This is a genomic window from Micromonospora coxensis (genome assembly GCF_900090295.1).
In the GTDB taxonomy this organism is placed as follows: domain Bacteria; phylum Actinomycetota; class Actinomycetes; order Mycobacteriales; family Micromonosporaceae; genus Micromonospora; species Micromonospora coxensis.
The window spans coordinates 1-224,471 of sequence record NZ_LT607753.1; the positions used below are offsets into that span (position 1 = coordinate 1).

The following is a 224,471-nucleotide window of genomic DNA, read 5'->3' on the forward strand; positions in this document are numbered from 1 at the left end:
CGCGCGTACTGGGACGAGACGGCCAAGGCGTTCCAGGCGGCCAACCCGGACGTCGAGGTCAAGACCGAGATCTTCCCGTGGGCCAACCGCGACCAGGCGCTGGCCACGGCGATCGCCGGCAACAAGGGCCCGACGTCGTCTACCTCATCCCCGACCAGCTGCCCAAGTACGCCCGCAACATCGAGCCGGTCGACAAGTACCTCGACGACGCCGCCAAGGCCGACTACCTGCCCAACGTCGTCACGTCCGTCACCATCGACGGCAAGATGATGGGCGCCCCCGTGCTCACCAGCGCGGTGACCCCGATCTGCAACAAGAAGGTCTTCGCCGCCGTCGGCCAGACCAGCTACCCGACCAGCTGGAACGACCTGCTGGCCATGGCGCCGGCGTTCAAGGCCAAGGGCTACGACGTCACCGCGTACGCCGGCGACGTCAAGAACACCCTCAACCAGACCTTCTACCCGCTGCTGTGGCAGGCCGGTGGCGACGTGTTCAGCCCGACGGCAAGTCGGTCGCCTTCAACGGCCCGAGGGCCGCAAGGCGCTGAGCTTCGCCAAGCAGCTCGTCGACGGCGGCTACGTGGACAAGAGCCTGCTCACCACCCTGCCGCCATCGAGCAGACCCGCATCGCGCAGAACAAGGTCGGCTGCGTCTGGCACGTCCTGCCGGCCGAGATCGAGAAGTTCTGGGGCAAGGAGAACATCCAGGCCCTTCCGCACTTCACCGAGTCCAAGCAGATCGGCTACGGCACCGTCGGCTCCCTGTCGATGCTGCGTAACTCGAAGAACAAGGACGCGGCCGGCAAGTGGATCGCGTTCGCCTCCAACGCCGAGAACTCCAAGAAGTACGACCTGGCCGCCAGCTTCTTCTCGGCCAAGAAGTCGGTCGGCGCGCTCTACGCCTCCGACCCGGTCCTCGGTGAGCAGGAGAAGCAGGTCGCCAACAGCACCGTCGGCCCGCTCAACGAGAAGGCACGCGACGTCCAGGGTGTGCTCGCCCCGGAGATCCAGGCCGCCCTGCTCGGCAAGAAGTCCGTCGAGCAGGCGCTCGACGACGCGGCCAAGGCCGCCGACCCGCTGCTCGGCTAGTCACCACGGGCCTCGCGGTGGTGGTGACCCCACCACCGCGAGGGCCTCGGAAAGGTTGCCAGATGGTTGCACTACCGGTGCGTCGCCAACGACGCGTCCGTCGTCCGTCCGCCCGGGAAGCCGGGACGGCGCTGCTGTTCGTCCTGCCGTTCCTGGTGCTGTTCGCCCTGTTCCGTTCGGGCCGGCGATCGCCGGGTGTTCCTCGGATTCACCGACTACACCATCGGCGGGGACACCGGCCTCGTCGGCCTGGAGAACTTCCGCCGGCTGCTCGACGATCCCACGTTCTGGTCGGCGCTACGGGTGACCGTCGTGTTCACCGCGCTGTCGGTGCCCCTGTCGATGCTGCGTCGTTGGGCGTGGCCCTGCTGACCCGCCGGGTGTTCCGCGGCGTGAAGCTGTTCCGGTCGGTGTTCTTCCTGCCGGTGGTGACCAGCCTGGTGCTGGCCGGGGTGGTCTTCACCTGGGTGTTCGCCGAGGGTGGGCCCCTGGTCGCGGGCGATGGGCGCGCTGGGCCTGCCGGCCGGTTCCTGGCTGGCCGACAGTGTGCTGGTCGTCCCCGCGCTGGTGCTGGTCTCGGTCTGGTCCCGCTTCGGCTACGGCATGCTCATCCTGCTCGCCCGCCTGCAGGACATCCCCGCCGAGTTGGAGGGCGGCGCTGACCGACGGCGCCTCGGCCTGGCAGCGGTTCCGCTACGTCACGCTGCCGCAGTTGCGACCCGCGCTGTTCTTCGTGGCCGTCATCGAGACCACCGTGGCGGTGCAGGTCTTCGACATGATCTACGTGATGACCGGCGGCGGCCCGGTGCGCGCCAGCTACAGCCTGGTCTACCTCCTCTACGACCAGGGCTTCAAGTACTTCGACCTGGGCTACGCCAGCGCCATCGGGGTGGCGCTGTCGTTCGTTTTGGCCAAAGACCCTCGGGAGGGAAGAATGACCGACACCGTGGCACCCCCGCCCGTCGCCGTCGTCGCCGAGGCCCCCGCCGGCGGGCGTCGACGCCCGTACCGGGTGGGTCGACCCGGCCGGAGCTGGCTCGTCACCCGTACCGTGCTGCTGCTGATCGGCGCGGCGATCACCCTGTTCCCCTTCTACGCGATGGTCGTGCTGTCGTTCAAACCGACGGCCCGGTCACCTTCCCCGACAGCCTGCTGCCCTGGCCGATCTCCACCGAGGCGTACGACCAGGTCATCGGCGCCAAGAGCGTGCTGCGCTGGATGTGGAACACCATCGTCTACTCGGTGGTGTCGGTGATCGGGGTGCTGCTGTTCGCCTCGATGGCCGGCTACGCCTTCGCCAAGAAGCGCTTCCCCGGCAAGGAGACGATGTTCTGGTCGTTCCTGGCCATGCTGATGGTGCCGTACCACGTGACCATGATCCCGACGTTCATCGTCATCTCCGAGCTGGGCGGGGTCGACACCTACTGGGGCATGATCCTGCCGACCCTGGCCAACGCCCAGGCGGTGTTCCTCATGCGACAGTTCATCGCCTCGCTGCCCGACTCACTGTTCGAGGCGGCCCGCCTCGACGGCTGCTCGAGTGGCGGGTGTACGTCTCGATCGTGCTGCCGCTGATCAAGCCGATCCTCGCCACCCTGGGCGTGTTCGTCTTCCTCTGGCACTGGAACGACTTCCTCTGGCCGCTCATCGTGGGACAGAGCCTGGACATGCGTACCCTGACCACCGGCATCGCCTCCCTGCAACAGGAGAACGTCGCGTTGAACATGCTGCTGGCGGGCTCGGTGGTGGCCTTCGTACCGATCTTCATGGCCTACCTGATCGGGCAGCGCTACTTCCAGGAGGGCGTCGCGACCACCGGCATCAAGGGATGAGCGGCACCGTCATCGCGCTGGCGGTGTCACCACAGGTGCGGCAGATGTTCCTCGACGACGCCACGGTGGCGCAGCTGGCCCGACTGGGCCGGCTGCGGGCCACCGCCCGACGCCGACGTCGGCGACCCGGCGGTACTGGCCCCGTTGCTCGCCGACGCCGACGTCGTCGTCACCGGCTGGGGCACCGCCGCGCTGACCGCCGAGCTGCTCACCGCGGCTCCCCGGCTGCGTCTGCTCGCGCACACCGGGGCCAGCGTGAAACCGTTCGTCACCCCGGCCAGCTTCGCCCGGGGCGTACGCGTCACCCAGGCCGGCGACGCGATGGCCTACGCGGGGGAGCAGGCCCTCGCGCTCACCCTCGCCCTGCTGCACCGGCTGCACCGCTTCGACCACGCGTTGCGTACCGGGGAGGACTGGGCGACGGCGAAGGCCGCCCGCCGCGTCAGGAACTACGTGGCGCCATCGTCGGGTCGTCGGCGCGTCCCGGACCGGCCGGGCCTACCTCGAGCTGGTCCGGGCGCTCGGCGCGCGGGTGCTGGTCGCCGACCCGTACCTGTCGGCCGAGCAGGCCGATCGGCTCGGTGCGACGCGGGTCGACCTGGACGACCTGCTGGCCGGCTCGCTGGTGGTCTCCCTGCACGCGCCGGTGCTGCCGGAGACCACCGGGATGATCGGCGCGCGGGAGTTGGCCCTGCTGCCCGACGGCGCCCTGCTGGTCAACACCGCCCGCGCCGCGCTGGTCGACGAGGCCGCGCTGCTGGCCGTCCTGTCCACCGGCAGGATCGACGCGGCGTTGGACGTCTTCGACGCCGAGCCGCTGCCGGTGGACCACCCGCTGCGGGCGCTGCCGAACGTGCTGCTGACCCCGCACGAGTCGGCGGGGACGGTGCAGTCGCGGCGGCGGCCGGGGCGATCGTGGCGGCGGAGGTCGCGCGGTTCCTGCGCGGTGAGCCGCTGCGTCACGAGGTGACCCCGGACCTGCTCACCAGCACGGGATGACCAGCTCCCGTCACCGGCGCCGGCGCGCCTGTGGCCGTGCTGACCTGCGGTGGCGGGCCCACCGCGACACTGAGTAGCCTCTGCGATCATGCGCATCGCCCTCGCCGGACTCGCCACCAGCCACCCCTACACCGACGCCCGCGCGCTGCGCGACGTCGCGCAGTTGACGGTGTGGGAGCCCGACCCGCACCGGCTGGACCGCTTCCGCGCCGAACACCCGCACGCCACGGTGCTGCCCGACCTCGACGCGCTGCTCGCCGCGGACCCGGACGGCGTGGTCCTCACCGTGCCCACCCCGGACGTGCCGCCGGCACTGGACAAGGTCCTGCACCGCGGGCTGCCGTGCTTCGTCAACAAGCCCGCCGCGGCCACCCGTGAGCAGCTCGACCAGCTGGAACGGGTGGTCTCGCGGGCGCCGGAGCTGGTGCTGACCTCCTCCGTGCTGCGCTTCGCCCCGCAGTTCGTCGCGTTCGACGTGCCGCGCGAGCAGGTGCTGGCGGTCCGGGCGACGGTGCGCCACGACGTGGGCCTGTGGGCCACCGGCTACAACCCCTGGCAGGACGACCCGGCGGTGGGCGGCGGCACCCTGGTCATGATGGGCCTGCACGGGGTGGAGCTGCTGGTGGCGTTGCTGGGTCCGGCGGTACGGCTGGTCGGCGCCGCCGGCGCGGTGCGCCGCCACCACGGTCTGCGCTCGGAGGACACCGGCGTGCTCGCGCTGCGCTGGGACGACGGGGTGACCGGCACCGTCGAGGTGCTCGGGGTCAGCGCCGCCGAGACGTACGAGGTCACCGTGCACACGGTCGACGGAGAACGTCGGGTGCTCCTGCGTGGCGGCGCGGAGGAGCTGGGGTACCGGTCCACCGTCGAGGCGTTCGTGGCCATGGTGGGCGGCGCGCCGAGTCCGGTGCCGTGGTCGCAGACCCGCGCGGTGCTCGACGTGCTCACCTCCGCCCGGGCGCTGGCCTGAGATCGCCCGACGTCGCGCGCGAGGGGCGCGTCCGTAATTCACGCGCAGGGCCTGTCTCCCATCGGGAGGCAGGCCCTACGGCTCTTGACGCCCCCACAGACGGAAGTTACGGTCATGACCGTTAATCAGGAAGGGGTGTGGCTGTCATGCGTACGGTGGCGGAACTGGAGGAGCGGCTCTCGCGCCCGCGGGACGTCCTGGTGGACCTGCGCAAGCTCGACGGCGACATCCTCATCCTCGGGGCGGGCGGGAAACTCGGCCCGAGCCTGGTGCGGCTGGCGCTGCGCGGCGTCGCCGAGGCGGGCACCGGCGCCCGGGTGATCGCGGTGTCCCGCTTCTCCGAACCCGGACTCGCCGACGCCCTGCGCGCCCAGGGCGCGGTGATCGTCGAGGCCGACGTCGCCGACGACGCCGCCCTGGCCGCCCTGCCCGACGCGGCGAACGTGCTCTTCCTCGTCGGGGCGAAGTTCGGCACCTCCGGCCGGGAGCACGCCACCTGGGCCACCAACGCCTACCTGCCCGGGCGCGTCGCACAGCGCTTCGCCGGCTCGCGCATCGTCGCGCTGAGCACCGGCAACGTCTACCCCCTGGTGCCGGTCACCACCGGCGGCTGCGTCGAGCAGACCCCGGTACAGCCCGTCGGCGAGTACGCCATGTCCTGCCTCGGCCGCGAACGCGTGCTGAGCCACTTCAGCGTGCGCGACGACACCCCGATGGCGCTGATCCGCCTCAACTACGCCGTCGAGATGCGCTACGGCGTCCTCGTCGACGTCGCCGCCGCGGTCCTGGGCGGACACCCGATCGACCTGACCATGGGGCACGCCAACATCGTCTGGCAGGGCTACGCCAACGAGGTCACCCTGCGCCCTGCACCACACGGCGACGCCGCCGTTCGTGTTGAACCTGACCGGCCGGAGCTGGTCTCCATCCGCCAGGTCGCCCACCGCCCTGGCCGCCGGATGGGCCGCGAGGCGCACCTCACCGGCACCGAGGCACCGACCGCGCTGCTGTCCAACGCCCAGCTCTGCCACCGGCTCTTCGGATACCCCGACGTGCCGGTCGCCGAGCTGATCGACCTGACGGCGCAGTGGGTCGCCGACGGCAATCCCCTGCTCGGCAAGCCGACCGGATTCCAGCGCCGCGACGGCAATTTCTAGGAGAGACCGTGTTGACCGCATCGGACACCCGACAGACCACCGCCCTGGCGCGGTTCGCGCGGGGCTGTGCCATTCCCGCCCACCCGCTCGCCCTCGACGCCGAGCGTCGCCTCGACGAGCGCCGGCAGCGGGCGCTGACCCGCTACTACCTCGCCTCCGGCGCCGGCGGCATCGCCGTCGGCGTGCACACCACCCAGTTCGCCATCCACGACCCCAAGGTCGGTCTGCTCGCTCCCGTGCTGGAACTGGCCGCCGAGACCGCCGCCGGCTCCGAGGCCGTCATGGTCGCCGGCGCCTGCGACACCGCCCAGGCGGTCCGCGAGGCCGAACTCGCCGCCTCGCTCGGCTACCACCTGGTGCTGCTGTCGCCGTACGCCCCGCTGGACGAGGACGCCCTGATCGAGCGGGCCCGCGCCGTCGGCGAGGTGCTGCCGGTCATCGGCTTCTACCTGCAACCCGCCGTCGGCGGTCGGCAACTGTCCGCGGCTTCTGGGCGCGACTGGCCGCGCTGGAGTCCGTGGTCGGCATCAAGGTGGCACCCTTCGACCGCTACCGGACCCTGGACGTGCTGCACGGCGTGTGCGCCGCCGGCCGCCAGGGCGACCTGGCCCTGTACACCGGCAAACGACCACATCCTCGCCGACCTGGTCGCTCCGCACCGGGTGGTGGTGGACGGGCAGCCGGTGCAGGTGGAGTTCGTCGGCGGACTGCTCGGGCAGTGGGCCGTGTGGGCGCGCACCGCGGTGGGCCTGCTCGACGACGCCCGGGCCGCCCGCGGCGGCGACGACGCCGCGCTGCCGCCTGCTCACCCTGGACGGGCACCTCACCGACGCCAACGCCGCCATCTTCGACGCCGCGAACGGCTACCACGGTTGCATCCCCGGCATCCACGAGGTGCTGCGCCGCCAGGGGCTGCTGGCCGGCCGCTGGTGCCTCGACCCGGCCGAGGAGCTCTCGCCCGGCCAGCTCGCCGAACTCGACCGCGTCCACGCGGCGTACCCGCACCTGCGCGACGACGACTTCGTCGCCGAGCACCTGGACCAGTGGATGTCCTGACCCTGCCGGGGCCGGCCCGCGCCACGGGGGCGCGGGCCGGCCGGTCAGAGGGTCAGGCGGTACAGGGTCAGCGGGCGACCGCTGGTGCCGGAGGCCAGGTTGCCCAGCCGCTCGGCCAGACCCGCCAGCTCGAGGCGGTGCAGCATCCGGCGGGCCGTGCGCTGCTGCACGCTGAGATGCTCGGCCACCTCCCGGCTGGTCAGCGGCGTCTCACCGGCGGCGGCACGGACCTCGCGCAGCCGCAGCAGGGTCGGCACCGACAGGCCGACCCGCTGTGCGACAACCGCCAGATTGGCCTCGGCGGGCTGCGGCGGCGGCATCGTCGTCTCCAGCACGATGTCGGTGTCGCCGCGCAGCGACAGCACCGCCGTGGTGGGCCCGACCCGGCGGGCGCGGCTCAACGCGCGGCGGGCCAGGTTCTCCGCCTCCGCCGCGCTGCGGCCGAGCCCGAAGCCGATCTGCACCCGCTCGTGCCGGTCGGCGAGGCGGCGCAGCATCGGCAACGTGGTGAACCCCGCCGTGGCGTCGTGCAGCGGCCCGCGGGTGGTGACGATCAGGTAGGTGTCCGGTGCGAACCGCGCCAGCGTGGCACCGAGGGCGGCGACCTCCTTGAGCAGCCCGCCGTCGCCGTCGGAGAGGCTGGCCAGGCCGAGCGCGATCTGGGCGTCCTCCTGGGCCTGGCTGTCGGCGTGCAGCAGCACCTGGCGCAGCGCTGTACGCACCGAATGCGCCGACGGGGCGAGACGGTACGCCGGCATCTCGTGCCGCAGCACCTCGTAGACCGAACTGATGCAGGTGACGGCGACCCGGGCGCCGGCGCGGTGCTGACGGCGGTGGAAGGCCACCACGTCGTCGGAGCTGAGCTGACCCCGGTACGGCAGGCAGCGCACCTGGTCGACCGGCAGTCCCGCCTCCCCGAAGGTCGCCGCCACGTCCGCGCCGGTGACCGTGTCGATCGAGATGCGGGCCACGTCGTGCCCGTCGCGCAGCAGCCGCACCGTGGCCTGCAGCAGCGTCGCCCCGGTGTAGTCGACGAAGGCCGCCGGACGGTGCAGGACGTTCGCCCGCCGCGCCAGGGGTGTAGGGCACCACACCGGTGAACAGCCACGCCTGCACGTGCGCGCCGTGGGCCTCCACCAGGGCCGGCGCCTGCGACTCGTGGTCGTAGTGCAGCCGCCGCACGGTGACACCCGGCTGCTCCTCGCAGGTGGCTGCCACGTCGTCGACCAGGTCGTGCGGTCCGACGACCGATCTCGATGGTCACGCCCGGCCTCCTGTCGAAGGGTTGCATGTTCCGTAGCTCAAGATTACGGTCAGGCCCGGTATTGGTGAAACCCCGGGAGGGTACGTGTCGTTTCCCAGCATGGCCGACGCCGACGGTCGAACCCTCGGGCAGGAGGAGATCGACGGCGTCACCCGGGTGCTCCGGACGGGCATGCTCAGCTCCGTGTGGGGCACCGAGGTGCGCGCCCTGGAACGCGAGATGGCCGACCGTCACGCAGTCTCGCACGCCGTGGCCGCCAGCTCCGGCACCGCTGCGCTGCACCTGGCCGTCGCCCCGTCGCCCCCGACCCCGGCGACGAGATCATCACCTCGCCCATCAGCGACTTCGGCACCGTCGCGCCCATCCTGGCGCAGAACGCCGTGCCGGTCTTCGCCGATGTCGACCCGTACACCGGCAATCTCGACCCCGCGGCCGTCGCCGCCGCGATCGGACCGCGCACCCGCGCGATCATCGCGGTGCACCTTCGGCGCCGCCGCCGACCTGCGCGCCGTCGCCGCCGACGCCGGTGTGCCGCTGATCGAGGACTGCGCAGGCGTGGCTCGCCCGCTATCCCGACGGCACCCTCGTCGGCACCGCCGGCGCGATCGGCTGCTTCAGCCTCCAGCAGTGGAAGCACATCACCTGTGGTGACGGAGGGCTGGCCATCACCGACGACCCGGCGCTCGCCCGGCGATGCGCCTGTTCGCCGACAAGGGCTGGCCCCGCGACGGCGGACGCCGCCAGCACGTCGGCCTCGGCCTCAACTACCGGATGACCGAACTCGCCGGCGCCGTCGCCCGGGCTCAGCTCGCCAAACTCTCCGGCGTCCTCGCCGACCGACGCCGCACCGCGACCCGGCTGCACGCCGCCCTGTCCGACGTGCCCGGCCTGCACCTGCCCACCGACGTCGACGCGCACGCCTGGTGGCTGTTCCCGATCGTGCTGCGACCACCGCTGGACAACCGCAGCGTCGCCGCCCGTCTCGCCGCCGCCGGAATCCCCGCCCGCCCCGGCTACCTCGACCAGCCGCTGCACTGCGCGCCCGCGCTCACCGAGGCCCCATCTACGGCAGCTCCCGCTATCCGCTCGCGGTGCCGCCCGCCGACCGGCTGCCCACCTATGGGCCGGGGCTGTGCCCGGTCGCCGAACGGCTCGTCGACTCCACCCTGCTGGTGATCGACTGGAACGAGCGCTACACCGACGCGCACGTCGACGAGATCGCCCACGCCGTCCGTGTCGCGGTGACCTCGTGATCGCCCCGGCCGCCGCCGCCCTGCGCGACCGGCTGCGCTGGCAGCTCGTCGCCGCTGCCGCGACCCCCATGGACGCCACCGGCGCCACCGACCCCGCGCTGTGCCGGCGGTACCTTGCGCGGCCTGCTCACCGACGGCGCCGACGCCCTCGCCGTCCTCGCCCACACCGGCCGCGGCCCACACCTCGACGCCGGCCACCCGCGACGTGGATCACCGGCTTGCGCGGTCGACACCGGCGTGCCGGTGATCGTCGGCGTGGGCGGCCCGGCCGGGGGAGCACACCGACCAGGTCGCCACCGAGGCCGCCCGGGCCGCCAGCCTCGGCGCCGCCGGCGTGCTGCTCTTCCCCGTCGACGGCGACCCGCTCGCCCACCACGACGCGATCTGGCAGGCCTCGGGACTGCCCATGCTCGCCTTCGACCTGTACCTGCGGCCCTACCGCCCGGCCCACCTCACCGCCCTGCTCACCACCCCGGCGTCGCCGGCGTCAAGGTCGCCCGGCTGCACGACGCGATGGCCTGCCAGGCCACCCTCGCCGCCGCCCACGCCGCCGACCGCCTCGCCGTCACCGGCGAGGACCGCATGTTCGGGCCGTCGCTGATGTGGGGCGCCCAGGCCGCCCTGGTCGGTCTCGCCGCCGCCGCGGTGCCCGTCGCCGCCACCGTGCTGCGTGCCTTCGCCGAGCAGCGCTACGCCGACTTCGTCGCCGCCTCCGCGCGCCTGGACCGGCTCGCCGAGGTGACCTTCACCGAGCCCATGGAGGGCTACGTGCGTCGCATGCTCTGGATCGCCGCCGACGAGGGCCGCATCCCGCCCGGCTACGCCGTCGACCCGTACGGCCCGGCGCTGACCGAGGACGACCGTGCCCGGGTGCTGGCCGTGGCGAGGCGAGCGTGAACCCGTTCGTCGCCGGCGACCTGCCGGCGGTCACCCTCGACGTCGACGTGCTGGTCGGACGGCCACCCCGACCGACCCGGGTCCCGACGCAGACACACGCCAGGTCATCGCCGCGCTGTCCACCCACGGCATCGCCCGGGCGGCCGTGGCCAGCCTGCGCGCCGCCCTGTTCGACGTCGCCGACGGCAACGACGAGGCCGCGGCCCTCGCCGGGCCCCGCGTGCTCCCGGTCGGCGCAGTCGACCTGCGGGACCCGCTCGGCGCCGAGCGGGAGATCGACCGGCTGGCCGAGCGGGGCGTACGCGCCGTGCGGCTCTTCCCCGACGAGCAACGGGTCGAGGCGGACTTCCCGTCGGTACGGCACGTGGCCCGCCGCGCCGCCCGGGCCGGCCTGGTGATCCTCGCCGGCGGCGACGTGCGCCGCTTCTGGCGCCCACTGCGCGGCACGACCGTCGTCTTCCTCGACACGCACTTCTACCACCTGGGCGACTTCGTGGTCGCCGCCCGCGACGAACCGGGCTTCCACACCTCGACCCGCCTGCTCAACTCTCCCGACGCGTTGGAGACCGTCGCGGAGCACCTGGGCGTCGACCGTCTGCTCTACGGCTCCCGCACCCCCTGGTACGAGGCCGTCGTACCCCGGCTGCGGCTGGCCCGCAGCGGCCTCACGCCGGACCAGGTCGCCGCCGTGGCCGGCGGCAACGCCCACCGGATCCTGGAGCCGCCGGCATGATCATCGACGTGCACGCCCACTGGGGGCCGTGGTTCTTCAGCATGCAGGTCGGCGACCTCGCCACCAACCTCGCCGTCATGGACCGCTACGGCATCGACCTCGCCGTCGTCTCGGCCACCGAGGCGGTGATCTACGACGTGACCGCCGGCAACCGGGCGATGGCCCGCACGCTGGAGGACAGCGACCGGCTGCTCGGCTACCTCACGGTCAACCCGCGCCGGCTCGACGACGCCGAACGCGACCTGCGGGAGCTGCTGCCCACGGGCCGATTCGTCGGGGTGAAGATCCACACCGACTACACGGGGTCCCCGGTGGCCTCCCCCCAGACCCGGGCGGCCCTGGAGCTGGTCGCCGCGCACGACCTGCCCGCCCTGGTGCACACCTGGGACGCCACCCCGCTGGACCTGGCCCAGGCCTGCGCCGACATCCCCCGGCTGCGGGCCATCGCGGGCCACATGGGCGCCAACGGGTGGCGCCATGCCGTCGAGGCCGCGAACGCGGTGGACAACCTCTGGCTCGAACCCTGCTTCTCCCACACCGAGGCCGGACGCTTCGCCGCGGTCGCGGCGGCCGTCGACCCCCGGCGGCTGCTGTTCGGCACCGACGCCACCCTCATCGACCCGGCCGCCGCCTACGGGGCCGTGCTCGCCGCCGACCTCGACCCCGAGCTGGCCGAGCGGGTCGCCTGGCCGCAACGCCGCCGACCTGTTCCGGCTCGACGTCGACGGCTGACCCCGACCCCCGCGCACACGACGCGGGGGCCGCCTCCCGAACCGGGAAGCGGCCCCCGCCGTCGTACGCCCGCCGACTACTTCTTCGGCAGCGGGAACCGGGCCAGGTCGTTGCCGAGCATGCCCCAGGTGGCCCTGCCGTCCGGGGTGAAGTGGAACGACGGGTTGTTGTACCAGCCGCGCGGCACGTTGTCGTACAGCACGGTGGTCTCGCCGCCGGGCACCGTCGGCAGCTCGCAGATGTCGTTGGTCCAGTGCACCCAGGAGAACACCCGACCGTCGACCCCGTTGAACTGGCCGTAGCCGCCCAGGTCGCCCTCCATCACGATCCTGCGGGTGTGCAGGTCGTAGGCGAACCACGCGCCGCGCGGGCGGCGACCCATGGCGTACAGCAGGTTGCCCACCACGTGCAGGCTCTCGTACGACAGCCAGTCCGGCTTGATCTCCTCGCGCCACAGCAGCTGCCGGGTGACGATGTCGACGGCCGCCACCTGCGCGACCTTGCGGATCGGGCCGCTGGTGCCCTCACCGTAGGTGTCACCGGCGAGGTACGCGGTGGTGCCCTGCACCACGACGTCCATCACGCTCTGCTCGGGCAGGAACTCCCGGTGCGTGTCGAAGCTGTTGTCGGTCAGGTCGATGAAGGTCAGCGCGCCGGTGTGCCTGGTGGTCTGCGGGCTGGAGGCCACGATCAGCTGGTTGCGGGGCTTGTCGTGGTGGATCCGCTTGGTGCGCAGCTGCTCGTTGCCGAGCAGCCCGAGCACCGTGACGTCGAAGCTGTCCGGGTCGACCGACACGATCTGCGTGCTCGGGTACAGGCCGGCGTACACGACACCGGCCTTGCCCTCGGCCATCGCCTTGACCTCACCGTTGATGTCGAAACGGTCGCTCGTGCCGGCCTCCGGCCGGTGCACCGTCATCGCGTAGTGCCCGCCCACCCAGATCGTGTTGCGGGTGTGCCGCATCATCGACTGGATCGTCTCCGGGTAGCCGAAGCCGCGGGTGGCCGTCTGCCACACGGTCGCCGCGCCGCCCGGGGTCGCCTTCCACACGTGCCCGAGCCCGGTCACCCCGAGCAGCGCGCCACCGGGCAGCGGCGCGAGCAACTGGTTCTCCACGTTGGCCAGGGGCTGTCCCACCTTGGCCAGGCCGTCGGCCGTCACCTCGTACAGGTTGGTGGTCAGCCGGCACAGCGCGTACACGGTGCCGTCGCTGCCGACCGTCAGCTGGTCGATGTAGCGGTCCTCGGCCGGGATGTCGCGCGACACCCGGCCGGAGCCGTCCGGAGCGAAGGAGATCAGCTGCCGGCCGCAGGCCACGTAGACGACACCGTCGTGGACCAGCATGTCGAGGATGCCGACGGGGGAGGAGCTCAGGTACGACGTCAGGTTGGTCGGCGCTCCGCCGGCCTTCGGCCACCTCAGCAGGGTGCCGGGGGCGGCCGACCCGCCGTAGACGTACTCGTCGTCGACCGCCACGGCCGCCGCGTACTGGGAGGTGGAGATCCGGCCGTACGTCTCGACGCTGCCGTCGGCCAGTCGGATCCGCTTGACCGTGCAGTCCGGGTACGTGCCGATGTACAGGTGCTCCCCGTGCACCACCATGTCGTAGTACCAGGTGGTGGCCCCGCCGGCTCGGGACCAGGCCACGACCTCACGGCTCTGCGGATCGTAGCGGTAGACGTACGCGCTGCCGGCCGGACCGAGGTAGACGTAGCGCCCATCTGCCGCCGCCTTCTGACCGCCGTTGCTCGGGATCGGCAGATCGACGATCGCGCGGTTCTCACCGGTGTGCACGTCGAACTCGCCCAGACGCATCCTGCCCTCAGGGGTGTTGAACCGCGAGGTGATGAAGACGCTGTCGCCGATGACGGCGGCGCCACGGACCGCAGCGGTCAATGAGGCCGGTCCGAAACTGGTCGGCGTGAGAGCGTCCTCCGCTGCGGACGCCGGCGCGAGGAACGTGCCCTGCCCGACTGCCAGGGCCGCTCCGGTGGCGGCGCTACCCGCGAGAAGTGTGCGTCGGCTCAGGGGCATCAGCATCTCCGTTCGTCAGCATCATTACGGCCCGGACCTTAATCGGGGGGCTCGGGATGCGTCAAGGGTGCGGGCGGCTCCGCGTCCATGCCGGACACACCGCGCCGACGTGCTGCCCGACGCGCTCGCGGCCGGCTGGCCGTCGTCGATGAGGGCGGGGTGGTCCGCCTGTCGTCCCGGCCGCTCGGACGGCCCGGCGTGCCGGCGGAGCGCGCGGTCGGTGACGACGTCGTGCGGCGTCCACACGTCGCTGGCGGCCGGCGACGGGTCGCGCGTACAGGCCGAGGGGCGGGGCGTCGTGGAGGACGGCCCCGCCCCTCGGTTGCGGTGCGGATCGGTGGCGGCGGCGTACGTCGATGCCGGACGGGCCGCTGCTTCCCGGCAGGCCCCGGGCCTACGGACGGTGCCGCTGCGCTGCTACCCGGCGTACGTCTCGAACTCGGCGACCTTCGGCGTGCCGTTCGAGCTGTTGATCTTGAAGGTGATCTTGGTCAGTGAGGTCCGGGGGATGCCGATGACGCCCGCGCCGCTGCCGGAGGCCAGGACGGCGCCGGTGTTGTAGTTGATGACCTGCCAGGATCCGATGGAGCCCTGGGTGCCCGACGGTTCACGGATGGCCACCGTGGAGACCGTGGTGGCCGAGCCCCACTTGATCGAGACGGAACCGGTCGCGCCCGCCGGCGACCAGTAGGTGCTCAGGTTGCCGTCGCGCACGTTGCCGTAGCTCGTCCCGTCGGCCTTGCTGGAACCGTCGGAGCCCGCCCCGATGCTGAGGTTGGTCCCACCGGGCTGGGTCGGGCCCGGCGTGGGGCTGGTCGGCGCCGGGGTGGGGGTGGTCGGTGCCGGCGTGGGACTGGTCGGACCCGGGGTGGGGCTGGTCGGTCCCGCCGTCGGCGACTGCGGCGTGCAGTTGCCGTCCGACACCTGCAGGCCCTTGTTGGCGCCGGCGGTCTGACTGACGACGCTCGGCACGCAGTTGGCCGCGTCGAGGCGGTAGGTGTAGGGGATGCTGACGGTGGTGTTGGACTGCGGGTTGGGGCCGGCGGGGTTGTTCTCGCTGCTGCGGCTGGACCAGGTCACGTTGTCGAAGGTGTTGCCGCTGACCTGCCAGTAGCCGGCTTCGCTGGTGTAGAAGGTGCCCAGGACGTCCTTGGAGTCCTTGAAGTAGTTGTTGTCGACCTTGGCCTTGGCGCCGGCGCGGGAGTTGATGCCGGACTCGTGCAGGCCCACGTAGTGGTTGTTGTAGATGTGGGCGATGCCGCCGCGCAGCAGGGGCGTGCGGGAGTCGATGTTCTGGTACAGGTTGTGGTGGAAGGTGACGTAGCCGTTGGAGCGGTCGCTCTCGCTGGAGCCGATGAGTCCGCCCCGGCCGGAGTTGCGCAGGATGCTGTAGGACAGCGTCACGTACTGGGTGTTGTCCTTCATGTCGAAGAGGCCGTCGAAGCCTTCGGACTCCCCGCCCGAGGCCTCCAGGGTGACGTGGTCGACCCAGACGTTACGGACGTTGCTCTCCATGCCGATGGCGTCACCGCCGTTGGACGTGGGCGAGCCGGACTTCTTGACGTTGCGGACGGTCACGTTCTGGATGACGATGTTGCGCGAGTCGCGGATGTGGATGCCCAGCTGGTCGAAGACCGCCCCGCTGCCGACGCCGATGATCGAGACGTTGCTGATCTGCTTCAGCTCGATCACGCCGTCCGCGGTGCTGCAGCTTCCGCCCGACACCTTGCTGGTGTTGCCGTGGTTGATGGTCCCCTCGACCTGGATGATGATCGGGGTGCTGCTGCTGGCCCGATTGCACAGGGCCGCGTGGATCTGGGTCCCCGTGGTGGCGCGCACCGTCTGCCCGCCGGCGCCACCGGTCGTCCCACCGTTCTGCGTCGCGAAGCCGGTGGCGCTGCCGACCGCTGCCGATGCCTGCGGCGCCGCCAGGGCCACTACTGCGATCACGCCTCCGATGGCCGTCGTGGCCAGCGCCGCCTGGAGTCCTCGTACGACTGGTCGTCTCATTCGGTCCTACTCTCTGAACTGCGGTGGTGGTGGTGCCCGAGGTGGTCGTCCGGGCAGGCCGTCGAGCTGTCGCCTGCCGCCGGACAGGTCGCTGCTCGACGCGAGGTGGTGCTCTTCACGGTGTCGATCGGCGGTGGCGCTGCAGTCGTGCCGACCTGCGCGGACGCCTGCCCGCGACGTCCCCGTAACCGTGAGCCGTCCACTGCTGCGGGTCGTGTCGCCACCGACGGCCGGAGTCGTCGGCCGAGGCGTGCGCCGCGAGGCACTGCCACCTCGCGGCGCGGACACCGGACACCCGAGGTCAGTGTGGATGCCCCGATGGTCGCCTCCGCCGGGACGTTCCACCTCGCTCTGGAAAGCGCTTTCCGAGCCGAGGATAGGGAGGTGTCTATGGGTGTGGCAAGGGGCTGTCCGGATTGCGGTACAAGGTTGCTTTGTTCCTCGCTACCGGTAGCTGCGGCACAGCGATCGGTGGCCGCGCGGTGCGCGGCGAGGTGAGGTCGACCAAGCTCGGCGGGCGGATGATCCGAGCGACCCGCTGCTCCCACACCGGCTGCCCATGGCGGTGACGCTCCCACCGGCCGGCGTTCGAATCCGCCCTGGTGGGGTCCGCTACCCTGCTCGTCTGCCGTCGGAGGACGGCTCGAGCTTGTCGTGCACTCCCTGTGCGGGTCGCGACCTTCACGGTCATCTGAGGAGGAACCCTTGACGGAACCGCAGCCGCGGGCGATCGACAGTTGGCAGAGGGCTGAGTCGAACGCAGCGGAGTGGATGCGGTACTGGGGCTTCAGTGATGCGAGGACCACCGAGGGCGGCGCCGACTCCGGCGTGGACGTCTGGTCACGCCGAGCGCTCGCCCAGGTGAAGTTCGAAGCGGTGCAGATCGGTCGCCCCGTGTTGCAGCGCCTGGTCGGCGCCCGGGGGCGCGACATCGAGAAAGCCCTGTTCGCCTTCTCCGGCGCCGGATTCTCCTCGCACGCCGTCGAGTACGCGAATGACATGGACATCTGTCTGTTCAAGTACACGCTCTCGGGTGCGATGGCACCCGAGAACGCCGTCGCCCACGCCTTCCTGCAACGGCTCGACGCTCAGCGGCTCGCGACCGGACGGACACGCGCCGCCACGGGTGGTGATGCGGAGTACGGAGACCCTGCGGCGCGAGCAGTCGTGTTGGCACAGGTGGCGACCGGACTGAGGGCTGTAGCGGCGAAGCGGTCGGCCGGGGAGGCGGAGAAGCCCGAATCCCCGGGACGGGGCCGATTGGGGTGCGGCATTGTGCTCCTGCTGACGTGGGTCTGCCTGGCGGTCAAACTGGGGTCGTTCGGCAACAAGATCGTCATGGCGGTGTGGATCGGTGTGTCCCTCGCGCTGATCGTTTCGGGGATCGTCGCCTCGTCGCCCGGGGTCCCCGAGGAGGAATCTCCGGAGTCGGCTCATCCAGGGGTGCGGCAGTAGCCCCGATGCGGTGGGCGCGGCCACCGGAGCAGGCGTGACACGGGCCGGGGACCACCCGGGTGCCCCGGGCGCCGCCGCTCGCCGGCCCTCGCCGGCGGGCTGAGGTCAACGTACGGCAGGCGTGGGTGGCGGCGGGTCGATCGCCAGACCCACCTCGGCGTACGGCCCGAGGTTGCCCGAGCTGTCCCGGGCGCGCACCCGCACCCAATACGTGCCGTAGCCGTGGTACGGGACGTACCCGCTGGTGCCGCCGACCGTGCTGATCAGCGTGCCGTTGAGGTAGACCTCGTAGCCGACGAGGAACGTCTCGTCCGTCGCGGCGTCCCAGCGCACCGCCAGGTTGCCCTGGGAGAGGCCCCCGATCCGCAGGTTCGCCGGGGCGGTCGGTGGCGTGGAGTCCGGCACCTGCCCGAAGTGGATCGGCGCGAACGGGGAGATGTTGCCGGCCGCGTCGAGCGCGCGTACCCCGTAGGTGGTGACCATCGGCGGCGGCGTCGGCATGCTGAAGCTCGTCGCCGTCGTGCTGGCGACCAGGGTGGTGCGGTGGAAGATCTGGTACTCGACCACGCCGGTGTCGTCGGTCGACGGCTCCCAGGTGAGGGTGGTCGTCGGGCCGGCGAGGTAGCGGGCGTTGCCGGGGGTCGACGGTGGGGTCACGTCGACCCGCGTCGGGCCGGCGCAGGGTGCGCCGTTGACCGTGCAGCCCTGGGGAGCGCCGTGGCCCTCGGCCACCCAGCCGAAGCTGGTCGAGGCGCCGGCGGTAAGCGTGCCGTTCCAGGACAGGTTGGTGAAGACGAGACGGTCACCGGCGCGGGTCAGTTGGGCGTTCCAGTGCGAGCCGAGCGTGGTGCCGGCCGGCAGGCCGAACTCCACCCGCCAGGAGGTCAGCGTCACGTCGCTGTCGTTGCGCACGGTCATCGTGCCGACGTAACCGCTGGACCACTCGCTCGTCTTGACGAAGGACGCGGTCGCCGCGTGTGCGGGCGCGGGCAGCACGATGATCGCGGCCAGGCCCACGACGACCGCCGTGGCGAGTCGGACGGCCCGACGCGGGAGAACGGCGCGGAGTCTCATGCCCCCGGATTGTAGAGACATCTGTCGATCGATGACATCGGCCGGGCGCAGGATGTGCGACGGCGGCGCGCGGCGCTCACCAGGGGCAGGGCGCGTAGTCCTTGAGGAAGCAGCCGTACAGGTCCTCGCCCTGCTCGCCGCGGACGATCGGGTCGTACACCCGGGCCGCGCCGTCGACCAGGTCCAGCGGCGCGTGGAAGCCCTCCTCCGCCAGCCGCATCTTCGTCGGGTGGGGCCGCTCGTCGGTGATCCAGCCGGTGTCGACGCTGGTCATCAGGATGCCGTCGGTCAGCATCTCCTGCGCGCTGGTGCGGGTCAGCATGTTCAGCGCCGCCTTGGCCATGTTGGTGTGCGGGTGCCCCGGCCCCTTGTAGCCGCGGGAGAACTGCCCCTCCATCGCCGAGACGTTCACCACGTACTTGCGCCGCGCCGGTGCTGCGGCCATCGCCGGCCGCAGCCGGCTGACCAGCACGAACGGGGCCGTCACGTTGCACAGCTGCACCTCGAGCAGCTCGACCGGGTCGACCTCGTGCACCCGCTGCACCCAGCTGTTGACCGGGTCGAGGTCCGGCACCAGGCCGCCGGCGTCGATGGCGGTGGCCGCCGCGATCCGCTCCGGTGAGGCGGAGCCGCTGGTCAGCGCCAGGGCGGTCAGCGCCTGCGGGGTGATCCCGCTCGACTGCGGCAGGCCGGCCGGCTCGCCCCCGCCGCCCGCCTTGGTGAACGTGATCATCTCGGGCAGGGGGCCGTCCGGCAGGGCCGCGGCCTCGGCGGCGACGAGCTGCGCGTACGCCCCGGGTGAGCGGCGGACGGTCTGCGCCGCGTTGTTGATCAGGATGTCCAGGGGCCCCTGGGCGCTGACGGAGTCGGCGAGGGCGATCACCTGGGCCGGGTCGCGCAGGTCGATCCCGGCGATCCGCAGGCGGTGCAGCCAGTCCGCGCTGTCGGGCATCGCCGCGAACCGGCGCACCGCGTCGTGCGGGAACCGGGTGGTCACCGTGGTGTGCGCGCCGTCGCGCAGCAGCCGCAGCGCGATGTACATGCCGATCTTCGCCCGGCCGCCGGTGAGCAGCGCGCGCCGGCCGGTCAGGTCGGTGCGGGCGTCGCGGCGCTCCCGGTTGAGCGCGGCGCAGGGCGGGCAGAGCTGGTGGTAGAAGGCGTCCACCTCGCGGTAGCGCTGCTTGCAGACGTAGCAGCCGCGTGGGTGGTGCAGGATGCCGGCGGTGGCGCCGGTGGTGGGGGAGGCCAGCGGGATCCCCTGGGTCTCGTCGTCGATCCGCCCCGGCGCGCCGGTGGCGGTGGCGGCCGTCACCGCGCGGTCGGCCGTGAGCAGGGCCTCCCGCCGTTCCTCCCGCCGCCGCTGCTTGATCACCTTGTAGAGCTTCGCGGTCGCCCGCTGTACCCGCACCACGTCCGGGTGATCGGAGGGCAGGGACTCCAGCGCCTCGAAGACGCCGAGGCAGGTCTCCAGCAGGCTCGGGTCGATTCCGTTCTGACCGCTGTGTGCAGTGGTGTCCGCCGTCATCCGTGCTGTCTCGTTCCGTTCCCTGCGCCGGATCTCCCCGGCCCGCCCCACGTCCGACCCGGAACTGTACGCACCGCACCGCCGCCGACGCATCCCGCACCTGCCGGTGGGTCCGACCGCCGCCGCGTCGGCCTGTCTGGCGTACGGAGCCGTGCGCGGCGCGCCGTGCCGAAAGAGCGGGACGGAGCCGGTCGGTGGGTGCAGGCTCCGAAAGGTATCGAAACTTCCGCCGGCACAGTCCGCGCCCGTTGCTCGACGGAGGGTGGAGCCGGTCATCGCACGGAGTCGGCGACGGGTCGCGGATCAGGGTAGAGGGCGCGAGCCGGGCCATGATCGTGTCACTGAAACATTTCCGAAAGTTGTTGACACCCGTCGGTGTCCGGCCGATGCTTTCGGCATCGGCAGGCTTCCACCACTGTCGATCCGGATCGCCCCGCCGGGATCCGGTTTCCCCGGTCGTCGGGCACCCGGCGACCGGCCCACCTCGCCGCGCGGTGCGACGTCCGACGCATGGGCGCCCGTCCCGGCCACCCCACGTCCCGGCACGTCGTGTCGCGCTGCCCGGCTCCCGTCCCGAGGAGGAAGCACGAACATGAACGACGCCCCCGCACCCCCGAAGGGTCGCCGACGCGGCCCCCTCAGGCTGCTCGTCAGCGGCGCCTGTGCCGTCCTGCTGGTCGCCGCCACGATGCTGCTGCCCGGCGCCGCCCACGCGGCCGTGACCTCCAACCAGACCGGCACCCACGACGGCTACTTCTACTCGTTCTGGACCGACAGCCCCGGAACGGTCTCCATGGAACTGGGCTCCGGCGGCAACTACAGCACCTCGTGGCGCAACACCGGCAACTTCGTCGCCGGCAAGGGCTGGAGCACCGGCGGCCGCCGCAGCGTGAGCTACTCGGGCAGCTTCAACCCGTCCGGCAACGCGTACCTGACCCTCTACGGCTGGACGACGAGCCCGCTCGTGGAGTACTACATCGTCGACAACTGGGGCACCTACCGGCCCACCGGGACGTACAAGGGCACGGTCACCAGCGACGGCGGCACGTACGACATCTACGAGACGACCCGGTACAACGCCCCCTCCATCATCGGCACCGCGACCTTCAAGCAGTTCTGGAGCGTCCGGCAGGCCAAGCGGACGGGCGGCACCATCACCAGCGGCAACCACTTCGACGCGTGGGCCCGCAACGGCATGAACATGGGTACCCACAACTACATGATCATGGCGACCGAGGGATACCAGAGCAGCGGCAGCTCCAACATCACGCTCGGCGGCTCCTCCGGTGGTGGAGGCGGCGGCGGTGGGGGCGGTGGCGGCGGCTGCACCGCGACGCTCTCCGCCGGCCAGCAGTGGAGCGACCGGTACAACCTCAACGTCTCCGTCTCGGGCGCCACCAACTGGACCGTGACGATGACCGTCCCGTCGCCCGCGAAGGTCATCGCGACCTGGAACGTCAGCGCCAGCTACCCCAGCGCCCAGGTGCTGACCGCCCGGCCCAACGGCAACGGCAACAACTGGGGCGTGACCATCCAGCACAACGGCAACTGGACCTGGCCCACGGTCTCCTGCAGCACGGGCTGACCGTCGGCGCCCGCGCCGCGACCGGGCCCGGCCACCTCCCGGTGACCGGGCCCGGACCCGTCGGGCGAGGTCGAACCGGTCCAGGTCCATGACCGTGACCCGGGCCGTGACGAAGTCCCCGGACGAAGTGCCCTGCCCGGCGCGGCCGGCGTGCACCTCCGCGGTGGCGCGCGGCGTGGAGTGCGCCGCCCCGACGCCGGGGTCGACGGGCGGGAGCAGCAGGGGTGGCGGCGCGGATCGGCCGGTGCGGGTGGTCGGGGTGACCTATCGTCGCCGTCATGAGCGCCGACGAGAAGCAGCGCCGGGTCTGGGACCGGCACGCCGCCGGCTACGACCGGCAGATGAACCTGCTCGAGCGCCGCTTCCTGCGCGACACCCGAGCCTGGATCGGCCGCCAGGCCACCGGCGACACCCTGGAGGTCGCGGTCGGCACCGGGCGGAACCTGCCGTACTACGCCGCCGACGTGCGCCTCACCGGCGTGGACCTGAGCCCCCGGATGCTGGAGATCGCCCGACGGCGGGCCGCCGAACTCGGCCGCGAGGTGGACCTGCGCCTGGGCACCGCGCACCGGTTGGAGTTCCCCGACGCCAGTTTCGACTCCGTCGTCTGCACGCTCTCGCTCTGCGCGATCCCCGACGACCAGCGGGCCGTCGCCGAGATGATCCGGGTGCTGCGCCCCGGTGGGCTGCTCCTGCTGGCCGACCACGTGGTCGGCGCCACCCGGCCGATCCGCGCCGTCCAGCGCCTCCTCGAACTGGTCAGCGTCCCGGCCGCCGGCGAGCACTTCCGACGCCGCCCGATCACCCACGTGGCGGCGGCCGGCCTGCACATCGAGAAGCACGAGCGGTTCGCCCGCGGCGTGGTCGAACGCCTCGCCGCCCGGCGACCGGCCTGACGGCCGGGGCGACGGCGGCACCGGTGAGCAGGGCGACCTGGACGCGGCACCGCGGGCCGGAGCCTCGGCTCACCCGATGCCGCTGAGCGTCCCCGCGTCCCTCGGGCAGGACCAGACCGCCGTCCCGCCCGACAGGCGTGGCGTCGGCGGATGCGGGTGGCCCGGCCGGCAGCCCGGCCATGCCGTGTCACCCTCCTCCAGCGCCTTCTCCTGAAGGATGTCGGCGAGGGCGACGACGGCTTCCTCGACGGTCCTCACCATCGGCAGGGCGCCGACGGCGCCCGAGCGGCCCCCACCGGCGACGGCGTGCGGACCGCCCCCACCGGCGACGGCGTGCGGACCGCCCCCACCGGCGACGGCGTGCGCGCCGCCTCCACCGGCGACGGCGTGCGGACCGCCTCCACCGGCGGCGGCGTGCGGGCCGCCCCCACCGGCGACGCGGTAGGCGACGAGGATGGCGTCCAGCGTGTCGAGCCGCACGCCGGTCGGCTCGACCGCGGCGCCCCGCGACCGGAAGTCGGCCGAGACCCGTAGCAGCGCCGTCTCGTAGTGGTCGAGGGAGTGCAGCACCTCGTCGTCCCTGCTCATCCGCGCCACCTTCGCACCCGACCCGCTGCCGGACCGGGAGTCGTTCCGCCCGCCGGGTGGGTCCGCGGGGCTCGCACGATCCTAGGTCGAGCCGCCGCACGACGACGGAGGTGTCCAGCTCGGGGGCTGCCGGCCGGGACTGGTGATTTTGCCGATGCGCGACCGGTGGTCGCCGCCGAAGACTGACGCACATCGATACCACTCCACGCCAGCAGGGAGTATCCGACGTGCGATCACCCACCACCACCCGCCCCCGCTCCGCCGTCCGTACCGTGGCCGGGCTGGCTATGGCGGCAGTCCTGGCCGCCGGTGGCGTCCTGGCCACCTCGCCCGGCGCCCAGGCGGCGGAGAACCCGTACGAGCGGGGTCCCGCCCCGACCAGCGCCATCCTGGAGGCCAGCCGCGGCCCCTTCGCCACCTCCTCGCAGAGCGTCTCGTCGTGGAGCGTCACCGGCTTCGGCGGCGGCGTCATCTACTACCCGACCAGCACCAGCGAGGGCACCTTCGGCGCCATCGCCATCTCGCCCGGCTACACCGCCGCCTGGTCCAGCATCAGCTGGCTCGGTCCGCGCATCGCCTCGCACGGGTTCGTGGTCATCGGCATCGAGACCAACAGCCGCCTGGACCAGCCGGACAGCCGGGGCCGGCAGCTGCTCGCCGCGCTCGACTACCTGGTCGAGCGCAGTTCGGTGCGCGGTCGGATCGACGGCACCCGGCTGGCCGTGGCCGGGCACTCGATGGGAGGTGGCGGCAGCCTGGAGGCCGCCGTCGCCCGGCCCTCGTTGCAGGCCGCCGTGCCGCTGGCGCCGTGGAACCTGGACAAGACCTGGTCCGACGTACGGGTGCCGACGCTGATCATCGGCGGCGAGAGCGACAGCATCGCCCCGGTCTCCTCGCACTCGGAGCCGTTCTACAGCAGCATCCCGGCCTCGTCGGAGAAGGCGTACCTGGAGCTCAACGGCGCGAGCCACTTCTTCCCGCAGACGGTGAACACGCCGACGGCCAAGCAGATGGTGGCCTGGCTGAAGCGCTTCGTCGACAACGACACCCGCTACGAGCAGTTCCTCTGCCCAGGGCCGAGCGGCTTCGAGATCCAGGAGTACCGCAACACCTGCCCGAGCTACTGACCGCGACCCGGGGCGGCCGCCAGGCGCGGCCGCCCCGACCCGCGTGCGGCGTCGGCGCGACGGTCCGGACGGCTTTCGTGGCGTGCCGGGATCGCCATATGATGCACTGTCAGTGCAAATTCATTGAGGAGGCGCGGGTGCCCGACCACACCGCCGACGGCCTGCGCGGGCTCGTCGCCGCGTTCCTGTCCCGCCACGACCCCGGCGGTGCGCGCACCGACTTCCTCCGCGCCCGGTTCGACGCCGGCCTGGCCCGGGTCGACTTCCCGGTCGGACTCGGCGGGCTGGCCGCGCCCCGGCACCTGCAACCGGTGGTCGACGAGGCCTTCGCCCGGGCCGGCGCGCCGGACAACCGGCCCCGGCGCAACAGCATCGGACTCGGCATGGCGGCGCCCACCCTGCTGCGGCACGGCACCCCGGCGCAGCGGCAGCGGTTCCTGCGTCCGCTGTGGTCCGGCGAGGAGATCTGGTGCCAGCTGTTCAGCGAGCCGGACGCCGGCTCCGACCTCGCCGGGCTGCGCACCCGCGCCGTGCGCGACGGCGACGACTGGGTGGTCACCGGGCAGAAGGTGTGGACATCCATGGCGCACCGCGCGCGGTGGGGCATCCTGCTCGCCCGGACCGCCCCGGACGCCCCGAAGCACCGGGGGATCACCTACTTCGTCTGCGACATGACCGCCCCCGGCGTCGAGGTGCGACCGCTGCGCCAGCTCACCGGCGAGGCGGAGTTCAACGAGGTCTTCCTCGCCGATGTCCGGCTGCCGGACGCCCTGCGGGTGGGCGCCGTCGACGACGGCTGGCGGGTCGCCCGGACCACCCTGATGAACGAGCGGGTCGCCATCGGCGGTCGACCGCTGCCCCGCGAGGGCGGCATGATCGGCGTACTGACCCGCCTCTGGCGCGAGCGCCCCGAGCTGCGTACTGCCGGCCTGCACGCCGAGGTCCTGCGGGTGTGGGTACGCGCCGAGGCGGCCCGGCTGACCGCGCTGCGGCTGCGTCAGCAGCTCGCCGCCGGGGAACCCGGGCCGGAGGGATCCGCGGTCAAGCTCTCCTTCGCCGACCTGGCCCAGCGGATCAGCGGGCTGGAGGTGGAGCTGCTGGGGGAGCAGGGGCTGCGCCACGACGACTGGGCGATGCGCCGACCGGAGGAACCCGACCTGCTCGGCCGCACCGCCGCCTACCGCTACCTGCGGGCCCGGGGCAACTCGATCGAGGGTGGCACCTCCGAGATCCTGCGCACCGTCATCGCCGAGCGGGTGCTGGGCCTGCCGGCCGAACCGCGGGCCGAGCGATGACCGACCTGCGCTACGACGACGCCGAGGAGGCGCTGCGGGCCAGCGTCCGGGCGCTGCTCACCGCCCACGCGCCCCTCGACCGCACGCTCGCCCGCGTCGACGGCGACGAGCCGTACGACAGGAGTCTGTGGGCGCGGCTGGCCGGCCGGCTCGGCGCGGCCGGTCTGGCGGTGCCCACGGAGCACGGCGGCGCGGGCGCCGGCTTCCGCGAGGTGGCCGTCGTGCTGGAGGAGCTGGGCCGGGCGGTCGCGCCGGTGCCGTACCTCGGCAGCGCCGCGGTGGCGACCCGGGCCCTGCTGCGCTGCGGCGACGCCGAGCTGCTCGGGCAGCTCGCCACCGGGCGGCGCGCCGCCGCGCTGGCGGTCTCCGTCGCCGCCGGTCCCGACGCGCCGCCGCACGCGGTCGCGGTGGCCGGCGGCCCGGTGCTCTCCGGCGCGGTGACCGGCGTCGCCGACGCCCTCCCGGTCGAGGTGCTGCTCGTCCCCGCCGACGACGGGCTGTACGCGGTCGAGGCGGACGACCCGGGCGTGCGGATGACGCCGGTGGTCTCGCTCGACGGCACCCGGCCGCTGGCCGACATCGTGCTCACCCGCGCGCCGGGGCGGCGGATCTCCACCGGGCCGGCGGCCACGGACGCGGTGACCGACGCGTTGGTCGCCGGCGCGGCGCTGCTCGCCTCCGAACAGGTCGGGGTGGCCCAGTGGTGTCTGGACACGACGGTCGAGTACGTCCGGCTCCGGCGTCAGTTCGGCCGGCCGATCGGCTCCTTCCAGGCGGTCAAGCACCGGCTGGCCGACGTCTGGGTGGAGGTCTCCGAGGCCCGCGCGGTGGCCCGGCACGCGGCCGACCGCCTCGCCGCCGACCACCCCGAGACGGCCCTGGCGGCGTCGCTGGCCCAGGCCCACTGCGCGGAGGTCGCGGTGCGCGCCGCGGAGACCTGCGTGCAGTTGCACGGCGGCATCGGCTTCACCTGGGAGCACCCGGCGCACCTGTACCTGAAGCGGGCCAAGAGCAGCGCGGTCGCGTTCGGCACCGCCGACCGCCACCGCGGCGTGCTGGCCCGGCTGGCCACGCTGCCCGGGCCGGTACCGGGCCCGTGACGACGAGGCATCGAAGGTATTGACCGCGCACCGCGGAAACGTACACTGGCAGTGCAAATAATGATCGTCTGGGCGAGGGACGGGTGATGGAGCAAGGACTCGCACTGCACCACATCGGGGTGCGCTTCGGCGGCCTCACCGCCCTCGACGACGTGTCGCTGCGGGTGCCCTCCGGCGCCGTGGTGGGCGTGATCGGCCCCAACGGCGCCGGCAAGACCACCCTGTTCAACGTCATCTGCGGCTTCGTCACGCCCGACTCGGGCGCGCTGAGCCTCGACGGCGCGCCGCTGCGTCCCCGACCCCACCGGCTGACCCGCCTCGGCATCGCCCGCACCCTGCAGGGCACCGGGCTCTTCGCCGGCCTCACCGTGCTGGAGAACGTCATGGCCGGCGCGGACTGCACCGCCCGGGCCGGCTTCCTCTCCGCCCTGTTCGCCCTGCCCGGCAGCGACCGCGACGAGCGGCGGCTGCGCCGACACGCCCTCGGCATCCTCGACGAGCTGGGCATCGCCGGGCACGCCCACGCCGCGCCCGGCACCCTGCCCTTCGCCGTACGCCAACGCGTCGCCCTGGCCCGCGCGCTCGCCGCCCGCCCCCGGCTGCTCCTGCTCGACGAACCCGCCGGCGGCCTCGGCGCCACCGACATCGCCGAGCTGGCCGAGCTGATCCGGCACCTGCCCCGACGCGACGAGCACCCCTGCGCGGTGCTGCTGGTGGAACACCACATGGACCTGGTCATGTCGGTCTGCGACGAGATCGTGGTGCTCGACTTCGGACGGGTCATCGCCACCGGCGCTCCCGACGAGATCCGGGACGCCCCGGCGGTCGCCGACGCCTACCTCGGCGCCGCCGTCGACGAGGAGAGCGCCGCATGAGCGACGACCTGCTCACCGTCCGAGGGCTGGTGGCCGGCTACGGGGCGGGCGCGGTGCTGCACGGGGTCGACCTGACCGTCGCGCGCGGCAGCATCACCGCCGTCGTCGGGGCCAACGGCGCCGGCAAGACCACCCTGCTGCGCGCCCTGTCCGGGACGCTGCGCCCCGCCGCCGGGCGGATCGTCCTCGACGGCGCGGACCTGCGCGGCACCCCGGTGGAACAGCTCGTCCGGCGCGGCGTGGCCCACGTGCCCGAGGGACGCGGCGTGATCGGCGAGCTGACCGTGGACGAGAACCTGCGCCTCGGCGGACTGTGGCGCCGCGACCGCGCCGACGCCCGGCGCGCCCTCGACGAGGTCTACCAGCTCTTCGAGCCGCTGGTGCGGCGACGACGGCACCACGGCCACCAACTCTCCGGCGGCGAGCGGCAGATGCTCGCCCTCGGCCGGGCGCTCGTCGGGCGCCCCCGCCTGCTGCTGCTCGACGAGCCCTCGCTCGGCCTCGCCCCACGGGTCGTCGCCCAGACCATGGCCCTGCTGCGCCGGCTGCGTGACAGCACCGGCCTGACCGTCCTGCTCGTCGAACAGAACGTGCGCAGCGCGCTCTCCGTCGCCGACCAGGGCGTGGTGATGTCCCTGGGCCGGGTCGTGCACACCGCCCCCGCCGCCCGGCTGCGGGACGACGACGACCTGCGCCACGCCTACCTCGGTTTCTGACCACCCCGTCCCCCGGAGGGAGGACCGTTGGACCGCTTCCTCTTCCTCACCCTCGACGGCCTGTCGAGAGGTGCGGTCTACGCCGCGTTCGCGCTGTCCCTGGTGCTCATCTGGCGGGCCGCCCGCATCGTCAACTTCGCCCAGGGCGCGATGGCCGTCGCCGCCGTCTACGTGGCCTACAGCGTGTCCACGTCCACCGGCTCCTACTGGCTCGGGTTCCTCGCCGCGATCGCCGCCGGACTGCTCCTCGGCACCGTTGTCGACCTGGCCGTCATGCGCTTCGTCGACCACCGCTCCCCGCTCAACCCGGTGATCGTCGCGCTCGGCCTGGTGCTGCTGATCCAGGCCGTCCTGGGCATGATCTACGGCAACGAGTTCCGCCCCGCCGAGCCGCCCTTCTCCCGCTCCGCCCTGACCGTCGGCGGCCTCGCCGTCGGCTCCCCGTACGACCTGTTCGTCGTCGCCACCGTCGCCGCGGTGGTCGTCGCCCTCGCCTGGACCTTCACCCGTACCGCGATCGGCCTGCGGATGCGGGCCTCGGCCTTCGCCCCCGAGGTGTCCCGGCTGCTCGGGGTCAAGGTCGGCGGCATGCTCACCCTCGGCTGGGCGCTCGCCTCCGGAGTCGGCGCCCTGGCCGGCATGCTGATCATCCCCACCGAACTCGGCCTGCACCCGCACGCGATGGACCTGGTCTTCGTGTCGGCGTTCACCGGCGCCGTCGTCGGCGGGCTGGACAGCCCACCCGGCGCCGTCGTCGGCGGGCTGCTGGTCGGGCTGCTGCTCTCCTACGTCAGCGGCTACGCCGGCAGCGACCTCACCCCCCTCGCGGTGCTCGCGCTGCTGCTGGCGGTGCTGCTGGTCCGCCCCGCCGGCCTGTTCGCCCCGGTCACCGCGAGGCAGGTGTGAGCGCCACCCGGGCCGCGGCCCCACCGGCCGGCCGGGTCGCCGCCGACACCCCGGCCGGGTACGACGAGCGCGGCGGCTCGACCCTGCTGCGCCACCTCGCCCTCACCGCCGCCGCCGCGATCCTGCTGGTGGCCGTCAGCTACGGGCTGGAGCCGTTCCGCACCTTCCAGCTCGCCACCGTGGCCGCCTACCTGTGCGCCACCGCCGGGCTGACCGTCCTCACCGGACTCAACGGCCAGCTCTCGCTGGGGCACGGCGCGCTGATGGCGACCGGCGCGTACACCGTCGCCTTCTGCCAGAACGCGTTCGTCGACCGGTCGGTCCTCGCGGGCTGGACGCTCGCCGTCTCCCTGCTGGTGGCGGTGCTGGTCACCGTCGCGCTCGGCGCGGTCATCGGGGTCGCCGCGGCCCGGCTGCGCGGCCCGTACCTCGCCGGCGTCACGCTGGCCGTCGCGATCGTCGTGCCGGCGCTGACCGTCACCTTCGACGGGGTGTTCAACGGCGAACAGGGCCTCAGTGTCCCCGTCGAGCCGCCCCCGGCGGCCCTCGGGCCGTACTTCCCGTACGAGCGGTGGCAGCTCTGGGTCACCGGGGCGGCCACCCTGCTCGCCCTGCTGCTACTGGGCAACCTCGTGCGCAGCCGCTTCGGCCGCACCTTCCGGGCGGTACGCGACGACGAGGTGGCCGCCCGCCTCGCCGGCATCCACGTCGCCCGTACCCAGGTCCTCGCCTTCGTGGTCAGCGCCGGCGCCGCCGGTCTGGGCGGCGGCCTGCTCGCGGTGCTCGCGCAGAGCGCGTCACCCGGCGCGTTCTCGCTGACGCTGTCGCTCTTCCTGGTCATGGCGGTCGTCATCGGCGGGCTCGGCAGCCTCGCCGGGGCGGTGTGGGGCGCCGTGCTGCTGGTCGCCCTGCCCGACCTGACGCACACCCTGACCGAGTCGCTCACCCTCCCGCCCGCGGTGGCGCAACGGATGGAGGGCAACCTCCCGCTGGCGCTGTTCGGCATCGCGTTGATCGTCGTCATGATCGCCGCGCCCGGCGGCGTGCAGGGCCTGCTGTCGCGTCCCGGACGGCTGCTGCGCGCCCGGTGGCGGACCCGCCGCTGACCTGCCGCGCTGTCCCCCGGGTGGCCGGAACACCGGCCGCCGCTCCACCCCCCACCACCGAAGAACCGGACCGAGAAAGGTCGGTGTCCCATGTCCCGTCCCGTACGACGCGGTCTCGCGATCGCCACCGCCGTCACCCTGCTCGTCACCGCCGCCGGTTGCGGCGAGGGCTCCGACGCCGGCTCCGGCGCCCGGGTCCCCGGTGTCACGGCCGACGAGATCGTCGTCGGCACCCACATGCCGCTGACCGGACCGGCCTCGGCCGGCTACTCCAAGATCGCCCCGGCGACCAAGGCGTACTTCGACTACGTCAACGCCAACGGCGGGGTGCACGGCCGGAAGATCACCTACAAGATCATGGACGACGGGTACAACCCGGCCAACACCCAGCAGGTGGTCCGGCAGTTGGTCCTGCAGGACAAGGTCTTCGCCATCCTCAACGGCCTCGGCACGCCCACCCACAGCGGCGTGCTCGACTTCCTCAAGAGCAACCGGGTGCCCGACCTCTTCGTCGCCTCCGGCAGCCGCAGCTGGGACCAGCCCGAGACGTATCCGGGCACCTTCGGCTTCAACCCGGACTACACCGTCGAGGGCAAGATTCTGGCCAACCACGTCAAGACCGACCTGCCCGGCCGCAAGGTCTGCTTCCTCGGCCAGGACGACGACTTCGGCCGCGACAGCCTCGCCGGGGTGGAGAAGGTGCTCGGCGCCGGCGGGGTCGCGACCCGGCAGACGTACGTCACCAGCAACACCAACCTGGCGCCGCAGATCGGCGCCTTCAAGGCCGCCGGCTGCCAGGTCGTCATCCTCGCCACCGTGCCCGGCTTCACCGCGCTGTCCATCGGCACCGCCGCCCGGCTGGGCTTCCGGCCGCAGTGGGTGGTCTCCAACGTCGGCGCCGACCACCCGACCCTGGCCAAGCAGCTCGGCGCCGCCGCCCCGCTGCTGGAGGGCATGATCGGCGCCAACTACCTGCCCATGCAGAACGACACGGCGAACCCGTGGACCCAGCTCTTCCTCAAGATCAACAAGGAGCACAACGGCGACGCCCCGTTCGACGGCAACGTCGTGTACGGCATGGCGGTCGGCTACCTCTTCGTGCAGGTGCTCCAGGCCGCGGGCAAGGACCTCACCCGCGAGAAGGTGCTCGACGCGGTCAGCAGGGGCGGCTACCAGGGCCCCGGCCTGGCGCCCCTGCGCTACTCCAGCACCGACCACTCCGGGTACGGCGGGCAGCGCCTGACCAGGGTCACCGGGGGAGTGCAGAGCTACTTCGGGCCGACGTTCGAGACCGACGAGGCCGACGGCCCGGTGCGGGAGTACCCGGTGGTGCCGGCGGCCCCGCCCGCCAACGGCATCCCCACCGCCTCCTGACCGGCCACCCACCGTCCGCACCGCCGGGCGCGGTCACGGCCCGCCGTGACCGCGCCGACGTGCGCCTGGTTCGCCCGGCCGGCCGCCGACGCCGAGGCCCGGGCCCGCCGGTGACCGGGAGGCACCGGTGGCCGGACCGCGCCGCGCCGCACTGTGATCTGCACTGCCTCCCGGGCGGGCGGGAATCAGATCGGCACGTCCGGGGTTCGGTGTGGGACGTGACGTGCACACCGTTCCCCGCCCGGCTGCTCCGCGGTCCGGAGCCGATCCGATGACCGCCACCGTCGACGCCCCGGCCGCTCCCGCCGCGCCGGGTGACCTGATGAGCCGCCGGCAGCGCCTGCGCCTGGTCCTCGTGCTGGGCTCGCTGATCGCGGTGGGCCCGCTCACCATCGACATGTACCTGCCCGCGCTCCCGGCGATCGTCGCCGACTTCCACACCACCTCGGCGGCGGTGCAGCTGACCCTGACCGGAACGCTGGCGGGGCTGGCCGTCGGGCAGTTGCTGATCGGTCCGCTCTCCGACGCCGTCGGTCGCCGTACGCCGCTGATCGCCGGCATCGCGTTGCACGTGGTGGCGTCCCTGCTCTGCGCCGTCGCACCGAACGTCGCGGTGCTCGGTGGCCTGCGGGTGGTGCAGGGCCTCGGCATCGCCGCCGCCTCGGTGGTCGCGATGGCCGTGGTGCGCGACCTGTTCAGCGGCGCGGCCTTCGCCACGCTGCTCTCCCGGCTGCTGCTGGTCATGGGCGCGGCCCCGATCCTCGCGCCGACCCTCGGTGGCGCGCTGCTGCGCTGGACGGACTGGCGCGGCGTGTTCGCGGCCCTGGCCGCCTTCGGCGTGCTGCTCGTCGTGGTCGCCGCGCTCGGTCTGCCCGAGACGCTGCCACCCGCGCGACGCCGGCGCGGCGGCGTGACCGCCACGCTGACCGTGTACGGCGCGCTGCTGCGTGACCGCACGTTCGTGGGCCTGGTCCTGGTCGCCGGGCTGGCCATGGCGGCGTTGTTCGCCTACGTCGCCGGGTCGTCGTTCGTGCTGCAGGAGCAGTACGGCCTCGACGAGCAGCAGTTCGGCCTCGCCTTCGGCGCCGGCGCGGTCGGGCTGATCGCCGCGACCCAGTTCAACGTACGGCTGCTGCGCCGGCACCCGCCGCAGCGGATCCTGGTCACCGCGCTGGCCGTGGGGACCGTGGCCGGCCTCGCGCTGCTCGCCGTCGCCGCGACCGGCCTCGGCGGGCTGCCGAGCCTGCTGGTTCCGCTGTGGGTGGTGCTCGCCGCGACCGGCCTCGCCATGCCCAACGCGCCCGCGCTGGCGCTGTCCCGCCACGGGGAGGCGGCCGGCACCGCCTCCGCGCTGCTCGGCGCGGTGCAGTTCGGCGTCGGCGCGCTGGCCGCGCCCCTGGTGGGGGTGCTGGGCACCGGCGCGGTCGCGATGGCGCTCGTCGTCGCCGGCGGCATGGTGGCGTCGACGGCGGTCCTGCTGGTGGTCGTACGGCCGGGTCGGCTCGCCGACCTCGAGCCGGACGTGGTGGTCGTGGCGGCGCACTGAGGGCCGTGACCGGCTCGCGTTCGACACTCGGGAAACCGGACGCCGAACGTCGGTGCGGCCCGCTAGGGTGCCTGCGGGCCCCGCTGGCGCACTCGATGTCGGCGCTGTGACAGGGGCGGAGTCCGGTCGGCGGGGGCCGGCCGGCACGGGGATTCAGGAGATTTCGTGACAGACCAACCCATCGCGACGTCCGACAAACTCGACGCCGCGGTCCTCAAGGTGGCAGGGGTCGTCGTTCTCGGCGCGATCATGTCGATCCTCGACGTGACCGTCGTCAGCGTCGCCCTGCCGACGTTCCAGCGCGAGTTCAACGCGACCTACGCCGAGGTCGCCTGGACGATGACCGCCTACACGCTCGCGCTGGCCACCGTGATCCCGCTCAGCGGCTGGGCCGCCGACCGGTTCGGCACCAAGCGGCTCTACATGATCGCGCTGGTCCTGTTCACGCTCGGGTCCGGGCTGTGCGCCACCGCCGACACGATCGGGCAGTTGATCGGCTACCGGGTGCTGCAGGGCCTCGGCGGCGGCATGCTCATGCCGCTCGGCATGACGATCATGACCCGGGCGGCCGGGCCGCACCGCATCGGCCGGCTGATGGCCGTGCTCGGCATCCCGATGCTGCTCGGGCCCATCGGCGGGCCGATCCTCGGCGGCTGGCTGATCGACACCGCGAGCTGGCACTGGATCTTCCTGATCAACCTGCCGATCGGCGCCATCGGTCTGGTCTACGCCGCGCTGGCACTACCGAAGGACGCTCCCGAACCGTCCGAGTCGTTCGACTTCCTCGGCATGCTGATGCTCTCGCCGGGACTCGCCCTGTTCCTCTACGGCATCTCCACGCTGCCGGAGACCGGCACCGTCACCGACACCGAGGTGTGGGTGCCGATGCTGATCGGCGCCGCCCTCGTGATCGGGTTCGTGCTGTACTCGTTCAAGCCCCGGCACCCACTGCTGGACCTGCGGCTGTTCACCAACCGCAACCTCACCGTGGCGACGGTGACCCTGTTCGTCTTCATCATCGCCTTCATGGGCGCCGGCCTGCTCTTCCCGAGCTACTTCCTGCAGATCCGCGGCGAGTCCACGCTGACCGCCGGCCTGCTGATGGCCCCACAGGGCATCGGCGCGATGGTGACGATGCCGATCGCCGGGATGCTGGCCGACCGGGTCCCCGTCGGCCGCACGGTGCCGTTCGCGCTGGCGCTCATCGCCGTCGGGTTCTTCACCTTCACCCAGGTCGACCCGAACACGTCGTACCTGTTGCTCTGCGGTTCGCTGTTCGTCATGGGGCTGGGCATGGGCGGCACCATGATGCCGGTCATGACCTCGGCGCTGAAGACCCTGCAGTCGCACGACGTGGCCCGGGGCTCCACCCTGGTCAACATCATCCAGCAGATCGGCGGGTCCGTCGGGGCCGCGGTCATGTCGGTGATCCTGACCAACGAGCTGAACGGCTCCCGGCAGATCCCCGGCGCGACCGACCCCACCGGCAACCCGCTGACCGAGGCCGGCCTGGCCATCGCCGTCCAGCAGCAGCCGGAGCTGCTCCAGCAGTTCCCGGTCGAGCCGTCGCTGATCGAGCGGGGCCTGGACTTCGCCGCCGACTCGTTCGCCACCACCTTCTGGGTCGGATTCGCGCTGGTGCTGGTGACGTTCATCCCGGCCGCGTTCCTGCCCCGCCGCCGCGAGCCGTCGCACCTGCTCGACGACCAGCCGGAGAAGGCGGCCGTCCCCGTCGCCCTGCACTGACACCGACGGTCGGGCCGCCGGGAATCACCCCGGCGGCCCGACCGGCCGTCGCCCGTCCGCCCTGCCCGATGTCGGGGTGGAGGCGGCCGTGATGGGATGGCGCCATGCAGTTCACCGTGACAGACGTGCCGGAGCGGGAGCGCTTCGAGGCGCGCGACGAGACCGGCGCGCTGGCCGGACTGGTCACCTACCAGCTGACCGGCGCCATCATCGCCTACACGCACACCGAGGTGGGCGCCGAGTTCGAGGGGCGAGGGGTCGGCTCGACGTTGGCCCGCGCGGTGCTCGACGACGCCCGGGCCAGAGGCCGGACCGTCGTGCCGATCTGCCCGTTCATCAGCGAATGGCTCGGCAAGCACCCGGAGTACGACGGCATCGTCGCCCGGTCGACGCGGAAGGTGAAGTAGCCCGGCTGCGACACCCGGGCCGACCCGCCCGGGCCGACCCGACGCGCCGTCCCGGCCGCCACGGACGACGCGCCGGGCGCGGTCAGTGGCAGCGCCACACGACGGCCTGGATGGTGCCCGTCGCGTCGTCCGACTGCCCGCCGACGGTGCGCCCGTCGTCGCTGACCGTCGTCGCGATGGTGGACACCCCGGTCGGCTCGCCGTCGGCCAGCGCCGGCAGCACCACCGTGGCGTCGTCGGTGACGAGCACCGCCCGCTTCCGGGTGTCCGTGCCGATCTGCCAGCCCTGCGCGTTGACCGTGTTCGGGTAGGGCTCCAGGTTCTCGAAGATCCGCACCTCGCCGGTGCGGACGTTCCACCGCACCGCCGCCGTCCGCTGGCTCCTGGCCGCCGTGCCGGGGCCCGTCGAGCCGGCCGGGTCGGCCGTCGACCCGCGCCCGTCGAGCGCGCCGGCCAGGCCGGTCGCCCAGCCGTTGCGGATGCTGAAGACCCGCGCCCCCGCGGCCGGCCCGCCGTCGACCCGCGGCATCGCCAGCTCGCGGTGGGTGCCGTCCGGGAACCAGACGTACGGTCGGCCCCGGTCGACGGTGCCGACCACCGTGCCGTCCTCGTCGATGTCGCCGGCCTCGGCCTCCGACGCCCCGGCGGGCAGCGGCAGCCGGATCGGCTTCGCCGTCGCCGACGGCCAGACCAGCACCGCCCGGCGGGAGTCGTCGTCACCCACGATGGCCCCGGCGTCGTTGATCGCGTACGCCGACCCGCGCCGCACACCCGGCAACGGTGACACCCTGCCGCCCTGGTAGACGTAGGGGACCGGGCCGGTGTCGGCCTCGCTGCCCCCGACGTAGCTCCAGCCGACCGCGGTGCCCGTCGAGTTGACGTCCTGCAGCGACTCCTCCAGGTCGCCGGGGAGCATCACCTTGCGCGCCGCGCCGTCGTGCCAGATGACGGCCTGGTAGCCGCCGCCGCGCGGGTACGCGCGCCCGACGACGTACCGGCCGGTCGGGTCGGCGCCGGAGACCAGGGCCATCGGCGCGCCGTCCGGCGCGGGCAGCCGGTGCAGCGTGCAGCCGGTCGGCGGGGTCGCCGTCGGCGCGCTCCAGCCGGGGGTGCCCGGGATCGTGTACGGCGCCTTCGGCGGGGCCGGGGCGGTGCTGCGCGGCGCACCGGTCGCCGTGGTCGGCGAGGGGGCGCCGCCGACCAGCCCGCCCGCGACCGAGGCGCCGGCGACGGCGAGCGCGGTCACCGACGCCGCGCCCGCGTACCCGGCGCCACGGCGGGCCCGGCGTCGGCGTCCGGCGCTGATCGCCTGCGCCACGTCCACCGTCGACGGTGTCCGCGGCTCGTCGTCGAGGGCGCGCAGCAGCTCGATTTCGGATGGCATTGTCCTGCTCCTCACGTCGTGGCGGAGAATCCGGCCAGTTCCCGCTCGCCGAGCAGACGCCGCAGCGTGGCCAGCCCGCGCGACGTCTGGCTCTTGACCGTTCCGGAGGAGCAGCCCAGCATCCCGGCCACCTCGTCGACCGGCAGGTCGTAGTAGAACCGCAGCACCAGCACGGCCTGCTGCCGGCGGGGCACCCGGCTCAGCGCCGCCCGTACCACCTGGCGGTCCTCGACGCCGCCGTCCTCGAACGGCGGTGGCTCGGGTGTGTCGCGGAACAGCCGCACCCGGGTCCACGCCAGCCGCCGCTCGTTGATGTACGTGCGCACCAGCATGGTCCGCACGTACGCGTCGAGCCGGTCGGCGGCCCGCGCGTGGCGCCACTTCACGTACAGCGTGGTGATGGTCTGCTGGACCAGGTCGTCGGCGCGGTGCTCGTCGCCGGCCAGGAGGTACGCCAGCCGCCGCAGCGCGGGGATGCGCGCCGTGACGTAGTCGACGTACTCCTGCTCCGAAGCATCCCGCATCGCCCCGTCCCTCCGTTGGTCATCACCCCTCAGACGGGCGCGGGCGACCACCCGGTTGTCCGGTCGCGCACATTGATTCGGCGGTGCGTCCGGGTCAGCTGAGCCGCTCGACGACCAGCGCCATGCCCTGGCCGCCGCCGACGCACATCGTCGCCAGTCCGATCTGCCGGTCGTGCCAGCGCAGCGAGTTGATCAGGGTGGTGGTGATCCGGGCGCCGGTCATCCCGAACGGGTGCCCGACGGCGATGGCGCCGCCGTTGACGTTGAGCCGGCCCCAGTCGACGCCCAGCTCCTGCGCGCTCGGCACCACCTGCGCGGCGAACGCCTCGTTGATCTCCACCAGGTCGACGTCGCGGATGGACATGCCGGCGCGGCGCAACGCCTGCCGGGACGCCTCGACCGGCCCGAGCCCCATGATCTCGGGGGAGAGCGCCGACAGGCCGGTGGAGACGATCCGGGCCAGCGGGGCCACCCCCAGCTCCCGGGCCCGTACGTCGGACATCACGACGAGGGCGGCGGCGCCGTCGTTGAGCGGGCAGCTGTTGCCGGCGGTGACCGTGCCGTCGGGTCGGAACACCGGTGCGAGGGCGGCGACCGCGTCGAGGGTGGTGCCGGGACGCGGCCCGTCGTCGGCGGCGACCACCGCCCCGTCGGGCACGGTGACCGGGGTGATCTCGCGGGCCCAGAAGCCGTCGGCGATCGCCTTCTCGGCCAGTTGCTGCGACCGTACGGCGAACTCGTCCTGCCGCTGCCGGGACACGCCGCGCAGCTGGGCCACGTTCTCGGCGGTCTGGCCCATGGCGATGTAGACGTCGGGCAGGTGACCGTCGAGGCGGGGGTCGCGCCAGCGCGGCGCCCCGCCGGCGGCCCGGGACGCGGTGCGGGCCGTCGCGCCGGTGAACGCGGCGTTGGTGCTGCCGGGGTGCCCGTCGCTGCGGCCGTTTCCGTACCGCGACACGCACTCGACGCCGGCGGAGACGAAGACGTGTCCCTCGCCGGCGCGGATGGCGTGCATCGCCATCCGGGTGGTCTGCAGCGACGACGAGCAGTACCGGTTGACCGTGGTGCCGGGGAGCTGGTCGAGGTCGAGCAGGGTTGCGACCACCCGCGCGAGGTTGTGGCCCTGCTCGCCGGCCGGTTGACCGCAGCCGAGCATGAGGTCGTCGATCTCGCCGGGGTCGAGCATCGGCACCTGCGCCAGCGCGGCCCGCACGATCGTGGCGGCCAGGTCGTCGGCGCGCAGCTCGCGCAGTGACCCCTTGTTCGCGCGTCCGATCGGTGACCGCGCGGCGGCGACGATGACGGCTTCCGGCATGGCGACGTCCTCCATGGAGGCAGCGAAATATATGCACTGACAGTGCGGCTACCGGTCCCCAATGTCAACGCCTGGCGCGAGTGGTTGTTCTCACCGGCGTTGACGAGGACGAGTGGCGGTCCCTACTATCTGCACTGTAAGTGAATATTCAGGGTCGGCTGTCGGGCCGGGTCGCGGCCGGCGCTCGGGCTGCCCCGACCGTGCCGCCGCCGGTCGCGCCCGGAGCGGAACCGAGCAGTGGACCATCGACCGGGCGATCCAGGCCCACGGCGCGTCGGGCGTCGGCCAGGACACCCCGCTGGCCCGGCTCGGGGCCCGGGCCCGCGCCCTGCGGCTGGCCGACGGCCCGGACGAGGTGCACCGGCAGTCACCGGCCCGCCGGGAGCTGCGCCGGCATCGGTCCCGCGCGACGTCGCCCGTCTAGACTCTGCGTGACCAGGACGGTGGTGAGGGAGGCGGCACGGATGGGCAGGGTCGAGGCGCCGGGCCGGGTCGACGGACGGACCGCCCGGGCCGAACGCACCCGGGCGGCCATCGTCGAGGCGCATCTCGCGCTCATCTCCGAGGGTGACCTGCGGCCGACCGGCGAACGCATCGCCGAGCGGGCCGGGGTGTCCCTGCGCACGCTCTGGACCAACTTCAAGGACATGGAGACGCTGTTCGAGGCGAGCGGCGAGGAGCTGCTGCGTCAGCAGGACGCCGCGTACCGGCCGATCTCGCCCGCGCTGCCGCTGGCCAAGCGGGTCGACGCGTACTGCCGGCAGCGGGCCCGGCTCCTGCAGCTCATCGCGCCGTCCGCCCGGGCCGCGCAGATGCGCGAACCGGTGTCCGCGCAGTTGCGCCGCAACCGCCTCAAGCACATCGCCCGGGTCCGCGACGAGGTCGAGCAGCTCTTCGCCGCCGAGCTGGAACAGGCCGGACCGGGCCGGGAGCAGTTGGTCAACGCCGTGGTGGCCGCGAGCATGTGGCCGGCCTGGTCGATGCTGCGCGACGGCCTCGGGCTGGGCGTGGACGCCGCCCGGGCGGTGATGGCCCGTACGGTGGCCGCGCTGCTGGCCGATCCGGCGGCGCGCTGACTCCTCGCCCGGCGAGCTCCGGCGGCACCGCTGCGCCCGTGGCGAACCAGCTGCCTCTTTCCAACTGGTTACCAATGGGTGAAACTACCTGCATGGTTACTGCATCAAGAGTGCAAATAACCGTGCTGCGGGGGCGCGACGACGAGTGCCGGGAGATCCGACGCCTGCTCGACGGCCCGACGGGCGGGGGAGCGCTGCTGTTCCAGGGTGAGCCCGGCTCGGGTCGCACCGCGCTGGTGACCTACGCGCACCGGCACGCCGCGCACCGCACCGCCCTCGCCGGGACCGGGCTCGCCGACGAGGCCGCCCTGCCGTACGCGGGGCTGCAACGGCTCCTCGACCCGCTGCTCGACCGGGCCGGGGCCCTGCCCGAGCGGCAGCAGAGCGTGCTGCGCCGGGCGCTGACCGGCGAGGGCTGCCCCGCCTGCCACCGGCTGGCCCTGTCGATGGCCGTGCTCGGCCTGCTCGCCGTCACCGCCCGCGAGCGTCCCCTGCTCTGCACCATGGACGACGTCGACCAGGGCGACCGGCCGACCGCCGAGGTGCTGGCCTTCGTGGCCCGACGGCTGCGCGACCTGCCGGTCGCCGTCGTGCTCACCGCCGGCGTCGACGCCACGGCCGACGGCATTCCCGGCTATCGGCTGCGACCCCTCGGCGAGGCCGACAGCCGGGCCGTCCTCGCCGACCGGCTGCCCGGACGGCCACCGGAGACGGTCGTCACCGCGCTGGCCGCCCTCGGCGGAGGCAACCCGCAGGCCCTGGTCGACCTCGCCGGTGCGCTCACCCCCGGTCAGTGCCGGGGGGAGGAGCCGCTGCCCACCGCACCACCGCCCGACGGCGGGCTCGCCCGCGCCTACCGCGCCCGCCTGGACCGGTTGCCGCCGGACACCCGGCGGGTGCTGCTGCTCGCCGCGCTCGACACCGACGGCGATCCGGCCACCCTCACCCGGGCCGCGCGGGCCGCCGGGACCACGGTGGACGCCCTCGCGCCGGCCGAGGCCGCCGGCCTGGTGCGGGTCGGCCCGCACGGGGTCACCTTCCCGCAGCCGCTGGCCCGGTCCATGGTGGAGGCCACCGCGCCCCTCGCGCGGCGCCGGGCGGCGCACCTGCTCCTCGCCGACCTGTGTGCCGGCGCCGGGCGGCGGCTGCGCCGGGCCCTGCACCTCGCCGCCGTCGCGGCCGGCCCGGATCCGCTGCTGGCGGCGGAGCTGGCGGAGGCGGCGGCCGGTGGTGAGGACGGCTGGGCCACCGCCTCGGCGGCACTGCGGCGGGCCGCCGAGCTCGACCCGGCCCACGCCGCCACCCGCCTGCTGACCGCCGCCCGTTACGCCTGGTCGGCCGGCCGACCCGACGAGGCCCGGCTGCTGCTGGCCACGCTGCCCGCCGCCGATCCGGCCGGGTCCGGCCGGGCCGACCTGCTGCGCGGCGAGCTGGAACTGCGCTGCGGCGCACCGCCGGCGGCGTTGACGACCCTGCTGGCCGGCGCCGAGGCGGTGGCCGGCACGGATCGCGCCGCGGCCCTCGGCGCGTTGGCCCGCGCCGGCGAGGCGGCCTGCTTCTCCGGCGACCAGTACCGCTACGCCGAGGTGGCGCGCCGGGCACAGCGGCTGTGCCGGCCGGACGACCCACCGGCGACGGAACTGACCGGCGCGCTGATCGCCGGGGTGGCCGCGACGCTGCGCGCCGATCACGAGCGGGCCGGGCCCGCGCTGCGCCGGGCCGTCGTGCTGGGGGACCGGCTGGCCGCGGCGGAACTCACCCCGACCGCGCTGTGCAGCGCGGCGGTGGCCGGCCTGCTGGTGGCCGTGGACAGCGCGGCGCACCGGCTCGCCGACCGGGCCGTCGCGCTCGCCCGCGACCGGGGTGAGCTGTCGGTGCTGCCCCGGGCGCTGGACCTGCGAGCCGTCGCCGAGTACTGGCTGGGCCGGCACGAGGCGGCCGGGGAGAGCTCCCGGGAAGGACTGCGGGTCGCCCGCGCCACCGGTCAGGCCAACGGGGTCGCGGTCCACCTGGGCATGCTGGCCGTGCTGGCCGCCGTCCGGGCCGACCGGGCCACCAGTCTGCGGCGGATCGCCGAGATCGGTGAGGCGCCGACGCCGGGCAGCCGCCCGCACGCGCTCGCGCAGTGGGCGCTGGGCGTGCTCGACCTGGTCGACGGCCGGCACGCCGACGCGGCAGCCCGGCTGGCGTCGCTGGCCCGTACCGGCACCGGACGCGGTCAGGTCCTCGTCCAGGTGATGGCGACGCCGTACCTGGTGGAGGCCGCCGCCCACCTGGCCCACCACCCGGCGGCGAGCGCCGCGCTCGCGGTCTTCGACCGGTGGGCCAGCAGTACGGCGAGCCCGTCCCGCCGGGCCCTGTCCGCCCGGTGCCACGCGCTGCTCGCCCCGCGCGGCAGCGCCGCGGCCGAGCAGGGTTTCCGCGCCGCCTTGCGGCTGCACCCGGCCGATGCCGGCACGTTCGAGCGGGCCCGCACCGAACTGCTCTTCGGTCAGGAGCTGCGCCGCAGCCGGCGACCGCGCGACGCCCGGGCGCACCTGCACCGGGCCCGGGAGGCGTTCACCCTGCTGGGGGCGAGCACCTGGGCCGAGCAGGCCACCGCGGAGCTGCGGGCGGCGGGGGAGTCGGTCGGCCCGCCGGAGCGGGAGGCGGCGCATCTGCTGACCGGCCAGCAACTGCGCATCGCGCGGCTGGTCGCGCAGGGGGCCACCAACCGGGAGGTCGCCGCCCGGATGTTCCTGTCCACCAGGACGGTCGACCACCACCTGCGCAACATCTTCCACCGGCTCGGCGTCCGCTCCCGCATCGAACTGGCCCGTGTGCTGTCCTAGGCGCACCGGCCCGGACAGCGCCGCGCCCAGGTCCTCCCGGCGCTGCGGGCCCGGACCTACGAGGCCAGCCGCCGACCCGCGGTGCGGCCCGATCCGGTGAACGCGGCACCGCCGTCGGACCGGTTGATCTCCGACCAGACCTCGTCGAGGGAGAGGCCGAGCACGTCGGCGATGGCGGCGATGGTCGAGAAGGCGGGGGTGGCCACCCGACCGGACTCGATCTTGCGAAGGGTCTCCGGCGAGACACCCGCGTCCAACGCGGTGCAGAGCATCGAACGCTGCCCCCGGGCGCGACGCAGGAGGGCGCCGAGACGCTGCCCGCGCTCGACCTCCTCGGGAGTGAGCGGCAACCTGACCATGGCTGCGATTCTAGTACCGGGATAACATGGCCGGGATATTTATTGGGTACGCGAGGAAGAGTCTGCATGATCGAGATCCTGGATCCCACCGAACTGCCCCGCGCCAGGGAGGCAGGCGCCCTGGTCGCCGACATCCTGCAGACGCTGCGCAGCCGCTGCGAGGTGGGCACGAACCTGCTGGACATCGACCAGTGGGCCCAGGCGATGATCACCGAGGCCGGCGGGAAGTCCTGCTACGTCGACTACGAGCCGTCCTTCGGACGCGGGCCGTTCGGCCACTACATCTGCACGTCGGTCAACGACGCGGTGCTGCACGGGCTGCCGCACGACTACGCGCTCGCCGACGGCGACCTGCTCTCGCTGGACCTCGCCGTCTCCCACGGCGGGATCGTCGCCGACTCCGCCGTCAGCTTCATCGTGGGCGACGTGCGGCCCCCGGAGAGCGTGGCGCTGATCGACGCGACCGAACGTGCCCTGAGCGCGGGGATCGCCGCGGCGGGCCCCGGCGCGCGCATCGGTGACATCTCCCATGCCATCGGCTCGGTCCTCCGCGCGGCGGGATACTCGGTCAACACCGAGTTCGGCGGGCACGGCGTAGGGTCGACGATGCACCAGGACCCGCACGTGTCCAACACCGGGCGGCCCGGTCGCGGGTACCGGCTGCGCCCCGGGCTGCTGCTGGCACTGGAGCCCTGGGTGATGGCGGACACCGCCGCCCTCGTCACCGACGCCGACGGCTGGACGTTGCGCAGCGCGACCGGCTGCCGCACGGCGCACAGTGAACACACCATCGCCATCACCCACGACGGCGCCGAGATCCTCACCGTGCCGAAGCAGCCGCGACCGTGAGGTGACCGCCGCCGCGGTGGGGACCGCTCGGCCGACCGGCAGCCCACCCGTCGCGCGACCGCCGCGGGCCTAGGGCAGCAGGACCACGGTACGGGCGCCCTCGCCCCGGGCCATCCGGTCGAACGCCGCCGGGGCGTCGTCCAGCGCCACCCGGTCGGTGATCAACGGCGCCAGGTCGAGGGTGCCGTCGCGCACGGCCCGGGCGAGTTCGGGCAGGTCCCGGTCGGGGTCGGAGGAGCCGTAGACCGAGGAGCGCAGCGTCCGGGCCGAGTGGAAGATGTCCAGCGCGCCGAGCCCGACGACGTCGTCCTTGGCCCCCATGCCCACCACGGTCACCTGACCGCCCCGGCGGGTGGCCCGCCACGCCGTACGGATGGTGGCGCTGCGCCCGACGCACTCCACGGCGTGGTCGACGCCCCGGCCGCCGGTGCGCGCCCGGACCGCCCGGTTGAGGTTGTCGTCGGCGAGCAGGAAGTCGGTCGCGCCGGCGGCGACGGCCAGCTCCGCCTTGGCCGGTGACACGTCGACGGCGAGCACCGGAGCGGCCCCGGCCGCCCGGGCGGCGGCGACCACGGACAGGCCCACCCCGCCGAGGCCGATCACGGCCACCGACTCACCGGCGGCCACCCGGGCGGTACGGCGGACCGCGCCGACGCCGGTGAGCACGGCGCAGCCGAGCAGCGCGGCGGCGGCGAAGGGCAGCTCGGCGGGGACGCCGATGACCGCCTGCTGCGGCACCACCACCTGCTCGGCGAGGGCGCCCAGACCCAGCGTGACGTGCAGCGGCGTGCCGTCGCGGGTCCGGCCCCGGGTTAACGCCGGCGATCCGGCGGACTCGCATAGCCACGGCTCGCCGTGCCCGCAGTACCAGCACCGCCGGCACGGCGGCGCCCAGTTCAGCACCACGTGCTCGCCGGGGCGTACCCGGTCGACGCCGTCGCCGACCTCGCGCACCACGCCCGCCGCCTCGTGGCCGAGCACCAGCGGGTACGGCGGCGTCAGGGTGCCGTCGACCATGGACAGGTCGGAGTGGCAGACCCCGGCGGCCCGGACGTCCACCCGCACCTCGCCGGGGCCCGGGGCGGGCAGGTCGATCTCCTCCACCCGGGGCGGGTCGCCGACGGCGCGGGCCACCAGGGCCCTCATCGCTGGATGGCCTTGGTCTGGAGGAACTCGTCGAGCCCGTAGCTACCCAGCTCCCGGCCGAGGCCGGACTGCTTGTAGCCGCCGAACGGGGCGAGCGGGTTGAACGGGGCGCCGTTGATGTCCACCGCGCCGGTGCGCATCCGCCGGGCCACCGCGAGGGCCCGGTCGGTGTCGGTGGACCAGACCGCGCCGGCCAGCCCGTAGCGGGAGTTGTTGGCGACCGCGACGGCGTGCTCGTCGTCGTCGACCGGGATGACGGCGAGCACCGGGCCGAAGACCTCCTCCTGGGCCAGGGCGCTGTCCGGGTCGACGTCGGCGATGACCGTGGGCGCGACGAAGAAGCCCCGGTCCGGCACCGGGGCGTCCGGTCCACCGGCGACCAACCGACCCCCGTCGGCGAGGCCCCGGGCCACGTGCGTGCGGACCCGGTCGCGCTGCGCCGCCGAGACGAGGGGGCCGAGGCGGGTCGCCGGGTCGAACGGGTCACCGAGGCGGTACCCGGCGGCGGCCTGCGCGGCGAGCGCCACGGCCTCCTCGTAGCGGGTCCGGTGCACCAGCATCCGGGTCCAGGCGGTGCAGGTCTGCCCGGAGTTGAGGAAGGCGTTGCCGACGCCCACCTTCACCGCCGTGGCCAGGTCGGCGTCGTCGAGGATCACGTTGGCCGACTTGCCGCCGAGTTCCAGCGCCACCCGGGCGATCCGGTCGGCGGCCAGGTGCGAGATCTGCCGGCCGGTGGCGGTGGAGCCGGTGAAGGAGACCATGTCGACGTCCGGGTGGGCGGCGATGGCCGCGCCGACCTGCGGGCCGGTGCCGGTGACGAGGTTGACCACCCCGGGCGGGAACCCGGCCTCGTCGATCGCGTCGAAGAGCAGGTACGCCACCAGCGGCGTCAGCTCACTGGGCTTGAGCACCACCGGGCAGCCCGCGGCCAGCGCCGGGGCCAGCTTGGCCACCACCTGGTGCAGCGGGTAGTTCCACGGGGTGATCGCGCCGACCACGCCGACCGGCTCCCGGACCACCAGCGAGTTGCCCACCGTGTGCTCGGCCGGTGCCTGCCCGGCCAGGTCGACGTAGCCGCGCAGCACGGTCAGCGGCAGACCGGTCTGGACCCGGGTGGCCACCTTGAGCGGGGTGCCCAGCTCCAGGGCCACCGTGCGGGCGATCTCCTCGGCGCGGGCGGCCAGCGCGGTGTGCAGCCGGTGCAGCGCCTTCGCCCGGTCGGCCGGCGCGGTGCCCGCCCAGCCGTCGAACGCGGCGCGGGCGGCGGCGACCGCGCGGTCGACGTCGGCCGCCGAGCCCGCCGGTACGCTCCCGACGATCTCCTCGGTCGCCGGGTTCTGCACCTCGACGGTGTCCGCGCCGGACGCGGTGACCCAGCGTCCGTCCAGGTAGAAGTCGGTCCGTGCGAGTTCCATCGCGCCCCTCACGTCGCCCCGAAACTAGCAGTGCAAGTTTTACTCTAGTCGGCAGTGGCGTCGGGCGGGAAGGGCGGCAGCGCGCCGACCGTGCGTTCGTAGGTGCGCGACAGCCCCTCGATGAGCGCGTCGAGGCCGAGGGTGAAGGCGCCCTCGTCGACGCGCTGCTGGTGCTCGGCGAGCCGGTGCGCCTGGGTCAGGTGCGGGTACTGCTCGGCGTACAGCCCCGGGTCCTCGACGAACCCCCGGGCGAACGAGCCGAGCGCCGATCCGGCGACGAAGTACCGCATGAGCGCGCCGATGTGGGTGGCCCGGGCGGGTGGCCAGCCGGCGTCGACCAGTCCACCGTAGACGGCGTCGGCCATGGCCAGCGCCGCCGGACGCCGCCCGGGGCCCTGGGCCAGGTACGGCACGATGTGCGGGTGCGCGGCCAGCGCCGCCCGGTACGAGTGCCCCCACCGGCGCAGCGCCTCGCGCCAGTCCACGGCGCCGAAGAAGGACACGTCGACCTGTGCGGTGATGCTGTCGGCGACCGCGTCGAGGATCTCGTCCTTGGTGGCGAAGTGGTTGTACAGCGACGGCCCGCGCACGCCCAGCTCCGCCGCGAGTCGGCGGGTGGAGAAGCCCTCCAGGCCGTCGGCGTCGATCAGCGCGGCGGCCGTCTCGACGATGAGCTGCCGGTTGAGCAGCGCCTGCCGCGGCCGGGGCATCGTTGCCTCCCTCACTCGGTGATCCGCCGCAGACTCTGCCACACCAGGGTCTGGACGGATTAAAACTTGCAGCGCTAGTTTAAGGGTCATGGATCTCCAGCTGTCCCCGGAACAGGCGGCGGTGCGTCACCTCGCCGCCGACTTCGTCGACCGCGAGGTGACGCCGTACGCGCGGGACTGGGACCGGCGCGAGGCCGTCGACCCGGCCATCGTCGGCAAGCTCGGCGACCTCGGCTTCCTCGGACTCACCGTCGCCGAGGAGCACGGCGGCTCCGGCGGGGACCACCTCTCGTACTGCCTGGTCCTGGAGGAGCTGGGCCGGGGCGACTCGGCGGTGCGCGGCATCGTCTCGGTCTCGCTCGGCCTGGTCGCCAAGGCGATCGCCGCGCACGGCACCGACGCGCAGCGGGCGCGGTGGCTGCCCCCGCTCTGCTCCGGCGCGGCCCTCGGCTGCTTCGCGCTGACCGAACCCGACAGCGGCTCCGACGCCGCCGCGCTGCGCACCCGCGCGGAGCGCGCCGGCGGCGACTGGCTGCTCACCGGCACCAAGACGTTCATCACCAACGGCACCACCGCCGACGTCGCCCTCGTCCTGGCCCGCAGCGGCGGCGACGGGCACCGGGGCATCACCGCCTTCCTGGTGCCCACCGACAGCCCGGGCCTGACCCGCCGGGAGCTGCACGGCAAGCTGGGCCTGCGGGGGCAGGCCACCGCCGAACTGCGCCTCGACGGGGTACGGGTGCCCGACTCGGCGCGCCTGGGCGAGCAGGGCGGGGGCTTCCGGCTGGCGCTGGCCACCCTCGCCAAGGGCCGGATGTCGGTGGCCGCCGGCTGCGTCGGCATCGCCCAGGGCTGCCTGGACGCCGCCGTCGCCTACGCCGGCCAGCGCACCCAGTTCGGCAAGCCGGTCGCCGCCCACCAGCTCGTCCAGCAGCTGCTCGCCTCGATCGCGGTCGACACCGCCGCCGCCCGGCTGCTGGTGTGGCGCGTCGCCGACCTCGTCGACCGCGGCGAGCCCTTCGCCACCGAGGCGTCGATGGCCAAGCTGTTCGCCAGCGAGGCCGCCGTCCGCGCGGCCAACGACGCCCTGCAGGTCTTCGGCGGGTACGGCTACCTCGACGAGTACCCGGTCGCCAAGTACCTGCGCGACGCCCGCGTCGCCACCCTCTACGAGGGCACCAGCCAGATCCAGCACCTGCTCATCGGACGCGCCCTCACCGGCGTCGACGCCTTCTAGAGTCCTGGGGAGAAGCATGACCAGATTCGCCGACCGGATCGCCGTCGTCACCGGAGGGGCGCAGGGCATCGGCGCGGCCACCGCCCACCGCCTGGCCGCCGAGGGCGCGGCGGTCGCCGTGGTCGACCTCGACGCCGCGCGCAGCCAGGCCGTCGCGGACGAGATCGCCGCGGCCGGCGGCCGGGCCGTCGGCATCGGGTGCGACGTCACCGACGCCGACGCGGTGGCCGCGATGAGCGCCCGGGTGCTCCAGACGTACGGGGCGGTGCACGTGCTGGTCAACAACGCCGGCATCACCCGCGACAACCTGCTGTTCAAGATGCCGCGCGCCGACTGGGACGCGGTGCTGACCACCAACCTGACCAGCATGTTCCTCTGCTGCCAGGCGGTGCAGGAGCACATGGTCGCCGCCCGCTACGGCCGGATCGTCAACCTCGGCAGCCGCTCCGCGCTCGGCAACCGGGGCCAGGTCAACTACGCGGCGGCCAAGGCGGGCGTGCAGGGGCTGACCGCCACGCTCGCCGTCGAGCTGGGCCCGTTCAACGTCACCGTGAACGCCGTCGCCCCCGGCTACGTCGCCACCGCCATGACGGCCGCCACCGCGCAGCGGGTCGGCAGTAACCCCGAGGAGCACCAGCGGATGGTCGCCGAGCACACCCCGCTGCGACGGGTCGCCCAGCCGGCCGAGATCGCCTCGGTGATCGCCTTCCTGGCCAGCGACGACGCCTCGTACGTCACCGGCCAGACCCTGTACGTCAACGGCGGCGCGCGCTGACCCGCGCCCGGCGCAGAGGAGGTAGCACATGGACTTCGCACTGTCCGACGAGGAACGGGCCGTCCGTGACACGGCCCGCGACTTCATCACCAGGGAGGTGATGCCGCTGGAACAGGAGGTGCTGCGCCGCGAACGCGCCCACCGGCCCGGCCTGGAGCGGTCCGAGCTGCGCGAGCTGCAACTCAAGGCCAGGAAGTTCGGCTTCTGGGGCCTGGCCACCCCCGAGGAGTACGGCGGCATGGACCTGTCCGCCGTCACGCAGTCGCTGATCTGGACCGAGATCGGCCGCACGTTCGTGCCGTTCCGCTTCGGCGGCGAGGCCGACAACATCCTGTTCCACGCCACCGACGAGCAGAAGCGCGAGTTCCTGATCCCCACCATCGAGGGGGAGCGGATCTCCTGCTTCGCGATCACCGAGCCCGGCGCCGGCTCCGACGCCGCCAACATCAGGCTCTCGGCGCGCCGCGACGGCGACGACTGGGTGCTCAACGGCGAGAAGACCTTCATCACCAACGGCGACGACGCGGACTTCGCCATCGTGGTGGCGGTGACCGACCGGGACAAGGGCGCCCGCAATGGCGGGGCGACCGCCTTCCTCGTCGACCGGGCGATGGGCTGGCGCTCGGAGTTCATCCCGACCATGGGCGAGGGCGGCCCGGCGTCGCTGATCTTCGAGGACGTGCGGGTGCCGCACCGTAACATCCTCGGCGAGATCGGCCAGGGCTTCGCCCTGGGCATGCAGTGGATCGGCAAGGGCCGCTACACCATCCCGTCGCACGCCGTCGGCATCGCCGAACGGGCCCTGCGGATGGCGATCGAGCACGCCAACACCCGGGAGACCTTCGGCGCGAAGATCGGCACCAACCAGGCCATCCAGTGGATGATCGCCGACTCGGAGACCGAGCTGGAGGCCGCCCGCTGGCTGATCCTGCGCGCCGCCTGGACCGTCGATGCGGGCATGGACCCGCGCCACGCCTCCTCGATGGCCAAGCTGTACGGCGCCGGCATGGTCAACCGGGTCGTCGACCGGGTGCTACAGATCCACGGCGGCATGGGCTACACCCGGGAGCTGCCCATCGAACGCTGGTACCGGCAGGTCCGGCTGTACCGCATCTTCGAGGGCACCGACGAGATGCAGCGTCTGATCATCGCGCGGGACCTGCTGCGCGGCTACACCCGGTTGGGAGGGCACCTCGGATGAGGACGTTCGCCTCCACCGACGAGCTGGCCGCCGCCGTCGGCGAGACCCTCGGCCCCGGGCCCTGGGAGCGCATCGGGCAGGACCGCGTCCAGCTCTTCGCCGACGCCACCGGCGACCACCAGTGGATCCACCTCGACGCCGCGCGGGCCGCCACCGGCCCCTTCGGCGGCACGATCGCCCACGGGTACCTCACCCTGTCCCTGCTGCCGGCGCTGGCCGGCCGCCTCTACCGGGTCGAGGGCGTCCGGATGGGCATCAACTACGGGCTCAACCGGGTGCGGTTCCCCGCCCCGCTGCGCGTCGGCGCCGCCGTGCGGGCCACCGTCACCATCGCCGACGTGTCGCCCGTCCCCGGCGGGGTGCAGCTCGTCACCTCGGCGACCGTGGACAGCGACGACGGCGGCAAGCCCGTCTGCGTCGCCGAGACGGTGAGCCGGCTGCTGACCGGGGAGCCGGCCCGGTGACCGCGCTGTCGGTGGCGATGATCCTGGCCGAGTCCGCCCGCCGGCACGCCGACACCGTCGCCGTCGTCGACGGCGACATCCGGGTGACGTACGCCGAACTGTGGCTGGAGGCCCGCTGCCACGCCGCCGGGCTGCGCGCGCTCGGCGTGCGCCCCGGCGACCGGGTCGCCCTGCTCGCCCCCAACGTGGTGGACTTCCCCCGGGTGTACTACGGCGCTCTCGCCGCCGGGGCGGTGCTCGTGCCGGTGCACCTGCTGCTGACCCCCGACGAGGCCGCGCACGTGCTGCGCGACAGCGGCGCCACCCTGCTCGTCTGCCACACCTCCCAGCTGCCGATGGGCGCGCGGGCCGCGGCGCTGGCGGGGGTGCCGCTCGTGACGGTCGGCCCGGCGGCCGAGGCGCCCCGCCTGGAGGACGCCGGCGGGTCCGCCCCGCTGCCGTCGTACCTGACCCGGTCCGCCGAGGACCCGGCGGTGATCCTCTACACCAGCGGCACCACCGGCACCCCGAAGGGTGCGGTGCTCACCCACCTCAACCTCGTGCTCAACGCCACGGTCAACGTCTTCGACGCCAACGACGCGCGCAGCACCGACGTGGTGCTCGGCTGCCTCCCGCTGTTCCACAGCTTCGGGCAGACCGTGGCGATGAACGGCACCTTCCGCATCGGCGCGACGCTGGTGCTGCTCAGCCGGTTCACCGGCCCGGCGGCGATCGACCTGATGCTGCGCGAGGCGGTGACCGTCTTCCACGGCGTGCCGACCATGTACGTCGCGCTGCTCGACGCGAGCCGGGACCTGGACACCCTGCCCGCCCTGCGCCTGTGCGTCTCCGGTGGGGCGTCGCTGCCGGTGGCCGTGCTCGAGACGTTCCACACCACCTTCCGCACGACGGTCTTCGAGGGCTACGGCCTCTCCGAGACCTCACCGACGGCCACCACCAACCAGCCGCACTTCGGCACCCGGGCCGGCACCGTCGGACACCCGGTGTGGGGCGTCGAGGTGGAGATCGCCCGGGCCGACCTGGACGACCGGATCGAGCTGCTGCCCACCGGTGAACTCGGCGAGATCGTCATCCGTGGCCACAACGTCTTCGCCGGTTACCTCGGCCGGCCGGAGGACACCGCCGAGGCCGTGGTCGACGGCTGGTTCCGCAGCGGTGACCTGGGACGCAAGGACGCCGACGGGTTCATCACGATCGTCGACCGCACGCAGGACATCATCATCCGCGGCGGCTTCAACGTGTACCCCCGCGAGGTGGAGGAGGCGCTGATCCGGCACCCGTCGGTGGGCCAGGTGGCGGTGATCGGCCTGCCCGACGCCCGGCACGGCGAGGAGATCTGCGCGGTGGTGGTGCCGGACCCGGCGGCGTCGACGCCGCCGAGCGAGCAGGAGCTGATCGACTGGTCCCGGACGCACCTGGGCCGGCACAAGTACCCGCGCCAGGTCCGCTACGTCGACGCGCTGCCGCTCGGGCCCGGCATGAAGGTGCTCAAGCGGGAGCTGCGCCGCTCGCTGTCGACGCCCGGCGTGGACTGAGCCCGCGACGACGTGCCGCCGCCGCGCCGGCGACGTACGCTGCCGCGGTGAGCACGCCGTCGCGCATCCTGATCTACGCGGTGTACGGCGCGGGCAAGTCCACCCTCGCCGCGCGGCTGGCCGAGCGTCTCGGACTGCCCTGGCACCCGGTCGACGACCTGCTCTGGCAGCCCGGCTGGGTCGAGGTGCCGGTCGACCGGCAGCGCAGTCGGATCGAGGCGATCTGCCGGGGCGAGCGGTGGATCCTCGACGGGGCGTACCACGGCTGGCGGGACGTGCCGCTGGCCCGCGCCGACCTGGTCGTCGGCCTGGACTACCCGCGCTGGCGCTCCTTCGGCCGCCTGCTGCGCCGTACGCTGCGCCGGCTGGTGACGGGGGAGCAGATCTGCAACGGCAACCGGGAGTCGCTGGGCAGCGTGCTCTCCCGGGACTCGATCCTGCTGTGGCACGTCACCGCGTTCGGCCGGGCCCGGCGCCGGATGCGGGCCTGGCAGGCCGACCCGTCCGGGCCGCCGGTGCTGCTGTTCCGCCGTCCGGCGGAGCTGGAACGCTGGCTGGCCGACCTGCCCCGCCGATGACCACCCGTCGACACCGTCACGGCGCCAGCTGCTTCTCGAACCAGTGGTGCGCGTACCGCTCGGTGTTGTACGGCGCGATCTCCCGGTAGCCGGCCGCACGGTACATCGCGATCGCCTCGGTCAGCCGCCGGTTGGTGTCCAGCCGGACCGTCGTCCAGCCACGCGCGGCGGCGTGCCGTTCGAGTTCGTCCAGGATCCGCCGGCCCACGCCGAGCCCGCGCACCGCGTCCGCCACCCAGACGCGCTTGATCTCGGCGGGCGCATCGCGGTGGAGCTTGACCGCGCCGCAGCCGACGGGCTCGGAGTGCAGGGTGGCGAGCAGGAACACGCCGGCGGGCGGGACGAGGTCCTCGTCCCGCACCGGGCTGCTCAGGGCCGGGTCGAACCCGTCGTCGAACCGCTGCGCGACGTCCCGGGCGTAGGCCCGCACGCACGCGCGTGCCCTGCGGTCACCCGGCGGGCACACCTCGATCACCACCATCGACGCCATCAGCAGTCGCTCGACCTCGGCCATCGCGGCGACGAGCCGTTCGCGGCGCGGCGGGTCCAGCGGTGCGAGGATCGACCGGGCGAACTCGTCGGAGCGCGCGTCGAGTACGGCCCACTCGGCCCGCCCGGCGTCGGTGAGCACCGCCTCCCGCACCCGCCCGTCACCCCCGGACCGGTCGGTCGGCCCGACCGCCACCAGGCCGTCGCCCTCGAGGGCGCGCAGCAGCCGACTGAGATGCCCGGAGTCCAGCCCGAGCCGGGTGCGCAACGCGGCGACCTCGGCGCCGTCGGGGCCGATCTCCCACAGCAGCCGGGCCTGGGCCAGCGGACGGCCACGGGCCATGTACCCGTCGTCGAGCGCCCCCACCCGTTGGGTGACCGTCCGGTTGAACCGCCGCACCGCGGCGGTGAGTTCCGAGTCCATATCCCTGACCTTAGTCAGGTATTCGTGATTCTCGCCGACAGGGTGAGGCGTGGCGTTTCGAGGCCCGGCCCGGCGACGCGCCACCCCGCGGTGGGCGTCCCACCGGCGTCGCCGTCCGATCGCCGGGGTCTGTCATGATCGAGCGGTGACGACCGGCGAGCCGAGCAAGCGCCGCACCCGTCGCCGTGTCGCCCGGATGCTCCTCATCGCGGGCGTCGTCGCGGCCCTGGTCGCCGCCGCGGCGGTCGTCGTGCCGCTGCTGCTCCCGCCGGGGCCACGCCCGCCGTTCCAGCTCCCCGTCGCCTGTGGTGAGACCTGGCGGCTGAGCACCTACCCCGGCCACGACGACTACGACGTCGACCTGTTCCCCACGAAGGGGGAGGCGTGGGGGCGTCTGGTGCTCGCGTCGTACGCCGGCGAGGTCACCGTGGCCGGGATCAACGGCTCCCTGGGCGCCCGCACCCCGGACAACCCGAACGGCCCACGGGGTCGGGGCGGCGGGTACTGGGTGAAGATCGACCACGGCGGCAAGTGGGAGACGCACTACCTGCACCTGCTCGAACCGCCGCTGGTCCGGGTCGGTCAGCGGGTCGCCCAGGGCGAGCAGATCGGGCGGATCGGCAGCACCGGCAACTCCGGCGCGCCGCACCTGCACTACGAGCAGCGCCGGGGCTGGCAGAAGGTGGAGACCCACTTCGACGGCGTGCCGTCGGGCATCACCCGGGACGACCGCGAGTACGCGGTGCGGCTCACCAGCAACAACTGCCCACCGCGCTGACCGGCCGGCAGTTGACCTGCCCGATGCCACCGGACCGGCCTGCCGGACCGGCCGGCCCGTCCGGCGTGCGGCACGATGACAGGGTGGACATCGAGCCGGTCGACGCCGCGCCCGCGCAGGCGTTCCCGCGAGCGATGCTGCGGCAGCGCTGGGAGGACCTCACCTTCCTGCACTGGGCGGTCGCGCCGGAACTCGTCGCGCCGCTGCTTCCCGCCGGCACCCGCCCGGACACCCTCGACGGACGCACGTACGTCGGGCTGATCGGCTTCCGGATGGTCGGGCTGGGTCTCGGCCGGGGGCCTGCCGTGCCGTACCTCGGCACCTTCTGGGAGACCAACGTCCGGCTCTACTCCGTCGACGGCGCCGGCCGGCGCGCGGTGGTGTTCCGCTCGCTGGACGCGTCCCGGCTGGTGCCGGTGCTGGTCGCCCGCGCCGCCCTGGGGCTGCCGTACCTGTGGTCGGCGATGCGGCTGGACCGCGACGGGGACCGCCGCACCTACCGGTGCCGTCGCCGCTGGCCCGGCCCGGCCGGCACGACCAGCCGGATGGTGGTCCGGGTGGGTGCGCCGATCGCCGAGCCGACCCCGCTGGAGCACTTCGTCACCGCCCGCTGGGGCCTGCACACCCGGGCCCACGGACGCACCCTGCACCTGCCGAACTGGCATCCGCGCTGGCCCTTGCACCGGGCGGAGCTGCTGCACCTGGACGACGAGCTGATCGGCGCGGCCGGGTTGCCGGCGCCGGCCGGACCACCGGCCAGCGTGCTGTACTCCCCGGGCGTCCCGGTCCGGTTCGGCCCGCCGGTGACCCTGCGCCGACCGGCCTGACCGCTCCGCCGCGCAGGGCGAGCCGGTGCCGGCCGTCGGGTGTCGGGCACGCGGTCACCGCACCGCCCGGAGACGCGCGCCGCACTGGCGGTCCGGGCGGTCAGCGCACCGCGGCCACGGCGGCGTCCGCGCCGTTGCGCCAGAGCACGCCGACCTCGCGGAAGCCGGCCTCCCGCAGCGCGTCGAGGTGCCACCCGGCCGAGGGTGTCCACTCCGGACTGTGTCCGCTCGGGTAGATCGCGCGCCGCTTCTCGACCAGCGTGGCGAGGTCGGGATCGGCGGCCGCCTGCTCCCACCAGCCCTCCCAGGACAGGACGGCGCCGGCGCGCCGGCGGGCGGCGCGTCGCTGCCGGGCCTGCTCGGAGAGCCGGCCGGTGAGGGTGGGCAGGGTGTCGTCGGGCATGTGGTCGGCGTTGACGAAGACCCCGCCGGGCTTCAGTACCTGGCGGATCTCCCGGTAGAGGGTGGCCAGTCGAGGGCCGTCGAGCCAGTGCAGGGCGGTGGCGGTGAGCACGGCGTCGTACTCGTGGTGGGGGAGGGCGTCCGGCCAGTCCGGCCGGTTCAGGTCGGCGGTGACGACGCCGGCGTGCCGGGGCAGGGACGCCTCGGCGATGTGGAGCAGGACCGGGTCGAGGTCGAGCACGGTGACCTGCGCGTCGGGCCGGCGGGCCAGCGCGCGCAGGCTGATCGAGCCGGTGCCGCCGGCGAGGTCCAGCAGCCGTGGCGGCCCGTCCCCGGCGACGGCCTCGGCGGCGTCCAGCAGCGCGGCGAAGCGGTGCTCACGGTCGGGCAGGTACGCCTCCTGCTGCCGGTCCCAGCTCTCCTGCCATGCCCGCGCATCCACGATGTAAGGAGTCATGACGGTGACGATAGTTACGCGGCCTGGCCGGTGTCGAGAGGTGAGAGGCACTTGTTGCACAATCTTGGCAACTACGGAATCCTGGCATCAGTGGTCGGGTGGCTCGGCACTGCGATGATCCGAACCGGTGCCGGGGCGCCCGCCCGCGCCCTCGCGCCGGACCTCGACCGTCGGGCGGCGTCGCTGCCGGATGCGCCGCCGGGGCGTCCGGACCGCTCGGGCGGCCGGGGCGCTGGTCCTTTCGGGCGGCAGCCAGCGCCCACCCGGTGACGTCCGCGCCCCGTCCGCCATGCCGCATCCACGCCCCGCACTGGTACGGTCGCCAGGTGATGGTCGAGGAGCACTGGTGGAACGGGGACCCGACGCCCCGTGGGCGCCGCGATGTCTACATCCGCACGGATGGGCGTCGCTGGGAGGTTCAGGCGCAGATCGGCGGAGCGCAGGGCCGCTCCGAGGTGCTGGAGTGCGCGACCCGCAGCTCGGCCAGCATCCTCGCCGACGCCTGGCGCGCCGGCGCCCCGGGCTGGCGCGAACTGCGGCGCTCGGCGTAGCCGCCGCCGATCCCACGCCCCGGGTGGTGCGTCCGGCGTACCGGCCGACGGCCGCCCGGCGTCACCCCGGGGGCGGGCGATCGACGCCGCCGGGATGACGCCGGACGCCGTCAGGACCGGGCCGGCCAGCCCGCCACGACCGCCGCCACGTCCAGCAGGTCCCGCTCCGGGTCCGGCGCCGGACGCGGGAGCGGGGCCGGGGTACGACCGAATCGGGGCGCCGGCGCGGGCTGCACCTGGCCGCCGACGCTGACGAAGGTGTCCCGGGCCGCGTTGTGCGGGTGCCGGTGCGCCTCGGTGGGGGTGAGCACCGGCGCGACGCAGGCGTCGAGACCGGCGAAGACCTCGGTCCACTCGTCACGGGTGCGCTGGGCGAACCGCTCGGTGAACCGGCGGCGCAGCCGTGGCCAGCCGCTCGGGTCGTACTGGGCGGGCAGGTCCTCGTCGGCCAGGCCCAGCCCGGCCAGCAGCGCGGCGTAGAAGGCCGGCTCCAGCGCACCCACCGCCATGAACCCGTCGTCGGCGGTGCGGTACGTGTCGTAGAACGGCGCGCCGCCGTCGAGCAGGTTGCCGCCACGCGGCGCCGGCCACAGCCCGGCGTCGAGCATGCCGTGCAGGAACGAGGTCAGCAGCGCCGACCCGTCCACCATGGCGGCGTCGACGACCTGGCCGACGCCGGAGCGTTCCCGCTCCAGCAGCGCCGCCAGCACCCCGACGGCGAGCAGCATCCCCCCGCCGGCGAAGTCACCGACCAGGTTCAACGGCGCGTGCGGGCGCTCCCCGGCCCGGCCCAGCGGCTCCAGCGCGCCGGCCACCGCGATGTAGTCGATGTCGTGCCCGGCCCGCTGGGCCAGCGGGCCCTCCTGACCCCAGCCGGTCATCCGGGCGTACACCAGCCGGGGGTTGCGCTCCCGGCAGGTCTGCGGCCCGAGGCCGAGCCGCTCGGCCACCCCCGGCCGGTAGGCCTCGACCAGCACGTCGGCGCGCTCCACCAGGCGCAGCAGGTCCGCCACCCCGGCCGGGGACTTCAGATCCAGCGCGACGACCCGGCGTCCACGCTGCAACGGCCCGCCCTGCGGAGCGGCCAGCCGCCCCGCGCCGGGCCCACCGGGCCGGTCGACGCGGACCACGTCGGCGCCGAGGTCGGCCAGCACCATGCAGCCGAACGGCGCCGGGGCGAGGCTGGCCAACTCGACGACCCGTACCCCGGCGAGCGGGCCGCCCGGCCCGCCGCCGTCGGGCACGTCGGGGCTCACGCGGCGCCCACCGGCTGGCCGTCGCGGGCCGGGGAGCCGGCCGCCAGCCGCGCGGCGAGGTCGGCGGGGGGCGTGAACCGGTCACCGTAGCGGGCGGCGAGGTCGGCCGCCCGGGCGGCGAAACCGGCCGGCCCGCCGGCGTACTGGCGCACGTAGCGGATCACCCCGCCGGTCCAGGCCGGGAAGCCGATGCCGAGGATCGAGCCGATGTTGGCGTCGGTCTCGGTACGCAGCACCCCCTCGTCGAGGCAGCGCAGCGCGTCGAGCGCCTCGGCGAAGAGCATCCGCTCCTGCAGGTCGGGCAGCGGCACCGCCCGCCCGGCCTCGGTGGCCAGGTCGGCCAGCCCGCTCCAGAGCCGCCCCCGGGCGCCGTCGGCGTAGTCGTAGAAGCCACGCCCACCGGCCCGGCCCGGCCGGTCGTGGCGGTCCACCATGTCGTCGACGAGCCGGTGCGACGGCAGGGCCACGAAGCCCTCCCCGGCGGCCTCGAACTGCCGACGGATGCGCTGGATCAGGGTGAGGCTGACCTCGTCGGCCAGCGCGAGCGGCCCGGTCGGGTACCCGGCCTGCAACGCGGCCTGCTCGACCGACGCCGCCGGCACCCCCTCGGCCACCATGCCGACCGCCTCGTCGATGAACCTGCCGATCACCCGGCTGGTGAAGAAGCCCCGCCCGTCGTTGACCACGATCGGAGTCTTGCCGATCCGCCGGCCCAGGTCGAACGCCCGCGCCAGCGCGACGTCGCCGGTCTGCTCGCCGACCACGATCTCCAGCAGCGGCATCTTGTCCACCGGGGAGAAGAAGTGCATGCCGATGAAGTCCGCCGGTCGCGCCACCTGAGCGGCGAGACCGGTGATCGGCAGGGTGGAGGTGTTGGAGGCGAGCAGCGCGTCGGCGGCCACCACCGGCGCCACCTCGGCGAAGACGGCCTGCTTGAGCGCCGGGTCCTCGAAGACCGCCTCGATCACCGCGTCGCAGCCGGCGAGGGCGTCGAGGCCGGCGGTGGTGGTGATCCGCGCCAGCACGGCCTGCGCGTCGGCCTCCCCGAGCCGGCCCCGGCGCACCGCCCTGGCGAGCAGCTTCCCGGCGTGCTCGCGGGCCCGGCCGGCGGCCTCCTCGGAGACGTCGCGGACCACCACGTCCAGCCCGGCCTTCGCGCAGACGTACGCGATGCCGGCGCCCATCATGCCGGCGCCGAGCACCGCCACCTTGCGCACGGCGGCGGCCTCCACCCCGGACGGCCGGGCCGCGCCGCCGTTGACCGCCCGCAGGTCGACGTGGAACGCCCCGATCATGTTCTTGGCGATCTGCCCGGTGAGCAGGGTGATCAGGTGCCGGGTCTCCACGGTCAGCGCGGTCTCCAGGTCGACCTGGGCCCCCTCGACGGCGGTGGCGAGGATGGCCTCGGGCGCCGGCAGCCGGGCGCCCTTGAGCTGCTTGCGCAGGTTCGCCGGGTACGCCGGCAACTGCGCGGCCAGACCTCGGCTGGCCGGCGTGCCGCCGGGCATCCGGTAGTCGGGGCGGTCCCACGGCTGGGCCGGGTGCGGGTTCGCCGCGATCCACTCGCGAGCCCGGGTCAGCATCTCCTCGTCGGTGGCGACCACCTCGTCGACGAGGCCGGCGGCGAGCGCCTCGGCCGGACGCATCCGCCGGCCGGTGAGCAGCACCGTGGTCAGCGCGGCGGCCAGGCCGAGCATCCGCACCGTACGGGTCACCCCGCCCGCGCCGGGCAGCAGCCCCAGCGTCACCTCGGGCAGCCCGATCCGGGACCCGGGCGCGTCCAGCGCGATGCGGTGGTGGCAGGCCAGCGCGATCTCCAGGCCGCCGCCGAGCGCGGCGCCGTTGATCGCCGCGACCACGGGACGGCCCAGCGTCTCCAGCCGGCGCAGGTCCCGCTTGATCGTGCCGAGCAGTTCGGCCAGCGCGGGCGCGTCGGCGCGGGTGGCGCGGCCCATCTCGTCCAGGTCGCCGCCGGCGAAGAACGTCTGCTTGGCGCTGGTGACGACGACCCCGGTCAGCTCGTCGCGTTCGGCCTCCAGCCGGTCCAGCACCGCGCTCATCGAGGCGGCGTACGCCCGGTTCATGGTGTTCGCGGACTGGTCCGGGTCGTCGAGGGTGAGGGTGACGATGCCGTCGGCGCCGCGGTCGTACCGGATGGTGTCGGTCATGGCTGGTCCTCCCGGTTCAGCAGCGCTCGATGACGGTGGCGACGCCCATGCCGCCGCCGATGCACAGGGTCACCACGGCCCGGCGCAGGTCGCGGCGTTCGAGTTCGTCCAGGGCGGTGCCGAGCAGCATCGCGCCGGTGGCGCCGAGCGGGTGTCCCATGGCGATCGCCCCGCCGTTGACGTTGACCGTGTCCGGGTCCAGCTCCAGGTCACGGATGTACTTCAGCACCACCGCGGCGAACGCCTCGTTGATCTCGAACAGGTCGATGTCGGCCACGCCCAGCCCGGCCACGTCGAGGGCCTTGCGGGTGGCCGGGATCGGCCCGGTCAGCATCAGCGTCGGGTCGGCGCCGCTGACCGCGGTCGCCACGATCCGCGCGCGCGGGGTCAGCCCCAGCTCCGCCCCGACCGTGTCGGAGCCGATCAGCACCAGGGCCGCGCCGTCCACGATGCCCGACGAGTTGCCCGCGTGGTGCACGTGCTCGATCGCCTCCAGCCAGTGGAACCGCTGCACCGCGACCGCGTCGAAGCCGCCCATCTCGCCGATGGTGGCGAACGACGGCGACAGCTTCGCCAGCGCCTCCCGGGTGGTCTCCGGCCTCGGGTGCTCGTCGACGGTGAGGACGTCCAGCCCGTTGGCGTCGCGGACCGGCACCACCGAGCGGGCGAAGTGCCCGCCGGCCCACGCCTTGGCGGCCCGCTCCTGCGAGCGCAGCGCGTACGAGTCGACGTCGTCGCGGGTGAAGCCCTCCAGGGTGGCGATCAGGTCGGCGCTGATGCCCTGCGGCACGAAGGACGTGGCCAGGGCGGTCTCCGGGTCCATCGCCCAGGCGGCCCCGTCGGCGCCCATCGGCACCCGGGACATCGACTCGACGCCACCGGCGAGCAGCAGGTGCTCCCAGCCGGAGCGGATCCGCGCGGCGGCCAGGTTGACCGCCTCCAGACCGGAGGCGCAGAACCGGTTGAGCTGCACCCCGCCGACGTGGTCGGGCAGCCCGGCCAGCAGCGCCGCCGCGCGGGCCAGGTCGCCGCCCTGCTCGCCGATCGGGGTGACGATGCCCAGCAGCAGGTCCTCCAGCCGCTGCGGGTCCAGCCCGGGATGCCGTTCGCGCAGCGCGTCGATCAGCCCGACGACCAGGGTGATCGGCTTGACGCCGTGCAGGGCGCCAGTGTCGCGTCCGCGCCCGCGCGGGGTGCGTACGGCGTCGTAGACGTAGGCCTCGCCGTCAGAGGGCACGGGCGATCAGCTCCTTCATGATCTCGTTGGTGCCGCCGTAGATCTTCTGCACCCGCGCGTCGGCGTACATCCGGGCGATCGGGTACTCGGTGGTGTAGCCGTAGCCGCCGAACAGTTGCAGGCACCGGTCGACGACCTCGCACTGCCCCTCGGTGAGCCAGGACTTCGCCATCGCCGCGGTGGCCACGTCCAACTCGCCCCGGTCGTGCCGGACGATGCAGTCGTCGAGGAACACCCGGGCGACCCGGGTCCGGGTGACGCACTCGGCCAGCACCATCCGGGTGTTCTGGTGGCCGATCAGCGGCTTGCCGAAGGCGGTGCGCTCCTTGACGTACGCGGTGGTCAGCTCGACGGCGCGCTGCATCGCGGCGACCGCGCCGACGCCGATGACCAGCCGCTCCTGGGGCAGCGCCTGCATCATCTGGAAGAAGCCGAGCCCCTCGGCGCCGCCGAGCAGGTTGGCCGCCGGCACCCGCAGGTCGTCGAAGAACAGTTCGGCGGTGTCGTTGCCGTGCAGCCCGATCTTCGACAGCAGCCGCCCCCGGCGGAAGCCGGCCGGTCCGTCGCCGACCTCGCAGACCAGCAGGGAGATGCCGGCGGCGCGCTGCTCGGGGTCGGTCTTGACGGCCACGATGATCAGGTCGGCGAGGCCGCCGTTGCTGATGAACGTCTTCGCCCCGGTGACCAGGTAGTCGTCGCCGTCGCGGACCGCCCGGGTCCGCATCGCCTGCAGGTCGGAGCCGCCGTCGGGCTCGGTCATCGCGATCGCGCCGACGAGTTCGCCGCTGCACAGCCCGGGCAGCCAGCGCCGCTTCTGCTCCTCGGTGCCGTAGGCGACGAGGTAGCCGGTGACGATCCCGCTGTGCACGGCCAGCCCGAGGGTGCTCTCGCCGCAGTGGGCCTGCTCGTGCAGCATCACCGCCTCGTGGGTGAACCCGCCGCCCCCGCCGCCGTACTCCTCGGGCACGGAGAGCCCGAGCAGGCCCAGCTCGCCCGCGCGCCGGTAGTGCTCGCGGTCCGGATGGCCCTGCGCCAGCAGCCGCTCGGTGTGCGGCAGCACCTCCTTGGTGAAGAAGTCGCGGGCGAGTTCGGCGAGGTCGTCGTGCTCGGGCTCGCGCCACGGCGAGGTGTAGGTGTCGAGTCCAGGCGTCGGCATGGGTACACCCTCACCGCTTGTTGGCGACGTGTCAACAAGTCTCGATCAGCAACCGCGCGCAGGTCTCCGGTGAGTCCGCGAACGGCAGGTGCCCGCACCCGGGCAACGCGACGTGCCGGGCCGCCGGCAGCGCCGTCCGGGCCCGCCGGGCCTGACTCCGGTACGGCAGGACGAGGTCCCGGGTGCCCCAGGCGATCGTCACCGGGATCGCGGCCAGCGCGCCCGGCCCGCGGTGCCGGCCCGGCCGCCCGCCGCCCTGCCCCGGCTGCCTGCCGTCCTGTCCCGGCCGCCCGCCGTGACCTGGCTGCCCGGCCCGGTCCCGGACGGCGGGCGGGTGGCGGCGGTCAGCGGCGGTGGGTGTGGTCCGGGACGCATCGGCGGGCGCGGCGAGGGTCGCGGCGTCGTCCGGCTCCGGGTGCAGCTGCCAGTCGCCGAACGCCGACCGGGCCGCCGCGAAGCCGGGGGCGCCGGCCAGCGCCGCCGCCGCCGACACGCACTCGGCCGGCGTCAACCGTCCGGGGTGGCCGTGGAACACCCCGCACAGCGCGACCCGGCCGGCCCGGTGGGCGAACGCGCGGGGCAGCGCCGGTCGCAGCGCCGTCCCGGCGGCGCGCGCGCCGCCGACCACGAGCCGGCACCAGCGCCGTCCCAGCGGACCCCAGAACCCGATCGGCGAGAACGCGGTGACCGCCCGGGCCGCGCCCCGGCGGCCCAGCTCCAGCGCGACGCCGCCGCCGAGGGAGTTGCCGGCGACCGCGTACCCGGACACGCCGAGGGTGTCGAGGAAGGCGGCCACCCGGTCGGCGAGGTGGTCCACCGATCCGGGCCGCACCCCGGGGCCGGGGTCGGGCCAGGGCGGGGACGCGCCGAAGCCGGGCAGGTCCAGCGCGATGACGTCCCGGTGCCGGGCCAGCTCGTCGAGGACCGGCTGCCACACCTGCCAGCGGCTGCCGATGCCGTGGATCAGCACCAGTGGCGGGCCGGCGCCGCGTCGACAGTGGACCAGCCGGGTCGGGTCGGGGGAGTGCACCCACCCACCCTGGCACCGTCGCGGGGCCGGGGGGAAGACCCTTGTTGACACGGTGACAACAACGGTGCCACCGTACGCCATGACGTACGACTACGACGTCCTGATCATCGGCTCCGGGTTCGGCGGGAGCGTCAGCGCGCTGCGGCTGACCGAGAAGGGCTACCGGGTCGGCGTCCTGGAGGCCGGCCGCCGCTTCGCCGACACCGAGTTCCCGACCACCTCCTGGCGGCTGCGCCGCTACCTCTACGCCCCCGCGCTCGGCTGCTACGGGATCCTGCGGCTGAGCCTGCTGCGCGACGTGCTGGTGATGTCCGGCGCCGGGGTGGGCGGCGGCTCCCTCGGCTACGCCAACACCCTCTACGAACCGCCGCCGGCGTTCTTCGCCGACCCGCAGTGGGCCGACGTCACCGACTGGGCGGCCGAACTCGCCCCCTGCTACGACCAGGCGAAGCGGATGCTCGGGGTGACCGTGAACCCGGTCGAGACCGCCGCCGACCGGGCACTGCGGGCGGTCGCCGACGACCTCGGGGTCGGGCACACGTACCGGCGTACCCCGGTCGGGGTGCTCTTCGGCGACGCACCCGGCGCGGCCGTCGCGGACCCCTTCTTCGGCGGCGCCGGGCCCGCCCGGCGGACCTGCACGCTCTGCGGCTCCTGCCTGACCGGGTGCCGGCAGGGCGCCAAGAACACCCTGGTCAAGAACTACCTGTACCTGGCGGAGGCGGCCGGGGCGGTGGTGCACCCGCTGACCACCGTGACCGCGGTACGCCCGCTGCCCGACGGTGGGTACGCCGTCGACACCCGACGCACCGGCGGCACGCTGCGCCCGCGCCGACGCCGGTTCACCGCCGGTCAGGTGATCTTCGCGGCCGGCGCGCTGGGCACCCAGCGGCTGCTGCACCGGATGCGCGACCGGGGACTGCTGCCGGCGATCTCGCCGCGGCTCGGCGAACTGAGCCGCACCAACTCCGAGTCGATCCTCGGCGCGCGCACCCGCCGCCGCGACACCGACCTCAGCCACGGCGTCGCGATCGGCTCGTCGATCCACCCGGACCCGGTCACCCACGTCGAGCCGGTCCGCTACGGCCCCGGCAGCAACCTGCTCGGCCTGCTGGCCACCGTGCTGGTCGACGACACCGGCGGGCGGCCCCGCTGGGCCGCCGGCCTGCGCGAGCTGGCCCGAAGCTGGCGCGACCTGCGCCTGCTCGCCTGGCCCGGCCGCTGGTCGGAGCAGACCGTCGTGCTGCTGGCGATGCAGCCGCTGGACAACTCGATCACCCTCTACACCCGGCGGGGCCCGCTCGGCCGCCGTCGGCTGACCAGCCGGCAGGGCGTCGGCCAGCCGAACCCGACCTGGGTGCCGGCCGCCCACGAGGTGGCCCGCCGGGTCGCCGACAAGATCGACGGGGTGCCGCTGGGCGCGCTCACCGAACTGGTCGGCCGCCCGGTCACCGGGCACTTCATCGGCGGCTGCCCGATCGGGCCGGACCCGGCGCACGGCGTCATCGACCCCTACCACCGGCTGTACGGGCACCCCGGGCTGCACGTGATCGACGGCTCGGCGGTCGCCGCGAACCTCGGGGTCAACCCGTCGCTGACCATCACCGCCCTCGCCGAGCGGGCGGTGGCGATGTGGCCGCACGCCGGGCAGCCCGACCCGCGACCGGCGCTCGGGCAGGGCTACCGGCGGGTGGACCCCGTGCCGCCCCGGCGCCCCGCCGTGCCGCCGTCGGCTTCGGCCGCCCTGCGGCTCACCTAGGCCGGGCCCGTGAGCTGCCGATAGGGTCGGCGGGTGAGCGTTGACACCGAACCCCGACGCCGCCGGCTGGAGCCCGACGCCCGCCGTGGGCAGATCCTGGCCTGCGCCGTCCGGCTCTTCGGCGCCCGCCCGTACGCGGACGTGTCGACCACGGACATCGCCCGCGAGGCCGGCGTGGCCCGAGGGCTGATCAACCACTACTTCGGCACCAAGAAGAACCTGTACCTCGAGGTCATCCGGGTGATGGTGACGATCCCCGAGGTGGCCGTGCAGCGGCTGCCCGCCGGTGACCTGCGCACCCGGGTCGACGCCAGCGTCGCCTGGTTCCTCGACGTGGTCTCCCGGCACAGCACCTCGTGGCTGGCGGCGGTCACCGCCGGCGGGATGGGCCACGACGCCGACGTCGCCCGGGTGCTCAGCGAGGCCGAGGAGGTCGCGGCGGACAGCGTGCTCGTCGCGGTCGGGCTGGCCGACGTCACCAGCCACCGCGAGGAGCTGCGCGGGATGATCCGCGCCTACGGCGGGCTGGCCACGTCGACCGCCCGGGAGTGGCTGCAGCGCGACGCGCTGACCCGGGAGCAGGTGCACCTGCTGCTGGCCACCACGCTGCTGGCCATCGTGGAGCAGGTCGTGCCCGCCGTGGTCGCCGGCCCGGGGCGGTCGCCGGACACCCGGCCCTCGGGCACCCGGCGGAGGTCAGCCGACGGCGTCGCGTAGCCGGGCCAGGGACTGCTCCTGGGCGCTGCGCAGCTCCCGCTCCAGCGGCCCGGCGACGGCGGCCACGGCGGTGCCCTGCACCTGCTGGCAGAGCCGCACCCGCGAGCCGTCGGCGGTCGGCTCGACCTCGTAGCTGCTGCGCAGCGTGATCCCCATCGGCCCGCTGCCGGTCATCGCGAGCCGGGCGTTCTCGGCGACCTCGGCCACCGTCCAGGTCACCTCGGCCGGCATGCCCATCACCCGCACCTTCTGGGTGAACGTCGTGCCGTCGGTGAAGGCGGCCGGCTCGGCGCCCTGGTAGCCCAGGTGGGTGGTCTGCCAGCGGCCCAGCTCGGCCGGCCCGGCGAGCACCGGCCAGACCCGTTCGGGCGCGGCGGGCAGCTCCACGGTGGAGATCACTGTCGTCATGACCGGGACGCTACGAAGCTATTGGCAGCATGTCAACAAGCTGCTACGTTCGGCCGCATGACAGGCCCCGCCGGCGTCGACCCGGCCGCTGCGGTCCTCATCGGAGTCGGCCAGGCCGCCCACCGCGACCGCGTCGGCGCCACCCCGGCGGCGGCGCTCGTCCGCGCGGCGGCCCAGCGGGCGCTGGACGACACCGGCGCCGCCGAGGCCGTCCGCGCCCGGCTGCGCACCGTCGGCGTCGCCCACTGCCTGAGCTGGTCCGCCACCGACCCGGCCGCCACCCTCGCCGCCGCGCTCGGCGCCCCCGCCGGCCGTACCCTGACCACCCGCCCCGGCGGCACCGCGCCACTGGACCTGCTGCACCACGCCGCCGCGGCGATCCGGGCCGGCGACGACCAGGTGACGCTGCTCGCCGGTGGCGAGGGCATCCGCGCGCTGCGCGCCGGACTCGCCGACGACCCGGACACCCCCGACGTCCCCGGCGCCCCACGCGTCCTCGGCACCGACCGCGCGCCGTCGCACCCGGCCGAGGAACGCGCCGGGCTCTACCAGCCGCTCAACTACTACCCCCTGTTCGAGAACGCGATCCGCGCCACCGGCGGCTGGCCCGCCCTGCGCGACGGCGACGCCGCCGACGTCGTCCCCGCCGCCGCGCACACCCGGTGGCTCGGCGAGCTGTGGGCCCGGTTCGCCCGGGTCGGCGCGGCCAACCCGTACGGGTGCGTGGACGACGAGCCGCCCGACGCCGACCGGATCACCACCGTCGGACCGGCCAACCGGCTGGTCGCCCACCCCTATCCGAAGCTGCTCACCGCCAACATCGCCGTCGACCAGGCCGCCGCCGTGCTCGTCTGCTCCGCCGGCACCGCCGCCGCCCTCGGCGTGCCCCGCGACCGGTGGGTCTTCGTCGCCGCCGGCGCCGGGGCCACCGACCACTGGCACGTCGGCGAACGCGCCCAGCTGCACCGCTCGCCCGCCGTCGCCGCCGCCGGACGGGCCGTGCTCGCCGCCGTCGGCCGGGGCGTCGACGACCTGGCCCACCTGGACCTCTACTCCTGCTTCCCGTCCGCCGTGCAGGTCGCCGCCGCCGAACTCGGCGTCGACCTCGACCGGCGCACCCCGACCGTCACCGGCGGCCTGACCTTCGCCGGCGGGCCCGCCAGCAGCTACACCTTCCACGCGCTCGCCGAGCTGACCGGACGGCTGCGCGCCGGCGAGCCCGACGACGCCGCCCTCGCCACCGCCGTGGGCTGGTTCCTCACCAAGCACGCGGTCACCGTCCTCACCGCCGCGCCACCGCCCACCGGCTTCCGGTACGCCGACGTGCAGCCCGAGGTGGACGCCACACCCCGCCGCCGGCTCGTCGACGGGCACCGGGGCGAGGCCGTCGTGGAGTCCTGGACCGCCACCTACGACCGCGACGGCGCGCCGTCCGCCGCGTACGCGAGCTGCCTGCTGCCCGACGGCGCCCGCGTCCTGGCCAGCAGCACCGACCCCGACACCGTCACCGCCGTGGCGCAGGCCGACCCGATCGGCGCCCGGGTACGCCTCGACGACGCCACGTTCACCATCTGACCCGGCCGGCGGGCGCCGCCGCCGGTCGCCGTGAGGGAGCGCCATGACCGACACCACCGGATCCTCCCCACCGTCGCGCAGCGCCGGGCGGGAAGTGCCCGACGTGGCCGGCGCCCGCACGCCCCGGGTGGCGATCATCGGCTCCGGGTTCGGCGGGGTGGCGGTCGCCGCCGCGTTGCTGCGGGCCGGCTACGACGACGTCGTGCTGCTGGAGAGGGCCGACGGGATCGGCGGGGTGTGGCGGGACAACAGCTACCCCGGGTGCGCCTGCGACATCCCCGCGCCGCTGTACTCGTACTCCTTCGCGCTCAACCCGGACTGGTCGCGGCGCTTCCCGTCGCACGCGGAGATCCTCGGCTACCTGCGCCGCTGCGCCGACGACCTGGGCGTCACCGCACGGGTCCGGCTGCGCACCGAGGTCACCGACGCCACCTGGGACGAGGCCGGTTCGTGCTGGCGGTTGCGCACCGGCGCCGGCGAGGAGGTCGTCGCCGACGTGCTGATCCCGGCGGTCGGGCAGCTCTCCCGCCCGGTGGTGCCGGCGCTGCCCGGCGCACACCGCTTCCGGGGCCGGGCCGTGCACACCGCCCGCTGGGACCCGACGGTGCGCGTCGACGGCGCCCGGGTCGCGGTCGTCGGCACCGGCGCCAGCGCGATCCAACTGGTCCCGGCGATCGCCGGCCGCGCCGCGCACGTCACCGTGTTCCAGCGCACCGCCCCGTGGACGCTGCCCAAACCGGACCGCCGCTACGGGGCGCTGCGCCGCTCGGCGTACCGGCGGTGGCCGTGGCTGATGCGCCTGCCCCGCGCCGGCGTCTGGGCGATGACCGTGGTGACCGGGCTCGCCGTCACCGGCAACCGGGCCGCCGGCGCCCTGCTGCGCACCCTGTCGGCCGCCCAGCGCCGCTGGCAGGTGCGCGATCCCGACCTGCGCGCCCGGATCACCCCCGACGAGCCGATGGGCTGCAAGCGGGTGCTGTTCACCAGCGACTGGCTGCCCACCCTGGCCCGACCCGACGTCGACCTGGTCACCGAGAAGATCGTCGAGGTCACCGCGGACGGCGTCCGCACCGCCGACGGCCGCACCCACCCGTGCGACGTGCTGGTCTACGGCACCGGCTTCGCCGCCACCGACTTCCTCACCCCGATCCGGGTCACCGGACGCGCCGGCCGCCGCCTCGACGAGGTGTGGCGCGACGGCGCGCACGCCTACCTCGGCATGGCGGTGCCCGGCTTCCCGAACCTCTTCCTCGTGTACGGCCCCAACACCAACACCGGCAACACCTCGGTGGTCTACTTCCACGAGGCCCAGGCGCGCTACATCGCCCAGGCGGTACGCCTGATCGCCGCCGGCGGGCCACCGTTGGACGTACGCGCGGACGTGGCCGCCGCCTACGACGCCGAGCTGCAACGACGGCTCGCCGGCAGTGTCTGGACCGGGTGCCAGAGCTGGTACCGCACCCCCGGCGGCCGGGTCGTCACCAACTGGCCCGGCCTGGCGGGGGAGTACCGGCGCGCCACCGCCCGGTTCCGGCCCGCCGACTACGGCCGGATCAGCCCAGCCGCTGCCGGGCGAGGAACGCCGGCACCACCATCCGCCACGCCTCGGTGACCAGTTCGGTCATCTGCGCCTCGTCGAGCCGCGCGACCCGGCAGCACACCCAGTTGAACCGCAGGTCGGACGCGGGTGGCAGCAGGAACAGCTGCGGATCGGCCGCGACGAGACCGGCGCGCTGCTCCTTCGGGAAGGCGAAGCCCATGGTCTGCTCGTCGCGCGAGAACGCCACGTACACCAGCCGGCCGACCCGGAACTTCACCCGGTCGTGGATCAGGTGCTCGCTGCTGCGGGGCAGCGTCCGGGCCAGGGCACGGACGTCGGCGACGGTGACCACCCCGGCACCCTAGCGCCGACCCCCGACACCCCGGCCGGCTCGCGGGTCCACCTCCCGGACCCGCGAGCCGGCCGACAGTCGTCGGCTACCGCCCGACCGCCGCGAACAGCCCCGCCACGGCGTCGACCGTGCCCGGGTGCGCCGCCAGCAGCCCGGCCACCTCCGACGCACCCGGCGGCACGTCCGCCGGCTGCCAGGCGGCGTCGCAGCCGAACAGCGCCGCCACCGCGTCCACCGGCTCCGGATGCGCGGCGAGCAGCGCGGCGACCGGCCCCGCCACGACGGCCGGAGCCGCCACCGCCGTCGGCGCCGGCGCGATCCACGGCGGCACCCAGGCGTCCAGCGCCGGCAGGGTGCCGGGGAAGGTCCGCCCCGCCTCGCGGACCAGCAGCGGCACCAGCTCCGGACCCTGCTCCCGCAGGGTGGTGATCAGCGTCGGCAACCAGGGCAGCAGCACCGGGTCGGGCAGCCGGGCGAACGCGGTCGACATCGTCTCCACCACGAACGGCGCCAGCGCCGGCACCGGCTCCAACGCCTGCACGAACCCGGAGAGGTACTGCGGGAACGCCGGCACCACCAGCGGGTTGCCGAGCAGCTGCGCGCAGCGCTCCCGCAACCCGGCCAGCGAGAGCAGGCCGAGCTGGTGGCGGGCGGCCCAGAGCAGCGCCACCTTCGCCGGGCTCTCCGGATGCGACTGCGCGACGGCCAGTTCGAGCTGCGAGCGGTCGCAGCCCAGCGACAACGCCAGCCCCTCCATGCCGAACAGGAACCCCAGCATCGCCCCGACCTGGCGTACGCCGGTCTCCTCGTCCACCACGGCGGTGGGCAGCAGGGTGCAGTAGTGCGCGTAGCCGGTGGTGACGAACGCCCGGCACCAGGCGGGCAGCGCCCCGGACGCCCGGTGGTGGGCGAGCAGCCGACGGATGCGGCGCAGCACCTCCGGGGCGTCGTCGACGGTGCGCTCGGCGGCGAGCAGCTCCACCGCCCGGGCACCCAGTTCGTCGACCAGGCGAGGGCTGTCCAGCAGCCGGATCGCGTCCTCGACCGCCCCGAGGGCGACCGCCGCCGTCGCCCGGGGACCCCGCACCGCCCGGCGCAGCCGCTGCTCCAGCACCTGCTCGACGGTCACCCCCTCGTACCCCAGCTCGATCAGGGCACGCTGGTTGCGGCCCAGCGCCAGGTCCCAGCTCTCCTGGATCGACCGGTGCCCCAGCCGGCGCTCGCCCATGATGGGACGGACCGCGTCCGGCGGGAGCAGGTGGCGCAGCATCCACAGCAGATCGGAGCAGGGCGCCAGCGCCGGATCGCCGTGCAGGTCCAGCAGCGCCCGCTGCACGGTCCGCTTCTCCAGGTCCAACCCGAGCGGAGCCAGCCGGTCCAGCACGTCACGGGCCAGCGGCGGCAGGGCGTCGTAGCCGACCTGGCCGACCCGGTCGCCGCCGAGCAGGATCTCGCAGAGCCGCCGCACGTCGCGCCGGCCGGGCACCACGTCCTTCTCGATGCAGGTGACGGCCGCGTCGGCGAAGTCGTACGGGGTGGGCCGGGCCCGGTTGCGCAGCCCGGCCAGCAGGATCGACGTCTCGAACACCGCGATCGCGTCGGCGGTGCTGGCCAGGTAGCCGTTGCGCCGGGCCAGCCGCACGATGTCGACGCACCAGCCGCGCAGCTCCGCCTCGTCCAGGCCGCCCGGGGTGGGCGGCGCGGCCAGGAACCCGGAGAGCCGGTCGGTGACCGGGGCGGCCGGGGAGGCGGCCGGCCCGCCCTTGCCGCGCCGGGTCCGCCCACCGCGCTGCCCGTCCAGGCGGAACGGCGCCAGACCGGAGCGGGCGACCGCCTTCTGCCAGCCCGCCGCGGCGATGGACACCGCGCCGGAGGCGAGCCCGAACTGCGCCTCGATCGCCGAGTGGCTGGACGGGATCAGCCCGTAGCGCCAGCGGGTGCCGGTACGCGGAGTGATCTCGAAGGGCGGGGCGTCGGCGGCGAGCCCGAACTGCGCGACCCGGCTGGCGGCGTGGAACGCCCCGCAGACGTAGAGGCAGTCGGCCGGGTCGGCCCCGGACGCGGCCAGGTGCTGCCGCATCCGCGTCCACATGTACCGCTCCCGGTCCTCGTCGCGGTCGGTCCGCTCCGACCCGGCCGGGCGCAGCCGCCGGAACAGGCTGCCGATGAGCACCATCACCTGCCGGTAGGTGTCGTGGTCGGCGTCGGCGAGGGGCTGCTCGACGTACTGGTCCCACCACTCCGACCAGTGCCGCACCTTGCCGTGGTGCAGCAGGTACGCCTCCAGCTCGGCGAAGCGGGGCCGCAGCTCGCCGATCTCCACCCCGACCGCGTCGCCGTGCAGCGCGGCGTCCTCGTCGAGGGTCGCCGGCGGCTCGGTGTCACCGCCGTCGGCCGGACCGTCGTCGCGGGGCGTCCACTGGAAGACGTGGTCGGTGGAGCGGTCGACCAGCACCAGCTCGACCCCCGGGGTGTCCAGCGCGTACGCGATCGCCTGGTACTCGGCGGACGCCTCGGTGACCGGCGCGACGACGCTGAGCGGACCCCACTCGGCGGGGAAGCCCTCCAGCTCCGAGGCGAACGCCTGCACGGCCACCGGCAGGCGGCAGTTGCGCAGCTCGCCCAAGAGCGGCTGGAGATCCTCGCAGAGCTCCAGGTAGATCACCTTGGGCTGCTTGGCCCGCAGCCGGCGCACCATCGCCAGCGCGGAGGCCGGCGAGTGGTGGCAGACCGGGAAGATCTCCAGCGGCTCGCCGAGGGCGCGGTCGACGTCGTCGACCATGCCGGCGAGGATGCCGGCCACCGCGTCGGGAGAGCCGCCGAAGGTGGCCGCCGCCTCGGCGAGCTGCTCGCGCAGCGCCGCGAACGGGCCGGTGGGGGCGGGCCCGGTCATGACAGCGACGCGATCGCCTGGCGGCCGCCGTCGAGGAAGCCCGCCCAGCCGCCGCCGTCCTGCTTGGCCCGCGGCTCGACCACGCCGTGCAGGTACTTGTTGAGGATCGCCAGGTCCTCCGGGCTGCGCCGGGCCAGCGACCCCATCAGCGACCCGGCCAGGGTCTCCGGGCGCAGGGTACGGTCGCCGAAGAACTGGCTGTGCAGGATCGCGTCCTCCAGCACGCCGATCTGCTCGGCGGTCGACAGCGCCGACTCCAGCTTCTCGTCGTCGCTGGTGGCCGACGCGGCGGCGGCCCGCAGGTCGGCGAAGCTCTGCAGCAGGATGTCCAGCAGCGTCGGCGGCACGTCCAGTTCGATGGCGTGCCGGCGCAGCAGCTCCTCGGTGCGGAACCGGACGATCTCCGCCTCGCTGCGCTTGTTGGTCACCACCGGGATGCGGACGAAGTTGAACCGCCGCTTCAGCGCCGACGACAGGTCGTTGACGCCACGGTCGCGGCTGTTGGCGGTGGCGATGACCGAGAACCCGGGCTTGGCGAACACGATGTTGTCGTCGTTGAGCTCGGGGATGGAGACGTACTTCTCCGACAGGATCGAGATCAGCGCGTCCTGCACGTCGCTGGTGGAGCGGGTCAGCTCCTCGAAGCGGCCGATGACGCCCTGCTCCATGGCGGTCATGATCGGCGAGGGGATCATCGACTCGCGGGACTGCCCCCGGGCGATGACCATGGAGACGTTCCAGGAGTACTTGATGTGGTCCTCGGTGGTGCCGGCGGTGCCCTGCACCACCAGCGTGGAGTTGCGGCAGATCGCGGCGGACAGCAGCTCGGCCAGCCAGCTCTTGCCGGTGCCCGGGTCACCGATGAGCAGCAGGCCCCGGTCGGAGGCGAGCGTGACGATGCTCCGCTCGACGAAGCTGCGGTCGCCGAACCACTTCTGCGCGATCTCCCGGTCCAGGCCGTCGGCCCGCTCCGAGCCCAGGACGAACAGCCGCACCATGCGCGGGCTCAGCCGCCAGGAGAACGGCTTCGGCCCGGTGTCGACCGACTCCAGGTAGTCCAGCTCGTCGGCGTACTTGACCTCGGCGGGGGCACGCAACATCTCGGACATGTGGTGATGACTCCTAGGTGAGGAAGCTCTTGAGCTCGAAGACGAGTTTGCGGATGTGACCGGAGATGACCGGGGTGCCCAGGTCCTTGAAGCGTTGCCGGAACCACGGGTTGACGCTCTGCTGGCCGGAGCTGTTGACCGAGCCGACCGGGATGAACCGCACCCCGGAGCGGTGCACGGCCTCGATGCCCTCGAACAGGGGCTGGGACCGGTCGAACTCGTAGAAGTCCGAGATCCACACCATGACGGTGTTCCTCGGCTCGACGATCTTGGGTCGGGCGAGCGCCATCGCCACCGGGCCGTCGTTGCCCCCGCCCAGGTTGGTGCGCAGCAGCACCTCGAACGGGTCGTGCACCCACGGCGTCAGGTCCAGCGCCCGGGTGTCGTACGCGATGAGGTGCACGTCCACCTTGGGCAGCCCGGCGAAGATCGACGCGAGGATGGTGCAGTTGACCATCGAGTCGACCATCGAGCCGGACTGGTCCACCACCACGATCAGCCGCGACGGGGTGGTCCTGCGGGCGGTCTGCCGGTAGTAGAGCCGGTCGACGTAGAGCCGCTCGTCGTCCGGGCTCCAGTTGGTCAGGTTCTGCCAGATGGTGCGGTCCAGGTCGAGGTTGCGGAACACCCGCTTCGGCGGCACCGACCGGTCGATCGTCCCGACGCTGGTCTGCTCGACCTGCGTACGCAGCACCTGGGCGACCTCGTCGACGAAGCGGCGGATCAGCGCCTTGGCGTTGGCCAGCGCCACCCCGGACAGGTTCGCCTTGTCCCGCAGCAACTGCTCGATCAGCGACATGCTCGGGGTCAGCCGGGCGGCCAGCGCCGGATCGGCGAGCACCTCGCGCAGGTGCATCCGGCGCACCAGGTCGCCCTCCAGCCCGGCGAGCGTGCCGCCCAGCCCGCCGCTCTGCCGGCGCAGCTCGCCCGGCGCCGCCCCGCACGCCTGCTCGAACCAGCCGGCGTCGGACTGCCAGCGGGCCAGCTGTCCGGCGCTGACCGGCCCCGCGCCGGTGGCGAAGACGTTGAGCAGCAGCTTCGACACCAGCGCGGCCCGGCGCACCTCGGCCGCACCCGGCCGGTGCACCTCGGCGACCCCGGCCGTCGCCGGCTCCCGGTCCGCGCCGCCGGCCGTCGCGGGCTCCGGGTCCGCGCCGCCGGCCGCACCCGGCCGGTCCGCGTCGGCCGTCGCCGGCCCCGGGACGACGCCGGTGGCCCGGTCACCGGCCGCCGTGGCGCAGCCGCTGTCGACGTCCGACTCCGCCGCCCCGGCGACCGCCGCCGGGGCGGCATCGGCGCCCGCCCCGAGGGCGGACCCGGCGGGCGTCGCCACCCCGGACGGCGTCTCGTCGGGCGGGGTCAGCAGGCCGCGCAGCTCGTCGGCGAGCGCCGGGAAGCGCTGCACCACGGTGTCCACCGAGACGGCCGGGTCGAGCAGCGCCGCCGGCAGGCCGAGGTCGTCGACGACGGCCACGCTCGCCGACTCCAGGGTGGGCTGCTCGTCCGGGTCGAACAGCCGGGCCAGCAGCCGCCAGTACAGCACCTGCCGCCGGTTGGCGTCGGCGAGGTCGTGGGTGGGGATCGGCTCGGTCATCGGCGCAGCAACCGTCCCGCGCGCTCGCGCAGCACGGCCACGGCGTCGCCCGCCCTCGCCTCGGCCTTGGCCACCTTCGGGTCGGTGACGCCGACCGCCCAGTCGCCGGTGTGCGCCTCCACCACCTTGCGCTTGACGGTCGAGCGGACCGCGAGCGGCTGCACCCGCCACCGGCCGGCGTCCCAGCGGGCCAGGCCGATGCAGGCCGACGAGGTGACGACCAGCTCCGGGGTGACCGGTCCGCAGGACGGCAGGCGGTCGACCGCCAGGGCGATGCGCTGCCCGTCCAGCTCCAGTTCGGGGCCGCCGTCGGTGTCGTGCACCGTGTACCCCTCCAGCAGCACCGGCTCGGCGAGCACGGCCGGGTGCCGGTCCAGCGGCGGTGCGGCCGACGCCACGGCGGCGGGCAGCAGCACCCGCGCGGTGGCGAACGGGTCGGCCGGTTCGGCCGGGCGTGCCGCCTCGTCGCGCCAGAGCAGGTCCGCGCCGTGCAGCGGCAGGTCGTCGACGGTCACGGCGCGCCGCTGGGCCAGCGCGTCCAGCAGGACGGGGTGGGCCTGCAGCAGCTGCCACAGCGCCGGACCGGAGATCGTGTCGACCTTCGCGGCGCCCACCGCCGTACGCACCAGCCGGGGCGCGCTCCCGTCGGCCGGTTCGAGGACCGCGTGCAGCTGGACCTGCACCGCCGTGTCGTGTTCGTGCACGTCCACCCCGAGCGGCAGCAGCCGGCCGCTGACCCGCTCCACCGTCCCCGGGTCCACCGGCCCGGCCTGGGCCAGCAGCATCCCCCGGCTCCACAGGTCGGCCCAGCGGCGGCTCGGCGGCTGCGGCATGGTGGCGACCGGGACGCAGGCCCGCAGCTCGGCGGCCAGGCCGTCGAGCAGGACCGCCAGCCGGCGGGTGCCCGGCGTGGCCAGGGCGGACTCGATCGGGGCGTCGGCGGCGGCGAGCAACTCGTGGTCGACGCCGCGCCAGCCGGTCACCGCCAGCTCGTGCAGCCAGGCCCGCGCGCCGGCCGGGTCGGGCGGCACCTCGGTCGGCCCGGCGGTGGTGGCGGGCGTCCACGGCCGGCGCTCGCGTCCGAGCGCGGTGTCGAGCCGGGCCAGCAGGGCGTCGTGGGCGGCGCCGAACAACGCCGTGCGCGCCCCGGCGAGCACGGCCAGGTGCTCCTCGGCGACGGAGCCGGCGGTCACCTTGCCCACCGCCTCGGCCACCCGGTCGGCCAGCGGGGTGGACGCCACCGCCCCGGCGAGGGCGGTCAGCGCGGCCGCGTCGGCCTCGCCGACCCGGGCCAGGCCCCGGATCAGGGCGTCGTCGAATCCGGCGGCGACGTCGAGCGCGTCGGCCAGCCCGGCCGGGTCGCCGTCGTGCAGCGCGGTGAGGTGGGTGCCCAGCATCAGCGGCCCGCCCCGGTCGCCGGGAACCAGTGCAGCTCGGGTGCCGGGGTGCTGCTGCCGGGCAGCTCCAGGTAGGCCAGGTGGCGCAGGAACCGGCTGAACACCACCGCGGCGGAGGTCGGCTCGTGCCGGGCGTCCAACCGGCTCATCAGCTGCCCGCCGGTCTGCACCTCGTCACCGGCCTCGACCCGCAGGTACCGGGCGACCCGGTCGACGCCGTACTGGAGCACCGCCTCGTCGGCCAGGGCGTGCAGGTGCTTGCAGGGGGTGCCCCGCAGGCCGCCGCAGGGCCGGTTGTTGTTGGTGCTGCAGTGGTAGGCATGGGTGCCGGAGGCGACCGACGAGACGTACACCCGCTCGATGTCCGACCCGCTGGACACCACGCCCTGGAGCCGCCCGTCGGCCAGTTCCACGAAGGGCACCTTGGCCAGTTTGCGGGGCCGGGCGGGCGGCACCACCCGCACCGCGCTGCGCCGCTGGGCGGCCCCGTCCATGTCCGTCACTTCCGACCTCCCCGCCCGCCGGGAGACCGGCGACGCCCATGGTGAGGCGGCCGTCGGATCGCACCGACGCCGCCGTGACGACATGGATCATGGACCACGGGTACGACACGATCCACGCCGGACTCCGTGGCGGTCGGCCGGCGCCGCCCGCCCCGGCGGGTGGGCCGGGGTCGCGGTGCCGGTGAGCCGCCCGATGTGAGCGCTCACAAGCGTCCGAGTATCGCCGGGACGCATCGCGCGGTCAACAGGCTGTCGGCGGGGCTGTCGCATCCGGACGGTCGGGTGCCCCCGCCCGGCAGGCCGTGCCGGGGCGGCGCTTCCGCGCTCGTCGGCCGTGACCGGCGCTCCCTCACATCGACCGAGGTGAGAGCCGTCGTGCCCGTCCGCAGCGCCGGCCCGGCCCGGGAAGGGGGCTCGCAAGAGTGTCGGAAATGTTTCGGGACACGTCTTGACGGCCATCCATGTGAGCGCTAACACTGTGCGCAGCAGGCCACGGGAGGATGGGCATGGACGAAGCTGCAGGGCGCTGTGACCGGTACGTCGTCGGCGTCGACTTCGGCACGTTGTCGGGGCGGGCGCTGGTGGTACGGGTCGCCGACGGCGCCGAGCTGGGCACCGCGGTGCACGAGTACCGCCACGCGGTCATGGACACCGCGCTCACCGCCGTTGACGCCCGGCCCCTGCCGGCGGACTGGGCGTTGCAGGACCCCGACGACTACCGCGAGGTGCTGCGGCAGGCGGTGCCCGCGGCGCTGGCCGCCAGCGGCGTCGACCCGGCCCGGGTGATCGGCATCGGCATCGACTTCACCGCCTGCACGGTGCTGCCCACCCTGGCCGACGGCACCCCACTGTGCGAGGTGCCCGAGCTGCGCACCCGGCCGCACGCCTGGGTGAAGCTGTGGAAGCACCACGCCGCCCAAGGGCAGGCCGACCGGATCAACGCCCTCGCCCACGAGCGCGGCGAGCCCTGGATCGGCCGCTACGGCGGCAAGATCTCCGCCGAGTGGCAGTACGCCAAGGCGCTGCACCTGCTGGAGGAGGACCCGGAGCTCTACGCCCGCGCCGAGCGGTGGATCGAGGCCGCCGACTGGATCGTCTGGCAGCTCTGCGGCGTCGAGACCCGCAACGTGTGCACCGCCGGCTACAAGGGGATCCACCAGGACGGCCGCTACCCGTCGCGGGACTACCTCGCCGCGCTGCACCCGGACTTCGCCGACTTCGTCGCCAAGCTCGACGGCCCGCTCGCGCCGCTGGGCGCCCGGGCCGGCGGGCTCACCGCGCGGGCCGCCGCCTGGACCGGCCTGCCCGAGGGCGTCGCGGTCGCGGTGGGCAACGTGGACGCCCACGTCACCGCCGCCGCCGCTCAGGCCCTCGACCCGGGCCGGCTGGTCGCCATCATGGGCACCTCCACCTGCCACGTCGTCAACGGCGACCGGCTGGCCGAGGTCGCCGGCATGTGCGGCGTGGTCGACGGCGGCATCAGCGCCGGCTCGTGGGGTTACGAGGCGGGTCAGAGCGGGGTCGGCGACATCTTCACCTGGTACGTCGCGCACGCCGCCCCCGCCGGCTGGGCCTCGCACGAGGCGCTGAGCGCGGCCGCGGCCGCCCAGCCCGTCGGCGGGCACGGCCTGATCGCGCTCGACTGGTGGAACGGCAACCGCTCCCTGCTGGTCAACCACGACCTCAGCGGCGTCCTCGTCGGGCTCACCCTGGCCACCCGCCCCCCGGACGTCTACCGCGCGCTGCTGGAGTCCACCGCATACGGCACCCGCATGATCATCGAGGCGTTCGCCGACGCGGGAGTGCCGGTCGACGAGGTGATCGTCGCCGGTGGACTGACCGCCAACACGCTGCTGATGCAGATCTACGCCGACGTGACCCGCCGGCCGCTGGGCATCATCGGCTCGGCGCAGGGCCCGGCGCTGGGCTCGGCGATCCACGCGGCGGTGGCCGCCGGCGCGTACCCCGACGTGCCGGCCGCCTCGGCGGCGATGGGCCGGGTCGACCGCGACGTGTACCGGCCCGATCCGCAGCGCGCCCGCGCCTACGACGACCTGTACGCCGAGTACCGCCGGCTGCACGACCACTTCGGTCGCGGCGGCGACGAGACGCTGCTGCGCCTGCGGGCCATCCGCAACGCCGCCCGGCAGGCGGCCGACCCGACCCCGGCCGCCCCGGCGGCGCCCCTGGAGGTGATGGCATGAGCCTCGACCTGGAGGTGACCCGGCTGCGCGAGACCGTGGCCGGCCTGCACGCCGAACTGGTCCGGTACCAGTTGGTGGCGTGGACGGCCGGGAACGTCTCGGCCCGGGTGCCGGGGCGGGATCTGATGGTCATCAAGCCCAGCGGGGTGTCCTACGACGACCTGCGCCCGGAGAACATGATCGTCTGCGACCTCGACGGGGTCGTGGTCGACGGCGACCTCTCGCCGTCCAGCGACACCGCCGCGCACGCCTACGTCTACCGGGCGATGCCGGAGGTGGGCGGCGTGGTGCACACCCACAGCGGGTACGCCACCGCCTGGGCGGCGCGCGGCGAGCCCATCCCGTGCCACCTGACCGCCCAGGCCGACGAGTTCGGCGGGGAGATCCCGGTCGGTCCGTTCGCCCTGATCGGCGGGGACGACATCGGCAAGGGGATCGTGGCGACCCTGTCCGGGCACCGCTCACCGGCGGTGCTGATGCGCAACCACGGCGTCTTCACCATCGGCCGCGACGCCCGGGCGGCGGTGAAGGCGGCGGTGATGTGCGAGGACGTGGCCCGCACCGCGCACCTGACCCGGGCGCTGGGCACCCCGGCGCCGATGGCCCGCGCCGACATCGACTCGCTCTACGACCGCTACCAGACCGTGTACGGCCAGCCGGGCACCCGGTCCACCGCCCGCTGACCCGCCCGTGCCCCGGCCGGACCCGCCCCCGCGGACCGGCCGGCCGATCGCACCACCGCACCACCCACCCGGCCCGTCCGGCGGGACCGGCCGGGTGGCACCCCCACCTCACCCCCGAAGGAGTCACCGGCATGGTGCACGTCCGTACCACCATCACCCGTCGCGGGCTCGGCGCCCTGCTCGCCGCCGGCCTGCTGGCGACCGCCCTGTCCGGCTGCGGCAACAGCGACACCGGCGGCGACGCCGGCGGCGGCGGAGACAAGATCGTCCTCGGCTTCTCCCAGGTCGGCGCGGAGAGCGGCTGGCGCACGGCGAACACCAACTCGATCAAGGAAGCCGCCGGGGCGGCCGGCATCGAGCTGAAGTTCGACGACGCCCAGCAGAAGCAGGAGAACCAGATCAAGGCGATCCGCAACTTCATCCAGCAGAAGGTGGACGTGATCGCCTTCTCGCCGGTGGTGGAGTCCGGTTGGGACACCGTGCTCAAGGAGGCCCGGGACGCCGAGATCCCGGTGATCCTCACCGACCGCAGCGTCGACTCGGCGGACAAGAGCCTCTACAAGACCTTCATCGGCTCGGACTTCGTCAAGGAGGGGCGCCTGTCCGGTGAGTGGCTGGTCGAGCGGACCAAGTCCGCGACCGGGCCGGTGCACATCGTCGAGCTGCAGGGCACCACCGGCTCGGCCCCGGCGAACGACCGCAAGAAGGGCTTCGCCGAGGCGATCGCGGCCAACCCCAACCTCAAGGTCGTCGCGTCGCAGAGCGGTGACTTCACCCGCGCCGGCGGCAAGCAGGTCATGGAGCAGTTCCTCAAGGCCAACCCGAAGATCGACGTGCTCTTCGCGCACAACGACGACATGGGCCTCGGTGCGCTGGAGGCGATCACCGCGGCCGGCAAGGTGCCCGGCAGGGACATCACCATCATCACCATCGACGCGGTCAAGGACGGCATGCAGGCCCTGGCCGACGGCAAGTTCAACTTCATCGCCGAGTGCAGCCCGCTGCTCGGGCCGCAGCTGATGGACCTGGTGAAGAAGGTGCACGCCGGCGAGTCGGTGCCCGCCCGGGTGGAGACCGAGGAGACCACGTTCACCACCGAGCAGGCCAAGGCCGCGCTGCCGACGCGCAAGTACTGACCCTCGCGACGAATCCTCGCCGTGACGGCGGCGGGCCGGCGGTGTCACCGACACCGCCGGCCCGGCCACCTCCCCGCGCCCCGCGCGCCGACGGACCCCGACCACGCCCGCGCGGTCGCGTCCGACCCGCACCGCCGAGAATCACGAAAGGTCTGGTGGGATGTCGCAGAGGCATCCGGTCCTGACGATGACCGCGATCAGCAAGCTCTTCCCGGGCGTACGCGCCCTCGACGGTGTCGACTTCCGGCTGTTCCCCGGTGAGGTCCACGCCCTGATGGGCGAGAACGGCGCCGGCAAGTCCACTCTGATCAAGGTGCTGACCGGCGTGTACGGCACCGACGCCGGGACCGTCACCCTCGACGGCGCACCGGTCTCCTTCACCGGCCCGATGCAGGCCACCGCGGCGGGCGTGAGCACCGTCTACCAGGAGGTCAACCTCTGCCCGAACCTGTCCGTGGCGGAGAACATCTTCATCGGCCGGGAGCCGCGCCGCCTCGGCGTCATCGACTGGCGCGAGACGCGCCGGCGGGCACAGGCCCTGCTGGCCCGTCTCGACCTGCACATCGACGTCACCGAACTGCTCGGCAGCTACTCCCTCGCGGTGCAGCAGATGGTGGCCATCGCCCGCGCGGTCGACGTGCGGGCGCGGGTGCTGATCCTCGACGAGCCCACCTCCAGCCTGGACGCCGACGAGGTCGCCCAACTGCTGCGCATCATGCGGCAGCTGCGCGACGAGGGCATCGCGATCCTCTTCGTCACCCACTTCCTCGACCAGGTGTACGCCATCGCGGACCGGATCACGGTGCTGCGCAACGGCCGCCTGGTCGGCGAGTACCGCACCGCCGACCTGCCGCAGATCGCCCTCGTGGAGAAGATGATCGGCAAGGAGCTGGACGCGCTGGAGCGCCTCGACTCCGAGGCCGGGCGTGACCCGGCGGCCGTCACCGCCGGCGCCCCGCTGGTCGAGGCCGACGGGCTCGGCCGTACCGGCTCGGTGGCGCCGTTCCACCTCACCATCCACGAGGGCGAGGTCGTCGGCCTGGCCGGGCTGCTCGGCTCGGGGCGTACCGAGGTCGCCCGGCTGCTCTTCGGCGCCGACCGCGCGGACCGGGGCCGGCTCACCGTGGCCGGGCGACCGGCCGCGGTCCGTACGCCGGTCGCGGCGATCGACCGCGACATCGCCTTCTGCTCCGAGAACCGCCGCACCGAGGGGCTGATCGGCGAGCTGACCGTACGGGAGAACATCATCCTGGCGATGCAGGCGGCCCGGGGCTGGCTGCGCCCGGTGCCCCGACGCCGGCAGGACGAACTGGTCCGGCACTGGATCGAGGCGCTGAGCATCCGCCCGGCCGACCCCGACCTGCCGGTGCGCAACCTCTCCGGCGGCAACCAGCAGAAGGTGCTGCTCGCCCGCTGGCTGATCACCGAACCCCGACTGCTGATCCTGGACGAGCCGACCCGGGGCATCGACATCGGCGCGAAGACCGAGATCCAGCGCCTGGTGGCCCAGCTCTCCGACGGCGGCATGGCGGTGCTGTTCATCTCCGCCGAACTGGAGGAGGTGCTGCGGCTGAGCCACACGGTCGCGGTGATGCGCGACCGGCAGCTGGTCGCCCGGCTGACCAACGACGACACGCTCGACGCCGACCGCGTCATGCGGGCCATCGCCAGCGGCGCCCAGCAGGAAGGGCGGGACGAGGCATGAGCACGGTACGGACCCGGGTCACGAGGATCACCGGCCACCGGCTGTTCTGGCCGCTGGTCGTGCTGCTGGTGCTGCTGGCGGCGAACACGATCCACCGGCCGAGCTTCCTGTCGGTCGAGCTGAAGAACGGCCACCTGTACGGCAGCCTCGTCGACATCGTCCGGCTCAGCGCCCCGCTGATCCTGGTGGCCCTGGGGATGTCCCTGGTGATCGCCACCGGCGGCATCGACCTGTCGGTGGGCAGCGTGGTCGCGGTCAGCGGCGCGGTGGCCTGCCTCTACATCAGTGAGCAGCCCGACCAGGACGGCCTGGGCGGGGTGCTGACCGCGCTGGCCCTCGCCTTCGGCGTCGCCCTGCTGCTCGGCGCCTGGAACGGGGTCCTGGTCGCGGTCATCGGCATCCAGCCGATCATCGCCACGCTGATCCTGATGGTCGCCGGGCGCGGCCTGGCCCAGCTGGTCACCTCCGGGCAGATCATCACCGTCAACAGCGGGCCGTACAAGACGATCGGGGTGGGGCACCTGCTCACCCTGCCGTTCGCGATCATCGTGGCCCTGGCGGTGACCCTGGTCGTGGCGGTGCTGACCCGGCGCACCGCACTCGGCATGATCATCGAGGCGGTCGGCGGCAACGCCGAGGCCAGCCGCCTGGCCGGCGTCCGCTCCCGCCGGATCACCTTCCTCGTGTACGTGGTCAGCGCCGCCTGCGCCGCCATCGCCGGCTTCATGATGACCGCGAACGTCTCCAGCGCCGACGGCAACGCCGCCGGCCTCTGGGTGGAGCTCGACGCGATCCTGGCCGTGGTCATCGGCGGCACCGCGCTGACCGGCGGCCGGTTCTTCCTCGGCGGCACCGTCGTCGGCGCGCTGATCATCCAGACCCTCACCACCTCCGTGTACGCCATGAACATCGACCCGCAGACGGCGCTGCTGTTCAAGGCGGTGGTGGTGATCGCGGTCTGCCTCGTCCAGGCCCCGGCGTTCCGCGCCCGGTTCCGCCGCCGACGCCCGTCCACCGTGGCCCCGACCCCCGCCACCGCGCAGCAGAAGGAGCAGGTCCCGGCATGACCACCACACCACTGGCCACCCGGGCGGACCGGGCACGGTGGCGGGTGCCGCCCCGGCACGTGCCGGTGCTGGCCACCCTCGCCCTGCTGCTCGTCATGTACGGCGTCGGCGTGTCCCAGTACCGCGCGTTCTCCAACGTCCAGGTCGTGTTCAACATCTTCATCGACAACGGGTTCCTGCTCGTCGTCGCGGTCGGCATGACCTTCGTGATCCTCACCGGCGGCATCGACCTGTCGGTCGGCTCGGTGGTGGCGATGACCGCGATGGTGTCGGCGTCCCTGCTGCGCGACGGCCTGCACCCCGCCCTGGTGCTGCTGGTCGCGCTGCTGATCGGCCCGACCCTCGGGTTCGCGATGGGCTGCGTCATCCACTTCTTCGACATCCAGCCGTTCATCGTCACCCTGGCCGGGATGTTCTTCGCCCGGGGCATGTGCACCTGGATCAGCGCCACCTCCGTCCCGATCACCGACGGGTTCTGGACCTCGGCGGCGCAGGCGCGCATCCGCCTCGGCGAGAACTTCGTGACCGTCAGCGTCCTGATCGCCCTGGCCGTCGTCGCGGTGGCCGCGTTCACGCTGGCCTACACCCGGCTGGGCCGCGACGTGTACGCCATCGGCGGCAACCCGCAGTCGGCGCTGCTGATGGGCCTGCCGGTCGGGCGGACCAGGATCGCCGTCTACACGATCAGCGGGCTCTGCTCGGCCCTCGGCGGCATCCTGCTGTCCTTCTACACCCTCTCCGGCGCCCCGCTGATCGCCGTCGGCATGGAGCTGGACGTCATCGCCGCGGTCGTCATCGGCGGCACCCTGCTCACCGGCGGCTCCGGCTACGTCCTCGGCACCGTGCTGGGCGTGCTGGTCCTCGGCGTGATCCAGACGCTGATCACCTTCGACGGCACCCTCAACTCCTGGTGGACCAGGATCGTCATCGGTGGCCTGCTCTTCGCGTTCATCCTGCTCCAACGCCTCGTCGGCATCCGCACCAAGTGACCACGACCAGTTCCACGGAAGGCACGCCCATGACCAGCACACCACCCGCCGCCGAGGTCTGGTTCCTCACCGGCAGCCAGGGCCTGTACGGCGACGAGACCCTGCGCCAGGTGGCGGAGCAGTCCCGGCGGATCGCCGCGCTGCTCGACGCCGACCCCGCCATCCCCGCCCGGGTGGTCTGGAAGCCGGTGCTCACCTCCCGCACGGAGATCCTGGCCGTCTGCCGCGACGCCGCCGTGCAGGGGGCGGTCGGGGTGATCGCCTGGATGCACACCTTCTCGCCCGCCAAGATGTGGATCTCCGGGCTGGACGCGCTGCGCACCCCGCTGCTGCACCTGCACACCCAGGCCAACGTCGAGCTGCCCTGGTCCGAGATCGACATGGACTTCATGAACCTCAACCAGGCCGCCCACGGCGACCGCGAGTTCGGGTACGTGCAGACCCGGCTGGGGGTGGCCCGCAAGACGGTCGCCGGGCACGTCAGCAACCCGCAGGTCACCGCCCGTATCGCGGCGTGGACCCGGGCCGCCGTCGGGCACGCCGAGCTGCGGTCGCTGCGGCTGGCCCGCTTCGGCGACAACATGCGCGACGTGGCGGTGACCGAGGGCGACAAGGTCGAGGCGGAGCTGCGCTTCGGCGTCTCCGTCAATACGTACGGGGTCAACGACCTGGTCACCGCCGTCGACGCGGTGCCGGACAGTCGGGTCGACGAGCTGGTCAAGGAGTACGACGACGCCTACCGGCTCGTCGCCGAGCTGCGCCCCGGCGGGCCGCGGCGCGACTGCCTGCGCTACGCCGCCCGGATCGAGGCGGGGCTGCGCGACTTCCTCGACGCCGGTGGCTTCCGCGCCTTCACCACCAACTTCGAGGACCTCGGCGGGCTGCGCCAGCTGCCCGGGATCGCGGTGCAGCGGCTGATGGCCGACGGGTACGGCTTCGGCGGCGAGGGGGACTGGAAGACCTCCGTGCTGGTCCGCACGCTCAAGGCGATGTCGGTCGGCGCCACCGGCGGGACGTCGTTCATGGAGGACTACACCTACGACCTCACCCCCGGCCGGGAACTGGTCCTCGGCGCGCACATGCTGGAGGTGTGCCCGAGCATCGCCGCCGCGACGCCGAGCGTGGAGATCCACCCGTTGGGCATCGGCGGCCGCGAGGACCCGGTGCGGCTGGTGTTCGACGCCCGGCCCGGCCCGGCCGTGGTGCTCGGGCTGGCCGACATGGGGGAGCGGTTCCGCCTGGTCGCCAACGAGATCGACGTGGTCGCCCCGCCGCAGCCGTTGCCGAAGCTGCCGGTGGCCCGCGCGGTGTGGCGGCCCCGCCCGGACCTGCCCCGCTCGGCGGAGGCGTGGCTCACCGCGGGCGCCCCGCACCACACCGTCCTGTCCCAGGCCGTCGGCGTCGAGGAGCTGCACGACCTGGCCGACATGGTGGCCACCGAGCTGGTCGTCATCGACGCGCAGACGACCACCCGCCGGCTCACCGACGAGCTGCGGTGGAACCAGGCCTACTACCGGCTGGCGCGCGGCTTCTGACCGGATGCGGGCGAGCACCGTCCGGCGCGTTCCCACGGTGCCGGGGACGCGCCGGCCCGGCGTGACACGCAGGGTCACGATGAGCACGAGGGGGACGGCATGGGCCGGCAGCCGGCCGTGCGGGCCGCGGTGATGAGCGACGTCGCGCGGCTCGCCGGTGTCTCGCACCAGACCGTGTCCCGGGTGCTCAACAACCATCCGAGCGTCCGGGAGGAGACCCGGCAACGGGTGCTGCGCGCCGTGCGCCAGCTCAACTACCGTCCCAACGCGCTGGCCCGGGGGCTGGCCGGGCGGCGCTCCCGGGTCATCGGCGTGGTCAGCTTCGACACCATCCTCTACGGCCCGGCGGCCACCCTGCTGGGGGTCGAGCGGGCCGCCCGGGCGGCCGGCTACGGCATCAACATCGTCGCGCTGGAGCGACTCGACCGGGCCGGCATGACCTCGGCCATCGACGCGCTCACCGAGCAGTCGGTGGCCGGGGTCGTCCTCATCGCGCCGATGACGACGGCGGCGGTCGCCGTGCACGGGCTGCCCACCGGGGTGCCGGCGGTGGTGGTCGAGTCCGGCGGGGGAGCGGGCGTGCTGCCCAGCATCTCCGTCGACCAGGTCACCGGGGCCCGGATGGCCGTGGAGCACCTGCTGCGCCTCGGGCACGAGACGGTGTGGCACGTCGCCGGCCCCCGGGACTGGCTGGAGGCCCGCGACCGCGTCGACGGGTGGCGACAGGCCCTGGAGGCGGCCGGTCGGCCCGGGCCGCCGGTCCTCGTCGGCGACTGGAGCCCCCGCGCCGGCTACGAGATCGGGCTGACCCTGACGGACCGGTCCGACGTCACCGCCGTCTTCTGCGCCAACGACCACCAGGCGCTCGGGCTGATGAGCGCGCTGCACCAGCGCGGCAGGCGGGTGCCCGACCATGTCAGCGTGGTCGGGTTCGACGACATCCCCGAGGCCGAGTACCTGTCACCGCCGTTGACCACCATCCGGCAGGACTTCGACGAGGTGGGCCGCCGGTGCGTGGCGACCCTGCTGGAGCTGCTCGACGCCGACGGGACGAGCCCGAGGGGCGCGCCGCCGCAGGTGCCGCCGACGCTGGTGGTCCGGGCGAGCAGCGCCGTACGCCAGAGCTGAGCCGCCCGTCCCCGCCGCCGCTCGCCGCAGCCGCCGTTCGCCGCCGCCGGGATGGGCGGCGTCCGGCCGGGACGTGGGCTCCCGTCCGGACGCCGCCCACCGCCGGCGACGGGTCAGCCGGTCAGCACCGGCGGATCGTGGAGTTGGTCAGCGTGATGTTGCTGATGGTCAGGTTGTCCGCGCAGGGGTTCTCCACGATCCGGTTGTTCACCAGGGTGAAGTTGCGCAGGACGATGTCGCGGTTGCCGGGGAACTCGGTGCGCTCGGCCAGGCGCACCTCGCCGCCACCGCTGATCGTGCCGCCGTTGGCGGCGATGTTCACGCCGTAGCAGTTCTCGATCAGGATCGCGTTGTTGCCGGTGTTGGCGATGTCGACCCGGTCGATGCTGGCGCCGCCGGACTCGGAGACGCAGAAGATCCCGCGACCGCCGCCGCGCGCCCGCACCGTGCCGATCCGGATGTTGGTCGGGTACGACGAGCCGATGCGGCCGTTGCGGTTGGCCATCCGGAACGCGGCGTAACCGGTGCCGGCGCCGGCGTTCTCGGCGTCCACCGTGCCGACCGTGGCGTTGACCGTCTGGTTGAGCAGCAGGCCGGACTCGCCGACGTTGCGGGCGGTGACCGTCCCGACGGTGAGGCCGTCGACGCCGTACGTCTCGACGGCGTGCGAGCGGGCGCCGGAGACGTACACGGAGTCGATGCGTACGTTGCGGGTCCACTGGCTGGTGTCGCCCCGGTTGTCGATCCGGACCCCCAGCCCGCCGGAGAGGCGCATGTCGATCTGGCCGAGGACGACGTTGGTGACGTTGCGCAGGAAGATGCCGTACAGCGGGGCGCCGGTGACCGAGAGGTGCCCGACCTCCACCTGGGTGGTGCCCCGGGAGTAGATCGGGGCCTGGTCCCCGGAGCCCGTGCCGGTCACGGTGATCGTGCCGCACACGTCGATGGCGGTGTAGCTGGGCAGCGAGATGCGCGAGCCGGCGCTGATGGACCCGGAGCCGCGGACCACGACGCGTTGCTTGCTGGTGCGGCCGCTGGTGAGGCTGTTCACCGCGGCCTGGACGGCGGCGCGCATGTCGCCGCCGGTGTAGACGGTCCGGGTCCCGTTGCGGGCGGTCCAGGTGCTCCCGTTGAGCGTGGCCTCGGCCTGGTAGGTGTTGCTGCCGCAGGCGGCGGCCGTGCGCACCGGCCCGGACGCGGTGGCCGCGACGGACGCGGCGGCGGCGCCGATCGCGGTGCCGGTGGACGCCGCTGACGCGCCGGCCGGCACGCCGATCGCCGCCTCGGTGGCGAGCATGGCCAGTGTCGCGGTGGCAGCCAGGCGCAGGCGTCGGCGGCGGGATCGCGGGTTCGTCGTCGAGAACCTCATCGCGGAACTCCTCGGGATGGGGGTGGCGGTGGCGGCGCAGGCGGCTGAGGACGGGTGGGCAAGCGCTTTCCGGCATCCCGAATGTAGTGACATGCATCGATCGAAGTCAAATGGTGCGGGCCCGGCCGTCCCCGGTCAGGTCGAGCGTGTCCGCCCGGCCGTCGGCGGTCAGGTCGAGGGTTCCCGTCCGGCCGTCGCCGGCCAGGTCGAGCATGAGGTGGTACGCCCCGGTGTGCCGGAGCAGTCGGGTGAGGCACCGGGGTGGCCGGTGCAGCGTCAACCCGCCACCGGCCCGCCCGAGCAGGCGGTCGATCTCCACCAGGGCGCGTACCCCGTGCAGGTCGACGAAGCGGACCCCGGTGAGGTCCAGCACGACCCGCGGAGTCTCCTCGCGGCCCAGGCCCACCACGAGGTCGGCCAGGTGGTGGGCGTTGCTCATGTCGATCTCACCGCACACCCGCACCAGCGTGGAGGCTGCCTCGTGTGCCCAGCTGAGCGACATGACGGGCGGGGGTGCGTCGCCGCGGCCCTGACGGTACGACGGGTTGCTGGACATCGCGCCTCCGGATCGCCGGACCTGGTGCACCGTCCCCGGCGCCGGTCTGGGCGCGTGTCTCGACCCGCGGCCGACGTTACCCCCATCCGGCCCTTGTCACACATTCGTGCAGTTCAGGCCCGGTCCCGTCGCCCGGTTCGGCCCACCGGAGCGATCCGCCGCCCGGCCGAGGGGTAGGGTTCGGGGTGCCGCGCCGCCTCGGTGAGAGGCCGCGCGGGAGCCGGTGTCCGACCTGCCAGGACGGCCGCCGCCGCTGGGCCGCCGACGGCTCGGCGTGCCCGACGCCCGCCGCGTGTCCCTCCGCCCGCCCCGCAGGGACGCCCCGTCGTGAGGGGGCCGATCCATGGCGCAGTCACCGATCAACCCGCAGGAAGCCCTCGCCGAACTCGGCCGGATCCGGCTCGACCAGGTCGACGTCGAGGACGTGCTGCGCTCCGTCGCCGACCTGGCCCGCCGCAGCGTCCCCGGCGCGGCCGAAGTGTCCGTCACCCTCCTGCGGGGCGACACCCCGCACAGCGCGGCCTACACCGGCGAACTCGCCCACTCCCTCGACGAGTGGCAGTACGCGCAGGGCTGGGGACCCTGCCTGGACGCCTCGGTCAGCGGCGACGCGCTCCGCGTGCCGGACACCGCGACCGAGGACCGCTGGCCGACCTGGGCGCTCCGGGCCCGTCAGCTCGGCGTGGGCAGTTCGCTCTCGATCGGCCTGCCCATCCAGGAGGCGGTGGTGGGCACCCTCAACGTCTACGGCAGCGCCCCGCACGCCTTCGACCCGGACGCGGTGGAGCTGGCGAAGACCTTCGCCGCGTACGCGGCCGTGGCCGTCGCCAACGCCCACTCCTACGAGAGCGCGACCACTCTCGCCGAGCAGATGCGCGGCGCGATGCAGAGCCGCGCGGTCATCGAGCAGGCCAAGGGCATCGTCATGGGCGACCGGCGCTGCACCGCCGAGGAGGCGTTCGGCGTCCTGGTCAAGCTCTCCCAGGACACCAACCGCAAGCTGCGCGACGTCGCCGAGCTGCTCGTCGCGCGGGCCTCCGGCGAGGCGCGCTGACCCCCGGCGTCAGCTGTCGCGTCGCGCCCCCTGGCGCGGCGCCACCGCGGCCGTGGTGACCTGACGCACCAGCGCCTCCGCGACGTCGCGGACCTTGCGGTTGGACTTCTGCGAGACCGTGGCCAGGATCCGGAACGCCTCGTCGGCCGTGCACCGGCGCTGGCCCATGATGATCCCCTTGGCCTGCTCGATGACCGCGCGGCTGTGCATCGCCGCCTGCATCTGCTCGGCCAGGGTCGCGGCGTTCTCGTACAGGTGGGCGTTGGCCAGCGCCACGGCGGCGTGGTCGGCGAAGGTCTGCGCGGCCTCGGTCACCTCGTCGAACGTGCCCGGCTGTGCGCCGTAGACGTTCAGCGCGCCGACCACCGCCTCCTGGATGGGCAGCCCGATGGACATCGAGCTGCCCGCGCCGGCCGCGTGCGCCAGCCGGGCCCACTCCGGCCAGCGACTCTCCGTCGCCATGTCCGTCACGACCAGCACGGTGCCGGTGGTCGCCGCGTCCAGGCAGGGACCACGTCCCCGCTCGTACTGCCACTGGTCCAACCGCAGGGCCAGCTCCCCGGTGTGGGCGGCGGTGTTGGCCGCGCTGCCGTGCACCAGGGTCACCGACACCTCGGTGGCGCCCGGGACGCTGGCCCGGGTGAGTGCGACGATCCGGTCGAGGACCGCGTCGAGGGGGGTCTCGTCGTGGCGGATGGTGCCCAGCTGGATGAACGCCTCGGTGAGATCCAGGGGTGACTGCGGCATGGCGTCTGACGTCCTTGCGAACCGGCGCAACGTTCCGGCGATGGTGCCGGGCAGCGCGTGACGGAATCGGCCCGCACCCGCCGGCCGCAATGGGCGGCCGGGAGGACGGACCGGGGACCAGCGCCGCTGCTTGACGCTCGCTCGCGACGCTCTGGGCGTCGGCTACAGCGTCTCACTCTAGCGTCCCGCCCGGTCCTGGTGACCGCCGCACCGCCCGTGCGCCGTACCGACGGTGGCGGCCTCGCGCCGCTGCGGCGATGATGATCGCTACGACGGCCGGAGGAGGCGACGGGGTGACGGTTCGGGTGCCGCGCGCAGGGCGCGTGCTCTTCATCGGTGACAGCATCACCGACGCCGGCCGGGACCGTGCCGACGACGCCGACCTCGGCCACGGGTACGCGATGATGGCCGCGGCCTGGTTCACCGCCCGGCACCCCGGGCACCGGGCCGCCTTCCGCAACCGGGGCGTCGGCGGCGACCGGGTGCGCGACCTGCGCTCCCGGTGGGCCGCCGACTGCCTCTCCCTCGCCCCGGACGTGGTGTCGGTGTTGATCGGCATCAACGACACCTGGCGGCGGTACGACCACGACGACCCGACCGGCGTCGAGGAGTTCGCCCGCGACTACCGCCACCTGCTGACCACGGCCCGCGAACGGCTCGACGCGGCGCTGGTGCTCGTCGAGCCGTTCGTCATCCCGCTGCACGACGGGCAGCGGGCCTGGCGCGAGGACCTCGACCCGAAGGTCGAGGTGGTACGCGGCCTCGCCGCCGAGTTCGACGCCGCCCTGGTGGCGGTGGACGCGGCCTTCGCCGCCGCCGACACCGACGACCGGGTCTGGACAACCGACGGAGTGCACCTGACCCCGTTCGGGCATGCGGTGCTCGCCCAGCACTGGCTGCGCGCGGTCGCGCCCGCGACCGACTGACCCCCGCTCCGGTCCGGCGACCCGGGCCCCCCGACCGGGTCGCCGGACCCGGTCACCGCGCGACCGGCCCGGTCAGCCGGTCGTTCCTCGCCCGCCGGACCGCTCGGGCGGACGACCAGTGCCCCGTCCCGGCGTTGCGTCGTCCGGGCGGAAACGGCGACAGCCGCCACGTCGGGTGCACCAGCAGTCCGTTGCCGAGCGGGAAGTCGCCCCGCGCCTGGTACCCGTGCCGCAGGTACAGGTCACGATGCGCGCCGGTCCAGGTCTCGGCGTACGTCGGCAGGCCCAGGGTGTCCATCCACCGCTGGCTGCCGGCGAGGACCGCCTCCGCCCGGTCGGCGCGGCGCGGGCCGGGCGGCACCGCCAGGAACGCCAGGTGGTTGTGCGGTTGGGCGGGGCGGTGCGTGGCGACGGCCCGGTCGAGCAGGAGGAACCGCTCGACCTGCCCCGCGCAGGCCTCGGTGAGGCGCTGCTCGTACCGGACCGGCGCCGGGATCGGCCGGTAGTGGTGGAACCAGACGGTGGCGGCGGTGCCGCCGGCGAGCAGGAACGCGTCGCCGAACAGCAGCGCGTGCTCCACCCAGAGGCGGGCCACGTCGCTCAGTACGTCGCGTCTGCGGCGCTCGTCGGGGACGAGCCAGGCGGCGACCACGGTGGGGGTGACGGTGGCGGTGACGAGTTCGACGATCAGGTCGACGTCGCGCCAGCGGGCGCGCACGACCGGTGGGGACGAAATCATGGGAAGCTCCCTGGTCAGCGGGATGTGCTCACGGTGGGTGGCCGGTACGCCGGGTGCGTCCACCGGCCGTCGGCGACAGGGACGACGGCGGGGCGGCGGGCGCGGCGAGGCCGGCGGGACGATGCGTGGTCAGGGTCGGCCGGGCGGTGTCGACGTGCCCGACCGGGCGACGCCGGTACGGCGGCCCTGTGGTCCGTGCCGGCGGGGCCGGCTCAGGCGGGTCTGCTGCCCGGACGCGGTGAGCGGGAGGGCAGGGCGTCCGGGCCGACCGGACGGCAGCGCAGGCCCCGCTGCGCGGGCGGCGCCCAGGCCGTCGCAGCGGTGTCGGCCGCGCTGAGCTGGAGACCACCGGACGTCCCGGCGTGGCTCGGCGCCCCGGCCGGGCCCGGGTGCGCCGGACGGAACAGGTCCGGGACCGGGGCGCGCAGGGCGGATCGGGCGGTGTGCGGGGACGGCATCGCCGCCGAGGGCCGGTGCGAGTGCGGGTGCCCGACGGCGTCGGCCTCGACCGTCGCCGCCGTCGCCGGCCCGCCGGTGACCGGCGGCGTCGGCCCGGCGACGGCGGCCGGCGCGGTGGGCGCGGGCCGGGCGACCACCGGTGGCTCCCGGTCGGTGGCAATGGCGCGTACCGGCGCCACCAGCCGCACCAGCGGGTCGACCGGTTCCAGCACGGGGCTCAGGACGTCACGCAGCGGCTTCGTCGCCCGGTGGACCGGGACGAGCACCGGTGCGAGCACCCCGGCGACCGGCGTGACCACCGGGCGCAGTCCTCCCGCCACCGGGCCGATCACCCGGTCGTGCAGCGGCCCGGTCACGGGGGTGAGCACTGCTGCCACGGGCGCGACCACCCGGTCGCGCAGTGGTTCGGTCACGGGGGTGAGGACTGCTGCCACCGGCCCGGCCACCCGGTCGGTCAGTGCTCCGGTGACGGGATCGAGGGCTCGGGCCGCCGGTGCGCTCGGCCGGTCGTGCCCTTCGCCGGTGCCGGCGGCGACAGGGCCGGTGGCGGGTGCGGTCGGCCGGTCCGATGATCGCGCGCCGGCCGGGGTGGACGCCCGCTGCGCCGGTACGGGCCGCGCCCCGGCGCCGGTGTCCGGGTGCGGCGCTCCGCCTCGCCGGCCCGGGGCGGCGGTCCCTCGCCGGTGCCCGGCGGCGTCGGAGGCCGCCTGCCGGCGGCCCGGTCCCGCGTCGGCCTGCTGCTTCGGCGCCGTGGCCCGTCGCCCGCCGTCACCGGATCGGGGCGGGGTCGGGTCGGCCGGTGACGTCGACGGGCCGGCGGGGTTCCGAGCCGGCGGTGGGTCGGCGACGACGGGGGAGAGGGTGGCCCGGAGCAGGCCGGTCACGCCCTCGACGGCGCCCTCCACGACGGTGGCCGGTGGGGAGTCGGCGGCGTACGCCGCGCCGGAGGTGGCCGTGTCGTAGCCGATCCAGGCGCCGGCGACCCCGCCGAGCAGGAGCCCGAGGCGTACCACGCCCCGCGCGAACCGCCCACCGCGTCGACCCATCGGTGCCGCCCCTCCCGACCTCGGTGCCCCCGAGGTGCGACAGGACGACTCTACCGAACGAGGCCGTCCGGTGACGTACCGCTCATGGGCGCGTCGCGAAGGGAGCGGACACGCCGCCGGGCCGCCGCTCCCGCACGGGCCTGGCCGGCTACGCCAGCCGGATGCTGTCGCCGTCGACGGTGACGCCCGCGGCGGGCAGCGGCTGCCGGGCCGGGCCACCCGTCACCGCGCCGTCGGCGATGTCGAAGGCGCTGTTGTGGCAGCGGCAGACGATGGCCCGCTCCCGGACCTCGCTGACCGTGCAGCCGGCGTGGGTGCACTTCGCGGAGAACGCCTTGATGGTGCCGGCCTCCGGCTGGGTCACCACCACGCCCTCGGCGGCGAAGACCTTGCCGCCGCCGACCGGGATGTCGGCGACCGTGGCCAGGGCGGCCGGCGCGCCGTCCGTGGGCGCCGCCGCCCCGCCGGAGGGCGCCGGTGGCGCGGCCGGGGCCGGCGCGGCCGCCTCGCCGTACGTCTGACAGCCGGTCAGCAGCGCACCCGCGCCCGCGGCGCCCGCACAGGCCAGCACCGTCCGCCGGGACGGGCGGTGCCGCTCGTCGACGTCGCTCATCGGCGTCCCTCTCCTCTCACGTGCCCACCCCGAAGGTGGTGAAGTACCACAGCGACGACGTCAGCCAGACGCCGATCAGGACGGTGAAGACCACGCCGCCGAGCACCGGCAGCACCCAGCCGGCCAGGCCCGGCCGGGGCAGGGCGAGCATCTTGGTGCTGAACGCGCCGAAGAAGAGGCAGCCGAGCAGCGAGTGGGTCAGCGTGCGCAGGTCGTGGTCGGCGAAGCCGAGCGCGTACAGGCAGTGCACCGCCACCGGCACGGCCAGCAGGAAGGCGATCCGGCCGGACCAGCGGTGCGCGGTCCCCGCCCAGGACGGCGAGAACCCGCCGAGGCGGCCCCACATGGCCAGCGCGGAGAGCAACTGGACGACGGCGAAGGCGGCGGCGCCGCTGCCCAGCCACACCTTCACCGCCTGCGCGCTGGAGAAGCCCGCCACGTTGACCGCGATCCCGGTCGGCTCGTGCAGTCGGCCGTAGACGCCCATGGCGACCGTGACGGCGGCGCCGACCAGCAGCGGCACGAGCAGCGACGCCCGTGGCGCGGCCATCGGCAGGGGCGGGGCCAGGACGGACGGCTCCGGGCGGGACGGCGGCTCGGGCAGCACCTGTACGGCCACCGTCTCCTCGCTGCGACGGGTGTTCTCGATGGTCCTGCGACGGCCGGCCATCACGCACCGGCGCCCGGATCCGTCGCCACCGGCTCGGCCCGGACGGTCACGCCGTCGACGATGGTGGTGCCGAACGCGGGATCCAACGGCGGGGCCGACACGGGCTCGCCGTCGCGGGTGACCACGCCGATCTGGCTGCCGTCGGGCAGCAGGATCCAGCCGCCGTCGACGCCGTCGCGACGCTGCTGGGCGGTGGCCCGGTACAGCACCGGCGCCGGGGTGGCGCTCGCCTTGGCGGTGAACGCCCACCGCCTGCCGTCGGCGACCAGTTCGCCGGAGGCCCGGCCGTCGCCGAAGCTGCCGGTCAGCTTCGCGTCCTTCTTGCCGGTCAGCTCCAGCCGGCCGTCGGCCGCCGTGCCGCGCAGCCAGATCTCCAGCCGCCTGCCGTCGCAGACGTAGGCCACCGCCTGGCCGTCGCGGGCGGTGATGGCGATGGTGGCGCCGCCGTCGAGCCGGCCGGTCCAGTTGCCGGTGGCCTTGCTCCGCTCGGCTCCCGCCGCCGGTGGCGCCGGTGGTGGGCTGGTCGGTGCCCCGGGGCGGCCCCGCTGTTCCGACGGCTGCGCGGGCGAGGGTTGCCCACCGGGCGGGGCCGGTGGCGCCGACGCGGCGGGGGCCTGCGGCGACGCCTCGCCCGAGGCCCCGGGCGCGGCGACGGGCCTCGGATCGGCCCCACGCGGCGCCGCCTGGGCGCTCATCGCGAACAGGACGGCGGCCATCCCGGCCCCGGTCAACAGGGTCAGCAACGGCGTGATGCGCTTCATCAGCAGCTCCCTTCACCCGGTCGTACGGTGACGGAGCCCCAGTCGTTCAATTGTTCGCCACATCCGTCGACCGCGGACCGGCCGGCGTCACCCCACCGCGCGGGTGCTGTGCCGGACGACCAGCGGGGTGGCCAGCTCGATCCGGCGGCTGTCGAGCTCCTCGCCGTTGATCGACGTGAGCAGCATCCGGGTGGCCATGGCGGCCATCTCGGTCAGCGGCTGCCGCACGGTGGTCAGCGGCGGGATGGCCCACCGGGCGCCGTCGACGTCGTCGAAGCCGACCACGCTCATGTCGTCCGGCACCCGGGCGCCGCGCTCGTAGAGGGCCTCGTACGCCCCCCAGGCGGTCTCGTCGGAGCAGGCGAAGATCGCGGTGGGCGGCCGGGACAGGTCGAGCAGGGCGTTGGTCTCCCGGTAGCCGGAGGGCGCGGTGAAGTCCCCGGCGCGGACGTACCCGGCGGGGATGCGCTGCCCGGCGGCGTTCATCGCGGCCCGGTAGCCGTCCACCCGGGCCCGGCTGCACGGCACGTCGGGCGGGCCGCCGATGACCGCGATGCGGCGGTGCCCGAGCCCGAGCAGGTGCTCGGTGGCGGCCAACCCACCGGACCAGTTGGTGGCGCCGACGGACGGGATGTCGGGGGTCGGCTGCCCGGCCGGGTCGATGACGACCACCGGTATGCCGAGTTCGGTGAGCTGGTCGTGCTGGCTGGGCGACAGGTCCGACAGGACCAGCAGGACCCCGTCGCAGCGGCGGGCGGAGAGCTGCTCGATCCAGCGTCGGTCGGGGCGGCTGCGGTGCCGGCCGTGGGCGGCCGAGACGACCACGCCGAAGCCGGCGCGGTGGGCGTGCTCCTCGACGCCGTCGATGATCTGCATGGCCCACGGGCTGCCCAGGTCGCGCAGCACCAGGTCGATGAGGCCGGCGCCGCCGACCGGGCGTCCGGCGCCACGGCCGGTGTAGCCGCGCTCGTCGAGCAGCGCCTGCACCCGTTGCCGGGTGGTGGCCGCCACGTCGGGCCGGCCGTTGAGGACCTTGGAGACGGTGGGCACCGACACGCCGGCGTCGCGGGCGATCTGCGCCAGGGTCGCGCGTGGGTTGTCCATGAACTCACTCCCGATGGATCGCCCGGTCAGGCCGGCAGCATACCCCGAAAGTTTCGACACTCGCGGACGGCCGCGTCGTCGGCCCGCCCCACCGCGCACACGCGCCTTCCCGCCCTGCTCAGCACCGCGTGGCCGGGACCCGCCGAGGCCGACAGAAACTTTCGACCGCCGGCGTTGACGCGGGGGTGCCGGTCACCGCTCAGCCCACCGGCACCGTGGCGGTGACGGTGGCCTGGTCGAGTTCGCCGACCCGGACGGTGAACCGGATCCGCCACCGACCGGCCACCGGGAACCGGACCTCCGCGCTGCCGTGGTTCGGCTCCGGTGTCGCGACCGGCACGGTCACCGGCTCCACGCCGGCCTCCGGCAGGGCCAGGCTGACCGTCCACTCGGCGACCGGCAGCGCCTCGCCCCCGGGCGTGTAGACGTAGGCGTGCAGCGAGTTGGGCGCGCCGAGCGTCACCGGATAGACGTCGAACTGGAGCGTGTAGAGGCTGGTGGTCAACGTCTGGGCGACGCCCTCGCGGGCCGCCCGGGCGGCCTCGGCGTCCGCGGTACGCCCTGGCGGGGTCTGCACGAGTACGGCGGTCAGCGCCAGCACCACGGCGGTGGCGACCAGCTCGACCCCGGCCGCCCGGGCGACCACCCGCGGCCGGGCCGCCGCCGTGCCCCGCCGGACCAGGCGGCGCTGCCCGGCGGCGACGGCGAGCACGACGGCGAGCAGTGCCGCCTTGCCGAGCAGCAGCCGCCCGTAGCCGGTGCCGAGCAGCGCGCCGGGCCGGCCCAGCTCCAGCGCCGCCTGCCCGACCCCGGTGGCGACGAGCCAACCGACCGCCAGCGTGGCCCAGCGGGACCAGGCCGGCAGGATCCGCGCCAGCACCCGCTCGTGGGTGCCGCGCAGCAGGAACGCCACCAGGGTGAGCAGGCCGCCCAGCCAGAGGCTCATCGCGGCGAGGTGGACGACGGCGGCGGCGACGCTCACCGGCGGCAGCGGCGAGGCGACCGGATGCCCGGCCAGCGGCCAGGTGGCCAGCCCGGCCACCCCGACCAGCGCCAACGTCACCCGCCGCCACCGCCCGGCCCGGCCCGCCACGACCGCCGGCAGCAGGGTGGCGGCGACGGCGGTGACCGCCAGCCGCACGGCCAGCACCACGCCGACGTCGCTGTCCCCGACGGCCGCCAGGTCCGCTCCGGTGAGGTCGCCGACCGGCGCCCCGACCGAGTCCGCCGCCTGCCCGACCCAGGTGGCGGCGGTCGCCGCGACCACCAGGGCGAGTCCGGCGTACGCCGTGCCGGCCACGCCCCGGCGGGAACGTCGGCGGGGCCACAGCGTGGCGGCGAGCAGGGTCGGGCCGACGACGAGCACCAGCCCCAGGTAGCCGGCGTACTTGGCGGCGGGCACCAGGGCGCCGGCCGGCTGCGGGTCGGCGTCGTCGACCGCCCGGGGCGGGCTGACCGAGGGCGCTCCGGCGGAGTAGGTGAAGCTGCCGGCCACCGGGTGGCTGTCGGCGGAGATCACCCGGTAGCTCACCAGGTACGTCCCGAGTGGCCGTTCCGGCACCCGCAGCGGGATCCGCATCGTCGTGCCGCGTACCGACGGTGCGCCGGTGTGCACCCGCCGGCCGTCCGGCCCGAGGACCTGCACCCGGCCCGGGACGGGGGAGACCGGCTCGCTGAAGGTGACCACCACCTCCGACGGCGGGGACCCGAGCACCGCGTCGCGCACCGGGGTGGTGGCGAGCAGCACGGCGTGGGCGGACGCCGGGGCCGCCGGGACCAGCGGAACGGCGAGCAGGGCGAGCAGCAGCCCCAGGACGGCCGATCGGGTACGCACGCACACTGGTTCGTACGTGACGGCCGGAAGGTTCAACGCGCGGGCGGATTGTCTCCGTCGGGCCGGCCCGTGGCGAGGTGGTGGCGCAGGGCGAGCTGGAGGGTGAGCCGGCTGTCGGGGTCGTCGAGGGCGGCGCCGAACGCGGTGCGCAGCTGGCGCATCCGGTAGCGGACGGTCTGCGGGTGGGTGTGCAGCTCCTCGGCCACGGCCACCACCTGCCCCTGCCGGCGCAGCCAGCTGTGCAGTGTCTCGGCCAGCGCCCGCCGGCCGGCCGGCCGCAGACCGGCCAGCGGGGCGAGCCAGGCGTCGGCGAGGTGGTCGGCGAGGCCCGGCTCCCATGCCAGGAGCAGGGTGAGCAGGTGCGCGTCGGCGGTGACGGGCGCGTCGACGGGGAGCCGGCCCGTCTGCCGCAGGGCCAGGGCCCGCCGCGAGATCCGGTACGACAGCCGGGCCCGGGCCAGCTCGACGGTGGGGCCGAGGGCCGCCCGCCGGCCGGCCAGCGCCTGCCGGGCCCGGTCGAGGCGTCCCGGGGCGCCCGGGTCGGGCAGCACCACGCGGACGGCGTCGTCGACGACCGTGGCGATCGCGCCCCCGCCGATGGTGCGGGCCAGGTGCTCGGCGTCGGCGCCGTCGACGCTGAGCACGGCCACGGTGCGGGGCAGCGCCCAGCGGGCCGCGTCGGCGGCGGCGTGCAGTGCGGCGTCGCCCGGTGGCTCCGGCTGGACGAGCAGGGTGATCAGGCGGCGTCGGGTGGTGGCCCAGTCCTGCGCGGCGTCGCGCTGCTCGTCGAGGAACCCCTCCGCCGCCGCGCCGGCCAGGGCGTCGGCGTAGCCGAACAGCGCCCCGGCGATGACGTACAGGTCGGGCGGGGCGGTGCCCGGGCTGTGCGCCACCAGGAAGGCCCAGATGTCGCGCGCGCCGAGGGTGAGCACCGTACGCAGGGCGTCGACCCGGTGGCCCTCCCGGTACTCGGTGCGCCCGAGCGCGTGGAAGACGGCGCGGGTCGCGGTCAGGTCCCGGCCGGGGTCGGCGAGCGCGTCGACGAAGGCGTCCACCGCGGTCTGCACGCCCAGGGTCAGGCCCTGACCCTGCCCGCCGGTGAGCGAGCGGCCCTGGGCCCGCATCGCGGTCCGGACGGTGCCGAGGATCCGCTCGTGCAACGCCTCGCGCAGGCCGCGTACCTGCTCCCCGACGGCCGGCGCCAGGCCGGCCAGCCCCGGCTCGATGTCGATGAGCGCGTCGGACACCGGCACTCCTTGTCATCGGCGTGACAAAACAGGGCGGGCATCTTGCGCGCCGGTGGCGATCATATTGGCAGCGCCGTACGTACCGTCGGGGTGTGGATACCGATGTCATCGTGATCGGCGCGGGCCTGGCGGGCCTGGTCGCCGCCGCCGAGGCCGCCGACGCCGGCCGCCGGGTGCTGCTGCTGGACCAGGAGCCGGAGCAGAACCTCGGCGGGCAGGCGCACTGGTCGTTCGGCGGGCTCTTCCTGGTCGACTCACCCGAGCAGCGGCGGATGGGCATCCGCGACTCGGTCGAGCTGGCCTGGCAGGACTGGACCGGCAGCGCCGCCTTCGACCGGCCCGAGGACCACTGGCCGCGCCGGTGGGCCGAGGCGTACGTGCACTTCGCGGCGGGGGAGAAGCGGGCCTGGCTGCGGGCGATGGGTCACCGGCTGTTCCCGGTGGTCGGCTGGGCCGAGCGGGGCGGGGGAGCCGCGCACGGGCACGGCAACACCGTGCCCCGCTTCCACATCACCTGGGGCACCGGCCCCGGCGTGGTGGAGCCGTTCCTGCGGCGGGTCCGGCGGGCCGAGGCCGAGGGGCGGGTGCGGCTGCTGTTCCGGCACCGGGTGGACGAGCTGGTCACCACCGGCGGCGTGGTCACCGGTGTGCGCGGCGCGGTGCTGGAGCCCGACGACGCCCCGCGTGGGCGGCGCACCTCCCGGACCGTGGTGGGCGACTTCGCGTACGCGGCGCAGGCCGTGATCGTCACCTCGGGCGGCATCGGCGGCGACCACGACCTCGTCCGGCGGGCCTGGCCGCAGCGGCTGGGCACCCCGCCGGCCCGGATGGTCGCCGGGGTCCCGGCGTACGTCGACGGGCGGATGCTGGCCATCACCGAGGCGGCCGGCGGGCGGGTGGTCAACCCGGACCGGATGTGGCACTACACCGAGGGGCTGCGCAACTGGGACCCGGTCTGGCCGCAGCACGGCATCCGGATCCTGCCCGGCCCCTCGTCGCTCTGGCTCGACGCCACCGGCGAGCGGCTGCCGGCGCCACTCTTCCCCGGCTTCGACACCCTGACCACCCTGCGGCACCTGCGCGCCACCGGGTACGACTACAGCTGGTTCCTGCTCACCCAGAAGATCATCGAGAAGGAGTTCGCGCTGTCGGGCTCCGAGCAGAACCCGGACCTGACCGGCCGCAGCGTCCGCCAGGTCCTGGGCCGGGTCCGTCCCGGCGCGCCCGCGCCGGTGGAGGCGTTCAAGCGCCACGGCGCCGACTTCGTCGTCGCCGACGGCCTGCCGGAGCTGGTCGACGGGATGAACGCGCTGGCCGCCGAGACCGACGGGCCGCGCCTCGACGCCGCCGAGGTGCGCCGCGTCGTCGAGGCGCGCGACCGGGAGCTGGCCAACCCGTTCGGCAAGGACGCCCAGCTGCACGCCATCCGGGGCGCCCGCCGCTACCGGGGCGACAAGCTCGTCCGGGTCGCCACCCCGCACCGGCTGCTCGACCCGGCGGCCGGCCCGCTGATCGCGGTGCAACTGCACGTGCTCACCCGCAAGACCCTCGGCGGGCTGCACACCGACCTGGCCGGCCGGGTGCTGCGGGCCGACGGCGAGCCGCTGGGCGGGGTGTACGCCGCCGGCGAGGTGGCCGGGTTCGGTGGCGGCGGGATGCACGGGTACAACGCCCTGGAGGGCACCTTCCTCGGCGGCTGCCTCTTCTCCGGTCGTACCGCCGGCCGGGCCGCGGCCGCCGCCGTCGGCTGAGCGCCGGCCGACGGCGCGGCGCCCCGTCCCGGGGGTGGGACGGGGCGCCGCGTGGTGGTGGGCTCAGCTGGTGGGGAAGGTGTCCGGGGTACGGATCCGGTTGCGCATGAACACGCCCGACTCGGTGAGCACCGAGGTGCCGGCGTACGTGCCGCCGTTGCAGGTGCCCGGCTTGAACGCGGCGCTGCCCTCGGCCTTGTCGGAGTAGGTCCAGTTCGCGTAGCTGATCTTCAGCCGGTCCATCAGGTCCACCCAGGCCGTGCTGCTCGCCGTGTCGACGCCGCCGTCACCGGTGTACGACACCGTGCCGAACTCGGTGACGAACATCGGCAGCCGGGCGGCGGCCCGCTCCAGCTCGGCGCGGTAGCTGTCCCGGTGCGACGCGGCGTAGAAGTGGAAGGCGTACATGACGTTGGCGGCGGCGACCGGGTTGTTGATCACCTCGGTGGCGTTGCTCCCCTCCGAGACGCCGAGCGAGGACCAGGCGCGGGTGCCGACGATGACGATGCCGTCCGGGTCGTTGGCGCGGATGACCGGGATGACCTGCTCGGCGTAGTTCTTGATGGTCTGCCAGCTCACGCCGTTGGGCTCGTTCGCGATCTCGTAGATCACGTTGTTCTTGTCGGCGTTGCGGGCGGAGACGGCGGCGAAGAAGGTCTTCGCCCGCTCCAGGTTGTACATCGGGTCACCGGGGGTCAGCGTGTGGAAGTCGATCAGCGCGTACATGCCGCGCTCGCTCGCCTCGTCCACCAGCGTGTTGACCCGGTTGGTGAAGGCCGTCGGGTTGGTCTCGTAGCCGTCCTCCTGCACGTACATCGCGATGCGCAGCAGGTCGGAGCGCCAGTCGGTGGCCAGCGCGTCCAGCGAGGCGTCGTTGTAGCAGTGCGGGAACCACTGCAGGCCGTGCGTGCTCATGCCGCGCAGCTGGATCGGCCTGCCGTACTGGTTGCACAGGTTGACCCCGCAGACCCGCAGCTGTCCGTTGATCGCCACCGGCGTCTGCCCGGTGGGCGGCGGGGTGGTCGGCGGCGGGGTCGTGGGCGGCGGGGTCGTCGGCGGCGGGGTCGTCGGCGGCGGCGGGGTGGTGGGGGTGGTGCTGCCCGTGCAGACGGTGCCGTTGAGGGTGAACGACGTGGGCGAGGGGTTGCTGGTGCCGGTCCAGGTGCCGTTGAAGCCGATGGTGGTGGATCCACCACCGGCCAGGGATCCGTTGTAGCTCACGTTGCGCGCGGTGACGGACTGGCCGCTCTGCTGGTAGGTCGCCGACCAGCCCTGGCCCACCCGCTGGCCCGGGTCGGGGAAGGTGAAGCCGAGGGTCCACCCGTCGACGGCGTCGCCGAGGTTCGTGATGGTGATGTTCGCGGTGAAACCGCCGGGCCACGAGTTGGCCGTGTAGGTGACGGCGCAACCGGTCGCGGCCATGGCGTTCGCGGCCGGCAGTAGCGTCGACGCGCCGAGGGTCAGTGCGGCGGCGGCGCCGGCCGCGAGCAGGTGCCGCCGTGTCGGGCGGGGAATGTTCATGGGACCGTCTCAATCTCGGGTCGGGGCACGGGGGGTCGTCGCACCTGCGCGTCCGCCGTCGGATCACGTGGACGTGGTGCCCACCCCTGGCCACTGATCCGGGCGGCGCCCGCAGGTTCGCGACGTCGCCATCGACGTCCGGGAGCGCTCCCACCGGAGCGTAGAGGTGTCCGTGACATCCCCGCAACGGCAGCGCGGTCCCGAGCCGGTCACCGGGCCCGCGTCCGGCCGCCGACGGCCCGACCCGCCGGGCGCCTCAGCCGACGCCACGGCACAGGTCCCGCCGTTCCGGCAGGGGCGCGAGGCCGGCGGAACGGTAGGTGGCGACGGCGCCGACGTTGGCGCTCGGACAGCACACGAGGACGCTCGACGAACCCGCCTGCCGCAGCGCGCGGGCCGCGGCGAGCGTGACCGCCCGGCCGTGTCCGTGGCGGCGGTGCGCCCGGTGCACCCCCAACGGTTCGATCACCCCCGGCCTGCCCTCGCCCGCCGACCACACCGTCACGGCCGCCACCGGCTCGCCCCGCTCGTCGTGAGCGAGCAGGCATCGCGCGTCGACGAACGGCGCGCCCGCCGCCATCGCGTGCCAGCGCTCCGCGGAGAACGTCGACCTGTCGAACGACGCCCGCTGCACCGCGGCCCACTCGTGCGCCCGTTCCGGCCCGATCACCTCGACCCGGACGCCGGGATCCGGCACCGGCGCGCCGAGGTCCCGCCGAAGCAGTGTCCACGGCTCGCCGCGCGCCCAGCCATCCTGCGACAACAGCTCCTGGACCAGTGCGCCCGGGGGCGCCTCGACGGACACCGGACCCTCGGGCAGCACGCCCCGCTCGGGCGCCGACGCGTCCTCGACCACCCGCCGCGCCAGCCGCTCGTCCCGCCACGCCGACGGCGCGAACGCCAGCCGGAGCAGGTCCGCGCCGTCGAGCAGCCCGACCGCCAGAACCTCTCCCGCCCGGCGCCAGGTTCGGGTGGCCGCCGCCGTGCGCCGCGGGCCGAAGCGCCAGAACCACCCCAGGTCCCCCGGATGCAGCTGCACGGGTCCGGCGTCGTGCTGCCACTGCCGCAACACGCGCACCACGTCGTCCAACTCGTCGACCGCCGGCGCGCCCATCTCGATCGTCATCGCCCGACCACACACCACCCCGGTGGCCCGCCGCATGCGAATTTCGCCCCGCAGGCGGCGGTCGAGAGCCGGGACAATGCCGATTTATCCGAGATTCGACACTTTTGTCCATCGTCCGTTCGGTTGATTAGTGGCCGACCCTTGGTCTAGGGTGGGTGCCTGAGCGGGGGACTGGCAGGTCCGCCACGCCGTACGGCACGGAAAGGACGACATGATCACCACGACCGTCAGGGCATCCAGCAGCACCTCGGCCACCGGCAACGAGGAGCGCGCCGGCGAGCTCATCACGGCGCTCGCCGCGATGCCGGCCGAGCACCCCGAGCGGTCCGCGCTGCGCGACAAGGTGATCGAGGCGTGGCTTCCGCTGGCCAACCACCTCGCCGCCCGCTACAGCGGCCGCGGCGAGCCCAACGGCGACCTCGCCCAGACCGCGGCGCTCGGCCTGATCAAGGCGGTGGACCGGTTCGACGCCTCCCGGGGCGTCGACTTCGCGGGCTTCGCCATCCCCACCATCCTCGGCGAGATCAAGCGGCACTTCCGCGACCGCACCTGGAACATCCGGGTCCCGCGTCGCCTGCAGGAGCTGCGGCTGCGCATCACCGAGGCCAACGGCACCCTCACCCAGACGCTGCACCGGGCTCCCACGGTCGCCGACATCGCGGCCCACCTCGAGATCACCGAGGAAGAGGTCCTGGAGGGCCTGGAGGGCGCCCGCGCCTACAACGCCGTGTCGCTGTCCACCCCGATCGGCGACGGCGAGAGCGCCACCGAGCTGGGTGACACCCTCGGCGCCGAGGACAACGAGTACGAGCTGGCCGAGCTGCGGGTCGCCCTCGGCCCCGCCCTGGCCACCCTCGACGAGCGGGAGCAGAAGATCCTCACCCTCCGCTTCTACGGCAACCTGACCCAGAGCGAGATCGCCGCCCAGGTCGGCGTCTCCCAGATGCACGTCTCGCGGCTGCTCGCCCGCGCGCTGGTCAAGCTGCGCGGCCAGCTGGTCGACACCCACTGACCTCCCGTACGCCCGGTCGCCGTGCCGGCCGGGCCACGCGGCGCAACCCGACGCCCGCACCGTCGTCGAGCCCTCGGCGACCGTGCGGGCGTCGGCGTGCCCGCCGAGGGCGGCGGCGGCCCATGGCGCGAGGGCCGCCGGGCACGGACACGTGCGCAGGTCAGCGCCGCCGTCCCGGTGTGGGGGCGACGTCGCGGCTGTGCATACTTGCGCGGTTGATGTTGGCTCGTCGGGCTCCGTCCGGCGGTGGCGCATAGGTGGTCGTGGTGCTCGACAAGACGGCGGAGACGCGACTGCACGGGACCGGCGCCACGGCCTCCCCGGTGGCCGACCCCGGCCTGCGGCAGCTGCTCGCGGGCCTGACCGCGGTCCGCGACGGTGACTTCGGCACCCGGCTGCCGGCCGACGCCGACGGCCTGCTCGGGGAGATCGCCACCGTCTTCAACGGCATGGTCGACCAGCTCTCGCTGTTCACCTCCGAGGTGACCCGCGTCGCCCGGGAGGTCGGCACCGAGGGTCAGCTGGGCGGTCAGGCCGAGGTGCCCGGGGTCTCCGGCACCTGGAAGGACCTCACCGACTCGGTGAACGCGATGGCCGGCAACCTCACCGACCAGGTGCGCGACATCGCCGAGGTGGCCACGGCGGTGGCCCGGGGCGACCTGTCGCAGAAGATCACCGTGGACGTGCGGGGCGAGATCCTGGAACTCAAGGTCACCATCAACACGATGGTGGACCAGCTCTCGTCGTTCGCCGACGAGGTGACCCGGGTGGCCCGGGAGGTGGGCAGCGAGGGCCGCCTCGGCGGTCAGGCCGAGGTGCCCGGCGTCGCCGGCACCTGGCGCGACCTCACCGACTCGGTGAACTTCATGGCCGGCAACCTCACCAGCCAGGTGCGCAACATCGCCCAGGTGACCACCGCCGTCGCCCAGGGCGACCTGTCGCAGAAGATCACCGTCGACGCGCGCGGCGAGATCCTGGAGCTCAAGAGCACCATCAACACGATGGTGGACCAGCTGTCCAGCTTCGCCGCGGAGGTGACCCGGGTCGCCCGGGAGGTCGGCACCGACGGGCGGCTCGGCGGTCAGGCGCAGGTCAGCGGGGTCGCCGGCACCTGGCGTGACCTCACCGACTCGGTCAACTCGATGGCGGTCAACCTGACCGACCAGGTCCGCAGCATCGCCCAGGTGGCCACGGCGGTGGCCCGGGGCGACCTGTCGCAGAAGATCACCGTCACCGCGCACGGGGAGATCCTGGAGCTGAAGAACACCATCAACACGATGGTGGACCAGCTCTCGTCGTTCGCCGACGAGGTGACCCGGGTGGCCCGTGAGGTGGGCACCGAGGGTCGTCTCGGCGGCCAGGCCGACGTGAAGGGCGTCTCCGGCACCTGGAAGGACCTCACCGAGTCGGTGAACGTCATGGCCGACAACCTCACCGCCCAGGTACGCAGCATCGCCGAGGTGACCACCGCGGTGGCCAAGGGCGACCTGACCCAGAAGATCCGGGTCGACGCGCGCGGCGAGATCCTGGCCCTGAAGGAGACCATCAACACGATGGTCGACCAGCTCTCCGCGTTCGCCGACGAGGTGACCCGGGTGGCCCGGGAGGTGGGCACCGAGGGCCGACTCGGCGGCCAGGCCCGGGTGTCCAACGTGGGCGGCACCTGGAAGGACCTGACCGACAACGTCAACGAGATGGCCAACAACCTCACCAACCAGGTCCGCTCGATCGCCCTGGTCGCCACCGCCGTGGCCCAGGGCGACCTGAGCCGGCAGATCACCGTGGAGGCCAAGGGCGAGGTCGCCGTCCTCGCCCAGACCATCAACACGATGGTCGGCACCCTCGGCGCGTTCGCCGACGAGGTGACCCGGGTGGCCCGGGAGGTGGGCACCGAGGGCCGACTCGGCGGCCAGGCCCGGGTGCCGAACGTGGCCGGCACCTGGAAGGACCTGACCGACAACGTCAACTCGATGGCGAACAACCTCACCGGTCAGGTGCGCAACATCGCCCAGGTCACGACGGCGGTGGCCCAGGGCGACCTGACCAGGAAGATCGACGTGGACGCACGCGGCGAGATCCTGGAGCTCAAGACCACCATCAACACGATGGTGGACCAGCTCTCCAGCTTCGCCGCCGAGGTCACCCGGGTGGCCCGTGAGGTGGGCAGCGAGGGCCGCCTCGGCGGTCAGGCCGAGGTCGAGGGCGTCTCCGGCACCTGGAAGCGGCTCACCGAGAACGTCAACGAACTCGCCGGCAACCTGACCCGGCAGGTGCGCGCCATCGCCGAGGTGACCAGCGCGGTGGCCACCGGCGACCTGACCCGCTCCATCACCGTGGAGGCCCCCGGCGAGGTCGGCGAACTCAAGGACAACATCAACTCCATGGTGGAGTCGCTGCGCGAGACCACCCGTACCAATGAGGAACAGGACTGGCTCAAGACCAACCTGGCCCGGATCTCCGGGCTCATGCAGGGCCACCGGGACCTCGAGGTGGTCGCCGGTCTGGTGATGAACGAGCTGGCCCCGCTGGTGTCCGCGCAGCTCGGCACGTTCCTGCTGGTCGACGACACCGGCGGTGGCAGCGCCCTGCGGGTGATCGGCGGCTACGGCCACGACGCCACCCGCCGCCGGTACGTCCTCGGCGACTCCCTGGTCGGGCAGGCGGCGCTCAGCAAGCGGGCGATCGTCGTCGACGCGGTGCCGGCCGACTACGTCACCGTCTCCTCCAGCCTCGGCGCCGCCGTCCCGCTGCACCTGGTGGTGCTGCCCGTCCTCTTCGAGGACCAGGTGCTCGGCGTCATCGAGCTGGCCAGCATGAGCCGCTTCACCGAGATCCAGCGCGACTTCCTCGACCAGCTCACCGAGACCATCGGCGTCAACGTCAACACCATCGTCGCCAACGCCCGCACCGACGTCCTGCTCACCGAGTCCCAGCGCCTCGCGGCCGAGTTGCAGGCCCGGTCCGAGGAGTTGCAGGCCCGCTCGGAGGAGCTGCAGCGCTCCAACGCCGAGCTGGAGGACAAGGCGGCGCTGCTGGTCCGGCAGAACCACGACATCGAGACCAAGAACTCCGAGATCGAGCAGGCCCGCCAGGAGCTGGAGGCCCGGGCGCAGCAGCTCGCCCTGGCCTCGAAGTACAAGTCGGAGTTCCTGGCGAACATGAGCCACGAGCTGCGTACCCCGCTGAACTCCCTGCTCATCCTGGCCCAGCTGCTGGCCCAGAACCCGAACCGGAACCTGACCGCCAAGCAGGTGGAGTACGCCACCGTCATCCACTCGGCCGGCACGGACCTGCTCCAGCTCATCAACGACATCCTCGACCTGTCCAAGGTCGAGGCCGGCAAGATGGACATCAACCCGGAGACGTTCGACCTGTCGGAGCTGCGCAACTACGTCGACGCCACCTTCCGTCCGCTGACCACGCCGCGCGGCCTGGAGCTGGACATCGTCACCGGTCCCGACGTGCCCACCCAGCTGCACACCGACGAGCAGCGGTTGCGCCAGGTGTTGCGCAACCTGGTCTCCAACGCGGTCAAGTTCACCGAGACGGGACGGGTGCAGCTGCGCATCGAACGTGCCCGCCCCGAGGAACTGCCGGACACCATGCCCGAGCGGGACCAGGTGATCGCCTTCCGGGTCGTCGACACCGGCATCGGCATCGCCGAGCAGCACCTCACCGCGATCTTCGACGCCTTCCAGCAGGCCGACGGCACCACCAGCCGCCGCTACGGCGGCACCGGCCTGGGCCTGTCCATCAGCCGGGAGATCGCCCACCTGCTCGGCGGCCGGATCACCGCGCAGAGCGTGCTCGGGCAGGGCAGCACCTTCACCCTGTACCTGCCGGCCCGCAGCAGCGCCACCGCCGTGGCCTCCGACCACCCCGGCGCGCTCCCGGCCGTACGCCCGCAGGCCACGCCGGAGGTCGTGGAGCACTGGCGTACGGAGCAGCTGCGGCGGGTGCTGGTGCTGGAGCACGACGACATGGGCCTGCTCACCCTGCTGGCCCGGGGCGTCGCCCTCGGCATGACCGACCTGCCGGTCGAGGTGTCGACCGTGACCGGCGCGGCGCCGGCCCTGGAGGCGCTGGCCGCGCAGCGGCACCACCTGCTCGTCGTGCACCTGGACATGCCCGACGACAGTGGCAGCGCCCTGCTGCGGGCGCTGCACGAGCAGCGGGGCGAGCGGGCCGTGCCGGTGCTGGCGTACCACGGCAGCCCGCTCGGCGCCGGTCAGGAGGCGCTGTTGCAGGCGCTGGCCGAGGACCGGCCGCTGGAGATCCTGCGCAGCCTGGACGACCTGCGCGAACGCATCGCCCTGCACCTGTCCGCCGACGCCCCGGAGCGGGTGGTGCCGTTCACCCCGGCCGGCCCCGACGTCCCGGCGTCGGGCGACCCGTTCTCCGTCGCGCTGGCCGGGCGCAAGGTCCTCGTCGTCGACGACGACGCGCGCAACGTGTTCGCCCTGACCAATATCCTGGAGCTGCACGGCATCGACGTCGTCTACGCCGAGAACGGCCGTAAGGGCGTCGAGACGCTGATGCGCCACGACGACATCGACCTGGTGCTGATGGACGTGATGATGCCCGAGATGGACGGCTACGCGGCCACCGCCGCGATCCGCGCCATGCCCCGCTACGCCGACCTGCCGATCATCGCGGTGACCGCCAAGGCGATGCACGGCGACCGGGAGAAGAGCATCTCCTCCGGGGCCAGCGACTACGTGACCAAGCCGGTGGACGCCGACGACCTGCTGCACTGCATCCACCGCTGGCTCAACGCCTGAGTCCGGCCGGCGCGGCGGCCCGGGCCTCAGCGGCGGATCAGCCCCCGCTGCCGGGCCACCGCGACGGCGGCGGTACGCGAGTCCACGCCGAGCTTGCCGTAGACGTGCACCAGGTGCGTCTTGACGGTGGCCTGGCTCAGGTGCAGCCGGCGGCTGATCTGCTGGTTGGACAGTCCGTCGGCGACCAGGCGCAGCACCTCGCTCTCCCGGGGCGTCAACGCGATCCCGGGCGAACGCACCCGGTCGATCAGCCGGTGGGCGACCGCCGGGGCGAGCGCGGACCGCCCGGCCGCCGCCGCGCGCACCGCCGCGGTCAGCTCCTCCGGCGGGGCGTCCTTGAGCAGGTAGCCGGTGGCGCCGGCCTCGACCGCGGCGAGGATGTCCGCCTCGGTGTCGTACGTGGTGAGCACCAGCACCCGGGGCGCGTCGGGGCGGGCGACGATGGCCGCCGTCGCCTCGGGGCCCTGCATGCCGGAGCCGAACTGCAGGTCCATCAGCACCACGTCCACCGGCTCGCGGGCGCACACCGCCACCGCCTCCTGCGCGGTGGCCGCCTCGGCGACCACGGTGAGGTCCGGCTCGGTGGACAGCAGGGCGCGCAGCCCGGAACGGACCACCGGGTGGTCGTCGGCGAGCAGCAGCCGCACCGGCCGGCTCACCCGGGCACCTCCGCCGTCGGCTCCGGCGGGGTGAAGCCCACCGCCACGGCGGTGCCCTGCCCGGGCGCGGACTCCACGCTCAGCGTCCCGCCCAGCTCGGCCGCGCGGGCCCGCATCGCGTCCAGGCCGAACCCGCCGTCGCCGCCGCCCCGGCCGTCGGCGGCGCCCGGGTCGAAGCCGACGCCGTCGTCCACCACGTCCAGCGCGACCTGCCGGCCGAGGTAGCTCAGGGTCAGCTCCACCCGCCCGGCGTGGGCGTGCGCGACCGCGTTGGCCAGCGCTGACTGGGCGATCCGCAGCAGCGCCACCTCGTACCGGGTGGGCAGTGGCCGCGGCGTGCCGTCGAGCCGGAACCGCACCACCGGGCCGGCGTCGCCGCCACCGGCATCGCAGAGCCGGCGCAGCGCCTCGGGCAGCGACCGGGCCGCCAGGGCGGGCGGGGTGAGCGCCCGCACGAAGCGCCGCGCCTCGGCCAGGTTGTCCTGCGCCGCCCGGCGGGCCTGCTCGACGTGGCCGGCGACGACGTCCGGCCGCTCGGGCATCGCCCGTTGCGCGGCGCGCAGCAGCAGCTGGATGCTGGACAGCCCCTGGGCGAGGGTGTCGTGGATCTCCCGGGCGAGGCGTTCGCGTTCGGCGAGCACCCCTGCGGTGTGCTGGGCCTCGGCCAGGTCGGCCCGGGTGGCGGTGAGCTGCTCGATCAACCGGCGGCGGCGCTCGCTCTCCCGGTACAGCGCCTGGTAGCCGAGCACGGTGGCGACCGCCACGGCGGCCCCGATGACCGGACCGATCACCCCGCCGAGGGTCAGCGCGCCCTGGTGCCGGGCCACCCCGCCGACGGCCGCCGCCGTGGTGGCGGCCACCGCGACCGTGCCCCACCGGACGGGCAACAGGTGCAGGTGCAGCAGGAACAGCGGGAACGCCAGCCACACCGCGTCCGGGGTGAGCCAGAGCAGGCCCGCCCAGCCCACGGTCAGCGCGGCCAGCCAGCCGAGCGTCGTACGACGCGAGCGGGGCAGCGCCGCCGCGACGGCCCACCCGCCGGCCAGCACGGCCGTGCCGAGCAGCACCCCGGCGCGGTGCGGCGGCGCCGCGGCCAGCGCCCGTCCCGCGACCACGGCGAGTAGCGCGGCGACCAGCAGGTACAGGCCGATCCGCGCCGCGCGCGGCGGTGGGACGGGCGGGTGGGTGCTCACGATGCCTCCAGGCTAGGCCGCGGCGCGCCGCCGCCATCAACCAAAGGGTTGATCCCGCGCTGCGCACTTCGAGGGCCGGCCGCCCATCGGCGGGGCGATGCCGGCCGGGCCGCGCCGGGCGAGCGTGGACGGCGTACCACCACGCCACCGGGCGTGGCCCCGCAACGGAAGGCTCGTCATGTTCGTCGCCTGGAGGGACCTGCGGTACGCCAAGGGTCGCTTCGCCCTGATGGGCGTCGTCGTCACCCTGATGACCCTGCTCGTGGTGCTGCTCTCCGGCCTGACCGCCGGGCTGGGCCGGGAGAGCACCTCGGCGGTCACCGGGCTCCCCGCCGACCACCTCGTCTTCGCCGTCCCCGACGGCGACCTCTCCTTCACCGGCTCCCGGGTCACCGACGCGCAGTGGCGACGCTGGCGCGCGGAACCCGGGGTCACCGCCGCCGACCCGCTCGGCGTCGCCACCCTGCGCGCCGGGGCGGGCGACCGGACGGCCCCGCTCGCCGCGTTCGGCGTACCCCCGGGTTCCGCCCTGGCCCCCGGCGGGCTCGGCGACGGACGGGTGGTGCTCTCCCGTGGCGCCGCCGACGCCCTGGCCGCCGGGCCGGGCGCGACCGTCACCCTCGGCGCGGTCCGGCTGACCGTGGCCGCCGTCGCCGGCGACGCCTCCTACAGCCACACCCCGGTCGTCTGGACCTCGCTGGCCGACTGGCGGCGCACCGCCCCCGGCGTCCCCGACGACGCCGCCACCGTGCTCGCGCTGACCACCACCGGCAACGTCCGCCTCGACGCCGTCGACCGGGAGGTGGGCACCCGGACCGTCACCCGCGCCGCGGCGCTGTCCGCGATCGGCTCCTACACCTCGGAGAACGGCTCGCTGCAACTGATGCGCGGGCTGCTGCTGGTGATCTCCGCGCTGGTCGTCGGCGCCTTCTTCACCGTCTGGACCATCCAGCGCGCCGGGGACGTGGCCGTGCTCAAGGCGCTCGGCGCCGGCACCGGTCACCTGCTGCGCGACGCGCTCGGGCAGGCCCTGGCGCTGCTGCTGGCCGGCACCGTGGCGGGCACCGCGGTCGCCGTGGCCGTCGGCGCGGCGGCGGCCGACCGGGTGCCGTTCGCGCTGACCGCCGGCTCGGTGCTGCTGCCGGCGGTGGTGACCGTCCTCCTCGGCGCCGTGGGCGCCGCCCTGGCCGTACGGCGGGTCACCGCCGTCGACCCGCTGACCGCACTGGGGAGCGCCCGATGAGCCTCGACCTGTCCGACGTCACCCTGACCTACCCCGACGGCGACACCCGCCTCACCGCCCTGGACGGGGTCGACCTGCGCGTGCCCGCCGGCACCGTCACCGCCGTCATCGGCCCCTCCGGCTCCGGCAAGTCCAGCCTGCTGGCGGTCGCCGCCACCCTGATCCGCCCCGACCGGGGTCGGGTGGTCGTCGCCGGGGTGGACACCGGCCGGCTGGACCGGGCGGGCGCGGCGGCGCTGCGCCGGACCCGGATCGGCATCGTCTTCCAGCAGTCGAACCTGATCGCCTCGCTGACCGCCGCCGAGCAGCTGCAGGTGATGGCGCACCTCGCCGGCCGTCCGGTCCGCCCGGCCCGGGCCCGTGCCGAGCGGCTGCTGGCCGGCGTCGGGCTCGCCGCCCAGGTGGATCGCCGCCCGCACCAGCTCTCCGGCGGGCAGCGGCAGCGGGTGACCATCGCCCGGGCCCTGATGAACGACCCGGCGGTGCTGCTCGTCGACGAGCCCACCAGCGCCCTGGACCACGACCGGGGCGCGGCGGTGCTCGACCTGTTGGTCGCACTCACCCGCGAGCGCGGCACGGCCACCGTGCTGGTCACCCACGACCGGGGGCACCTGGACCGGGTCGACCGGGTGGTGGAGATGGTCGACGGCCGCCTCGCCGTGCCGACCGGCTGAGACCGCCGGCCCGCGGTCGCGCCCCGGCGGCCGGGTCGGCGCGCGGCGGCTCCCGGCCGGCGACTAGGTGCGCGCCGCCGAGGGCCGGCGGCGGCGCTCCGGACGGCCGTCGCGGTCAGGCCGGGCTGCGGACGAAGACCTCCTCGTCCCAGGACCCGTCGTCGGTCTCCAGCCGGATCACCAGTCGCTGCCCGTCGCAGCGGTAGGACCCGGCCGAGTTGCGCGGGGCGGAGGTGACGTCGACCTCGTGCCGGCCCACCCGCAGCAGGGCGACGAGGCCGGCCTGCACCCCGTCGCGTTGGGTGTACCGGCCGTCCTCGGCCGTCCACCGGTAGCTGACCGCGCCCCGGGCCACCCGCCGGACCCGCTGCCCGTTCAGCGTGCCCTCGGCCACGGCCAGGTCGTACAGGTCGGTCGCGGTGCCGTCCGCCCGGTACGCGGTGGCGTACCCGGTCGCCGAGTCGCTGGTCAGGTCCAGGTCCGCGCCCCGGCGCAGCCCGGCCAGGGTGCCCAGCACCGAGTCCGCCGCGACCGGCGCGTGGTACCGGCCGGTGGTGAGCCGCCACACCCCGACCAGGCAGGGGTCGCGCCCCGCCTCCGGCGCGGTGGCCGGCAGCCGGTACGTGGCCGCCACCCCACCGGCGACGGCGAGCAGCGCGAGCACCACCGCCCCCGACACCGCCCACCGCCGGTACGGCGGGCGCCCCACCACCGTCAGCGCGGCCGTCACCGCCGCGCCGAGCGCCGCGGCCAGGGTGGCGAACACCGGGGCGACGAGCAGGGCGTGCCCGAGCGCCCGGGTGACGGCGGCGCGGTGGACCAGGGCGGCGCAGCCCTGATCGCCTCCGGAGCAGGTCAGCAGCACCGTCGCGGCCAAGGCCGCCGGGGCCAGCACCAGACCTGCGGTGAGGGCGGCCAGGGTGGCGTGCCAGGTCGACAGACGGCTGCCGGCCACCGCCGCGACGGCGGCGGTCAGCTCGACCAGCGTGACCGGCAGCAGGGTGTGCCCGTCGACCAGTCCGCGCAGCGTCGCCGCCCCGAGCCCCGGGTCGCGGGAGGCGACGACGACGCCGAGCACCACCACCGGCAGCGCCAGCGCCCCGACGACGCCGGTCACCAGGCCGAGCCGGACCGCCCGACGGCGGGCGTGCGGAGTCGCGAGCGCCGGGAACAGCGCCGCGGCGAGTGGCAGCGCGAGCAGGTAGGGGGCCTGGTCGGCGAGGATCCGCACGTGCCAGCCGACGGCGTCGGCCAGCGTCAGGACGCTCACCTCGCCCGGGTGGCCCTCCCGTGCCGCGAGCACCAGCAGCATGTTCACCTCGGCGCCGATGGACCAGATGTGCAGCACCAGCAGCGAGCCGACGAACACGGCCGTCACGACCGTCGTCGCGGCCGCCGCGCCGGCCCAGGCCAGGCGGGTGCGATCCACGTCGACGCGGGGCAGCCGACGCAGCCAGACGCGCGCGCCCAGGGCGACCCAGCGGCCCAGCAGGGCGCCACCGGCGACGGCCAGCGCCGCCAGCACCGCCTGCACCCACCAGGTCGGCCGGTCGTCGGCGTACCCGGCGGACCAGGCGAGGCGCCGGCCGACGAGCAGGCCGAGCACCAGCGCCGCGCCGAACACACCCCCGCCGGCGGCCGGTCCGCCGTGCTCGCGCGCCCACCACGCCGACCGCCACAGCGCGCCGGTCAGCACCAGCGCCAGCGGCGCGCCCAGCAGCAGCCCGACCACGTACGCGTCGCCGGAAAAGCCGCCCCAGGGCAGCGGCAGGTGGTCGATCAGGCTGAACAGCGGCGGGGCGGCGATGCCGGCGGCCAGGCCCGCGCCGAGCGCCTCGACCGGCCGGGCCGTCACCAGCCGGCGGGGCCGGTCCAGCTCCTGCACCCGGGCCCGGCCCAGCGGGTGGAACCGGAACAGCGCGGCCAGCCGCGCCCGGCGTCCGGCCGGGGCCCGGTCACCGCCGAGCAGGGCCCGGGCCGTGGCCGCGTCGACGCCGGTGAGGCGGGCGTCGGCGGCGAACTCCCGGGCCCGCAGCACCGACCAGGTGGACACCTGCGCGACCAGGACGAACACCGCCAGCCGCCAGGCGTCGCCGGCCAACTGCCCGGCGTCGGCGTCGGCGAAGCGGACGACGAACGGGGCGAGCACGCCGAGCGGGAACGCCCACGCCAGCGCGATGGCCAGCCGGGTCAGGTCCACGTCGGCGTTGCGCAGGTGCGCCAGCTCGTGCAGGACGACGGTCCGGAACACCGCCGGGGCCGTCCGGTGGGCGTGCACCAGTCCCAGGTCCAGCCGCACGTACCGGGCCGGAGGCGTGCCGAAGGTGTTGCCGCTGACCCGCGCGGAACGGGAGACCAGGAACGTCGGCGCGCGCCGCAGTCCCGCCTCCCGGACCAGATTCGCCAGGTCCGCCCGCAGCGCCTCGGCGCCGGGCACCCGGTCGAGGCGGCGCAGCCCGCGCAGCCGACGCTCGACCCACGGCGCGGCGAGGTAGACCAGCGCGGTCACCGCCGCGAGCACCGCCAGACCGACGAGCATCTGGCGCAGCACGTCGGTGAGCACGGTGTCGACGCAGCGCCGCACCGCCTCGGCCGACCCGGCGTCGAGCGTCCCGGTCCGCACGTCCACCGCCGGTGGCAGGCCACGCAGTTCCTGGAGGCAGCCGGCCCGGTCACGCACGGCCTCCGGGTCGATGAGCACGTACCGCCAGCCGAACATGCTCGTCCCGACGACCGCGGTGACGGCGGCGACGAAGCGGCCCAGGGTGGCCGACGGCAACGGCGGCAGCGCCGTGCCGCGCGGCGGCTCACCCACCGTCGAGGTCCACGCCGAACCGCTCGACGAACGCGTCGCGCACCGCGCCGCGCAGCACCGCGACCTGGTCGTCGGTCAGCTCCCAGCGCGGATCGCGGGCGGCGGCGGTGACCGCCTCCTCGATGCGCAGCACCTGCCCCGGGCTCAGCCGCACCGGCGGCGCCGCGGGCAGTTCGCGCCGGCGGCGGGCCCGCCACCGGCGGCCCAGCGCGCGCAGCCGGCCGCGCACCGCGTCGGCGGCCTGCGCCTGCGCGGCGTCGCGCAGCACCGACAGGCCCACACCACACAACACCATGACGTACGGCAGCAGCGGCTCGACGACCTCCGGGAACCCGCTGCCGCCGGCCTCGCCGCCCCCCACCCGCACCAGCGCGCGCGGGTCCCGCCGCCAGCGCTGCGGCCGCCGTCGGTACGCCGGCCGCAGGAACGCCAGTAGCGGCTCCTCGTCCGGGGCGAGCGTCCGGATCGCGATCCGGACGAGGTCGTCCTCGACGTCACCGCCGGGGGAGTGCCTGATCGAGGTCATGCCGGTCCTGCCTCCCGGTGCGGTCGGGGCGCGGTCGCGCAGCCAGGGTAGGGGCCGCGCGCCACGGGCACGATCGGCAACCGGACAGTGCGGGAAGACGTCCTGTTGAGGCGCGGGTGCCGGACGCGGGCCCGTCCCGGCCGCAGCGATGACGGTCTATCGGGGCGGTGGTACGGTCGGCGGAGATGGCCAGCTTCTCGATCCTCGGCCCGCTCGACGTCACCGTGGCCGGTCGCCCGGTCACGCCGCGCAGCAGCAAGCAGCGTGCCGTCCTCGCGGTCCTGCTGGTCAACGCCAACCGGGTCACCCCGCTCGACCGGCTGCTCGGCGCGCTGTGGCGCGACGACGCGCCGGACACCGCCGTCGGTCAGGTGCAGACGCTGATCTGGCGGCTGCGCGGCGTGCTGGGCGAGGCGATCGGGACCCGCCCGGGTGGCTACCAGCTCAGCGTCGCCCCCGGCGAACTGGACGCCGAGGTCTTCGCCGGCACCGCTGCCGAGGCCGCCGAGCTGGCCCGGGCCGGCCGGCTGGCCGACGCGGCGGCCCGCTACGGCGACGCGCTGGCGCGGTGGCGGGGGCCCGTCCTGGCCGACGTGCGGCTGCCCGGCGACCCGCACGTCACCGGCTTCCACGCGGCCGTGGCGGAGCTGACCGAGCAGCGTCTCGCCGTGGAGCGGGACCGGGTGGACGTCGAGTTCGCCCTCGGCCGGCACGCCGAGCTGATCCCCGCGTTGCACCGTACGGTCGAGGTCGAGCCGCTGCGCGAGGAGCTGCGCGAACGGCTGATGCTGGCGCTGCACCGCAGTGGGCGGCGGGCCGAGGCGCTGGAGGTCTACCGGCAGGGCCGCCAGGTGATGGTCGCCGAGCTGGGCCTGGAGCCCGGACCGGCGCTGCAGCACCTGCACGCCCGGATCCTCGCCGGCGACCCGCTGCTCGACGGCGTCGACCCGGCCCCGGCGGCGGGCCCCGCCGCCGTCCCGGCCGCCCAACTGCCGATGGCCGCCGCGGACTTCGTCGGCCGGCACGACCTGGCCGCCGCGTTGGCCCGCCACCTCACCGCCGGGTCGGCCCCCGACGACGGTACGCCGAGCGGCGCGCCCCGGCCGGCCGCGCCCCGCATCGTCGCCGTCTCCGGCGCGGCCGGCAGCGGCAAGACCACCCTCGCCGTCCAGGTGGGACACCTGGTCCGGACGCACTTCCCGGACGGTCAGCTCTTCGTGGACCTGCGCGGCGGAGCGGACCCCCTCGACCCGGTCACCGTGCTGGGCCGGTTCCTGCACGCCCTCGGCGAGGAGCCCCGCGCCGTGCCGGCCGAGCTGGACGAGCGGGCCGCGCTGTTCCGGGCGCGCACCGCCGGGCGGCGGCTGCTGGTGGTGCTGGACAACGCCGCCGACGGCACCCGGCTGCGACCGTTGCTGCCGGCCGACCCGGGCTGCGCGGTGCTGGTCACCGCCCGCCGGCGGCTCACCACCCTGCCCGGGGCGCACCACGTCGACCTCGGGGTGTTCACCGCCGAGGCGGCCGTCGACCTGCTGCGGCACGCCATCGGCGCGCAGCGGGTCGAGGCGGAGCACGCGGACTGCCTGCGGGTCGCCGCGCGCTGCGGGTACCTGCCGTTGGCGATCCGCATCGCCGGCGCCCGGCTGGCCGCCCGTCCGCACTGGCCGGTGGGGCGGCTGGCCGACCAGCTCGCCGACGAGCGGGCCCGCCTCGACGTGCTGCGCACCGGTGACCTGGCGGTACGCTCCAGCCTCGCCACCAGCTACCAGGAGCTGGACCCGGTCGAGCGGCGGTTGTTGCGGCTGCTCGGGGTGGTCGACCTGCCCCGGGTGCCCGGCTGGGCCGGGGCGGCCCTGCTGGACCTGCCGTTGGCCGAGGCCGAGGAGCTGATGGAACGGCTGGTCGAGGCGCGGCTGGTCGACGCCGACCGGGGCGGGTACCGGCTGCACGACCTGGTCCGGGCGTACGCGGGGGAGCTGCGCGCCGACGACCGGCCGGCCGACGAGGGCCCGGCGGCGCTCGGCCGGCTGCTCGGCGGCTGGCTGACCCTGGCCGACGAGGCGTACCGGCGTACCAGCGGGGGTTTCCGGCGCGGCACGGGCGGCGCGGCCGCCCGCTGGTCGCGCTGGACGGCGGCCGACCTGGACGCCCTGCTCGCCGACGCGGTCGGCTGGTTCGAGACGTCGCGGGGCATGCTCACCGGCGCGGTGCGCCGGGCCGCCGCCGCCGGCCTGCACGAGCCGGCGTGGAACCTGGCGAACACCCTGGGCCGCTTCTTCGAGCTGCGCGAGCACCTGGACGACTGGGGCGCCACCGCCCGGGCCGCGCTGGACGCCTGCGCGACCGCCGGTGACGACCTCGGCCGGGCCTGGCTGCTGCGCTGCCTGGGCGAGCTGCACCTCAACGTGGACCGGCTCGACGACGCGCTGTCCTGCTTCGATCCGGCGCTGGCGCTGTTCGAGCGGCTCGGCGAGCGGCAGGGCCAGGCGCTGGTGCTGCGCGCCGCCGGCACCGCCCACCGGCTGCGCCACGACGACGCCGAGGCGATGGCCGCGCTGAGCCGGGCCAAGGCGATCACCGTGGAACTCGGGGACCGACCCGGCCAGGCCCAGGTCCTGTTCGGACTCGGCGCGGCGCACCGGGTGGCCGGCCGGCCGGGCCCCGCCGAGGCGGCGTTCCGGCAGGCGCTGGCGATCTTCCGGGAACTCGACGACCGGTTCGGCGTGGCGTACACCTCGACGAGCCTGGCCCTGGTGCTCGGCGGGCGGGGCGCCGACGCGGACGCGGCCCGACTGCTGCGCGGCGCCCTGGACCTCTGCCGTGACCTGGGTTACCGCCGTGGTGCGGCGATCTGCCTGGGCCACCTCGGTGACCTGCACCTGCGCGCCGGGGAGCACGAGCGGGCGGTGGCCGAGCTGACCGAGGCGGTCACCGGCAGCCGGGAGGTCGGCGACGGCATCGGCGAGCTGATCGCGCTGCGCCGCCTCGGCGTGGCGCTGCTCGCCCTCGGCCGGCTCCCGGCGGCCCGCTCCGCCCTGCGCTCGTGCCTGGCGCTGTGCCGCCGGTACGGCGAGGACGGCGAGCGGGACCGGGCCCTGCGCCTGCTCGGCGATGCCCGGGCCCGGGCCCTCACCGATGCCGCCGCACCCTCGCCCGACGCCGCCGCGCCCGGTCAGGACTGACGGAGAAAGTCGATCTTGACGGAGGCGAGGAACGGCTCGACGCTCACGCACTCCCAGCCGATGGGCTCCACGGCGTTGATGATCAGGTCGATCTCCCTGCGGATCTGCTTCATCGACACCCGGCGCCGGGTGTCGATGTCGAAGCCGGCGATGAACGTCAGGTCGCCCCGCTCGAAGGCCGTCCTGGCGTCCGAGACCAGCCTCTGCATGCGCCACGCGTGAATCAGTCCCATGTCGGCTCCTCTGTGGGGCGGATCGGTGTGGGTGCCCGTGGGTCCGGTCGGTGTGGGGCGGCGTGCGGGCACCGGGGTCGGCGTTCGTCTGCCGTCTTCGGATGGTATGGCCCTCCTTCGATGCTTGGGAAGCTCTTAATAGAACTATGTTCTAGAAGAACTCTTTATTTTGGACTAGGCTGGCGGCCATGGTGGAGACGGTGACGGCGGTTGTGACCGGCGCCAATCGCGGCATCGGGCTCGCGGTGGCCGCCGGGCTGGTGCGACGGGGCTGCCGGGTGGTGCTGGTGACCAGGAACCGGGCACGGGGCGAGCAGGCGATGTCGACGCTCGCGGCGTCCCCGCACCCGGCGGGTGGGTCGGCGGAGCTGGTGGTGGGCGACCTGTCGGCGATGTCGTCCGTTCGGGCCGTCGCGGCCGAGCTGGGCCGGCGCTGCGAGCGGATCGACGTGCTGGTGCACAACGCCGGTGTCTGGCCGACCCGGCTGGTCCGCACCGAGGACGGCTACGAGCAGTCGTTCGCCGTGAACCACCTGGCGCCGTTCCTGCTCAACCACCTGCTGGCGCAGCGGCTGGGTAGGGTGGTCCAGGTCAGCGCCGGGCTCTACGTCAAGGGCAGGGTGGACCCGGACCGGACGCCCTGGGGTGAGGACTTCCACCGGATGCGCACCTACTGCGACACCAAGTTGGCGAACCTGCTCACCGTGCCGCTGTTCGCGCGGCACTGGGCGGTCGCCGGGGTGACCATCGACGCGGTGCATCCCGGCGTGATCAGGACCGGGCTGGGGGATCCGGGGGGCGTGACCGGCCTGCTGCTCAAATTCGTCAAGCGCCGGTGGGCCGCCCCGGAGGTCGGCGCGGCCCCGGTGATCCGGCTGGCGTTCGACCCCGGGGAGGAGTCCGGCCGCTACTTCGACGGCGACCGGCCGGTGCCCCGCGCACCGGTGGCGGACGAACCGGTCCTGGCCCGCCGGCTGTGGGAGCAGGGGATGGCCCATGTCGCCTAAGCAGCAGCGGGGCGAGGCGACCGCGCAGCGGCTGCTGGACTCGGCGCTGGCGGTGTTCGAGGCGGCCGGCCAGCCCGGGTTCACCGTCCACGCGGTGACCGCCGCCAGCGGGGTCAGCCTGGGCAGCCTCTACCACCACTTCGGCAGCTTCGACGGGCTGGCCGCGGCGCTGTACTCGCAGTGCATGTCGGCGCTGTTCGACGACCTGATCGCGGCGCTGACCCGGGCCCGGACGGCGCGTACCGGTGTCCGCGCCATCGTGGTCGCCTACCTGCGCTTCACCGAGGAGAACCCGGCGGCGGCGCGCTTCATCCACGCCTCGGCCCACGCCGGCTACCTGGCCACCCACGCCGACCAGGTGGCGGCGGCCAAGGCGCCGCAGCTGGCGGCCGTCGCCGGCTGGCTGCGGCCCCGGATGGCGGCCGGCGAGATCGCCACCCTGCCGGAGCCGCTGGTCGAGATGCTGATGATCGGCCCGGTGGCCGAGACCTCCCGCCGGTGGCTCGCCGGCGTGCCGGGCATCGACATCCGGCAGGCCGCCCGCGTCCTGCCCGACCGGATCTGGCGCTCCCTCGCACCGGACTGACCGGCGCTGACCCGGGGACAGCCCGGCGAGGGCGTCCCGGGTGGCCCGGCCGGTCCAGTTCCGGCACGGGCTCGCCCCGGCGGAAGGCGGACGCGTGGACCCGAGGGCGAAGGCGGGCCGGTGCGTCTGCGGGGACGTGGCGGATGCGAGCGGGATGAGAGCGGACTGAGAGGACCGGTGACCCGCCGGCCGCGATGGTGGTCACCGAGCGCCACCGCTCGACCACCGTCCCAGGGGAGGCTCCACATGCCCGACAACACCACCGCAGCACCGCCGCCGGAGCGGCCCGGACTGTCCCGCCGCCGGTTCCTCGGCGGCGTCGGGGCGTCCGCGGCCGCGCTGACCGTCGGCTCGGTGCTCGGCACCGCCGAGTCCGCGTCCGCCGCCTACTACATGAAGTGGGGCGCGGTCGTCTCGCCCGGCGACGCCAGCAACAACATCGACTTCAACCGCAAGGTCGACATCCTGCGACGGATGCGGCCCCAGACCGCCCGGATCTCGATGTTCTGGGGCGACCCGTGGAACCGCCGGTTCAGCGACGCGCAGCTGGAGGCGCTGCGCGGCACCGGGCTCACCGAGATGATCATCCAGTCGTCGGAGGACCCGGACCCGAACCTGGCCCGCCACCAGCTCAACCTGATGCTGCCCTACATCGACGCCCACCCGAACACGCTCTTCGTCTGGGAACTGGGCAACGAGCCGGACTGGCACCTGCCGAACGACCCGTGGCTGGCCCGGTGGAAGCGGCTGGCCACCATCCGCGACAACAAGCCGGCCCAGGACCGGGGCAACCTGCTCTGGGCGATCAACATGCCGGCCGGCAGGTGGACCGGCGACGGCAGCGGCTTCACCTTCGGCACCTCCGGGCGGTACTTCGACGCGTTCGTCCGGGACACCGGCGACGGGCTCGGCGGCATGCTGTCCGGGCCGTACCAGCCGGACGTGGTGACCGTGCACTGCTACAGCTCCACGTACCTGACCCGGGGCGCGGACGGCGGCGGCGAGCGCAACCCGTACAAGATGATCGACTACGTACGGGGCTGGAACTCCCGGATCAGCATGAAGGTCACCGAGGCCGGCATCGACGGGGCGAAGTCCGACCGAGGGTACCGGTACGTCAACTTCGGTTCGTCGGTCGCCAACGAGACCGCCGGCCAGATCGACAGCGTCTGCTTCTACGGCATCCCGCCGGCCGAACGGCAGTACGGCATCTGGGAGACCGAGGCCAACCAGATCGGCACCCACCCATGAGGATCCGCGCCCTGCTCGCGGCGGCCACCGTCGCCGTCGCCACCCTCGCCCTGGCCCCCGCGCCCGCCTCGGCCCACACCGTCAGCGTGATCAACGGCTACACGGTCAACCTGCGCACCGGGCCCGGCACGTCGTACCCGTCGATCGGCACCGTCACCGGCGGGCAGCGCGTCGCGATCGCCTGCACCGTACGGGGGCAGAGCGTGACCGGCCCGTACGGCGCCACCGACGTCTGGGACTACCTGCACCTGGAGGGGTACGTGTCGGACGCCTTCCTCTACACCGGCACCTCCGGCGCGGTCGGCCCGCCCTGCGGCGGGTCGCAGCTGCACTGGGACGCCGCCTCGATGAACCTCGGGGTGGAGCAGCCCGGCACCCGCCGCCTCTACCACGAGCTCAAGGCCACCCCCGGCTGGAACCCGCGCGGCGGCGACCGGCACTTCGCCGGCATCTACGTCAACAAGCCCGGCGAGCACGGCGAGGGCCGGGCGCTGGACTACTGGATGGACGCCGACAACGCCACCGAACGGCAGATCGGCTGGTCCATCGCCAACCACCTGCGCGCCAACGCCGGCGCGTACGGCGTCCAGACGATCATCTGGAACGACAAGGTCTGGGTCTCCAGCAACCCCAACGCCGGCTGGCAGGAGTACGACGAGGTCGGCAACTGCGGCAGCACGAGCAAGACCTGCAAGCACAACGACCACGTCCACATCAGCCAGAACTGGGCCGGTGCGGTGCTCAAGACCTCCCACTGGATGTGACCCGATGACGCGACTCCTCGCGGCGGTCGCCGCCGCCACCCTCGGCCTGCTCACCCTCACCGCCGCCCCGGCCACGGCGGCCACCACCGCCCGCATCGACACCGGGGGCGGGGCGGCCAACCTCCGCTACGGCCCCGGCACCATGTACCACGTCACCGGCACGGCGGCGAACGGCTCCACCGTCACCGTCGTCTGCACCACCCGGTCCCAGACGGTCAACGGCCCGTACGGCTCGTCGACCATCTGGAACAAGCTCAGCAACGGCTCCTGGGTGGCCGACGCCATCACCTACACCGGGGTCAGCCACCCGGTGGAGGGGGAGTGCCCGGCCACGGGCCGCCGCCCGACCGGCGACGACTACCCGTACCGGGGCAACCCGAACATCGTCGACCGCTGGGCGATGTACTCCGGCCAGTGCACGTCCTTCGTGGCCTGGCGGATGGAGCAGCTGCAGGGCTACTTCCACAACAACGGCTGGCGGAACGGGATCGCCGGGCACTGGGGCAACGCCCACGAGTGGAACGACAACGCGGTCCGACTCGGGTACCGGGTGGACCGCACCCCGCGCGTCGGCGCCATCGCCCAGTTCGAGCCGTACGCCGGTGGCGCGTCCTCGCTCGGGCACGTCGCGTACATCGCCGGGGTGAGCGCCGACGGCACCACCGTGACCCTCCAGGAGTACAACTGGGCCACGCCCCTGGGCTGGGGCACCCGGACCGTCCCGATGAGCCAGATCAGCAACGTCATCCACTACGCCGCCGGCACCTGAGCCGGACGGGTGTGGCGGGGCCGAACGGGATCCGGCCCCGCCACACCGGGGCGCGGCGTCGGCGGTGCGACGGCTCCGCGGCAGCCGGGCGGGGGTCGGCTCAGGTGACCCGGGACGCCTCGCCCGGCATCCGCCGCCACGACCCCCGCTCGACGATGTCCCGCAGCCGGTCCATCGCGTCCCACACGTCGACGTAGCGGGTGTAGAGCGGCGCCGGCCCGAGCCGCAGCCGGTCCGGGGCACGGTAGTCGCCGACGACCCGGCCCTGCTCGGCCAGCGCCCGGGAGATCCGCAGCGCCTCGGGGTGGTGCAGCGAGACGTGCCCGCCGCGCCGCGCCGGGTCGCGCGGGGAGGCCACGGTGAAGCCGTACGGGGTGAGCCAGGCGTCGGCGAGCGCGACGATCAGCTCACCGAGGCGCCGGCCCTTCTCGCGTACCCGGTCGATGCCGGCCTCGGCGAGCACGTCCAGCGCCGGGTCCAGGGTCGCCATGGCCAGGATCGGCGGGGTGCCCACCTGGAACCGGTCCAGGTCCGGCACCGGGTCGTACCGGGGACCCATGAGGAACTGGTCGCGCTGGCCGAACCAGCCCTGGATCGGCTGGCGCAGCCGCGACTGCAACTCCTGCCGCACATAGAGGAAGGCGGGAGCGCCGGGGCCGCCGTTGAGGTACTTGTACGTGCAGCCCACCGCGAGGTCCGTCCCGGTGGCGGCCAGCTCCACCGGCACCGCCCCGACCGCGTGCGACAGGTCCCACAGCACCGTGGCCCCGACCTGCCGGGCGGCGGCGTTGACCTCGGCCATGTCCAGCAGCGCGCCGCACCGGTAGGAGACGGCGGAGAGCACCACCAGGGCGACGTCGTCGTCCAGCGCCGTCCGCAGGGTCGCCAGGTCCAGCCCTCGGTCGACGTCCGACGGCAGCATCCGCAGCGTCAGCCCGCGCGCCTCGGCCAGCCCCTGCAGGACGTACCGGTCGGTGGGGAAGTCCTCGGCGTCGACCAGGATCGTGCGCCGGTCCCCGGCGGCGTCCAGCGCCGCGGCGGCGAGCTTGTACAGGTTCACCGAGGTCGAGTCGGAGACGGCGACCTCGCCGGGACGCGCGCCGAGGGCGTGCCCGGCGAGCCGGTCGCCGATGCGCCGGGCCCACTCGATCCAGGTCGGCCAGCCGCGGATCAGCTGCTCGCCCCAGCCGTCGCGGACCAGCCGGTCCAGGTGCCCGGGCGTGGCGGCCGGCAGCCGTCCTAGCGAGTTGCCGTCCAGGTAGATCAGGTCCTCGTCGGCGATCACGAACCGGTCGCGCAGGCCGGCCAGCGGATCCGCGGCGTCCCACTCCTTGCACAGGTACCGAGGGAACTCGTCGGGCACGCGCCACTCCTCCGCCAGGCCGTCGCCGCCGGCCCCGGGGCGGGGACGGGCCCGTCCCAGGGTAGGCGGCGCGGCGGTGGCGGTGGCGGTGGCGGGGGCCGCCGGTGACGAGCGGCGTCCGGGCCGGGTCAGTTGTACGGCATGCGCGGGAACCAGCCGAAGCCGAAGATGGCCGGCACCCGCAGGTCCCAGTAGACGACGGTGAACACGCCCAGGGCGATGAGCAGCGCCCCGGTCACCACCGCGGCGCGACGGGGGTGCGCCATCCAGCGCAGGAACCCGCCCCGGGTGGCGAGCACCACCACCGCGAAGATCAGCGTCACGAGCAGCACGTTGCCCACCGACTGGAGGGTGAAGGCCGCCGCCCCGTACAGCGGGTTGCCGCTGTCGACCGCCCAGTGGAACAGCTTGTTGAACATCGGGTACGGCCGGCCGACGAGGAAGCCGCCGACCAGGGCGCCGAGGGTGACCACCCGCAGCGTGGGCCGTCCGGCGAAGATGTCGGGCAGCGTCCCGATCGCGGCCAGGCCGAGGTAGATCAGGGCGAGCCCGATCAGGCCGAACACCACCGACGACTGGATCAGGCGCACCGGCACCCCGTCCACCGTCTCGGTGGAGAGCTGCGGCAGGCGGTCGCCGAGCAGGACGCCGACGAAGCCGTACGTGGCCGCGACCGCCACCATGCCCAGGGTGAGCCAGCCGACCGGACGCAGCAGCGCGCGCAGCAGGCCGCGCCGGCTCTCCGCGGCGCCGACCTGGCTCATCGGACCGAACGACGCCGCCATCGCGATGTTGCAGGCGGTGAAGGTGCCGGCGAAGCCGGAGACGAAGGCGAACAGCAGGCCGGCCGCCGTCCCGCTGATCGCGGTGGCCTTGGCGTCGTGGCCCAGCACGGTGTTGGCGACGTTGTCCCCGATGACCTTGTCGACCAGTTCGAACGACCAGAGCACGGCCAGCAGGACGCCGGCCGCCGAGCTGAGCAGGATGATCCGGGCCCGGCGTGCCGGGGTGGGGGGTGCCGCCGGGTCGACCAGCGGTCGGGGGGCCTGGTGGAGTGCCATCATCGCCTCTTCCTGTGGCGGACGGCGCCGGTCGCCCGGCCGGCGGCCGGCGGGACCGCCACCCGTCCCGCGCCGTCGTCGGGCCCGCCGTCGTGGGGACCCCGCCCGGCCCCGGGTGTCGGTCCGTGACCGGGCGAGGGGTTGCCCTGATGATGCCGGCCGGCCGGTGCGGGCGCGTCTTCTCCCGTGCGCACCTCGGGCCGCGTGGACCCGGCGGGCGTCGACCGTCGCCGTCGCTGGTCGGCGGTGCCGGCCGTACCGTACGGTGCTCGCCGTGACCGCAGACGATCACCGTCCGACCGGCCCTGTCGCCGTGCTCGCCAACCCCACCGCCGGCCGGGGCCGGCACCGTGGCCTGCTGCCCCGGCTGTTGGAGCGCCTCGGCGAGGCCGGCCGGCCGGTGCGGCTGCTGTCCGCGGACACCCCGGACGAGGCGGAGGCGGCATGCCACGCCGCGGTCGCCGCCGGGGCCGCCGCGCTGGTCGCCGTCGGCGGTGACGGCACGGTGCACCGGGCGTTGCAGGCCGTCGCCGGTACGACGGTGCCGTTCGGTCCGGTGCCGGCGGGCACCGGCAACGACTTCGCGGTCGACACCGGGTTCCCGGCCGACCCGCTGGCCGCCGCCGGGGTGATCGCCGCGGCGTTGCGCGACGGGCGCAGCCGGCCGGTCGACCTGGCCCGGATGACCGGCCCGGACGGCGCCGACCGCTGGTACGGCGCGGTGCTCGCGGCCGGCTTCGACGCGATCGTCAACGAGCGGGCCAACCGGATGCGCTGGCCGCGCGGCCCCCGCCGGTACGACCTGGCGATCCTGGTCGAGCTGGCCCGGCTGCGTCCGCGCCGGTACACGCTGCGCCTGGACGGGCAGGAGCAGCGCCTCGACGCGGTGCTGGTGGCGGTGGGCAACTGCGCCAGCTACGGCGGCGGGATGCGGATCTGCCCCGACGCGGACCCGCACGACGGGCTGCTGGACGTGGTGGTCGGTGGCCGGTTCGACCGGCACACCCTGATGCGGGTCAAGCCGCGCATCTACCAGGGCACCCACGTACGGCACCCGCTGGTGCGCAGCTTCCGGGCCCGGACGGTGGAGCTGGCTGCCGAGGGCATCACCACCTACGCCGACGGGGAGCGGGCGCTGGACCTGCCGGTGCGGATCACCGCCGTGCCGCAGGCGGTGCGGCTGCTGCGCTGAGCTGCCCGTCGGGTCCGGGCGCCACCGGCGCGTCCGGGTCGGCCACCCGGTCGGCGGGGCGTGGCGCGGCGGCCCGGACCGCGCCGATGCTGGCGGTGACGACGAGGCCGATGGCCAGTACCTCCACCGCGTGCAGCGCCTGGTCGAGCACGAGCCAGCCGGCGAGGGCGGCGATCGCCGGGCCCAGGCTCATCAGCACGGCGAAGGTGGCGGTGGGCAGCCGGCGCAGCGCCAGCAGCTCGAGCGTGTACGGCAGCACCGAGGCGAGCAGGGCCAGCCCCGCGCCGAGGCCGAGCACGGCGGGGTGCCACAGCCGGCCGCCGGCGTCGACCAGCCCGACCGGCAGGGTGACCAGCGCGGCCACGGTGAGGGCGAGGGCCAGCCCGTCGGCGTTCGGGAACCGGCCGCCGACCCGGGCCGAGCAGACGATGTACGCCGCCCACATCGCCCCGGCCACCAGGGCGAGCCCGGCGCCGAGCGGGTCGAGCCGGTCGAAGCCGCCCTGGCCGAGCAGGGCCACCCCGGCCAGGGCGAGGCCGGCCCAGCACCAGGCGGCCAGCCGGCGCGCGGTGAGCACGGACAGCGTCAGCGGGCCGAGCACCTCCAGGGTGACCGCCGGGCCGAGCGGGATCCGCTCGATGGCCTGGTAGAAGATCGAGTTCATCCCGGCCAGGGCCAGCCCGAACGCCAGCACCGAGACCCAGGCGGCCCGGTCGTGCCCGCGCAGCCGGGGCCGGCACGCCGCCAGCATCAGCAGCGCGCCGATGGCCAGCCGCAGCGTGACCGTGCCGGCCACCCCGGCGCGCGGGAAGAGCAGCGCGGCGACGGCCGAGCCGAACTGCACCGACAGCGCCCCGCCGAGCACCAGCCCGACCGCGGCGGCCCGTCCGGAGCCGGGGCGCGCGGACGCGCCGGTGCTGCTCGCGGCGGCGGAGGACAGGGGCTCGGTCATGACGGTGACGCTATGACCTGCGCGCGCGGCACGGACACCCAGGTCCACCGGTGGCGCCGGCCCGCGCGCCCGGGCCCCTCCGGACGGCGCGGGGGAGCGGATCGGACGGCGGGTCCGGACCGCACGGCCGGGCCGCTCAGGGGGACGTCGGGTGCCGACGCGCGCCGGCGATCCGGTCCAGCCACTCGGCGAGCAGGGCCCGCTCGGCGTCGGTGAGGTCGCCCGTCACCTGCGCCAGCGCGGCCCGCAGCGCGACCGCGTGCCGGACCGGCCGGTCGGTTGGACGTAGGGCGCGGGCGGCCGGGCTGTCCGCGCAGACGGCCGCGACGACCGCCTCCCGGGTGGCCTCGGACAGCGCCGGGTCACCGCCCTGGATCAGGGTCAGGGTCACCCCGCAGCTGGCCGCGTGCGTCATCTCCGCGGCCCGCTCGACGTCGACGCGCAGCCGGCCGGCCTCGGCGACGCGGACGACGAGCTGGCGGAAGATGTCGGCGGCCACCCGGGCGGCGGTGGGGCGTACGCCCGGGCGGGGGTCGCCGTACATGAGGGTGTGGAAGGCGGGATTGGCGACGCCGAATCCGACGTGCATGTCCCAGCCGCGGCGCAGGTCGTCCACCGGGTCGTCGGCGGGCTCCCGCGCCGCCTGGGCGTGCAGGTACGCCGCGAAGCCGTAGCTGGCCGCCGCGTCGAGCAGCCCGCGCATGTCGCCGAACTGGCGGTAGATGGCCGGGGCCTGCACCCCGGCGGCCCGGCTCACCGCGCGGGTGGAGACGGCCTCCCGGCCACCCTCGGCGAGCAGCGCGGCGGCGGCCCGCACGATCCGGTCCCGGGCGGACGTCTCGGTCACGACAGCGACGATAACCTCCCGGTGTTAGCGGCGTGTGCCAACGCGAATATCAAGATCGTGTTAGCGGTGCTACCCGCTGGTCAGCGGGGCAGGGCCAGGTCGAGCACCGCGCCGAGGCCGTTGTCGCGCCCCGGCTCGGCGCAGGGCAGCACCAGCACGGCGCAGCCGGCGTTGACCGCGCCCGCGTCGGCCGGCGTGTCACCCACCATCAGCGCCCGCTCCGGGTCGACGCCGAGCATCCCGCAGGCGCGCAGGAAGATCCCCGGATCCGGCTTGCAGCGCCCCACCTCGTACGACAGGGCGTACGCGTCGACCAGGTCGGCCAGGCCCCAGGCGGCCAGCAGCGGCCGGATGTCGAAGCCGATGTTGCTGACCACCGCCACCTTCACTCCGCCCCCGCGCAGCGCCCGCAGCGTCGCCGCCACCTGCGGGTACACCACCCAGCCGTCGGGGACGAGCAGCCGGTCGTAGAGCGCGTCGGCGAGGCCCTCGATCCCGGTGTCCACCGTCTCCGCCAGCCCGGTGTACGCCCCCCGGTGCGCGTGCTCGTACAGGTCCCGGTCGGCCCAGAGCTCGGCCAGCCGGGGCGGGACCCGCGCCGGCAGCGGCCCGCCGGCCCGCCCGGCGGTGACCAGCCGGTCGGCGAGCGCGGTGGCCCGCATCCGCTCCAGCGTCACCCCGCAGGCCGCGGCGGCGTGCCGCACCCACTCGTGCGGCTCCTCCACCTGGGCCAGGGTCCCGTGGAAGTCGAACAGCACCGCCTCGACGGGGCGGCGGGGCGGGCCCGGGCGGACGGCGTCGTCGGCGCCGCTCGGGGTTCGGGGCGGTTCGGCATGATCCGGCACGTCGTGCACCCTACCGACCGCCTCCGACCGCCCTGCCGGTTGGCCTTGCCGGGTGCCCGTCGGTGGCACGCACTAATCTTGGAGGCATGTCGAGCCCCGCCGAGCGGTACGCCGCGGCGCGCCGCCGGGCCGCGCAGGCCTCTCAGTTCCCGGCCCTGGACGAGTTCGCCCGCGACCTGGGATTCGACCTCGACGACTTCCAGCGTGAGGCGTGCCAGTCCCTGGAGCGCGGCAGCGGCGTGCTGGTCTGCGCCCCCACCGGCGCGGGCAAGACCGTGGTCGGTGAGTTCGCGGTGCACCTGGCCCTGCGCGGGGCGCCGCCGGCCGGCCGGTCACCGGCGCGCGAGGTCGCCCCCGACACGGGCGACGAGGTGGTCCCGGCCGGCGGCGGGGAGGCCGCGCCGTCCCCGGCCGCCGGCATCCGGCGCAAGTGCTTCTACACCACCCCGATCAAGGCGCTGTCCAATCAGAAGTACCACGACCTGGTCGACCGGTACGGCGCCGAGCAGGTCGGCCTGCTCACCGGCGACAACGCGATCAACGGCGACGCGCCGGTGGTGGTGATGACCACCGAGGTGCTGCGCAACATGCTCTACGCCGGCTCCAGCACCCTGGAGGGCCTGGCCTACGTGGTGATGGACGAGGTGCACTACCTCGCCGACCGGTTCCGTGGCGGGGTCTGGGAAGAGGTGATCATCCACCTGCCCGCCTCGGTCACCCTGGTCTCCCTGTCGGCCACCGTCTCCAACGCCGAGGAGTTCGCCGACTGGCTGGTGACCGTCCGGGGCGAGACCGCGGTGGTGGTCAGCGAGCACCGGCCGGTGCCGCTGTGGCAGCACATGCTGGTCGGCAAGCGGATGTTCGACCTGTTCCACGACGCCGACGCCGCCCGCAAGCACGACGTGCACCCGGAGCTGCTGCGCTACACCCGCGACACGATGCGCCGGCTGGAGCTGGGCGAGGGGCGCAGCGCCGGCCCCGGCGCCGGGCGACGCGGTCCCCGCTGGCGTGGCCCGATGCGCCCGGACATCGTCGACCGGCTCGACCGCGAGGGGCTGCTTCCGGCGATCCTGTTCATCTTCAGCCGGGCCGGCTGCGCCGCCGCCGTGCAGCAGTGCCTCGCCGCCGGGCTGCGGCTCACCTCCCCCGAGGAGCGCGCCGAGATCCGCCGGGTCGTCGAGTCCCGGGTCACCGCCATCCCCGGCGAGGACCTGACCGTCCTCGGCTACTGGGAGTGGCTCGACGGGCTGGAGCGCGGTCTGGCCGCCCACCACGCCGGCATGCTCCCGGTGTTCAAGGAGGTCGTCGAGGAGCTGTTCGTCCGCGGCCTGGTCAAGGCGGTCTTCGCCACCGAGACCCTGGCGCTGGGCATCAACATGCCGGCCCGCTGCGTCGTGCTGGAGCGTCTGGTCAAGTTCAACGGGGAGGCGCACGTCGACCTCACCCCGGGCGAGTACACCCAGCTCACCGGCCGGGCCGGGCGCCGCGGCATCGACGTCGAGGGGCACGCGGTGGTGGTCTGGTCCCCGGAGACCGACCCGCGCCACGTCGCCGGCCTCGCCTCCACCCGCACCTATCCGCTGCGCTCCAGCTTCCGGCCGTCGTACAACATGGCGGTCAACCTGGTCGGCACGGTCGGCGTGGAGCCCGCCCGGGCGCTGCTGGAGTCGTCGTTCGCCCAGTTCCAGGCGGACCGGTCGGTGGTCGGCCTGGCCCGGCAGGTGCAGCGCAACACCGAGACCATCGAGGCGTACGGCGCGGAGGCGGCCTGCCACCACGGCGACTTCGACGAGTACTTCGCGCTGCGGGTGGCCATCGCCGACCGGGAGCGCGCCCTGGCCCGGCAGGGGCAGTCGCAGCGCAAGGCGGCGGCGGTGGCCTCGCTGGAGCGGCTGCGCGTCGGCGACGTGATCCGGGTGCCGTCGGGCCGTCGGGCCGGGCTCGCCGTCGTGCTCGACCCGGCCACCGGCGGCTTCGGCGAGCCTCGCCCGCTGGTGCTCACCCAGGATCGTTGGGCCGGGCGGGTCAGCCCGGGCGACTTCACCACCCCCGCCGAGGTGCTGGCCCGCATCCGGGTGCCGAAGCACTTCAACCACCGTTCCCCGGCGGCCCGCCGGGACCTGGCGGCCGAGGTCAGCGGCACCGGCCTGGACCGGCACGGCGGCCGCCGCGGTGGCCGGTCCCGGCAGGCAGCCGGTGAGGACCACCGGATCAGCCAGCTCCGCACCGAGCTGCGCCGGCACCCCTGCCACGCCTGCGCCGACCGGGAGGAGCACGCCCGCTGGGCCGAGCGGCGCCGCCGGCTGGAGAAGGACACCGAGGAGCTGCGCCAGCGCGTCGCCGGGCGCACCGGCTCCCTCGCCCGTACCTTCGACCGGATCGTGGCGCTGCTCACCGCGCGCGGCTACCTCTCCGCCGACGGCGGGGTGACCGACGCCGGCCGGATGCTCGGCCGGATCTGGACCGAGGCGGACCTGCTGGTCGCCGAGTGCCTGCGCCGGGGGGTCTGGGACGGGCTCTCCCCGGCCGAGCTGGCCGCCGCGGTCTCCGTGGTGGTCTTCGAGGCCCGGCGGGACCTCGACGAGCGCGCCTCGCTGCCACGCGGCCCGGTCGCCGACGCGGTCGAGGAGACGCTCAAGCTCTGGAGCGAGATCGAGTCCGACGAGGCGAACCGTGGCCTGGCGGTGACCCGGGAGCCGGACTTCGGCTTCGCCTGGCCGATCTACCGCTGGGCGCGGGGCGAGGCGCTGGCCAAGGTGCTCGCCAGCGGTCACCAGATCGACGGCGAGATGCCCGCCGGTGACTTCGTCCGCTGGGCGCGGCAGGTCGTCGACCTGCTCGGTCAGCTCGCCGACTCCGGAGGCGCGTCGACCGAGCTGCGGGCCACCGCCCGGCAGGCCATCGCGGCGGTCAACCGGGGCGTGCTGGCGTACCACACCTCCGCCTGATCGGTCACTGTCAGTCATCGCCGTCCGGCGAATCGACGCATCGCACGGTCACCGCAACAGCACCCCCCGAAGTGCCCAGGGGGTGCTGTTGCGGCTGCTGGAGGCACCCGTGATCATTGCTCCGGCGCTTGTGTTACGCGTCGGTAATGACTGGGGGGAAGAGCCGCCGTGGCGGAGATCAATCACTTTGAGTACGGGTGGATCACACCCGCGTTGAGCTACGCGTTGTCCGTGCTGGGCTCGGCCCTCGGGCTGGTCTGCGCCGGCCGGATCCGCACCGCGGCCACCGGGGGGCAGCGCGCCTGGTGGGGTCTGCTCGCCGCCTGGGCGATCGGCGGCACCGCCATCTGGGCGATGCACTTCATGGCGATGCTCGGCTTCGCCGTGCAGGGCACCCGCATCCGGTACGACGTGCCGCTCACCGCGGCCAGCACCGGCATCGCGGTGGCCGCGGTCGGCATCGGCCTGTTCATCGTCGGCACCGGCCGGCTCAACGCCCTGCGGCTGATCGCCGGTGGCCTCTTCACCGGGGCGGGTGTGGCCGCGATGCACTACACCGGCATGGCCGCGATGCGGCTCGACGGCGACCTCGGCTACGACTCCACCCGGGTCGCGCTCTCCGTGCTCATCGCCGTCGTCGCCGCCACCGTGGCGCTCTGGCTGGCCATGACCGTCCGCCGGGGACTCGCCATCGCCGCCTCCGCGCTGCTGATGGGCGTCGCCGTCAACGGCATGCACTTCACCGGCATGAGCGCGCTGTCGGTGCACCTGCACGATCGGCCCGGTGACGTCGCGGGCACCAGCGTCAGCTCCCTGCTGGTCCCGATCGTCCTGGCGGTGATCCTGGTGATCGTCGGCCTCGTCTACGCGCTGCTCGCCGCGCCCACCGAGGACGACCGCGCCGCGGTGGCGTACCTGGCCGCTCGGCAGAGCGCGGAGCCGCCCGCGCCGGCCGCCGCGCCGGAGCCGGCCGCGGACCCGGTCGGGCTGCGCGCCCGGTCGACCCTGGGTCAGCCCGGCACCCCGTTCCCGTCCCGCCGGCAGCCGCCGCGCTGACGTCCGCCGGGCCGGCCAACGGTCGACCATGACGGGGCGGCGGTGCGCGGGTGGTCCGCCGCCGCCGTCATGACCGTCGCGGGCTCAGCGCAGGAAGCGGAACAGCTCGCCGTCCGGGTCCAGCGGGCGCGGTGACCCGGTCAGCCGGTGGACGCCGACGGAGAAGAGCACGTCGGGCGGGGCGTGGAAGGCGCGCTCCCGCAGGCCCGCCTCCCGCAGCCACCGCCGCAGCGTCGGGGTGCGGTCGGGCGCGGCGCGGCTGCGCGTCCAGAGCACGGTGGCCCCGGGCGCGCAGAGCTGGGGAAGGGCGTGCACCGTGCGGCGCACGTCGGAGTCGGAGATGTTGCCGAAGACCCCGACCATGAGCACCAGGTCGGCGGGGACGGCGTCGACGTAGGAGGAGAGCTTCCCGGCGTCGGCGCACCGCACCGTCACGTCGGGCAGGCCGGCGGCGGCCGCGCGGGCGGCGGCGACGTTGCGGTGGTCGTACTCCAGCAGGGTGGCCCGCACACGGGCGGCGTCGTCCCGCCCGGTGAGCGCCCCGATCAGGTCGTGGCCCTGCCCGGCGCAGGCGCTCACCACGGTCAGCGCCTCGCCGGGGCGCGCGTCGAGCCACCGCCCGATCTCCCGCCGGACCAGCGCCAACCTCCGGGACAGCGGGGACGCGGGATCGGCGTAGTCGCGGTGCCACGCCTGCCAGTCGGTCGTCACGGCGAGCCCCCGATCTCGTCCGGCCGGCGGCGACCCCGCCGGCCCACCCTCGGCCGGACCTGGCGGCGCCGTTCGGCCCGCGCGTGGCCGGGCCGGGCGGTGGCGTCCGGCCCGCCGTGGCCCAAGCGGCGACCCGGTTGGGTCCGTTCGTGGCCGGACCCGGCGAACCGGCCGGGCCGTGCCCGACGCTCAGCCACGGTCGGCGAGGGCGTCCACCAGCCGCCGGCAGGAGCCGGCCAGGTTCCACCGCTGCGCCAGCGCGAGCAGCCGGTCACCGTCCACCGGGGCCGTCGGCAGCGCGGTGGCCAGTTCCGGCAGGGGCACGTCGGTGGCGACCCGCACCACCTTCGGCGCGACGGCCAGGTAGTCGCGGGCGGCGTCGAGCTTGGTGCGCAGCCCCGGCGCGAAACCGGAGTCGGGCGCGTCCAGCGCGGCGAGGATGCCGTCGAGGCCGCCGTAGCGCGTGATGAGCCGGGCGGCGGTCTTCTCACCGACGCCCGGCACGCCGGGCAGGCCGTCGCTCGGGTCGCCACGCAGCGCCGCGAAGTCGGCGTACCGGTCGGCGGGCACGCCGTAGCGGGCCCGCACCGCCGCGTCGTCGCAGTCCTCCAGCTTGGCCACCCCCCGGCCGACGTAGAGCAGCCGTACCGGGCGGGCGTCGTCGACGAGCTGGAACAGGTCCCGGTCGCCGGAGACCACCTCCACCGGGGCGGGCTGGGTCACCGCGAGGGTGCCGAGCACGTCGTCGGCCTCGTAGCCGGTGGCGCCGATCGCCCGGATGCCGATCGCGTCGAGCACCTCCAGGATCACCGGCACCTGGGGCGACAGGGTGTCCGGCACCTCCTCGCCGCCCTCCGGCGCGACCCGGTGCGCCTTGTACGACGGCAGCAGTTCCACCCGCCACGCCGGCCGCCAGTCGTGGTCCAGCGCGCAGACCATCCGGTCGGGCCGGCGGGTACGGATCAACTGGGCGAGCATGTCGAGGAAGCCGCGTACGGCGTTGACCGGCTGGCCGTCCTCGGCCCGCGCCGCCGACTCGGGGACGCCGAAGTAGGCCCGGAAGTAGAGACTCGGAGCGTCGATCAGCAGGATCGGAGGTCGGTGTGCCACGCCCGACAGCCTGGCACAGCCCCCCGACGACGTGGGGGACGCCGGTCGGCCGGGGTCAGCGGCGCTCGGGGTCGGTGTAGAGCGCCTCGCGGCGGGCGACCCGCTGCACCGCGTAGCTGGTGACCAGCAGCGCGATCGCCACCACCACCTCCAGCCAGGCCAGCGCGCCGTCGGCGACGGTCAGGCCGAGCAGGAGCAGCACCAGCCCTGCCACGGCGAGGATGCCCGCCCAGAGCAGCCGTCGTTGGCGTGCCGCCGCCCGGTCCTGTGCCACCGCGTCCGCCTCTCGTCGCCCCTGTGACCAGGCTATCCGCGCCCGGCGGCCGGCGGGCCGACAACGGCGCAGCGGCGCGGCGAGCCCGTCGACGGTGCGCCGGTGGATCGGACCTGCCGCGCGGGGCCGTCCCCGGCGACCGGGCGCGAACGAGGTGTCGCCGGCCCGGGCCCCCGGGGAGACTGGCCGGTATGCCGTTCCTGCCCGGACTGACCCTGAGCCGCCGCTTCCACGACGAGGTCGTCGCCCCGCTGCTGGCGCGCCGCCTGCCGGGCCTGCGGTACGCGGCGGGGCTGCTCGACGGCGGGTCGGAGCTGCTCGGCCTGGACACCCCGCGTTCCACCGATCACGACTGGGGGCCGCGGGTGCAGCTCTTCGTCGCCGACTCCGCCGCGGTCGGGCCGGTGCGGGCCGTGCTGGAGGAGCTGCCGGCGGCGTTCCTGGGCTGGCCCACCCGGTTCGCCGGCGGCCCCGACGTCCGCCTCGGCGTGGTGCGCCCGGACGGCGACCGGCACGGCGTGGGCGTGTACGACCTGTCGGGCTGGCTGCGTGGCCGGCTCGGCGTCGACCCGGCCGACGGACTCGACGTCGACGACTGGCTGTCGGTGCCGACCCAGCGGCTGGCCGAGCTGACCGGCGGCGCGGTCTTCCACGACGGACTGGCCGGGGCGCTCACCCGTACCCGGGACCGGCTGGCGTGGTATCCGGACGACGTCTGGCGGTACGTGCTGGCCGCCGCCTGGACCCGGGTGAGCCAGGCCGAGCACCTGCCCGGCCGGTGCGCCGAGGTCGGTGACGAGCTGGGCAGTCGGGTGGTGGCTGCCGGCGTCGCCCACGACCTGATGCGCCTCGGGCTGCTGTTGCACCGCCGCTGGCCCCCGTACGACAAGTGGCTGGGCACCCTGTTCGCGCGGTTGCCCGGTGCGGCGCCGCTGGTCGTGGCGCTGTCGGCGGCCTTCGGGCCCGGCGGCTGGCCCGACCGGCAGGCGGGGCTGGCCCGCGCCCTGGAGACCGTCGCGGGCTGGACCAACGACACCGGGCTCGGCACGCCGGTCGACCCCCGGGTGCGGCCCTTTCACGACCGGCCCTTCCTGGTGCTAGACGCCGGCCGGTGCGCCGCCGCGCTGCGGGCCGGGATCGGTGACCCGGCGCTGCGGGCGCGTCCGCCGGTGGGCGCGGTCGACCAGTACGTGCACAGCGTCGATGTGCTCACCCGTGCCGACCGGGCCCGGCGGGTGGCGGCGGCCGTGCTGCCGGGCACGCCGGTCAGCCCACCGGCGTCGCCCGCCTGACCGGCTCGTCGGCGTCCAGGTCGGTGAGGTCGCGCAGCCGCCGGACGGGGGAGCGGAACAGCACCAGGGGCGCGAGCAGCGTCGCCCCGGCGAAGACGACCAGCGTGGCCCGCGCGCCGACCAGCCCGGCGAGCGTGCCGGCGGCCAGCCCGCCGACGGGGATGGCGCCCCAGGAGACGAAGCGGACCGTGGCCATCACCCGGGAGAGCAGCTCCGGCGGGCTCGCGGTCTGCCGGTACGTCCGGGTGGTGACGCTGAGCACCACCACGCCACCGGCGAAGACCACGTTCCCGGCGGCGAACGCCAGGTACGCCGGCCAGCCCGCGCCGAGCGGGACGGCGGCGGCGCCGAGCACCGCGACGCCGCAGCCGACCAGCACCGACCGGGCGCTGCCCCACCGGCCGGTGATCCACGGTGTCAGCGCGGCGCCCACCAGCGATCCGACGCCCTCGACCGCGAGCAGGACGCCGACCAGGGCGGCCGGGGCGTGCAGCTCGCGGACCAGGTACAGCGGGTAGACGGCCAGCTGCGCGCCGCAGACGAAGTTCACCGCGGTGGCGGCCCACATGGTCGGGCCCATGATCCGGTGCCGGGTGACGTACCGCCAGCCCTCGGCGATCATCCGCCGTACCGGGGGCCAGCGGTCGGGGGCGTCGGAGCGGCGGGCGGGCAGCGAGCGCAGCAGCACCGCCGAGACGAGGTAGCTGGCGGCGTCGACCAGCATCGTCGGCACCGCGCCGAGCGCCTGCACGGCGAGGCCGCCCAGGGACGGGCCGCTGAGCTGGGTGACCGCGTGCGTGGCGGAGGTGAGGCTGTTGCGGGAGTGCAACTGGTCGCGGCTGACGATGGCCGGCAGGAAGGTGGAGTTCGCGACGTCGAACAGGACGTTGGCGAAGCTGACCACCAGGGCCACCACGACGAGCTGGGCGACGGTCAGCCGGCCGGCCCACCAGGCCAGCGGGATGGAGGCGACCGCCGCCGCCCGGGCCAGGTCGGCGCCGACCTGCGCGCCGCGCAGCGGCAGCCGCTGCACGATCACCCCGGCGGGCAGCCCGATCACCAGCCACGCCACGTAGCTGGCGGCGGCGACGAGCCCCATCTCGAAGGCGGACGCGTCCAGCACGGTCAGCGCCGTCAACGGCAGCGCCACCGCGCCGACCGCCGACCCGACCTGGCTGGTCGTGCCGGCGGCCCACCAGCGCCAGAACACCCCGGCCCCTTGCCTGACGGTCATGCCGTCGACCCCCGTCCCCGAACCGGTGAGTTCCAATCTGGAACGGACTATAGTCCATGGCGTGAAGCGCGCGGACCTGCCCGACGCCGACTGCGGCATCGCCCAGGCCCTCGGCGTGCTCGGGGACTGGTGGACGTTCCTGATCGTCCGCGACGTCGCCGGCGGCACCACCCGTTTCGACGCCCTCCAGCGGGCGCTCGGCGTGAGTCGCCGGGCGCTGACCGAACGGCTCGGCGCGCTCGTCGCGCACGGCGTGCTGCGCCGCGAGGCGTACTCCCGGCACCCGCCCCGCTACGACTACCTGCTCACCGGCAAGGGCGAGGCGCTGCTGCCGGTGCTGGTCGCCCTGCAGGACTGGGGGACCCGGCACGTGATGGGCGACGGCGCGCTCACCGCGACCGCCGCCGCCGACTCCCCGGAGGCCCACCGCGCGCACGCCCTCGTCGGCCGCCGGCTGCCCCCGGTCACCCTCACCCGGCACGACGGCGGCGAGGACTCGCCGGCCGTGCCCGGCGAGTGGACCGTGCTCTACCTCTTCCCGGGGGCGTTCGCCCCCGACACCCAGGGCCTCCCGCCCGGCTGGGGGGAGATCCCCGGCGCCGTCGGCTGCACGCTCGAATCCCGCACGTACGCCGACCGGCACGACCGCTTCCGGGCCGCCGGTGCCGAGGTACGGGGCATCAGCACCCAGCGCCCCGACCAGCTCGCCGCGTTCGCCGCCCACGCCCGGCTGCCGTACCCGCTCCTGTCCGACCAGGACGGGCGGCTCGCCGCCGGGCTGCTGCTGCCCACCTTCCGGGCCGGCGGCGTGGCCCGCCTCAAGCGGCTCACCCTGCTGGTCGACCCCGACGCGGTGGTCCGCGCCGTGCAGTTCCCGGTCACCGACCCGGCCGGCGCGGTCGACGAGATGCTCGACCTGGTACGCGAGCGCGCCGGGTGAGCCGCCGGCCGGTGCCGCTCAGAACAGCGTGGCGGGCGCGACCGGCAGCGGCTCCGGCAGCGCCGCCAGCTGCGACACCCGGGCCCGCACCTCGTCGTGGAAGCGGCGGGCGAGCACCGGCGCGTCGGCGTTGTCGGGGGTGTGCACGAACATGGTCGGCGAGCGGCCCTCGCGCAGCCATCCGGCGACGACGTCGACCCAGTGCTGCCAACCCTCGACCGTCCGCGCCGGGTCGTCCCGGCCGAGGTAGCGCACGACCGGCCGGTCGGTCAGCGCGACCGACCGCCGGGGCAGCCGCGGCTTCTTGACCCAGGCGTCGCGCTCGGCGTCGCTGGTCGGCCGGCCGGCGAAGAACGCCGTGGTGTCGAACGGGATCCACTCGGCGTCCGCGTCGGCGAGCACCCCTTCCAGCAGCCGGATCGCCCGCGCGTCGGCGAAGAACGCCGGGTGGCGCACCTCCACGGCGTACCGGTGGGAGGTGGGCAGCCGGCGCAGGAACCGGGCGAGGGTGGGGACGTCCGAGGGGGCGAACGATCCGGGCAACTGGATCCAGAGGGCGTCGGCGCGAGGGCCGAGTGGCTCGATCGCGTCGAGGAAGCCACCCAGCGCCTCGTCGACGTCGGTGAGTCGACGCTCGTGGGTGACCACCCTGGGCAGCTTGAGCACGAACCGGAAGTCGGGGTCGGTCTGCTCCGCCCACGACGCCACGGTCTGCCGCGCCGGGGTGGCGTAGAACGTGGTGTTGCCCTCGACGGCGGTGCACCAGGCGGCGTAGTGGCGCAGCCGCTCGTGCGCCGGCAGCGGGTGGGCCAGCAGCCGGCCCTGCCAGGCCTTGTGGCTCCACATCGCGCAGCCCACATGCAGCCGCATGACTCCACCCCTCCCACCGCTCGCCCGCGCCCGGCGCGAATCCGGGCTGCGCAGACGGTATCGGGCGCGAGCGGCCCGGACGAGGCGGCGGTCCGCGATGCGGGTCGCCGGGGCATGCGGCAGAGTGGCACCCGCGGACGGGCTGCTCCGGCCGCACGGAGAGGGGTGGTGGCCGTGGAGGGTCCGCGCGGGGTGGTCTTCCCCCGTACCGGGCAGGGGCGCAGCACGAGCGCGCTGGGCCGGGCGGTCGTCGCCGACGCGCTGCGCGCGGTGGACCCGGTCGGCGCGCGTTCGGCCGAGCACGAGACGAACTGGCGGCACGGCTACCTCGGCCACTTCCGCCGGCTCGTCGAGGCGGGGCTGCCGTCCCGGGACGCCGCGCTCACCATCGCCCGCGACGGCCTCGCCTCGCTGCACGCCCGGATGCGGGTCCTCGACGACGACGGCCGGGAGACCGGGCTGGACGAGGTCTTCGCCGCGTCCGCCGACCACGAGCCGCTGGGCACCGTGACCGTGACCGGCGAGGGGCCGGTCGAGCGCGAGCTGTCGCTGCCGTACCGGGGCCGGCGGCTGCGCGGCGACGACCTGCTCCGTCAGCTCGACGCCTGGGTCGACGCCGGGGTGGTGGAGCCGTCCTGCGCCGAGGCGGTCCGCGCGGTGCACGCCCACTCGGACTGGCTCGACCTGCACGACCAGCGGGTCGTGGTGCTCGGCGCGGGCGCGGAGATGGGTCCGCTGCCGTCGCTGCTGCGCTGGGGCGGCGACGTGGTCGCGGTCGACCTGCCGCGCCCGGAGATCTGGCGCCGGCTGCTGCAGACCACCCGCCGGCACGGCGGCCGGCTCCTGCTGCCGGTGCGGCCCGGCGCCAACACCACCGGCGACGCGGCCCTGGCCGGCGCGGCCGGCGCGGACCTGCTGCACCGTCTCCCGCAGGTCGCCGACTGGTTGCGCGGTGTCGAGGGCCGGCTGGTGCTCGGCAACTACGTGTACGCCGACGGGGCGACCAACGTCCGGGTCGCCACGGCCGTCGACGCGCTCACCGAGCACCTGCGACGGCACCGCGAGGACGTGGCCCTGGCGTTCCTCGCCACCCCCACCGACGTCTTCGCCGTGCCCGCCGACGCGGTACGGCACGCCGACCGGGCCTACGCGGGGCGCGGGCCCGCGCGCCGGGCGCTGCGGGTGCTCTCCGGTGGCCGGCTGCTGCACCGCAACTACCCGCCGGACGCCGATCCCGGGATCAACGACAGCCTGGTGCCGCAGCAGGGCCCGAACTACGCCCTCGCCAAGCGGTTGCAGCGCTGGCGGGCCACGGTGGCGCGGGACGCCGGCTCGACCGTGTCGTTCACGGTGGCCCCGCCGACGCGCACCCGGTCGGTGGTGCGCAACCGGGCCCTGGCCGCCGCGTACGCCGGCGCGCACCGGTTCGGCATCGAGATCTTCGAGCCGGCGACCAGCAACACCCTGATGGCCGCGGTGCTGGTGCACGACCTGCGCACCGGCGGCGGGCCGGCGCTGGCGCACCCCTGGCAGGACGAGGCGTACGCCGCCGCGCACGGCGGCCTGTGGCGGGTGCCGTACGCCCCGCGCAGCGCCCTGGGGCTGGCGGTGCTGCTCGGCCTCGGCGGCGCCCGCGCCTGACCCGCCCCGGCTCGCGCCCGGCCGGCCCTGCGGGCGCGACGATCCGGGATGGGACGACTCCCGAACGACCGTTAAGCTGACGGGGTGGGAACCGACGCGCCGCGCACCGCCGCCCGACCGGTCGTGGCCCGGGCCACCGCCGGGCGTGCCGGCGCGCCCGCGTCCGGCACCGGCCACGGCATCGACCTGCCCGGCCGGTCCGACACCCGCAACGAGGACCCCGCCGGCCGCACCACGGCTCGCGGGCAGCGGCTCACCACCACCCCGACGGAGCTCATCGCGCCATGACTGTCGACCGGATCCTCCCCACCGACGAGGCCCACGACCTGCTGGACCTCGCCACCGAACTCGCCGATCGCGAGCTGGCCCCGAAGGCGGCCGGCTTCGAGGAGCGTGCCGAGTTCCCCCGCGAGGTGCTGCGCACCCTCGGCCGGGCCGGCCTGCTCGGCCTGCCGTACGCCGAGGAGCACGGCGGCGCCGCCCAGCCGTACGAGGTCTACCTGCAGGTGCTGGAGATCCTGGCCAGCCGCTGGCTCGCCGTGGCCGAGGCGGTCAGCGTGCACACCCTGTCCTGCTACCCGGTGGCGCAGTTCGGCACCGACGCCCAGCGCAAGCTGCTGCCCGAGATGATCGGCGGCGAGCTGCTCGGCGCGTACTGCCTCTCCGAGCCGCAGGGCGGCTCGGACGCCGCGTCGCTGAGCACGAAGGCCGTCCGCGACGGCGACTCCTACGTGGTCAGCGGCACCAAGGCGTGGATCACCCACGCCCGGGTCGCCGACTTCTACAACATCTTCTGCCGTACCGGCGGGCCCGGCCCGAAGGGCATCTCCTGCCTGCTCGCCGACCGCGCCACCCCCGGCATCCACCCGCAGGCCGCCGAGCGCACCATGGGCCTGCACGCCTCCCCGGTGGCGCAGATCGCCTTCGACGACGCCCGGGTGCCGGCCGACCGGTTGATCGGCGGTGAGGGGATGGGCTTCACCATCGCCATGTCGGCGCTGGACTCCGGCCGCCTCGGCATCGCCGCCTGCGCGGTCGGGCTGGCCCAAGCGGCGCTGGACTACGCCGTCGGCTACGCCAGGGAGCGGCAGCAGTTCGGTCGTCCGATCATCGACTTCCAGGGTCTCGGCTTCAACCTCGCCGACCACGCCACCGCGATCTCCGCGGCCCGCGCGTTGATGCTCTCCGCGGCCCGGCTGCGCGACGCCGGGCGGCCGTACTCGATCGAGGCGGCCAAGGCGAAGCTCTTCGCCACCGACATGGCGATGCGGGTGACCACCGACGCGGTGCAGGTGCTCGGCGGCGCCGGCTACGTCGCCGACCACCCGGTCGAGCGGTACATGCGGGAGGCGAAGGTGCTCCAGATCGTCGAGGGCACCAACCAGATCCAGCGCCTGGTCATCTCCCGCGCGCTGGCCAAGGGCTAACCTGGCCCGATGGCCTTTGAACGGATCACCGTCGACCCCGAGGTGATGGGCGGCGCGCCCTGCGTGCGGCAGTCCCGGGTCCCGGTCGCCACCATCCTGGCGATGATGGCCGACGGCATGTCCGTCACCGACATCCTCACCGATCTGCCCTTCCTCGACGAGGAGGACATGACGCAGGTGCTGCACTTCGCGGCGGACGCGGTGCGCGACCGGACGGCACGCGCAGCGTGACCGTCGGCGGGGGAGTCCACCACGCAAGCGTGGCACCGGGTAGGTTGCACGCCGTGGAGGAGATCGACCGGGCCATCGTCGCCGCGCTGACCGCTGACGGCCGGCTGTCGTACACCGATCTGGCCGAGAAGGTGGGGCTGTCGGTGTCCGCGGTGCACCAGCGGGTCCGTCGGCTGGAGCAGCGCGGGGTGATCCACGGGTACGCCGCCAAGGTCTCCTTCGAGGCGCTGGACCTGCCGCTGACCGCGTTCGTGGCGATCCGCCCGTTCGACCCCTCCCAGCCGGACGACGCCCCCGAGCGGTTGGCCCACCTGCCCGAGATCGACTCCTGCTACTCGGTGGCGGGGGAGGACTTCTACCTGCTGCTGGTGCGGGTGGCCGGCCCGGCGGACCTGGAGCGGGTGCTGCAGGAGATCCGTACGGCGGCGAACGTCACCACCCGCACCACGGTGGTGCTCTCCACCCCGTACGAGGCGCGCCCGCCGAAGATCCCGCTGGGGGAGTCGGCCCGGCGTCCCCGCGACGGTGGCTGAGGCCCGCTCAGCGGCCGTTCCAGCGCAGGATCACCCGACGCCCGTGCTCGTGGCCGAGCACGCTCACGGTGGCGGTGTCCAGGCGCAGCTTCCCGCCGGCCGACGGCGGTAGACCGATCCAGCGGGCCCCGACGACCCGCAGGCAGTGCGCGTGCCCGACCAGCGCGACGCTGCCCCGCTCCAGCAGGGGCGTGATCCGGGCGAGCAACCGGTCGACCCGCTCGCCGACCTGCTTGGGGGACTCTCCGTCGGGGCAGCCGTCGGTCCAGATGTTCCAGTGCGGGTGGTCGTCGTGGATGTCGGCGGTGGTGCGGCCCTCGTACCGGCCGTAGTTCCACTCGACCAGGTCCTCGTCGGTGCGGTCCACGGTGAGGCCGGCGAGCTGCGCGGTGCGCAGGGCCCGTTTGCGGGGGCTGGCCAGCACCCGGGCGAAGCGCCGGCCGACGAGCACCGCGCCGAGCGCGCGGGCCTGCCGCTCGCCGTCGGGGGTCAGCTCCAGGTCGGTGTACGAGGTGTGCCGGTGGCTGGCGCTCCAGGTGGTCTCGCCGTGCCGAACCAGGAGGATCTCGCTCATGCCCCCAGTCAACCAGCCCGGTGCGGCTCCGGCGCGCCGACCACCTCCCAACCTATTGTCCTAGGACGCCCTACGCGATGTGGCTCATCCGACGGGGAGTCGAGGGACCCGGCGAGGTCGGGATGTCATCCACCCGGGGGAGGTAGGTGACGTTCCTCAGGCTGCTGCGGCCGGCGGTGGAGCGTGCTGTTGTCGGGGATCCTGTCCGCCGGTGAGGCGTCGCGCGCTGGCGGGTGGACGACCACCTGTTCCTACTCGCGGGGAGTCGACGCCGGTGGTGGCCCGGTCCGTGGCGACGGGGGAGTGACCGTTCGGGCGGCGTGACGGCGCAGCGGGGCGACCCTCCGGGCGGACGTGCCCGTCCCTGGTCGACACCCGGGACGTGGTCTGCCTGCAACCCTGCGGCGGGCCCGCACACACGGCCGCCTTCCGGCACGGCGGCGTCCGCAGGTCGCTGCAGCGGCGGACCAGTCGATCCCCTTTCATCTAGTGTCCTAGGATGCCTTACAGGGTGTGCAAGGCTGCACACAGGAATCAGCTGATCACCGGGAGAGGTCGGTTTCGGCGCCGTCGGGTCGGGGACGCAACAGCAGCGGGGCGGACGGCCCCGTGGACCGCCGGAGCAACGGCAGGAGGCGACATGAGCTTCACCGACAAGGCGAAGAGCAAGGCGCAGGAGCTGACCGGCGTGGCGAAGGAGCGGATCGGCAGCGCCACCGACAACGAGCGGTTGCGGGCCGAGGGCGCTCAGGAGCGCAGCGGTGCGCGCGCCCGGCAGGCCGGCGAGCACGTCAAGGAGGCCGGCAAGGACGTACGGGACGCCATGCGCTGACCGGCGAACGTGACGAGCGGCCTGCGGGGATGCCCCGCAGGCCGCTCGTGGTACGTCGAGGGGTCAGTCGTTACGGTGGGCCGCCCACCAGGACTGGCCGGACTCGGGCAGGGTGTCGATCGGGTCGTAGTAGGCGTAGCGCTTGTTCAGCGCCTCCAGGTCGGCCGACTCGATGGAGGTGCGGTAGTTCTTGGTCCAGTACGAGATGCCGCGCTCGCGGTCGTACTCGGTGAGCATGTGCACCCAGCGCTTGCCGACGAACGGGACGTCGCAGACGATCCGTGGGGTGGCGTAGCCGGGCAGGTAGCCCATGATGTCGTGCTGGAGCTGCTGGGCGTGCCAGACCGGCACCCGCCAGTGCTCGGCGTTGGGGATCATGTCGCACATGTAGAAGTAGTACGGCAGGATGCCCGCCTCGCCCTGCAGCGCGAAGCAGAGGTCGAGCAGGTCCGGGGCGGTGGCGTTGACGCCGCGCATGAGCACGCCCTGGTTGCGCACGTCGCGTACGCCGACGTCGAGGGCGGTCTGGGCGGCCTTGGCGACCAGTGGGGTGATCGACTGGGCGTGGTTGACGTGGGTGTGGATGGCGAGGTTGACGCCGCGGCGGGCGGCGGTGCGGGCGACCCGCTCCAGGCCCTCGACGACGTCGGGCTGCAGCCAGTGCTGCGGCAGACCCATGAGCGCCTTGGTGGCGAGCCGGATGTCGCGGATGGTCTCGATCTCCAGCAGCCGCATCAGGTACGACTCGAGGTTCTTCCACGGCACGTTGGCCACGTCGCCGCCGGAGACGACGACGTCGCGGACGCCGGGGTGGGCCTTGAGGTAGGCGATGTGGGCGTCGTAGCGGTCGACGGGCTTGAGGGTGAGCTTGAGCTTGTCGACGGCGGGGGTGGAGTTGCCGACCAGGTCCATGCGGGTGCAGTGGCCGCAGTACTGCGGGCAGGTGGAGAGCAGTTCGGCGAGGACCTTGGTGGGGTAGCGGTGGGTGAGGCCTTCGGCGACCCACATGTCGTGTTCGTGCAGGCTGTCGCGGCTGGCGTACGGGTGTGACGGCCAGTCGGTGCGCCGGTCGGAGGCGACGGGGATCATGTAGCGCCGGACCGGGTCGGCGAGGAACGCCTCGGTGCTCATCGGGGCGAACGGGACCATGGTGTTGAGCATCTGCGGCGGCACCAGCATGGACATGGTGGCCAGGGCCTTCTGGTCGGCCTCGAGGTCGGCGTAAAAGCTCTCGTCGACGAGGTCGCCGAGCACGGTGCGCAGCTGCGTGAGGTTCTTGACGCAGTTGACGCGCTGCCACTGCGCGTTCTCCCACTGCTCGCGGGTGACGTGGCGCCAGCCGGGGAAGCGGGTCCAGTCGGGTTCGACCAGGGGGCTGCGGCGGTATTCGTACGGCTGCCCGGCGGTCGGCGCCGCGACCGGGGCGTGACGGGGTTGAGGGATGGTCTCAACCGGTTGGGTCTGGGTCACGGCCCCTCCTCGGTGCGTGGTGCAGATGATCAGCGGCCCGTAGGCTACTGGAAAATATCCGGTGAAGAAATTAGTCTGCCGGAAGTTTTCCCGCGACGCGAGTCCTGGCCAGGGCTTCGAGCGGCTGGACAGGGGAGGTCGGCGTGACGTCACCGGTGGGTCTGCACCGCGTTGTGGAACCGGCGGGGGTGCTGCCGCAGGCGGCGTGGCGGTTGGACGCCGACCCGCGGATCGCGCCGAACGAGGTGCGCATCCGGGTCGAGCGGTTGAACCTGGACGCGGCGAGTTTCCGGCAGTTGTCGGAGAAGCACGGCGGTGACGGGGAGAAGGTGCGCGCCGAGGTTCTCGACATCGTCGCCACCCGGGGCAAGATGCAGAACCCGGTGACCGGTTCGGGCGGCATGCTGATCGGCACGGTGGAGGAGGTCGGCCGGCGTTCCCCGCTGGAGCTGAAGGTCGGTGACCGGGTGGCGACGCTGGTGTCGCTGACGTTGACCCCGCTGACGATCCTCGACGGGCTGGCCCGCTGGGACGGGCGCAGCGAGCAGGTGCCGTGCGACGGGTACGCGATCCTGTTCGCCCGATCCATCGCGGCGGTGCTGCCGACGGATCTGCACCCGGAGTTGTCGCTGGCGGTGCTGGACGTGTGCGGGGCGCCGGCGTTGACCGCGCGGGTGGTGGCCGAGCACGTGGCGCGGCGGCAGCGGGCGGGGGACGCGACGCCGGTGACGGTGGCGGTGATCGGTGGGGCCGGCAAGAGCGGGTCGCTGTCGTTGGCGGCGGCGCGGCGGGCGGGCGCGGGTCGTAGCGTCGGGGTGGTGCCGGTGGAGGCGGAGCGGGAGGCGCTGCTCGCGGCCGGGTTGGCGGACGTGGTGGCGTTGGCCGACGCGCGGGATCCGGTGGCGTTGTCGACGGCGGTGACGTCGGCGTTGGGGGTGCCGGCGGACGTGACGGTGGTCTGCGTGGACGTGCCGGGGTGTGAGCACGGTGCGGTGCTGGCCACGGCGGACGGCGGTACGGTGATCTTCTTCTCGATGGCGACGAGTTTCGCGGCGGCGGCGTTGGGCGCGGAGGGCCTGGCGGCGGACGTGACGATGCTGGTGGGTAACGGGTACGTGCCGGGGCACGCCGAGGTGGCGTTGGGTCTGCTGCGGTCCGAGGCGGGGGTCCGTGCGCTCTTCGAGGCCCGGTTGGCGGCAGACTGAGTGCCATGACGAACCCCTCGACGTTGTATCGCGGCGCAGTGCTGCACTGTCCGGCGGAGCCGAGCGCGACGGCGCTGTTGGTGCGTGACGGTCGGATCGCCTGGTTGGGTGCCGACGCGGACGCTCCGGTGGCGGACCGGGTGGTGGAGTTGGACGGGGCGTTGGTGACGCCGGCGTTCGTGGACGCGCACGTGCACGCCACGGATACCGGTCTGGCCCTGTCGGGGCTGGATCTGTCGTCGGTGCGGTCGGCCGGTGAGCTGTTGGACGCGGTGTCGGTGTTCGCGGCGGGTCTGCCGTCGGACGCGGTGGTGCTGGGGCACGGCTGGGACGAGTCGGGGTGGGTGGTCGGGCGGTTGCCGGATGCCGACGAGGTGGGTCGGGCGGCCGGTGGGCGTCGGGTGTACCTGTCGCAGGCGTCGATCCATTCGGCGTTGGTGTCGCGGGCGCTGCTGGCGGCGTGTCCGGACGTGGCGGGTGCGGCCGGTTTCGATGCGTCTGGGTGGTTGCGGCGGGACGCGCACCATGTGGTGCGGGCGGCGGCGTTCGCGTCGGTGACCCGTGCGCAGCGGGTGGCGGCGCAGCGGCGGGCGTTGGAGCACGCGGCGTCGTTGGGGATCGCGGCGGTGCACGAGTGCGGTGGGCCGGAGATCTCCGACGAGGAGGATTTCACCGGGTTGCTGGGCATCTCGGGGGCCGGGGTGCCGGAGGTGTACGGGTACTGGGGTGAGTTGCTGGGTGCGGCGCGGGCGCGGGAGCTGGGGGCGGTCGGCGCCGGCGGGGATCTGTTCGCCGACGGGGCGTTGGGGTCGCGCACGGCGCACGTGTCGGCGGCGTACCTGGACGGGGAGCCGGGGGCGTGCGGGCACGGGTACGTGAGCGCGGAGCAGGTGCGCGACCATCTGTTGGACTGTGCGGCGCACGGGGTGCAGGGCGGTTTCCACGCGATCGGTGACGCGGCGATCTCGACGGTGTTGGACGGGTTCGGGCAGGCGGCGGAGAAGCTGGGTGTGGACCGGCTGCGGGCGGCCCGGCACCGGGTCGAGCACGCGGAGATCATGAGCAAGCGGTTGATCGCCGGGTTCGTGGAGTACGGCATCGTGGCGTCGATGCAGCCGGCGTTCGACCGGTTGTGGGGTGGCGCGGGTCGGATGTACGAGTCGCGGCTGGGGTTGGACCGGTCGTTGGAGTCCAATCCGATGGGGGCGATGCACTCGGTCGGGGTGGCGTTGGCGTTCGGGTCGGACTCGCCGGTGACGCCGCTGGATCCGTGGGGGTCGGTGCGGGCGGCGGCGGCGCACCACAACCCGGCGCAGCGGATGAGTGTGCGGGCGGCGTTCGCCGCGCACACCCGCGGCGGGTGGCGGGCGGTGCACCTGGACAACGAGGGTGTGTTGGCGTTGGGGGCGCCGGCGACGTTCGCGGTGTGGTCGACGCCGGCGGGGGTGGAGCGGGGTCTGCCGGTGCTGGTGGCGGAGGATCCGGAGCTGCGGGGCGCGGACGATCCGACGCCGCTGCCGGTGTGCCGGGCCACGGTGCTGCGCGGTGACGTGATCTATCAGGAGCGGTGACGTGGGCTATCAGGAAGGGCGTTCGTGACAGGCAAGCTTGGGCTGGATCCGGCGCTGGTGGCGCGGGCGCGGGAGTTGGCGCGTCGCGCCGGGCAGCCGGTGGTGGATCTGGCGCGCAGCCACACCACCGTGTCGGTGGAGCGGGCGGTGCTGCGGCTGGCCGGGGTGACCGGCGCTGACCCGGACGGCATTCCGTGGGTGAACCGTCTGGTGGATGCGGTGGTGGCGGACGTGGGCCTGGGGCACGGGGTGGCGGCGCCGGTGTTCGACGCTCTGGCCCGTGAGCAGATCGGCGATGTGACGCTGTTGGCGCAGAAGGCCGCCGCCGGGTCGGTGCGGTTCGGGCAGCCGTCGGGGAAGGCGGCCACTGCTGCCCGCCGGGCGGCCCGGCGGGCGGTCGGGGCGGGGGTGCGGCAGATCGACCGGCGTCGCGTCGAACGGGACCGGCTGGTCAGGCGGTTCGGGGATCCGAAGCAGCGGCCGTGGATCTACCTGATCGTGGCCACCGGCGACATCTACGAGGACATTCCGCAGGCGCAGGCGGCGGCGCGGGCGGGGGCGGACGTGATCGCGGTGATCCGTTCGACGGGGCAGTCGCTGCTGGACTACGTGCCGGAGGGGGCGACCCGGGAGGGTTTCGCCGGCACGTACGCGACGCAGGAGAACTTCCGGCTGATGCGGGCGGCGTTGGACGAGTCGTCGAAGGAGCTGGGCCGGTACGTGCGGCTGACGAACTACGCGTCGGGGTTGTGCATGCCGGAGATGGCCACGCTGGCGGGTCTGGAGCGTCTGGACATGATGCTCAACGACTCGATGTACGGGATCCTGTTCCGTGACATCAATCCGATCCGTACGTTCGTCGACCAGCGGTTCTCCCGGCAGGTGCACGCGCGCGCCGGGATCATCATCAACACCGGTGAGGACAATTACCTGACCACCGCGGATGCGGTGGACGAGGCGCACACGGTGACGGTGTCGCAGCTGCTCAACGAGTACTTCGCGCACGAGGCCGGGTTGGCCGACTGGCAGTTGGGGCTGGGGCACGCGTTCGAGATCAACCCGGATCTGCCGGAGTCGTTGCGGTTGGAGTTGGCGCACGCGTTGTTGGCCCGGGAGTTGTTCCCCGACGCGCCGTTGAAGTGGATGCCGCCGACGAAGCACATGACCGGTGACGTGTTCCGGGGCAATCTGCTCGACGGGTTCTTCAACCTGGTCGGCGCGATGACGGGGCAGGGCATCCTGCTGGTCGGCATGATGACCGAGGCGGTGGTGACGCCGTGGTTGTCGGACCGGGACATCGCCCTGCAGAACGTGCGCTACGTGCTGGGCGCCGCCGGTGGCCTGCACGAGGACTTCGTGCCCGCGCCGGGCGGGTTCATCCAGCAGCGCGCGCACCGGGTTCTCGGCGAGGCGGTGGAGCTGTTGGAGCGCATCGGTGAGCAGTCGCTGCTGACCGCGATCGCCGAGGGCACCTTCGGGATCATGAAGCGGCCCGCGGACCGGGGCAAGGGTCTCGACGGTGTCGCCCGGCACGAGGCCGACTACTTCAACCCGGCCACCGAGATCCTGGAAGGGGAGCGCGCGTGAGCGCGGCGGCGGAGAAGAAGATCGTCCGGCCGTACGGGGACACCACGGGTGACGGCATGGTGCAGGTGTCGTTCACGTTGCCGGTGCCGCACGACAAGCGGGCCGAGGGCGCGGCGGTCCAGCTCGCCAACAAGATGGGCATCGACCCGGCGATGCTGGTGCACGCCACGCAGATGGGCGACGGGTTCACCTTCTTCGTGGTGTACGGGCGGGTGAACCATCTGGTGGACCTGTCGGCGGTGCAGGTGGTGGAGCGTGACTTCCCGCTGCTGTCGGCCAAGGAGGTCAACGCGGTGGTGAAGCAGAAGCTGCGGCGCAAGTTGTCGGTGGTGGGGGCGTGCATCGGCACGGACGCGCACACCGTGGGCATCGACGCGATCCTCAACGTCAAGGGCATCGCGGGGGAGAAGGGCCTGGAGTACTACCGGGAGTTGAAGGTGACCAACCTCGGCGCGCAGGTGAGTGTGCCGGAGTTGGTGGAGGCGGCCCGGCAGGAGAAGGCCGACGCGGTGCTCGTCTCGCAGGTCGTCACGCAGCGCGACGCGCACCTGCACAACACCCGGGAGATGTCCGCGGCGTTCCGGGAGGCGATGCCGGCGGGGAAGCGGCCGCTGCTGATCGTCGGGGGTCCCCGCTTCGACGAGACGATGACCGGGGAGTTGGGTGTGGACCGGATCTTCGGTCGCGGCACCACCCCCGGTGAGGTCGCCTCGTACCTGGTGCACGCGTTGGTCACGAACAAGAAGGCGAGAGCATGAGTGATTCCCGGGTCGGGTTGACCGTCACCCACCGCCGGTACGTGCCGTACTCCCACGCCCACTACGCGGGGAACCTGGTCGACGGGGCGTACGCGGTGGGCCTGTTCGGGGATGTCGCGACCGAGGTGTGCATCCGTACCGACGGCGACGAGGGGTTGTTCGCCTCCTACTCCGACGTGCAGTTCAGGGCGCCGATGAAGGCCGGTGACGTGTTGGAGGTCGTCGCCACCGTCACCCGTGTCGGTACCCGTAGCCGCACCATCGACTTCGAGGCCCGGGTGGTGTGCCGGGGCCGGCCCGACAAGGGCGAGTCGGCGGCGGAGGTCCTCGCCGTGCCGATCGTGGCGGTCACCGCGACCGGCACGGTGGTCGTGCCCGCGGCGGCGTGAACATCGCCGTCTGCGCCGACGTCGGGTCGACGTACACGAAGGCGGCGGTGGTGGACCTCGTCGGCGGCCGTCTGGTCGCTGCGGCGTCCGCGCCGACCACGGTGGGCACCGATGTGCTGCACGGCCTGGACGCCGCCGTCGGTGCGGCCTGCGCCGGGCTCGGCGTGGGTGACGTGCCGTGGTACGTGTGCTCGTCGGCCGGCGGTGGTCTGCGTCTCGCGGTCGTCGGCTACGAGCCGCTGGTGACCGCGCAGGCCGGCCGGCGGGTCGGGCTGTCCGCCGGGGCGAACGTGGTGCACGTGGCGGCCGGGCGGCTCGGCGGCGCCGAGCTGACCGTGTTGCGCGCCGCCCGTCCCGACGTGGTGCTGCTGGTGGGCGGCACCGACGGCGGCGACGCGGAGGTGTTGACGCACAACGCCACCCGGCTGGCGAGGGCGCGCTGGCGGGTGCCGGTGGTGCTGGCCGGCAACGCCGACGCCCGCGACGACCTGTACGCCCTCCTGTCGGCGGCGAAGGTGCCGGTCACCGCCGCCGACAACGTGCTGCCCCGTATCGGGGTGCTGGCGCCCGCGTCGGCCCGCGCGGCGATCCGGGAGGTGTTCCTGCGCCACGTCATCGGCGGTAAGAAGTTGTCGCGTGGTGGCCGGTTCGCCCGGCTGGTGCGGGCGGCGACGCCGGACGCGGTGCTGACCGGGGTGGAGGCGCTCGCCGACGCCGTCGGTGGTGATCTGGTGGTGCTGGACGTCGGTGGTGCGACGACCGACGTGTATTCGGTGCTGACCCCGGACGAGCGGGACAGCGGCCCGGGTCGGGAGGTGGCCGGGACGCTGTGGCGGGCGCGCACCGTGGAGGGGGACCTGGGGATGCGGTGGAGCGCGCCCGGGGTGGTGCGGGCGGCGGCGGAGGAGCGGCTGCTGGCGGCGGGGGAGCAGGACGTGCTGGCGGCGCAGGCGGCGGTGCGGGCGGCGGATCCGGGGTTCCTGCCGGGTGACGACGCGGGCCGGGCGGTCGACGCGCGGATCGCCGCGCTGGCGGCGACGGTGGCGTTGCGGCGGCACGCGCGGGGCGCGGCGACCGGGGAACGGGCGGGGCGGGACCTGCGTGACGTGCGGCTGGTGGTCGGCTCCGGTGGGGTGTTGCGGCATGCGCCGTCGGCCGACGCGGCCGGGGTCCTCGCGGCGGTGCTCGCCGACCATGCCGGTGGGTGGCCGGTGCCGCGCGCGGCCCGGGCCGTGGTGGACACCGACTACGTGTTGGCCGCGGCGGGGCTGCTGGCCGCCGAGCATCCGGGTGCGGCGCGGGCGTTGCTGGGCCGGCATCTGGGGGCGTGAACGGTCGCGCCGGTGGGCCACGTATCGAGACGCGCCGACGCGACACGCCGTGGCGCAACACACGACAGGCCGGGGTGGGTTGACAGCGGCGGGGGTCCACGCCGTACCGTCTTTGAGTCCTACTACGGGAAGCGGCTGTTGTTCGCTTCGTCCCTTCGTCCGCTGGCCGAGCGACCTTGCGAGTCGCGGCGGCCAGGTCCAGCGGGCGGGGGTCGGCGGGGCGGCGCGAACCGGCCGCGGTTACCGGTGTACGGGCAGGGTGAGGGGCACGGCCAGTAGACAACGGCCAGGCGGGGGCAGCCAGTCCACCGTCGGGTCGGTCCGAAGGTCGGCGTCGCTCATTCTCGCCCCACCGGCCGGGAAGGGCCTGGGAGCATCGGGGCGCGGCGTATGCCGCGCCCCGATTTCGTGTCGCTAGTCGTCGGTGAGGCTGAGCAGCGTCTCGGCCAGCAGCCGGGGTTGGCTCAACGCCAGCAGGTGCCCGCCGGGCAGTTCCTGCGGGTGTACGCCGAGGCGGTCGACGGCCAGGCGGCGCTGGAAGTCGGCGGGGAAGAGCCGGTCGTCGCGGCCGCTGATCACCCGGGTCGGCACGGGCGGCCATGCGCGCAGCGGGTTGGGCCGGACGAATGCCGCGTCGGACTCCTGTGGTCCGTCGCTCATCCGGGCGAACACGTCGGCGGGCACGTCGTGCAGGAAGTCCACCGTCAGGTCGATGTCGGCGTGCGGGTCGCGGCCCTGCGCTTCGGCGTACGCGGCGCGGGCCTGGGCGTGGCCGGTGGCCGCTGCCCAGTCGCCGGGCGTCTCACCGGGTGCGGGGATCATCGGGTTGAGCAGCACCAGCAGCCGCACCGCCGGATGGTCGGCGACCAGCGCGGCGGTGAACGCGCCCATCGACTGCGCCACCAGCACCACCTCGGGGTGGGTGTCGACGACGGCGCGGACGGTGGCGGCGTACTCGGGCAGGGCGGCGTCGGGGTCGGCGGCGGGCAGCGCCACCGCGACCGCGTCGTGGCCGCGCGCGTGCAGCTCGTCGACGAGCAGGTCGAAGTAGCGGGGGTCGCCGCCGGCGCCGGGGATCAGCACGTAGGTCACTGTCGGGCCCGCCTGACGATGTCGTCGGCGGTGCCGCCGCCGGGGAAGCGGGTGACGAAGTCGAGCAGCCCGACCCAGGTGGGACGCAGCCCGATGCGCGCCATCACCAGGTCGGGGTGGTCGATCTCGGCGAGGGTCGCGGCGGCCTGTTCGGGGCTGCGGTAGCGCTCGTGGGCCGCGATGTACTCGGCGACGACGCCGTGCACGTCGGTGACGGTGACCGGGCCGCGCAGCAGCAGCACCCGGGGTGGGTCGCCGGCGGTGTCGATGGTGACCGCCACCTGTGGGCGGGCCCGCAGGTGGGCGATCTTGCGGGCGCCGCCGAAGGTGCCGAACACCACCTCCTCGCCGGTGAAGTGGAACATCATCGGCAGCACCCGTGGGGTGCCGTCGGGGGCGACGTAGGCGAGGCGGGCCGGCTCGGTGGAGGTGAGCAGCTCGCGGGCCAGGTCGGTGTCGAGCAGGCGCGGGTCGCCCTGCGGCAGGTCGGTGATCGTCGTCATGCACCCTCTCCTCACGTCACTCCTAATCTAGGAGTGCGCACTACGGGTACACAACCACTGTCGGCTACGCTGTCGCCCATGCGCTCCTACGACGACCCGTGCGGGGTCGCCCGCGCGTTGGCCGCCGTCGGGGAGCGGTGGTCGCTGCTGGTGGTCCGGGAACTGCTGCTCGGGCCGAAACGCTTCGCCGAACTCGGCCGCGGCCTGCCCGGCATGAGCCCCAACGTGCTGTCGCAGCGGCTGCGCGACCTGCAGGCCGCCGGTGTGCTGACCCACCGCGATCTCGGCCCGCCGGTCAGCGCCGGTGTCTACGAGCTGACCGAGTGGGGCCGGCAACTCGAACCGGTGCTGCTGGCGCTGGGCCGGTGGGGGGCCCGCGCCCCAATGCGCGGCACCGCCCCGCTCGGCGTGGACGCCCTCATGCTCGCCCTGCGCACCACGTACGTGCCCGACGGCGGGGCACCGGCGGTCGTGCGGCTGCGGCTGGGGGTCGACGCGTTCACCGTCGCCACCACCGGGCAGGATTTGCGCGTCACCCGGGGCGACGTCGAGGCGCCCGACGCCGGCGTCGACACCGACACCGCGACGCTGCGCGAGGTGGTGTTCCGGCGGCGGGCCCTCGCCGACGCCGTCGCCGCCGGCGCAATCGTGCTCACCGGCGACCGGGACACCGCCGCGCGCCTGCTGGGCAGCTTTCGCCGGCCCGAGCCCGCCGACGCCGGCCCGCCCGAGCCCGGCACCGCGCGTGCCGGCGCGAGCGCCGGGTAGCCTTCGGCCCGTGATCGTGGTGAGGTGCCGGTGACGACGCTCGACCGGGATGAGACGCGTGCCACCGAGGTGGTACGCCGCGACGAGGCCCCGCGGGCCATGCCGCTGCGGTGGGCGGTGCCGGCGGCGGTGGCGGCCGGGCTGACGATGCTGCTGGCGTTCCCCCCGTACGGGTTGTGGCCGCTGGCCCCGCTCGGGGTGGCGCTGCTGGCCGTCGCGGCGCACCGGCGGCGGATGCGCGCCGGCGCCGGCCTGGGCTTGCTCACCGGGGTGGCGCTGTTCGCGCCGATGCTGGAGTGGACCAACCTGCACACCGGCTACCTGCCGTGGGTGCTGCTGTCGCTGCTGCAGGCCGGCTACCTGGCGCTGCTCGGCGCGGCGACGGCGTGGGTGTCGCCGCTGGCCGACCGGCGGCGGTGGGCGTGGCCGCTGCTGACCGCGCTGCTGTGGGTGGCGCAGGAGGCGCTGCGCTCGCGTACCCCGTTCGGCGGGTTCCCCTGGGGTCGGCTGGCGTTCAGCCAGGACACCTCCCCGCTGCTGCGGCTGGCCTGGCTCGGTGGCGCGCCCCTGGTCACCTTCGCCGTGGCGCTGGTCGGTGGGCTGCTGGCCGCCGCGCTGTGGCGGCGCTGGCCGGGCCGTACGCCGGCGGCGTGGGCGCCGGTCGCGGCGTCGACCGCCGTCGCGCTGGCCGTCACCGGCGGGGCGCTGCTGCTGCCCACCGGCGCCACCGGCACCGGCCGGACGGTGACCGTGGCGGTGGTGCAGGGCAACGTGCCCCGGCTGGGGCTGGACTTCAACGCCCAGCGGCAGGCGGTGCTGAACAACCACGTCGACGCCACCCTGGAGCTGGCCGCCCGGGTCGACGCCGGGGCCCAGCCCCGCCCCGACCTTGTGGTGTGGCCGGAGAACTCCTCCGACATCGACCCGCTGCGCAACGCCTCCGCCGGTGAGCGGATCTCCCGCGCCGCCGACGCGATCGACGCGCCGATCCTGGTCGGGGCGGTGCTGCTCGGTCCCGGGCCCAAACAGGTGCGCAACGCGGGAATCCTGTGGCGACCGGGCAGCGGGGCGGATGAGTCGCAGCTGTACACCAAACGCCACCCGGTGCCGTTCGCCGAGTACGTGCCGCTGCGCCGCATCGCCCGGATGGTCAGCGAGCAGGTCGACCTGGTCCGCAACGACTTCGTCGCCGGGGACACCCCCGGGGTGGTGCGCTCCGGTCCGGCGGTGCTCGGCGACGTGATCTGCTTCGAGGTCGCCTACGACGGGCTGGTCCGCGACACCGTCGACGGCGGCGCGCAACTGCTGGTGGTGCAGACCAACAACGCCACCTTCGACGTCGCCGAGGCCCGCCAGCAGCTGGCCATGGTGCGGCTGCGGGCCGTCGAGCACGGCCGTGGGGCGTTGATGGCCTCCACGGTGGGGGTGTCCGGGTTCGTGACCCCCGACGGGCGGGTAAGCGGCGCCACCGGGTTCAACACCCGCGCGGTGGTGCTGCGGCAGGTGGCCCTCGCCGACGGCCGGACACCGGCCACCCGGGCCGGGGTGTGGCCGGAGGTGGCCCTGACCGGGCTGGCGGTGGCGCTGCTGCTCGCCGCGGCCGGGACACGTCGCCGCGCACGCGCCGGAGGGTAGCCGCCGGCGCCGAGGCGAAAGGGGTGCGGTGAGCGTGCCGATCGACGGGGTGGGGCGGGTGCTGGTGGTCATCCCCACCTACAACGAGGCCGACAACGTCACCGACATCGTGGGCCGGGTCCGCGCCGCCGCCCCGGGCGTGGACATCCTCGTCGCCGACGACAACAGCCCCGACGGCACCGGCGCGCTGGCCGACGCGATGGCCGCCACCGACGCGCACGTGCACGTGCTGCACCGCCCCGGCAAGGCCGGGCTCGGCGCGGCGTACCTGGCCGGGTTCGCGTGGGCGCGCCGGCGCGGCTACGACGCGGTGGTGGAGATGGACGCCGACGGCTCGCACGCCCCGGAGGACCTGCCGACGCTGCTGGCCGCCGCCCGCGACGCCGACGTGGTCATCGGCTCACGCTGGACCGGTGGGGCCAGGGTGGTGAACTGGCCGGTGCGGCGGCTGCTGCTGTCGCGCTGCGGCAACCTGTACGCGCGGCTGGCGCTGGGCGTGCCGGTCACCGACGCCACCGGCGGGTACCGGGTGTACCGCACGGCGGCGTTGCGGGCGATGGCGCTGGAGTCGGTCTGCTCGCAGGGGTACGCCTTCCAGGTGGAGCTGTCGCGGCTGGCGCACCGGGCGGGGGTGCGGATCGTGGAGGTGCCGATCACGTTCGCCGAGCGGGAACGGGGCGCCAGCAAGATGAGCCCGCTGATCGTGGCGGAGGCGCTGTGGCGGATCACCACCTGGGGGTTGCGCGACCGTGGGGTGCGCCGGGGCCGGGCCGGTCACGACCGGTGGCCGTGAGCGCCGGGCGTGTCATGCTGGACAGGCGGATCCCCGCCCCGGTGAGCGGGTGCCGTACGACGCGGATGAGGTGAGATGCGCCGATACCTGAGGTTCGTGCCACCGGCCCTGCTGCTGGCGGTGGTGCTGGAGTTGGCGGTGTTCGTCGGGGTGGGCCGGGCGATCGGGTACGGCTCGGCGGTGCTGCTGGCGTTCGCGGCGTCGCTGCTGGGGTTGGTGCTGCTGCGCCGCGAGGGAATGCGGGCGTGGCGGGGATTCCAGGCGGCGGTGCAGTCGCGGCAGCCGCCGGGACGGCAGGTGACCGACGGGCTGGTGGGGCTGCTGGGTGCGCTGCTGCTGGCCGTGCCGGGTCTGCTCAGCGGGGCCGTGGGCCTGCTGCTGCTGGTGCCGCCGGTGCGCCGGCTGGCCCGGGCCGGGGTGCAGCGGGCCACCGAGCGGCGGGTGTCGTCGATGGTCGCCGGTGACCTGTTCGGGCCCCGTACGGTGCGGGTGCGCCGAGGGGAGCCGCAGCCGCCCACCGCGGCGGACGAGCCGGTGGTGGTCGACGGGGGCCGGGCGATCGAGGGTGAGATCGTGGAGCCGCGGCAGGGCTGAGCCCGGCTCAGTCGGGTTCCCTCCGGCCGGCCCAGTGGTGTTCCTGGGCCAGGCGGCGCAGCGCGCCCAGGGCCCGTTCCATCAGCACGGTGCCCGCCACGACCTGTTCGACGACCTCGTCGCGGGCCAGGTCGGTGGGGACGCCGGCGACCTCGGCGGCGGCGAGCGGTTGCACCGCCTCGGCGTACGGGGTGAGCAGGTGGGCCACGGCGTCGGCGGTGTCGACGGGCGGGGCGCCCGAGTCGCGCAGGCCGGTCAGCGCGGTCAGCACGGCGGCCAGTTCGGCGCGGGCGGGGGCGTCGGGGCGTACCTGCCAACCGCGCCGGTCGAGGAACGTGTCGACGGCGGCGCTGGCCTCGGGTGTGGCGCCGGGGTGCGCGCCGGCGTCGGCGAGGGCGCGGTGGACCACGCCGAGGACGTCGTGCAGCGGCAGGTCGGCGTCGTCGATGGCGTCGCAGACGCGGCGGCTGGCGTCGACGCTGAGCCGGCCGATCTCGATCAGTGCGCGGACCAGCCGCAGCCGGCGTACGTGGCGCACGTCGTAGTGGGCCTGGTTGGCGGCGGTGGGGGTGCCCTTGGGCAGCAGGCCGACGCGCAGGTACCACTTCACGGTGGCCGGGGGCACGCCGACGGCGCGGCTCAGCTCGGACAGGCGCATGGTGGGAGACTACTCGACACCAGAGAGTGGGGAGCGCTACTCTCCATTTCATGGTGAGGATACTTCTGGTGGGCGCGACCGGTGGGACCGGTCAGGCGGTGCGGGAGCTGGCCCCGGCGGTCGGGCACGAGGTGGTGGCGCTGGTACGCGATCCGGCGGTGACCCGGCTGCCCGGCGCGCGCGTGACGCACGGCGACGCGCGTGACCCCGAGGCGCTCGCGCGGGCGCTGGCCGGCATCGACGCGGTCGTCAGCTGCCTGGGCGTACGACTCGGGCAGCAACCGGGCACCGTCCGGTCGGCGGGCACCGCCGCCCTGGTCGCGGCGATGACCGCGAGCGGGGTGCGCCGTCTGGTCAGCGTGTCCACCGTCGGCGTCGGCGAGAGCGTCGCGGCGCAGAGCCGCACCGCCCGGCTGCTGTGGCCCCTCCTCGTCGGCGCCGAGCGGCTGGCCGAGGCCGAACGTGCCGAGGCGGCGGTGCGCGGCAGCGACCTGGACTGGACGATCGTGCGCCCACCCCGACTGGTCGACGGTCCCGACACGCCCGTCACCGTCGGCGTCGACGTGGCGACCGGGCTGCGCTCGCAGCTGTCGCGCGCGGCGCTGGCCCGTACGCTGCTGGACCTGCTCGACACGGGCGCGCACCGGCGCGGCTGCGTGACCGTCACCCGAGGCTGACCACGAACGAGCCCCCGGGAGGAGACGGACTCCCGGGGGCTCGTTCGTGGTCAGGTGCGCTCAGGCGCGGCCGCGGCGGGTGCGGACCTCCTGCAGCCGCTCGGCGAGGATGTCCTCCAGCTCGGCGATGGAGCGGCGCTCCAGCAGCATGTCCCAGTGGGTACGCGGCGGCTTCGCCTTCTTCTGCTCCGGCTCGGTGCCGTCGACCAGCCGGGCGACACTGCCGTCGAACTTGCACTCCCAGGTCGTGGGGACCTCGGCGTCGACGGCGAACGGCACCTCGAACTGGTGGCCCTTGGCGCACAGGTACTCGCGGGTCTGACGCGGCGCGAGCTCCGTGTTGCGGTCGGATTCGTAGCTGACCGCGCCCAGACGGCTTCCGCGCAGCATGCGCTCGCCCATGATCGACTTCCCCTCGTTCGTGGTGCTGGTCTTCTCGGTGTAACGGCCCGTCGCCGCCGGAGCATTCCCGCCCGGGTCGGTGACCGGCCCGGTGGCCCCTGCAAGGGTAGCCGCCCATGACCGGTACCCGGCGGGGTCGTCCCCGGCCGGGTCGAATCGTATGCGTGTTTCGGCGCGCACCGGGGATGTTAGCCGCCCCAGGTGTGCCGGAGGTGACGATGAGCGGTGACGCGCCGGTCGACGCCCGACGGCCCGGCGGGAAGACCTTCTTCGGTCACCCGCGGGCGCTGTCGACCCTGTTCCTCACCGAGATGTGGGAGCGGTTCAGCTTCTACGGCATGCGGGCCATCCTGGTGCTGTACCTGACCGCGGCGGTCGCCGAGGACGGCCTGGGCCTGCGCGAGTCCACCGCCAACGCCGTCTACGGCACCTACAACGCCATGGTGTACCTGATGGCGCTGCCCGGCGGGTGGGTCGCCGACCGGCTGATCGGCGCGCGCCGCAGCGTGCTGGCCGGCGGCGTGGTCATCGCCGCCGGGCACTACGTGATGGCGATCCCCACCCGGTGGAGCGTCTTCGCCGGCATGGCCCTGATCGTGCTCGGCACCGGCCTGCTCAAACCGAACATCTCGACCATGGTCGGCGACCTGTACGACCGCGACTCGCCGCGGCGCGACGCCGGCTTCTCCCTCTTCTACATGGGCATCAACCTGGGCGCGTTCATCGCCCCACTGGTCTGCGGCTTCCTCGGCGAGAAGATCAACTGGCACCTGGGCTTCGCCGCCGCCGCGGTCGGCATGACCTTCGGCGTGCTGCAGTACGTCCTCGGCCGGCGCCACCTCGGCGACGCCGGTGACCGCCCCGCCGACCCGCTGCTCGGCGCCGACCGCCGCCGCGCGCTGCGACGCATCGGCGTCGGCGCGCTGGCGCTGGCGCTGCTGCTCGCCGCGCTCGCCGTCGCCGGGCTGTTCACCGTCAACAGCGTGGTCAACCTGCTCACCGTCGCCACCGTCGTGATCACCATCGGCTACTTCGCCCGGATCCTCACCGACCGGGAGATCAGCGGCACCGAACGGCTGCGGATGAAGGCGTACCTGTGGCTGTTCGTCTTCGCCGCCTCGTTCTGGCTGATCTACGACCAGGCCGGCTCGGTGCTGAACATCTTCGCCGCCGACAACACCGACCGCGACGTGCTCGGCTTCACCTTTCCCGCCTCGTGGCTGCAGTCGGTCAACCCGATCCTGATCATCGTCGGGGCGCCGCTGGCCGCCTGGCTGTGGCTGCGCCTGGGCCACCGGGTCTCCACCCCGGTGAAGTTCGCCGTCGGCCTGGTCCTCAACGGCCTGTCGTTCGTGCTGATGGCCGCCGCCGCGCAGGCCGCCGTCGGCGGCGACCTGGTCTCCCCGTGGTGGCTGATCGCCGTGTACGCCATCCAGGTCGCCGGTGAGCTCTCGCTGAGCCCGGTCGGCCTGTCCGCCACCACCAAGCTCGCCCCGGTCAAGTACGCCAGCCAGATGATGGGCCTGTGGTTCCTCGCCACCGCCGTCGGCGACGCGATCGGCGGCCAGGTGGCCCGGCTGGCCGAGACCTGGCCCGAACCGACGTACTTCCTGACCTTCGGGCTGGCCTCGGTGGCGCTGGGCTTGGGCGCGGTGATGGCCGGCCGGCACGTCTCCCGGCTGATGGCCGGCATCCACTGAGCTGCCACCTGCGGGGGGAGGTGCGGCAGCGCCCGACGGCGATAGCATCCGCGGCATGGCCCCCACCACGAGCGTGCACCCCGGCGCCTGCCCACTGGACTGCCCGGACACCTGCGCCTGGCAGCTCACCGTCACCGACGGCCGGGCCGTGGCATTGCGCGGCGACCCCGGGCACCCGTTCACCCGGGGCGCGCTGTGCGGCAAGGTCAACCGCTACCTCGACGTGGTCAACGGCCCCGACCGGCTCACCACCCCGCTGGTGCGGGTCGGCCCGAAGGGCGTCGGCCCGGTGTCGTACCGGCCGGCGAGCTGGGACGAGGCGGTGGCCCGGGTCGCCGACGGGCTGCGCGCCGGCATCGACCGGCACGGCCCGGAATCGGTGCTGCCGTACTACTTCGCCGGCACCATGGGCCTGGTGCAGGGCTGGACGATGGGACCACGGCTCTTCGCCCACCTCGGGGCGTCCCGGCTGCGCACCACCATCTGCACCGCCGCCGCCCGGGCCGCCCTCGCCTCGATCTACGGCGGGTCCGTCGGCTTCGAACCGGAGTCGATCGTCGAGGCGAAGCTGATCGTGCTGTGGGGGGCGAACCTGCTCTCGACCAACCTGCACCACTGGCCGTTCGTGGCCGAGGCCCGCCGCCGCGGCGCGTACGTGGTGACCGTCGACCCGCTGCGCACCGACACCGCCGCCCGCAGCGACGAGCACGTCGCCCCGCTGCCCGGCACCGACGCCGCCCTCGCCCTCGGGCTGATGCGCCACATCCGCGACCTCGGCGCCGCCGACACCGAGTGGCTCGCCGCGCACACCACCGGCTGGGAGCGGCTGCGGGCCCGACTGGACGAGTGGCCGGTCGACCGGGCCGCCGCCGAGTGCGGCCTCGACGTCGACGTGCTGCGCCGCCTCGGCGAACGGATCGCCACCACCCGTCCCACCGCCATCCGGGTCGGGCTCGGCCTGCAACGGCACGCCGGCGCCGGGCAGGCGATCCGGGCGATCGCGGCCATCGCGCTGGTCACCGGCGACTTCCGCCACCCCGGCGGCGGCGCCCTGGTCACCACCAGCGGGCACCACCGCATCGACCCCGACCGGGTGGCCCGCCCCGCCGACATGCCCGCCCCGCCGGCCCGGTCGATCAACATGAGCCGGCTCGCCGCCGCGCTGACCGGCGAGGTCGACCCGCCGGTCAGCGCCCTGGTCGTCTTCGACGCCAACCCCGTCGCCACCGTCCCCGACCAGAACCGGCTCCGGCAGGGCCTGGGCCGCGCCGACCTGTTCACCGTGGTGCTGGAGCAGCGCTGGACCGACACCTGCGACTTCGCCGACGTGGTGCTGCCGGCCACCATGCAGCCCGAACACCTCGACCTGCACACCTCCTACGGCCACCACTACGCCACCCTCAACCTGCCGGCGACCGTCGCGCCGGGGCAGGCGCTGCCCAACACCGAGATCTTCCGGCGCATCGCCGCCGCCCTCGGCCTGGCGCACCCCCGGCTGCGCGACAGCGACACCGACCTGGTCCGGCAACTGCTCGACGGCAGCGGCGTCAGCTACGAGGAGCTGGAGCGGGCCACGTACGCGCGGGCCACCGGCGTCGAGGTCGGCACCGCCCCGTACGCCAAGGGCGGCTTCCCCACCCGCGACGGGCGGGCCCGGCTGTACGACCCGCAGCTCACCGCGCAGGGCGTCGACCCGCTCGTCGGCTACACCCCGCCCGCCGAGGCCGGCGACACCGACCTGGCCCGCCGGTTCCCGCTGGCGCTGATCTCCCCGGCCGGCCGGTACCTGATGAACTCGACGTTCGCGTCGCAGCCGTGGCACCTGCGGCGCAGCGGCCCGCCCCGCATCCACCTGCACCCCGACGACGCCGCCGCCCGGGGCCTGGCCGACGGCGACACCGCCCGGGTGCACAACGACCGCGGCGAGTTCCTCGCCACCGTCGCCGTCGACGACGCCACCCGACCCGGACTGGCGTTCACCTACAAGGCGTACTGGGCGCGGCTGAGCCCCGGCGGCAGCACCGTCAACGCGGTCACCGCCGTCCGCGACACCGACCTCGGTGGCGGGCCCACCTTCCACGACACCCGCGTCGAGGTGCGGGCCGTCCCGGCTCAGCCGGCCTGAGCCGGGGTACCGAGCCGGGCCAGCGCCGTCGCCAGGTCGCTGACCTGGTCGGCGAGCTGCGCGGCGCGACGCTGGGCGGCGTCGCGGTCGGCCTCGGCCGCGCGCAGGCGTACCTCCAGCTCGGCCAGGCGGGCCTGGACGGCGGCGGCGACCTGCCGCGACGCGGCCAGCTCCGCGGTGGCCGCGTCGCGCTGCCCGAGCGCGGCGGCCACCTCCTCCCGCGCCCGCGCCGACGTCGCGGCGGCCTCCTCGCGGCTGCGCTCGGCGCTCGCCCGCGCGGCGTCGCGGTCCCGCAGCGCCGCCTCGGCGTCGGCGCGGGCCTGCCGGGCCTGCCCGGCGTGCCGGTCGGCGTCCGCGCGTGCCGCCGCCGCGTCGGCGCCCGCCTGCTCGGCGCGGGCCAGGGCCTCGGCCGCGGCGGCGGTGGCCCGCTGCGCGTCGGCGTGGGCGGCGTCGCGGGCCACGCTCAGGTCGGCGGCGCGCTGCCGCTCGCTGTCCCGCTCCGCCCGCAGGCCGCGCAGCTCGTGGCGGGCGGCGTCGCGGTCCCGTTCGGCCTGTACCCGCAACGCCTCGGCGGCGCCGGCGGCACGGCGGGCGGCCTCGGCCGCGGTCTCGGCCCGCTGCGCGTGCTCCTCGGCGGCGGCGGCCCGGTCGTCGGCCTGCCGCGCCCGCGCCTCGGCGGCCTCCCGGTCGGCGACGGCGACCCGGGCCTCCTGCCGGGCGCGCGCCGCGTCGGCGCTCGCGGCCTCGGCGTCGGCGCGGGCCTCGTCGCGTTCGGTGTGCGCCTGGGCGATCTGCGCGGCGGTCTCGGCGCGGACCTGGGCGAGCTGCCGCTCGACCCCGACCGGGGACAGTTCGGCGTGCAGCGCCTCGGTCAGCGTCTCCACGATCTGGTCGAGCCGGTCCACCGCCTCCCAGGTCCGCGCGACCTGCCCGGGCAGGCCGGGGGCGTTGCGGTGGCGCATCCGCGAGTTGCGTGACGCCCGTTGGCAGGCGCCGTCGTTGTCCCGGCAGTACCGGAACGGCCGGCCCGCGCCGGCACGCTGCGGCACCTCCCGTCCACAGTGCGCGCAGGGGCGGGTCTCGGCGGGTGCGGGCTGGGCGTCCATCGAGGCGGAAGTCTAGTGCGCGGCGCCGACCGGCCGGTCCGCGGCGCGGGCCGCGCCGTCGAGGGTGTAGCGGCGTTGCAGCAGCACCGCCAGCAGCATCGCCGCGGCGGGCAGCAACCCGAAACCCCAGCGGATCGCGGCCAGCGCCGAGTCGGGCTGCACGACGCTCTGCCCGGCGGCGGACGCGACGAACCCACCGGCGGCCAGGCACAGCGCGTACGCCCACGGGCCCAGCGCCGCGCCGGTGGCCTCGGTCGCCGTCCACACCCCGGTGTAGGTGCCGGCGGCGCCGGTGCCGGCGCGGATCACGTCCGGCACCATCGCGAACGGCAGCAGTTGCATGCCGGCGAACGCGACGCCGAGCACCGCCACCGCGGCGACGAGCACCGCCAGCCCGGCCGGCCGTCCCACCGCGAGGACCAGCGAGCCGACGGCGAACGCGCCCTGCGCGACGAGCAGGGCGCGCTGCTTGCCGACCCGGCGGGCCACCGCCAGCCAGCCGGGGGTGACCAGCAGGGCCGGGGCGACGAACGCGGCCACCAGCACGGTGGTCAGCCCGGGACGGCCCAGTTCGTACTCGGCGTAGTAGGGCACCCCGGCCAGCACCAGGTGGGTGGTGGTCGACATCGCCAGGTAGGCGGCGACCAGCCAGCGGAACTGCCGGTCCCGCAGGGCCGCGCCCAGCGCCCGCCACCCACCGGTGTGCCCGGCGGTCGGCGCGGCGGCGGTGCGGCGCAGCCGGGCGATGCCGGCGACACCGACCAGCATGGCGGCGAGCATGCCGACGGCCAGCAGCATCCCCATCCGCTGGTAGCCGGCGCGGGTGGCGGTGTCCCCGCCGGCCAGCAGCGGTGCCAGCAGGCCGGAGACGAGGATGCCGAGGGTCAGCACCACCATCCGGAAGGCCATCAGCCGGGTCCGCTCGTGGTAGCCGATCCGCAGGTCGGCGGGGGTGGCCAGGTAGGGGACCTGGTAGGCGGCGAAGAGCAGGTTGCCGGCGACGAAGGCGAGGGCCACCCAGGCCGCCGCCGGGGCGCCGCTGAGCCCGCCGGGCACGGCGAACAGCGCGGCGAACGCGACCGGCAGCGCGCAGCCGAGCAGCAGCAGCCGCCGCCGGTCACCCCGGCGGGCCTGCTCGACGTCGCAGCGGTGCCCGATCCACGGGTGCAGCAGCACGTCGGCGACCTTGGGCAGCAGTAGCGCCAGACCGGCCAGCCACGGCGTGACCGCCAGCACGTCGGTGAGGAAGTAGAGCAGCAGCAGGCCGGGCACGGTGACCCAGACGCCCATGCCGAGCGAGCCGGCGGCGAAGCCGAGCAACGGCGCGCGGGGCAGCGCGGCCACCTGCTGGTCGGGCCCGCTCATCGCGGCCTCCTGTCCCGGGCGCGTCGCCCACCAATCCAACGGATGCTGGATTGTAGGGGCAGAATGGTCGCCATGACCATGCCCCGCCGCCGACCGGGCCGGCCCCGCCGCGACCAGAGCCGCGACACCCGCGAGGCGGTGCTCGCCGCCGCGACCACACTCTTCGCCCAGCGGGGCTTCGACGCCGTCGGACTGCGGGAGGTCGCCGCCGCCGCCGGCGTCGACGTGGCCACCGTCTCGCACCACACCGGCACGAAGGCGCAGCTCTACGACGCCTGCTTCGCCCGGGTCTTCGCCGCCGAACGCCAGGCCCTGGAGGCGGCGGCCGGCAACGCCCGGGCGGCGCTGGAGGCCGGGCCGGCTGCGGCACTGCGGGCCCTGCACGATCTGGTGGACGTGTTCGTGGACTTCCTGGAGGACCGGCCGGAGACCACCGCGCTGTGGCTGCGCCGCTGGCTGGAACCGCACCGGCACGCCGAGTTGGACCAGCGCTACGCCGCGCCGCTGTACCGCCTGGTCACCGAGTTGCTCACCGCCGCCGCGGCCAGTGGCGCGCTGGTCGAGCCGACCCCGCACGTGACGGTGCGCAGCCTGGTGTGGGCGGTGCACGCCCACGTGGTGGCCCTGGCCGCCTCGGACGGCTCGCCGGCGCGGGAGCGGCGGGAGTTCCGCGCCTTCGTGCACCGCCTCCTCGACGGGCTGTACGGCAGCAGCTCTTGACGCGCCGCCGCACCCCGGCCATTATCCGACAGTCGTTGGATTAGAGGGGAGTGGCGATGAGCGCGCAGCCGGTCGTGGCGGTCATCGGGGCGGGCGCCGCCGGGCTGGCCACCCTCAAGGCCCTCGCCGACGCCCGCGTGCCGGCGGTCTGCTTCGAGGCCGGCGACTGCGTCGGCGGGCTGTGGGTGTTCGGCGCGGCCGGGTCGCCGGCGTACCGCACGCTGCACCTGAACACCAGCAAGGCGCGCACCCAGTTCGCCGACCACCCGATGCCGGCGCACTGGCCCGACTACCCCGACCACACCCGCGTCGCCGGCTGGCTCGGCGACTACGCCGACCGCTTCGGCCTGCGCGAGGCGATCCGGCTGCGCCACGTCGTCGACCGGGTGGTCCCCGAGACCGGCGGCCGGTGGCAGGTGCACGCCGACACCCCCGACGGCCCGGTTCGCGTCACCGTCGACGCCGTCGTCGTCGCCAACGGGCACAACCGGGCGCCGAAGACCCCCGGGGTGCCCACCGGCACGGTGCGGCAGATGCACAGCCACGCCTACCGCGGCCCGGAGCAGCTCGCCGGCCGGCGGGTGCTCGTCGTCGGCGGCGGCAACTCGGCCATGGACATCGCCGTGGACGCCTCCCACGCCGCCGCCCGTACCCTGCTGTCGCTGCGCCGGGGCGTCTGGGTGGTGCCGAAGCACCTGCTCGGCCGCCCGTCGGACACCCTCAACGGGGCCCTGGCCCGCCGGCTGCCGTGGCGGCTGCGCCAGCGGATCAGCCAGCGGATGCTCGCCGCCACCGTCGGCCCACCGCAGCGCTACGGCCTGCCCGCCCCCAGCCACGGCTTCCTGCAGGACCATCCCACCCTCTCCGACGGGCTGCTGTCCCGACTCACCCACGGCGAGATCGAGGTCCGCCCCGGCGTCACCGGCTTCGACGGCGACACCGTCACCTTCGCCGACGGGCGCAGCGACGAGATCGACCTGGTGATCTGGTGCACCGGCTACCGGGTGGAGGTGCCGTTCCTCGACCCGGCGCTGCTCGGCGACGGCGCGGACACCCTGCCGCTGTACCGGCACGTCTTCCACCCCGACGTGCCCGGCCTGACGTTCGTCGGGCTGATGCAGTCCACCGGCGCCGCCTTCCCGCTGCTCGAGGCGCAGGCCCGGCTGGTCGCCGCGCACCTGGCCGGCACGTACGCGCTGCCCGACCCGGCGCGCCAGCACGCCGACATCCGCGCCGAACTGCGCGCCGCCGTCGACCGGTGGGGCGAGCGCCGGCCCGCCATGCGGGTCGACTTCGACGCGTACCTGGCGCTGCTGGGCCGGGAACTCACCGCCGGCGCCCGCCGCGCCGCCCGGGGCGAGGGCGTGCGCTTCCCCGGCGCGCCGGTGCGGCCGTGACCGGCCTGCGGGGCCGCCGGGTGCTCGTCACCGGCGCCCAGGGCACCTTCGGCCGGCACCTGTGCGCCGCGCTGCGCGCCGCCGGAGCCGAGGTCGTCGGCCTGGACAGGCACCCGGACACCACCGCCGCGGTGCTCGGCTGCGACCTGACCGACCCGGCCGCCGTGGCGCCGGCGGTACGCGCCGCCGTCGACCGGCTCGGCGGGCTGGATCTGCTGGTCAACAACGCCGGCGTCGGCGGGCCCGCCCCGGCGGAGCTGCCCCCGGACGAGGCGGTGCGGGCGCAGCTGGAGGTGAACCTGCTCGCCGCCTGGCGGACCACCGCCGCCGCCCTGCCCGACCTCGTCGCCGCCCGCGGGCGGGTGATCTTCGTGGCCAGCCGGATGGCCGTGCTGCCGCTGCCCCTCGCGGCGGCGTACGGGGTGAGCAAGCGGGCCCTCGTCGCGTACGCCGACGCGCTGCGCCTGGAGGTCGGCACCCACGTCGGGGTCAGCGTCGTCTACCCCAGCATGGTCGCCTCGCCGATCCACGACAGCACCGCCCGGGCCGGGCTGTCCCTGAGCGGGGTGTCCCGGCTGGAGCCGGTGCAGGGCGTGGTCGCGGCGATCCTGCGGGCGGCCACCGCCCGACGGGCGCCCCGCGACGTCGCCACCACCGGCCGGGGACGTCTGGAGATGGCCCTGGCCCGGCACGCGCCGGCGCTGGCCGACCGGCTCGTGCGGCGTACCGTCGCGGCGCGGATCGCCGCCGGTGACCTGGACGGCGCGTCGCTGGCGGCCGGCATGGTGCGCCGGCACCGCGACCCGGGCCGGTAGCGGGCTCACCCGCCGTCCGCCGCGTGCGCGACCCGCACCGGCACACCGGCGGACAGCCGCAGCGTCACCGTGTCGTACGGGGTGCGCACCTCGACGGTGCGGGTCAGCGCCGACACCAGCCACGCCGTGACCCGCCCCGGCTGCCAGGACAGCTCCCGCACGGTGATCCGCCCCGGCAGGGTCACCCCGCGCAGCGTGCCGCGCTCCAGCCCCGGCGGCAGCGCCGGCAGCAGCCGCACCACCTCCGCCCGGGCCTGCGCCAACGACTCGATCAGCACCGCCGGCAGGGCGTGCGCGGCGTCGGCGTTGTAGGTGACCAGCCCCGGGTTGTGCGCGCTCATCAACGACCGGAAGAACATGTCGTTGCCGAGGATCTTGCACAGGTTCACCCCGACCAGGGCGCCGTCGCCGAGCCGGGCGGCGGCCAGGGCCCGGTGCAGGCTGCCGTGCGCGGACAGGTTCTCGTCGCCGCGCAGGGTGAGCGCCCGGTGGGCGGCGGCGGCCAGCTCGGGACTGTCGTCGGGGTCGATCTCGCCCAGCGGCCACACCGGGTAGAGGTGGCTGACGTGCCGGTGCTCCTCGTCGCCCGGCAGGCCCGGCCAGGCCCACTCCGCCAGGGCCCCCCGCTCGTCGATGCGGTACGCCGGCAGCCGGCCGCGCAGCTCGTCCCACCGGCGTGAACCGGTCACCTCGGCGGCGACCCGCAGGGCGTGCCGGGCGGCGGCGACGTCCATCGTGGCGTTGACCGCCACCGGCGCGCACCGCCCGTCGGCGTCCGGCGGACCCGTCTCCGGCGAGTACGACGGCACGACGACCACCGTGCCGTCCTCGTCGGTGACGGTGAGGACGTCGAGGAAGAAGTCGGCCGCCTCGGCCAGCCAACCGGCCACCTCGCCCAGCGGCTCCCCGGTCACCAGGTGGTGCTCGTACAGCGGGAACAGCAGCCAGTCCGCGCCGGCCAGCCACGCCGTGAACGGCCAGTCGGGGTGCACGTGGAACAGGTGCCCGTGCTCGCCGTCGGTGCGGCTGGGCGCGAGCAGCCCTCGCGCCCCGTACACGGCACGGGCGTTGCGTCGCCAGTCGTCGACCTGGCCGGCCACCAGCCGGGCGTGCGCGGCGGTGACCTCCGGCAACGCGCCCAGGTTCGCCCCGGCCAGTTGCAAATTGACGTTGGCGTCGGTGGTGAAGTCACCCGCCCACGCGGCGTCCCACGAGCCGAGCCACAACCCGGTCAGCCGGGGCGGCAGCTCCCCGCCGGCGCTGAGCAGCAAATACCGGCCGGCGTGGAAGAGCCGCTCCACCAGCGCCGGCTGCGGCGTGTGCGGGGTGGCCCGCTGCCGGTCCAGCAGCTCACCGACCGGCAGCTCCCGCTGCGCCGCCGGCACCCCCAGGTCCAGGCTCACCCGCCGGTACGGCTCCGCGTGCCGGGGCAGGTGCCGGGCCAGCAGGGTGTCGTAGTCGCCGTCGACGGCGGCCAGCCGGTCCGCCAGCTCCCCGGTGCGCCAGCGTGGCTCGTCCACCCGGTCGAGCACCGTGGTCAGCAGCGCCGGCCCGCGTACCGCCACCCGGTCGCCGTCGAGCGTGACGTCGCCGCGCAACAGGGTCAGCCCCTCGAAGCCGTACGCGCCGCCGACCGGCGGGTAGCGTCCCCGCACCCGCAGCAGGACCAGCTCACCGCGGTGGTACGCGGTGCAGGCGTAACGCACGTCGGCGGGGCGGCCGGGCAGCTCACCGGTGACCCCGACCACGCAGTCGCCCATGTCCAGCTCGGTGACGATCATCGCGTCGGCGCGGGAGACGAACGAGCGCCGTCGCCCGCCCGCCCACCGCACGACGACCTGCCCGGTGTCGAACTCGGTCCAGCGCCGGTAGTCGGCCACCGGGCCCGGATCCACCGCGTCGACGGTCAGCGCGAAGCCGGGGTGGTACGACTGCGTCCACTCCAGCTCCCGGCCGCCGGTGAGCAGCCGGGCCGCCTCCGTACGCCGGCCGGCGAGCACCAGCTCCCGGATGCGGGGCAGCTGCCCGGCCAGCTCGGGCGGGCGCGCGTCGCGGGTGCCGTTGGGCAGCACGAACCGGTGGTGGTTGACGATGACGCGTTCGGCGTGCGGGTCGCCGCACACCATGATCCCGTACTCACCGTTGCCGGCGAGGAAGGCGTCCTCCCAGCTCGCGGCGGGTGCGCAGGCCCAGATGCGGTGGGCCGACGCGGGCAGGCTGTCCGTCATCGACGGTCCCTCCCGGAGGGTCAGTGGCCGTCGACGGCGTGCACCGCCGGGGCGGCGGCGGTGCTGTCGCGCACGGTCAGCCGCGGTGCCAGCAGCGTCGCCTCCGGCACCTGCTCGTCGCGCAGCTTGCTCATCAGCAGCGTCACCGCCTGCCGGCCGACCTCCTCGGCGGGCACCGGCACGCTGGTGAGCATCGGGGCGCTCTGCTCGGCGAACTGGTCCGGGCAGATGGCCACCACCGACATGTCGCGCGGCACCTGCCGGCCCAGCGTCGGCAGGGTGGCCAGCACCGGCCCGACCGCCGCCTCGTTCTGCACCACCAGCGCGGAGATGTCCGGATGCTCGGCCAGCAGCGCGGTCAGGGTCCGCCGTACGTCGGCCGCGCCCTCCTCGCAGGGCAGGGCCACCACCTGCACGCCGTGGCGCGCGGCGGCCTCCGACACTCCGGAGCGGGTGCGGTGCGCGAAGCCGGTGCCGCGCTCGTACACCGCCGCGGGCGCGCCCAGCAGGGCGACGCGCCGGTGGCCCAGCCCGGCCAGGTGCGCCACGCACGCCGCCCCGGCCTCGTGGAAGTCCAGGTCCACACAGGTCAGCCCGGTGGCCTCGGCGGGGAAGCCGATCAGCACGCTGGGCAGGGCCAGGTCCCGCAGCAGTGGCACCCGCGCGTCGTCGAGTTCCACGTCCATCAGCAGCACCCCGTCGACCAGGGCGCTGGCGGCGATGCGGCGCAGCCCGGCCGGGCCCTCGTCGGAGGTGACCAGCAGCACGTCGTGGTCGTGGCGGCGGGCGGTGGTGACCACCGCCGTGGCGAACTGCATCACCACCGGCACCTGCATGCCCGAGCGCAGCGGCAGCACCAGCGCGATCACGTTGGCCCGGCGGCTGGCCAGGGCGCGCGCCCCGGCGTTGGGGTGGTAGCCGAGCAGCCGGATGCTGGCCAGCACCCGGGCCCGGGTCACCTCGGAGATGGCCCGCTTGCCGCTGAGCACGTACGACACGGTGCTCGCCGCCACCCCGGCGTGCCGGGCGACGTCGGCGATGGTGACCTGCCCGGGCGACGGGCGCCCCGGTGAGCCGGTCACGGTCGCCGTCCCGCGACCGCCGGCGCGCGGCGCCGGTCGGCGGGTTCCCCGCCGCGCACGGTCAGCGCGCCGAGCAGCCGCACGTCGCGGGCGGAGCGGCCGACCATCAGGGTGTGCGTGGCGTCCTCCACCACGTACCCGCCCCGGGTCTCGTCCCACCAGCGCAGCTCGTCGGTGCGCAGCCGCAGGGTGACCGTGCGCCGCTCGCCGGGGGCGAGGCCGATCCGGGCGAAGTCGCGCAACTGCCGCAGCGGTTGCTTGACCCGGGAGCGGCGTTGCCGGGTGTAGAGCTGCACGACCTCCTCGCCGGCGCGCTCGCCGGTGTTGGTGACCTCGCAGCGCACCTCGACCTCCTCGCCGGCGGTCACCGCCGTCGCGCTCAACCGGAGGCCAGCGTAGTCGAAGCGGGTGTAGCCGAGCCCGTGCCCGAACGGGTACAGCGGGTCACCCCGGTGGTACAGGTAGGTGGCGTCAGCGCCGATGACGTCGTAGTCGAGCAGGTCGGGCAGTTCGGCCGCGTCGGCGTACCAGGTCTGGGTGAGCCGGCCGCCCGGTTCGGCCTCGCCGAGCAGGACCGCCGCCAGCGCCGCGCCGTGCTCCTGCCCGCCGTGCGCCGACCACAGCACCGCCGGCAGGCCCTCCTGTACGGCGCCGATCGCGTACGGGTAGCTGCTGGTCACCACCAGCACGGTGCGCGGGTTCGCGGCGTGCACGGCGCGCGCCAGCGCCTCCTGGGCGGCCGGCAGGGCCAGGTCGCGGCGGTCCTCGGTCTCGCGTCCGTTGACCATCGGGTGGTTGCCCAGCATCACCACCGCCACGTCCACGGCGGCCGCCAGCGCGGCGGCCTCGGCGCAGCCGTCGGCGAGGAGTTCGACGGTGAACGCGGTGGCGGCCTGCGGGTCGGGCGCGTCGGCGCGCAGCCGGCCGTCGGCGTCGACGGTGACGTACCGGTCGGTGGCCAGGTGGTGCAGCCACGTCGTGCCGTGCGGTCCGGGCCGGAAGCGGAAGGTCTCCCGGACCACCCAGCCACCCGGGCCGGGCCGGTCGTTGGCGAGCACGCCGTCGTCGTCGGCGCCGACGTGTCGGCCGTTGCCGGCCGCCCGCAGGGCCAGGATGTCGCCGCCCCAGTCGAACACGTCGAACCCGGTGGCCTCGGTGTGCAGGGTGAGCGGGCCGCCCTCGGGAGTGTCCGGGCAACGCACGTAGCGGTCGCCGAGTCGCAGCGCGATCCGGTCGGCGCCGTCGTGGGTGCTGACCTCGGGCAGCCGTCCGGCCAGCCCCTGGTACGCGCTGACCGCGTACGGCAGGGTGCCGCTGTACCAGTCCTCGTACACGGTGTCGGCCAGCGGCCCGAGCACCGCGACGCGCAGTCGCGGGGTGGGGGTCAGGGGCAGCAGCCCGTCGTTGCGCAGCAGCACGATCGACTGGCGGGCGGCCTCGCGGGCCAGTTCCCGGTGCGCCGGGCAGTCGAGCACGTCGGGGGAGACGCCGGCGAACGGGTCCTGGTGCGGCGGGTCGAGGTCGCCCAGGCGGATCCGGACGCTGAGGATCCGCCGGACGGCGCGGTCCACGTCGGACTCGGTGAGCAGGCCCCGGCGCAGCGCCTCGGTGAGCCGTGCGACGGTGGGCACCGGGTCGGCGTCGTCCTCGGTGACGTTGTCGATGCCGGCGCGCAGTGCGGCGGCGAAGCCCTCGACGTGGTCGGGCAGGTACTCCTGCACCCCGGCGATGTTGCCGACCGCCCCGGCGTCGCCGACCACCATCACCTCGTCGTCGGCCCAGCCGCGCAGTTCCCCTTCGATCAGCGGGCTCAGGTGCGCCGGCACCCCGTCGACCAGGTTGTACGAGGCCATCACGGCCACCGCCGCGCCGGCCTCCAGCGGGGCCCGGTACGCCGGCAGCTCGTACTCGCGCAGCACCCGTGGTGGCAGGTCGCTGGAGGTGGTGGCCCGGTCGGTCTCGTTGTTGTAGCCGAGGAAGTGCTTGACGGTGGGCGCGGTGCGCAGCCGCTCGGGGTGGTCGCCGCGCAGCCCCCGGGCGTACGCGGTGGCGAGCCGGCCGGTCAGCCACGGGTCCTCCGACCAGCCCTCCTCGTTGCGTCCCCACCGGGGGTCGCGCAGCGGGTTGACCACCGGCGCCCACACGTTCAGCCCGACCCGCTGCGGGTCGGCCTGGTGCTTGACGCGCACCTCGTCGCCGACGGCCGCGCCGACCGCCCGGACCAGCTCGGGGTTCCAGCTGCTGGCCAGCCCGAGCGCCTGCGGGAAGACGGTGGCCTCGCCGAGCCAGGCCACCCCGTGCAGCGCCTCGGTGCCGGTGCGGAACGCGGGCAGGCCGAGGCGGGGGACGGGGGCCTGCCACTGGTGCAGCAGGCCGATCTTCTCCGGCAGGGTGAGCCGGGCCAGCAGGTCGTCGATCCGGGCTCGGGAGGACGGGGCGGGGCTGTCGGTCATGGTGGTCGTACCTTCCGTGGGCTGGCCCCGGTACGGCGCGACGATCGTCGGGTCGAAGCGCTTCGACGATCGTCGTGGGAGCACGCCGCATCGCGGTGGAGGGGTGGTGGCGGTCGTCGGCCCGGAAGCGGCGAAGCGCTTCGACGACTGCGGGAAACATGCCGCCCCGAGGTGCCCGAACGACGAGGCGGCCGTTCGAGGTTGGCACCACGGGACCGGTCCGGTCAAGAGGCCGCCGCGTCGCCGCCGGGCGGGCGGGGGCGACGACCGTCGCGAAGGGATGGCCCGGATCAGGGCACGGGCAGGCGTCCCGCCTCGACGGAGGCCAGCGCGGCGGTGGCCCCGCCCAGCGCGGTGGCGGTCGGCCCGAGCGTGCTGGCGTCGAGGTGGCAGCCGCCGGCCTCGGGGGCGAGCGTACGCGCGGCCAGCTCGTCCCGGGCGGCCGGCAGCAGCCAGGGCCCCAGGGTCGCGAGGTGCCCGCCCACCACCACCGCCTCCGGGTTGAGCAGGTTGGCCAGTACGGAGACGCCGTGCCCGAGGTGCCGGCCGATCTCGGCCAGTCCGGCGAGGACGGTCGGGTCCTCCTGTCGGGCCAGGGTCAGCACGCGCTCCAGCTCCGGCAGGAAGTCGCGTACCGGGCCGTCGTCCTCGGCGTCGGGCAGCAGGCGGTGGATCACCGCGGGCAGGCTGGTCAGCGCCGCGAGGCAGCCGTGTCGCCCGCAGCCGCAGCGCGGTCCGTCCGGATCCAGCGGCACGTGGCCGATCTCGCCGGCGAAGCCCCGGTGCCCGCGCAGCAGCCGCCCCCCGGTGAGCACCCCGGCGCCGAGCGCGACGCCGCCGGTGAGGTGGACCAGGTCGGCCGTGCCGGCGTACGCGCCGTGGCGCTGTTCGGCCAGGACGGCGAGGTTGGCGTCGGTGTCGACGGCCACGGTGAAGTCCGGGTCGCGCAGCGCGGTGCGCAGCTCGCCGGTGAACGCGACGTCGTGCCAGCCCAGCGCGGCCGACAGCGGCACCGCTCCGGTGGTGTCGACCAGGCCGGGCACGCCGACGGTGAGGCCGAGCACGGTGCGCCCCTGCCCGGTGATCCGGCCGACCGCCCGGCGGGCCAGGCCGGCCAGCGCGCGGATCGTCTCGGCGGGGGAGGCCGACGGGGCGGCGAAGGCCCGTCGCCAGGTCAGCAGCCGGTTGCCGCCGAGGTCGACGGCGACCACCACCAGCTCGTCGGCGCCGATCTCCATGCCCAGCGCGGCGTACGGCTCGCCGTCGAGGACGAGCATGGTGGCGGGCCGGCCGACCCGGTTCTCGGTCAGCCCGGTCTCGCGCAGCAGCCGGCGGTCGATCAGCTCGGTCACCAGGCTGGAGACGGTGGCCTTGTTGAGGCCGGTGTGCGCGGCGATGTCGGCGCGTGAGCAGGGCGCGTGCCGGCGCACATGCCGCAGGACCACCGCCCGGTTGGTCACCCGGACGTCGCCGAGGTCGCTCGGCTGCGGTTCGGTGTGGATGCTGATCACGATCTGCCCGCTTCCTGCGCCGCCGGTGCGCGGTCCCCGAGGTGCCGCGCGTCCATCATCGCGCATCGCCGCGTCCGGGCCTGTCCACCCGGTCGCGGCGTGGCCACCGCTGTCTTGTGGGACGGATCACCGTCGATTAGTTTGTTCGGCTAGAACCCCAACTAACTCTAGCCGAGCCTCCGACGCTCGGAAACCCGACACGACGAAGGGAGTGCGCCGTGAAGCCGTCCCTGCCGGGCGCATCCACCGACCGCCGGACCCTGCTGCGGATGATCGGACTCGGCGCCGCCGCCACCGTGGGCGGTTCCACTCTCGCCGGTTGCAGCAAGGAGGCGGGCAGCAAGGGCACCGCCACCAAGGGCGACGCCATCCGCGAGGTCCTGCCGACGTACCAGCCGGCCGAACTGCTCAAGGCCGACCTGCCCGGCGAGGGACCCATCCCCGAGGGCTACCTGAGCTACCCGCGGCAACTCGTCGACGCGGTCACCGAGCAGCCCGGCAAGGGCGGCGGGCCGATCCGCACCATGAGCCCCTGGTGGGGGCCGACCCCGCCGACGCTGGGCAGCAACTCCTACCTCGCGGCGGTCAACACCAAGCTCGGTGTGGAGATCAACCCCAGCCTGCAGGACGGCACCACGTACGCCGACAAGCTCAACGCGATGCTCGGCGCCCGCGACGTGCCCGACCTGCTCATGGTCCCCAACTGGGAGGTCGACAAGGTCGCCCGGTTCTCCGACGCGGTCAAGGCGCTCTTCGCCGACCTCACCGACCACCTCAGGGGCGACGCCGCCGCGAAGTACCCCTACCTCGCCGCGCTGCCCACCGGCGCCTGGGAGTACTCGGTCTGGGGCGGCCGGCTCGCCGCGGTGCCCTATCCCACCGACGGGCCGTTCGCCTGGGCCCTGTTCCACCGCAGGGACCTGCTCGACAAGGCCGGCCTGGCCGCCCCCACCTCGCCCGAGCAGCTTTACGAACTGGGGAAGGAGGTCACCGACCCGGCCAAGGGCGTCTGGGCCTTCGGCAGCGTCTTCGACATGGTCCAGCAGTTCTACGGCTGCCAGCAGACCTGGCGCAAGAAGCCCGACGGCGGCCTGGAGCACAAGTTCGAGAACCCGGCCTTCACCGCCGCCCTGGAGTTCACCGCGAAGCTGTTCGCCGACGGCCTGGTGCACCCCGACACGGTGGCCAGCAAGGGCGCCGACGAGAAGCAGCTGTTCAAGGCCGGCAAGATCCTGATGTTCCAGGACGGGCTCGGTGCCTGGCAGGGGCTGCAGGGCGAGCAGTCCAAGGTGCTGCCCGGCTTCGACATGCAGCCGCTGCCGGTGTTCGGGGTCAACGGCGCCCAGCCGGTCGTCTGGGGCAGCGAGAAGCCGGTCTTCTTCACCTTCGTCAGGAAGGGCGCCGACGCGCAGCGGGTCGACGAGCTGCTGCGGGTGCTCAACTGGTGTGCCGCCCCGTTCGGCAGCCGGGAGTTCGAGCTGCGCGAGTACGGCGCGCAGGGGCGGCACTTCGCCCGTGGCGCCGACGGCAGCCCGGTCCCCACCGACCTGGGCCGCAAGGAGCTGGGCGGGCAGTACAACTTCTGCCGCCCGGCGGTGAAGATCGCCAGCGCCGACACCCCGAACTACGTCCAGGACTACCTGGGCTACTACCGCAAGAACATCGCCCTGATGGAGAAGGACCTCTTCGCCGGGATCAAGCTGGAGCTGCCGGCCAACTGGTCGAAGGTCCTGCAACCGACCGACGACAAGATCCGCGACATCCTGCGGGGCCGCCGCCCGGTCAGCGACCTCGCCCAGGTGACGAAGGAGTTCCTCGCCTCCGGCGGCGAGGAGGGGCGCGCGTTCTTCGCGAAGGCGCTCGCCGACAACGGCCGATGAGCGCCCCGGGCGCCCCCGGCGCGCTCGACGTGCCGGAGGCGGCCGGCCAGGCGCCCCCGGCCGGGCGCGGCCTCCGTCCGGCCGGGCGCCGCAGGCCCCGGCGGCAGAGCCTGCGCTCGCGGCTGCGCCGGGACTGGCCGCTGCTGGCGATGACCGCGCCGGCCGCCGCGTTGCTGCTGGTCTTCCACTACCTGCCGACGCTCGGCAACGTCATCGCCTTCCAGGACTACAACCCGTTCGTCGGCGACGGCCCGCTCGAGGCGTTCCTCTACAGCGAGTGGATCGGCTTCGGCAACTTCGAGGCGCTCTTCTCCGACCCGCTGTTCTGGGACGCGGTACGCAACACCCTCACCATCACCGCGTTCCAACTGGTCTTCTTCTTCCCGCTGCCGATCGCGCTGGCGATCCTGCTCAACAGCGTGGTCTCCGGGCGGGTGCGCGGCTTCGTGCAGAGCGTCGTCTACCTGCCGCACTTCTTCAGCTGGGTGCTGGTGGTCACCTTCTTCGTGCAGATGCTCGGCGGAGCGGGCCTGCTGGCCCAGGAGATGCGCGAGGCCGGCCTGCAACCGTGGAACGTGATGACCAACCCGGACACCTTCATCGTGCTGGTCACCGCCGAGGCGGTGTGGAAGGACCTCGGCTGGGGCGCGATCGTCTTCCTGGCCGCGCTGGCCGCGATCGACCAGAACCTGTACGAGGCGGCGGCCGCCGACGGCGCCGGGCGGTGGCGGCGACTGTGGCACATCACGCTGCCCGGCCTGCGGCCGGTGATCGTCCTGCTGCTGATCATGCGGCTGGGCGACGCGCTGTCGGTCGGCTTCGAGCAGTTCATCCTCCAGCGCGAGGCGGTCGGGCGGGACGCGGCCGAGGTGCTCGACACCTTCGTCTACTACCAGGCCATCGCCACCCAGCAGTGGGGCCTGGGTGCGGCGGCCGGCCTGTTCAAGGCGGTGGTGGGTCTGATCCTCATCGTCGCCGCCAACAAGGTGGCGCACCGACTCGGCGAGCAGGGGGTGTACTCCCGGTCATGACCGTGAACCGCACAGACACCGCGACCGCGCGGCCACCACGGCGGCGCACCGGGCGGGCACCCTGGGAGGAGCCGCCCACGCCGCTGGGGCTGCTCGGCAAGGGCGTCGTGCTCGGCCTGCTCGTGGCGGCCGTGCTGGTGCCCCTGTGGGCGGTGCTGGTGACCAGCCTCGCCTCGCGGGAGACCATCGACGCGGCCGGCGGGATGGTGATGCTGCCCCGCGAGATCGACCCGTCGGCGTACGTCACCATCTTCAACGGCGGGCAGATCACCCGGGCGGTCGGGATCAGCACGCTGGTCACGGTGCTCGGCACCACGGTGAGCCTGGTGCTGACCGTGCTGGCCGCGTACGGGTTGTCCCGGCCGGGCTCGGTGGGCCACCGGGGGCTGCTCTTCTTCTTCCTGCTGACCTTCCTGATCTTCCCCGGCCTGGTGCCCAGCTACCTGGTGGTGACCGGGCTGGGGCTCAAGGACAGCATCTGGTCGCTGATCCTGCCCAGCGCGATCAGCGTGTTCAACCTGGTGGTCATCCGGGCGTTCTTCATGAACGTCCCCGGTGAGCTGCTCGACAGCGCCCGCATCGACGGCGCCGGCGAGTGGCGCATCCTCACCCGGATCATGCTGCCGCTGTCGAAGGCGGTGATCGCGGTGGTCGGCCTGTTCTACGCGGTCGGCTACTGGAACGCCTACTTCAACTCGGTGCTCTACATCGACGACAACGACAAGTTCCCGATCCAGCGGGTGTTGCAGAGCTACATCCTGGCCGGGCAGTCGCCGAACGTCTCGGGGGCCTCGGTCAGCCTGCCCGGGGTCACCGCGTACCCGCCGACGTTGGCCGTGAAGATGGCCGTGGTGGTGGTGACCGTCGTCCCGGCGCTGATCGTGTACCCGTTCGTGCAGCGGCACTTCACCAAGGGTGTGATCACCGGAGCGGTGAAGGGCTGAGCGGGCGCGCCGCGGCGCCCGACCCGGTGACCGGGTCGGGCGCCGTCGGCGGTCACACCGCGAACCACGCCTCGAACGGGGCGGGATCGACCACCTCGCCGTCGAGCAGCACCCGGCGCGGGGCGTCGCCGCCGACCACGCCGACCCGGGCCACCCGCAGCGGCCCGTCGGTACGCACGCGCAGGGTGTCGCCGTCGCGCACCGCCTCGATGACGGTGTCGCCGTCGACGTCGTGGATCACCGTCCGGGCGTCCACCCCGCCCCAGCTGAGCAGGGTCACGTCGTGGAACGGCCCGTCCCAGATCCGGTCGGCCGGCGCGACCACCGGGATCAGCGCGCCGTGGCGTACGTACAGCGGCAGCCGGTGCAGCGGCACGGTGACCCGCAGGTGCCGCCCGCCGGGGTGCCGCTCGCCGGTGGCCGCGTCCACCCAGTCGTCGCCGGCCGGCAGGTAGAGCCGGCACTGCCCGGACGGGTCGGTGACCGGGGCGACGAGCAGGTCGGTGCCGAGGCGGTACTGCAGGTCGCTGGTCCACGCGGTCGGGTCGTCCGGGGTGTCGACCAGCAGCGCCCGCATCATCGGCGCGCCGGTGCGGGCCGCGTCCACCGCCGCCGAGTACAGGTACGGCAGCAGTCGGTAGCGCAGCCGCAGCGCGGCCACCGCGTCCCGCTCGGTCTCGGTGGGGAAGTCCCAGGGCAGCCGGCTGGTGGTGCCGTGCAGCCGGACCAGCGGCGACAGCGCCCCGAACTGGGTCCAGCGCACGTAGAGCTCCGGCTCGGGGGTGCCGTGGAAGCCGCCGGTGTCGTGGCTCCAGAACGGCACCCCGGACAGCCCGTGCGACAGCCCGCCGCGCAGGGTGCTGGCCAGCGCCGGCCAGGTGGCGTTGACGTCCCCGCTCCACTGTGCGCTGTGCCGCTGCCCGCCCAGGTACGACGAGCGGGCCCAGACCGTCCGGTGGCCGGTGACCTCCTCGGTGACGTCGGCGACCAGGTCGTTGAACATCAGCGCGTACACGTTGTGCAGCTCGACGCCGGTCATCCCGTTGTGGGCCACCGCGTCGGCGGGCACGCCCTCGGCGAAGTCGGTCTTGAACACCGCCGTGCCCTGTTCCAGCAACGGTCGCAGCAGGCCGCGGAACCAGCGCACCGCCGCCGGGTTGGTCAGGTCCACGATGGCGCAGGCCGGATAGCTGCCGTGCCAGACGTCGGCGACGTAGGTGGAGCCGTCGGCGCGGCGCAGGAAGTAGCCGGCCTCGGCCGCCTCGGCGTACAGCGGGCTGCCGGTCATCAGGTACGGGTTCATCCACAGGCACACCCGGAAGCCCTGGTCGGCGAGGGTCTTGAGCATCCCGGCCGGGTCGGGGAACGCCTCGTCGTCCCAGCGCAGCTCCGACCAGCGGCCGGCCGTCTGCCAGTAGCAGTCCAGGTGCAGCACGTCGCAGGGGATGCCGCGCTCGCGGATCAGCCGGGCCCGCTCCAGCACCCGCTGCTGGCTGTCGGGGAAGAAGCCCGAGGAGATCCAGGCGCCGAAGGCCCACTTCGGCGGCAGGTACGGCCGCCCGGTCAGGGCGTCGAAGCGGTCCAGCACCTCGGCCGGGGTGGGGCCGGCGAGCACGTAGTAGTCGAGCAGGTCGTCGGGGACGAGGATCTGCACGCTGCTGTGGGTGGACTGGCAGACGTCGAACTGCACCGGCAGGCCGCTGTCGACGAGCACGCCGTAGCCGCGGTCGGAGAGGTAGAGCGGCACGTTCTTGTGCGAGCGGTCGGACTCGCCGCCGAAGGCGTCGAAGTTCCACATCAGTGCCCGCTGGCCGCGCTTGTCCAACGGGGTGAACTTCTCGCCGAAGCCGACGAACCGTTCGTCGCCGGGGGCGACGAAGCTCTCGTGCCAGGCGACCGGAGCGCCGTCGACGTGGGAGCGGCCGAACGGCAGGGTGCGCCGCCGGCCGCTGATGTCCCGGGTGCCCGGGTCCTGTTCGACCAGGAGCCGGCCGTCGGGGCGGTGGAAGCGCAGCCGCCACGGGTCGAGGTGGATCTCGGCGACCACCGCGCCGGCGTCGACGGTGACCAGGGCCGAGGTGACGGTCACCTCGGCCGGATGGGCCCTCGGGTGGACCAGCGGCAGGGCCCGGGCGGAGCGGCTGCGGGCGGCGAGGCCGTCGGCGAGGCGTACCCGGATCACGCCGTCCCCGGCGGCCTCCACCCGCGCCACCAGCGTGTCCCCGTCGGAGGTGGTGGCGGTGAAGGTGACGCCGTGCGGGTCGGTCCCGGCGACCTCGGCCCGGGTCACGACGGCCGCCCCGTGCTCGCCGGGGCCCCGCACGGGCAGGTCGGGCGGGTCGGCCACGAAGGTCTCGTACGGGACCAGGGGCGGGCGGTAGGGCATGGGGTCTCCTCTGCGGGGCGCATCCGGCGGTCCCGCCAGTTTCTTTGGCTTCCCAACAAACTGTCAACGACCTCCGATGTCCACCGCTTCCGCTTGCCCCATTGACATGCCCAAACGTTGTTCATAATTTGGACGCCTACCCAACAAAGTGGACGGGACGTGGGTGCATGTGGGGTGACGGCCGGCTCTGCTTCGGCGGCGACTGGAACCCGGAGCAGTGGCCGCCGCAGGTGTGGCGCCAGGACGTCGCGCTGATGCGCCGGGCCCGGGTCAACCTGGTCACCGTCGGCGTGTTCGCCTGGTCCCGGCTGGAGCCGGCCCCCGGCCGGTACACCTTCGGCTGGCTCGACGAGGTCCTCGACCTGCTGCACGACGCGGGCATCCGGGTCGCGCTGGCCACCCCCACCGCGTCGCCCCCGCCCTGGTTCTCCCTGGCCCACCCGGGCGCGCTGCCGGTCACCGCCGACGGGGTACGGCTGCACCACGGCAGCCGGGACACCTACTGCGCCGCCGCGCCCGCGTACCGCACCGCCGCCCGCCGCATCACCGAGGTGCTGGCCGACCGGTACGCCACCCACCCCGCGCTGGCCATGTGGCACGTGCACAACGAGTACGGCACCACCTGCCACTGCGAACACGCCGCGACGGCCTTCCGCGCCTGGCTGGCCCGCCGCCACGGCGACCTCGACGCGCTCAATGCCGCCTGGGTGACCAGCTTCTGGAGCCAGCACTACTCCGACTGGGCGCAGATCAGCACCCCGCGCGCCACCCAGTACCTGGCCAACCCCGGCCAGCTGCTGGACTTCCGCCGGTTCTGGTCGGACACCCTGCTCGCCGCGTACGTCGACCAGCGCGACCTGCTGCGCGCGGCGAACCCCCGGGTGCCGGTGACCACCAACTACGTCCTGGCCGACTGGGTGCCGGTCGACCACGCCCGCTGGGCGCGGGAGGTGGACCTCGTCGCCATCGACCACTACCCGTCGGCCGTCGACGCCGGCGCGGAGGAGCAGACCGCGCTCGCCGCCGACCTCGCCCGGGGCTGGGCCCGGCACGGCGCCGGCGACGGCACCACACCGGCCTGGCTGCTGATGGAGAGCGCCCCGAACCACATCCACACCCCCGGGCGGATGCACACCAAGGAGCCCGGCCGGATGGCCCGGCACAGCCTGTCCCACGTCGCCCGGGGCTCCCGCGGGGCGATGTTCTTCCAGTGGCGCGCCCCGGCCGGCGGCGCCGAACGCTTCCACTCCGCCCTCGTCCCGCACGCCGGCCCGGACAGCCGGGTGTACCGCGAGACGGTGCGCCTGGGCGCGATCCTCGAACGGATCGCCGAGGCCGACGCCGGCACGGTCGAGGCGTCGGTGGCGCTCGTGTCGGACGCCGCCAGCGGCTGGGCGTTGCGGCACCCCGGCCTGCCCTCGGCGTCGCTCGACCACCACGCCGAGGTGTCCGCCGCGCACCGGGCGCTCTGGCGGACCGGGTACGCCTGCGACGTCGTCGTCCCCGGCGACGCGGTCGAGGCGTACCGGCTGCTGGTGCTGCCGGCGCTCTACCTCACCGACGACGCCACCGCCGACTGGGTACGCGAGCACGTGCGCGGCGGCGGGCACGCGCTGGTCACCTGGCTCAGCGGCGTCGCCGACGAACACGCCCGGGTCCGGCTCGGCGGCTACCCCGGCGCCCTGCGCGACCTGCTCGGCCTGCGGGTGGAGGAGTTCCACCCGTTGGCCGAGGGGGAGCAGGTGTTGCTGGCGCGCGGCGGCACCGGGCGGGTGTGGTCGGAGACGGTGCGCCCAGCCGGCGCGGAGACGGTCACCGCGTACGTCGGCGGCGTGCTGGACGGGCTGCCGGCGGTGACCCGGCACCGCTACGGCGCCGGCACCGCCTGGTACGTCTCCACCCGCCCCGACGACGAGACGTACCGCCGGTTGGTGGTCGAGGTGGCGCGCGCGGCCGGCGTCGCCCCGGTCTGCCCGGCCGCGCCGCCCGGCGTGGAGGCGGTACGCCGGCGCGCCGGCCAGGTGAGCTGGCTGTTCCTGCTCAACCACACCGACCGGCCGCGGCGGATCCCGGCCGACGGGGTGGACCTGCTCACCGGAGCGCCGGTCCACGGCGAGGTGGTGGTGCCGGCCGGCGGCGCCGCCGTGGTCCGCGAGGCCCCCGACTGACCGTCACTGCCCGCGCCGCGCTCCACGCGCGGCCCGGCGGGACACGTCCGGGGGATGGTCAGGGCGTCGCGACGGCGGCGCGGGAGCGGTCGGCGGCGATCCGCACGGCCAGTGCGGCCAGCACGCTGCCCATCACGTAGCGCTGCGCCCGCGCCCACCCCGGCCGGCGCACCAGGAACGTCGACACCGACCCGGCGGTGAGCACGATCAGCGCGTTGACCGTCAGGGCGATCGCGATCTGGGTGAGGCCGAGCAGCAGACTCTGCACGGCCACGTGCCCGCGCGCCGGGTCGACGAACTGTGGCAGCAGCGACACGTACAGGATGGCGATCTTGGGGTTGAGCAGGTTGGTGACCAGGCCCATGGTGAACAGCCGTCGGGGCCGGTCCGGCGGCAGCGGCGTCGGGGTGAACGCCGAGCGTCCGCCCGGGCGCAGCGTCCGCCAGGCCAGCCACCCCAGGTACGCCGCGCCGGCCAGCTTCACCGCCGTGTACAGCGGCGGCACCAGCACGAACACGGTGGCGATGCCGGCCACGGCGGCGGCCAGGTAGACCACGAACCCGACGGCGACCCCGAGCAGCGACACCAGCCCGGCCCGCCGCCCCTGGGTCACCGACCGCGACACCAGGTAGACCATGTTCGGCCCGGGCGTGAGCACCAGCCCCAACGCCACCAGCCCGATCCCCACCACCGCGCCCACCGTGACCATCCGTCGCCCCCCGTCCGCGTCGTCCCGGCCCGACCCTACGGGCGTCGCCCCCGCCGTCGCAGCGGCCAATTCGGGGCTGCCGGCATGGACCGCGACGGGCCACACTGCACACATGTCGATGACGCTGCGCGCCCCGGCCACCGCGCACGCCCCCGCGCTCGTGCTGCGCCCGTGGCGCGACGACGACGTGGACGCGCTGCTGCGGGCGCACCGGGACCCGACCCTGCGGGCGCGGGTGCGCGAGCCGCTGACCACGCCGGCGCAGGCCCGCCGCTGGGTGGCCCGCAGCCGGCAGGGCTGGGCCGCCGATCGCCGGTTCTGCTTCGCCGTGTGCGAGGTCACCGGCGACGCCGAGCGGTTGGTCGGCACCGTCCTGCTCAAGGAGGTCGTCCCCGGCCGGTCGGCGGCGGAGGTGGGCTACTGGACGACCGCCGACGCGCGGGGGCGCGGGGTGGCGCCGCGGGCGTTGGAGGCGGTCACCCGGTGGGCCTTCACCCGCTTCGCCGCGACCGGGCTGACCTGCCTGGAGCTGCTGCACCAGGTCGACAACCCGGCCTCCTGCCGGGTGGCGGAGAAGACCGGGTACGACTTCGTCGAGGTGCTGCCGGCCCGGCCGCCGTTCCCGCTCGACGGGCACCGGCACGTACGCCGGCACACCCGCTGACCGCCGTCGGCGTCACCGTGTCGGCGCGGCGGCCCGCCCGTGCGCCGGGCCGAGCAGGCGCAGCAGCAGCCGGGGCTCGCCGGGCCACGCGGCGAGCAGCACCTCACGGGGCACCTGCCGGCCGGCGTAGCGCAGGGCCAGGGCCACCACCACGATGTCGTCGAGCGGGCCGATGACCGGCAGGAACTCCGGGATGAGGTCGATCGGGCTGGCCACCCAGAGCCCGGCCAGGACGACGGCCACCTTCGCCCGGCGGGGCACCCGCTCGTCGGCGCGCAGCCGGCGCACCGTGGTCAGGCAGTCGGGGATGAACGCCGCCAGGTCCCGCAGGACGCCCGGCGGCAGCCGGCGGGCGAGCAGCACCAGCAGTCCCCAGCTGGCGACCAGGCAGGCGACCGCCACGCCGAGTCCCACCAGCCAGTCGCGCACCACCGCCCCCCTCCACCGTGCCTGCCCGGAATGTACGCCGCCGCGGCGGGCCGGGGAATGTCCGCCTGCTCGGCGGCGCTGAACCGTGCCGACGTGGTGGCTACCGTGGGGGCGGAGGTGTGGGGCATGGTCGACGGTTGGGAAGCGGCGGTCGAGGCGCAGATCCGCTCCGCGCAGCAGCGTGGCGAGTTCGACAATCTGCCCGGCGCGGGCAAGCCGATCCCCGGCCGGGGCCTGCCCTACGACGAGTCGTGGTGGATCAAGAGCTTCCTCGAGCGGGAGGCGCTCCCCACCGACCTGCTCCTGCCCACGCCCCTGCAACTGCGCCGCAAGGCCGAACGGGTGCCCGACGAGGTACGCGACCTGCCCACCGAGGAGTCGGTGCGGGCCTTCGTCGCCGTGCTCAACGCCGAGATCATCGCCTGGCTGCGGAATCCGTCCGGACCGCGGGTGGTGGTCCGTCCGGTCGACGCCGACGCCGTGGTGCGGCGGTGGCGGGAGGAGCGGCAGCGCGCGGCGCAGGAGCGGGCCGCCTCGGCAGGTCGTGACGACCCAGCGCCGCCCGCGCGGGCTCCCCGCCGACGCGGCCGGTGGTGGCCCTGGAGACGTTGACGAGGACTCCCGGGCACCTGTCGTTCTGAGGCCACGGTCTTGACCTTGACCTTTGGGCAAGCCCCAACCTGGTGCGTACCGGTCGCCGTGACCGGTACGAGGAGGATGTCGACGTGGGGCTGCTGACCATCGGGGCGTTCGCTCAGGCAGCGGGACTGACGCCGAAGGCATTGCGCCTGTACGACCAGGTCGGGCTCCTGCCACCGGCCGCGGTCGATCCGGAGTCCGGATACCGGCTCTACGGACCCGACCAGTTGCCGCTTGCCCGGTTGATCGCCCAGCTCCGTCGCATCGGCATGCCGCTGGCGGCGATCCGCGCCGTGTGTGCCCTGGAGCCCGCGGCGGCGGCTGAGGCGATCACCGCGTACTGGCAGCAAGTCACCGCCGATACCGCAGCTCGCGCTCGGCTCGCCGCCTTCCTCGTGGACCACCTGTCAGGAGGGGGCACCATCGTGTCTCAAGCGAATCCCACCCTTGCCGTACGCTTCGCCGCCGGCTGCGACACCGGGCTGGTGCGTGACAGCAACGAGGACGCCGCGTACGCCGGTGACCGGTTGCTGGCCGTCGCCGACGGCATGCGCGGACCTGGCGGTGCCGCGGCGAGCGCGGCCGCCATCGACGCCCTCAAGACGTTGGAGCTTGCCGACGTACCGGCTGCCGACCTGCTGAGGATGCTGGCCGATGCCGTCACCGAGGCCGACCGGACCGTGCGCGGGCTGGCCACCGACGACCACCAGCCGGTCACCACGCTGACCGCGCTGTTGCGCAGCGGCTCCCAGATGGCCCTGGTGCACATCGGTGACACCCGCGCGTACCTGCTGCGCGGCGGCGAGCTCTTCCTGCTCACCCAGGACCACACCTGGGTGCAGACCCAGGTCGATCAGGGCAGGCTCGACCCGGACCAGGCCACCGCGCATCCCCAGCGCGCTGTGCTGGTACGCGCTCTCGGCGAGGGCCAGCAGATGGAGGCCGATCTCGCGCTCCGTACTGCGCTGCCCGGTGACCGGTACCTGCTGTGCTCCGACGGGCTGTCCGCCGTCGTCGACCGCGACTCCCTGCGGTCGGCGTTGAGTGCGGCAACCGATCCCGAGCACACGGTGCAGAGACTGATCGGCCTGGCTCACGCCGAAGGGGCGCCGGACAACATCGCCTGCGTCGTCGCCGACATGACCGCGGGGTAGGCCACACGGTCGTGGCTGCTCCCTGCGCCGGCGGATGGCGCAGGGAGCACCTCTCCGCCGGCCGGGTCTCCCCGGTGGCGGCGAGGGACCCGCCGTGGCCTACCGACGGCGTTCAGACGTGGTCGCCGTCGTATCTCGCCCTTGATCTCGCGGCGGGGCCACCTGCGTCCAATTAACGGATTGTCGTTAATGCTATTGCGGTAATCGGCATGGACATAACGGTCAAATCTTCCCTACATCATAATGTCTGTTCTGTTGTCACCCCGGGTCGGCGTGGGTTCCGAGGGGCCGACCGGAGTACGCCGGAAACCGACGACAGGTCGGTGAATCCGCCGGTCAGCGGTCGACGAGGAGGTCGCTGACGGCTGCCCCGCGTCGGCGTCGGCGGACTGTCGGTCCACAACTGGGCCCGGCGGTCGCGGACGGCGGTCATCGCGGGCAGCCGGGTCGGCGAGTGGGTCGACGTACTAGCGCCGACAAGTTTGTTGTGCCAACCTATTGGCATGACTACTGACCCGGTTCCTGTCGGTGGCGATCCCCGCCGGCTGCTGTCTGAGGTCCGCTCCCTGGCGCACCAGGTGCGCCTCGACCAACGGATGACCTGGGCTGCACTACTGGTGCTAGGCGCGGTGACGCTCGTCGGGATCCCGTTCGACTGGCTCGGCATGATGGTGCGCTGCCACCCCGACACCAGCTGCGAGTTCGCTCGGCGGGGCGTGCTGTTCTACTGGCCCCCGGCACTCCTGCTGGCCTACACGGCGATCGCCGTCTGCTACGTGCGGGGCGCCCGGGCACGGGGCCTGGGTGCCCGGGCATTGCCGTACACGATCGCCGGCGCCGCGACGACCGTCGTGTTCACCGCCGCGTGGGTAGCCGCAGCCCTGTATCTTCCGCACCACCCGCTGCCGCAACAGCCGCCGCCGTACTGGTGGTTGCTCCTGGACCGGCTGGTCTCACCCTGGAGCGTGATCGGGATCGCGCTGGTGGTGCTGGCCCGGATCGAGCGCAACGTGGGGCTGCTGCTGTTCACCCTCGCCTACCTGGCCCTGGTGCTGCTGGTGCTGCCGATGAACGAGGGCTGGGGGCTGGCAGGCTGGGGACTTCAGGCCCGATTCGCGGTACCGCAGATCATCAGCGGCGCGCTGCTGCTGCTCGGTGCGGCCGGGTTCTTCAGAGCAACCCGCAGGCGGCAGCGGTGACGGCCACGACCGGCACCCCGGATCCGGACGCAGGGCACCCGGTCACCGGGCTGGACGAGGTGGTGCACCAGCGGGCACGGCTGGGCATCCTGACCATCGCGCACGAGGCCCGCCGGGTCGAATTCGGCTACCTGCGCACCCACCTCGAGCTGACCGCCGGCAACCTCTCCAAGCACCTCAGCGTGCTGGAGACGGCCGGCCTGATCGAGATCCAGAAAGGCTACGAGGGTCGGCGCGGCCGCACCTGGATCACCCTCACCGCCGCCGGCACCACCGCGCTCGCCGACGAGATCACGCGACTCAAGCAGCTCATCGCCCGCGTTGAGACGGCCACCGGGCAGTAGCGACAACCGTCGACCGACCAGCCATCCCCGCTGCTCCGGCGCACGGCGACCGTGCGCCGGAGGACGCCGGCTGGCCGGCCGGCGCACTCCCACCGCAGCAGGAGGCGCCATGGCCGCCACACCGGCGACCGGTTCGGAACACATCTCCGGGGCCGGTGCCGTTAGTGCGGCCGACGCCTCGGTCGAAAACCGATTGAGTCCTGCTTGCACGGTCCCGTAGGTTGCCCTCCCGACCTCGTACCAGTGGAGACAGAGGACAAGACCGCGTGACCCCGCCTGCTCTCTAGACCTGACACCTTCCTTTCGCTCACCGGTGGCCGACGTTCCCGTCGGCCCTGCCGGGCAGCTCGTGTGCGCCCGGTCATCCAGCGTTTGAGGCCGCGCGTGATCGGCCTCGTGTCAGGTCTGGAGAGTCATGTCTTCACCCCCTCATGTCGTGCTGCCCTGGGTCGTCCGTCGAACCAGGTTGCCCCTTCTGTCGTTGCGATGCGTGGTCTGCCGGTCGGAGTCGGCCACCACCGGCGAGGGCAGGTTCCGCGTCAACGCCAACGGCAAGCTGCTGGACGTATGGCTGCTGGTCCGCTGCGTCTCCTGCGATCGGACGAGCAAACTCGCCGTGCACGAGCGGGCGCCGGTCAGTTCCTTGGATCCGGCCGTGCTCCACGGCTACAGCGTCAACGATCCGGACCTGGTGGCGTCCCGGTTGTTGGATCCGTGGCTCGCCCGGCGCAACCGCTTCACTCTGGACTGGACGGGCGCCTGGCGGCTGGACACCCCGGGCGTGCCGCTCGACGAGGCGTGGCCGATCCGGGTCGAGGTCGTCTTCGACGATCCCGTGCCGGTGCGCCCGGATCGGCTCATCGCGCACGAGTTCGGTCTCAGCAGGCCGGAGGTGCTGCGCCGGACCAAGTGCGACATCCCGCTGCGCCGTCCGACGAGCACCGGATTCACCTTCGTCGTGATGGTCGGCAACTAGCCGGGACCGTGGCCGGGCGGCCCGCCCGGCCACGCTCCCGGGGTCGTGCTGACACCGGAGGTGTACGCACATCGCCCGTACGCGCGGCACCGCTGGGGTGAGCGCGTGCACGAAGAGGAACGGCGTCCACCTGGCCCCCGCACCTGCACGGCGGCGGCATCGGTTCGGCCGTGCTACGCGGCCTGACGGAGCAGTGTGACCGCGACTGCACGACTGCGGGACCGGAGTGGCACGGATCCCCGCGCCGGCGGCCCGTCGGCGCGAAACGCCCCGCCGGGCCGGCCCCCGTTGGGGGTACGGTGCGGCGGTGCGTGACGCGGAGTTCACCGACCCCCGCCTCGTCGCCGTCTACGACGCCGAGTGCGGCTGGTCCGCCGACGACGACTTCTTCCTCGCCGAGGTCGGCGCGGCGCCGCTGCGGGTGCTCGACTTCGGCTGCGGCACCGGTCGGCTGACCCTGGCGTTGGCCGCGGCCGGGCACACCGTCACCGGCGTGGATCCGGCCCGCGCGTCGTTGGCCGCCGCGCGGGCCAAGCCGGGCGCGGAGCGGGTCGACTGGGTCGAGGGCAGCCGGGAGGTGCTGCCGGTCGGCGCGTACGACGTGGCGCTGATGACCAGCCACGTGGCGCAGTTCCTGACCGACGACGGGCAGTGGCGGGCGACCCTGGCGGCGCTGCGGGCCGCGCTGGTCGACGGTGGGCGGCTGCTGTTCGACTCCCGTGATCCGGCCGATCGACGCTGGCAGCGGTGGAACCCGGTCGACTCGCGTCGCCACGTACCGCTGCCGGACGGCGGCACGGTGCGGGTCTGGACGGAGGTGACCGCCGTGCGCGACGGCGGCCTGGTCGAGTTCTGCCGGCACTACCGGTTCCCCGGCGGCGAGCGGCTGCGCAGCCGCTCGGTGCTGCGCTTCCGGGACGAGACGCGGCTGCGTGCGGACCTGGCCGCCGCCGGGTTCCGGGTGGACCGCGTCCACGGCGGCTGGCACGGCGAGGCGGTCGGCACGGGCGGGGACGGCGAGTTGGTGGTGGCAGCGACCGCCCGGGCAGCGGATAAATCGGTGGGGTCACGAGGTGACGGCCGCTAGCCTGCCCGGATGCTCATCAGGGACTTCGTGGAGACCGACTGGCCGGCCGTCGAGTCGATCGTCGCGCAGGTCGTCGCTGCCGGTGACACGTTCCCGTACGACCCGGCCTGGCCGGTCGAGGTGCTGCGCGAGGTGTGGGTGGAGACCCCGCCGGGGCGGACGGTGGTCGCCGTGGAGGGCGATCAGGTGCGGGGCACGGCGAAGATGGGCCCCAACCGGCCCGGTCCGGGTCGGCACGTGAGCACGGCCAGTTTCATGGTCGCCGCCGACGCGCGCGGCCGTGGGGTCGGGCGCGCGTTGGCCGAGGACGCCCTGGCCTGGGCCCGCGCCCAGGGGTACGCGGCGATGCAGTTCAACGCCGTGGTGGAGTCCAACGAGGTGGCGGTGCGGCTCTACGAGCGGCTCGGGTTCGCCGTCGTCGGCACCGTGCCGGAGTCCTTCGCGCATCCGCAGCGGGGCCGGGTCGGCCTGCACGTCATGCACCGCTTCCTCTAGCCCGGCGGGGTCACCGCGCCGGCGCGGTCGGTGCCAGGATGGGCCGATGAGCGAGGAGCCGATCGACCTGGCGAGCGCGCTGGCCGCGTTCGACCAGCTGTGGAGTCCACGGATCGTCACCCGGGTCAACGACTACGACGTCCGCGTCGCCAAGGTGGCCGGCGAGCACGTCTGGCACGCCCACGACCACACCGACGAGTTCTTCCTGGTCCTCGACGGCGAGTTGCGCATCGCGCTGCGCGAGCCGGCCGGGGAGCGGACGGTGGTACTGCCCCGGGGCGCGGTGTTCGTGGTGCCGCGTGGGGTGCAGCACCGTCCGTCGTCGGCGCAGGGGGCGTCGATCCTGATGTTCGAGCCGACGGGCACCTCGAGCGTGGGGGACCGGCACGAGGACGTGCCCGACCACGTCGACGCCACCACCGGGCACGCCCTCTGAGCCGCACCGCGCGGGCACGGCCTGCTCCGCCGCTTCGCCGTCGACGGAAAACGCGTGGCGGTGTCCGTACCCCGCTGGCAGGGTGGCGGGCGTGACGGCGCAGGCTCTGGCGGGTGCGCTCGCCGACGACGGACGGCGGCGGGTCTTCGCGGCGATCGTGCTCGACGGCGGCGACGTGGCGGCGGTGGCCGCCCGCACCGGGCTGCCCGCGCGACAGGTGGCGACGGCCGTACGGCGTCTCGCCGACGCCGGCGTGGTCATCGACACCGGCGGTGAGCTGCGGGTCGACGTCGACCGGCTGCGCGAGGCGGCACGCACCGCCGAGCCGGTGGGCCGGAGCGAGGATCCCACGCAGCGGGTGCTGCGCATCTTCCTGCGCGACGGGGTGCTGGTCGGCCTGCCGGCGCAGCGGGGCCGGCGGCGGGTGCTGCTCGCACACGTGGCCGGGTCGTTCGAGCCGGGCGTCCGTTACCCGGAGCGCCGGGTCGACGAGATGCTGCGGCGCTGGTGCGACGGGGGCGGCACGGACCATGTCACGCTGCGCCGGCATCTCGTCGACGAGTGCCTGCTCGCCCGGGAGCAGGGCGTCTACTGGCGGATCGGCCCCTGATCGTCCGCCTGCGAGACGATCCGGATCCGGACGGTCTTGTTAGCCTCGGGGCATGACCTCCAGCTCGCCCGGCGACGCCCCCGACCTGATGTTCCTGCTCGCGTGGGCCAGCAACGCCCTGCTGATGGAGCACGGCGCGGGTGTGGCCGAGTTGGGCATCTCGCCGCGGGGGCACTGCGTGTTGCTCAAGGCGCGCCCGGGCGGGCTGACCCAGCGCCAGATCGGTGAGCTGTGCGGCATCGACAAGACCACCATGGTGGTCACCCTCGACCATCTCGAAGCCGCCGGCCTGGTCCGCCGCCGGCCGTCGCCGACCGACCGTCGGGCCCGGCTGGTGGAGGTGACCGTCGAGGGGGAGAAGGTGCTCGACCGGGCGCAGGAGATCGCCGCCGCGCTCCAGCAGGACGTGCTGTCGACACTGCCCGAGGCGGACCGGGCGGTCTTCCTGCGCTCGATCAGCAGCCTGGTGGCCGGCCGGCTGGCCGGCGGTGGGTGCGGCCCGGGCAGTCGCCCGAGCTGCTAGTTCGGTTCGAGATAGTTCCGATCGGGACTATCTGGTACGGTCGTATGCGTTCGTCCGCCCGAGGAGCCGGCATGACCGTGACCGCACACCCCGCCACCGCGACCCCGTCCCTGCGCCGCCGCGCCCTCGGTGTCGCCGCCGCCGTCCTGGCCCCCGCCGTGATCTGGGCGATCGGCGCCATGGCCGGGGTCGACTACACCGTCGAGAACCCCGGACAACCGGCCTTCGTGGTCGGCCTGGTCCCCGTGCTGATCTTCGCGTTGGGGTCGGCGCTGGTCGGCTGGCTCGGGCTGGTCGTCCTGGAGCGCCTGACCCGCCGCCGGGCCGCCGTCATCTGGACCACCCTGGCCGTGGCGCTGACCCTGCTCTCGTTCGTCCCGGTCTTCGCCACCGAGGCGAGCACGGGCGCGAAGGTCGCCCTGAGCGTCATCCACCTGGCCGTGGCGGTCCCGCTGATCGCGCTCCTGCCGGCGCGCGCCCGCTGAGCCACCGCCCGACCGGCGCCGGCGGCCACGACGGTCGCCGGCGCTCGGGAATCTCCGTTGACCGGGCGGCGACGATCTACCGGTGGGCACGTTCGAGGGCACCGGGTGGACGGTGCGGCTGACCCGGCCGGAGCATCCCGACGCCGGCGTCCTGCTGTGGCACTACTACGAGGAGATGGTGCGCCGCTACCACGGCCGCCCCGTCCGCCTGGGCGAGGTCGAGTCGGCGCTGCGCGACGAGCCCAGTGACGATCTCGTCGCCCCGACCGGATTCCTGCTGGTGGCCCACCGGGCGGGTCGGCCCGCCGGCTGGGCCGGGCTGCGGCTGCGCCCGGCGTGGGCGGAACTGACCCGGGTCTTCGTCCACCCGCGACACCGGGGCAGCGGGGGCGGGGCGGTGCTGCTGGCCGCCGTCGAGCAACGCGCCCGGCGGCTCGGCGTCGACCGGATCCGGCTGGACACCCGCCACGACCTGGTGGAGGCCCGGGCGCTGTACGCCCGCCACGGCTACACCGAGATCGGCGCCTACAACGACGACGCGTACGCCGAACACTGGTACGAGAAACTCCTGCCGCCGAGTTGACGCCCGGCCCGACGCGCGCTACATATCGAATAGGAAGTTGAGTCACCCGGACTCAACTCGATGGACCTTCGGCCCAGGGAACCGAGGAGGCACGACGATGTTGATGCGTACCGACCCCTTCCGTGAGATCGACCGGCTCGCCGAGCAGTTCTTCGGCACCACGGCCCGGCCGGCGATGATGCACATGGACGCCTACCGCGACGGCGACCACTTCTACGCCGCGTTCGACCTGCCCGGCGTGGACCCGGACAGCATCGACTGCACGGTGGAGCGCAACGTACTGACCGTCCGCGCCGAGCGACGCCGTCCCACCGGCGACAAGGTCGAGCTGGTCGCCGCCGAGCGCCCGATGGGCACCTTCAGCCGGCAGCTGTTCCTCGGCGACACCCTCGACACCGACCGCCTCGAGGCCGGCTACGACAACGGGGTGCTGACCCTGCGCATCCCGATCGCCGAGCGCGCCAAGCCGCGCCGGGTCACCGTCACCGCCGGCGCCAACGGCAACGGCCACCGGCAGCTCACCGCCTGACCCCGCCATCGGCGGCGGGAGCCTCGCCGGCTCCCGCCGCCGGCGGGTACAGGGCGGTCATCGCGTACGCGGTGGCCGCCACCATCTCCCGCAGCTCGGCCGGGGCGAGCACCTGCACCTGCGCGCCGAGCTTGAGCAGCTCGGTGTGCCCGTGGCGTACCGACTCGATCGGCACCGTGGTGCGGACCCAGCCGTCGGCGTCGGGCTCACCGGCCGCCGCCCGCGCCGCCCGGCTCATCGCGGGCGGGAAGACGTACGTCATGAACTCCAGCGCGGCCACGGTGACCCGAACCTGCGCCTCCTCGCGGTAGACGCCGCGCTCGTACCGGTCGGTCCACTCCTGCCAGAAGGCGGCCAGGTCGAAGTCGGCGGGGCGGGTGAAGCGCTCGTCGAGGACGGTCAACGCCAGCACCGCCGCCACCCGGTAGGTACGCACCTCGGTCTCGGCGCGCGCCACCAGGTACCACCGCCCGGCCTTGAGGACCACCCCCAGCGGGGCCAGCACCCTCGTCACCTCCCGGGGGCGCTTCCACCGCTGGTAACGCACCTCGACCAGGCGCTCGGACCAGACCGCGTCGGCCAGCGCGCTCAGGTGCGGGGTCGGCTCCGGGTCGCGGAACCAGCCCGGCGCGTCGAGGTGGAACCGCTGCCGGATCCGGTCGCCCTGCGCGGCGAGGTCCGCCGGCAGCGCGGCACGCAGCTTGAGCTCGGCCGCCGTGAGCACCGCGCCGAGCCCCAGGTCGGCGGCGGGGCCGGGCATCCCGGCCAGGAACAGCGCGGCGGCCTCGTCGGAGGTCATCCCGGTCAGCCGGGTGCGGTACCCGCCGAGCAGCCGGTAGCCGCCGGCCGGGCCGCGGTCGGCGTACACGGGGACACCGGCGGCGCCGAGCGACTCGACGTCGCGGTAGACGGTACGGACCGAGACCTCCAGTTCGTCGGCGAGTTCCTGGGCGGTCATCCGCCCCCTGGCCTGCAGGAGCAGCAGCAGGGAGACCAGCCGGCTGGCGCGCACCGCACGACGGTAACCCGGACGGCGAATTGCGTTCCGCGCGCCTCGTGGTCAATCCCCGCCGAGGCTGAGAGCCTTTTTCACATGCTGCGCCCCGACGTCCCGGTCCTGTCCCGATCCTCGGCCCGGCCCGCCCTGCCGACAGCGCCGGCCGACTTCACCGAGGCGTGGCTGCGCAACCGGCGGCTGTCGGAGCACACCCGCGACGCCTACCGGCGCGACATCGCCGGCTGGCTGGCCTGGTGCGCCGGCCGGGAGCTGGACCCGTTGCGGGCCAACTTCCTCGACGTCAACGCCTACGGCCGGCAACTGGAGGCCACGCTGGGCACGCGCTCGGGACGACCGCTGACCCCGGCCACCGTCGCCCGCAAGCTCTCCGCCCTGTCCAGCTGGTACGAGTTCCTGGTCAAGCTGCGGGCGGTCGAGGCCAACCCGGTCGCCGGGGCGGACCGGCCGCGCGTCGACCGGGACCACTCGGCCACCGTCGGGCTGACCCCCGAGGAGGTGGACGCCCTGCTGGCCGCCGCCGAGGCCGACACCGGCCCGACCGCCGCGCGCAACCGCGCCGCGATCGCGCTGCTGGCCGACCTCGGCCTGCGGGTCGGGGAGCTGGTCTCGCTGGACCTCGCCGACCTCGGCGCGGAACGGGGGCACCGCAGCGTGCGGTTCGTCGGCAAGGGCGGCAAGCCGCGCCGGCGCGCGCTCACCCCCGGCACCGCGCACGCGCTCGACGCGTACCTGTCGGCGCGGGCCGCCGCGCAGGGCGTGCCCGTCGCGCAGCTCAGCGGCCCGCTGCTGGTCACCACGACCGGGGCGCGCCTGGACCGGCACTCGGTGTTCCGGCTGGTGCGCCGCCTGGCCCGTACGGCCGGCATCCCGGCGGCGGCGAAGCTGTCGCCGCACTCGCTGCGGCACGCCTTCGCCACCACCGCCCGCGCGGAGGGGGTGCCGCTGGAGGACGTGCAGGACGCCATGGGCCACGCCGACCCGCGCACCACCCGCCGCTACGACCGGGACCGGCACAACCTCGACCGTGACCCGGCGTACGTCATCTGGGCGGCCCGGGCGCGGCGGCGCGGCTGAAAAGCCGTTGACGGAGTGAGCACTCACTTCGATTCTGGCGGGCATGACCGCACACGGGGAACCCCGCCGGCGCGCGCCCGGCATGAGCGCCGACCGCCGCCGCGCCATGATCGTCCACACCGCGCTGCCGCTGCTGGCCGCGCACGGCCCGAGGCTGACCACCGCCCAGGTCGCCCGGGCCGCCGGCATCGGCGAGGCGACGGTCTTTCGCGCCTTCGCCGACAAGCAGGCCCTGCTGGACGCCTGCGCGAACCAGGTGCTGCACCCCGGGCCGCTGCTGGAGCAGTTGGCCGCCGTCAACCGCCGGCAGCCGCTCGCCGAGCGGCTCACCGACGCCGCCACCGCGGTCCGGGCGCACCTGGACCGGGTCGCGACCGTGCTGGGCGCGCTGTACGCGACCGGCCGCCCCGGCCCACCGTCGGCCGGCGACCGTCCCCGCGACGCCGCGCCCGTGCCGGCGCAGCAGGGCCACGACCGGGCGCCCACGGGTCGCGCCGACGCGGCGCAGGGCGTACGGGCGGCGATCGTGGCGCTGCTGGCCCCGGACGCCGACCGGTTCCGGCTGCCCGTCGAGCGGGTCGCGGAGCTGTTCCTGGCCCTGCTGCCGCCACGCGGACCGCTCGGCGTCGAGCCGCCGTCGCCGGCCGAACTGGTCCAGGTGTTCCTGCACGGCGTCCTCACCCCGCAGCCCGTCCGATGAGCACGGGCCCCCTCATCGACGCCCTCGCCCCGAGGGCCACGGTGCGACTGCCGCTCACCCGCCCGAACCTGCGGCGCTGATCGGCCGCGCCGACCCGCGGGGCTCGTCTCGTCGCACAGCCGTCCCGCCCGGGCGGTCGTCGACTCGACCGTCCGGGCGGGACGCCACCCGGTCAGCCGCGCGGGCGGGGGCAGATGCAGAACGGCTGCCCGATCGGGTCGCGCAGCACCACCCAGCGCCCGTCGCCGGGCTGGAAGTCCGGCCGGGTCGCGCCGGCGGCCACGAACTCCTTCTCGGCGATGTCGAGGTCGTCGACGTACAGGTCGAGGTGGTAGCGCTTGGCGTCGTCCGGCCAGGCCGGCGGCGCGTACCCGTCGAGGCGGCCGAACCCGATCGACACCCCGGACGGGCCGGTGACCATGGCGTAGTCGGGTTCGCTGTGGGTGATCTCCCAGCCGAGCACGCGGTGGTAGAACGCGGCGTGCGCGGCCGGGTCGGAGCTGTCCAGGTTGACCATGGCGAGGTCGGCGGTGACTGTCATGTCCGGCAGCCTGCCGGACGTACCTGACACCTGCTGGCAGGTACGTCCGGCGGCTGCTCAGCAGAGCAGGTCGAGGTGCTGGTGGGCGTCGGCGCTGACGTCCTCGTGGCGCAGCCATCGCCGCGCCCACAGCCGGGCGGCCAGCTCGGCCTGCTCGTCGCCCCAGGCGGCGTGCTCCACCAGCAGCGCCGTGGCCAGCGCGTACGCCATCCGCAGGGCCAGGCCCCGGGCGCCGGCCACCACGGCGACGGCCCGCGGGTCGGCGACGACCCCGGCGAGGGCGTCGCGCAGCTCGGCGGTGACCGTGGCGAGGGTGTCGGCCAGCGCCGGGGACAGCGGGCGGGCCAGGTCGACAGCGGCGTCGAGACGGCGCAGCAGCGGGTCAGCGGCGTCCTCGCGGGCCACCGCGCGCAGCACGTCGACGGCCAGCACGTTGGTGGTGCCCTCCCAGATCGGCAGCACCTGCGCGTCGCGCAGCAGCCGGGGCACCCCGGTGTCCTCCACGTAGCCGGCGCCGCCGAAGGCCTCCACGTACTCGGCGGCGCAGGAGACGGCGAGCCGGCCGGTGGCGAGCTTGGCCAGCGGCGCGACCACCCGCAGTTCGGCCACGGCGTCCGGGTCCGCGCCGACCTCCACCCGCCCGAGCAGCGCGAACGCGTGCCCGGCCAGGGCGAACGCGCCGGCCGCGTCGACGGCGAGCGCGCCCAGGGTGGCCCGGTGCAGCGGGTTGTCCGCCAGCGGCCCACCGGCGACGTGCCGGGCCTGCGCGTACGCCCGGGCGTAGGCCAGCCCGCGCCGTATGCCGCTGGCGGCGGCCGAGGCGTTGTGCACCCGGGTCACCACGACCAGGGTCATCGCCCGGGTCAGGCCGGGCACGTCCGGGTCACCCAGCGGCAGCGCGTACGCGTCGCGCAGCCCGATCTCGGCGGTGGGCAGGGCCCGGGTGCCGAGCTTGTCCTTGAGCCGGTGCACGGTGACGCCGGGGGCGGGCGCGTCCGGCGGGGTGCTGGCCCCGGCCAGGGGCGAGTCGGCGGCGTAACGGGGCACCAGGTACGGCGCGAGCACCCGGCTGCCCCGGCCGGCGCCCTCGGGTCGGGCCAGCGCCACGGCGATCGGCGCGTCGGCGGCGGAGCAGAACCACTTCTCGCCGGTCAGCCGCCAGGACCCGTCGGCGGCGGGTCGGCCGGTGGTGGTGGAGCGGGACAGGTCCGAGCCGCCCTGCGACTCGGTCATCCACTGCCCGCTGACCACGGCGGTGTCCGGGTCGGTGGAGGTCAGCCGGGGCAGCCAGTCCCCGCGTACCCCCGGATCGACCCCGGGCAGGCTCAGCAGCGCCGCCGCGCCGTCGGCCATGGCCACCGGGCAGGAGAAGGTCGCCGACTCGGGGGCGTACAGGTGCAGCAGGGCGTGCTGGACGACCCGGGCGGCGGCGCCGAAGCCGGCGCGCGCGGACTCCAGGTACGGCAGCGCGACCACGGCGTGCCGGGCGGCGGCGGCCCGCTGGGCCTGCCAGCCGGCGGAGGTGTCGATCCGGTCCACCCGGGCGCCCCACGCGTCGTAGCGGACCAGGGTGGGCGGGTGGGCCTCGGCGTCGGCGTGCGCGGCGCGCAGCGGGCCGCTCACCTCGGCGGCCAGGTCGGCCAGGCGGCCCTTGGCGGCGGCGTGTCCGGCCGGGCCGAGGTGCCGCTCCAGCCAGGACCGCAGCAGCGCGTCGCCGGTGTACGGGTCGTCGGGGGTCGGTACCGGCTGCACGTAGCGGCTCATCCGTCGCTCCTCATCCAGGTGTGCGCCGACGGTAGACGATCGACGCGGCGGCGCGACAGGGGGCGATGTTGCTGCGCGGGGCGCGCCCCGGCGCATACGGTCGACGGTGATGGGCGGTGAGCAGGGGTGGACCCGGAAGGCGCGGCCCCGCCGGCCGGTGCGCACCGGTCTGGTGCTGGGCGCCTCGGCGATGCTGCTGTGCGTGGCCGGGGTGGCCGGGCTGGGCCTGTGGAACGTGCAGGTCGTCACCGGGGCCAGCGGTCCGGTCCGGGAGACCGTCGACGGGTTCTTCCAGGAGGTGTCCACCGGTGACGTGGACCGGGCCTACGACCGGCTCTGCGCGTCGGCGCGGGGCAAGTGGAGCGAGGTCGGCTTCGCCGGCTGGGTGCGGACCCCGCCGATGGTCAGCGGACACGAGATCCTCGACGTGTCGGTGCGCACCAAGGGCGGCCGTCCGGTGGGCGAGGTGACCGTGCGGCTGACCCGTGACGGCGGGGCCGGGGAGCAGCGGACGGTGCCGGTGGTGAAGGAGGACGGCGGCTGGCGGGTCTGCGGTGACCCGTACTGACCCCTACCGCAGGACCGCCTCACCCCACACGGCCGTGTCGCCGCAGGAGCTGGTCTCCATGTTGGTGACCTCCAGCGTCAGCCGTAGCCCGTTGCGGACCCCGATCTCCACCGTGGCGGTCTGTCCGAGGCGCAGGTCACGCTGGAACAGCACCTTGCGGTCGACGAGCACCCGGAAGCGGGTGTGCGCGTCGTCCGGGGCGTCTTCGGCCAGGCCGACGGTGGCCCGGAACCGCGAGTAACGCTTGCCGAGGTTGAACGACTCGTGGTCGTCGTTGGCCGACGAGCAGGTCGAGCCGATGACGCTGCGCGGATGCTCCTTGCCATTGACGGTGGCCGTGCCGTGCCGCCAGCCGAAGCCACCGTCTACGGCTGCCAGGTCGGCCAGCCAGGTCTGCGCCGGGGTGTCGGCCTCCGACGCGCCCGGGGCAGGGCTGCCCGTCGGCGCGCCGGGGGTCGGGCTGCCCGTCACGCTCGTCGTCGGGTCGGCCGAGCGGGGCGCGGTCGTCGTCTGCTGGGCCGGGCCGGCCGGTGGGGAGGGCCGCAGGGCGTACCCGAAGATCCCCGCGCCCACGACCGCGACGGCCAGGCCCACCACCGCCGTGCGGTCGACCGGCTGGCCCAGCCGGCGCACCAGCAGGTAGCTGCCGGCCAGGACGGCGCCCAGGCTGCCCGCCCAGACGATCGGTCTGCCGCCGCCGGCCAGCAGCGCGGCCACCGCCGCCACGTCGGCGATGACGCCGACGCCCTGCGGCAGCAGCCGGGACCGGGACGTGGGCGGGGTGTCGCCCGTCGTCGCCGTCGTCATGCGGAACCCCCTCACCGGTTGACGTCGCGTACCGGACCGGGGCAGTTCTACCAGGATCCGTGCCGCGCCGGGTGCCGCCGCGACGGTCGGATCCGTCGATCGGTAGGACAGCCGGACGCCGGTGTCGGGGATCCGACGTCAGGCGCGCGGGCCGAGGTCTCCGGAACGGTAGTGCCGCCGGCACAGCACCTGGTAGCGCACCTCGGCGGTCTGCACGGTGTCGCCGATGACGACCTGCGCGCCCTCGCGGACCACCCGTCCGCCGACGACCCGGGCGTTGAGCAGCCCTTCCCGCCCGCACCAGCACAGCACCTCGACCTGGATGCGGGCCACCTCGTCGGCCAGTTCGAACAGCCGCTGCGCGGCGGGGAAGAGGCAGGAGCGGAAGTCGGTGGCCAGGCCGAAGGCGTACACGTCGACGTCGTAGCTGTCGACCAGTTCGGCCATCTGCTCGACGTGCTCGACGTTGTAGAAGGACGCCTCGTCGCAGATCAGGTAGTCGACCCGGACCCCCTCGGCCCAGGTGTCGCGGACCAGGGTGCGCAGGTCCAGCGAGTCGGTGACCTCGACGGCGGAGTGGGCCAGCCCGATGCGGCTGGTCACCTGGGGGCCCAGGGAGCGGTCGATGCGGGTGGTGACCAGGCCGCGCCGGCCCTGCCGGGCGTGGTTGTAGTTCATCTGCAGCGCCATCGTGGACTTGCCGCAGTCCATCGGCCCCCAGAAGAACTTCAGCGCGGCGGCGTGCAGTGGTCGTCCGTCGACGCCCCGGGCGGCGGCGCAGCCGGTGAAGCCCTCGTCCGGGCCCGGGAGCGGGCGGGCCAGGCAGGTCGGGGTGGTAGCGGCGGCGTCGTCGGTCACGTCGGGGCAGCCTAGTCGATCGAGGCCGCCCGATCGGGCGGACGCACGCCGCCGCCCTACAGCACCCGCGGTGGGGTGTTGCCGGCGGCGACGATGGCACGCCGGATCGGCACGGCGGCCAGCAGCGCGAAGCCGACCACGAAGAAGATCAGCAGTGAGACCAGGCCCACCCGGTAGGAGGAGGTGAGCTGGAACACCAGGCCGAAGGCGAGCGGCCCGAGCCAGCTGGTGCCCTTGTCGCTGATCTCGTAGAAGCCGTAGTACTCGCCCTCCTTGCCGGCGGGAATGAGCTGGCTGAACAGCGACCGGCTCAGCGCCTGGCTGCCACCGAGGACCAGGCCGATCGCGCCGCCGAGCAGCATGAACGGCAGGGGCGCCTCGGCGGGCAGCCGGAACGCGGCGACGATCACCGCGGTCCACAGCACCAGCGACAGCAGCACCGTCTTCCAGGCGCCGATGCGCCGGGCCAGGGCGCCGAGGGTGAGCGCGCCGCCGAAGGCGAGGAACTGCACCAGCAGGATCGTCACGATCAGGGTGTCCTGCTCCAGCCGCAGTTCCTCGGTGCCGTACTGGCTGGCCAGGGTGATGACGGTCTGGATGCCGTCGTTGTAGACCAGGAAGGCGAGCAGGAAGAACAGCGTCAGCGGGTACGCCTTGATCTCGCGCAGGGTGCGGCCGAGCTGGCGGAACCCGTCGGTGAGCACGTTGCCGCCGCCGCGCAGCGCCTCGGCGGTCGGGTGCTCGCGCAGCCAGCGCAGCGGCACCAGGGTGAACGCCGCCCACCACACGCCGGCCGAGACGATGGACCAGCGGGCCAGGTCCAGGGTGCGTTCCGGGTTGCCGTCCTCGCTGAGCAGGGTGACGGCGACCAGGTTCAACCCCAGCAGCAGGCCGCCGCCGAGGTAGCCGATGGCCCAGCCGCGGCTGGAGATCGCGTCGCGTTCGTCGGGGCCGCCGAGCTGCGGCAGGAACGAGTTGTACACGACCACCGCCGCGCCGAAGGCGATGTTGGCCACGAGGAACAGCGCGCCGCCGAGCAGGTACCGCTCGCCGGTGACGAACAGGAAGCCGATGGTCGCGCCGGCGCCGGTGAACGCGGCGGCGGCCAGCAGCCGCTTCTTGTGCAGCGACCGGTCGGCGACGGCCCCGACGACGGGCAGCACGAAGACGGTGAGGAACACCGACAGGGAGATCAGGTACGGGTAGTAGGAGCCGGCGGCGACCTTGATGCCGAGCGGGTACACGTGGCCGTCGCAGCTGTCGGCGTCGATCGCGCAGCCGGCGGCCAGTTCGGCGACGGTGGTGAGGAAGGGGCCGAGGAAGACCGTGATGACGGTGGTCTGGAAGGCCGAGTTGGCCCAGTCGTAGACGTACCAGCCGGTGCGTTCGCGGCGGGTGCTCGCCGGTGGGGGGTTGTCCACCGCAGGGGTGACGGTCTCGGCCATCGGGGTCCTTTGCCGGGGGTTCAGGCGGCCCAGTGGCCGCGGCTGCGGTAGACGTCGCGCAGCACGCCGACGTGATCGGTCATGATGCCATCCACCCCAAGATCAAGTAAGTCGTGCATCTGGGCGGGTTCGTCGATCGTCCAGACGTGCACCTGCAACCCGAGTCGGTGGCAGTAGGCGAGGAACCGGCGGTCCACCACCGGCACCCGGCCGTAGCGGGGCGGGACCTGCGCGGCGACCACCGACTCCGGCAGCCGCAGCCGCCACCCGTGCAGCGAGGCCAGCCGCAGCCGGGCCACCCCGCGCATGCTCAGGCTGGTGGCCACCCGGCCCCGGGTCAGCGCCCGCAGCCGGACCAGCCGGGCGTCGCTGAACGACGCCAGCAGCACCCGGTCGTCGGCGCCGGCCCGGCTCACCGTGGCCACCGTGGGCGCGACGGCGCCGTCGGCCTTGACGTCGATGTTGAACCGGACCTGCGGCCAGGCGCCCAGGACCTCGTCCAGGCGGGGGACGACCGCCGCGCCGCCGACGCGTACCGAGGCCAGGTCGGCCCAGCGCAGGTCGGCGATGCGCCCCGGCATGCCGGTGACCCGGTGCAGCGTGGCGTCGTGGAAGACGACGGCCACCCCGTCGGCGGTGGCGTGCACGTCGGTCTCCACGTACCGGTAGCCGAGCCCGACCGCCCGGGCGAACGCCTCGGCGGTGTTCTCGTCGCCGTCGGCGGCGCCGCCGCGGTGGGCGAAGGCCAGTGGCCCGGGCGCGTCGAGGTAACCGGATCGGGTCGGCACGGCAGGCAGTATGCCTGGCGTGGGTGGCCGCTGGATGACGGGCCGGTGGTGATCGGACGGCACCACAATCAACTTCCCTATCGTTCCCTGTTGTGGCTTAATGAGGGGCCTATGGGTAACGATATGTATTCGGTCGAGCAGGTGGCCGACCTGCTCGACCTGCACGTGCGCACGGTGCGCGGCTACATCCGCTCGGGTCGGCTGCGCGCGGTGCGCATCGGCAAGCAGTACCGCATCGCCCCGGCCGACCTCGACGCGCTGCTCGGCCGGCCGCAGCCGCCACCGGCCGCGGTGACCACGCTGGAGGTCTCCAGCATCGTGCAGCTCGACGGCGTCGACCGGGCGGCGGCCGACCGGCTGGCCACGCTCGTGCTGGCCGGCGTCAACACCCACCGGGCCGGGGCCGGCCCGCTACGGGTCCAGACCGTTCACGACGAGGAGCGACAGCGCATGAAGATCGTGTTGATCGGTGACGCCCGCGAGACGGCGGAGGTGCTGCACCTGCTCGACGCGGTGCTCACCGACGGCAACGGGCTGCTCGCGGGGGAGGCGCACGGTGGCTGACGTCGTGCAGCAGCGGGCCGGGGTCACCGTGCTGGTGTGCGATCCGGCCGGCCCGCCGGTGGCCACCGCGGCCGACGCGCTGGACCTGATCGGCGCGGCCTTCCTCGGCGCGCAGGTGGTGGCGCTGCCCGCGAGCCGGCTGGACCCCGACTTCTTCTCCCTCGGCACCCGCTTCGCCGGTGAGGTCATGCAGAAGTTCGTCAACTACCGGCTGCGCCTGGCCGTGGTCGGGGACATCTCCGCCCACCTCGCGGCCAGCGCGGCGCTGCGGGCGCTGGTGCACGAGTCGAACCGGGCCGACCACGTGTGGTTCGTCCCCGACCTCGACGCGCTCGACGTCCGGCTGGCCGCCGCGCCCCGCTGAGCGCGGCGGTCGCCGACGTGTCGGCCCGGGCCGGCGCCGCCTGCCCGACCGAGGCGGGTCACCTGCGCCGGATGCCGGCCGGGTCGGTGCGACGGCGGTGGCTCCAGTACAGCTGCCGGTGCGCGCCCATCGGGAAGCTGGGCTGCCAGGGCTTGACCGGACCGGCGAAGTGGAGGATGGCCGCGTCCGTGAGGTTCCCGCCGATACCCGGGTCGAGCCGCCACGCCATCATGTGGTTCCAGCGTTTGGACAGCCGGGTCCAGTTGCCGTACACGGCGTAGTTGAGGGCGTCCTGGTCCGGGAAGCGCGACTCGTGGGCGTGGCGGGCGACGTAGTCGAGGGCCTTGCCGGTGACGTCGAGTTCCTTCCACCGTGGCACGTCGATGAGCAGCACACCGGAGTTGAGGTACGGGGCCTGGGCGTCGAGGTCACGGGACTGGTAGATGCCCGGTAGGCCGCCGGCGTCGATGAGCCGGCGGGTGAACGCGTCGCGTACCGCGCCGACCGGGGTGCCGGCCAGGTCGACGTCGCGCAGTTGCGCCAGCGAGCCGGTGCAGAGCACGTCGGAGTCCAGGTAGAGCAGCCGGTCCACCTCGGGTGGCAGCGCCGGGGGGATCAGCAGCCGCAGGTACATCGCGGGGGAGAGATAGCTCAGATCGGGGTTGCGGGAGCCGGGCAGGCGCATCTGCGGCGGGTCCACCGTCAGGAAGCAGACCGTGGCATCCGGTCCGGCCGCCCGGGCCAGACCGACGCGTGTCCGCTCGGCGACATCGTCACCGGCGACCAGCCAGAACCGCAGCGGGCCGGGCGTCTGCGCGGCCACGCTGGACATCACGACTGCCGCGTGGGGGGCGTAGGTGGCGTCGAAGGCCAGCGCGAAGTCCAGGACTACCACCTCGATCCGGAGGACGATGGCAGTCAATTTACGGCGTTGTACACCGGGCGACAACGCGGCGACGACCGGATAGGGGTCGCTCCCGCCGGGCGTGGCGACCCCGGGGTCAACCGCCCGGCCGGCGGCGGTGCGCGCGGCTGGTGTCCACCGGGCGGCCGGGGTCGACGTGCCGGGGCCGCTCGGGCTCGTCGGGGCGCAGCGGCACCAGCGTGGCGGTGATCGCGTCGATGATCCGGTCGGTGCCCTGCCGGGCCGCCCCGGGCGTGCCGTGGGCCAGGTCGTACAGGTCGATCGGGTCGCCGAAGCGCACCCGGATCACGGGGCGGCGCAGCAGGGACCGGGCGATGCCGCGCAGCAGCCCCTTGGGCGCCCGGTAGGGCAGCACCTCGTGCGAGCCCCACTGGGCGACCGGGATGATCGGGGCGCCGCAGGCCAGGGCGAGGCGGGCGGTGCCGGTCTTGCCGCGTTCGGGCCACATGCCCGGGTCCAACCCGATGCGGCCCTCCGGGTAGACCAGCACGACCGAGCCGGCGGCGACGGCCGCGGCGGCGTCGTCGAGGGCCCGGTGCACGGCGGCGGTGCCCCGGTCGACGCGCAGGTGCCCGGCGTGGCGCATGAGCGTACCGAGCACGGGGGCGCGGAACAGTCCGCCGGTGGCCATGAAGCGGGGCGCGACGCCCCGGGCGCGGCAGGCGGCGCCCAGGACGATCGGGTCGAACGGGCTGATGTGGTTGGCGGCCAGGATCAGCGGCCCGCGGCGCAGGTGCTCCGGCACGTCGCCGGTGACCTCCAGCCGGGCGAGCAGGGCGACGGCGGCGCGGGCGAGGGCCTGGGCGGCGCGCCAGAGCAGCGGCGGCCGCCACGGGGCGGTCAGGGTCTCCATCAGGGGTGGATGGTCGCACGCCCGGGCAACCCGGTGTGGCCGACACCGGGTCCAGCGGCAGAGGTGATCAGGGTCATTGGTCCCGGGTCGACCGGGGCCCCCCGACCCTGCCGCTCCGTCTACGACACGCAGTAGTATCTACTACGTCTCGTAGTATGAAGATCTTGGGGGTTACCGGTGGACGCGTTGGACGTCGCCCGCTGGCAGTTCGGTGTCACCACCGTCTACCACTTCCTTTTCGTGCCACTGACCATCGGCCTGTCGATCCTGGTGGCGATCCTGCAGACCCTGTGGCACCGCACCGGCAACGAGCGGTACCTCAAACTCACCAAGTTCTACGGCAAACTCTTCCTGATCAACTTCGCGATGGGCGTGGTCACCGGCATCGTGCAGGAGTTCCAGTTCGGCATGAACTGGAGCGACTACTCCCGCTTCGTCGGCGACATCTTCGGCGCACCCCTGGCCATCGAGGCCCTCGTCGCGTTCTTCCTGGAGTCGACCTTCATCGGCCTGTGGATCTTCGGCTGGGACCGGCTGCCCAAACGGCTGCACCTGGCCAGCATCTGGGCCGCCGCGATCGGCACCAACCTGTCCGCCTACTTCATCCTCGCCGCGAACTCGTTCATGCAGAACCCCGTCGGCTACCGGATCAACCCCGACACCGGCCGCGCCGAGCTGACCGACTTCCTCGCCGTACTCACCAACAAGGTCGCGCTGATCACCTTCCCGCACACCCTGGCCGGCTCCTTCCTGGTCGCCGGCTCGCTGGTCGTCACCGTCGGGCTCTGGCACGTCATGCGCAACCGCGACAGCGCCGACACCGGCGCCTACCGCTTCGCCACCAAGTTCGGCGCCTGGACCGTCATGGTCTCCACCGCGCTGGTGCTCGTCACCGGCGACATCCAGGGCAAGATCATGACCCAGGTGCAGCCGATGAAGATGGCCGCCGCCGAGGGCCTCTACACCACCGAGAGCCCCGCCTCCTTCTCCGTGCTCACCATCGGCAGCCTCGACGGCAGCCGCGAGGTCTTCGCCATCAAGATCCCGTACCTGCTGTCGTACCTGGGCACCGGCGACCCCGAAGGCACCGTGCACGGCATCAACGACCTGCAGGCCCAGTACGCCAGCCAGTACGGCGCCGGCAGCTACACCCCGATCATCCCGGTCACCTACTGGAGCTTCCGCTTCATGATCGGCTTCGGGCTGGCCGCCGCCGCGATCGCCCTGCTCGTGCTCTGGGCCCAACGCAAGGGCCGCACCCCCACCAGCCGCTGGCTGCTGCGCGCCGGCCTGGTCCTGCCCGTGCTGCCCCTGCTGGCCAACTCCTTCGGCTGGATCTTCACCGAGATGGGCCGCCAACCCTGGATCGTCTTCGGCGAGATGCTCACCCGCGACGGCGTCTCCCGCAGCGTCTCCCTGACCGAGGTGCTCACCTCCTTCACCGCCTTCACCCTCATCTACGCCACCCTCGCCGTCATCGAGTTCAAACTGCTGGTCCGCTACGCCAAGGCCGGCGTCCCCGACCTCACCCCCGACCCCGAACCCGACGACACCGACGACGACGCCGAGCGCCCGCTCGCCTTCGCCTACTGATCCCGGAGCCCATCGTGGAACTGACCACCATCTGGTTTCTCCTCGTCGCCGTGCTCTTCACCGGCTACTTCATCCTCGAAGGCTTCGACTTCGGCGTCGGCATGCTGCTGCCCGTCCTCGGCCGCGACGACCGGGAACGCCGCGTCCTGATCAACACCATCGGCCCGGTCTGGGACGGCAACGAGGTCTGGCTCATCACCGCCGGCGGCGCCATGTTCGCCGCCTTCCCCGAGTGGTACGCCACCCTCTTCTCCGGCTTCTACCTGCCGCTACTGCTGATCCTGCTCGCCCTGATCGCCCGCGGCGTCGCCTTCGAGTACCGGCACAAGCGCCCCGAGGCGTCCTGGAAACGCCGCTGGGACGCGGCCATCTTCTGGGGCTCGCTGCTGCCGGCCATCCTGTGGGGCGTCGCCTTCGCCAACATCCTGCGCGGCGTGCCGCTGGACGCCGACCACGAGTACGTCGGCGGCCTGCTCGACCTGCTGCACCCGTACGCCCTGCTCGGCGGCGTGACCACCGCGGCGCTGTTCCTCACCCACGGCGCGGTGTTCATCGCCCTGAAGACCACCGGCGAGGTCCGCGACCGCGCCGGCGCCCTCGCCGTCAAGCTCGGCCTGGTCGCGGCGGTGGCCGCGGTGGCGTTCCTGACCTGGACGCTGAACATCCGCTCCAGCGCCGCCGCCGTGGTGCTCGCCATCGGCGCGGCCCTGGCCCTGCTCGGCGGCCTCGCCGCCGCCCGCGCCCGCCGCGAGGGATGGGCCTTCACCGGCACCGCCGTCGCGATCGCCCTGGCCGTGGCCACCCTGTTCGCGGCGCTGTTCCCCAACGTGCTGCCCTCGACCCTCGACGCGGCCGGCACGCTGACCGCCACCAACGCCGCCTCCACCCCCTACACCCTCAAGATCATGACCTGGGTGGCGGTGGTGTTCACCCCGATCGTGCTGGCCTACCAGGGCTGGACCTACTGGGTGTTCCGCAAGCGCATCGGGGTAGTGAACATCCCACAACACTGAAGACCTGCGGGGGCGCGGGGCGCGGGGCCGGATGCGAGGGGGTCGCACCGGCCCCGCGGCACGTCCCCACCCCGGGCAAAACCCGCCGCGCCCAACCCGACCGGCGCACTATCGTGGCCCGATGCCCGTCACCGTCCGCGAACTCACCGACGCCGAACTCCCCGACGCCTGGCAACTCGGCCGGCTGGCCTTCGGCTCCGACCCGCAACCCCCACCGGCCGCCACCACCAACCGAGCCGGCATGACCCGCTACGGCGCCTTCGACGACACCGGACGGCTACTCGGCAAAGCCGTCGACCTGCACCACGACCAGTGGTGGGCCGGACGCCCGGTCGCCGCCGCCGACGTCGCCGGGGTCGCCGTCGCCCCCGAGGCCCGCGGCCGGGGCGTCGCCCGCGCCCTGCTGCGCACCCTGCTACACGAGGCCCACGACCGAGGCGCCGCCGTCAGCGCCCTGTTCCCCACCGTCAGCGCCCCCTACCGCGCCTGCGGCTGGGAGATCGCCGGCACCCTGCGCACCGTCGCCCTACCCACCGCCACGCTGCCCCGACACCGACCCGCCACCCACCTGACCGTCCGCGCCGGCAGCCCCGCCGACCTCACCGCCGTCACCGACCTCTACGACCAGGTCGCCCGACACCGCTGCGGCATGCTCACCCGACGCGGCCCCCTGCACCACACCGACGACCTGCCCTACGACGGACTCACCCTCGTCGAGGAGCACGGACGACTCGTCGGCTACGCCGGCTGGAACCGCGGCCGCGGCTACGACCACCGCAGCGTCCTCACCGTCGACGACATCCTGGCCACCACCGCCGACGCCGCCCGCGAACTCGTCGGCGTCCTCGCCAGCTGGCACAGCGTCGCCCCCACCCTGCGCCTGACCCTGCTGCCCGGCGACGCCCTCGCCGCCGCCCTGCCCCTGGAGAACACCCGCGAACACGACCACGACACCTGGATGCACCGCCCCGTCGACGTCACCCGCGCCGTGCGCGACCGCGGCTGGCCACCACACGTACGCGGCACCGTCACCTTCACCCTCGACGACCCGCTCGCCGACTGGAACACCGGCACCTGGCAACTCGACATCGCCGACGGCGCCGCCGACCTGCGCCGCACCGACACCGACGCCGACCTGCACCTGAGCGTGCGCGGCTTCGCCCTGCTCTACACCGGCGCCACCACCGCGTCCGCCGCCGCCCAGGCCGGCCTGCTGCACCACCGCCCCGACGTCGCACCACACGCCCTGGACCTGCTCGCCGCCGGGGGAGCGGCCCACCTGCACGACTACTTCTGACCGCCCCCGTGTGCCGTGGCGGCCCCCGCCACGGCACACGGGCCGACGATCAACGAGCGTCGCGCAATTCCGCCAACCGTGCCTCGATCTCGGCCAACTCCGCGCGCAGCTTCTCCGCCTGCTGCTCCGCCTCCGCCCGCTCCGCGGCCAGGATCTGCTCCACCGCCTCCTGCACCCCCGGCACGTCCACCAGCGCCACCATCCGCAACGCCTCCGCCGGCTTCACCACGTACGGCTTCGCCAGCGCCTTCGCGCCCTGCTGCGCCGCCACCGTCCACTCACCCTCGGCATAGGCCAGCGTGACCGTCAGACCCGCCGGAGACTTCGGCCGCGCCGCCTTCACCGCCCGCCGCGCCGCCGGCTTCCCCTCCACCTGCTGCTCCACCTTCGGCTCCTCCCGCCGCGGCGCCGGCACCCGCGGCGTGTCCAACACGAACTCCGGCTCCGCCACCGGCTGCTCGACCGCCGGCTCCGACTTCGGCTCCGCCACCGGCCTACGCCCGGCGCCCTTCGGCGCGATCGCCACGTCACCGGGGGAGAACGGCAACTCGTCACGGCCGAACCGCACCACCACGAACTCGTCGGACACCGCCGGGTCGGTCAGCTCCACCACCTGACCCACCTGCCCGGCCACCTGCCCCGCCGACGCCGTGAACACCACCTTGGGCCTGCGACCCGCCGCCAACGCCTCCCGGATGCCCCGCACCTCGTCATCGGACAAACCCTGGCCCGCCATCACAGCCCTCTTTCGCACACGTGTCTGATTCCGCCCTTGATACCAGCCGCCACCGACAGAGAAAAGATCAACCCCCGAGCGCCCGCAACGCCTGATCCGCGTGCGCGTTCATGTCCAGCTCACTGTGGACCACCGCCAGCACCCGCCGATCCTGACCGATCACGAACGTCATCCGCCGCGTGCTCAACGCCCCCAACGGCAACCGCCGCCGCACCCCGAACGCCGCCGCCACCCGCCCGTCGACATCCGACAACAGCGGATAGTCGAACCCGTGCCGCCGGGAGAACGCCGCCTGCCGCCCCACCGAGTCCCGACTGATCCCCACCCGCTGCGCGCCCACCGCCGCGAACTCCGCCGCCAGATCCCGGAAGTGACAACTCTGCGCCGTACACCCCCGCGTCATCGCCGCCGGATAGAAGAACACCACCACCGGACCCGCCGCCAGGAACTCCGACAACCGACGCGGCGCACCCGTCTCGTCCGGCAACTCGAAATCCTCGACCACGTCACCGACACCGACACCACCCACCACACACCTCCACCTCGCCACGCACCGACGCCGAGAGCCTAGGTCACCCCCACACCGCCGCCACCTCACCGGCAACCGACGCCGCCTGCGCCCACCCCGCCCGCGCCGCCGCCGCCCGCCGCGCCGGATCCAGCACGTTACGCCCGATCGCCGCCCGCGCCACCCGGTCCGGCGACACCACCACCACCCGCGCCCCCGCCGCCCGCAACGCCGCCACCTGCGCCGACACCCGCGGCATCGGCCCGAAAGCCGCCGTCGTCGGCGCCAACACCACCACCCGCCGCGCCCCCACCGCCAGATCCGCGTTCACCGCCGACCGCACCCCACCGTCGACGAACCGACGACCCCCGATCGTCACCGGCGGCCACACCCCCGGCACCGCACAACTCGCCCCCACCGCATCCACCAACGACACCCCACTGTCCGCGTCGAACACCACGAACTCACCCGACGCCGCGTCCACCGCCGTCACCAGCAACCGCCGCGCCGGCCACCGCCGCACCGGCAACCGCGCCTCGATCACCGCCCGCCGCGCCGCCTCCGACCCGGTACGCGCCGCCACCGCCATCGCCCCGATCCGCGCCCGCGCCCGCACCGCGTCCCGGCCACGCCCACCCGCCCACACCAGACGCGCCACCACCGCCACCGAGAACCGCGCCGCCACCTCACCCTCCGGCGGCGCCAACTGCGCCTCGTACCCCTCCCGGACACCCCGCCCCGCACACCACTGCGCCCCCACCACCGACCCCGCCGAGGTCCCCACCACCAGATCCGCCCCGGCCAACTCCACACCCCGGCGCGCCAACCCCGCCAGCAGCCCCCACTCCCAGGCCACCCCGGTCACCCCGCCACCACCGAGCACCACCGCCCGCTCCACCCGCCACCTCCACCACGACGACGGCGGGGGCGCCGACATCGACGCCCCCACCTCACCTCAACGACCCCGCCGGCTCTGACACGGTACGCAGAACCGCGCGTGCGGCAGCACCTCCAACCGCTCCCGCGACATCGGCGCGGCACACCCCTCACACACCCCGTACCGGCCCTCCGCCAGCCGCGTCAACGCCCCGGTGACCTGCTCCAGCCCACGCCGGGTCGCCGCCACCAGCGCCGCCTGCGTGTCCACCTCACCCGGATCGCCGGTGTCCGCCGTCAGCTGCGTCAACCGCGCCGTCTGCTCCTCGAACTGCGCCGTCAGCGCCGCCCGCACACCACGCAACCAACGGTCGTCGGTGACATCGACATCAGTGCCCATCATCGTCTCCTGAAAAAGAAAAAGGGCCGAAGCTCGTAAGCTCCGCCCTGGGTGGCTGATCGTGGAAGACGAACACCACCGGCGGGCCCCGACCCGCCGGCACCGGACGGGGCTGCCCACCGGCCACCCGCGCCGCGCACCGGCCCCCGGCCACCCGCGCACCCGAGCGCCCGGTCACCCCGCCACGCACGGCAGAGCCCGCCGCCACCGAGGTGACGACGGCGCACACCACCGCCTGGCCGACCGGACCCATGCCCGACACCATAGGCCCGCGCCCACCGGAAACCAACCACGATCCACCACCGGCCCGCCACGGTAAGGTCACCCGCGACCACCAGGGCAGGGGAGAGGTCCATTGAATCCGGTCACCGTCATCACCGGCGGCAGCCGCGGCATCGGCGCCGCCACCGCCCGCCGCCTCGCCGCCGACGGCCACCACGTCGCCATCGGCTACCGCCGCGACCACCAGGCCGCCGCACAGGTCGTCGCCGACATCCGCGCCCACGGCCGCCAGGCCGTCGCCGTACCCGCCGACACCACCGACCCCGAGCAGATCCAACGCCTCTTCGACGCCGCCGCCGACCTCGGCCCCGTCACCGCACTGGTCAACAACGCCGGCGTCACCAGCCCCATCGGCGCCTTCACCGACCTGCGCGCCGACGACCTGCGCCACGTCGTCGACGTCAACCTCATCGGCTACGTCCTCTGCGCCCAACAGGCCGCCCGCCGACTCACCCGCGGCGGCGCCATCGTCAACATCTCCTCCGCCGCCGCCACCCTCGGCAGCCCCGGCGAATACATCCACTACGCCGCCGTCAAGGCCGCCACCGACACCCTCACCGTCGGCCTGGCCAAGGAACTCGCCCCACACGGCATCCGCGTCAACGCCGTCGCCCCCGGCATCATCCGCACCGACATCCACACCCTCTCCGGCGTGCCCGACCGGGCCGACTCCGCCGCCGGCCGCGTCCCCCTCGGCCGCGCCGGCGAACCCGACGAGGTCGCCGCAGCCGTCGCCTGGCTGCTCGGCCCCGACGCCTCCTACACCACCGGCGCGGTCCTGCGCGTCGCCGGCGGCCTCTGAGCCACCACCCTCAGGACCGGCCGAGGCCACCGTCGGGCAGCACGAACCGCCAGCGCCGGGCCCGCAACACCGGCACGACCCGCGCCACCGCCTCGACCGTCTGACTCCGATCACCACCCCCGTCGTGCAGCAGCACCACCGCACCCGGCGTCACCCCGTCACACAGCCGACGCACCAGCTCGTCCACCCCGGGCGGCTCCCAGTCGGTCACCGCCAGCCGCCAACCCACCGACGCCATCCCCAACCCCGCCGCCACCACCGGCGTGCCACCCCACGCGCCGTACGGCGCACGGAACCAGGGGACAGCAGCATCCGGAACGGCCCGCGCGATCGCGGCCCGCGTCTCCCGCAGATCCGCCTCGACCCGCGCGGCCGGCCACCGCGCCATGTCGTCGTGGCGCGTCGAATGGTTGCCCAGCACGTGCCCGGCCCCGACGATGCGCCGCACCACCTCCGGATACCGATCGACCTGCTCACCGTTGACGAAGAACACCGCCGGCACCGCGTGCGCGTCCAGCACGTCGAGCAGGCGGGGCGTGTGCACCGGATCCGGACCGTCGTCGAAGGTCAGGGCGACCCGTTTGCCCCGCCCCGGCACCGTGTCGACGATCCGGACCTTCGCCGCCGCCGTGCCGGCACGGCGACGCGGACCACGCGGGGGAGCGGTGGAGGACATCGGCGGACCTTCCCGAACGGGGGACGGGCCCGATCCCGCCCCGGAACGACAGAGGGACGCCCCGGGCCGGGATCCGACCCGGGGCGCCGACTACCGGGCGACGCCTAGCGGCGCGGACGGTGCGTGGCGCGGGGCAGCACGTACGGCGGACCGGCGAAGATCAGATCCGCCTTGACCTCCTGGTACGCCCGCTTCGGCCGGTACTGCTCGTCGTAGAGGGTGGCCAGACCCTCCGGCGGGTCGTCGAACCAGCCCGGCACCCACGAGTGCCGGTCGGAGAAACCCCACACCGTGTACGACAGGCAGTGCCGATCGGCCAGACACGCCTTCAGCAGCACGCTGAAGTTCGACGCGGACGCCTGCAACCGGGGATTGATCTCCTCGGAGTCACCCGCCTGCACACCCTCGGTGAGCCGGCTGCGCACGTCGACCTCGGTGAAGGCCGTGGCCAGGCCCAACGCGGAGAACCGCTTCAACGCGGCGGCGACCTGGAAGGTGTCGAAGTTGCCGTACTGGGTGCCGAGGTGCCCCTGACTGCCGACACCGTCGATCGGCACACCCTCGGCCAGCAGCCGCTTCGCCATGTCGTACACGAACTGGGTCTTGTCGTTCGCGGGATCACCCGAGCCGAACGCCTCGATGTTGTAGTCGTTGTAGAACAGCAGGGCCTTCGGATCGGCGGCACGGGCCCAGCGGAACGCGTCAGCGATGTACCCGGGCCCCAGGTGCTGGGCCCAGAAGCCCTTGTAGTGCAGGGTGGACGGAGTGTCCCAGGGGTCGCTGACGGCCTCGTTGACCACGTCCCACTGCCAGATCCTGCCCCGGTACCGGCTCACCACCGTGGTGATGTGCTCGCGCAGCAGCTCACGCAACTCCTCACGGCTGATCGACCCGTCGGCCACGCCACTGGTCAACCAGCCCGGCAACTGGTTGTGCCAGACCAGCACGTGCCCACGTACCCGCTGGTCGTTACGCCGGGCGAAGTCGACGAACGCGTCGGCCGGCCCCCAGTCGTAGCTGCCCCGGGTGGGCTCCAGGCTCTCCCACTTCATCACGTTCTCGGCGGTCACCGACGAGAACTCCGAAGCGGCGAGCTCGCGGTAGCGCGGATCGGCCGGATCGGCGAGGGCGTCCATGTCGACCGCCGTACCGATGTGCAGGCCGTGGCGCTGCCCGAGCGCGCCGAGGCTCTGCGCGGTCGGGTCGTAGGGGCGGCCGGCCGTGGCCGGCACCGTGTTCAGCATCGCGGCGGTCGCGACGGCGACCGCGGCGACGGCTGTCCACCGTCTCAGCTTCATCTCGTGTCCTTCCGGAGTGGACCACCACGCGGTGTCCGGGAGAGGTGGGGACTCCACGACGCCGCGTGGTGGTGCCGTGCGCGGGGGAATGCCGGCGTACGTGCCCGCCCGGGTGCAGGGCCGCGAACGCCGCCGATAGTTCCGGATCGACTTCCGTAACTTGACCGAAACGTTAGGAGCGGAGATCCCGGCCGGTCAACCACAAAGATTTCCGGAAATTGCTGAGGTGCCGCTGATCAGCGCGCCGACTGTGCGACCGTCGCCCCGGCGGCCCGGTCCTGAAAGTTTCGGCAGTGGGCTTCCAGGGTGGGCGAGCTGGTCGGGTGTCATTCCTGCAGGCGTCGGGAGTTTCGGTCGACGCGACCGATGCGGCCTGCCGCGTGGAGGGCTGCCGCACCGGCCCCGGCCGGGGCAGCGTCGGACGCGGGTGCGCAGGTCCAGCGAGTCGGTGCTGGCCCTGGGTGGTCACGTGGATCGCCGAGCCAGTAGGGCGCGTCGAGGGCGGCGGCGTTCGAGGTCAGAGCATCCGGCCCAGCGGCGCAGGCTGGGGGCTCACGCTCGCTGGAGCCCCTTCCGGCGGACTGCGCGCCGGTTCGATAATGCACATTATGTCAAGTAGGGCCTGGGCGCCCTCCCCGGGAGTGGGCATCCGTTCGCACGCCGGCGTGACGGCCAAGCCTCGCCAGGGCCGGCCGACCGGTTGCCGGTCACGCAGCCGAGCAGCGGCCAGCGCCTGCCGGCACCGCGACGGGCGCATGCTTCGAGACGCCCGGCCCGCTGCGGCTCTGGCTGGTCGCCGGTGACGATGTCGCCGAGCGGACACGCGTCGGTCTGGCCCGGGCGGCCGGACCGGACGCCAGGGTCTGCTTCCTGCAGCTGCGCATCCGGGCCGCTCCACGACGGCTGATCGACACCGGCCGACGCCGAGGTGACACTGCGCCTGGGCGCGCTTCCCAGACACGGGCGACTCCCCGGGCGTCGTGTCGCTGGGGTGTCACGCCATGGCGCATGCGGCTCAGCGCGGTCGCTGTTCCCCGGACCCGGCCTCGAAACGATTCCGGCCCTCTCCCCGACCCGCCCGGCTCGACGGGAAAGCGAATTTCCTGCATAATATCCCTTATGCATGACAAACGGGACGAATCGGTCGCACGGCTCATCGAGGAGTTCCTGACCGCGCGGGCCACCCGCAAGCCCTCCCCGCACACGCTGGAGGCGTACCGGCGGGACCTGCGCACCGTCGCGGCGCTGGTGGGCGAGGACGCCACCCCTCCCCTCCCCCTCGACCAGCTCATGATCTCCACCCTCTCCCCCCGGGTCATGCGTGCGGCGTTCGCCCGGTTCGCCGCTCCCCGGGCCGCGGCGTCGGTGCACCGGGCGTGGTCGAGCTGGAACGCGTTCTTCACCTTCCTGGTGGCCGAGGGGGTGGTGGCCGGCAATCCGATGCCGGCGGTGGGCCGCCCGCGTGCCCCGCTCCCCCAGCCCAAGCCGCTGCGCGGCGACGACACCCCGGAGGAACTGCTGGCCTCGGTGGCGCGCAAGGACGCCCGGCAGCGTGATCCGTGGCCGGAGCGGGACGTGGCGGTGGTGGCGTTGGCGCTGTGCGCGGGGTTACGCCTGTCGGAGCTGCTGGCGTTGCGGGTGTCGTCGGTGGGTGGCCGGGCCGGTGAGCGGCGGGTGGACGTGGCGGGCAAGGGTGGCCGGCCGCGGGTGGTGCCGATCGAGCCGGAGTTGGACCGGGTGCTGGCGGCCTATCTGGACAGCCGGGCGCGACGGTTCGGGGCGCGCAGCGTACGGCCGGATTCGCCGCTGTTGGTGGATCGGCGTGGTGAGCCGCTGCGCCGGGGTGGTCTGCAGTACCTGGTGGACTCCTGTTACCGGCGGGCGGGCATCGGTGACCGGGTGCCCCGGGGGGCACGGTTGCACGCGTTGCGGCACACGTTCGCGACGCGGTTGGCGGAGGACGGGGCGAGCGCGGCGGAGATCATGCGGTTGCTGGGGCATGCGTCGTTGGCGTCGTCGCAGACGTACATCGAGGTGACGGCGGGTCAGCAGCGGGCGGCGGTGCGGTCGAACCGGACGCACCGGGTGTTGTCGGGGCTGTTGACGCCGGCTGCGGAGTCGTGAGCGCGGCGGGCGGTGGTCGGGCCGAGGGGGTCGCCGTCGTGGCGCGGGCGGTGTGGCAGGCTTGCCGGTGGTACGCGACTGGCGGCACGGGGATGGGTGAACCATCGGGGAGCTCGTCGCGGGGGTCGACCGCCTGGGCCTCCGTGGGCGGGGTGAGCCATGTCCGTTTCCTCTTCTTCTCCGACCGGCTCGGCTCGGCTGCTGCCGGGTGGGCCGGTGGCGGAGCGTGTCCTGGCCGAGGTGGCCGAGGGTGTGGCGGCGCTGCGGGCGGCCGGGGTGACGCCGTCGTTGGCGACGGTGCTGGTCGGTGACGACGACGCGAGCGCGGGGTACATCCGGATCAAGCAGCGGCAGGCGGCGGAGTTGGGTTTCGCGTCGCCGCACGTGCATCTGCCGGCGTCGGCGTCGCAGGCGGATCTGCACGCGGTGTTGGCGGATTTCAACGCCGATGCGGGGGTGCACGGGGTGCTGGTGCAGCATCCGATTCCTGGGCATCTGGACTACGACCGGGCGTTGCAGGTGCTGGATCCGGACAAGGACGTGGACGGGATGCATCCGGTGAACATGGGCCGGTTGGCGTTGGGGTTGCCGGGTCCGTTGCCGTGTACGCCGGCGGGGATCGAGGCGTTGCTGGCGTACCACGGGGTGCCGGTGGCGAGTCGTGAGGTGGTGGTGCTGGGTCGGGGGGCGACGTTGGGGCGGCCGTTGGCGATGTTGTTGGCGCAGAAGCGGGCGACGGCGAACGCGGCGGTGACGGTGGTGCACACCGGGGTGGCGGACTGGCCGCGGTACACGCGGCGGGCGGAGATCCTGGTGGCGGCGGCCGGGGTGCCGGGGATCGTGCGGCCGGAGCACGTGCGTCCGGGTGCGGTGGTCGTCGGTGGTGGGGTGCGGTACGAGGGGCGGCGGTTGCTGCCGGACGTGGACGAGTCGTGTGCGCGGGTGGCGGGGGCGATCACGCCGAGGGTCGGTGGGGTGGGTCCGACGACGGTGGCGATGTTGTTCCGTAACGCGTTGCGGGCGGCGCGGGGTCGGTCCTGAATCAGGTCTTTCTTCGGATGTGTGCGGTTGGCCGGTGTCGGTGCGGGTCGCCGTGGTGGTGGGCGTAGGGCGCACGGATGAGGTGGCGCCGGGGCCGGTGGTGGTGCGCACCATCTGGTCATGGTGGACACGGGTGCGTTTCTGCGCGGTGCGCGGGCGAAGGCGTCGGTGCTGACCGGTCGGTTGGGCGAGTTGGTCGGGTGTGAGTCCCCGCCGGGGGACGTGGCGGCGTTGACGGCCTGTGCCGATCTGTTGGACGCCTGGGGCGGTGCGGTGCTGGGTCGGCCGGCGCAGCGGGTGGTGGTGGATGGTCTGCCGCATCTGCTGTGGCCGGCGCGGCGGCAGCGGGTGTTGTTGCTGGGGCACTTCGACACGGTGTGGCCG

Annotated in this window: 206 protein-coding genes, 5 pseudogenes and 1 riboswitch (1 of these 212 running past the window's edge); of the genes and pseudogenes, 125 read left to right on the plus strand and 86 right to left on the minus strand. The window is 74.3% G+C overall.

All coding sequences use genetic code 11. The annotated features are described in order from the left end of the window. Positions 1 to 77: 77 nt before the first annotated feature. The 5 genes from GA0070614_RS00005 (at position 78) to GA0070614_RS31495 (ending at position 2,920) form a co-directional block, all read left to right on the plus strand. Positions 78 to 1,088 carry an extracellular solute-binding protein gene (locus GA0070614_RS00005; RefSeq protein WP_157744842.1) on the plus strand — a complete coding sequence of 337 codons (1,011 nt, stop codon included), beginning with the start codon at positions 78 to 80 and terminating at the stop codon, positions 1,086 to 1,088. Between the two features lie 195 nt (positions 1,089 to 1,283). After that, positions 1,284 to 1,460: a sugar ABC transporter permease gene (locus tag GA0070614_RS30695; RefSeq protein WP_197701376.1), complete on the plus strand. Its 177-nt coding sequence runs from the start codon at positions 1,284 to 1,286 to the stop codon at positions 1,458 to 1,460. Positions 1,461 to 1,632: 172 nt separating this feature from the next. Then, positions 1,633 to 2,343 carry a carbohydrate ABC transporter permease gene (locus GA0070614_RS30700; RefSeq protein WP_197701377.1) on the plus strand — a complete coding sequence of 237 codons (711 nt, stop codon included), beginning with the start codon at positions 1,633 to 1,635 and terminating at the stop codon, positions 2,341 to 2,343. Beyond that, positions 2,307 to 2,663, plus strand: coding sequence for a carbohydrate ABC transporter permease (locus GA0070614_RS31490; protein ID WP_197701378.1), 357 nt, complete (start codon positions 2,307 to 2,309; stop codon positions 2,661 to 2,663). Before GA0070614_RS30700 ends, GA0070614_RS31490 begins: the two co-directional genes overlap by 37 nt. Beyond that, entirely contained in the window at positions 2,636 to 2,920 is a 285-nt protein-coding gene (locus GA0070614_RS31495; RefSeq protein WP_197701379.1) for an ABC transporter permease family protein, read from the plus strand. The genes GA0070614_RS31490 and GA0070614_RS31495 overlap by 28 nt, the downstream gene beginning before the upstream one ends. A 26-nt stretch (positions 2,921 to 2,946) precedes the next feature. Here GA0070614_RS31495 and GA0070614_RS30450 read toward each other — a convergent pair whose 3' ends face one another. Next, entirely contained in the window at positions 2,947 to 3,132 is a 186-nt protein-coding gene (locus GA0070614_RS30450) for a hypothetical protein (protein ID WP_172892335.1), read from the minus strand. A 269-nt stretch (positions 3,133 to 3,401) separates the two neighbouring features. On the opposite strand from GA0070614_RS30450, the pseudogene GA0070614_RS30715 reads away from it, so the two are divergent. The 3 genes and pseudogenes from GA0070614_RS30715 to GA0070614_RS00035 all read left to right on the plus strand — a co-directional run. Next, positions 3,402 to 3,890, plus strand: a pseudogene (locus tag GA0070614_RS30715) (NAD(P)-dependent oxidoreductase); the annotation flags it as partial. Between the two features lie 117 nt (positions 3,891 to 4,007). Then, positions 4,008 to 4,889, plus strand: coding sequence for a Gfo/Idh/MocA family protein (locus GA0070614_RS00030; RefSeq protein WP_157744843.1), 882 nt, complete (start codon positions 4,008 to 4,010; stop codon positions 4,887 to 4,889). A gap of 146 nt (positions 4,890 to 5,035) precedes the next feature. Then, a complete protein-coding gene (locus GA0070614_RS00035; protein WP_088974046.1) occupies positions 5,036 to 6,046 on the plus strand; it encodes an NAD-dependent epimerase/dehydratase family protein in 1,011 nt (336 codons plus the stop codon). Here the strand turns inward: GA0070614_RS00035 and GA0070614_RS30720 are convergent. Beyond that, positions 6,043 to 6,522 (minus strand): hypothetical protein, encoded by a 480-nt coding sequence (locus tag GA0070614_RS30720; RefSeq protein ID WP_197701380.1) that lies wholly within the window; start codon positions 6,520 to 6,522, stop codon positions 6,043 to 6,045. The two genes, GA0070614_RS00035 and GA0070614_RS30720, sit on opposite strands and share 4 nt — an antisense overlap. Before the next feature lie 418 nt (positions 6,523 to 6,940). Here GA0070614_RS30720 and GA0070614_RS30725 point away from each other — a divergent pair, with 418 nt between their 5' ends. After that, positions 6,941 to 7,102, plus strand: coding sequence for a hypothetical protein (locus GA0070614_RS30725; RefSeq protein WP_197701381.1), 162 nt, complete (start codon positions 6,941 to 6,943; stop codon positions 7,100 to 7,102). Positions 7,103 to 7,146: 44 nt separating this feature from the next. On the opposite strand, the gene GA0070614_RS00045 is transcribed toward GA0070614_RS30725, so the two are convergent. After that, a complete protein-coding gene (locus GA0070614_RS00045) occupies positions 7,147 to 8,196 on the minus strand; it encodes a hypothetical protein (RefSeq protein ID WP_088974047.1) in 1,050 nt (349 codons plus the stop codon). A gap of 269 nt (positions 8,197 to 8,465) precedes the next feature. Between GA0070614_RS00045 and GA0070614_RS31580 the strand changes: the two are divergent. The 7 genes and pseudogenes from GA0070614_RS31580 to GA0070614_RS00070 form a co-directional block, all read left to right on the plus strand. Further along, positions 8,466 to 8,645, plus strand: a pseudogene (locus tag GA0070614_RS31580) (DegT/DnrJ/EryC1/StrS family aminotransferase); the annotation flags it as partial. A gap of 38 nt (positions 8,646 to 8,683) precedes the next feature. Next, positions 8,684 to 8,839, plus strand: a pseudogene (locus GA0070614_RS31585) (DegT/DnrJ/EryC1/StrS family aminotransferase); the annotation flags it as partial. Between the two features lie 131 nt (positions 8,840 to 8,970). Beyond that, positions 8,971 to 9,377: pseudogene (locus tag GA0070614_RS31590) on the plus strand (DegT/DnrJ/EryC1/StrS family aminotransferase); the annotation flags it as partial. Between the two features lie 80 nt (positions 9,378 to 9,457). After that, entirely contained in the window at positions 9,458 to 9,619 is a 162-nt protein-coding gene (locus tag GA0070614_RS30840; protein ID WP_231933450.1) for a hypothetical protein, read from the plus strand. 513 nt (positions 9,620 to 10,132) lie between these two features. Next, on the plus strand, positions 10,133 to 10,516 hold the full coding sequence (locus GA0070614_RS00060; RefSeq protein WP_088974049.1) for a hypothetical protein: 384 nt from the start codon (positions 10,133 to 10,135) through the stop codon (positions 10,514 to 10,516). 145 nt (positions 10,517 to 10,661) lie between these two features. Continuing rightward, positions 10,662 to 11,249 carry an amidohydrolase family protein gene (locus tag GA0070614_RS00065; protein WP_197701384.1) on the plus strand — a complete coding sequence of 196 codons (588 nt, stop codon included), beginning with the start codon at positions 10,662 to 10,664 and terminating at the stop codon, positions 11,247 to 11,249. Further along, positions 11,246 to 12,283, plus strand: a complete 1,038-nt coding sequence (locus GA0070614_RS00070) for an amidohydrolase family protein (RefSeq protein WP_197701385.1) — start codon at positions 11,246 to 11,248, stop codon at positions 12,281 to 12,283. The genes GA0070614_RS00065 and GA0070614_RS00070 overlap by 4 nt, the downstream gene beginning before the upstream one ends. A 2,150-nt stretch (positions 12,284 to 14,433) precedes the next feature. Here GA0070614_RS00070 and GA0070614_RS00080 read toward each other — a convergent pair. Beyond that, positions 14,434 to 16,026, minus strand: a complete 1,593-nt coding sequence (locus tag GA0070614_RS00080; RefSeq protein WP_088974051.1) for a pectate lyase family protein — start codon at positions 16,024 to 16,026, stop codon at positions 14,434 to 14,436. A gap of 705 nt (positions 16,027 to 16,731) precedes the next feature. On the opposite strand from GA0070614_RS00080, the gene GA0070614_RS00085 reads away from it, so the two are divergent. Further along, positions 16,732 to 17,481, plus strand: a complete 750-nt coding sequence (locus GA0070614_RS00085; RefSeq protein ID WP_088974052.1) for a restriction endonuclease — start codon at positions 16,732 to 16,734, stop codon at positions 17,479 to 17,481. Positions 17,482 to 17,586: 105 nt separating this feature from the next. On the opposite strand, the gene GA0070614_RS00090 is transcribed toward GA0070614_RS00085, so the two are convergent. Together GA0070614_RS00090 and GA0070614_RS00095 are read right to left on the minus strand one after the other, a co-directional pair. Then, positions 17,587 to 18,555, minus strand: a complete 969-nt coding sequence (locus GA0070614_RS00090; protein ID WP_157744844.1) for a cellulose binding domain-containing protein — start codon at positions 18,553 to 18,555, stop codon at positions 17,587 to 17,589. A gap of 76 nt (positions 18,556 to 18,631) precedes the next feature. After that, entirely contained in the window at positions 18,632 to 20,080 is a 1,449-nt protein-coding gene (locus GA0070614_RS00095) for an SDR family NAD(P)-dependent oxidoreductase (RefSeq protein WP_088974054.1), read from the minus strand. Positions 20,081 to 20,672: 592 nt separating this feature from the next. Between GA0070614_RS00095 and GA0070614_RS00100 the strand changes: the two genes are divergently transcribed. Both GA0070614_RS00100 and GA0070614_RS00105 read left to right on the plus strand, forming a co-directional pair. Beyond that, a complete protein-coding gene (locus GA0070614_RS00100) occupies positions 20,673 to 21,665 on the plus strand; it encodes a glycoside hydrolase family 11 protein (protein ID WP_088974055.1) in 993 nt (330 codons plus the stop codon). A 278-nt stretch (positions 21,666 to 21,943) separates the two neighbouring features. Continuing rightward, on the plus strand, positions 21,944 to 22,561 hold the full coding sequence (locus GA0070614_RS00105; RefSeq protein ID WP_088974056.1) for a class I SAM-dependent methyltransferase: 618 nt from the start codon (positions 21,944 to 21,946) through the stop codon (positions 22,559 to 22,561). Positions 22,562 to 22,630: 69 nt separating this feature from the next. Here GA0070614_RS00105 and GA0070614_RS30025 read toward each other — a convergent pair whose 3' ends face one another. Next, entirely contained in the window at positions 22,631 to 23,149 is a 519-nt protein-coding gene (locus GA0070614_RS30025) for a hypothetical protein (protein ID WP_157744845.1), read from the minus strand. A 287-nt stretch (positions 23,150 to 23,436) separates the two neighbouring features. Between GA0070614_RS30025 and GA0070614_RS00115 the strand changes: the two genes are divergently transcribed. The 11 genes from GA0070614_RS00115 (at position 23,437) to GA0070614_RS00165 (ending at position 35,347) form a co-directional block, all read left to right on the plus strand. After that, a complete protein-coding gene (locus GA0070614_RS00115; protein WP_088974058.1) occupies positions 23,437 to 24,276 on the plus strand; it encodes an alpha/beta hydrolase family protein in 840 nt (279 codons plus the stop codon). A gap of 137 nt (positions 24,277 to 24,413) precedes the next feature. Then, positions 24,414 to 25,571 (plus strand): acyl-CoA dehydrogenase family protein, encoded by a 1,158-nt coding sequence (locus GA0070614_RS00120; RefSeq protein WP_231933451.1) that lies wholly within the window; start codon positions 24,414 to 24,416, stop codon positions 25,569 to 25,571. Next, the gene (locus GA0070614_RS00125; RefSeq protein ID WP_088974059.1) at positions 25,568 to 26,671 is read left to right on the plus strand and encodes an acyl-CoA dehydrogenase family protein; all 1,104 of its coding nucleotides are present in this window, start codon (positions 25,568 to 25,570) and stop codon (positions 26,669 to 26,671) included. The genes GA0070614_RS00120 and GA0070614_RS00125 overlap by 4 nt, the downstream gene beginning before the upstream one ends. Before the next feature lie 86 nt (positions 26,672 to 26,757). Further along, a complete protein-coding gene (locus tag GA0070614_RS00130) occupies positions 26,758 to 27,546 on the plus strand; it encodes an ABC transporter ATP-binding protein (protein ID WP_088974060.1) in 789 nt (262 codons plus the stop codon). Then, positions 27,543 to 28,262 carry an ABC transporter ATP-binding protein gene (locus GA0070614_RS00135; RefSeq protein ID WP_088974061.1) on the plus strand — a complete coding sequence of 240 codons (720 nt, stop codon included), beginning with the start codon at positions 27,543 to 27,545 and terminating at the stop codon, positions 28,260 to 28,262. The genes GA0070614_RS00130 and GA0070614_RS00135 overlap by 4 nt, the downstream gene beginning before the upstream one ends. Positions 28,263 to 28,289: 27 nt before the next feature. After that, positions 28,290 to 29,168: a branched-chain amino acid ABC transporter permease gene (locus GA0070614_RS00140; RefSeq protein ID WP_088974062.1), complete on the plus strand. Its 879-nt coding sequence runs from the start codon at positions 28,290 to 28,292 to the stop codon at positions 29,166 to 29,168. Further along, a complete protein-coding gene (locus tag GA0070614_RS00145; RefSeq protein WP_088974063.1) occupies positions 29,165 to 30,274 on the plus strand; it encodes a branched-chain amino acid ABC transporter permease in 1,110 nt (369 codons plus the stop codon). The genes GA0070614_RS00140 and GA0070614_RS00145 overlap by 4 nt, the downstream gene beginning before the upstream one ends. A gap of 90 nt (positions 30,275 to 30,364) precedes the next feature. After that, positions 30,365 to 31,648 (plus strand): ABC transporter substrate-binding protein, encoded by a 1,284-nt coding sequence (locus GA0070614_RS00150; RefSeq protein ID WP_088974064.1) that lies wholly within the window; start codon positions 30,365 to 30,367, stop codon positions 31,646 to 31,648. 322 nt (positions 31,649 to 31,970) lie between these two features. Then, a complete protein-coding gene (locus tag GA0070614_RS00155) occupies positions 31,971 to 33,194 on the plus strand; it encodes a multidrug effflux MFS transporter (protein ID WP_088979100.1) in 1,224 nt (407 codons plus the stop codon). A 165-nt stretch (positions 33,195 to 33,359) separates the two neighbouring features. Beyond that, on the plus strand, positions 33,360 to 34,940 hold the full coding sequence (locus tag GA0070614_RS00160; protein ID WP_088974065.1) for a DHA2 family efflux MFS transporter permease subunit: 1,581 nt from the start codon (positions 33,360 to 33,362) through the stop codon (positions 34,938 to 34,940). A 104-nt stretch (positions 34,941 to 35,044) separates the two neighbouring features. Further along, positions 35,045 to 35,347 (plus strand): GNAT family N-acetyltransferase, encoded by a 303-nt coding sequence (locus GA0070614_RS00165; protein ID WP_088974066.1) that lies wholly within the window; start codon positions 35,045 to 35,047, stop codon positions 35,345 to 35,347. Between the two features lie 82 nt (positions 35,348 to 35,429). Here GA0070614_RS00165 and GA0070614_RS00170 read toward each other — a convergent pair whose 3' ends face one another. The 3 genes from GA0070614_RS00170 to GA0070614_RS00180 form a co-directional block, all read right to left on the minus strand. Next, positions 35,430 to 36,731 carry a hypothetical protein gene (locus tag GA0070614_RS00170; RefSeq protein ID WP_088974067.1) on the minus strand — a complete coding sequence of 434 codons (1,302 nt, stop codon included), beginning with the start codon at positions 36,729 to 36,731 and terminating at the stop codon, positions 35,430 to 35,432. An 11-nt stretch (positions 36,732 to 36,742) separates the two neighbouring features. Next, the gene (locus tag GA0070614_RS00175; RefSeq protein ID WP_088974068.1) at positions 36,743 to 37,255 is read right to left on the minus strand and encodes a SigE family RNA polymerase sigma factor; all 513 of its coding nucleotides are present in this window, start codon (positions 37,253 to 37,255) and stop codon (positions 36,743 to 36,745) included. A gap of 94 nt (positions 37,256 to 37,349) precedes the next feature. Further along, positions 37,350 to 38,570, minus strand: coding sequence for an acetyl-CoA C-acetyltransferase (locus GA0070614_RS00180; protein WP_088979101.1), 1,221 nt, complete (start codon positions 38,568 to 38,570; stop codon positions 37,350 to 37,352). A gap of 235 nt (positions 38,571 to 38,805) precedes the next feature. On the opposite strand from GA0070614_RS00180, the pseudogene GA0070614_RS00185 reads away from it, so the two are divergent. From GA0070614_RS00185 to GA0070614_RS00195, 3 genes and pseudogenes are all read left to right on the plus strand, one after another. Further along, positions 38,806 to 38,994 (plus strand): annotated as a pseudogene (locus tag GA0070614_RS00185) (acyl-CoA dehydrogenase family protein); the annotation flags it as partial. 40 nt (positions 38,995 to 39,034) lie between these two features. After that, complete coding sequence (locus GA0070614_RS00190; protein WP_088974069.1) at positions 39,035 to 39,646, plus strand: TetR/AcrR family transcriptional regulator; 612 nt, start codon at positions 39,035 to 39,037, stop codon at positions 39,644 to 39,646. A 122-nt stretch (positions 39,647 to 39,768) separates the two neighbouring features. Beyond that, positions 39,769 to 42,477, plus strand: coding sequence for a helix-turn-helix transcriptional regulator (locus GA0070614_RS00195; protein WP_231933452.1), 2,709 nt, complete (start codon positions 39,769 to 39,771; stop codon positions 42,475 to 42,477). Between the two features lie 56 nt (positions 42,478 to 42,533). Here GA0070614_RS00195 and GA0070614_RS00200 read toward each other — a convergent pair whose 3' ends face one another. Then, positions 42,534 to 42,836, minus strand: a complete 303-nt coding sequence (locus tag GA0070614_RS00200; protein ID WP_088974071.1) for a helix-turn-helix transcriptional regulator — start codon at positions 42,834 to 42,836, stop codon at positions 42,534 to 42,536. Between the two features lie 66 nt (positions 42,837 to 42,902). Here GA0070614_RS00200 and map point away from each other — a divergent pair, with 66 nt between their 5' ends. Further along, entirely contained in the window at positions 42,903 to 43,685 is a 783-nt protein-coding gene (map, locus tag GA0070614_RS00205; RefSeq protein ID WP_088974072.1) for a type I methionyl aminopeptidase, read from the plus strand. Between the two features lie 69 nt (positions 43,686 to 43,754). On the opposite strand, the gene GA0070614_RS00210 is transcribed toward map, so the two are convergent. The 3 genes from GA0070614_RS00210 to GA0070614_RS00220 are packed head-to-tail and all read right to left on the minus strand — an operon-like array spanning position 43,755 to position 46,956. Further along, the gene (locus GA0070614_RS00210; protein ID WP_088974073.1) at positions 43,755 to 44,831 is read right to left on the minus strand and encodes a Zn-dependent alcohol dehydrogenase; all 1,077 of its coding nucleotides are present in this window, start codon (positions 44,829 to 44,831) and stop codon (positions 43,755 to 43,757) included. Next, positions 44,828 to 46,246, minus strand: coding sequence for an aldehyde dehydrogenase family protein (locus GA0070614_RS00215; RefSeq protein ID WP_088974074.1), 1,419 nt, complete (start codon positions 46,244 to 46,246; stop codon positions 44,828 to 44,830). Before GA0070614_RS00215 ends, GA0070614_RS00210 begins: the two co-directional genes overlap by 4 nt. A 44-nt stretch (positions 46,247 to 46,290) precedes the next feature. Beyond that, positions 46,291 to 46,956, minus strand: a complete 666-nt coding sequence (locus GA0070614_RS00220) for a TetR/AcrR family transcriptional regulator (RefSeq protein ID WP_088974075.1) — start codon at positions 46,954 to 46,956, stop codon at positions 46,291 to 46,293. An 88-nt stretch (positions 46,957 to 47,044) separates the two neighbouring features. Here GA0070614_RS00220 and GA0070614_RS00225 point away from each other — a divergent pair, with 88 nt between their 5' ends. From GA0070614_RS00225 to GA0070614_RS00250, 6 genes are read left to right on the plus strand one after another with little or no spacing between them, the layout of a single operon-like run. Beyond that, positions 47,045 to 48,193: an acyl-CoA dehydrogenase family protein gene (locus GA0070614_RS00225; protein ID WP_088974076.1), complete on the plus strand. Its 1,149-nt coding sequence runs from the start codon at positions 47,045 to 47,047 to the stop codon at positions 48,191 to 48,193. A 16-nt stretch (positions 48,194 to 48,209) separates the two neighbouring features. Continuing rightward, positions 48,210 to 48,968 (plus strand): 3-oxoacyl-ACP reductase FabG, encoded by a 759-nt coding sequence (gene fabG, locus GA0070614_RS00230; protein ID WP_088974077.1) that lies wholly within the window; start codon positions 48,210 to 48,212, stop codon positions 48,966 to 48,968. 28 nt (positions 48,969 to 48,996) lie between these two features. Further along, a complete protein-coding gene (locus GA0070614_RS00235; RefSeq protein ID WP_088974078.1) occupies positions 48,997 to 50,169 on the plus strand; it encodes an acyl-CoA dehydrogenase family protein in 1,173 nt (390 codons plus the stop codon). Further along, positions 50,166 to 50,633, plus strand: a complete 468-nt coding sequence (locus tag GA0070614_RS00240; protein WP_088974079.1) for a MaoC family dehydratase — start codon at positions 50,166 to 50,168, stop codon at positions 50,631 to 50,633. Before GA0070614_RS00235 ends, GA0070614_RS00240 begins: the two co-directional genes overlap by 4 nt. Further along, positions 50,630 to 52,168 carry a long-chain-fatty-acid--CoA ligase gene (locus GA0070614_RS00245; RefSeq protein WP_088974080.1) on the plus strand — a complete coding sequence of 513 codons (1,539 nt, stop codon included), beginning with the start codon at positions 50,630 to 50,632 and terminating at the stop codon, positions 52,166 to 52,168. The genes GA0070614_RS00240 and GA0070614_RS00245 overlap by 4 nt, the downstream gene beginning before the upstream one ends. 47 nt (positions 52,169 to 52,215) lie before the next feature. After that, a complete protein-coding gene (locus GA0070614_RS00250; RefSeq protein WP_088974081.1) occupies positions 52,216 to 52,746 on the plus strand; it encodes a P-loop NTPase family protein in 531 nt (176 codons plus the stop codon). A gap of 16 nt (positions 52,747 to 52,762) precedes the next feature. Here the strand turns inward: GA0070614_RS00250 and GA0070614_RS00255 are convergent, their stop codons facing one another. Then, positions 52,763 to 53,659: a bifunctional helix-turn-helix transcriptional regulator/GNAT family N-acetyltransferase gene (locus tag GA0070614_RS00255; RefSeq protein WP_088974082.1), complete on the minus strand. Its 897-nt coding sequence runs from the start codon at positions 53,657 to 53,659 to the stop codon at positions 52,763 to 52,765. 196 nt (positions 53,660 to 53,855) lie between these two features. Here GA0070614_RS00255 and GA0070614_RS00260 point away from each other — a divergent pair, with 196 nt between their 5' ends. Both GA0070614_RS00260 and GA0070614_RS00265 read left to right on the plus strand, forming a co-directional pair. Next, positions 53,856 to 54,437, plus strand: coding sequence for a M23 family metallopeptidase (locus GA0070614_RS00260; RefSeq protein ID WP_088979102.1), 582 nt, complete (start codon positions 53,856 to 53,858; stop codon positions 54,435 to 54,437). An 83-nt stretch (positions 54,438 to 54,520) separates the two neighbouring features. Beyond that, positions 54,521 to 55,264, plus strand: coding sequence for a YqjF family protein (locus GA0070614_RS00265; protein WP_088974083.1), 744 nt, complete (start codon positions 54,521 to 54,523; stop codon positions 55,262 to 55,264). A 100-nt stretch (positions 55,265 to 55,364) separates the two neighbouring features. Here the strand turns inward: GA0070614_RS00265 and GA0070614_RS00270 are convergent, their stop codons facing one another. After that, entirely contained in the window at positions 55,365 to 56,123 is a 759-nt protein-coding gene (locus GA0070614_RS00270) for a class I SAM-dependent methyltransferase (RefSeq protein WP_088974084.1), read from the minus strand. A gap of 329 nt (positions 56,124 to 56,452) precedes the next feature. Between GA0070614_RS00270 and GA0070614_RS00275 the strand changes: the two genes are divergently transcribed. Beyond that, the gene (locus tag GA0070614_RS00275) at positions 56,453 to 56,674 is read left to right on the plus strand and encodes a hypothetical protein (protein WP_231933794.1); all 222 of its coding nucleotides are present in this window, start codon (positions 56,453 to 56,455) and stop codon (positions 56,672 to 56,674) included. A gap of 110 nt (positions 56,675 to 56,784) precedes the next feature. On the opposite strand, the gene GA0070614_RS00280 is transcribed toward GA0070614_RS00275, so the two are convergent. From GA0070614_RS00280 to GA0070614_RS00300, 5 genes are read right to left on the minus strand one after another with little or no spacing between them, the layout of a single operon-like run. After that, positions 56,785 to 57,930 carry a CaiB/BaiF CoA transferase family protein gene (locus tag GA0070614_RS00280; RefSeq protein ID WP_231933453.1) on the minus strand — a complete coding sequence of 382 codons (1,146 nt, stop codon included), beginning with the start codon at positions 57,928 to 57,930 and terminating at the stop codon, positions 56,785 to 56,787. Next, complete coding sequence (locus GA0070614_RS00285) at positions 57,927 to 60,098, minus strand: 3-hydroxyacyl-CoA dehydrogenase NAD-binding domain-containing protein (RefSeq protein ID WP_088974086.1); 2,172 nt, start codon at positions 60,096 to 60,098, stop codon at positions 57,927 to 57,929. Before GA0070614_RS00285 ends, GA0070614_RS00280 begins: the two co-directional genes overlap by 4 nt. A gap of 16 nt (positions 60,099 to 60,114) precedes the next feature. Continuing rightward, positions 60,115 to 61,335: an acetyl-CoA C-acetyltransferase gene (locus GA0070614_RS00290; protein ID WP_088974087.1), complete on the minus strand. Its 1,221-nt coding sequence runs from the start codon at positions 61,333 to 61,335 to the stop codon at positions 60,115 to 60,117. After that, complete coding sequence (locus tag GA0070614_RS00295) at positions 61,325 to 62,491, minus strand: acyl-CoA dehydrogenase family protein (RefSeq protein WP_088974088.1); 1,167 nt, start codon at positions 62,489 to 62,491, stop codon at positions 61,325 to 61,327. Before GA0070614_RS00295 ends, GA0070614_RS00290 begins: the two co-directional genes overlap by 11 nt. A 31-nt stretch (positions 62,492 to 62,522) precedes the next feature. Further along, positions 62,523 to 63,521, minus strand: a complete 999-nt coding sequence (locus tag GA0070614_RS00300; RefSeq protein WP_088974089.1) for an alpha/beta fold hydrolase — start codon at positions 63,519 to 63,521, stop codon at positions 62,523 to 62,525. A 79-nt stretch (positions 63,522 to 63,600) separates the two neighbouring features. Between GA0070614_RS00300 and GA0070614_RS00305 the strand changes: the two genes are divergently transcribed. Both GA0070614_RS00305 and GA0070614_RS00310 read left to right on the plus strand, forming a co-directional pair. Further along, a complete protein-coding gene (locus GA0070614_RS00305; RefSeq protein ID WP_088974090.1) occupies positions 63,601 to 65,280 on the plus strand; it encodes a GMC family oxidoreductase in 1,680 nt (559 codons plus the stop codon). Between the two features lie 33 nt (positions 65,281 to 65,313). Next, entirely contained in the window at positions 65,314 to 65,997 is a 684-nt protein-coding gene (locus tag GA0070614_RS00310; RefSeq protein ID WP_088974091.1) for a TetR/AcrR family transcriptional regulator, read from the plus strand. Here the strand turns inward: GA0070614_RS00310 and GA0070614_RS00315 are convergent. Next, a complete protein-coding gene (locus GA0070614_RS00315) occupies positions 65,977 to 66,405 on the minus strand; it encodes a type II toxin-antitoxin system Rv0910 family toxin (RefSeq protein ID WP_088974092.1) in 429 nt (142 codons plus the stop codon). The genes GA0070614_RS00310 and GA0070614_RS00315 overlap by 21 nt on opposite strands. A gap of 57 nt (positions 66,406 to 66,462) precedes the next feature. Between GA0070614_RS00315 and GA0070614_RS00320 the strand changes: the two genes are divergently transcribed. Beyond that, positions 66,463 to 67,980, plus strand: coding sequence for an acetyl-CoA acetyltransferase (locus tag GA0070614_RS00320; RefSeq protein ID WP_088974093.1), 1,518 nt, complete (start codon positions 66,463 to 66,465; stop codon positions 67,978 to 67,980). A gap of 43 nt (positions 67,981 to 68,023) precedes the next feature. Beyond that, positions 68,024 to 69,592, plus strand: a complete 1,569-nt coding sequence (locus tag GA0070614_RS00325; protein ID WP_088974094.1) for a flavin-containing monooxygenase — start codon at positions 68,024 to 68,026, stop codon at positions 69,590 to 69,592. Here GA0070614_RS00325 and GA0070614_RS00330 read toward each other — a convergent pair. The 6 genes from GA0070614_RS00330 to GA0070614_RS00355 form a co-directional block, all read right to left on the minus strand. After that, entirely contained in the window at positions 69,534 to 69,872 is a 339-nt protein-coding gene (locus tag GA0070614_RS00330; RefSeq protein WP_088974095.1) for an MmcQ/YjbR family DNA-binding protein, read from the minus strand. The genes GA0070614_RS00325 and GA0070614_RS00330 overlap by 59 nt on opposite strands. 85 nt (positions 69,873 to 69,957) lie before the next feature. Beyond that, positions 69,958 to 72,765 carry a DUF5682 family protein gene (locus tag GA0070614_RS00335; RefSeq protein WP_088974096.1) on the minus strand — a complete coding sequence of 936 codons (2,808 nt, stop codon included), beginning with the start codon at positions 72,763 to 72,765 and terminating at the stop codon, positions 69,958 to 69,960. Next, positions 72,762 to 73,874, minus strand: a complete 1,113-nt coding sequence (locus tag GA0070614_RS00340; protein WP_088974097.1) for an ATP-binding protein — start codon at positions 73,872 to 73,874, stop codon at positions 72,762 to 72,764. Before GA0070614_RS00340 ends, GA0070614_RS00335 begins: the two co-directional genes overlap by 4 nt. A gap of 13 nt (positions 73,875 to 73,887) precedes the next feature. Then, entirely contained in the window at positions 73,888 to 75,468 is a 1,581-nt protein-coding gene (locus GA0070614_RS00345; protein WP_088974098.1) for a vWA domain-containing protein, read from the minus strand. After that, positions 75,465 to 76,865, minus strand: coding sequence for a hypothetical protein (locus GA0070614_RS00350; RefSeq protein WP_088974099.1), 1,401 nt, complete (start codon positions 76,863 to 76,865; stop codon positions 75,465 to 75,467). The genes GA0070614_RS00345 and GA0070614_RS00350 overlap by 4 nt, the downstream gene beginning before the upstream one ends. Further along, complete coding sequence (locus GA0070614_RS00355) at positions 76,865 to 77,359, minus strand: hypothetical protein (protein ID WP_088974100.1); 495 nt, start codon at positions 77,357 to 77,359, stop codon at positions 76,865 to 76,867. Before GA0070614_RS00355 ends, GA0070614_RS00350 begins: the two co-directional genes overlap by 1 nt. 515 nt (positions 77,360 to 77,874) lie before the next feature. Between GA0070614_RS00355 and araB the strand changes: the two genes are divergently transcribed. From araB to GA0070614_RS00395, 8 genes are all read left to right on the plus strand, one after another. Then, complete coding sequence (gene araB, locus GA0070614_RS00360) at positions 77,875 to 79,572, plus strand: ribulokinase (RefSeq protein WP_088974101.1); 1,698 nt, start codon at positions 77,875 to 77,877, stop codon at positions 79,570 to 79,572. Further along, positions 79,569 to 80,255 carry an L-ribulose-5-phosphate 4-epimerase gene (locus GA0070614_RS00365; RefSeq protein ID WP_088974102.1) on the plus strand — a complete coding sequence of 229 codons (687 nt, stop codon included), beginning with the start codon at positions 79,569 to 79,571 and terminating at the stop codon, positions 80,253 to 80,255. Before araB ends, GA0070614_RS00365 begins: the two co-directional genes overlap by 4 nt. A gap of 131 nt (positions 80,256 to 80,386) precedes the next feature. Further along, the gene (locus GA0070614_RS00370) at positions 80,387 to 81,391 is read left to right on the plus strand and encodes an ABC transporter substrate-binding protein (protein WP_088974103.1); all 1,005 of its coding nucleotides are present in this window, start codon (positions 80,387 to 80,389) and stop codon (positions 81,389 to 81,391) included. Positions 81,392 to 81,551: 160 nt separating this feature from the next. Further along, positions 81,552 to 83,096 (plus strand): sugar ABC transporter ATP-binding protein, encoded by a 1,545-nt coding sequence (locus GA0070614_RS00375; protein WP_088974104.1) that lies wholly within the window; start codon positions 81,552 to 81,554, stop codon positions 83,094 to 83,096. Continuing rightward, positions 83,093 to 84,163: an ABC transporter permease gene (locus GA0070614_RS00380; RefSeq protein WP_088974105.1), complete on the plus strand. Its 1,071-nt coding sequence runs from the start codon at positions 83,093 to 83,095 to the stop codon at positions 84,161 to 84,163. The genes GA0070614_RS00375 and GA0070614_RS00380 overlap by 4 nt, the downstream gene beginning before the upstream one ends. Further along, positions 84,160 to 85,152, plus strand: a complete 993-nt coding sequence (gene yjfF, locus GA0070614_RS00385; protein ID WP_088974106.1) for a galactofuranose ABC transporter, permease protein YjfF — start codon at positions 84,160 to 84,162, stop codon at positions 85,150 to 85,152. The genes GA0070614_RS00380 and yjfF overlap by 4 nt, the downstream gene beginning before the upstream one ends. A 29-nt stretch (positions 85,153 to 85,181) precedes the next feature. Further along, on the plus strand, positions 85,182 to 86,687 hold the full coding sequence (araA, locus tag GA0070614_RS00390) for an L-arabinose isomerase (RefSeq protein ID WP_088974107.1): 1,506 nt from the start codon (positions 85,182 to 85,184) through the stop codon (positions 86,685 to 86,687). Positions 86,688 to 86,786: 99 nt separating this feature from the next. Next, entirely contained in the window at positions 86,787 to 87,815 is a 1,029-nt protein-coding gene (locus tag GA0070614_RS00395) for a LacI family DNA-binding transcriptional regulator (RefSeq protein ID WP_088974108.1), read from the plus strand. 121 nt (positions 87,816 to 87,936) lie between these two features. Here GA0070614_RS00395 and GA0070614_RS00400 read toward each other — a convergent pair whose 3' ends face one another. Together GA0070614_RS00400 and GA0070614_RS00405 are read right to left on the minus strand one after the other, a co-directional pair. Then, complete coding sequence (locus tag GA0070614_RS00400; RefSeq protein ID WP_088974109.1) at positions 87,937 to 89,184, minus strand: hypothetical protein; 1,248 nt, start codon at positions 89,182 to 89,184, stop codon at positions 87,937 to 87,939. Between the two features lie 106 nt (positions 89,185 to 89,290). Then, positions 89,291 to 89,740 (minus strand): STAS domain-containing protein, encoded by a 450-nt coding sequence (locus GA0070614_RS00405; protein WP_088974110.1) that lies wholly within the window; start codon positions 89,738 to 89,740, stop codon positions 89,291 to 89,293. 343 nt (positions 89,741 to 90,083) lie between these two features. Here GA0070614_RS00405 and GA0070614_RS00410 point away from each other — a divergent pair, with 343 nt between their 5' ends. After that, the gene (locus tag GA0070614_RS00410; RefSeq protein ID WP_088974111.1) at positions 90,084 to 90,794 is read left to right on the plus strand and encodes a GAF and ANTAR domain-containing protein; all 711 of its coding nucleotides are present in this window, start codon (positions 90,084 to 90,086) and stop codon (positions 90,792 to 90,794) included. Between the two features lie 9 nt (positions 90,795 to 90,803). Here GA0070614_RS00410 and GA0070614_RS00415 read toward each other — a convergent pair whose 3' ends face one another. Then, the gene (locus GA0070614_RS00415) at positions 90,804 to 91,541 is read right to left on the minus strand and encodes a GAF and ANTAR domain-containing protein (RefSeq protein ID WP_088974112.1); all 738 of its coding nucleotides are present in this window, start codon (positions 91,539 to 91,541) and stop codon (positions 90,804 to 90,806) included. Positions 91,542 to 91,864: 323 nt separating this feature from the next. Between GA0070614_RS00415 and GA0070614_RS00420 the strand changes: the two genes are divergently transcribed. Further along, positions 91,865 to 92,467, plus strand: coding sequence for an SGNH/GDSL hydrolase family protein (locus GA0070614_RS00420; RefSeq protein WP_231933454.1), 603 nt, complete (start codon positions 91,865 to 91,867; stop codon positions 92,465 to 92,467). Between the two features lie 52 nt (positions 92,468 to 92,519). Here the strand turns inward: GA0070614_RS00420 and GA0070614_RS00425 are convergent, their stop codons facing one another. The 8 genes from GA0070614_RS00425 to GA0070614_RS00465 all read right to left on the minus strand — a co-directional run bounded on the left by GA0070614_RS00425 (position 92,520) and on the right by GA0070614_RS00465 (position 100,940). After that, complete coding sequence (locus GA0070614_RS00425) at positions 92,520 to 93,206, minus strand: hypothetical protein (protein WP_088979105.1); 687 nt, start codon at positions 93,204 to 93,206, stop codon at positions 92,520 to 92,522. A 212-nt stretch (positions 93,207 to 93,418) separates the two neighbouring features. Next, positions 93,419 to 94,711, minus strand: a complete 1,293-nt coding sequence (locus GA0070614_RS00430) for a hypothetical protein (protein ID WP_157744846.1) — start codon at positions 94,709 to 94,711, stop codon at positions 93,419 to 93,421. Positions 94,712 to 94,859: 148 nt separating this feature from the next. After that, the gene (locus GA0070614_RS00440; RefSeq protein ID WP_088974115.1) at positions 94,860 to 95,324 is read right to left on the minus strand and encodes a Rieske (2Fe-2S) protein; all 465 of its coding nucleotides are present in this window, start codon (positions 95,322 to 95,324) and stop codon (positions 94,860 to 94,862) included. Positions 95,325 to 95,340: 16 nt separating this feature from the next. After that, on the minus strand, positions 95,341 to 95,874 hold the full coding sequence (locus tag GA0070614_RS00445; RefSeq protein ID WP_088979106.1) for a DUF6529 family protein: 534 nt from the start codon (positions 95,872 to 95,874) through the stop codon (positions 95,341 to 95,343). 119 nt (positions 95,875 to 95,993) lie between these two features. Then, positions 95,994 to 96,755, minus strand: coding sequence for a hypothetical protein (locus GA0070614_RS00450; protein ID WP_088974116.1), 762 nt, complete (start codon positions 96,753 to 96,755; stop codon positions 95,994 to 95,996). An 87-nt stretch (positions 96,756 to 96,842) separates the two neighbouring features. Next, a complete protein-coding gene (locus tag GA0070614_RS00455) occupies positions 96,843 to 97,859 on the minus strand; it encodes a LacI family DNA-binding transcriptional regulator (protein ID WP_088974117.1) in 1,017 nt (338 codons plus the stop codon). A gap of 199 nt (positions 97,860 to 98,058) precedes the next feature. Further along, positions 98,059 to 99,693 carry a copper resistance CopC/CopD family protein gene (locus GA0070614_RS00460; protein ID WP_231933455.1) on the minus strand — a complete coding sequence of 545 codons (1,635 nt, stop codon included), beginning with the start codon at positions 99,691 to 99,693 and terminating at the stop codon, positions 98,059 to 98,061. A gap of 32 nt (positions 99,694 to 99,725) precedes the next feature. Next, on the minus strand, positions 99,726 to 100,940 hold the full coding sequence (locus tag GA0070614_RS00465) for a PucR family transcriptional regulator (protein ID WP_157744847.1): 1,215 nt from the start codon (positions 100,938 to 100,940) through the stop codon (positions 99,726 to 99,728). 92 nt (positions 100,941 to 101,032) lie between these two features. On the opposite strand from GA0070614_RS00465, the gene GA0070614_RS00470 reads away from it, so the two are divergent. Then, positions 101,033 to 102,691 (plus strand): FAD-binding dehydrogenase, encoded by a 1,659-nt coding sequence (locus GA0070614_RS00470; protein WP_088974120.1) that lies wholly within the window; start codon positions 101,033 to 101,035, stop codon positions 102,689 to 102,691. A 63-nt stretch (positions 102,692 to 102,754) separates the two neighbouring features. Here GA0070614_RS00470 and GA0070614_RS00475 read toward each other — a convergent pair whose 3' ends face one another. Next, a complete protein-coding gene (locus tag GA0070614_RS00475; protein WP_088974121.1) occupies positions 102,755 to 104,212 on the minus strand; it encodes a cellulase family glycosylhydrolase in 1,458 nt (485 codons plus the stop codon). A gap of 256 nt (positions 104,213 to 104,468) precedes the next feature. Then, entirely contained in the window at positions 104,469 to 105,338 is an 870-nt protein-coding gene (locus tag GA0070614_RS00480) for a GNAT family N-acetyltransferase (RefSeq protein ID WP_088979107.1), read from the minus strand. Positions 105,339 to 105,639: 301 nt separating this feature from the next. Between GA0070614_RS00480 and GA0070614_RS00485 the strand changes: the two genes are divergently transcribed. Both GA0070614_RS00485 and GA0070614_RS00490 read left to right on the plus strand, forming a co-directional pair. After that, positions 105,640 to 106,350 (plus strand): SigB/SigF/SigG family RNA polymerase sigma factor, encoded by a 711-nt coding sequence (locus GA0070614_RS00485; protein ID WP_408630791.1) that lies wholly within the window; start codon positions 105,640 to 105,642, stop codon positions 106,348 to 106,350. 266 nt (positions 106,351 to 106,616) lie between these two features. Continuing rightward, complete coding sequence (locus GA0070614_RS00490) at positions 106,617 to 111,131, plus strand: HAMP domain-containing protein (protein ID WP_231933456.1); 4,515 nt, start codon at positions 106,617 to 106,619, stop codon at positions 111,129 to 111,131. 26 nt (positions 111,132 to 111,157) lie between these two features. Here the strand turns inward: GA0070614_RS00490 and GA0070614_RS30845 are convergent, their stop codons facing one another. After that, a complete protein-coding gene (locus GA0070614_RS30845) occupies positions 111,158 to 111,790 on the minus strand; it encodes a response regulator (RefSeq protein WP_088974123.1) in 633 nt (210 codons plus the stop codon). Further along, complete coding sequence (locus tag GA0070614_RS30850; RefSeq protein ID WP_088974124.1) at positions 111,787 to 112,983, minus strand: sensor histidine kinase; 1,197 nt, start codon at positions 112,981 to 112,983, stop codon at positions 111,787 to 111,789. The genes GA0070614_RS30845 and GA0070614_RS30850 overlap by 4 nt, the downstream gene beginning before the upstream one ends. Before the next feature lie 178 nt (positions 112,984 to 113,161). Between GA0070614_RS30850 and GA0070614_RS00505 the strand changes: the two genes are divergently transcribed. Then, positions 113,162 to 114,226, plus strand: a complete 1,065-nt coding sequence (locus GA0070614_RS00505; protein WP_088974125.1) for an ABC transporter permease — start codon at positions 113,162 to 113,164, stop codon at positions 114,224 to 114,226. Beyond that, positions 114,223 to 114,900 carry an ABC transporter ATP-binding protein gene (locus tag GA0070614_RS00510; RefSeq protein ID WP_088974126.1) on the plus strand — a complete coding sequence of 226 codons (678 nt, stop codon included), beginning with the start codon at positions 114,223 to 114,225 and terminating at the stop codon, positions 114,898 to 114,900. Before GA0070614_RS00505 ends, GA0070614_RS00510 begins: the two co-directional genes overlap by 4 nt. A 115-nt stretch (positions 114,901 to 115,015) precedes the next feature. On the opposite strand, the gene GA0070614_RS00515 is transcribed toward GA0070614_RS00510, so the two are convergent. Next, positions 115,016 to 117,715 carry a M48 family metalloprotease gene (locus tag GA0070614_RS00515; RefSeq protein WP_088974127.1) on the minus strand — a complete coding sequence of 900 codons (2,700 nt, stop codon included), beginning with the start codon at positions 117,713 to 117,715 and terminating at the stop codon, positions 115,016 to 115,018. After that, positions 117,708 to 118,241, minus strand: a complete 534-nt coding sequence (locus GA0070614_RS00520; protein WP_088974128.1) for a hypothetical protein — start codon at positions 118,239 to 118,241, stop codon at positions 117,708 to 117,710. The genes GA0070614_RS00515 and GA0070614_RS00520 overlap by 8 nt, the downstream gene beginning before the upstream one ends. Before the next feature lie 185 nt (positions 118,242 to 118,426). Between GA0070614_RS00520 and GA0070614_RS00525 the strand changes: the two genes are divergently transcribed. Continuing rightward, the gene (locus tag GA0070614_RS00525; protein ID WP_157744848.1) at positions 118,427 to 121,423 is read left to right on the plus strand and encodes an AfsR/SARP family transcriptional regulator; all 2,997 of its coding nucleotides are present in this window, start codon (positions 118,427 to 118,429) and stop codon (positions 121,421 to 121,423) included. On the opposite strand, the gene GA0070614_RS00530 is transcribed toward GA0070614_RS00525, so the two are convergent. After that, positions 121,414 to 121,656 carry a hypothetical protein gene (locus tag GA0070614_RS00530; RefSeq protein WP_088974130.1) on the minus strand — a complete coding sequence of 81 codons (243 nt, stop codon included), beginning with the start codon at positions 121,654 to 121,656 and terminating at the stop codon, positions 121,414 to 121,416. The genes GA0070614_RS00525 and GA0070614_RS00530 overlap by 10 nt on opposite strands. Before the next feature lie 188 nt (positions 121,657 to 121,844). On the opposite strand from GA0070614_RS00530, the gene GA0070614_RS00535 reads away from it, so the two are divergent. From GA0070614_RS00535 to GA0070614_RS00555, 5 genes are all read left to right on the plus strand, one after another. Continuing rightward, positions 121,845 to 122,663: an SDR family NAD(P)-dependent oxidoreductase gene (locus GA0070614_RS00535; protein WP_088974131.1), complete on the plus strand. Its 819-nt coding sequence runs from the start codon at positions 121,845 to 121,847 to the stop codon at positions 122,661 to 122,663. Next, complete coding sequence (locus GA0070614_RS00540; protein WP_088974132.1) at positions 122,653 to 123,249, plus strand: TetR/AcrR family transcriptional regulator; 597 nt, start codon at positions 122,653 to 122,655, stop codon at positions 123,247 to 123,249. The genes GA0070614_RS00535 and GA0070614_RS00540 overlap by 11 nt, the downstream gene beginning before the upstream one ends. A gap of 246 nt (positions 123,250 to 123,495) precedes the next feature. Next, positions 123,496 to 124,500, plus strand: coding sequence for a twin-arginine translocation signal domain-containing protein (locus GA0070614_RS00545; protein WP_088974133.1), 1,005 nt, complete (start codon positions 123,496 to 123,498; stop codon positions 124,498 to 124,500). Continuing rightward, the gene (locus tag GA0070614_RS00550; RefSeq protein WP_088974134.1) at positions 124,497 to 125,264 is read left to right on the plus strand and encodes a hypothetical protein; all 768 of its coding nucleotides are present in this window, start codon (positions 124,497 to 124,499) and stop codon (positions 125,262 to 125,264) included. The genes GA0070614_RS00545 and GA0070614_RS00550 overlap by 4 nt, the downstream gene beginning before the upstream one ends. A gap of 4 nt (positions 125,265 to 125,268) precedes the next feature. Then, positions 125,269 to 126,033 (plus strand): CHAP domain-containing protein, encoded by a 765-nt coding sequence (locus GA0070614_RS00555; RefSeq protein ID WP_088974135.1) that lies wholly within the window; start codon positions 125,269 to 125,271, stop codon positions 126,031 to 126,033. A gap of 100 nt (positions 126,034 to 126,133) precedes the next feature. Here the strand turns inward: GA0070614_RS00555 and kynU are convergent, their stop codons facing one another. Beyond that, positions 126,134 to 127,396 carry a kynureninase gene (kynU, locus tag GA0070614_RS00560; protein WP_088974136.1) on the minus strand — a complete coding sequence of 421 codons (1,263 nt, stop codon included), beginning with the start codon at positions 127,394 to 127,396 and terminating at the stop codon, positions 126,134 to 126,136. Positions 127,397 to 127,524: 128 nt separating this feature from the next. Continuing rightward, entirely contained in the window at positions 127,525 to 128,460 is a 936-nt protein-coding gene (locus GA0070614_RS00565; RefSeq protein ID WP_231933457.1) for a hypothetical protein, read from the minus strand. 262 nt (positions 128,461 to 128,722) lie between these two features. Here GA0070614_RS00565 and GA0070614_RS00570 point away from each other — a divergent pair, with 262 nt between their 5' ends. Continuing rightward, entirely contained in the window at positions 128,723 to 129,649 is a 927-nt protein-coding gene (locus tag GA0070614_RS00570) for a diacylglycerol kinase (protein ID WP_088974137.1), read from the plus strand. On the opposite strand, the gene GA0070614_RS00575 is transcribed toward GA0070614_RS00570, so the two are convergent. The 3 genes from GA0070614_RS00575 to GA0070614_RS00585 form a co-directional block, all read right to left on the minus strand. Then, the gene (locus GA0070614_RS00575; RefSeq protein WP_088974138.1) at positions 129,612 to 130,601 is read right to left on the minus strand and encodes an EamA family transporter; all 990 of its coding nucleotides are present in this window, start codon (positions 130,599 to 130,601) and stop codon (positions 129,612 to 129,614) included. The genes GA0070614_RS00570 and GA0070614_RS00575 overlap by 38 nt on opposite strands. 136 nt (positions 130,602 to 130,737) lie before the next feature. Next, positions 130,738 to 131,448: a TetR/AcrR family transcriptional regulator gene (locus GA0070614_RS00580; RefSeq protein WP_197701387.1), complete on the minus strand. Its 711-nt coding sequence runs from the start codon at positions 131,446 to 131,448 to the stop codon at positions 130,738 to 130,740. Between the two features lie 80 nt (positions 131,449 to 131,528). Beyond that, the gene (locus GA0070614_RS00585) at positions 131,529 to 132,293 is read right to left on the minus strand and encodes an HAD family hydrolase (protein ID WP_408630723.1); all 765 of its coding nucleotides are present in this window, start codon (positions 132,291 to 132,293) and stop codon (positions 131,529 to 131,531) included. An 86-nt stretch (positions 132,294 to 132,379) separates the two neighbouring features. On the opposite strand from GA0070614_RS00585, the gene GA0070614_RS00590 reads away from it, so the two are divergent. Beyond that, a complete protein-coding gene (locus GA0070614_RS00590; RefSeq protein ID WP_088974140.1) occupies positions 132,380 to 135,241 on the plus strand; it encodes a DEAD/DEAH box helicase in 2,862 nt (953 codons plus the stop codon). Between the two features lie 168 nt (positions 135,242 to 135,409). Beyond that, positions 135,410 to 136,297: an MHYT domain-containing protein gene (locus GA0070614_RS00595; protein ID WP_088974141.1), complete on the plus strand. Its 888-nt coding sequence runs from the start codon at positions 135,410 to 135,412 to the stop codon at positions 136,295 to 136,297. An 84-nt stretch (positions 136,298 to 136,381) separates the two neighbouring features. Here the strand turns inward: GA0070614_RS00595 and GA0070614_RS00600 are convergent, their stop codons facing one another. From GA0070614_RS00600 to GA0070614_RS00610, 3 genes are all read right to left on the minus strand, one after another. After that, positions 136,382 to 137,008: an SAM-dependent methyltransferase gene (locus tag GA0070614_RS00600; RefSeq protein WP_088974142.1), complete on the minus strand. Its 627-nt coding sequence runs from the start codon at positions 137,006 to 137,008 to the stop codon at positions 136,382 to 136,384. Between the two features lie 189 nt (positions 137,009 to 137,197). Further along, positions 137,198 to 138,118, minus strand: a complete 921-nt coding sequence (locus tag GA0070614_RS00605) for a 5'-3' exonuclease (RefSeq protein WP_088974143.1) — start codon at positions 138,116 to 138,118, stop codon at positions 137,198 to 137,200. Positions 138,119 to 138,173: 55 nt separating this feature from the next. Further along, positions 138,174 to 138,392: a hypothetical protein gene (locus tag GA0070614_RS00610; RefSeq protein WP_088974144.1), complete on the minus strand. Its 219-nt coding sequence runs from the start codon at positions 138,390 to 138,392 to the stop codon at positions 138,174 to 138,176. Positions 138,393 to 138,583: 191 nt separating this feature from the next. Between GA0070614_RS00610 and GA0070614_RS00615 the strand changes: the two genes are divergently transcribed. Next, the gene (locus GA0070614_RS00615) at positions 138,584 to 139,684 is read left to right on the plus strand and encodes a DUF4037 domain-containing protein (RefSeq protein ID WP_088974145.1); all 1,101 of its coding nucleotides are present in this window, start codon (positions 138,584 to 138,586) and stop codon (positions 139,682 to 139,684) included. Here GA0070614_RS00615 and GA0070614_RS00620 read toward each other — a convergent pair. Next, positions 139,659 to 140,918 carry an MFS transporter gene (locus GA0070614_RS00620; RefSeq protein WP_088974146.1) on the minus strand — a complete coding sequence of 420 codons (1,260 nt, stop codon included), beginning with the start codon at positions 140,916 to 140,918 and terminating at the stop codon, positions 139,659 to 139,661. The two genes, GA0070614_RS00615 and GA0070614_RS00620, sit on opposite strands and share 26 nt — an antisense overlap. 61 nt (positions 140,919 to 140,979) lie before the next feature. On the opposite strand from GA0070614_RS00620, the gene GA0070614_RS00625 reads away from it, so the two are divergent. Next, a complete protein-coding gene (locus GA0070614_RS00625) occupies positions 140,980 to 141,858 on the plus strand; it encodes a winged helix-turn-helix transcriptional regulator (protein ID WP_088974147.1) in 879 nt (292 codons plus the stop codon). Between the two features lie 18 nt (positions 141,859 to 141,876). Here GA0070614_RS00625 and GA0070614_RS00630 read toward each other — a convergent pair whose 3' ends face one another. Next, positions 141,877 to 142,704, minus strand: coding sequence for a DUF72 domain-containing protein (locus tag GA0070614_RS00630; RefSeq protein WP_197701449.1), 828 nt, complete (start codon positions 142,702 to 142,704; stop codon positions 141,877 to 141,879). Between the two features lie 198 nt (positions 142,705 to 142,902). On the opposite strand from GA0070614_RS00630, the gene GA0070614_RS00635 reads away from it, so the two are divergent. From GA0070614_RS00635 to GA0070614_RS00655, 5 genes are all read left to right on the plus strand, one after another. Further along, positions 142,903 to 144,369, plus strand: coding sequence for a hypothetical protein (locus GA0070614_RS00635; RefSeq protein WP_157744849.1), 1,467 nt, complete (start codon positions 142,903 to 142,905; stop codon positions 144,367 to 144,369). A gap of 84 nt (positions 144,370 to 144,453) precedes the next feature. Next, on the plus strand, positions 144,454 to 144,657 hold the full coding sequence (locus GA0070614_RS00640) for a hypothetical protein (RefSeq protein WP_088974150.1): 204 nt from the start codon (positions 144,454 to 144,456) through the stop codon (positions 144,655 to 144,657). Then, positions 144,654 to 145,796 (plus strand): acyl-CoA dehydrogenase family protein, encoded by a 1,143-nt coding sequence (locus tag GA0070614_RS00645; protein WP_088974151.1) that lies wholly within the window; start codon positions 144,654 to 144,656, stop codon positions 145,794 to 145,796. The genes GA0070614_RS00640 and GA0070614_RS00645 overlap by 4 nt, the downstream gene beginning before the upstream one ends. 9 nt (positions 145,797 to 145,805) lie before the next feature. Further along, positions 145,806 to 146,027, plus strand: a complete 222-nt coding sequence (locus GA0070614_RS00650; RefSeq protein ID WP_088974152.1) for a DUF433 domain-containing protein — start codon at positions 145,806 to 145,808, stop codon at positions 146,025 to 146,027. A 53-nt stretch (positions 146,028 to 146,080) separates the two neighbouring features. Next, positions 146,081 to 146,560, plus strand: coding sequence for an Lrp/AsnC family transcriptional regulator (locus GA0070614_RS00655; protein ID WP_088974153.1), 480 nt, complete (start codon positions 146,081 to 146,083; stop codon positions 146,558 to 146,560). Between the two features lie 7 nt (positions 146,561 to 146,567). On the opposite strand, the gene GA0070614_RS00660 is transcribed toward GA0070614_RS00655, so the two are convergent. Continuing rightward, complete coding sequence (locus GA0070614_RS00660; protein WP_088974154.1) at positions 146,568 to 147,134, minus strand: histidine phosphatase family protein; 567 nt, start codon at positions 147,132 to 147,134, stop codon at positions 146,568 to 146,570. Positions 147,135 to 147,774: 640 nt separating this feature from the next. Here GA0070614_RS00660 and GA0070614_RS00665 point away from each other — a divergent pair. Then, a complete protein-coding gene (locus GA0070614_RS00665; protein WP_088974155.1) occupies positions 147,775 to 147,966 on the plus strand; it encodes a CsbD family protein in 192 nt (63 codons plus the stop codon). Between the two features lie 63 nt (positions 147,967 to 148,029). On the opposite strand, the gene GA0070614_RS00670 is transcribed toward GA0070614_RS00665, so the two are convergent. Then, positions 148,030 to 149,436 carry a KamA family radical SAM protein gene (locus tag GA0070614_RS00670; protein WP_088974156.1) on the minus strand — a complete coding sequence of 469 codons (1,407 nt, stop codon included), beginning with the start codon at positions 149,434 to 149,436 and terminating at the stop codon, positions 148,030 to 148,032. 143 nt (positions 149,437 to 149,579) lie between these two features. On the opposite strand from GA0070614_RS00670, the gene kdd reads away from it, so the two are divergent. The 6 genes from kdd to GA0070614_RS00700 are packed head-to-tail and all read left to right on the plus strand — an operon-like array spanning position 149,580 to position 156,277. Then, a complete protein-coding gene (gene kdd / locus GA0070614_RS00675) occupies positions 149,580 to 150,641 on the plus strand; it encodes an L-erythro-3,5-diaminohexanoate dehydrogenase (protein ID WP_088974157.1) in 1,062 nt (353 codons plus the stop codon). A 5-nt stretch (positions 150,642 to 150,646) separates the two neighbouring features. Further along, positions 150,647 to 152,212, plus strand: coding sequence for an amidohydrolase (locus tag GA0070614_RS00680; protein ID WP_088974158.1), 1,566 nt, complete (start codon positions 150,647 to 150,649; stop codon positions 152,210 to 152,212). Between the two features lie 24 nt (positions 152,213 to 152,236). Further along, complete coding sequence (kamD, locus tag GA0070614_RS00685) at positions 152,237 to 153,799, plus strand: lysine 5,6-aminomutase subunit alpha (RefSeq protein ID WP_088974159.1); 1,563 nt, start codon at positions 152,237 to 152,239, stop codon at positions 153,797 to 153,799. After that, positions 153,796 to 154,557 carry a lysine 5,6-aminomutase subunit beta gene (gene kamE / locus GA0070614_RS00690; protein ID WP_088974160.1) on the plus strand — a complete coding sequence of 254 codons (762 nt, stop codon included), beginning with the start codon at positions 153,796 to 153,798 and terminating at the stop codon, positions 154,555 to 154,557. Before kamD ends, kamE begins: the two co-directional genes overlap by 4 nt. Then, complete coding sequence (kal, locus tag GA0070614_RS00695) at positions 154,554 to 154,946, plus strand: 3-aminobutyryl-CoA ammonia lyase (protein ID WP_088974161.1); 393 nt, start codon at positions 154,554 to 154,556, stop codon at positions 154,944 to 154,946. Before kamE ends, kal begins: the two co-directional genes overlap by 4 nt. Further along, positions 154,943 to 156,277: a glutamate mutase L gene (locus GA0070614_RS00700; protein WP_088974162.1), complete on the plus strand. Its 1,335-nt coding sequence runs from the start codon at positions 154,943 to 154,945 to the stop codon at positions 156,275 to 156,277. The genes kal and GA0070614_RS00700 overlap by 4 nt, the downstream gene beginning before the upstream one ends. Before the next feature lie 414 nt (positions 156,278 to 156,691). On the opposite strand, the gene GA0070614_RS00705 is transcribed toward GA0070614_RS00700, so the two are convergent. Together GA0070614_RS00705 and GA0070614_RS00710 are read right to left on the minus strand one after the other, a co-directional pair. Further along, the gene (locus tag GA0070614_RS00705) at positions 156,692 to 157,360 is read right to left on the minus strand and encodes an alpha/beta fold hydrolase (RefSeq protein ID WP_231933458.1); all 669 of its coding nucleotides are present in this window, start codon (positions 157,358 to 157,360) and stop codon (positions 156,692 to 156,694) included. A gap of 5 nt (positions 157,361 to 157,365) precedes the next feature. Continuing rightward, entirely contained in the window at positions 157,366 to 157,872 is a 507-nt protein-coding gene (locus GA0070614_RS00710; protein WP_088974164.1) for a pyridoxamine 5'-phosphate oxidase family protein, read from the minus strand. A 78-nt stretch (positions 157,873 to 157,950) separates the two neighbouring features. Between GA0070614_RS00710 and GA0070614_RS00715 the strand changes: the two genes are divergently transcribed. The 4 genes from GA0070614_RS00715 to GA0070614_RS00730 all read left to right on the plus strand — a co-directional run bounded on the left by GA0070614_RS00715 (position 157,951) and on the right by GA0070614_RS00730 (position 161,662). After that, the gene (locus tag GA0070614_RS00715; protein WP_088974165.1) at positions 157,951 to 158,640 is read left to right on the plus strand and encodes a winged helix-turn-helix transcriptional regulator; all 690 of its coding nucleotides are present in this window, start codon (positions 157,951 to 157,953) and stop codon (positions 158,638 to 158,640) included. A 99-nt stretch (positions 158,641 to 158,739) separates the two neighbouring features. Then, positions 158,740 to 160,275 carry an apolipoprotein N-acyltransferase gene (lnt, locus tag GA0070614_RS00720; RefSeq protein WP_088979111.1) on the plus strand — a complete coding sequence of 512 codons (1,536 nt, stop codon included), beginning with the start codon at positions 158,740 to 158,742 and terminating at the stop codon, positions 160,273 to 160,275. Positions 160,276 to 160,303: 28 nt separating this feature from the next. Further along, entirely contained in the window at positions 160,304 to 161,068 is a 765-nt protein-coding gene (locus GA0070614_RS00725; protein WP_088974166.1) for a polyprenol monophosphomannose synthase, read from the plus strand. 75 nt (positions 161,069 to 161,143) lie between these two features. Continuing rightward, entirely contained in the window at positions 161,144 to 161,662 is a 519-nt protein-coding gene (locus GA0070614_RS00730) for an FxsA family protein (protein ID WP_088974167.1), read from the plus strand. A 7-nt stretch (positions 161,663 to 161,669) separates the two neighbouring features. On the opposite strand, the gene GA0070614_RS00735 is transcribed toward GA0070614_RS00730, so the two are convergent. After that, positions 161,670 to 162,320 carry a MerR family transcriptional regulator gene (locus tag GA0070614_RS00735; RefSeq protein ID WP_088974168.1) on the minus strand — a complete coding sequence of 217 codons (651 nt, stop codon included), beginning with the start codon at positions 162,318 to 162,320 and terminating at the stop codon, positions 161,670 to 161,672. Positions 162,321 to 162,370: 50 nt separating this feature from the next. Here GA0070614_RS00735 and GA0070614_RS00740 point away from each other — a divergent pair, with 50 nt between their 5' ends. Next, positions 162,371 to 162,997 (plus strand): NAD(P)-dependent oxidoreductase, encoded by a 627-nt coding sequence (locus GA0070614_RS00740; RefSeq protein WP_197701388.1) that lies wholly within the window; start codon positions 162,371 to 162,373, stop codon positions 162,995 to 162,997. A 60-nt stretch (positions 162,998 to 163,057) separates the two neighbouring features. Here the strand turns inward: GA0070614_RS00740 and GA0070614_RS00745 are convergent, their stop codons facing one another. After that, entirely contained in the window at positions 163,058 to 163,399 is a 342-nt protein-coding gene (locus tag GA0070614_RS00745) for an RNA polymerase-binding protein RbpA (RefSeq protein ID WP_007070998.1), read from the minus strand. A gap of 218 nt (positions 163,400 to 163,617) precedes the next feature. Between GA0070614_RS00745 and GA0070614_RS00750 the strand changes: the two genes are divergently transcribed. Both GA0070614_RS00750 and GA0070614_RS00755 read left to right on the plus strand, forming a co-directional pair. Continuing rightward, positions 163,618 to 165,099, plus strand: a complete 1,482-nt coding sequence (locus GA0070614_RS00750; RefSeq protein ID WP_088979113.1) for a peptide MFS transporter — start codon at positions 163,618 to 163,620, stop codon at positions 165,097 to 165,099. Positions 165,100 to 165,154: 55 nt separating this feature from the next. Continuing rightward, positions 165,155 to 167,224, plus strand: coding sequence for a molybdopterin-containing oxidoreductase family protein (locus tag GA0070614_RS00755; protein WP_088974169.1), 2,070 nt, complete (start codon positions 165,155 to 165,157; stop codon positions 167,222 to 167,224). On the opposite strand, the gene GA0070614_RS00760 is transcribed toward GA0070614_RS00755, so the two are convergent. Beyond that, positions 167,212 to 168,330, minus strand: coding sequence for a coiled-coil domain-containing protein (locus GA0070614_RS00760; protein ID WP_088974170.1), 1,119 nt, complete (start codon positions 168,328 to 168,330; stop codon positions 167,212 to 167,214). The two genes, GA0070614_RS00755 and GA0070614_RS00760, sit on opposite strands and share 13 nt — an antisense overlap. A 12-nt stretch (positions 168,331 to 168,342) precedes the next feature. Continuing rightward, on the minus strand, positions 168,343 to 169,695 hold the full coding sequence (locus GA0070614_RS00765) for an MFS transporter (protein WP_088974171.1): 1,353 nt from the start codon (positions 169,693 to 169,695) through the stop codon (positions 168,343 to 168,345). Positions 169,696 to 169,773: 78 nt separating this feature from the next. On the opposite strand from GA0070614_RS00765, the gene GA0070614_RS00770 reads away from it, so the two are divergent. From GA0070614_RS00770 to GA0070614_RS00780, 3 genes are read left to right on the plus strand one after another with little or no spacing between them, the layout of a single operon-like run. Continuing rightward, positions 169,774 to 170,415, plus strand: coding sequence for a TetR/AcrR family transcriptional regulator (locus GA0070614_RS00770; protein WP_088979114.1), 642 nt, complete (start codon positions 169,774 to 169,776; stop codon positions 170,413 to 170,415). A 56-nt stretch (positions 170,416 to 170,471) separates the two neighbouring features. Continuing rightward, positions 170,472 to 171,812, plus strand: coding sequence for a flavin-containing monooxygenase (locus GA0070614_RS00775; protein ID WP_088974172.1), 1,341 nt, complete (start codon positions 170,472 to 170,474; stop codon positions 171,810 to 171,812). Beyond that, positions 171,809 to 172,627, plus strand: a complete 819-nt coding sequence (locus GA0070614_RS00780; protein WP_088974173.1) for an SDR family NAD(P)-dependent oxidoreductase — start codon at positions 171,809 to 171,811, stop codon at positions 172,625 to 172,627. The genes GA0070614_RS00775 and GA0070614_RS00780 overlap by 4 nt, the downstream gene beginning before the upstream one ends. A gap of 5 nt (positions 172,628 to 172,632) precedes the next feature. Here GA0070614_RS00780 and GA0070614_RS00785 read toward each other — a convergent pair whose 3' ends face one another. The 4 genes from GA0070614_RS00785 to GA0070614_RS00800 all read right to left on the minus strand — a co-directional run bounded on the left by GA0070614_RS00785 (position 172,633) and on the right by GA0070614_RS00800 (position 179,901). Continuing rightward, positions 172,633 to 174,855, minus strand: a complete 2,223-nt coding sequence (locus GA0070614_RS00785; RefSeq protein WP_088974174.1) for a glycosyl hydrolase family 95 catalytic domain-containing protein — start codon at positions 174,853 to 174,855, stop codon at positions 172,633 to 172,635. A 20-nt stretch (positions 174,856 to 174,875) separates the two neighbouring features. Next, positions 174,876 to 175,937 carry a LacI family DNA-binding transcriptional regulator gene (locus GA0070614_RS00790; protein ID WP_088974175.1) on the minus strand — a complete coding sequence of 354 codons (1,062 nt, stop codon included), beginning with the start codon at positions 175,935 to 175,937 and terminating at the stop codon, positions 174,876 to 174,878. After that, complete coding sequence (locus GA0070614_RS00795; protein WP_088979115.1) at positions 175,934 to 178,390, minus strand: glycoside hydrolase family 3 C-terminal domain-containing protein; 2,457 nt, start codon at positions 178,388 to 178,390, stop codon at positions 175,934 to 175,936. The genes GA0070614_RS00790 and GA0070614_RS00795 overlap by 4 nt, the downstream gene beginning before the upstream one ends. 290 nt (positions 178,391 to 178,680) lie before the next feature. Then, positions 178,681 to 179,901, minus strand: a complete 1,221-nt coding sequence (locus GA0070614_RS00800) for an ROK family transcriptional regulator (RefSeq protein WP_231933459.1) — start codon at positions 179,899 to 179,901, stop codon at positions 178,681 to 178,683. 218 nt (positions 179,902 to 180,119) lie between these two features. Here GA0070614_RS00800 and GA0070614_RS00805 point away from each other — a divergent pair, with 218 nt between their 5' ends. The 3 genes from GA0070614_RS00805 to GA0070614_RS00815 are packed head-to-tail and all read left to right on the plus strand — an operon-like array spanning position 180,120 to position 183,756. After that, positions 180,120 to 181,781: an extracellular solute-binding protein gene (locus GA0070614_RS00805; RefSeq protein ID WP_088974177.1), complete on the plus strand. Its 1,662-nt coding sequence runs from the start codon at positions 180,120 to 180,122 to the stop codon at positions 181,779 to 181,781. Continuing rightward, positions 181,778 to 182,812: an ABC transporter permease gene (locus GA0070614_RS00810; RefSeq protein WP_088974178.1), complete on the plus strand. Its 1,035-nt coding sequence runs from the start codon at positions 181,778 to 181,780 to the stop codon at positions 182,810 to 182,812. Before GA0070614_RS00805 ends, GA0070614_RS00810 begins: the two co-directional genes overlap by 4 nt. Beyond that, on the plus strand, positions 182,809 to 183,756 hold the full coding sequence (locus tag GA0070614_RS00815) for a carbohydrate ABC transporter permease (protein WP_088974179.1): 948 nt from the start codon (positions 182,809 to 182,811) through the stop codon (positions 183,754 to 183,756). The genes GA0070614_RS00810 and GA0070614_RS00815 overlap by 4 nt, the downstream gene beginning before the upstream one ends. Before the next feature lie 52 nt (positions 183,757 to 183,808). Here the strand turns inward: GA0070614_RS00815 and GA0070614_RS00820 are convergent, their stop codons facing one another. Next, on the minus strand, positions 183,809 to 186,142 hold the full coding sequence (locus GA0070614_RS00820) for a TIM-barrel domain-containing protein (RefSeq protein ID WP_088974180.1): 2,334 nt from the start codon (positions 186,140 to 186,142) through the stop codon (positions 183,809 to 183,811). 167 nt (positions 186,143 to 186,309) lie between these two features. Here GA0070614_RS00820 and GA0070614_RS00825 point away from each other — a divergent pair, with 167 nt between their 5' ends. Further along, on the plus strand, positions 186,310 to 188,310 hold the full coding sequence (locus tag GA0070614_RS00825; RefSeq protein WP_088974181.1) for a beta-galactosidase: 2,001 nt from the start codon (positions 186,310 to 186,312) through the stop codon (positions 188,308 to 188,310). A gap of 58 nt (positions 188,311 to 188,368) precedes the next feature. On the opposite strand, the gene GA0070614_RS00830 is transcribed toward GA0070614_RS00825, so the two are convergent. After that, the gene (locus GA0070614_RS00830; protein WP_088974182.1) at positions 188,369 to 189,019 is read right to left on the minus strand and encodes a LysE family translocator; all 651 of its coding nucleotides are present in this window, start codon (positions 189,017 to 189,019) and stop codon (positions 188,369 to 188,371) included. Between the two features lie 112 nt (positions 189,020 to 189,131). Between GA0070614_RS00830 and GA0070614_RS00835 the strand changes: the two genes are divergently transcribed. Beyond that, a complete protein-coding gene (locus tag GA0070614_RS00835) occupies positions 189,132 to 189,683 on the plus strand; it encodes a GNAT family N-acetyltransferase (protein WP_088974183.1) in 552 nt (183 codons plus the stop codon). Positions 189,684 to 189,695: 12 nt separating this feature from the next. Here GA0070614_RS00835 and GA0070614_RS00840 read toward each other — a convergent pair whose 3' ends face one another. Beyond that, positions 189,696 to 190,112: a YkvA family protein gene (locus GA0070614_RS00840; protein ID WP_088979116.1), complete on the minus strand. Its 417-nt coding sequence runs from the start codon at positions 190,110 to 190,112 to the stop codon at positions 189,696 to 189,698. Between the two features lie 93 nt (positions 190,113 to 190,205). On the opposite strand from GA0070614_RS00840, the gene GA0070614_RS00845 reads away from it, so the two are divergent. The 13 genes from GA0070614_RS00845 (at position 190,206) to GA0070614_RS00905 (ending at position 199,172) form a co-directional block, all read left to right on the plus strand. Then, positions 190,206 to 190,724: a DnaJ family domain-containing protein gene (locus tag GA0070614_RS00845; protein WP_231933461.1), complete on the plus strand. Its 519-nt coding sequence runs from the start codon at positions 190,206 to 190,208 to the stop codon at positions 190,722 to 190,724. Between the two features lie 113 nt (positions 190,725 to 190,837). Beyond that, positions 190,838 to 191,905: a MerR family transcriptional regulator gene (locus GA0070614_RS00850; protein WP_088979118.1), complete on the plus strand. Its 1,068-nt coding sequence runs from the start codon at positions 190,838 to 190,840 to the stop codon at positions 191,903 to 191,905. 503 nt (positions 191,906 to 192,408) lie between these two features. Next, positions 192,409 to 193,104, plus strand: coding sequence for a hypothetical protein (locus GA0070614_RS00855; protein WP_088974184.1), 696 nt, complete (start codon positions 192,409 to 192,411; stop codon positions 193,102 to 193,104). Then, on the plus strand, positions 193,101 to 193,448 hold the full coding sequence (locus tag GA0070614_RS00860; RefSeq protein WP_088974185.1) for a transcriptional regulator: 348 nt from the start codon (positions 193,101 to 193,103) through the stop codon (positions 193,446 to 193,448). Before GA0070614_RS00855 ends, GA0070614_RS00860 begins: the two co-directional genes overlap by 4 nt. A gap of 490 nt (positions 193,449 to 193,938) precedes the next feature. Further along, positions 193,939 to 194,424, plus strand: coding sequence for a DUF1062 domain-containing protein (locus tag GA0070614_RS00865; RefSeq protein WP_231933462.1), 486 nt, complete (start codon positions 193,939 to 193,941; stop codon positions 194,422 to 194,424). Positions 194,425 to 194,731: 307 nt separating this feature from the next. Continuing rightward, the gene (locus tag GA0070614_RS00870; RefSeq protein WP_088974187.1) at positions 194,732 to 195,511 is read left to right on the plus strand and encodes a class I SAM-dependent methyltransferase; all 780 of its coding nucleotides are present in this window, start codon (positions 194,732 to 194,734) and stop codon (positions 195,509 to 195,511) included. Between the two features lie 9 nt (positions 195,512 to 195,520). After that, positions 195,521 to 196,006, plus strand: coding sequence for a GNAT family N-acetyltransferase (locus GA0070614_RS00875; RefSeq protein WP_088974188.1), 486 nt, complete (start codon positions 195,521 to 195,523; stop codon positions 196,004 to 196,006). Positions 196,007 to 196,052: 46 nt separating this feature from the next. Continuing rightward, the gene (locus GA0070614_RS00880; protein WP_088974189.1) at positions 196,053 to 196,442 is read left to right on the plus strand and encodes a cupin domain-containing protein; all 390 of its coding nucleotides are present in this window, start codon (positions 196,053 to 196,055) and stop codon (positions 196,440 to 196,442) included. A 91-nt stretch (positions 196,443 to 196,533) separates the two neighbouring features. After that, entirely contained in the window at positions 196,534 to 197,052 is a 519-nt protein-coding gene (locus GA0070614_RS00885) for a DUF2087 domain-containing protein (RefSeq protein ID WP_088979119.1), read from the plus strand. Between the two features lie 52 nt (positions 197,053 to 197,104). Continuing rightward, positions 197,105 to 197,575 carry a MarR family winged helix-turn-helix transcriptional regulator gene (locus GA0070614_RS00890; protein ID WP_088974190.1) on the plus strand — a complete coding sequence of 157 codons (471 nt, stop codon included), beginning with the start codon at positions 197,105 to 197,107 and terminating at the stop codon, positions 197,573 to 197,575. A 71-nt stretch (positions 197,576 to 197,646) separates the two neighbouring features. Next, positions 197,647 to 198,060 carry a DUF6069 family protein gene (locus tag GA0070614_RS00895; protein WP_088974191.1) on the plus strand — a complete coding sequence of 138 codons (414 nt, stop codon included), beginning with the start codon at positions 197,647 to 197,649 and terminating at the stop codon, positions 198,058 to 198,060. An 82-nt stretch (positions 198,061 to 198,142) separates the two neighbouring features. Beyond that, the gene (locus GA0070614_RS00900) at positions 198,143 to 198,643 is read left to right on the plus strand and encodes a GNAT family N-acetyltransferase (protein ID WP_231933463.1); all 501 of its coding nucleotides are present in this window, start codon (positions 198,143 to 198,145) and stop codon (positions 198,641 to 198,643) included. Positions 198,644 to 198,740: 97 nt separating this feature from the next. Further along, positions 198,741 to 199,172 carry an Hsp20/alpha crystallin family protein gene (locus GA0070614_RS00905; protein ID WP_088974192.1) on the plus strand — a complete coding sequence of 144 codons (432 nt, stop codon included), beginning with the start codon at positions 198,741 to 198,743 and terminating at the stop codon, positions 199,170 to 199,172. On the opposite strand, the gene GA0070614_RS00910 is transcribed toward GA0070614_RS00905, so the two are convergent. Beyond that, entirely contained in the window at positions 199,162 to 200,184 is a 1,023-nt protein-coding gene (locus GA0070614_RS00910; RefSeq protein ID WP_088974193.1) for a helix-turn-helix transcriptional regulator, read from the minus strand. The two genes, GA0070614_RS00905 and GA0070614_RS00910, sit on opposite strands and share 11 nt — an antisense overlap. A gap of 81 nt (positions 200,185 to 200,265) precedes the next feature. On the opposite strand from GA0070614_RS00910, the gene GA0070614_RS00915 reads away from it, so the two are divergent. Together GA0070614_RS00915 and GA0070614_RS00920 are read left to right on the plus strand one after the other, a co-directional pair. Continuing rightward, positions 200,266 to 201,264, plus strand: a complete 999-nt coding sequence (locus GA0070614_RS00915) for a tyrosine-type recombinase/integrase (RefSeq protein ID WP_088974194.1) — start codon at positions 200,266 to 200,268, stop codon at positions 201,262 to 201,264. A 43-nt stretch (positions 201,265 to 201,307) separates the two neighbouring features. Beyond that, a complete protein-coding gene (locus tag GA0070614_RS00920; RefSeq protein ID WP_197701389.1) occupies positions 201,308 to 201,964 on the plus strand; it encodes a TetR/AcrR family transcriptional regulator in 657 nt (218 codons plus the stop codon). A 172-nt stretch (positions 201,965 to 202,136) separates the two neighbouring features. Here the strand turns inward: GA0070614_RS00920 and GA0070614_RS00925 are convergent, their stop codons facing one another. Together GA0070614_RS00925 and GA0070614_RS00930 are read right to left on the minus strand one after the other, a co-directional pair. Further along, complete coding sequence (locus tag GA0070614_RS00925; protein WP_088974196.1) at positions 202,137 to 202,505, minus strand: VOC family protein; 369 nt, start codon at positions 202,503 to 202,505, stop codon at positions 202,137 to 202,139. 57 nt (positions 202,506 to 202,562) lie between these two features. Next, complete coding sequence (locus GA0070614_RS00930) at positions 202,563 to 204,269, minus strand: acyl-CoA dehydrogenase family protein (protein ID WP_157744850.1); 1,707 nt, start codon at positions 204,267 to 204,269, stop codon at positions 202,563 to 202,565. Positions 204,270 to 204,378: 109 nt separating this feature from the next. On the opposite strand from GA0070614_RS00930, the gene GA0070614_RS00935 reads away from it, so the two are divergent. After that, entirely contained in the window at positions 204,379 to 204,837 is a 459-nt protein-coding gene (locus GA0070614_RS00935; RefSeq protein WP_088974198.1) for an Rv0361 family membrane protein, read from the plus strand. A gap of 3 nt (positions 204,838 to 204,840) precedes the next feature. Here the strand turns inward: GA0070614_RS00935 and GA0070614_RS00940 are convergent, their stop codons facing one another. The 4 genes from GA0070614_RS00940 to GA0070614_RS00955 form a co-directional block, all read right to left on the minus strand. Beyond that, positions 204,841 to 205,644 carry an NPCBM/NEW2 domain-containing protein gene (locus GA0070614_RS00940; protein WP_088974199.1) on the minus strand — a complete coding sequence of 268 codons (804 nt, stop codon included), beginning with the start codon at positions 205,642 to 205,644 and terminating at the stop codon, positions 204,841 to 204,843. Between the two features lie 138 nt (positions 205,645 to 205,782). Further along, entirely contained in the window at positions 205,783 to 206,502 is a 720-nt protein-coding gene (locus GA0070614_RS00945) for a thymidine kinase (RefSeq protein ID WP_088974200.1), read from the minus strand. A gap of 56 nt (positions 206,503 to 206,558) precedes the next feature. Beyond that, positions 206,559 to 207,947: an MFS transporter gene (locus tag GA0070614_RS00950; RefSeq protein WP_088974201.1), complete on the minus strand. Its 1,389-nt coding sequence runs from the start codon at positions 207,945 to 207,947 to the stop codon at positions 206,559 to 206,561. 20 nt (positions 207,948 to 207,967) lie between these two features. After that, complete coding sequence (locus tag GA0070614_RS00955; RefSeq protein ID WP_088974202.1) at positions 207,968 to 208,735, minus strand: glycerophosphodiester phosphodiesterase; 768 nt, start codon at positions 208,733 to 208,735, stop codon at positions 207,968 to 207,970. A gap of 111 nt (positions 208,736 to 208,846) precedes the next feature. Between GA0070614_RS00955 and GA0070614_RS00960 the strand changes: the two genes are divergently transcribed. Both GA0070614_RS00960 and GA0070614_RS00965 read left to right on the plus strand, forming a co-directional pair. Beyond that, positions 208,847 to 209,299 (plus strand): helix-turn-helix domain-containing protein, encoded by a 453-nt coding sequence (locus GA0070614_RS00960; RefSeq protein WP_231933464.1) that lies wholly within the window; start codon positions 208,847 to 208,849, stop codon positions 209,297 to 209,299. Then, positions 209,292 to 209,663, plus strand: a complete 372-nt coding sequence (locus tag GA0070614_RS00965) for a DUF4180 domain-containing protein (protein WP_088974204.1) — start codon at positions 209,292 to 209,294, stop codon at positions 209,661 to 209,663. Before GA0070614_RS00960 ends, GA0070614_RS00965 begins: the two co-directional genes overlap by 8 nt. Before the next feature lie 58 nt (positions 209,664 to 209,721). On the opposite strand, the gene GA0070614_RS00970 is transcribed toward GA0070614_RS00965, so the two are convergent. After that, positions 209,722 to 210,585 (minus strand): glycosyltransferase family 8 protein, encoded by an 864-nt coding sequence (locus tag GA0070614_RS00970; protein ID WP_088974205.1) that lies wholly within the window; start codon positions 210,583 to 210,585, stop codon positions 209,722 to 209,724. A 79-nt stretch (positions 210,586 to 210,664) separates the two neighbouring features. After that, entirely contained in the window at positions 210,665 to 211,441 is a 777-nt protein-coding gene (locus tag GA0070614_RS00975; protein ID WP_088974206.1) for a lysophospholipid acyltransferase family protein, read from the minus strand. A gap of 177 nt (positions 211,442 to 211,618) precedes the next feature. Between GA0070614_RS00975 and GA0070614_RS00980 the strand changes: the two genes are divergently transcribed. From GA0070614_RS00980 to GA0070614_RS00990, 3 genes are all read left to right on the plus strand, one after another. Further along, positions 211,619 to 213,034, plus strand: a complete 1,416-nt coding sequence (locus GA0070614_RS00980; RefSeq protein WP_088974207.1) for a cytochrome ubiquinol oxidase subunit I — start codon at positions 211,619 to 211,621, stop codon at positions 213,032 to 213,034. A gap of 14 nt (positions 213,035 to 213,048) precedes the next feature. After that, positions 213,049 to 214,047: a cytochrome d ubiquinol oxidase subunit II gene (cydB, locus tag GA0070614_RS00985; protein ID WP_088974208.1), complete on the plus strand. Its 999-nt coding sequence runs from the start codon at positions 213,049 to 213,051 to the stop codon at positions 214,045 to 214,047. A 121-nt stretch (positions 214,048 to 214,168) separates the two neighbouring features. Next, entirely contained in the window at positions 214,169 to 215,344 is a 1,176-nt protein-coding gene (locus GA0070614_RS00990; RefSeq protein WP_088974209.1) for a GNAT family N-acetyltransferase, read from the plus strand. 49 nt (positions 215,345 to 215,393) lie between these two features. On the opposite strand, the gene GA0070614_RS00995 is transcribed toward GA0070614_RS00990, so the two are convergent. The 4 genes from GA0070614_RS00995 to GA0070614_RS01010 all read right to left on the minus strand — a co-directional run bounded on the left by GA0070614_RS00995 (position 215,394) and on the right by GA0070614_RS01010 (position 217,864). Further along, positions 215,394 to 216,080 (minus strand): hypothetical protein, encoded by a 687-nt coding sequence (locus GA0070614_RS00995; protein ID WP_088979121.1) that lies wholly within the window; start codon positions 216,078 to 216,080, stop codon positions 215,394 to 215,396. Positions 216,081 to 216,147: 67 nt separating this feature from the next. Beyond that, entirely contained in the window at positions 216,148 to 216,612 is a 465-nt protein-coding gene (locus GA0070614_RS01000) for a peroxiredoxin (protein WP_172892342.1), read from the minus strand. Between the two features lie 40 nt (positions 216,613 to 216,652). Continuing rightward, entirely contained in the window at positions 216,653 to 217,486 is an 834-nt protein-coding gene (locus GA0070614_RS01005) for a patatin-like phospholipase family protein (protein WP_088974211.1), read from the minus strand. A 57-nt stretch (positions 217,487 to 217,543) separates the two neighbouring features. After that, positions 217,544 to 217,864 carry a TraR/DksA family transcriptional regulator gene (locus GA0070614_RS01010; protein WP_088979122.1) on the minus strand — a complete coding sequence of 107 codons (321 nt, stop codon included), beginning with the start codon at positions 217,862 to 217,864 and terminating at the stop codon, positions 217,544 to 217,546. Positions 217,865 to 218,219: 355 nt separating this feature from the next. Here GA0070614_RS01010 and GA0070614_RS01015 point away from each other — a divergent pair, with 355 nt between their 5' ends. Then, a complete protein-coding gene (locus tag GA0070614_RS01015; RefSeq protein WP_088974212.1) occupies positions 218,220 to 218,948 on the plus strand; it encodes an SDR family NAD(P)-dependent oxidoreductase in 729 nt (242 codons plus the stop codon). A gap of 10 nt (positions 218,949 to 218,958) precedes the next feature. On the opposite strand, the gene GA0070614_RS01020 is transcribed toward GA0070614_RS01015, so the two are convergent. Continuing rightward, positions 218,959 to 219,624, minus strand: a complete 666-nt coding sequence (locus tag GA0070614_RS01020; RefSeq protein ID WP_088974213.1) for a polysaccharide deacetylase family protein — start codon at positions 219,622 to 219,624, stop codon at positions 218,959 to 218,961. Between the two features lie 104 nt (positions 219,625 to 219,728). Then, positions 219,729 to 220,922: an endo-1,4-beta-xylanase gene (locus GA0070614_RS01025; RefSeq protein ID WP_088974214.1), complete on the minus strand. Its 1,194-nt coding sequence runs from the start codon at positions 220,920 to 220,922 to the stop codon at positions 219,729 to 219,731. Between the two features lie 1,119 nt (positions 220,923 to 222,041). Here GA0070614_RS01025 and GA0070614_RS01030 point away from each other — a divergent pair. From GA0070614_RS01030 to GA0070614_RS01040, 3 genes are all read left to right on the plus strand, one after another. After that, positions 222,042 to 223,046 (plus strand): tyrosine-type recombinase/integrase, encoded by a 1,005-nt coding sequence (locus GA0070614_RS01030; RefSeq protein WP_088974215.1) that lies wholly within the window; start codon positions 222,042 to 222,044, stop codon positions 223,044 to 223,046. A gap of 64 nt (positions 223,047 to 223,110) precedes the next feature. Continuing rightward, positions 223,111 to 223,192: riboswitch (ZMP/ZTP riboswitch) on the plus strand. A gap of 13 nt (positions 223,193 to 223,205) precedes the next feature. Further along, positions 223,206 to 224,087 carry a bifunctional 5,10-methylenetetrahydrofolate dehydrogenase/5,10-methenyltetrahydrofolate cyclohydrolase gene (locus GA0070614_RS01035; RefSeq protein WP_088974216.1) on the plus strand — a complete coding sequence of 294 codons (882 nt, stop codon included), beginning with the start codon at positions 223,206 to 223,208 and terminating at the stop codon, positions 224,085 to 224,087. A gap of 120 nt (positions 224,088 to 224,207) precedes the next feature. Further along, on the plus strand, positions 224,208 to 224,471 hold the beginning of the coding sequence (locus GA0070614_RS01040) for a M20/M25/M40 family metallo-hydrolase (protein WP_088974217.1). The gene runs 906 nt beyond the window's last position; the window shows 264 of its 1,170 coding nt (coding positions 1-264); it begins with the start codon at positions 224,208 to 224,210; its stop codon lies off the right edge, out of view.

Excerpts from the sequence above, each read along its gene's own strand:
- GA0070614_RS31490 (WP_197701378.1), top strand. The coding sequence starts at position 2,307 with ATGTGGAACACCATCGTCTACTCGGTGGTGTCGGTGATCGGGGTGCTG.
- GA0070614_RS00030 (WP_157744843.1), top strand. The coding sequence starts at position 4,008 with ATGCGCATCGCCCTCGCCGGACTCGCCACCAGCCACCCCTACACCGAC.
- GA0070614_RS00035 (WP_088974046.1), top strand. The coding sequence starts at position 5,036 with ATGCGTACGGTGGCGGAACTGGAGGAGCGGCTCTCGCGCCCGCGGGAC.
- GA0070614_RS00060 (WP_088974049.1), top strand. The coding sequence starts at position 10,133 with ATGGCCTGCCAGGCCACCCTCGCCGCCGCCCACGCCGCCGACCGCCTC.
- GA0070614_RS00070 (WP_197701385.1), top strand. The coding sequence starts at position 11,246 with ATGATCATCGACGTGCACGCCCACTGGGGGCCGTGGTTCTTCAGCATG.
- GA0070614_RS00080 (WP_088974051.1), bottom strand. The coding sequence starts at position 16,026 with ATGAGACGACCAGTCGTACGAGGACTCCAGGCGGCGCTGGCCACGACG.
- GA0070614_RS00090 (WP_157744844.1), bottom strand. The coding sequence starts at position 18,555 with ATGAGACTCCGCGCCGTTCTCCCGCGTCGGGCCGTCCGACTCGCCACG.
- GA0070614_RS00095 (WP_088974054.1), bottom strand. The coding sequence starts at position 20,080 with ATGACGGCGGACACCACTGCACACAGCGGTCAGAACGGAATCGACCCG.
- GA0070614_RS00100 (WP_088974055.1), top strand. The coding sequence starts at position 20,673 with ATGAACGACGCCCCCGCACCCCCGAAGGGTCGCCGACGCGGCCCCCTC.
- GA0070614_RS00105 (WP_088974056.1), top strand. The coding sequence starts at position 21,944 with ATGAGCGCCGACGAGAAGCAGCGCCGGGTCTGGGACCGGCACGCCGCC.
- GA0070614_RS30025 (WP_157744845.1), bottom strand. The coding sequence starts at position 23,149 with ATGAGCAGGGACGACGAGGTGCTGCACTCCCTCGACCACTACGAGACG.
- GA0070614_RS00115 (WP_088974058.1), top strand. The coding sequence starts at position 23,437 with ATGGCGGCAGTCCTGGCCGCCGGTGGCGTCCTGGCCACCTCGCCCGGC.
- GA0070614_RS00125 (WP_088974059.1), top strand. The coding sequence starts at position 25,568 with ATGACCGACCTGCGCTACGACGACGCCGAGGAGGCGCTGCGGGCCAGC.
- GA0070614_RS00130 (WP_088974060.1), top strand. The coding sequence starts at position 26,758 with ATGGAGCAAGGACTCGCACTGCACCACATCGGGGTGCGCTTCGGCGGC.
- GA0070614_RS00135 (WP_088974061.1), top strand. The coding sequence starts at position 27,543 with ATGAGCGACGACCTGCTCACCGTCCGAGGGCTGGTGGCCGGCTACGGG.
- GA0070614_RS00150 (WP_088974064.1), top strand. The coding sequence starts at position 30,365 with ATGTCCCGTCCCGTACGACGCGGTCTCGCGATCGCCACCGCCGTCACC.
- GA0070614_RS00155 (WP_088979100.1), top strand. The coding sequence starts at position 31,971 with ATGAGCCGCCGGCAGCGCCTGCGCCTGGTCCTCGTGCTGGGCTCGCTG.
- GA0070614_RS00165 (WP_088974066.1), top strand. The coding sequence starts at position 35,045 with ATGCAGTTCACCGTGACAGACGTGCCGGAGCGGGAGCGCTTCGAGGCG.
- GA0070614_RS00170 (WP_088974067.1), bottom strand. The coding sequence starts at position 36,731 with ATGCCATCCGAAATCGAGCTGCTGCGCGCCCTCGACGACGAGCCGCGG.
- GA0070614_RS00175 (WP_088974068.1), bottom strand. The coding sequence starts at position 37,255 with ATGCGGGATGCTTCGGAGCAGGAGTACGTCGACTACGTCACGGCGCGC.
- GA0070614_RS00180 (WP_088979101.1), bottom strand. The coding sequence starts at position 38,570 with ATGCCGGAAGCCGTCATCGTCGCCGCCGCGCGGTCACCGATCGGACGC.
- GA0070614_RS00190 (WP_088974069.1), top strand. The coding sequence starts at position 39,035 with ATGGGCAGGGTCGAGGCGCCGGGCCGGGTCGACGGACGGACCGCCCGG.
- GA0070614_RS00200 (WP_088974071.1), bottom strand. The coding sequence starts at position 42,836 with ATGGTCAGGTTGCCGCTCACTCCCGAGGAGGTCGAGCGCGGGCAGCGT.
- map (WP_088974072.1), top strand. The coding sequence starts at position 42,903 with ATGATCGAGATCCTGGATCCCACCGAACTGCCCCGCGCCAGGGAGGCA.
- GA0070614_RS00210 (WP_088974073.1), bottom strand. The coding sequence starts at position 44,831 with ATGAGGGCCCTGGTGGCCCGCGCCGTCGGCGACCCGCCCCGGGTGGAG.
- GA0070614_RS00215 (WP_088974074.1), bottom strand. The coding sequence starts at position 46,246 with ATGGAACTCGCACGGACCGACTTCTACCTGGACGGACGCTGGGTCACC.
- GA0070614_RS00220 (WP_088974075.1), bottom strand. The coding sequence starts at position 46,956 with ATGCCCCGGCCGCGGCAGGCGCTGCTCAACCGGCAGCTCATCGTCGAG.
- GA0070614_RS00225 (WP_088974076.1), top strand. The coding sequence starts at position 47,045 with ATGGATCTCCAGCTGTCCCCGGAACAGGCGGCGGTGCGTCACCTCGCC.
- fabG (WP_088974077.1), top strand. The coding sequence starts at position 48,210 with ATGACCAGATTCGCCGACCGGATCGCCGTCGTCACCGGAGGGGCGCAG.
- GA0070614_RS00235 (WP_088974078.1), top strand. The coding sequence starts at position 48,997 with ATGGACTTCGCACTGTCCGACGAGGAACGGGCCGTCCGTGACACGGCC.
- GA0070614_RS00240 (WP_088974079.1), top strand. The coding sequence starts at position 50,166 with ATGAGGACGTTCGCCTCCACCGACGAGCTGGCCGCCGCCGTCGGCGAG.
- GA0070614_RS00255 (WP_088974082.1), bottom strand. The coding sequence starts at position 53,659 with ATGGACTCGGAACTCACCGCCGCGGTGCGGCGGTTCAACCGGACGGTC.
- GA0070614_RS00260 (WP_088979102.1), top strand. The coding sequence starts at position 53,856 with ATGCTCCTCATCGCGGGCGTCGTCGCGGCCCTGGTCGCCGCCGCGGCG.
- GA0070614_RS00270 (WP_088974084.1), bottom strand. The coding sequence starts at position 56,123 with ATGACTCCTTACATCGTGGATGCGCGGGCATGGCAGGAGAGCTGGGAC.
- GA0070614_RS00275 (WP_231933794.1), top strand. The coding sequence starts at position 56,453 with ATGGTCGAGGAGCACTGGTGGAACGGGGACCCGACGCCCCGTGGGCGC.
- GA0070614_RS00285 (WP_088974086.1), bottom strand. The coding sequence starts at position 60,098 with ATGACCGACACCATCCGGTACGACCGCGGCGCCGACGGCATCGTCACC.
- GA0070614_RS00295 (WP_088974088.1), bottom strand. The coding sequence starts at position 62,491 with ATGCCGACGCCTGGACTCGACACCTACACCTCGCCGTGGCGCGAGCCC.
- GA0070614_RS00305 (WP_088974090.1), top strand. The coding sequence starts at position 63,601 with ATGACGTACGACTACGACGTCCTGATCATCGGCTCCGGGTTCGGCGGG.
- GA0070614_RS00315 (WP_088974092.1), bottom strand. The coding sequence starts at position 66,405 with ATGACGACAGTGATCTCCACCGTGGAGCTGCCCGCCGCGCCCGAACGG.
- GA0070614_RS00320 (WP_088974093.1), top strand. The coding sequence starts at position 66,463 with ATGACAGGCCCCGCCGGCGTCGACCCGGCCGCTGCGGTCCTCATCGGA.
- GA0070614_RS00325 (WP_088974094.1), top strand. The coding sequence starts at position 68,024 with ATGACCGACACCACCGGATCCTCCCCACCGTCGCGCAGCGCCGGGCGG.
- GA0070614_RS00335 (WP_088974096.1), bottom strand. The coding sequence starts at position 72,765 with ATGACCGGGCCCGCCCCCACCGGCCCGTTCGCGGCGCTGCGCGAGCAG.
- GA0070614_RS00340 (WP_088974097.1), bottom strand. The coding sequence starts at position 73,874 with ATGTCCGAGATGTTGCGTGCCCCCGCCGAGGTCAAGTACGCCGACGAG.
- GA0070614_RS00345 (WP_088974098.1), bottom strand. The coding sequence starts at position 75,468 with ATGACCGAGCCGATCCCCACCCACGACCTCGCCGACGCCAACCGGCGG.
- GA0070614_RS00350 (WP_088974099.1), bottom strand. The coding sequence starts at position 76,865 with ATGCTGGGCACCCACCTCACCGCGCTGCACGACGGCGACCCGGCCGGG.
- GA0070614_RS00355 (WP_088974100.1), bottom strand. The coding sequence starts at position 77,359 with ATGGACGGGGCCGCCCAGCGGCGCAGCGCGGTGCGGGTGGTGCCGCCC.
- araB (WP_088974101.1), top strand. The coding sequence starts at position 77,875 with ATGGACGAAGCTGCAGGGCGCTGTGACCGGTACGTCGTCGGCGTCGAC.
- GA0070614_RS00365 (WP_088974102.1), top strand. The coding sequence starts at position 79,569 with ATGAGCCTCGACCTGGAGGTGACCCGGCTGCGCGAGACCGTGGCCGGC.
- GA0070614_RS00370 (WP_088974103.1), top strand. The coding sequence starts at position 80,387 with ATGGTGCACGTCCGTACCACCATCACCCGTCGCGGGCTCGGCGCCCTG.
- GA0070614_RS00375 (WP_088974104.1), top strand. The coding sequence starts at position 81,552 with ATGTCGCAGAGGCATCCGGTCCTGACGATGACCGCGATCAGCAAGCTC.
- GA0070614_RS00380 (WP_088974105.1), top strand. The coding sequence starts at position 83,093 with ATGAGCACGGTACGGACCCGGGTCACGAGGATCACCGGCCACCGGCTG.
- yjfF (WP_088974106.1), top strand. The coding sequence starts at position 84,160 with ATGACCACCACACCACTGGCCACCCGGGCGGACCGGGCACGGTGGCGG.
- araA (WP_088974107.1), top strand. The coding sequence starts at position 85,182 with ATGACCAGCACACCACCCGCCGCCGAGGTCTGGTTCCTCACCGGCAGC.
- GA0070614_RS00395 (WP_088974108.1), top strand. The coding sequence starts at position 86,787 with ATGGGCCGGCAGCCGGCCGTGCGGGCCGCGGTGATGAGCGACGTCGCG.
- GA0070614_RS00400 (WP_088974109.1), bottom strand. The coding sequence starts at position 89,184 with ATGAGGTTCTCGACGACGAACCCGCGATCCCGCCGCCGACGCCTGCGC.
- GA0070614_RS00405 (WP_088974110.1), bottom strand. The coding sequence starts at position 89,740 with ATGTCCAGCAACCCGTCGTACCGTCAGGGCCGCGGCGACGCACCCCCG.
- GA0070614_RS00410 (WP_088974111.1), top strand. The coding sequence starts at position 90,084 with ATGGCGCAGTCACCGATCAACCCGCAGGAAGCCCTCGCCGAACTCGGC.
- GA0070614_RS00415 (WP_088974112.1), bottom strand. The coding sequence starts at position 91,541 with ATGCCGCAGTCACCCCTGGATCTCACCGAGGCGTTCATCCAGCTGGGC.
- GA0070614_RS00425 (WP_088979105.1), bottom strand. The coding sequence starts at position 93,206 with ATGATTTCGTCCCCACCGGTCGTGCGCGCCCGCTGGCGCGACGTCGAC.
- GA0070614_RS00430 (WP_157744846.1), bottom strand. The coding sequence starts at position 94,711 with ATGGGTCGACGCGGTGGGCGGTTCGCGCGGGGCGTGGTACGCCTCGGG.
- GA0070614_RS00440 (WP_088974115.1), bottom strand. The coding sequence starts at position 95,324 with ATGAGCGACGTCGACGAGCGGCACCGCCCGTCCCGGCGGACGGTGCTG.
- GA0070614_RS00445 (WP_088979106.1), bottom strand. The coding sequence starts at position 95,874 with ATGGCCGCGCCACGGGCGTCGCTGCTCGTGCCGCTGCTGGTCGGCGCC.
- GA0070614_RS00450 (WP_088974116.1), bottom strand. The coding sequence starts at position 96,755 with ATGAAGCGCATCACGCCGTTGCTGACCCTGTTGACCGGGGCCGGGATG.
- GA0070614_RS00455 (WP_088974117.1), bottom strand. The coding sequence starts at position 97,859 with ATGGACAACCCACGCGCGACCCTGGCGCAGATCGCCCGCGACGCCGGC.
- GA0070614_RS00475 (WP_088974121.1), bottom strand. The coding sequence starts at position 104,212 with ATGAACATTCCCCGCCCGACACGGCGGCACCTGCTCGCGGCCGGCGCC.
- GA0070614_RS00480 (WP_088979107.1), bottom strand. The coding sequence starts at position 105,338 with ATGACGATCGAGATGGGCGCGCCGGCGGTCGACGAGTTGGACGACGTG.
- GA0070614_RS00485 (WP_408630791.1), top strand. The coding sequence starts at position 105,640 with ATGCCGGCCGAGCACCCCGAGCGGTCCGCGCTGCGCGACAAGGTGATC.
- GA0070614_RS00505 (WP_088974125.1), top strand. The coding sequence starts at position 113,162 with ATGTTCGTCGCCTGGAGGGACCTGCGGTACGCCAAGGGTCGCTTCGCC.
- GA0070614_RS00510 (WP_088974126.1), top strand. The coding sequence starts at position 114,223 with ATGAGCCTCGACCTGTCCGACGTCACCCTGACCTACCCCGACGGCGAC.
- GA0070614_RS00520 (WP_088974128.1), bottom strand. The coding sequence starts at position 118,241 with ATGACCTCGATCAGGCACTCCCCCGGCGGTGACGTCGAGGACGACCTC.
- GA0070614_RS00525 (WP_157744848.1), top strand. The coding sequence starts at position 118,427 with ATGGCCAGCTTCTCGATCCTCGGCCCGCTCGACGTCACCGTGGCCGGT.
- GA0070614_RS00530 (WP_088974130.1), bottom strand. The coding sequence starts at position 121,656 with ATGGGACTGATTCACGCGTGGCGCATGCAGAGGCTGGTCTCGGACGCC.
- GA0070614_RS00535 (WP_088974131.1), top strand. The coding sequence starts at position 121,845 with ATGGTGGAGACGGTGACGGCGGTTGTGACCGGCGCCAATCGCGGCATC.
- GA0070614_RS00540 (WP_088974132.1), top strand. The coding sequence starts at position 122,653 with ATGTCGCCTAAGCAGCAGCGGGGCGAGGCGACCGCGCAGCGGCTGCTG.
- GA0070614_RS00545 (WP_088974133.1), top strand. The coding sequence starts at position 123,496 with ATGCCCGACAACACCACCGCAGCACCGCCGCCGGAGCGGCCCGGACTG.
- GA0070614_RS00550 (WP_088974134.1), top strand. The coding sequence starts at position 124,497 with ATGAGGATCCGCGCCCTGCTCGCGGCGGCCACCGTCGCCGTCGCCACC.
- GA0070614_RS00555 (WP_088974135.1), top strand. The coding sequence starts at position 125,269 with ATGACGCGACTCCTCGCGGCGGTCGCCGCCGCCACCCTCGGCCTGCTC.
- GA0070614_RS00565 (WP_231933457.1), bottom strand. The coding sequence starts at position 128,460 with ATGATGGCACTCCACCAGGCCCCCCGACCGCTGGTCGACCCGGCGGCA.
- GA0070614_RS00575 (WP_088974138.1), bottom strand. The coding sequence starts at position 130,601 with ATGACCGAGCCCCTGTCCTCCGCCGCCGCGAGCAGCACCGGCGCGTCC.
- GA0070614_RS00590 (WP_088974140.1), top strand. The coding sequence starts at position 132,380 with ATGTCGAGCCCCGCCGAGCGGTACGCCGCGGCGCGCCGCCGGGCCGCG.
- GA0070614_RS00615 (WP_088974145.1), top strand. The coding sequence starts at position 138,584 with ATGCCGTTCCTGCCCGGACTGACCCTGAGCCGCCGCTTCCACGACGAG.
- GA0070614_RS00620 (WP_088974146.1), bottom strand. The coding sequence starts at position 140,918 with ATGACCGTCAGGCAAGGGGCCGGGGTGTTCTGGCGCTGGTGGGCCGCC.
- GA0070614_RS00630 (WP_197701449.1), bottom strand. The coding sequence starts at position 142,704 with ATGTGGAGCCACAAGGCCTGGCAGGGCCGGCTGCTGGCCCACCCGCTG.
- GA0070614_RS00645 (WP_088974151.1), top strand. The coding sequence starts at position 144,654 with ATGACTGTCGACCGGATCCTCCCCACCGACGAGGCCCACGACCTGCTG.
- GA0070614_RS00650 (WP_088974152.1), top strand. The coding sequence starts at position 145,806 with ATGGCCTTTGAACGGATCACCGTCGACCCCGAGGTGATGGGCGGCGCG.
- GA0070614_RS00660 (WP_088974154.1), bottom strand. The coding sequence starts at position 147,134 with ATGAGCGAGATCCTCCTGGTTCGGCACGGCGAGACCACCTGGAGCGCC.
- GA0070614_RS00665 (WP_088974155.1), top strand. The coding sequence starts at position 147,775 with ATGAGCTTCACCGACAAGGCGAAGAGCAAGGCGCAGGAGCTGACCGGC.
- GA0070614_RS00680 (WP_088974158.1), top strand. The coding sequence starts at position 150,647 with ATGACGAACCCCTCGACGTTGTATCGCGGCGCAGTGCTGCACTGTCCG.
- kal (WP_088974161.1), top strand. The coding sequence starts at position 154,554 with ATGAGTGATTCCCGGGTCGGGTTGACCGTCACCCACCGCCGGTACGTG.
- GA0070614_RS00710 (WP_088974164.1), bottom strand. The coding sequence starts at position 157,872 with ATGACGACGATCACCGACCTGCCGCAGGGCGACCCGCGCCTGCTCGAC.
- GA0070614_RS00715 (WP_088974165.1), top strand. The coding sequence starts at position 157,951 with ATGCGCTCCTACGACGACCCGTGCGGGGTCGCCCGCGCGTTGGCCGCC.
- lnt (WP_088979111.1), top strand. The coding sequence starts at position 158,740 with ATGCCGCTGCGGTGGGCGGTGCCGGCGGCGGTGGCGGCCGGGCTGACG.
- GA0070614_RS00730 (WP_088974167.1), top strand. The coding sequence starts at position 161,144 with ATGCGCCGATACCTGAGGTTCGTGCCACCGGCCCTGCTGCTGGCGGTG.
- GA0070614_RS00735 (WP_088974168.1), bottom strand. The coding sequence starts at position 162,320 with ATGCGCCTGTCCGAGCTGAGCCGCGCCGTCGGCGTGCCCCCGGCCACC.
- GA0070614_RS00740 (WP_197701388.1), top strand. The coding sequence starts at position 162,371 with ATGGTGAGGATACTTCTGGTGGGCGCGACCGGTGGGACCGGTCAGGCG.
- GA0070614_RS00745 (WP_007070998.1), bottom strand. The coding sequence starts at position 163,399 with ATGGGCGAGCGCATGCTGCGCGGAAGCCGTCTGGGCGCGGTCAGCTAC.
- GA0070614_RS00750 (WP_088979113.1), top strand. The coding sequence starts at position 163,618 with ATGAGCGGTGACGCGCCGGTCGACGCCCGACGGCCCGGCGGGAAGACC.
- GA0070614_RS00755 (WP_088974169.1), top strand. The coding sequence starts at position 165,155 with ATGGCCCCCACCACGAGCGTGCACCCCGGCGCCTGCCCACTGGACTGC.
- GA0070614_RS00760 (WP_088974170.1), bottom strand. The coding sequence starts at position 168,330 with ATGGACGCCCAGCCCGCACCCGCCGAGACCCGCCCCTGCGCGCACTGT.
- GA0070614_RS00765 (WP_088974171.1), bottom strand. The coding sequence starts at position 169,695 with ATGAGCGGGCCCGACCAGCAGGTGGCCGCGCTGCCCCGCGCGCCGTTG.
- GA0070614_RS00770 (WP_088979114.1), top strand. The coding sequence starts at position 169,774 with ATGCCCCGCCGCCGACCGGGCCGGCCCCGCCGCGACCAGAGCCGCGAC.
- GA0070614_RS00775 (WP_088974172.1), top strand. The coding sequence starts at position 170,472 with ATGAGCGCGCAGCCGGTCGTGGCGGTCATCGGGGCGGGCGCCGCCGGG.
- GA0070614_RS00785 (WP_088974174.1), bottom strand. The coding sequence starts at position 174,855 with ATGACGGACAGCCTGCCCGCGTCGGCCCACCGCATCTGGGCCTGCGCA.
- GA0070614_RS00795 (WP_088979115.1), bottom strand. The coding sequence starts at position 178,390 with ATGACCGACAGCCCCGCCCCGTCCTCCCGAGCCCGGATCGACGACCTG.
- GA0070614_RS00810 (WP_088974178.1), top strand. The coding sequence starts at position 181,778 with ATGAGCGCCCCGGGCGCCCCCGGCGCGCTCGACGTGCCGGAGGCGGCC.
- GA0070614_RS00815 (WP_088974179.1), top strand. The coding sequence starts at position 182,809 with ATGACCGTGAACCGCACAGACACCGCGACCGCGCGGCCACCACGGCGG.
- GA0070614_RS00820 (WP_088974180.1), bottom strand. The coding sequence starts at position 186,142 with ATGCCCTACCGCCCGCCCCTGGTCCCGTACGAGACCTTCGTGGCCGAC.
- GA0070614_RS00825 (WP_088974181.1), top strand. The coding sequence starts at position 186,310 with ATGTGGGGTGACGGCCGGCTCTGCTTCGGCGGCGACTGGAACCCGGAG.
- GA0070614_RS00830 (WP_088974182.1), bottom strand. The coding sequence starts at position 189,019 with ATGGTCACGGTGGGCGCGGTGGTGGGGATCGGGCTGGTGGCGTTGGGG.
- GA0070614_RS00835 (WP_088974183.1), top strand. The coding sequence starts at position 189,132 with ATGTCGATGACGCTGCGCGCCCCGGCCACCGCGCACGCCCCCGCGCTC.
- GA0070614_RS00855 (WP_088974184.1), top strand. The coding sequence starts at position 192,409 with ATGACTACTGACCCGGTTCCTGTCGGTGGCGATCCCCGCCGGCTGCTG.
- GA0070614_RS00875 (WP_088974188.1), top strand. The coding sequence starts at position 195,521 with ATGCTCATCAGGGACTTCGTGGAGACCGACTGGCCGGCCGTCGAGTCG.
- GA0070614_RS00880 (WP_088974189.1), top strand. The coding sequence starts at position 196,053 with ATGAGCGAGGAGCCGATCGACCTGGCGAGCGCGCTGGCCGCGTTCGAC.
- GA0070614_RS00890 (WP_088974190.1), top strand. The coding sequence starts at position 197,105 with ATGACCTCCAGCTCGCCCGGCGACGCCCCCGACCTGATGTTCCTGCTC.
- GA0070614_RS00895 (WP_088974191.1), top strand. The coding sequence starts at position 197,647 with ATGACCGTGACCGCACACCCCGCCACCGCGACCCCGTCCCTGCGCCGC.
- GA0070614_RS00905 (WP_088974192.1), top strand. The coding sequence starts at position 198,741 with ATGTTGATGCGTACCGACCCCTTCCGTGAGATCGACCGGCTCGCCGAG.
- GA0070614_RS00915 (WP_088974194.1), top strand. The coding sequence starts at position 200,266 with ATGCTGCGCCCCGACGTCCCGGTCCTGTCCCGATCCTCGGCCCGGCCC.
- GA0070614_RS00920 (WP_197701389.1), top strand. The coding sequence starts at position 201,308 with ATGACCGCACACGGGGAACCCCGCCGGCGCGCGCCCGGCATGAGCGCC.
- GA0070614_RS00925 (WP_088974196.1), bottom strand. The coding sequence starts at position 202,505 with ATGACAGTCACCGCCGACCTCGCCATGGTCAACCTGGACAGCTCCGAC.
- GA0070614_RS00930 (WP_157744850.1), bottom strand. The coding sequence starts at position 204,269 with ATGAGCCGCTACGTGCAGCCGGTACCGACCCCCGACGACCCGTACACC.
- GA0070614_RS00935 (WP_088974198.1), top strand. The coding sequence starts at position 204,379 with ATGGGCGGTGAGCAGGGGTGGACCCGGAAGGCGCGGCCCCGCCGGCCG.
- GA0070614_RS00940 (WP_088974199.1), bottom strand. The coding sequence starts at position 205,644 with ATGACGACGGCGACGACGGGCGACACCCCGCCCACGTCCCGGTCCCGG.
- GA0070614_RS00950 (WP_088974201.1), bottom strand. The coding sequence starts at position 207,947 with ATGGCCGAGACCGTCACCCCTGCGGTGGACAACCCCCCACCGGCGAGC.
- GA0070614_RS00960 (WP_231933464.1), top strand. The coding sequence starts at position 208,847 with ATGGGTAACGATATGTATTCGGTCGAGCAGGTGGCCGACCTGCTCGAC.
- GA0070614_RS00975 (WP_088974206.1), bottom strand. The coding sequence starts at position 211,441 with ATGGAGACCCTGACCGCCCCGTGGCGGCCGCCGCTGCTCTGGCGCGCC.
- GA0070614_RS00990 (WP_088974209.1), top strand. The coding sequence starts at position 214,169 with ATGCCCGTCACCGTCCGCGAACTCACCGACGCCGAACTCCCCGACGCC.
- GA0070614_RS00995 (WP_088979121.1), bottom strand. The coding sequence starts at position 216,080 with ATGGCGGGCCAGGGTTTGTCCGATGACGAGGTGCGGGGCATCCGGGAG.
- GA0070614_RS01010 (WP_088979122.1), bottom strand. The coding sequence starts at position 217,864 with ATGGGCACTGATGTCGATGTCACCGACGACCGTTGGTTGCGTGGTGTG.
- GA0070614_RS01020 (WP_088974213.1), bottom strand. The coding sequence starts at position 219,624 with ATGTCCTCCACCGCTCCCCCGCGTGGTCCGCGTCGCCGTGCCGGCACG.
- GA0070614_RS01025 (WP_088974214.1), bottom strand. The coding sequence starts at position 220,922 with ATGAAGCTGAGACGGTGGACAGCCGTCGCCGCGGTCGCCGTCGCGACC.
- GA0070614_RS01030 (WP_088974215.1), top strand. The coding sequence starts at position 222,042 with ATGCATGACAAACGGGACGAATCGGTCGCACGGCTCATCGAGGAGTTC.
- GA0070614_RS01035 (WP_088974216.1), top strand. The coding sequence starts at position 223,206 with ATGTCCGTTTCCTCTTCTTCTCCGACCGGCTCGGCTCGGCTGCTGCCG.